The 230,686-nt window shown below is 62.1% G+C and carries 191 protein-coding genes, 34 pseudogenes and 1 other annotated feature (2 of these 226 only partly in view); of the genes and pseudogenes, 98 read left to right on the top strand and 127 right to left on the bottom strand.

Annotated features, from left to right (window positions below):
* The 7 genes and pseudogenes from OKW41_RS21015 to OKW41_RS20985 form a co-directional block, all read left to right on the top strand.
* Positions 1-1,118: the 3' portion of a nucleotidyltransferase domain-containing protein gene (locus OKW41_RS21015; RefSeq protein WP_429573826.1), read on the top strand. Its footprint begins 544 nt before the window's first position; the window shows 1,118 of its 1,662 coding nt (coding positions 545-1,662); its start codon lies off the left edge, out of view; its stop codon occupies positions 1,116-1,118.
* Positions 1,119-1,133: 15 nt separating this feature from the next.
* The gene (locus OKW41_RS21010) at positions 1,134-3,878 is read left to right on the top strand and encodes a phosphoenolpyruvate synthase (protein ID WP_429573825.1); all 2,745 of its coding nucleotides are present in this window, start codon (positions 1,134-1,136) and stop codon (positions 3,876-3,878) included.
* A 51-nt stretch (positions 3,879-3,929) separates the two neighbouring features.
* Positions 3,930-4,919: a fatty acid desaturase gene (locus OKW41_RS21005; protein WP_429573824.1), complete on the top strand. Its 990-nt coding sequence runs from the start codon at positions 3,930-3,932 to the stop codon at positions 4,917-4,919.
* Positions 4,920-4,950: 31 nt separating this feature from the next.
* Complete coding sequence (locus OKW41_RS21000) at positions 4,951-6,621, top strand: fatty acyl-AMP ligase (protein WP_429573823.1); 1,671 nt, start codon at positions 4,951-4,953, stop codon at positions 6,619-6,621.
* A gap of 2 nt (positions 6,622-6,623) precedes the next feature.
* Positions 6,624-7,727 (top strand): efflux RND transporter periplasmic adaptor subunit, encoded by a 1,104-nt coding sequence (locus OKW41_RS20995; protein ID WP_429574352.1) that lies wholly within the window; start codon positions 6,624-6,626, stop codon positions 7,725-7,727.
* The gene (locus OKW41_RS20990; RefSeq protein ID WP_429573822.1) at positions 7,724-10,966 is read left to right on the top strand and encodes an efflux RND transporter permease subunit; all 3,243 of its coding nucleotides are present in this window, start codon (positions 7,724-7,726) and stop codon (positions 10,964-10,966) included. Before OKW41_RS20995 ends, OKW41_RS20990 begins: the two co-directional genes overlap by 4 nt.
* Positions 10,957-12,529 (top strand): annotated as a pseudogene (locus tag OKW41_RS20985) (efflux transporter outer membrane subunit). Before OKW41_RS20990 ends, OKW41_RS20985 begins: the two are co-directional and overlap by 10 nt.
* A gap of 34 nt (positions 12,530-12,563) precedes the next feature.
* Here the strand turns inward: OKW41_RS20985 and OKW41_RS20980 are convergent.
* Positions 12,564-13,352 (bottom strand): class I SAM-dependent methyltransferase, encoded by a 789-nt coding sequence (locus OKW41_RS20980; protein ID WP_429573821.1) that lies wholly within the window; start codon positions 13,350-13,352, stop codon positions 12,564-12,566.
* 290 nt (positions 13,353-13,642) lie between these two features.
* Here OKW41_RS20980 and OKW41_RS20975 point away from each other — a divergent pair, with 290 nt between their 5' ends.
* Positions 13,643-13,948, top strand: a complete 306-nt coding sequence (locus OKW41_RS20975) for a hypothetical protein (RefSeq protein ID WP_429573820.1) — start codon at positions 13,643-13,645, stop codon at positions 13,946-13,948.
* A 20-nt stretch (positions 13,949-13,968) separates the two neighbouring features.
* On the opposite strand, the gene OKW41_RS20970 is transcribed toward OKW41_RS20975, so the two are convergent.
* Positions 13,969-17,262: an adenylate/guanylate cyclase domain-containing protein gene (locus tag OKW41_RS20970; protein ID WP_429573819.1), complete on the bottom strand. Its 3,294-nt coding sequence runs from the start codon at positions 17,260-17,262 to the stop codon at positions 13,969-13,971.
* Positions 17,263-17,508: 246 nt separating this feature from the next.
* On the opposite strand from OKW41_RS20970, the gene OKW41_RS20965 reads away from it, so the two are divergent.
* The gene (locus tag OKW41_RS20965) at positions 17,509-19,737 is read left to right on the top strand and encodes a SulP family inorganic anion transporter (RefSeq protein WP_429448050.1); all 2,229 of its coding nucleotides are present in this window, start codon (positions 17,509-17,511) and stop codon (positions 19,735-19,737) included.
* 34 nt (positions 19,738-19,771) lie between these two features.
* Here the strand turns inward: OKW41_RS20965 and OKW41_RS20960 are convergent, their stop codons facing one another.
* From OKW41_RS20960 to OKW41_RS20925, 8 genes and pseudogenes are all read right to left on the bottom strand, one after another.
* Positions 19,772-20,893, bottom strand: a complete 1,122-nt coding sequence (locus OKW41_RS20960) for an asparaginase (protein ID WP_429573818.1) — start codon at positions 20,891-20,893, stop codon at positions 19,772-19,774.
* Positions 20,894-20,966: 73 nt separating this feature from the next.
* The gene (gene aspA, locus OKW41_RS20955; RefSeq protein ID WP_429573817.1) at positions 20,967-22,385 is read right to left on the bottom strand and encodes an aspartate ammonia-lyase; all 1,419 of its coding nucleotides are present in this window, start codon (positions 22,383-22,385) and stop codon (positions 20,967-20,969) included.
* Positions 22,386-22,481: 96 nt separating this feature from the next.
* Positions 22,482-23,948 carry an aspartate/glutamate racemase family protein gene (locus OKW41_RS20950; RefSeq protein WP_429573816.1) on the bottom strand — a complete coding sequence of 489 codons (1,467 nt, stop codon included), beginning with the start codon at positions 23,946-23,948 and terminating at the stop codon, positions 22,482-22,484.
* The gene (locus OKW41_RS20945; RefSeq protein ID WP_018422036.1) at positions 23,945-25,240 is read right to left on the bottom strand and encodes a dicarboxylate/amino acid:cation symporter; all 1,296 of its coding nucleotides are present in this window, start codon (positions 25,238-25,240) and stop codon (positions 23,945-23,947) included. The genes OKW41_RS20950 and OKW41_RS20945 overlap by 4 nt, the downstream gene beginning before the upstream one ends.
* A gap of 122 nt (positions 25,241-25,362) precedes the next feature.
* On the bottom strand, positions 25,363-26,277 hold the full coding sequence (locus OKW41_RS20940; RefSeq protein WP_184033338.1) for a LysR substrate-binding domain-containing protein: 915 nt from the start codon (positions 26,275-26,277) through the stop codon (positions 25,363-25,365).
* A gap of 94 nt (positions 26,278-26,371) precedes the next feature.
* Positions 26,372-26,479, bottom strand: a pseudogene (locus tag OKW41_RS20935) (aldehyde dehydrogenase family protein); the annotation flags it as partial.
* 131 nt (positions 26,480-26,610) lie between these two features.
* Complete coding sequence (locus OKW41_RS20930) at positions 26,611-28,014, bottom strand: DNA-binding protein (RefSeq protein ID WP_429573815.1); 1,404 nt, start codon at positions 28,012-28,014, stop codon at positions 26,611-26,613.
* A 188-nt stretch (positions 28,015-28,202) separates the two neighbouring features.
* Positions 28,203-28,373 (bottom strand): annotated as a pseudogene (locus OKW41_RS20925) (lipoyl synthase); the annotation flags it as partial.
* Between OKW41_RS20925 and OKW41_RS20920 the strand changes: the two are divergent.
* From OKW41_RS20920 to OKW41_RS20905, 4 genes and pseudogenes are all read left to right on the top strand, one after another.
* A pseudogene (locus OKW41_RS20920) lies at positions 28,369-28,935 on the top strand (efflux RND transporter permease subunit); the annotation flags it as partial. The pseudogenes OKW41_RS20925 and OKW41_RS20920 sit on opposite strands and share 5 nt — an antisense overlap.
* Positions 28,932-29,745: pseudogene (locus OKW41_RS20915) on the top strand (TolC family protein); the annotation flags it as partial. The pseudogenes OKW41_RS20920 and OKW41_RS20915, both read left to right, overlap by 4 nt.
* Positions 29,726-30,330: pseudogene (locus OKW41_RS20910) on the top strand (site-specific integrase); the annotation flags it as partial. The pseudogenes OKW41_RS20915 and OKW41_RS20910, both read left to right, overlap by 20 nt.
* A 565-nt stretch (positions 30,331-30,895) precedes the next feature.
* Positions 30,896-31,168 carry a hypothetical protein gene (locus OKW41_RS20905; protein ID WP_429448062.1) on the top strand — a complete coding sequence of 91 codons (273 nt, stop codon included), beginning with the start codon at positions 30,896-30,898 and terminating at the stop codon, positions 31,166-31,168.
* Between the two features lie 328 nt (positions 31,169-31,496).
* Here the strand turns inward: OKW41_RS20905 and OKW41_RS20900 are convergent, their stop codons facing one another.
* On the bottom strand, positions 31,497-31,655 hold the full coding sequence (locus OKW41_RS20900) for a hypothetical protein (protein WP_429573814.1): 159 nt from the start codon (positions 31,653-31,655) through the stop codon (positions 31,497-31,499).
* A 608-nt stretch (positions 31,656-32,263) separates the two neighbouring features.
* Positions 32,264-32,410, bottom strand: coding sequence for a hypothetical protein (locus OKW41_RS20895; RefSeq protein ID WP_429448066.1), 147 nt, complete (start codon positions 32,408-32,410; stop codon positions 32,264-32,266).
* Positions 32,411-32,524: 114 nt separating this feature from the next.
* Between OKW41_RS20895 and OKW41_RS20890 the strand changes: the two are divergent.
* Positions 32,525-33,909: pseudogene (locus OKW41_RS20890) on the top strand (ISKra4 family transposase); the annotation flags it as partial.
* A 268-nt stretch (positions 33,910-34,177) separates the two neighbouring features.
* Here OKW41_RS20890 and OKW41_RS20885 read toward each other — a convergent pair.
* Both OKW41_RS20885 and OKW41_RS20880 read right to left on the bottom strand, forming a co-directional pair.
* Positions 34,178-35,035: an IS5 family transposase gene (locus OKW41_RS20885; RefSeq protein ID WP_429573813.1), complete on the bottom strand. Its 858-nt coding sequence runs from the start codon at positions 35,033-35,035 to the stop codon at positions 34,178-34,180.
* A gap of 37 nt (positions 35,036-35,072) precedes the next feature.
* Positions 35,073-35,984, bottom strand: coding sequence for a site-specific integrase (locus OKW41_RS20880; protein WP_429448070.1), 912 nt, complete (start codon positions 35,982-35,984; stop codon positions 35,073-35,075).
* Between the two features lie 565 nt (positions 35,985-36,549).
* Here OKW41_RS20880 and OKW41_RS20875 point away from each other — a divergent pair.
* Positions 36,550-37,356, top strand: coding sequence for a reverse transcriptase domain-containing protein (locus OKW41_RS20875; RefSeq protein ID WP_429573812.1), 807 nt, complete (start codon positions 36,550-36,552; stop codon positions 37,354-37,356).
* On the opposite strand, the gene istB (OKW41_RS20870) is transcribed toward OKW41_RS20875, so the two are convergent.
* Both istB (OKW41_RS20870) and istA (OKW41_RS20865) read right to left on the bottom strand, forming a co-directional pair.
* Complete coding sequence (istB, locus tag OKW41_RS20870; protein ID WP_429571338.1) at positions 37,272-38,030, bottom strand: IS21-like element helper ATPase IstB; 759 nt, start codon at positions 38,028-38,030, stop codon at positions 37,272-37,274. The genes OKW41_RS20875 and istB (OKW41_RS20870) overlap by 85 nt on opposite strands.
* A gap of 14 nt (positions 38,031-38,044) precedes the next feature.
* Positions 38,045-39,586, bottom strand: a complete 1,542-nt coding sequence (gene istA, locus OKW41_RS20865) for an IS21 family transposase (protein WP_429571339.1) — start codon at positions 39,584-39,586, stop codon at positions 38,045-38,047.
* Positions 39,587-39,756: 170 nt separating this feature from the next.
* Here istA (OKW41_RS20865) and OKW41_RS20860 point away from each other — a divergent pair, with 170 nt between their 5' ends.
* From OKW41_RS20860 to OKW41_RS20850, 3 genes are all read left to right on the top strand, one after another.
* A complete protein-coding gene (locus tag OKW41_RS20860; RefSeq protein ID WP_429573811.1) occupies positions 39,757-40,539 on the top strand; it encodes a reverse transcriptase domain-containing protein in 783 nt (260 codons plus the stop codon).
* Between the two features lie 818 nt (positions 40,540-41,357).
* Positions 41,358-42,233 carry a cyanophycinase gene (locus tag OKW41_RS20855; protein WP_187614140.1) on the top strand — a complete coding sequence of 292 codons (876 nt, stop codon included), beginning with the start codon at positions 41,358-41,360 and terminating at the stop codon, positions 42,231-42,233.
* A gap of 248 nt (positions 42,234-42,481) precedes the next feature.
* Positions 42,482-43,306 carry a cyanophycinase gene (locus OKW41_RS20850; RefSeq protein WP_429448074.1) on the top strand — a complete coding sequence of 275 codons (825 nt, stop codon included), beginning with the start codon at positions 42,482-42,484 and terminating at the stop codon, positions 43,304-43,306.
* A 26-nt stretch (positions 43,307-43,332) separates the two neighbouring features.
* Here OKW41_RS20850 and OKW41_RS20845 read toward each other — a convergent pair whose 3' ends face one another.
* From OKW41_RS20845 to cphA, 3 genes are all read right to left on the bottom strand, one after another.
* Positions 43,333-45,027 (bottom strand): transglutaminase domain-containing protein, encoded by a 1,695-nt coding sequence (locus OKW41_RS20845; RefSeq protein WP_429573810.1) that lies wholly within the window; start codon positions 45,025-45,027, stop codon positions 43,333-43,335.
* A 152-nt stretch (positions 45,028-45,179) separates the two neighbouring features.
* A complete protein-coding gene (locus OKW41_RS20840; protein ID WP_429573809.1) occupies positions 45,180-45,536 on the bottom strand; it encodes a hypothetical protein in 357 nt (118 codons plus the stop codon).
* A gap of 124 nt (positions 45,537-45,660) precedes the next feature.
* Complete coding sequence (gene cphA / locus OKW41_RS20835) at positions 45,661-48,459, bottom strand: cyanophycin synthetase (protein WP_429573808.1); 2,799 nt, start codon at positions 48,457-48,459, stop codon at positions 45,661-45,663.
* A 1,020-nt stretch (positions 48,460-49,479) separates the two neighbouring features.
* On the opposite strand from cphA, the gene OKW41_RS20830 reads away from it, so the two are divergent.
* Positions 49,480-50,640 carry an IS30 family transposase gene (locus tag OKW41_RS20830; RefSeq protein WP_429573807.1) on the top strand — a complete coding sequence of 387 codons (1,161 nt, stop codon included), beginning with the start codon at positions 49,480-49,482 and terminating at the stop codon, positions 50,638-50,640.
* A 152-nt stretch (positions 50,641-50,792) separates the two neighbouring features.
* On the opposite strand, the gene OKW41_RS20825 is transcribed toward OKW41_RS20830, so the two are convergent.
* The 6 genes from OKW41_RS20825 to OKW41_RS20800 all read right to left on the bottom strand — a co-directional run bounded on the left by OKW41_RS20825 (position 50,793) and on the right by OKW41_RS20800 (position 57,564).
* A complete protein-coding gene (locus OKW41_RS20825; protein ID WP_429573806.1) occupies positions 50,793-51,329 on the bottom strand; it encodes a hypothetical protein in 537 nt (178 codons plus the stop codon).
* Between the two features lie 624 nt (positions 51,330-51,953).
* Positions 51,954-52,379, bottom strand: coding sequence for a MarR family winged helix-turn-helix transcriptional regulator (locus OKW41_RS20820; RefSeq protein WP_429448086.1), 426 nt, complete (start codon positions 52,377-52,379; stop codon positions 51,954-51,956).
* Positions 52,380-52,402: 23 nt separating this feature from the next.
* Entirely contained in the window at positions 52,403-52,990 is a 588-nt protein-coding gene (locus OKW41_RS20815) for a VOC family protein (RefSeq protein ID WP_429448088.1), read from the bottom strand.
* A gap of 258 nt (positions 52,991-53,248) precedes the next feature.
* Positions 53,249-54,586, bottom strand: a complete 1,338-nt coding sequence (ltrA, locus tag OKW41_RS20810) for a group II intron reverse transcriptase/maturase (protein WP_429573805.1) — start codon at positions 54,584-54,586, stop codon at positions 53,249-53,251.
* Between the two features lie 221 nt (positions 54,587-54,807).
* Complete coding sequence (locus tag OKW41_RS20805; protein ID WP_429443705.1) at positions 54,808-56,187, bottom strand: IS4 family transposase; 1,380 nt, start codon at positions 56,185-56,187, stop codon at positions 54,808-54,810.
* A gap of 139 nt (positions 56,188-56,326) precedes the next feature.
* Positions 56,327-57,564, bottom strand: a protein-coding gene (locus OKW41_RS20800) for an IS3 family transposase (RefSeq protein WP_246530497.1) whose coding sequence is annotated in 2 segments (ribosomal slippage) — positions 56,327-57,261 and positions 57,261-57,564 — 1,239 coding nt in all. Because the reading frame shifts where the segments join, the coding sequence is not laid out codon by codon here.
* Positions 57,158-57,274, bottom strand: a sequence feature (AL1L pseudoknot). Its footprint overlaps the gene before it by 117 nt.
* Positions 57,565-58,177: 613 nt before the next feature.
* On the opposite strand from OKW41_RS20800, the pseudogene OKW41_RS20795 reads away from it, so the two are divergent.
* A pseudogene (locus OKW41_RS20795) lies at positions 58,178-58,774 on the top strand (IS91 family transposase); the annotation flags it as partial.
* 492 nt (positions 58,775-59,266) lie between these two features.
* Here OKW41_RS20795 and OKW41_RS20790 read toward each other — a convergent pair.
* The 7 genes and pseudogenes from OKW41_RS20790 to OKW41_RS20760 form a co-directional block, all read right to left on the bottom strand.
* Complete coding sequence (locus OKW41_RS20790) at positions 59,267-60,379, bottom strand: NAD(P)H-dependent flavin oxidoreductase (protein WP_429448090.1); 1,113 nt, start codon at positions 60,377-60,379, stop codon at positions 59,267-59,269.
* Positions 60,380-60,617: 238 nt separating this feature from the next.
* Complete coding sequence (locus tag OKW41_RS20785) at positions 60,618-61,307, bottom strand: hypothetical protein (RefSeq protein WP_429573804.1); 690 nt, start codon at positions 61,305-61,307, stop codon at positions 60,618-60,620.
* Positions 61,276-62,017, bottom strand: a pseudogene (locus OKW41_RS20780) (ATP-binding protein); the annotation flags it as partial. The gene OKW41_RS20785 and the pseudogene OKW41_RS20780, both read right to left, overlap by 32 nt.
* Before the next feature lie 130 nt (positions 62,018-62,147).
* Positions 62,148-63,101: pseudogene (locus OKW41_RS20775) on the bottom strand (substrate-binding domain-containing protein); the annotation flags it as partial.
* A 49-nt stretch (positions 63,102-63,150) separates the two neighbouring features.
* Positions 63,151-63,873 carry an IS6 family transposase gene (locus tag OKW41_RS20770; RefSeq protein WP_429573803.1) on the bottom strand — a complete coding sequence of 241 codons (723 nt, stop codon included), beginning with the start codon at positions 63,871-63,873 and terminating at the stop codon, positions 63,151-63,153.
* Positions 63,874-64,093: 220 nt separating this feature from the next.
* Positions 64,094-64,753 (bottom strand): TetR/AcrR family transcriptional regulator, encoded by a 660-nt coding sequence (locus OKW41_RS20765; protein WP_429448096.1) that lies wholly within the window; start codon positions 64,751-64,753, stop codon positions 64,094-64,096.
* 674 nt (positions 64,754-65,427) lie between these two features.
* Positions 65,428-66,393, bottom strand: coding sequence for an IS3 family transposase (locus OKW41_RS20760; RefSeq protein WP_429573802.1), 966 nt, complete (start codon positions 66,391-66,393; stop codon positions 65,428-65,430).
* Positions 66,394-66,584: 191 nt separating this feature from the next.
* Here OKW41_RS20760 and OKW41_RS20755 point away from each other — a divergent pair.
* A pseudogene (locus OKW41_RS20755) lies at positions 66,585-67,176 on the top strand (IS110 family transposase); the annotation flags it as partial.
* A 13-nt stretch (positions 67,177-67,189) separates the two neighbouring features.
* Here the strand turns inward: OKW41_RS20755 and OKW41_RS20750 are convergent.
* Positions 67,190-68,146: an IS30 family transposase gene (locus tag OKW41_RS20750; protein ID WP_429574351.1), complete on the bottom strand. Its 957-nt coding sequence runs from the start codon at positions 68,144-68,146 to the stop codon at positions 67,190-67,192.
* Positions 68,147-68,283: 137 nt separating this feature from the next.
* On the opposite strand from OKW41_RS20750, the gene OKW41_RS20745 reads away from it, so the two are divergent.
* Entirely contained in the window at positions 68,284-69,792 is a 1,509-nt protein-coding gene (locus OKW41_RS20745; RefSeq protein ID WP_429573801.1) for an integrase catalytic domain-containing protein, read from the top strand.
* 1,037 nt (positions 69,793-70,829) lie between these two features.
* On the opposite strand, the gene OKW41_RS20740 is transcribed toward OKW41_RS20745, so the two are convergent.
* Positions 70,830-71,408, bottom strand: coding sequence for a phasin family protein (locus OKW41_RS20740; RefSeq protein WP_429573800.1), 579 nt, complete (start codon positions 71,406-71,408; stop codon positions 70,830-70,832).
* A 177-nt stretch (positions 71,409-71,585) separates the two neighbouring features.
* Here OKW41_RS20740 and OKW41_RS20735 point away from each other — a divergent pair, with 177 nt between their 5' ends.
* Complete coding sequence (locus tag OKW41_RS20735) at positions 71,586-71,867, top strand: hypothetical protein (protein ID WP_429573799.1); 282 nt, start codon at positions 71,586-71,588, stop codon at positions 71,865-71,867.
* 198 nt (positions 71,868-72,065) lie between these two features.
* On the opposite strand, the gene hfq is transcribed toward OKW41_RS20735, so the two are convergent.
* Positions 72,066-72,314, bottom strand: a complete 249-nt coding sequence (gene hfq, locus OKW41_RS20730; protein ID WP_429573798.1) for an RNA chaperone Hfq — start codon at positions 72,312-72,314, stop codon at positions 72,066-72,068.
* Positions 72,315-72,639: 325 nt separating this feature from the next.
* Here hfq and OKW41_RS20725 point away from each other — a divergent pair, with 325 nt between their 5' ends.
* Complete coding sequence (locus OKW41_RS20725) at positions 72,640-72,843, top strand: cold-shock protein (protein ID WP_429294749.1); 204 nt, start codon at positions 72,640-72,642, stop codon at positions 72,841-72,843.
* Between the two features lie 1,110 nt (positions 72,844-73,953).
* Here OKW41_RS20725 and OKW41_RS20720 read toward each other — a convergent pair.
* Both OKW41_RS20720 and phoU read right to left on the bottom strand, forming a co-directional pair.
* The gene (locus OKW41_RS20720; RefSeq protein WP_429448110.1) at positions 73,954-74,181 is read right to left on the bottom strand and encodes a hypothetical protein; all 228 of its coding nucleotides are present in this window, start codon (positions 74,179-74,181) and stop codon (positions 73,954-73,956) included.
* Between the two features lie 326 nt (positions 74,182-74,507).
* Positions 74,508-75,005: pseudogene (gene phoU, locus OKW41_RS20715) on the bottom strand (phosphate signaling complex protein PhoU); the annotation flags it as partial.
* A gap of 204 nt (positions 75,006-75,209) precedes the next feature.
* On the opposite strand from phoU, the gene istA (OKW41_RS20710) reads away from it, so the two are divergent.
* On the top strand, positions 75,210-76,751 hold the full coding sequence (gene istA / locus OKW41_RS20710) for an IS21 family transposase (RefSeq protein WP_429571339.1): 1,542 nt from the start codon (positions 75,210-75,212) through the stop codon (positions 76,749-76,751).
* 14 nt (positions 76,752-76,765) lie between these two features.
* On the top strand, positions 76,766-77,524 hold the full coding sequence (gene istB / locus OKW41_RS20705; RefSeq protein ID WP_429571338.1) for an IS21-like element helper ATPase IstB: 759 nt from the start codon (positions 76,766-76,768) through the stop codon (positions 77,522-77,524).
* Positions 77,525-77,530: 6 nt separating this feature from the next.
* Here istB (OKW41_RS20705) and OKW41_RS20700 read toward each other — a convergent pair whose 3' ends face one another.
* On the bottom strand, positions 77,531-77,866 hold the full coding sequence (locus tag OKW41_RS20700; protein ID WP_429573797.1) for a hypothetical protein: 336 nt from the start codon (positions 77,864-77,866) through the stop codon (positions 77,531-77,533).
* Positions 77,867-78,246: 380 nt separating this feature from the next.
* Positions 78,247-78,663, bottom strand: coding sequence for a GGDEF domain-containing protein (locus tag OKW41_RS20695; protein ID WP_429573796.1), 417 nt, complete (start codon positions 78,661-78,663; stop codon positions 78,247-78,249).
* 524 nt (positions 78,664-79,187) lie between these two features.
* Here OKW41_RS20695 and OKW41_RS20690 point away from each other — a divergent pair.
* A complete protein-coding gene (locus tag OKW41_RS20690; protein WP_429573795.1) occupies positions 79,188-79,601 on the top strand; it encodes a response regulator in 414 nt (137 codons plus the stop codon).
* Between the two features lie 539 nt (positions 79,602-80,140).
* On the opposite strand, the gene OKW41_RS20685 is transcribed toward OKW41_RS20690, so the two are convergent.
* The 8 genes from OKW41_RS20685 to OKW41_RS20650 all read right to left on the bottom strand — a co-directional run bounded on the left by OKW41_RS20685 (position 80,141) and on the right by OKW41_RS20650 (position 84,669).
* The gene (locus OKW41_RS20685) at positions 80,141-80,476 is read right to left on the bottom strand and encodes a hypothetical protein (protein ID WP_429448116.1); all 336 of its coding nucleotides are present in this window, start codon (positions 80,474-80,476) and stop codon (positions 80,141-80,143) included.
* Between the two features lie 86 nt (positions 80,477-80,562).
* Positions 80,563-80,766 (bottom strand): cold-shock protein, encoded by a 204-nt coding sequence (locus OKW41_RS20680; protein ID WP_429573794.1) that lies wholly within the window; start codon positions 80,764-80,766, stop codon positions 80,563-80,565.
* 249 nt (positions 80,767-81,015) lie between these two features.
* Entirely contained in the window at positions 81,016-81,756 is a 741-nt protein-coding gene (locus OKW41_RS20675; RefSeq protein ID WP_429448118.1) for a 3-ketoacyl-ACP reductase, read from the bottom strand.
* Between the two features lie 62 nt (positions 81,757-81,818).
* The gene (locus tag OKW41_RS20670; protein ID WP_429448120.1) at positions 81,819-82,202 is read right to left on the bottom strand and encodes a hypothetical protein; all 384 of its coding nucleotides are present in this window, start codon (positions 82,200-82,202) and stop codon (positions 81,819-81,821) included.
* A 165-nt stretch (positions 82,203-82,367) separates the two neighbouring features.
* Positions 82,368-82,640, bottom strand: a complete 273-nt coding sequence (locus OKW41_RS20665) for an XRE family transcriptional regulator (RefSeq protein ID WP_429448122.1) — start codon at positions 82,638-82,640, stop codon at positions 82,368-82,370.
* A 320-nt stretch (positions 82,641-82,960) separates the two neighbouring features.
* Entirely contained in the window at positions 82,961-83,338 is a 378-nt protein-coding gene (locus OKW41_RS20660; protein WP_429448123.1) for a response regulator, read from the bottom strand.
* Between the two features lie 566 nt (positions 83,339-83,904).
* Complete coding sequence (locus OKW41_RS20655; protein ID WP_429448125.1) at positions 83,905-84,333, bottom strand: VOC family protein; 429 nt, start codon at positions 84,331-84,333, stop codon at positions 83,905-83,907.
* Between the two features lie 159 nt (positions 84,334-84,492).
* Positions 84,493-84,669 carry a DUF2442 domain-containing protein gene (locus OKW41_RS20650; RefSeq protein WP_429448127.1) on the bottom strand — a complete coding sequence of 59 codons (177 nt, stop codon included), beginning with the start codon at positions 84,667-84,669 and terminating at the stop codon, positions 84,493-84,495.
* A gap of 124 nt (positions 84,670-84,793) precedes the next feature.
* On the opposite strand from OKW41_RS20650, the pseudogene OKW41_RS20645 reads away from it, so the two are divergent.
* Positions 84,794-84,921, top strand: a pseudogene (locus OKW41_RS20645) (cold-shock protein); the annotation flags it as partial.
* Between the two features lie 266 nt (positions 84,922-85,187).
* Here OKW41_RS20645 and phaP read toward each other — a convergent pair.
* Positions 85,188-85,769 (bottom strand): TIGR01841 family phasin, encoded by a 582-nt coding sequence (gene phaP / locus OKW41_RS20640; protein WP_429448128.1) that lies wholly within the window; start codon positions 85,767-85,769, stop codon positions 85,188-85,190.
* A 281-nt stretch (positions 85,770-86,050) separates the two neighbouring features.
* Between phaP and OKW41_RS20635 the strand changes: the two genes are divergently transcribed.
* From OKW41_RS20635 to OKW41_RS20620, 4 genes are read left to right on the top strand one after another with little or no spacing between them, the layout of a single operon-like run.
* Positions 86,051-86,311, top strand: a complete 261-nt coding sequence (locus OKW41_RS20635; protein ID WP_429574390.1) for a hypothetical protein — start codon at positions 86,051-86,053, stop codon at positions 86,309-86,311.
* The gene (locus tag OKW41_RS20630; RefSeq protein ID WP_429573793.1) at positions 86,226-86,801 is read left to right on the top strand and encodes a class I SAM-dependent methyltransferase; all 576 of its coding nucleotides are present in this window, start codon (positions 86,226-86,228) and stop codon (positions 86,799-86,801) included. The genes OKW41_RS20635 and OKW41_RS20630 overlap by 86 nt, the downstream gene beginning before the upstream one ends.
* Positions 86,802-86,836: 35 nt before the next feature.
* Complete coding sequence (locus OKW41_RS20625; protein ID WP_429571245.1) at positions 86,837-87,919, top strand: IS630 family transposase; 1,083 nt, start codon at positions 86,837-86,839, stop codon at positions 87,917-87,919.
* A 13-nt stretch (positions 87,920-87,932) separates the two neighbouring features.
* Positions 87,933-88,232, top strand: coding sequence for a hypothetical protein (locus tag OKW41_RS20620; protein ID WP_429571246.1), 300 nt, complete (start codon positions 87,933-87,935; stop codon positions 88,230-88,232).
* A 140-nt stretch (positions 88,233-88,372) separates the two neighbouring features.
* Here the strand turns inward: OKW41_RS20620 and OKW41_RS20615 are convergent.
* Positions 88,373-88,675, bottom strand: a pseudogene (locus OKW41_RS20615) (SOS response-associated peptidase family protein); the annotation flags it as partial.
* 430 nt (positions 88,676-89,105) lie between these two features.
* On the opposite strand from OKW41_RS20615, the gene OKW41_RS20610 reads away from it, so the two are divergent.
* The 4 genes from OKW41_RS20610 to OKW41_RS20595 all read left to right on the top strand — a co-directional run bounded on the left by OKW41_RS20610 (position 89,106) and on the right by OKW41_RS20595 (position 91,183).
* A complete protein-coding gene (locus OKW41_RS20610) occupies positions 89,106-89,306 on the top strand; it encodes a hypothetical protein (RefSeq protein ID WP_429448131.1) in 201 nt (66 codons plus the stop codon).
* Positions 89,307-89,496: 190 nt separating this feature from the next.
* Positions 89,497-89,691: an aldo/keto reductase gene (locus tag OKW41_RS20605; RefSeq protein WP_429452577.1), complete on the top strand. Its 195-nt coding sequence runs from the start codon at positions 89,497-89,499 to the stop codon at positions 89,689-89,691.
* A gap of 1 nt (position 89,692) precedes the next feature.
* Positions 89,693-90,184 (top strand): aldo/keto reductase, encoded by a 492-nt coding sequence (locus OKW41_RS20600; protein ID WP_429573792.1) that lies wholly within the window; start codon positions 89,693-89,695, stop codon positions 90,182-90,184.
* Between the two features lie 654 nt (positions 90,185-90,838).
* Positions 90,839-91,183 (top strand): hypothetical protein, encoded by a 345-nt coding sequence (locus tag OKW41_RS20595; RefSeq protein WP_429573791.1) that lies wholly within the window; start codon positions 90,839-90,841, stop codon positions 91,181-91,183.
* A 108-nt stretch (positions 91,184-91,291) separates the two neighbouring features.
* Here OKW41_RS20595 and OKW41_RS20590 read toward each other — a convergent pair whose 3' ends face one another.
* Positions 91,292-91,474, bottom strand: coding sequence for a hypothetical protein (locus OKW41_RS20590; RefSeq protein WP_429452581.1), 183 nt, complete (start codon positions 91,472-91,474; stop codon positions 91,292-91,294).
* A 237-nt stretch (positions 91,475-91,711) separates the two neighbouring features.
* On the opposite strand from OKW41_RS20590, the gene OKW41_RS20585 reads away from it, so the two are divergent.
* Entirely contained in the window at positions 91,712-92,140 is a 429-nt protein-coding gene (locus tag OKW41_RS20585) for a hypothetical protein (RefSeq protein ID WP_429452582.1), read from the top strand.
* A gap of 308 nt (positions 92,141-92,448) precedes the next feature.
* Here the strand turns inward: OKW41_RS20585 and OKW41_RS20580 are convergent, their stop codons facing one another.
* Positions 92,449-92,700 carry a DUF2934 domain-containing protein gene (locus OKW41_RS20580; RefSeq protein ID WP_429448804.1) on the bottom strand — a complete coding sequence of 84 codons (252 nt, stop codon included), beginning with the start codon at positions 92,698-92,700 and terminating at the stop codon, positions 92,449-92,451.
* A gap of 246 nt (positions 92,701-92,946) precedes the next feature.
* Between OKW41_RS20580 and OKW41_RS20575 the strand changes: the two genes are divergently transcribed.
* Positions 92,947-93,561 carry an NIPSNAP family protein gene (locus OKW41_RS20575; protein ID WP_429448138.1) on the top strand — a complete coding sequence of 205 codons (615 nt, stop codon included), beginning with the start codon at positions 92,947-92,949 and terminating at the stop codon, positions 93,559-93,561.
* Between the two features lie 579 nt (positions 93,562-94,140).
* Here the strand turns inward: OKW41_RS20575 and OKW41_RS20570 are convergent.
* Positions 94,141-94,443 (bottom strand): annotated as a pseudogene (locus OKW41_RS20570) (transposase); the annotation flags it as partial.
* Between the two features lie 201 nt (positions 94,444-94,644).
* On the bottom strand, positions 94,645-95,532 hold the full coding sequence (locus tag OKW41_RS20565) for a LysR family transcriptional regulator (protein WP_429573790.1): 888 nt from the start codon (positions 95,530-95,532) through the stop codon (positions 94,645-94,647).
* 122 nt (positions 95,533-95,654) lie between these two features.
* Between OKW41_RS20565 and OKW41_RS20560 the strand changes: the two genes are divergently transcribed.
* Entirely contained in the window at positions 95,655-96,632 is a 978-nt protein-coding gene (locus OKW41_RS20560) for a zinc-binding dehydrogenase (protein ID WP_429573789.1), read from the top strand.
* A gap of 449 nt (positions 96,633-97,081) precedes the next feature.
* Here OKW41_RS20560 and OKW41_RS20555 read toward each other — a convergent pair whose 3' ends face one another.
* Positions 97,082-97,960 (bottom strand): LysR family transcriptional regulator, encoded by an 879-nt coding sequence (locus tag OKW41_RS20555; RefSeq protein ID WP_429448146.1) that lies wholly within the window; start codon positions 97,958-97,960, stop codon positions 97,082-97,084.
* A gap of 142 nt (positions 97,961-98,102) precedes the next feature.
* Between OKW41_RS20555 and OKW41_RS20550 the strand changes: the two genes are divergently transcribed.
* On the top strand, positions 98,103-98,951 hold the full coding sequence (locus OKW41_RS20550) for an oxidoreductase (protein WP_429448148.1): 849 nt from the start codon (positions 98,103-98,105) through the stop codon (positions 98,949-98,951).
* 472 nt (positions 98,952-99,423) lie between these two features.
* On the opposite strand, the gene OKW41_RS20545 is transcribed toward OKW41_RS20550, so the two are convergent.
* The 4 genes and pseudogenes from OKW41_RS20545 to OKW41_RS20530 form a co-directional block, all read right to left on the bottom strand.
* Positions 99,424-100,545, bottom strand: coding sequence for a glycosyltransferase (locus OKW41_RS20545; protein WP_429573788.1), 1,122 nt, complete (start codon positions 100,543-100,545; stop codon positions 99,424-99,426).
* A gap of 423 nt (positions 100,546-100,968) precedes the next feature.
* A pseudogene (locus OKW41_RS20540) lies at positions 100,969-101,103 on the bottom strand (O-antigen ligase family protein); the annotation flags it as partial.
* A gap of 727 nt (positions 101,104-101,830) precedes the next feature.
* A complete protein-coding gene (locus OKW41_RS20535; protein ID WP_429573787.1) occupies positions 101,831-103,210 on the bottom strand; it encodes a sensor histidine kinase in 1,380 nt (459 codons plus the stop codon).
* The gene (locus tag OKW41_RS20530) at positions 103,197-103,880 is read right to left on the bottom strand and encodes a response regulator transcription factor (RefSeq protein ID WP_429448154.1); all 684 of its coding nucleotides are present in this window, start codon (positions 103,878-103,880) and stop codon (positions 103,197-103,199) included. Before OKW41_RS20530 ends, OKW41_RS20535 begins: the two co-directional genes overlap by 14 nt.
* A gap of 166 nt (positions 103,881-104,046) precedes the next feature.
* On the opposite strand from OKW41_RS20530, the gene OKW41_RS20525 reads away from it, so the two are divergent.
* The 4 genes from OKW41_RS20525 to OKW41_RS20510 all read left to right on the top strand — a co-directional run bounded on the left by OKW41_RS20525 (position 104,047) and on the right by OKW41_RS20510 (position 110,772).
* The gene (locus OKW41_RS20525; RefSeq protein WP_429448155.1) at positions 104,047-104,724 is read left to right on the top strand and encodes a response regulator transcription factor; all 678 of its coding nucleotides are present in this window, start codon (positions 104,047-104,049) and stop codon (positions 104,722-104,724) included.
* Positions 104,725-104,837: 113 nt separating this feature from the next.
* The gene (locus OKW41_RS20520) at positions 104,838-106,448 is read left to right on the top strand and encodes an efflux transporter outer membrane subunit (RefSeq protein ID WP_429573786.1); all 1,611 of its coding nucleotides are present in this window, start codon (positions 104,838-104,840) and stop codon (positions 106,446-106,448) included.
* A gap of 83 nt (positions 106,449-106,531) precedes the next feature.
* Positions 106,532-107,656, top strand: coding sequence for an efflux RND transporter periplasmic adaptor subunit (locus tag OKW41_RS20515; RefSeq protein ID WP_429448806.1), 1,125 nt, complete (start codon positions 106,532-106,534; stop codon positions 107,654-107,656).
* Positions 107,653-110,772 (top strand): efflux RND transporter permease subunit, encoded by a 3,120-nt coding sequence (locus OKW41_RS20510; RefSeq protein WP_429573785.1) that lies wholly within the window; start codon positions 107,653-107,655, stop codon positions 110,770-110,772. The genes OKW41_RS20515 and OKW41_RS20510 overlap by 4 nt, the downstream gene beginning before the upstream one ends.
* A gap of 409 nt (positions 110,773-111,181) precedes the next feature.
* Here OKW41_RS20510 and OKW41_RS20505 read toward each other — a convergent pair whose 3' ends face one another.
* Positions 111,182-111,469, bottom strand: coding sequence for a GNAT family N-acetyltransferase (locus OKW41_RS20505; RefSeq protein WP_429448161.1), 288 nt, complete (start codon positions 111,467-111,469; stop codon positions 111,182-111,184).
* Positions 111,470-111,497: 28 nt separating this feature from the next.
* Here OKW41_RS20505 and OKW41_RS20500 point away from each other — a divergent pair, with 28 nt between their 5' ends.
* On the top strand, positions 111,498-112,304 hold the full coding sequence (locus OKW41_RS20500; protein ID WP_429573784.1) for an IS5 family transposase: 807 nt from the start codon (positions 111,498-111,500) through the stop codon (positions 112,302-112,304).
* A 55-nt stretch (positions 112,305-112,359) separates the two neighbouring features.
* On the opposite strand, the gene OKW41_RS20495 is transcribed toward OKW41_RS20500, so the two are convergent.
* Positions 112,360-112,752, bottom strand: coding sequence for a nuclear transport factor 2 family protein (locus tag OKW41_RS20495; protein WP_429573783.1), 393 nt, complete (start codon positions 112,750-112,752; stop codon positions 112,360-112,362).
* Between the two features lie 259 nt (positions 112,753-113,011).
* Positions 113,012-113,650: an NAD(P)H-dependent oxidoreductase gene (locus tag OKW41_RS20490; RefSeq protein WP_429573782.1), complete on the bottom strand. Its 639-nt coding sequence runs from the start codon at positions 113,648-113,650 to the stop codon at positions 113,012-113,014.
* A 107-nt stretch (positions 113,651-113,757) separates the two neighbouring features.
* On the opposite strand from OKW41_RS20490, the gene OKW41_RS20485 reads away from it, so the two are divergent.
* A complete protein-coding gene (locus OKW41_RS20485; protein ID WP_429573781.1) occupies positions 113,758-114,816 on the top strand; it encodes a LysR family transcriptional regulator in 1,059 nt (352 codons plus the stop codon).
* 40 nt (positions 114,817-114,856) lie between these two features.
* Here the strand turns inward: OKW41_RS20485 and OKW41_RS20480 are convergent, their stop codons facing one another.
* A complete protein-coding gene (locus OKW41_RS20480) occupies positions 114,857-115,576 on the bottom strand; it encodes a helix-turn-helix transcriptional regulator (protein ID WP_429573780.1) in 720 nt (239 codons plus the stop codon).
* On the opposite strand from OKW41_RS20480, the gene OKW41_RS20475 reads away from it, so the two are divergent.
* Positions 115,552-116,130 carry a hypothetical protein gene (locus OKW41_RS20475; RefSeq protein WP_429573779.1) on the top strand — a complete coding sequence of 193 codons (579 nt, stop codon included), beginning with the start codon at positions 115,552-115,554 and terminating at the stop codon, positions 116,128-116,130. The genes OKW41_RS20480 and OKW41_RS20475 overlap by 25 nt on opposite strands.
* Before the next feature lie 263 nt (positions 116,131-116,393).
* Here OKW41_RS20475 and OKW41_RS20470 read toward each other — a convergent pair whose 3' ends face one another.
* Both OKW41_RS20470 and OKW41_RS20465 read right to left on the bottom strand, forming a co-directional pair.
* Positions 116,394-116,615: a hypothetical protein gene (locus tag OKW41_RS20470; protein ID WP_429448170.1), complete on the bottom strand. Its 222-nt coding sequence runs from the start codon at positions 116,613-116,615 to the stop codon at positions 116,394-116,396.
* A 596-nt stretch (positions 116,616-117,211) separates the two neighbouring features.
* On the bottom strand, positions 117,212-118,165 hold the full coding sequence (locus tag OKW41_RS20465; protein ID WP_429573778.1) for an aldo/keto reductase: 954 nt from the start codon (positions 118,163-118,165) through the stop codon (positions 117,212-117,214).
* 170 nt (positions 118,166-118,335) lie between these two features.
* On the opposite strand from OKW41_RS20465, the gene OKW41_RS20460 reads away from it, so the two are divergent.
* A complete protein-coding gene (locus OKW41_RS20460) occupies positions 118,336-119,235 on the top strand; it encodes an AraC family transcriptional regulator (protein WP_429448173.1) in 900 nt (299 codons plus the stop codon).
* On the opposite strand, the gene OKW41_RS20455 is transcribed toward OKW41_RS20460, so the two are convergent.
* The gene (locus OKW41_RS20455) at positions 119,124-120,374 is read right to left on the bottom strand and encodes an alpha/beta fold hydrolase (protein WP_429574350.1); all 1,251 of its coding nucleotides are present in this window, start codon (positions 120,372-120,374) and stop codon (positions 119,124-119,126) included. The genes OKW41_RS20460 and OKW41_RS20455 overlap by 112 nt on opposite strands.
* A 255-nt stretch (positions 120,375-120,629) precedes the next feature.
* Here OKW41_RS20455 and OKW41_RS20450 point away from each other — a divergent pair, with 255 nt between their 5' ends.
* Together OKW41_RS20450 and OKW41_RS20445 are read left to right on the top strand one after the other, a co-directional pair.
* Entirely contained in the window at positions 120,630-121,211 is a 582-nt protein-coding gene (locus OKW41_RS20450; protein ID WP_429573777.1) for a TetR/AcrR family transcriptional regulator, read from the top strand.
* A 129-nt stretch (positions 121,212-121,340) separates the two neighbouring features.
* Positions 121,341-121,847: pseudogene (locus OKW41_RS20445) on the top strand (transposase); the annotation flags it as partial.
* Between the two features lie 133 nt (positions 121,848-121,980).
* On the opposite strand, the gene OKW41_RS20440 reads toward OKW41_RS20445, so the two are convergent.
* The 3 genes and pseudogenes from OKW41_RS20440 to OKW41_RS20430 all read right to left on the bottom strand — a co-directional run.
* On the bottom strand, positions 121,981-122,364 hold the full coding sequence (locus OKW41_RS20440; protein ID WP_429448177.1) for an MFS transporter: 384 nt from the start codon (positions 122,362-122,364) through the stop codon (positions 121,981-121,983).
* Positions 122,249-123,226, bottom strand: a complete 978-nt coding sequence (locus OKW41_RS20435) for an MFS transporter (protein ID WP_429448179.1) — start codon at positions 123,224-123,226, stop codon at positions 122,249-122,251. Before OKW41_RS20435 ends, OKW41_RS20440 begins: the two co-directional genes overlap by 116 nt.
* A gap of 34 nt (positions 123,227-123,260) precedes the next feature.
* Positions 123,261-123,467, bottom strand: a pseudogene (locus OKW41_RS20430) (transposase domain-containing protein); the annotation flags it as partial.
* Between the two features lie 17 nt (positions 123,468-123,484).
* Here OKW41_RS20430 and OKW41_RS20425 point away from each other — a divergent pair.
* Positions 123,485-123,703 (top strand): annotated as a pseudogene (locus OKW41_RS20425) (transposase domain-containing protein); the annotation flags it as partial.
* A gap of 7 nt (positions 123,704-123,710) precedes the next feature.
* On the opposite strand, the gene OKW41_RS20420 reads toward OKW41_RS20425, so the two are convergent.
* The 4 genes from OKW41_RS20420 to OKW41_RS20405 all read right to left on the bottom strand — a co-directional run bounded on the left by OKW41_RS20420 (position 123,711) and on the right by OKW41_RS20405 (position 126,830).
* On the bottom strand, positions 123,711-124,466 hold the full coding sequence (locus OKW41_RS20420; protein ID WP_429573776.1) for a response regulator transcription factor: 756 nt from the start codon (positions 124,464-124,466) through the stop codon (positions 123,711-123,713).
* Positions 124,447-124,881, bottom strand: a complete 435-nt coding sequence (locus OKW41_RS20415; RefSeq protein WP_429573775.1) for a MipA/OmpV family protein — start codon at positions 124,879-124,881, stop codon at positions 124,447-124,449. The genes OKW41_RS20420 and OKW41_RS20415 overlap by 20 nt, the downstream gene beginning before the upstream one ends.
* Positions 124,882-125,390: 509 nt before the next feature.
* Positions 125,391-126,173 carry an alpha/beta hydrolase gene (locus OKW41_RS20410; RefSeq protein ID WP_429573774.1) on the bottom strand — a complete coding sequence of 261 codons (783 nt, stop codon included), beginning with the start codon at positions 126,171-126,173 and terminating at the stop codon, positions 125,391-125,393.
* A gap of 159 nt (positions 126,174-126,332) precedes the next feature.
* Positions 126,333-126,830 (bottom strand): hypothetical protein, encoded by a 498-nt coding sequence (locus OKW41_RS20405; protein ID WP_429448187.1) that lies wholly within the window; start codon positions 126,828-126,830, stop codon positions 126,333-126,335.
* 141 nt (positions 126,831-126,971) lie between these two features.
* Here OKW41_RS20405 and OKW41_RS20400 point away from each other — a divergent pair, with 141 nt between their 5' ends.
* Positions 126,972-127,868 (top strand): AraC family transcriptional regulator, encoded by an 897-nt coding sequence (locus OKW41_RS20400; protein ID WP_429448189.1) that lies wholly within the window; start codon positions 126,972-126,974, stop codon positions 127,866-127,868.
* 84 nt (positions 127,869-127,952) lie between these two features.
* Here the strand turns inward: OKW41_RS20400 and OKW41_RS20395 are convergent.
* Positions 127,953-128,692: pseudogene (locus tag OKW41_RS20395) on the bottom strand (IS6 family transposase).
* A gap of 265 nt (positions 128,693-128,957) precedes the next feature.
* On the opposite strand from OKW41_RS20395, the gene OKW41_RS20390 reads away from it, so the two are divergent.
* The 3 genes from OKW41_RS20390 to OKW41_RS20380 are packed head-to-tail and all read left to right on the top strand — an operon-like array spanning position 128,958 to position 130,223.
* On the top strand, positions 128,958-129,356 hold the full coding sequence (locus OKW41_RS20390; protein WP_429573773.1) for a hypothetical protein: 399 nt from the start codon (positions 128,958-128,960) through the stop codon (positions 129,354-129,356).
* A gap of 16 nt (positions 129,357-129,372) precedes the next feature.
* Positions 129,373-129,753, top strand: coding sequence for an HrpB1 family type III secretion system apparatus protein (locus tag OKW41_RS20385; protein WP_429573772.1), 381 nt, complete (start codon positions 129,373-129,375; stop codon positions 129,751-129,753).
* Entirely contained in the window at positions 129,750-130,223 is a 474-nt protein-coding gene (locus tag OKW41_RS20380; protein ID WP_429573771.1) for a GNAT family N-acetyltransferase, read from the top strand. Before OKW41_RS20385 ends, OKW41_RS20380 begins: the two co-directional genes overlap by 4 nt.
* A gap of 231 nt (positions 130,224-130,454) precedes the next feature.
* On the opposite strand, the gene OKW41_RS20375 is transcribed toward OKW41_RS20380, so the two are convergent.
* The gene (locus OKW41_RS20375; RefSeq protein ID WP_429573770.1) at positions 130,455-130,958 is read right to left on the bottom strand and encodes a hypothetical protein; all 504 of its coding nucleotides are present in this window, start codon (positions 130,956-130,958) and stop codon (positions 130,455-130,457) included.
* Here OKW41_RS20375 and OKW41_RS20370 point away from each other — a divergent pair.
* Complete coding sequence (locus OKW41_RS20370) at positions 130,933-132,864, top strand: hypothetical protein (protein ID WP_429573769.1); 1,932 nt, start codon at positions 130,933-130,935, stop codon at positions 132,862-132,864. The two genes, OKW41_RS20375 and OKW41_RS20370, sit on opposite strands and share 26 nt — an antisense overlap.
* 117 nt (positions 132,865-132,981) lie before the next feature.
* Positions 132,982-133,530 (top strand): hypothetical protein, encoded by a 549-nt coding sequence (locus OKW41_RS20365; protein ID WP_429573768.1) that lies wholly within the window; start codon positions 132,982-132,984, stop codon positions 133,528-133,530.
* Between the two features lie 124 nt (positions 133,531-133,654).
* Here the strand turns inward: OKW41_RS20365 and OKW41_RS20360 are convergent, their stop codons facing one another.
* The 7 genes and pseudogenes from OKW41_RS20360 to OKW41_RS20330 all read right to left on the bottom strand — a co-directional run bounded on the left by OKW41_RS20360 (position 133,655) and on the right by OKW41_RS20330 (position 138,199).
* A complete protein-coding gene (locus OKW41_RS20360) occupies positions 133,655-134,602 on the bottom strand; it encodes a hypothetical protein (protein WP_429573767.1) in 948 nt (315 codons plus the stop codon).
* A gap of 449 nt (positions 134,603-135,051) precedes the next feature.
* Complete coding sequence (locus tag OKW41_RS20355; RefSeq protein WP_429573766.1) at positions 135,052-135,543, bottom strand: HrpB1 family type III secretion system apparatus protein; 492 nt, start codon at positions 135,541-135,543, stop codon at positions 135,052-135,054.
* A gap of 211 nt (positions 135,544-135,754) precedes the next feature.
* Entirely contained in the window at positions 135,755-136,198 is a 444-nt protein-coding gene (locus OKW41_RS20350) for an HrpB1 family type III secretion system apparatus protein (protein WP_429573765.1), read from the bottom strand.
* Between the two features lie 51 nt (positions 136,199-136,249).
* Complete coding sequence (gene sctT, locus OKW41_RS20345) at positions 136,250-137,080, bottom strand: type III secretion system export apparatus subunit SctT (RefSeq protein WP_429573764.1); 831 nt, start codon at positions 137,078-137,080, stop codon at positions 136,250-136,252.
* Positions 137,081-137,145: 65 nt separating this feature from the next.
* Positions 137,146-137,634 carry a type III secretion system protein gene (locus OKW41_RS20340; protein ID WP_429573763.1) on the bottom strand — a complete coding sequence of 163 codons (489 nt, stop codon included), beginning with the start codon at positions 137,632-137,634 and terminating at the stop codon, positions 137,146-137,148.
* An 11-nt stretch (positions 137,635-137,645) separates the two neighbouring features.
* Positions 137,646-137,996 (bottom strand): annotated as a pseudogene (locus OKW41_RS20335) (EscN/YscN/HrcN family type III secretion system ATPase); the annotation flags it as partial.
* The gene (locus OKW41_RS20330; protein ID WP_429574389.1) at positions 137,960-138,199 is read right to left on the bottom strand and encodes a hypothetical protein; all 240 of its coding nucleotides are present in this window, start codon (positions 138,197-138,199) and stop codon (positions 137,960-137,962) included. The gene OKW41_RS20330 and the pseudogene OKW41_RS20335, both read right to left, overlap by 37 nt.
* 94 nt (positions 138,200-138,293) lie before the next feature.
* Here OKW41_RS20330 and OKW41_RS20325 point away from each other — a divergent pair, with 94 nt between their 5' ends.
* The 9 genes from OKW41_RS20325 (at position 138,294) to OKW41_RS20285 (ending at position 153,508) form a co-directional block, all read left to right on the top strand.
* Positions 138,294-138,743, top strand: coding sequence for a hypothetical protein (locus OKW41_RS20325; RefSeq protein ID WP_429573762.1), 450 nt, complete (start codon positions 138,294-138,296; stop codon positions 138,741-138,743).
* Positions 138,744-138,941: 198 nt separating this feature from the next.
* Positions 138,942-142,607 carry a hydantoinase B/oxoprolinase family protein gene (locus OKW41_RS20320; protein ID WP_429573761.1) on the top strand — a complete coding sequence of 1,222 codons (3,666 nt, stop codon included), beginning with the start codon at positions 138,942-138,944 and terminating at the stop codon, positions 142,605-142,607.
* 124 nt (positions 142,608-142,731) lie between these two features.
* Positions 142,732-143,499 (top strand): DUF969 domain-containing protein, encoded by a 768-nt coding sequence (locus OKW41_RS20315; protein WP_018422102.1) that lies wholly within the window; start codon positions 142,732-142,734, stop codon positions 143,497-143,499.
* Entirely contained in the window at positions 143,496-144,449 is a 954-nt protein-coding gene (locus OKW41_RS20310) for a DUF979 domain-containing protein (RefSeq protein ID WP_429573760.1), read from the top strand. The genes OKW41_RS20315 and OKW41_RS20310 overlap by 4 nt, the downstream gene beginning before the upstream one ends.
* Before the next feature lie 86 nt (positions 144,450-144,535).
* The gene (locus tag OKW41_RS20305; protein ID WP_429573759.1) at positions 144,536-145,468 is read left to right on the top strand and encodes a LysR family transcriptional regulator; all 933 of its coding nucleotides are present in this window, start codon (positions 144,536-144,538) and stop codon (positions 145,466-145,468) included.
* A 244-nt stretch (positions 145,469-145,712) separates the two neighbouring features.
* A complete protein-coding gene (locus OKW41_RS20300) occupies positions 145,713-146,816 on the top strand; it encodes a porin (protein ID WP_429573758.1) in 1,104 nt (367 codons plus the stop codon).
* 368 nt (positions 146,817-147,184) lie between these two features.
* A complete protein-coding gene (locus OKW41_RS20295; RefSeq protein WP_429573757.1) occupies positions 147,185-151,174 on the top strand; it encodes a hypothetical protein in 3,990 nt (1,329 codons plus the stop codon).
* A 153-nt stretch (positions 151,175-151,327) separates the two neighbouring features.
* Complete coding sequence (locus tag OKW41_RS20290) at positions 151,328-152,758, top strand: helix-turn-helix transcriptional regulator (RefSeq protein WP_429573756.1); 1,431 nt, start codon at positions 151,328-151,330, stop codon at positions 152,756-152,758.
* A 309-nt stretch (positions 152,759-153,067) separates the two neighbouring features.
* Positions 153,068-153,508: a lytic transglycosylase domain-containing protein gene (locus tag OKW41_RS20285; protein WP_429574349.1), complete on the top strand. Its 441-nt coding sequence runs from the start codon at positions 153,068-153,070 to the stop codon at positions 153,506-153,508.
* 173 nt (positions 153,509-153,681) lie between these two features.
* Here OKW41_RS20285 and OKW41_RS20280 read toward each other — a convergent pair whose 3' ends face one another.
* Entirely contained in the window at positions 153,682-154,254 is a 573-nt protein-coding gene (locus OKW41_RS20280; protein ID WP_429573755.1) for a hypothetical protein, read from the bottom strand.
* Positions 154,255-154,639: 385 nt separating this feature from the next.
* Between OKW41_RS20280 and OKW41_RS20275 the strand changes: the two genes are divergently transcribed.
* The gene (locus OKW41_RS20275; RefSeq protein ID WP_429573754.1) at positions 154,640-155,503 is read left to right on the top strand and encodes a phage tail tip lysozyme; all 864 of its coding nucleotides are present in this window, start codon (positions 154,640-154,642) and stop codon (positions 155,501-155,503) included.
* Positions 155,504-155,528: 25 nt separating this feature from the next.
* Here OKW41_RS20275 and OKW41_RS20270 read toward each other — a convergent pair whose 3' ends face one another.
* From OKW41_RS20270 to OKW41_RS20245, 6 genes and pseudogenes are all read right to left on the bottom strand, one after another.
* Positions 155,529-155,912, bottom strand: a complete 384-nt coding sequence (locus OKW41_RS20270) for a LysR substrate-binding domain-containing protein (protein WP_429573753.1) — start codon at positions 155,910-155,912, stop codon at positions 155,529-155,531.
* A gap of 12 nt (positions 155,913-155,924) precedes the next feature.
* Positions 155,925-156,092 (bottom strand): annotated as a pseudogene (locus tag OKW41_RS20265) (IS6 family transposase); the annotation flags it as partial.
* Positions 156,093-156,182: 90 nt separating this feature from the next.
* Positions 156,183-156,500: a CcdB family protein gene (locus OKW41_RS20260; protein WP_429573752.1), complete on the bottom strand. Its 318-nt coding sequence runs from the start codon at positions 156,498-156,500 to the stop codon at positions 156,183-156,185.
* The gene (locus OKW41_RS20255) at positions 156,500-156,772 is read right to left on the bottom strand and encodes a type II toxin-antitoxin system CcdA family antitoxin (RefSeq protein ID WP_429573751.1); all 273 of its coding nucleotides are present in this window, start codon (positions 156,770-156,772) and stop codon (positions 156,500-156,502) included. The genes OKW41_RS20260 and OKW41_RS20255 overlap by 1 nt, the downstream gene beginning before the upstream one ends.
* A gap of 198 nt (positions 156,773-156,970) precedes the next feature.
* Positions 156,971-157,126: pseudogene (locus OKW41_RS20250) on the bottom strand (transposase); the annotation flags it as partial.
* A 51-nt stretch (positions 157,127-157,177) separates the two neighbouring features.
* Positions 157,178-157,728: pseudogene (locus tag OKW41_RS20245) on the bottom strand (IS630 family transposase); the annotation flags it as partial.
* Positions 157,729-157,805: 77 nt separating this feature from the next.
* Between OKW41_RS20245 and OKW41_RS20240 the strand changes: the two are divergent.
* Both OKW41_RS20240 and OKW41_RS20235 read left to right on the top strand, forming a co-directional pair.
* Positions 157,806-158,120 carry a GNA1162 family protein gene (locus OKW41_RS20240; protein WP_429574348.1) on the top strand — a complete coding sequence of 105 codons (315 nt, stop codon included), beginning with the start codon at positions 157,806-157,808 and terminating at the stop codon, positions 158,118-158,120.
* Between the two features lie 689 nt (positions 158,121-158,809).
* Complete coding sequence (locus tag OKW41_RS20235; protein ID WP_429573750.1) at positions 158,810-161,260, top strand: glycoside hydrolase family 15 protein; 2,451 nt, start codon at positions 158,810-158,812, stop codon at positions 161,258-161,260.
* Positions 161,261-161,650: 390 nt separating this feature from the next.
* On the opposite strand, the gene OKW41_RS20230 is transcribed toward OKW41_RS20235, so the two are convergent.
* From OKW41_RS20230 to OKW41_RS20220, 3 genes are all read right to left on the bottom strand, one after another.
* Positions 161,651-162,454 (bottom strand): transglutaminase-like domain-containing protein, encoded by an 804-nt coding sequence (locus OKW41_RS20230; RefSeq protein ID WP_184012647.1) that lies wholly within the window; start codon positions 162,452-162,454, stop codon positions 161,651-161,653.
* 310 nt (positions 162,455-162,764) lie between these two features.
* Positions 162,765-163,001, bottom strand: a complete 237-nt coding sequence (locus tag OKW41_RS20225; RefSeq protein ID WP_429448205.1) for a hypothetical protein — start codon at positions 162,999-163,001, stop codon at positions 162,765-162,767.
* Positions 163,002-163,524: 523 nt separating this feature from the next.
* Complete coding sequence (locus OKW41_RS20220) at positions 163,525-164,424, bottom strand: LysR family transcriptional regulator (RefSeq protein ID WP_429573749.1); 900 nt, start codon at positions 164,422-164,424, stop codon at positions 163,525-163,527.
* Positions 164,425-164,525: 101 nt separating this feature from the next.
* Here OKW41_RS20220 and OKW41_RS20215 point away from each other — a divergent pair, with 101 nt between their 5' ends.
* The 3 genes and pseudogenes from OKW41_RS20215 (at position 164,526) to OKW41_RS20205 (ending at position 167,558) form a co-directional block, all read left to right on the top strand.
* On the top strand, positions 164,526-165,389 hold the full coding sequence (locus OKW41_RS20215; protein ID WP_429573748.1) for an SDR family oxidoreductase: 864 nt from the start codon (positions 164,526-164,528) through the stop codon (positions 165,387-165,389).
* Between the two features lie 249 nt (positions 165,390-165,638).
* Positions 165,639-165,827: pseudogene (locus OKW41_RS20210) on the top strand (hypothetical protein); the annotation flags it as partial.
* A 255-nt stretch (positions 165,828-166,082) separates the two neighbouring features.
* Positions 166,083-167,558: an ATP-binding protein gene (locus tag OKW41_RS20205; RefSeq protein ID WP_429573747.1), complete on the top strand. Its 1,476-nt coding sequence runs from the start codon at positions 166,083-166,085 to the stop codon at positions 167,556-167,558.
* A 349-nt stretch (positions 167,559-167,907) separates the two neighbouring features.
* Here the strand turns inward: OKW41_RS20205 and OKW41_RS20200 are convergent, their stop codons facing one another.
* Together OKW41_RS20200 and OKW41_RS20195 are read right to left on the bottom strand one after the other, a co-directional pair.
* Positions 167,908-170,934, bottom strand: a complete 3,027-nt coding sequence (locus OKW41_RS20200; RefSeq protein ID WP_429573746.1) for an ankyrin repeat domain-containing protein — start codon at positions 170,932-170,934, stop codon at positions 167,908-167,910.
* Positions 170,935-171,262: 328 nt separating this feature from the next.
* Complete coding sequence (locus OKW41_RS20195) at positions 171,263-171,685, bottom strand: TonB family protein (RefSeq protein WP_429573745.1); 423 nt, start codon at positions 171,683-171,685, stop codon at positions 171,263-171,265.
* Positions 171,686-172,070: 385 nt separating this feature from the next.
* On the opposite strand from OKW41_RS20195, the gene OKW41_RS20190 reads away from it, so the two are divergent.
* The 5 genes and pseudogenes from OKW41_RS20190 to OKW41_RS20170 all read left to right on the top strand — a co-directional run.
* On the top strand, positions 172,071-172,289 hold the full coding sequence (locus OKW41_RS20190; protein WP_429573744.1) for a hypothetical protein: 219 nt from the start codon (positions 172,071-172,073) through the stop codon (positions 172,287-172,289).
* A 197-nt stretch (positions 172,290-172,486) separates the two neighbouring features.
* Entirely contained in the window at positions 172,487-172,795 is a 309-nt protein-coding gene (locus OKW41_RS20185; protein WP_429448216.1) for a hypothetical protein, read from the top strand.
* 584 nt (positions 172,796-173,379) lie between these two features.
* Positions 173,380-174,177, top strand: a complete 798-nt coding sequence (locus OKW41_RS20180) for an alpha/beta hydrolase (RefSeq protein WP_429573743.1) — start codon at positions 173,380-173,382, stop codon at positions 174,175-174,177.
* Positions 174,178-174,180: 3 nt separating this feature from the next.
* A complete protein-coding gene (locus OKW41_RS20175) occupies positions 174,181-174,522 on the top strand; it encodes a hypothetical protein (RefSeq protein ID WP_429573742.1) in 342 nt (113 codons plus the stop codon).
* Between the two features lie 112 nt (positions 174,523-174,634).
* Positions 174,635-174,904, top strand: a pseudogene (locus OKW41_RS20170) (DDE-type integrase/transposase/recombinase); the annotation flags it as partial.
* 891 nt (positions 174,905-175,795) lie between these two features.
* On the opposite strand, the gene OKW41_RS20165 reads toward OKW41_RS20170, so the two are convergent.
* Positions 175,796-176,416, bottom strand: coding sequence for a phosphatase PAP2 family protein (locus tag OKW41_RS20165; protein WP_429573741.1), 621 nt, complete (start codon positions 176,414-176,416; stop codon positions 175,796-175,798).
* An 863-nt stretch (positions 176,417-177,279) separates the two neighbouring features.
* Between OKW41_RS20165 and OKW41_RS20160 the strand changes: the two are divergent.
* Positions 177,280-177,387 (top strand): annotated as a pseudogene (locus OKW41_RS20160) (IS110 family transposase); the annotation flags it as partial.
* Between the two features lie 17 nt (positions 177,388-177,404).
* Positions 177,405-177,644: pseudogene (locus tag OKW41_RS20155) on the top strand (IS66 family transposase); the annotation flags it as partial.
* A 1-nt stretch (position 177,645) separates the two neighbouring features.
* Here OKW41_RS20155 and OKW41_RS20150 read toward each other — a convergent pair.
* From OKW41_RS20150 to OKW41_RS20115, 8 genes are read right to left on the bottom strand one after another with little or no spacing between them, the layout of a single operon-like run.
* The gene (locus tag OKW41_RS20150) at positions 177,646-177,966 is read right to left on the bottom strand and encodes a non-heme iron oxygenase ferredoxin subunit (RefSeq protein ID WP_429573740.1); all 321 of its coding nucleotides are present in this window, start codon (positions 177,964-177,966) and stop codon (positions 177,646-177,648) included.
* Between the two features lies 1 nt (position 177,967).
* Entirely contained in the window at positions 177,968-178,336 is a 369-nt protein-coding gene (locus OKW41_RS20145) for an SUF system Fe-S cluster assembly protein (RefSeq protein WP_429448223.1), read from the bottom strand.
* An 8-nt stretch (positions 178,337-178,344) separates the two neighbouring features.
* Positions 178,345-178,800 carry a Fe-S cluster assembly sulfur transfer protein SufU gene (gene sufU, locus OKW41_RS20140; RefSeq protein ID WP_429448225.1) on the bottom strand — a complete coding sequence of 152 codons (456 nt, stop codon included), beginning with the start codon at positions 178,798-178,800 and terminating at the stop codon, positions 178,345-178,347.
* Positions 178,797-180,050: a SufS family cysteine desulfurase gene (locus OKW41_RS20135; RefSeq protein WP_429448226.1), complete on the bottom strand. Its 1,254-nt coding sequence runs from the start codon at positions 180,048-180,050 to the stop codon at positions 178,797-178,799. Before OKW41_RS20135 ends, sufU begins: the two co-directional genes overlap by 4 nt.
* The gene (gene sufD / locus OKW41_RS20130) at positions 180,047-181,369 is read right to left on the bottom strand and encodes a Fe-S cluster assembly protein SufD (protein WP_429573739.1); all 1,323 of its coding nucleotides are present in this window, start codon (positions 181,367-181,369) and stop codon (positions 180,047-180,049) included. The genes OKW41_RS20135 and sufD overlap by 4 nt, the downstream gene beginning before the upstream one ends.
* The gene (sufC, locus tag OKW41_RS20125) at positions 181,366-182,157 is read right to left on the bottom strand and encodes a Fe-S cluster assembly ATPase SufC (protein ID WP_429573738.1); all 792 of its coding nucleotides are present in this window, start codon (positions 182,155-182,157) and stop codon (positions 181,366-181,368) included. Before sufC ends, sufD begins: the two co-directional genes overlap by 4 nt.
* A gap of 29 nt (positions 182,158-182,186) precedes the next feature.
* A complete protein-coding gene (sufB, locus tag OKW41_RS20120) occupies positions 182,187-183,635 on the bottom strand; it encodes a Fe-S cluster assembly protein SufB (protein ID WP_429573737.1) in 1,449 nt (482 codons plus the stop codon).
* Positions 183,632-184,135, bottom strand: coding sequence for an SUF system Fe-S cluster assembly regulator (locus OKW41_RS20115; protein ID WP_429573736.1), 504 nt, complete (start codon positions 184,133-184,135; stop codon positions 183,632-183,634). The genes sufB and OKW41_RS20115 overlap by 4 nt, the downstream gene beginning before the upstream one ends.
* A 387-nt stretch (positions 184,136-184,522) precedes the next feature.
* On the opposite strand from OKW41_RS20115, the pseudogene OKW41_RS20110 reads away from it, so the two are divergent.
* The 3 genes and pseudogenes from OKW41_RS20110 to OKW41_RS20100 all read left to right on the top strand — a co-directional run.
* A pseudogene (locus OKW41_RS20110) lies at positions 184,523-185,220 on the top strand (transposase); the annotation flags it as partial.
* 664 nt (positions 185,221-185,884) lie between these two features.
* Positions 185,885-186,307 (top strand): DUF4148 domain-containing protein, encoded by a 423-nt coding sequence (locus OKW41_RS20105; protein WP_429573735.1) that lies wholly within the window; start codon positions 185,885-185,887, stop codon positions 186,305-186,307.
* A 155-nt stretch (positions 186,308-186,462) separates the two neighbouring features.
* Positions 186,463-186,861 (top strand): RcnB family protein, encoded by a 399-nt coding sequence (locus OKW41_RS20100; RefSeq protein WP_429448237.1) that lies wholly within the window; start codon positions 186,463-186,465, stop codon positions 186,859-186,861.
* 208 nt (positions 186,862-187,069) lie between these two features.
* Here the strand turns inward: OKW41_RS20100 and OKW41_RS20095 are convergent.
* The 6 genes and pseudogenes from OKW41_RS20095 to OKW41_RS20070 all read right to left on the bottom strand — a co-directional run.
* Positions 187,070-187,495 (bottom strand): annotated as a pseudogene (locus OKW41_RS20095) (IS6 family transposase); the annotation flags it as partial.
* 95 nt (positions 187,496-187,590) lie between these two features.
* Entirely contained in the window at positions 187,591-187,863 is a 273-nt protein-coding gene (locus tag OKW41_RS20090) for a group II intron maturase-specific domain-containing protein (RefSeq protein ID WP_429448239.1), read from the bottom strand.
* A gap of 144 nt (positions 187,864-188,007) precedes the next feature.
* Entirely contained in the window at positions 188,008-188,235 is a 228-nt protein-coding gene (locus OKW41_RS20085) for a reverse transcriptase domain-containing protein (protein ID WP_429573734.1), read from the bottom strand.
* Positions 188,235-188,519 carry a reverse transcriptase domain-containing protein gene (locus OKW41_RS20080; protein ID WP_429573733.1) on the bottom strand — a complete coding sequence of 95 codons (285 nt, stop codon included), beginning with the start codon at positions 188,517-188,519 and terminating at the stop codon, positions 188,235-188,237. Before OKW41_RS20080 ends, OKW41_RS20085 begins: the two co-directional genes overlap by 1 nt.
* 236 nt (positions 188,520-188,755) lie before the next feature.
* Positions 188,756-188,920 (bottom strand): annotated as a pseudogene (locus tag OKW41_RS20075) (IS6 family transposase); the annotation flags it as partial.
* 235 nt (positions 188,921-189,155) lie between these two features.
* A complete protein-coding gene (locus OKW41_RS20070) occupies positions 189,156-190,088 on the bottom strand; it encodes a LysR family transcriptional regulator (protein WP_429448244.1) in 933 nt (310 codons plus the stop codon).
* 189 nt (positions 190,089-190,277) lie between these two features.
* Here OKW41_RS20070 and OKW41_RS20065 point away from each other — a divergent pair, with 189 nt between their 5' ends.
* The 3 genes from OKW41_RS20065 to OKW41_RS20055 all read left to right on the top strand — a co-directional run bounded on the left by OKW41_RS20065 (position 190,278) and on the right by OKW41_RS20055 (position 196,218).
* The gene (locus OKW41_RS20065) at positions 190,278-191,078 is read left to right on the top strand and encodes a putative hydro-lyase (protein WP_429573732.1); all 801 of its coding nucleotides are present in this window, start codon (positions 190,278-190,280) and stop codon (positions 191,076-191,078) included.
* Between the two features lie 149 nt (positions 191,079-191,227).
* The gene (locus tag OKW41_RS20060) at positions 191,228-192,535 is read left to right on the top strand and encodes an MFS transporter (protein ID WP_429573731.1); all 1,308 of its coding nucleotides are present in this window, start codon (positions 191,228-191,230) and stop codon (positions 192,533-192,535) included.
* A gap of 50 nt (positions 192,536-192,585) precedes the next feature.
* Positions 192,586-196,218: a hydantoinase B/oxoprolinase family protein gene (locus OKW41_RS20055; protein WP_429573730.1), complete on the top strand. Its 3,633-nt coding sequence runs from the start codon at positions 192,586-192,588 to the stop codon at positions 196,216-196,218.
* 83 nt (positions 196,219-196,301) lie between these two features.
* On the opposite strand, the gene OKW41_RS20050 is transcribed toward OKW41_RS20055, so the two are convergent.
* The 6 genes from OKW41_RS20050 to OKW41_RS20025 all read right to left on the bottom strand — a co-directional run bounded on the left by OKW41_RS20050 (position 196,302) and on the right by OKW41_RS20025 (position 202,956).
* Positions 196,302-196,655, bottom strand: a complete 354-nt coding sequence (locus OKW41_RS20050; protein WP_429573729.1) for a DUF1428 domain-containing protein — start codon at positions 196,653-196,655, stop codon at positions 196,302-196,304.
* 274 nt (positions 196,656-196,929) lie between these two features.
* Positions 196,930-197,310 (bottom strand): helix-turn-helix domain-containing protein, encoded by a 381-nt coding sequence (locus OKW41_RS20045; protein WP_090811127.1) that lies wholly within the window; start codon positions 197,308-197,310, stop codon positions 196,930-196,932.
* A gap of 35 nt (positions 197,311-197,345) precedes the next feature.
* Positions 197,346-199,301 carry an ABC transporter ATP-binding protein gene (locus OKW41_RS20040; protein WP_429573728.1) on the bottom strand — a complete coding sequence of 652 codons (1,956 nt, stop codon included), beginning with the start codon at positions 199,299-199,301 and terminating at the stop codon, positions 197,346-197,348.
* On the bottom strand, positions 199,301-200,293 hold the full coding sequence (locus OKW41_RS20035) for an ABC transporter permease (RefSeq protein WP_429448251.1): 993 nt from the start codon (positions 200,291-200,293) through the stop codon (positions 199,301-199,303). The genes OKW41_RS20040 and OKW41_RS20035 overlap by 1 nt, the downstream gene beginning before the upstream one ends.
* Positions 200,290-201,243: an ABC transporter permease gene (locus OKW41_RS20030; RefSeq protein ID WP_429448252.1), complete on the bottom strand. Its 954-nt coding sequence runs from the start codon at positions 201,241-201,243 to the stop codon at positions 200,290-200,292. The genes OKW41_RS20035 and OKW41_RS20030 overlap by 4 nt, the downstream gene beginning before the upstream one ends.
* A 132-nt stretch (positions 201,244-201,375) precedes the next feature.
* Positions 201,376-202,956, bottom strand: a complete 1,581-nt coding sequence (locus OKW41_RS20025; protein ID WP_429573727.1) for an ABC transporter substrate-binding protein — start codon at positions 202,954-202,956, stop codon at positions 201,376-201,378.
* 314 nt (positions 202,957-203,270) lie between these two features.
* Here OKW41_RS20025 and OKW41_RS20020 point away from each other — a divergent pair, with 314 nt between their 5' ends.
* The 3 genes and pseudogenes from OKW41_RS20020 (at position 203,271) to OKW41_RS20010 (ending at position 206,361) form a co-directional block, all read left to right on the top strand.
* On the top strand, positions 203,271-204,161 hold the full coding sequence (locus OKW41_RS20020) for a GNAT family N-acetyltransferase (RefSeq protein ID WP_429573726.1): 891 nt from the start codon (positions 203,271-203,273) through the stop codon (positions 204,159-204,161).
* Positions 204,162-204,367: 206 nt separating this feature from the next.
* Positions 204,368-205,769 (top strand): annotated as a pseudogene (locus OKW41_RS20015) (aspartate aminotransferase family protein).
* 88 nt (positions 205,770-205,857) lie between these two features.
* Complete coding sequence (locus OKW41_RS20010) at positions 205,858-206,361, top strand: Lrp/AsnC family transcriptional regulator (protein ID WP_090811115.1); 504 nt, start codon at positions 205,858-205,860, stop codon at positions 206,359-206,361.
* Between the two features lie 92 nt (positions 206,362-206,453).
* Here OKW41_RS20010 and OKW41_RS20005 read toward each other — a convergent pair whose 3' ends face one another.
* The 11 genes and pseudogenes from OKW41_RS20005 to OKW41_RS19955 form a co-directional block, all read right to left on the bottom strand.
* Positions 206,454-206,855, bottom strand: a complete 402-nt coding sequence (locus OKW41_RS20005; protein WP_429573725.1) for a helix-turn-helix domain-containing protein — start codon at positions 206,853-206,855, stop codon at positions 206,454-206,456.
* A gap of 11 nt (positions 206,856-206,866) precedes the next feature.
* On the bottom strand, positions 206,867-208,039 hold the full coding sequence (locus OKW41_RS20000; protein WP_429573724.1) for an NAD(P)/FAD-dependent oxidoreductase: 1,173 nt from the start codon (positions 208,037-208,039) through the stop codon (positions 206,867-206,869).
* The gene (locus OKW41_RS19995; protein WP_429573723.1) at positions 208,036-209,412 is read right to left on the bottom strand and encodes an FAD-dependent oxidoreductase; all 1,377 of its coding nucleotides are present in this window, start codon (positions 209,410-209,412) and stop codon (positions 208,036-208,038) included. Before OKW41_RS19995 ends, OKW41_RS20000 begins: the two co-directional genes overlap by 4 nt.
* Positions 209,391-209,702, bottom strand: a complete 312-nt coding sequence (locus OKW41_RS19990; protein ID WP_429448265.1) for a (2Fe-2S)-binding protein — start codon at positions 209,700-209,702, stop codon at positions 209,391-209,393. Before OKW41_RS19990 ends, OKW41_RS19995 begins: the two co-directional genes overlap by 22 nt.
* Positions 209,699-210,475 carry an amino acid ABC transporter ATP-binding protein gene (locus OKW41_RS19985; RefSeq protein ID WP_429573722.1) on the bottom strand — a complete coding sequence of 259 codons (777 nt, stop codon included), beginning with the start codon at positions 210,473-210,475 and terminating at the stop codon, positions 209,699-209,701. The genes OKW41_RS19990 and OKW41_RS19985 overlap by 4 nt, the downstream gene beginning before the upstream one ends.
* A gap of 18 nt (positions 210,476-210,493) precedes the next feature.
* A complete protein-coding gene (locus tag OKW41_RS19980) occupies positions 210,494-211,150 on the bottom strand; it encodes an amino acid ABC transporter permease (RefSeq protein ID WP_184071925.1) in 657 nt (218 codons plus the stop codon).
* Positions 211,151-211,264: 114 nt separating this feature from the next.
* Complete coding sequence (locus OKW41_RS19975; protein WP_184044629.1) at positions 211,265-212,068, bottom strand: ABC transporter substrate-binding protein; 804 nt, start codon at positions 212,066-212,068, stop codon at positions 211,265-211,267.
* Between the two features lie 77 nt (positions 212,069-212,145).
* Entirely contained in the window at positions 212,146-213,423 is a 1,278-nt protein-coding gene (locus tag OKW41_RS19970) for an NAD(P)/FAD-dependent oxidoreductase (RefSeq protein ID WP_429573721.1), read from the bottom strand.
* Between the two features lie 81 nt (positions 213,424-213,504).
* Positions 213,505-214,173: a haloacid dehalogenase type II gene (locus OKW41_RS19965; RefSeq protein ID WP_184071932.1), complete on the bottom strand. Its 669-nt coding sequence runs from the start codon at positions 214,171-214,173 to the stop codon at positions 213,505-213,507.
* A gap of 106 nt (positions 214,174-214,279) precedes the next feature.
* Positions 214,280-215,774, bottom strand: a pseudogene (locus OKW41_RS19960) (aldehyde dehydrogenase family protein).
* 463 nt (positions 215,775-216,237) lie between these two features.
* Positions 216,238-216,852, bottom strand: a complete 615-nt coding sequence (locus OKW41_RS19955) for a cupin domain-containing protein (RefSeq protein ID WP_184071936.1) — start codon at positions 216,850-216,852, stop codon at positions 216,238-216,240.
* Between the two features lie 318 nt (positions 216,853-217,170).
* On the opposite strand from OKW41_RS19955, the gene OKW41_RS19950 reads away from it, so the two are divergent.
* The 10 genes and pseudogenes from OKW41_RS19950 (at position 217,171) to OKW41_RS19905 (ending at position 228,401) form a co-directional block, all read left to right on the top strand.
* The gene (locus OKW41_RS19950; protein ID WP_429448277.1) at positions 217,171-218,055 is read left to right on the top strand and encodes a GNAT family N-acetyltransferase; all 885 of its coding nucleotides are present in this window, start codon (positions 217,171-217,173) and stop codon (positions 218,053-218,055) included.
* A 6-nt stretch (positions 218,056-218,061) separates the two neighbouring features.
* Positions 218,062-218,985, top strand: a complete 924-nt coding sequence (locus OKW41_RS19945; RefSeq protein ID WP_429573720.1) for a 2-hydroxyacid dehydrogenase — start codon at positions 218,062-218,064, stop codon at positions 218,983-218,985.
* 94 nt (positions 218,986-219,079) lie between these two features.
* On the top strand, positions 219,080-220,168 hold the full coding sequence (locus OKW41_RS19940) for a tartrate dehydrogenase (RefSeq protein WP_429573719.1): 1,089 nt from the start codon (positions 219,080-219,082) through the stop codon (positions 220,166-220,168).
* An 83-nt stretch (positions 220,169-220,251) separates the two neighbouring features.
* Positions 220,252-221,730, top strand: coding sequence for an NAD-dependent succinate-semialdehyde dehydrogenase (locus tag OKW41_RS19935; RefSeq protein WP_429573718.1), 1,479 nt, complete (start codon positions 220,252-220,254; stop codon positions 221,728-221,730).
* A gap of 2 nt (positions 221,731-221,732) precedes the next feature.
* Positions 221,733-222,725 (top strand): M14 family metallopeptidase, encoded by a 993-nt coding sequence (locus OKW41_RS19930; RefSeq protein ID WP_429573717.1) that lies wholly within the window; start codon positions 221,733-221,735, stop codon positions 222,723-222,725.
* A complete protein-coding gene (locus OKW41_RS19925) occupies positions 222,722-223,066 on the top strand; it encodes a cupin domain-containing protein (protein WP_429573716.1) in 345 nt (114 codons plus the stop codon). The genes OKW41_RS19930 and OKW41_RS19925 overlap by 4 nt, the downstream gene beginning before the upstream one ends.
* Before the next feature lie 52 nt (positions 223,067-223,118).
* The gene (locus OKW41_RS19920) at positions 223,119-224,447 is read left to right on the top strand and encodes an NAD(P)/FAD-dependent oxidoreductase (protein WP_429573715.1); all 1,329 of its coding nucleotides are present in this window, start codon (positions 223,119-223,121) and stop codon (positions 224,445-224,447) included.
* A 73-nt stretch (positions 224,448-224,520) separates the two neighbouring features.
* Positions 224,521-224,826, top strand: a complete 306-nt coding sequence (locus tag OKW41_RS19915) for an ABC transporter permease (protein WP_429573714.1) — start codon at positions 224,521-224,523, stop codon at positions 224,824-224,826.
* 477 nt (positions 224,827-225,303) lie between these two features.
* Positions 225,304-225,573: pseudogene (locus tag OKW41_RS19910) on the top strand (substrate-binding domain-containing protein); the annotation flags it as partial.
* Complete coding sequence (locus tag OKW41_RS19905; protein WP_429573713.1) at positions 225,570-228,401, top strand: ATP-binding protein; 2,832 nt, start codon at positions 225,570-225,572, stop codon at positions 228,399-228,401. The pseudogene OKW41_RS19910 and the gene OKW41_RS19905, both read left to right, overlap by 4 nt.
* A 39-nt stretch (positions 228,402-228,440) precedes the next feature.
* Here OKW41_RS19905 and OKW41_RS19900 read toward each other — a convergent pair whose 3' ends face one another.
* Together OKW41_RS19900 and OKW41_RS19895 are read right to left on the bottom strand one after the other, a co-directional pair.
* Positions 228,441-229,073, bottom strand: coding sequence for a response regulator (locus tag OKW41_RS19900; RefSeq protein ID WP_429448290.1), 633 nt, complete (start codon positions 229,071-229,073; stop codon positions 228,441-228,443).
* A protein-coding gene (locus OKW41_RS19895; protein WP_429573712.1) for a response regulator crosses the window boundary here: on the bottom strand, positions 229,070-230,686 show its 3' portion. 9 nt of this gene lie beyond the right edge of the window; only the last 1,617 of its 1,626 coding nucleotides appear in the window; its start codon lies off the right edge, out of view; it ends in the stop codon at positions 229,070-229,072. The genes OKW41_RS19900 and OKW41_RS19895 overlap by 4 nt, the downstream gene beginning before the upstream one ends.

Raw genomic sequence — 230,686 nt, 5'->3', positions numbered from 1 at the left:
CGGCGAAGAGTCACGTGGCGCGCCTCGGCGAGTGCTACATGAGCCCGAAATGGCTGTCGCTGCAACTCGAACGCGCGACCGTCGACGCCTGCCGCGTCGGCCGTCTGTGGAGCCTGCTGCACGCGCCGCGCGAGCATGGCGCCGAAAGCGGGTTCCTCGCGGCGGGGGTCGCGCTGATCCGCGAGTTCGGCGTCAACGGTGTGAGCCTCATGGCCGACAACGTGCTGATTGGCCCCGGCAAGGACACGACGACCTGGCAGATCGGCGAACGGGTCCACGTGCTGCGAGGTAGCGACGTTTTTGCGCTCGACGACGAAGCGGCCCAGGCCTGGCGAGCGATCACCTTCGACACGCCATGCACGGCCATCGCCAGCCGTGGCGACGCGCCAGCGGCGAGCCGGCAGCGCGCGCTGATCGCGGACTTCAGCCGGCTGGGTCTCGTCAGCCTGCGCTGGAAGGGCAGCGGAGAAATCCACGCACGTCAGCAGGCGACGTCGATGCCGGTGTCGCGCGCGCCGTTGATTTCGATCGACGGCGCGCGCCTCGCGGGCGGCCGCGCGGGCGGTGCCCAGTTGCTGCCGATGCCCGCCGGGCGCTTCGCCGAAGCGGGTCTCGAGATCATCTGGGCCAACATCGGTCTCGAGAACGCGCGCGAGGACGCCCAGGGCGCACTCCAGCGCGGCCAATGGAAGGTGCTCGAGTACGCGCTGCAACGGATGATGCAGACCGCCTGCATGGTCACGCTCGGGGCGCACGGCGTGACCCCCCAGTCGACGATGGAAGAAGCGACGCTCGACGCGATCCGGCTGCTGCCGCTCGATGCGGCGCTGATCGACGGCATCCGCGAACTCGAACAGTGTTCGATCGGATCGGCTCGCGATGCACAGCGTTACGTCGCGCTCGCCGATGAACTCGCGCAGCGTCTGCGCGACCTCGGCGGCGACCCGCAGTTTCCGGCGAGCTTCGATACGGCGTCGGGCTGGCGCGGAACGATCCACGCCGCCTACGACTGGATCAACCTCGGCGCGCATCTGCACGCGCGCTTCCCGCAGACCGCTCACGGCGGGCGCGGTACAGCCGAGGAAGCAAGAGACCTGCTCGCTTCGTCGAGCACCTGAGCAACGGGGACCTCAATGACTTTCGACACCATTACACGCGCACGCGGCGAATTCGAATCGGCCCAAAGCTGCGCCGCCCCGACAGCATCGCCACGCCTGATCCTGAGCGCGGCGAGTCCGGCCGAAACCATCGAGCGGCTCGCCGGCAACAAGGGACGATCGCTCCATCGGCTTGCGAACCTCGGCGTGGCGGTGCCGCACTGGGCGATTCTCGGCACCGACTGCTTCGCGGAGTTCCGCCGCGACGGCGGCCTCGATCAGACCATCGCCGCGCTATTGCGCGACTTCACGCCTGCGAACGCCGCCGCGATCGCGAGCGCGATCCGCGAGGCCGTGCTGACGTGCGACATCAGCGCCGCGTTGCGCACCGACATCGCACGCGCGCACGACATCATTGGAGACGGACCGCTCGCGGTGCGCTCGTCCGGCATCGAAGAAGACAGCGCCAGCTTCTCGTTCGCAGGCCAGTTCGACACGTTCCTCGACGTCCGCGGGCTCGACTCGACGCTCGAACACGTACGCCGGTGCTGGGCTTCCGCGTATTCCGAGCGCTCGCTGCGCTACCGGCATCAGCACGGACTCTGTATCGCCGGCGCCGGTATGGCCGTGATCCTGCAGCGCCTCGTTCAGGCGGACACGAGCGGCGTCGTGTTCACGATCAACCCGGCCAACGGCAACCGCGACGAGCTCGTGCTGAGCGCCGTCTACGGGCTCGGCGAGGGACTCGTGTCGGGCGCGGTCGACGCCGACACGATCACCGTGGACCGCCACACCGGACAGCCCAAGCAGGTGGTGATCGGTGAAAAACACGAGCGTCATGACGGCCGCCACATCCGCGAGGTGCCAGCCGCGCTGCGCGACGCAGCGGCCCTCTCTAACGACGAGATCGAGCGCGTCGTGGCGGCGGCCCGCACGCTCGAAAGCGAGTTCGGCGAGCCGCTCGATATCGAATGGTGTATCGCGGAGCACCAGCTGTGGATTCTGCAGGCGCGCCCCGTGACCACGTCGATCGCACCGGCCCCATCGCGGACCGGCGAATTTCAGCTGTGGGACAACTCCAACATCGTCGAGAACTATCCCGGCGTGACGACGCAACTGACCTTCACCTTCGCGCAGCACGTCTATGCGCAGGTGTTCCGCGAGTTCTGCCGGTTGCTCGCGATTCCGCACAAGCAGCAGCGCGAGATGGATGGCTTCCTCGGCTCGACGCTCGCGTTCCTGAACGGGCGCGTGTACTACAACCTGCTGCACTGGTACAAGCTTTCCGGGCTCGCGCCGTTCCAAAACCTCGGGCGCAAGATGATGGAAGTCCAGATGGGCGTCGACGAGCCGCTCGATCTGGCGAGCTTCGCCGCGCTGATCGCGCCGTACAAGACCGGCTCGCGCGCCGGACTCGCCTGCATCCGGGCCTTGAGCGGCACGAAGTTCGCGTGGCACTTCGCGCGTCTCGAGCGCAACGTCGAGCGCTTCCGCGCGTTTTTCTATCCGGTCTACGACGAGTTCAACGCGCTCGACTATCGCTCGCTTCCCGCCGACGCCGTCTATGCGCACTACTGCCGCTTCGAGCAGGCGCTGCTAGGACGCTGGGGCATGATGATCGTGCTCGAGTCGGCGATCGGGCTCAGTTACGGCGTCGTCCGGCGGCTGATCAAGCGGTGGATGCCCGGTGCGCCCGACTGGCTCGAAGTGGCGGTGATCGGCGGCATGGACGACATCGAGTCGATCGAGCCGGTCCGCAGGCTGACCGCGATTGCGCAAGCCGTGCGGGCGAAGCCTCAGGTCGAAGCGCTGATCCGCAGCACGCCGTCTGCCGTTGCGTATGCGGCGCTGCGCGGATGCGGCGCGCCCGGGATCGTCGCCGACATCGAGCGCTACCTCGCCGACTTCGCGTACCGCAGCAACAACGAACTGAAGCTCGAAGAGCCCGATCTGCGCGAAGACCCGGGCGTGCTGTTCGATATGTTGAAGGCCGCGCTCGCGCATGGTGCCGCGTCGATCGATCGCAGCGCCACCGAAGCGCACATCGACGCGTTGTTGCGTGAGCGGCTCAATCCGCTGCAGCGCTGGATTTTTGCACGCGCGCGCGGCCGCGTGCGCGCCGCGATCCGGGCGCGCGAGACCGTGCGCTTTTGCCGTTCGCGCGCGTTCGGGGTCGCGCGCCGGATGTTCCGCGCAATCGGCGAGGGTCTCGCCGCCGACGGCGTGCTGGCGACGGGTCGCGACATCTTCCATCTGCGCCTCGAGGAAATTCGCGGGTGCTTCGAAGGCACCGTCTCCCACCGCGAACTGCGCCCGCTCATCGAGCAGCGCAAGCGCGACGATGCCAGCTATCGCGACATGGCTGACCTGCCGCCACGCTTCGTCACGCATGGCCCGGTAGCGGCCTGGCTCAGCAACCCGGCGAACCTCGCCGCGTTGCGCGTGGCGCCTGCCCACGCGGCCGGCGCGACGCTGCGCGGCACGCCTTGCTCGCCGGGCTTCGCCGAAGGACGGGCGAAGGTCGTGCGCGAAGCGAACGAGTTCGACGGCGGCATCCTCGTCACCTATCGGACCGACCCCGGCTGGGTGCCCGTATTCGCGTCGGCGACCGGGCTGCTGATCGAGCGTGGCAGTCCGTTGACCCACGCCGCGATCGTCGCCCGCGAAATCGGCATCCCGACCGTCGTCCAGATTCCGGGCCTCACCACGCGCGTGCAGTCGGGCATGCAGCTCAAGGTCGACGGCCATAGCGGCGTGATCGAACTGCCCGAGCCGACCTGACATGAATTGACCGCCCGCTGACCACTGAAACCGCCCCTGAAGGAAACCACCATGTACCGCCTGCTCAACGATCGTCGCGACCTGCCGCATCTGCGGCTCTACCTCCACTGCGCGCTGATATTCATTCCCGCCGCAGCCGTGCTGTATTGGCTCGGCCGCTTTCCCTGGTGGCTGGGCGTTGCATACGTGCTCGTCTGGAACGCGTTCGGCGACCGTTTCACGATGAGCTACCACTGCACGCTGCATCGGCGGCTCTTCAGGAAGCAGTACCGCGCGCTCGAAATCCTGCTCGACTGGATGCTGTGTCCGTTCTTCGGTCAGACGCCGGGCACGTTCTATGTCCATCACATGGGCATGCATCACATCGACGACAACCTGCCACGTGACCTGAGCTCCACGATGCGGTTTCAGCGCGATAGCGTCATCGGCTTTCTGCACTACTACCTGCGCTTCGCCGCGCTGGTGCCGCTCGATCTGTCCGTCTATCTGTGGCGCTCGCGCAATACGAAGCTGATCAGGCAACTGCTCGTGGGTGAGGTCGCGTTCTACGCGGCGGTTGCCGCCGCCGCGTACTGGAACCTGCGGGCGACGCTCGTCGTGTTCGTGTTTCCGTTCGTGTTCGTGCGGCTGATGATGATGATCGGCAACTGGGTCCAGCACGCGTTCATCGACCCCGATCAGCCTGACAACCCGTACACGAGCAGCACCAATACGATCGACTCGCGTTTCAATGCGCGCGTCTTCAACGCCGGTTATCACATCTACCACCACGTCCGCAAAGGCACGCACTTCAGCGAGCTCACGAAAGAATTCGCGGCGAACCTCGAGAAGTACGGTCGCGAGGACGCGGTCGTGTTCGATCGCATCGACATCGCGCAGATCTGGCTGCTGCTCGTCACGCGCCAGCACCGCAAGCTCGCCACGCATTTCGTGCGCTTGCCGGGCGCGCCGGTACGCAGCGACGACGAGGTGATCGCGCTGCTGCGTCGCCGACTGCAGCCGATCCGCGACTGGACGCCCGCTGCTTCGCTCGATCACTGAATCTCGATTAATTGACCGGGGATCCCTCACCATGGACCAGACGCTTGTCGATGCCGTTGCAGCACTGCCGCGCGGCGACGCTCGAGGCCTTCGCTTCGTCTCCACGCACGGCGACGAGCACTACTATCCTTACGAGGCGCTCGAGCGCGAGGCGCGCAACCACGCGAAAAAGCTCGTGGCACTGGGGCTGAACAAGGGCGACCGCGTCGCGCTCGTGATCCTCGACCCGGAAGCGTTCATCCTGAGCTTCCTCGGCGCCTCGTTCGCCGGTCTCGTCCCGGTACCGATATTTCCGCGCGGAAGCCTGAACTTCAGGACCCGCACACGTTACGCCGAAACCGTCAGTCACATCGTGCGCTCGGCAGGCGCCCGGATGCTGCTCACGTCGAACTCGACAAGAGAGACCATCGAGGACGTGCTCGCCGTCGACTCCGGTCTCGAACGTATCGTGACCATTGAAGCGCTGCTCGACGGCGAGCCGCCCGCGTGCGAATTGCCCACGCTGCATCCCGATGACCTGTGCTTCCTGCAATACACGTCGGGCAGCACGTCGCTGCCGAAAGGCGTGATGGTCACGCATCGCAATCTGGTCGCGAATGCGACAGCGTTCCTCGGACCCCGCGGCATCGATCTGCGCGAGCAGGACGTCTATGTCAGCTGGCTGCCGCTGCACCACGACATGGGGCTCATCAGCGTGCTCGGCGCGCTGATCTGCGACTTGCCGAGCGTGCTGCTGGCAACCGAAGCGTTCGTGCGCCGGCCCGGCCTCTGGATGGAGGCGATCACGAAATACCGCGGCACCATCAGCTTCGCGCCGAACTTCGCGTACGCGCTCGCCGCTCGCCGTACCCGCGACCAGGACCTCGAAGGCCTCGATCTGCGGCGGCTGCGCGTCGCCGGCTGCGGTGCCGAGCCGATCAACGCGCAAGCGCTGCGCCAGTTCTGCGCGCGCTTCGAGCCGGCCGGGTTTCGTGCCGAAGCGCTGCTGCCGTGCTACGGGATGGCCGAAGCAACACTCGCGATCACGTTTCACGACCACGGCCAGCCGCTCGTCACCGACGTCGTCTATGCGGCCGCGCTGGGGCTTGGTCGAGCGATACCGGCGGCGCGTGATAACGGCTTACGCACGATCGAACTGGTCGGCTGCGGCCATTGCTTTCCCGGCCACGAGTTGCGGATCGTCGACGAATCCGGGCGCGCGTTGCCCGAACGCTGCGTCGGCGAAATCGTCACGCGCGGGCCCAGCATCACCGTGGGCTATTACGGCCAGGCCGACGCGAGCGCCGACGCGTACCGCGACGGCTGGCTGCAGACCGGCGATCTCGGCTACCTCGCCGGCGACCAGCTCTATATCTGCGGCCGCAGCAAGGACCTGATCGTCATTCACGGCTCGAACCTCTATCCGCAGGACATCGAATGGGCGGTGGCCGAGTTGCCGAGCGTGCAATGCCGCGGTGTCATCGCGTTCAGCGTGATGCGCGACGGCGACGAGACACTGGTCGTCTGTGCCGAGGGCAAGCCGGCGGAGGCCACGGCGCTGCGGCGTGCGATCGTGCAGAAGGTCGCCGAATGCGCGGGCCTGCAGGTCGGTCACGTTGCGATCGTGCAGGCGGGCAGCTTGCCGCGGACCTCGAGCGGCAAGGTGCAGCGCCGCCGGACCAAGGCACAGTTCGAAGCCGGCGAGCTGGAGGAACACTCGTGAGCATGCGCTGGCGCGAGATCATGCTGACGCTGTCGGGCGCGCTCACGCTCGCCGCCTGTCACGCGAAAGAAGCCGAGGTGACGCTGCCGCGCCCGGTCATCGCCGTGGTCGTGCATCGGGACAGCAAGCCCGTGCTCGCGACGCTGCCGGGCGAAGTCAACGCACGCTATGCGACGCCGCTGTCGTTTCGCATCGCGGGCAAGCTGATCGAGCGGAAGGTGCGGCTCGGCGATACGGTCACGGCCGGCCAGGCGATCGCGCGGCTCGATGCCGACGACGCGCAACGCAGCCTCGCGAGCGCGCAGGCCCAATTGATGGCGGCGCAGCATCGGCTCACCTTCGCCGAGCAGCAACTCGATCGCGACCGGGTGCAGGCGCAGGAACAGCTGATCTCGACAGCGCAGCTCGAGCAGACCCAGGATGCGTATGTGGCGGCCACCGCGCAGCGCGATCAGGCGCTACAACAGTTCGCGCTGCTGAAGAATCAGACGCAGTACACGGTCCTCACGGCGGACCATGCCGGCGTCATCACCGCCGAAGACGCCGATACCGGGCAGAACGTCGCGGCGGGACAAGCGGTCTACCATCTCGCCTGGTCCGGCGAGGTCGATATTCTCTGCGACGTGCCCGAGAGTCTGCTGAACGCGCTGGCGATCGGCAGCGCGGCCAGCGTCTCGCTGCCGGCCGCCACGGGCAGACGCTTCACGGCACACCTGCGGGAGCTGTCGCCGGCCGCGGACCCCGGTAGCCGCACCTATCGCGCGAAACTGACGCTCGATGGGCCAGGCCCCGAGGTCCGCCTCGGCATGACGGCCACCGTCACGTTCGCCGCGGCCGGCGAGGCGCAAGCGGACGACCCGATCACGCTGCCCGCGAGCGCGCTCTTTCACGACGGCAACGCGCCGGCCGTCTGGGTCGTTCGGCCGGGCGACCAGGCGCTGGAACTGCGCCGGGTCCAGGTTGGCCGCTACGACGACCGCACGATCTCGGTCGCGCGAGGCCTCAACGACGGCGAGCGCGTCGTGCTGCAAGGGGTGCATACCGTCAGCGCCGGCGAAACCGTGCGCGCGGTAGCGCCGTTGCATCCCGAGGACTTCGCATCATGAGAGCGCCGTTCGGCCAGGGGCCCGACGGAGCGGGTGGACCCGGCGGAACGGGCGGACCGCGGCGGCCGGCAGCGGACGATACCGGCCGCTTCAATCTGTCCGCGTGGGCGATCCGTAACCAGGCGCTCGTCATCTTCGCCGTCGTGCTCGCGACGCTGTTCGGTGTGCTCGCCTATTCCCGGCTCGGACAATCCGAGGACCCGCCGTTCACGTTCCGCGCGATGGTGATCCGGACCTTCTGGCCCGGCGCGACCGCACGCCAGGTCGAGGAACAGGTGACCGACCGGATCGGCCGCAAGCTCCAGGAAACGCCTCATCTCGACTATTTGCGCAGCTACTCGCGTCCCGGCGAATCGCTGATCGTCTTCACGATGAAAGACTCCGCGCCGGTGAACGAAGTGCGCGAGACGTGGTACCAGGTACGCAAGAAAATGGCCGGCATCGTGGATACGCTTCCGCCCGGCGTGCGGGGGCCGTACTTCGACGACGAGTTCGGCGACGTCTACACGAACATCTATACGCTCGCCGGCGACGGGTTCTCGCCGGCGCAATTGCACGACTATGCCGACGAACTGCGCGGCGTGCTGCTGCGCGTGCCCGGGGTCGCGAAAGTCGATTATTTCGGCGACCCCGACGAGCACATCACGATCGAGATTCCCAACGCGCAATTGACGCGGCTCAGTATCACGCCGCAACAGCTCGCCCGGGCGATCAACGCGCAAAACGCGGTCACGCCGAGCGGCACGCTGACTACCGCGTTCGACCGCGTGTACGTGCGTCCGAGCGGCCAGTTCACCGACCTGAAGGCGATGGCCGACACGCTGATCGACATCAATCACCGCCTGGTTCGTCTCGGTGACATTGCCACGATCAGGCGCGGCTACGACGATCCGCCGGTCTCGCAGGTTCGCACCGACGGCCGCGCGGTGCTCGCCATCGGCATCACGATGCAGGCTGGCGGCGATGTGATCCAGCTCGGCAAGCGGCTCGATGCGCAGACAGCGGAATTGCGTGCACGTCTGCCCGCGGGGCTCGAACTCGTCGAGGTGTCGAGCATGCCGCACGCGGTCTCGCATTCGGTCAACGGCTTTCTGCGGGCCGCCGCCGAAGCGATCGTGATCGTGCTGGCCGTGAGCCTCATCTCACTGGGCTGTCGCGCCGGCGTGGTGGTGGCGATCTCGATCCCGGTCGTGCTCGCGGTCACCGCGCTATGCATGAACGCCTTCGACATCGGCCTGCACAAGATCTCGCTCGGCACGCTGGTCCTCGCGCTGGGCCTGCTCGTCGACGATGCGATCATCGCGGTCGAGATGATGGCCGTGAAGCTCGAGCAGGGCTGGGGCCGCGCGAGGGCCGCGGCGTTCGCCTACAGCAGTACCGCATTTCCGATGCTGACGGGAACCCTCGTCACGGTGGCGGGATTCCTGCCGATCGCGCTGGCAAAATCGGCCACCGGCGAATACACGCGCTCGATCTTTCAGGTGTCCGCGATTGCGCTGATCGCTTCGTGGTTCGCGGCGGTCATGCTGATTCCGTTGCTCGGCTATCACCTGCTACCCGAACGCAAGGACATCGCACGCGAGACGCCTCGCCGCGCGCTTCGCAAGCTCCGCCGGCGCGACGACGCGCAGACGCGCCGGACCCCGGTGGCGGCGCCGCGCGCCACCCGCTTTCATGACCGCCTGCGCGACTGCATCGCGTGGTGCGTGAAGCGGCGCCTCGTCGTGCTCGGCGTCACGGCCGCCTTGTTCGTTGCCGCGTTGGCCGGCTTCGCGCTCGTGCCGCAACAGTTCTTCCCGAGCTCCGAGCGGCCCGAACTGCTCGTCGACATGCGGCTGCCCGAAGGCGCGTCGTTCGAAGCGACGCTGCGCGAAGCCGCGCGCCTCGAAAAGACGCTGGCCGGCCGGCCCGAGATCGATCATCTGGTCGACTTCGTCGGCGCGGGCGCCCCCCGCTTCTACCTGCCGCTCGACGTGCAGTTGCCGCAGCCCAACTTCGCGCAGCTCGTGATCACCGCGAAGTCCGTCGACGACCGCACGAAGCTCGAACGCTGGCTCGCGAGCACGCTGCCAAACAGCTTTCCCGCCGTCCGCGCGCGCGTTTCGCCGCTCCAGACGGGCCCCTCTGTCGGCTATCCGGTGCAGTTTCGCGTCAGCGGAAACGACCTCGCCACCGTGCGGGAGATCGCGGAAAAGGTCGCGGCGACGATGAAAGCCGATGCTCGCACAACGGGCGTCCATTTCGACTGGGACGAACCCGGCGAACGCTCGGTGCGCTTCGAGATCGACCAGCAGAAGGCGCGCGAGCTTGGCGTCACCTCGGAAGACGTGGCGAGCTTCCTCGCAATGACGCTGTCGGGCTATACGTTCACGCAGTACCGGGTCCGCGACCGCTTGATCAGTGTCGACCTGCGCGCGCCGCAGCGTGAGCGGGTCGACCCCGACGAGATCGTGAACCTCGCGATGCCGACGCCGAACGGCCCGGTGCCGCTCGGTGCGCTCGCCCACCTGAACAACGAACTCGAATACGCGGTGATCTGGGACCGCGACCGTCAACCGACGATCACGGTCCAGGCCGACGTGCGCGGCAACGCGTTGGATATCGACGTGACCCAGGCGATCGATCGGACGCTCGCGCCGCTACGCGCGTCGCTGCCGATCGGCTACCGGATCGAGACCGGCGGCGCCGGCGAGATCAGCGGCAAGGCGCAGGCGTCGGTGATCGCGCAGCTTCCGCTGATGCTCGTCGTGGTGCTGACGCTGCTGATGATTCAACTGCGCAGCTTCGCGCGCGTGCTGATGGTCTTGCTCACCGCGCCGCTCGGGCTCATCGGCGTGGTCGCCGCACTGCTGCTGTTCGGCAAGCCGTTCGGCTTCGTGGCGATGCTCGGCGTGATTGCGATGTCCGGCATCATCATGCGCAACTCGGTGATTCTGGTCGATCAGATCGAACGCAATATCGCCGCGGGCCAGGGGCGCTTCGATGCGATCGTCGGTGCCACGGTCCGGCGCTTCCGCCCGATCATGCTGACCGCCGCGGCAGCCGTGCTCGCGCTGATCCCACTGCTGCATTCGGCCTTCTTCGGACCGATGGCGACCGCACTGATGGGCGGCATCACGGGCGCCACCGTGCTGACGCTGTTCTTCGTTCCCGCGCTGTACGCGACCGCGTTCAAGGTGCGGCACTTCGAACGCGGTGTGCGAACCGCGACCCCGACATTCGAATATACGTGGAGCTGATCGTGGGCACAGACTGCAACCCCGTCGACGGGCCGGCGCTCGCGAGCGCGCCGCATTTCGCCGGCGCGCCGGGTCGAGCGCGGGCAGGGGCGATCCACGGTTGGCGCGCGGCGTTCGGCGCGGCCGCGACGATCGCGCTTGGCGCATGCTCGTTCGGTCCGGGCGGCGAGCCGCCCGCGATGCCCTCTCCCGCCCATTACGGCGTCGAGCCTCAGCCCGCGCAAACGGTCGCCGCGCTCGGTGTCGCGCAGCACTTCGCCACCGGCGCGCAGCCTGTGCCGCAATGGTGGCGGCTGTTCGAATCGACAGCGTTGAATGACCTCGTCGAAGAAGGTTTGCGCAACAGCCCGACCCTCGCTGCCGCCGACAAGCACCTTGCCGCCGCGCACGAACAACTGCGGGCGCAGATCGGCGCCTCGCTGCTGCCGTCGGTCGATCTGGTCGTGCAGGCCTCGCGCGGACGCGATCTCGGCATCCCGGTCCCCGGCGGCCCGAATACGCTGCTTTACAACGAGTTCATCGGCGTAGTCCAGGCGCAATATACGTTCGACCTGTTCGGCGCGGTGCGTAAAGCCAACGCGGCCCGATCAGCGCGTGTCGAGATCGACGCGTATCAACGCGAAGCCGCGCGCCGCGCACTGGCCACCAACATCGTCACGGCGACGATCGAGGCGGCGATGTTGCGCGCCGAGATCGACGCGACCGGGCGATTGATCGCGCTTGCGGGCGATCAGGCTCACGATACCGAACGGCATTACGAACTCGGATCGCTGACACGCGGCGACGTGTCGACTGCCCGACAAAGCATCGCCGCGCTCGAGGTCAGCGTGGCCGATCTGCGGCAACGGCTGACGGTGACGAGACATGCGCTTGCGGTGCTGCTCGGCCGCACGCCTGATGCGGCGCCGCCCGAGCCCGAGCTGGCGAGCCTGCACTTGCCGCAGGACCTGCCCGTCGTGCTGCCATCGGACCTGTTGCGCGCGCGGCCCGATATCGCGGCCGCCGAGTCGGCGCTGAAAGCCGCGGCAGACGACGTCGGCGTCGCGACGGCGCAGCTGTTTCCGAGCCTGACGCTGAACGCCTCGATGGGACAAGGGGGGTTCAACTGGCCGCTCGCGCTGTCGGGCGCAGGCGCGATCTGGAGCATCGCCGCGACGATGTCGCAAGCGCTTTTTCATGGCGGCGCGCTCGTCGCACAGCGGCGCGCGGCAAATCGACACCTACGAGGCCGCCGTGTTCGAGTACAAGCAGACCGTGCTGGCGGCGTTCGAAAACGTCGCGGACACGCTTGCGTCGCTCGAACACGACGCGCAGGCGCTCGACGCCGCGAGCGGCGCTGCCCGTGAGGCACGCGAGGCGTTCGACGATGCCACGTCACGTCACCGGCTCGGCGCGCTGCCCGCTGCATCCGCCCGCGGCGGCGAGCAGCAGTACGAAGCAGCGAGGCTCGAAGAAGTCCGCCTGATCGGCCGGCGCCTGGCCGATACGGCGACGCTGTTTCAGGCGATGGGCGAGCTGCCGGCGGGCAGCAGCCAGACACCTGACCATCTGGCCGGCAAGTGATCGGGCCGCCGCTGCCGACGGCGCCCGCTTGCGTTCAGCCGGCGCGTCCCCGCGGAACGCCCACAAGGTAAGTCAGACCGATCGGCGAGCCCTGCACCGGCAGTGTGCCGATGTCCCATTCGAAGCTCTGCTGGTCCGGGATACTCGCCACCATCTCATGCAATTCGTCGGGGTTGTAGATGCGCAGCATCGACACGATGCCGTCGAACAGACACAGCAGCGGGATAGCCGGCAGCACATAGGTGAGCGCTAGTCGCGACCAGCGAAACGGTCGGATCAGCGGAGTCAGCGCGAGCATCATCAGCGGCATCACCAGGATGAACACGATACCGAGCAGCCGGTGGTCGGCACCCTCGACGATGACGATCGCGCGACGCTTCATCACCGCGTCGGCGAGGATCGCCCGCGCATCGTCCGGCCGAAAATGGTGGAAAGCGTTGAACATCGTGCGCACGCCGTCGAATCCCGATGGCACGTCCATCGCGTCCACCGGTTCGCTCACATAGGTGACGCGGCCGGTTGCCCCAGCGGATACGCGCTCGTACGCGGCGCGATTGGGATAGAAGTCGGTCAGTTGCACCGTCACGCGTCCGGACTGCGCGAGCAACGGTGCAAGTGTCTGCCACGGGCCGCCGCCGCCCGAACATAGATCGACGATCCGGTCGTTGCCGACCCGCCGCATCGCTTCGCGCAGCTTGCCCGCGATGACGTTGAAGCCCTTGTGGGTATTCGCCAGGAAATGCAGCCAGTCCGTCCCGCCGTCACGGATCGCCCGTGGGCACCACGGCTGGTCTTCGATTTCGAGCAGATGCAGGCGTCGCATGATCACGCGGGCAACCGAGGTAACTGAAAACCGGCGGATTTCATAACGTGCCCTGGCAGTGTGCAACCGGGTAGACAGAGAAGGCCTGCACGCTAAACACCACGCCTGTCAGCCTTGGCGAGCGGCAACTTACTACCGAAGTTAAACGAGCCAACGCGTGCGCTTCTTAACGACGTCAGTCGACTATACGCTGAGCCGCGCCGACGACGTTAGCGGTTCGCATCCTGCATAATGACCACGCATGAGGACTTACCCGCATCATCCGCCGGACGGCGGCCGGGAGACGAGCGATGCAAAACGACAGACCGCCGCCGCGGCGGGTGACATATGAGAAAGGGATCCGGATCGGCGGCCCCGGCTGGTTCGGCCGGTTGCTGACCGTCGCCCTGAGCGCGATCCTGTTCGTGGTGGCCGCGATGCTGTCGATCGTGCTGTTCGCCGTGCTGTTCGCGGTCGGCACGATCGTCGTCGGGTATCTGTGGTGGAAGATGCGCGCGTTGCGCCGGCAGACGGTCGCGGATGGCGACGACGCCCGCACCATCGACATGGAGGTCGTCCACAAGGACCCGCCCGACGACGATTCCGCGCCACGCTGAGGATCGGCTACGCGCGTGCCTCAAGCCGCAAGGGCCGCTTCGACCGCGCTTACGTAATTGCGAAAGCCGGCCTGCTGCAGCGCCTCTCGCAGTCGCAGCAGTTCATGTCGCGTGGCTTCGCTGAGCGGCGCCTGAAGCGCGAGTGCCAGCGCACGGCCACGCGCCGCGAAAAGCTCGGACCACGGCAACGGTTCGCGCTGTGTATAGGCCTCGAGTGCGTCCACGTAGTGCAGCATGCCAGCAGGATCGCCCGCCCCCAACATCGCTTCGACGGCGTCGCGGTAAAACCACAGGTGGTTGTGGCCGACCGCGCCGAGGCGCAACAGCGCCTCGCCTTCAGCCAGTAGCCGCGTACGCTCGCCGTTATCGTCAACCGCACGGCTCAGTGCGCTCAAGGCCTTTGGCCCGGAAAACTGAGTCCCTACCTCGCGTGAGATGGCGAGTGCTTCGCGCAGCGCCACCACTGCTTCACTACGGCATCCTTCGTCCAGTAACAGGCGACCCTGCATCTCCAGATTCTGCGCTTCGAAGCGGCGCGCACCCAATTGCCGGATCACACGCATTTCCTGCACCAGATGCTTGCTGGCCGCCTGCGCATCGCCCAGTTCCTGGCAGGCGAACACCCCCAGCGTCTCCCCCAGCAATTGCGCGCGAGGCTGCCCGATCAACTCGGCGGCGCGGGCGGCGGCGCTTGCGTCCTCGCGAGCCTGACTTGCGTCGTTCAGATAAATGCGGCTGAAGCCCTGCATCGACAGATTGGCAACCTCGATGCGGCCGAACCCGTGTTCGCGGCTCATCGCTACGCATTCGCTGAAATGATGGAACGCGGTCCGCATGCGCCCCTGCGCATACGCCGCATCCGCCAGGCCGCCGAGCGCGCGAGCCTCTGCCTCGGGCAGACCGAGGCGCCGCGCGTAGCCAAGACCGCGCTCATGCTCGGCGCTGCAGGCGTCGATCTTGCCGAGCGGAAAGAGAATGTTGCCGCGCAGATAGTGGAGGCTTGCAAGCTCCGCCAGCCGGTTGTCTCGCTCCGCGATCTTTTGCGCTTGCGCGAGTAAGCCAAGTGCTTCGTCGAGACCCTCGCTGACACGCAGACCTTCCGCGAGCCCGAGCTGACAGTCGCATCGGGCGGCGTCGTCGGTGGCGGCGGCGAGTGCGGTGCGGTACGTCACGATCGATCCTGCGATGTCGCCCAGGTCGCGCTGAAGTTCGCCCTTGCAGCAGCTCAGTGCATGGCGGTCTGCGTCCGACTGCGCGATTTCGATGCCGCGCTCGGCCAGCCGCAGCGCGGCTTCGAAACGATGGGCGGCACGCTGTGCGGCCGCCGCGACCAGGTAGGCGTGCGGCGCGTGCTCGTCTTCGGCGCGGTCGAGATGCTGGGCGTGCAGCGTGACATCGCTTTGTGCGAACCATTCGGCCGCGCGCAGATGAAGTTCACGGCGGCGCGCGCGCAACAAAGTCGAATAGGCGCTCTCCTGGATCAATGCGTGGGCGAACAGGAAGTCGTCGCCTTCCGGCAGCACGAGTGCATTGACGAGCAGGCCGTCGCAGACGTAGCCAGGATCGTCCACCAGTTCTCGCAGCAGTGCGAGGTCGAAACGCTGGCCGATCACGGCGCCCGCCTGGAACGCCAGGCGGTCACGGGGCGCGAGCCGGTCCATCCGCGCGAGCACGAGACTGCGGATCGACGCGGGCACGTTGCTGCCGCTGCCTTCTTCAGCGTAGCGCAGCAGTTGTTCGAGAAACAACGGGTTGCCGCCCGCGCGCTCGATGCAGGCGAGCGCGACGCGCTGGGTCGCATCGATGAAGTTGCCCGCCAGGCTCTGGGCCTCGTCCTTGCGAAGCGGTCCGAGATCGATCGTGGCGAACGGGGTGTCGCGGCAACGTGCGCGCCAGCCTGCATCGATCGGATCGCCTTCCACGCGCGAAGTCGTGACCAGCAGGCCCGTGCCGTTGGCAATGCCTGACGCGAACGCCGACAGGTAGCCGATGACTTCGGCATCGGCCCAATGCAGGTCTTCGACGACGATGAGCGTCGCCGCATGGGCGCAAGCGTCCTCGGTCAGCCTCACGGCGAGCGCCTGCTTGCCGCGCTTGCGCGCGCCGTGGTCCATGGCCTCGTAGATGGTTTGCCATTCGGCGCTCTGCGGGAGGTCGAGGAAGTCGTGCAGAAACACGATCTGCTCGGCCTTGACGATACCTTGGGTCGCGACCTGCGCGGCGGCGGCCTGCCGCGCTTCACTCGATGCACCGGCCGGTAAGCCGAGCAGGCTTCCAATGATGGTTCGCACCGGATCCTGGCCCTTGCCGACGCCGAAATCGAGCACGAGGCTTCGATGGAGCGTGAAGCCCTGTGCCTGCGCATGGCGGCGCATCTCGTCGACGAGCCGCGTCTTGCCGATCCCGGCTTCGCCCCGCACATGAACGACATGCCCTGCGCGCCTTGCCATGCACGCATGAAGGATGCCGTGAAACTGTTCAAGCTCGGCTTCGCGTCCGACGAAGCGGCTGCGGCTCGTCCTGACGGGCTCGCTGCCAAGCACGACGAGCCGCCATGCCCGCACCGGCGTGTCGATGCCCTTGAAGCGCCGCTCGCCGATTGCTTCGCAACTGGCGGCGTCGCCGAGCGTGCGCGCCGCGTCGTCGGATATCCAGGTTTCGCCGGCGGCCGCGGCTGCCACGAGCCGAGCGGCCAGGTTCACCGGATCGCCATGCACGGTGTAGTCCTGCGCGTCGGCGCGGCCCAGCGCGCCCGCGATGACCTCGCCACTCGCAATGCCGATATGCGCCTGCAACGGCCGCCCGGTCTGCGCGGCCAGCCGCGCCAGGCCGTCGTGAATGTCGAGAGCGGCACGGGCGGCGCGCAGCGTGTCCGTCTCGTGCGAGCGGGGCGCGCCGAACAGCGCCATCACCGCGTCGCCGATGTGCTTGTCGATCGTGCCGCCATAGGCGAGCACGATCCCGTCGACCAGCGCCGTGTAGCGTCCGATCAGCGCGCGCAAGTCTTCGGGATCGAGCGAGCGCGACAGCATCGTGTAGCCGCAGAGATCGGCGAACAGAATCGTGACCTGCCTGCGCTCGTCCGCGGGCACGTCGTTGTCGGCGGACGTCTGGGGCGGTAGCGGCGCGGCTGCCGTTAGGGCGCCTGCCGCCGCGGCCAGAATGCGCTTACGGTGGCCGAGCGACTGTACCCCCAGCTCTTTCAGGTCCACGTCGCTCAGCTGCCCGAGCAGCGACATGTCGATGTCGTTTGCCGCGAACGCCTGGGCGTACTGCTCGAGCCCGAGGTCCCGCAGCCATTTCTCGATATCCATGTTCGTCGCCCCGCCTCCGATGCGTGGCCCCGCGGGCAAAAGCTCAGACGAATAGCGCGCCTGCCGCCGGTGTGAACGGCTCCGGAGCTGCATGGTCTTTGCGTGGAGTTCGCGAGGTACGGGGCCGATGAATAATCAGTGTAGGTGTCCGATAAGCACGCTGCATCGCGTTTGACAGCCGTTCGAGCCGAGCAGGATACTGGCTGGCGCGCCTCACGGCGCCCTTGCATTCGACCGGGAATCCACGTGAAGCCGGGCAAGACCGTTTCCGTCTCCGAGATCCCGCTGCGCTCGCGTTTGGCGGGTCTGCCAGGCGACGTGGCGGCGGGCGCCGTTTCGGCGCTCGTCATGCTGTGCTATGCGATGAGCCTCGGCACGATGATCTTTAGCGCCGATCTTGCCCGCTACGCGATGCTGGGCGTGCCCACCGCGCTCGTGAGCTGCGTCGTCACGGCGCTCGTGATCGCCTTGACGAGTTCGATGCGCGTCAACATTGGCGGCCCCGACAGCAACGCCGCAGCCTTTCTCGCGGGCGTGGCGGCGGGGGTGGCCAGCAGCGTGCGCGCGGACGGCGGTTCACCGCAGACGCTGATCCTCACTGTGCTGATCGCCATCGCGCTCTGTTCGCTCATGACGGGCATCGTGCTCTATGCGATCGGCTCGTCGAAGCGCAGCCGCTCCTTGCAGTTCCTGCCCTATCCGGTGCTCGGCGGATTTCTCGCGGGCACGGGCTACCTGCTGCTCGCCGGGGCGTTCCGCGTGCTGACGGGCCAGCCGCTGCAGTGGCACACGCTCGCGTTGCTCGCGCACCTTCACTGGCTCACATGGGTTCCGGCGCTGGTCGTGGGCGTGCTGGCCACGGTGCTGATGCGCACGTGGCAGCACATTGCCGCGCTGCCGCTCACGCTGGCCTTCGGCGTCGTGCTTTTCTACGTTCTGCTGCAGGTTGCCGGAGTTTCGATCGACGACGCGCGCGGCATGGGTCTGCTGCTGCCGCGCGTCAAGCTGCACCTTTCCGGGCTGCCGGAGTTGCACCTGGCCGCGAGGCTCGGACAGGGCGGCATCGACTGGTCGGCGGTCGGCGCGCATCTTCCCGAGAGTCTGGTGGTGACCTCGGTGTCGGCCGTGACGATCCTGATGAATTCAACGGCGATCGGGGCGGCCACCGGGGAGGATGTCGACCTCAATCGCGAGATGCGCGCCGCCGGCCTCGCCAATCTCGCGAGCGGACTGCTGGGCGGGATGGTCGGCTACCAGTCGTTCAATCGCTCGATGCTCAACGCGCGGGTGGGCGCGACGAGCCGGGTGGCGGGCGTGTTCGCCTCGCTCGCGTGTGTGGTCGTGCTCGCCACTTCGCCGGGCATCGTGGCGCTCTTTCCGGTGCCGGTGCTGGTCGGCCTTCAGCTCTTCATGGGGCTGCGCTTGCTCGTGCATTGGCTCGCGGGCGCCTGGACCAAGCTCAACTGGTATGAGTATCTGCTCGTGCCCGTGATTCTCGGCACTATCGCAGCGTACGGCGTGATCGTCGGCGTAGGGGTGGGCGTCGTTGCAGCGTGTGTGATGTTCACGCTGCTCTACGGTCGGGTCGGCTGCATACGCATGGAGTTCGACCTGCGCGCGCGGACCTCGAATGTTGAGCGCAGCATCGAAGACACCCAGGCTCTGCGCGCAATCGGCCCCCAGGTATGCGGAATGTGCCTGCAAGGGTTTCTCTTCTTCGGCACGGCCAATTCGATTCTGCAGCGCCTTCGCGAGCGATTCGGCGCCGGGAATCCGTCGCAGGTCCGCTTCGTCGTGCTCGACTTTGCGGCGACACATGGCATGGATGCATCCGTATCCATCAGCTTCGTCAAACTCAGACAGCTCTGCGCAGCGAGAAGCGTGGACCTCGTGTTGACCGCGCTGCCGCCGCGCTCGCGCGATCTGCTCGTGAAGACCGGCACGCTCAGTCTGAAGATCCATGAATTCGATACGCTCGATGCGGGTCTCGAATGGATCGAAGACAATCTGCTCGCGTCGAACTCGCTCGCGATCGCGCATGGCGGCGATCTGCGGGCGATGCTCGAGCCGCATTTCACGGCCGGCGCGTTGAACGGCTTGATCGCGTGTCTGGAGGTGCACGATCTGCTTTCGGGGCAGGCGCTGTTTCGTCATCGCGAGCCGGGCGACGCGCTGTATTTCGTCGAGCAAGGACGTGTCGCGATCTCGCTGCCGCTCGCCGATGGCCGCTCGGCGCGTCTGCGCTCGTTCGGCCCGGGCACGGTCGTGGGGGAAATGGCGGTGTACACGCAGCAACAGCGCAGCGCGGATGTGATTGCCGAGGCACCGACGCGCGTGTACCGCCTGTCGATCTCCCGGCTGCTCGAACTCGAACAGCAGGATCCGGCGACGGCGCAACAGTTGCATCGGTTTCTCGTGAAGACCATTGCGTTGCGTCTTGCCGTTGCCGATGAGGCACTACGCGCGGCTTTATAAGCGGCAGCGCCCCTGACCGGCGGCGCCCAACCCGTCACCACGTCCCGCTAAACGCCTGCTGTACCTTGACGGGATCGGTCATGCCGTTGGCCACTAGCAATTGCGTCAGCAATCGCGCCTTCTGCGGATTCAGATCGAGCGATGCGACGAAACCGCGCTTGTCGTCGTCCACCTCGACGTTGCGGTTCACGAACCCCGACACGAGGCGCGTCGAGCGAACCACCACGATGCCTTTCGCCGCCGCGCGGTCGAGCGCCGCGAGGGCTTCCTTCGACATGTCACCATCGCCTTCGCCGGCGACGACGATGCCCTTCGCGCCATCGGCGATCGCATGATCGATCTGGCGGCCATCCATGTTGCTATGCGCGTAGACGATATCGACGCGCGGCAATTGCCCCCTCGCGGGCAGGCTCAGCGCAGCGCGCGTCGATTGCACCGCCGGCATCACGAAGCGCACGCTGGCCGGATCGACATAACCGATCGCGCCGGCATTCGGCGACGCGAACGCCTGTACCGCCGTGGTATTGGTCTTGGTGATCCAGCGCGGCGCGTGAATCTGGTCGTTCATCACGACCATCACGCCTCGGCCACTCGACTGCGGGCTCGCCGCCACTTCGACGGCTTCGTACAGATTGCCGGGACCGTCGGCGCTCGTGGAACCGCCCGGTCGCATCGAGCCGACCAGCACCACCGGCTTGTCGGAGCGCAGCACGTTGCTCAGGAAGAACGCCGTTTCCTCGATCGTATCGGTGCCGTGCGTAATCACGATGGCGTCGGCCTCGTTCCGCGCGAAGACCTCGTCGATCCGCCGCGCAAGCTGCAACCAGATCTTGTCGTTCATGTCCTGCGAGCCGACGTTCGAGATCTGCTCCGCGCTGATGCTCGCGAGCTTCTCGATGCCCGGCACGCCGCGCACCAGTTCCTGCCCCTTCACGTTACCCGAGTTGTAGCCGATCGCCGAACGGGGATCGGCGGTTCCCGAGATCGTGCCGCCGGTGGCCAGCACCAGAACACGCGGCGTTGCCGTGACGGCGCCTGCCTGTTGCGATGACGCGTCGGCAGCCTGTACGCAGGTACCCGCGGCAAGTGCCGCGATCAGCAGTGCCGCCGAACCGCACAGCCGCCTTGCATTTCGATCGATCGTGTTGCCGTTCATCTTTCTCTCCTCCATCGTTTAAAAGAGTCGCGTGCATATGTACGCGACCTGTGACCGGAACAACCTTCGTCGCTCACGCCGCCGACGACATCTTTCTTGGTTGCGTCAGCATGGCGGGTTGAAGAATCTCGTCGAGCTGCGCCTGACTCAACAGCCCTCTGTCGATCACGATCTGCGCGACGCTTTTGCCCGACGCAAGCGCTTCCTTCGCGACTTCGGTCGAGTGCGTATAGCCGATGTACGGGTTCAGCGCGGTCACGATGCCGATCGAGCTCTCGACGATCGCGCGCAGCCGCTCGTGATTCGCCGTAATGCCGTCGACGCATTTCGACGCGAGCGTGAGGCACCCTGCGCGTAAATGGGCGACGCTCTTGAACAGGCTGTGCGCGATGATCGGCTCGAACGCGTTGAGCTGGAGCTGCCCCGCTTCGGCGGCGAAGCTCACCGTCACATCGTTGCCGATGACTTCGAACGCGATCTGGTTGACGACCTCCGGAATCACCGGATTCACCTTGCCCGGCATGATGCTCGAACCCGCCTGCACCGGCGGCAGGTTGATTTCGCCGAGGCCCGCGCGAGGACCGCTCGAAAGCAGGCGAAGATCGTTGCAGGTCTTGGAGAGTTTTACGGCGACGCGCTTCAGTACGCCGGAGAGCTGCACGAACGAACCGACATCCTGCGTCGCTTCGATCAGATTCGGCGACGTGGTCAACGCGATACCGGTTATTTCGCTCAAGTGCCTGCATGCAAGCTGCGCGTATTCCGGATGTGTGTTGATGCCGGTGCCGATCGCCGTCGCGCCGAGATTGATCTCGCAGATGAGCTGGGCCGCTTCCTTCAGCCGTTCTTCATCTTCGCCGAGCATCACAGCGAAGGTGCTGAACTCCTGGCCGAGCGTCATCGGTACGGCGTCCTGAAGCTGCGTGCGGCCCATCTTCAGGTCGTTGCCGAATTCCACCGCCTTGCGTTCGAACGATGCGCGCAACACGCCCATCGCGTCGACCAGTTGCATGATGCCCGCGTACGTGGCGATCTTGAGCGCGGTCGGATAGACGTCGTTGGTGCTCTGGCCGAGATTCACGTCCTCGTTCGGATGAAGAACCGCGTATTCGCCGCGCTGTTGCCCGAGATGTTCGAGCGCGAGATTGGCGATGACCTCGTTCGCGTTCATGTTGGTCGACGTGCCCGCGCCGCCCTGAATCACGTCGACGACGAAATGCTCGTGCGCGGTGCCTGAGCGCACTTGCCTGCATGCGTGCACGATGGCCTGCATCTTCACTGCGCTCAATAGGCCGAGATCGTGATTCGCGAGCGCGGCGGCTTCTTTCACGCTCGCCAGCGCGTTGACGAGGTTCGGATACACGGAGATCGGAATACCCGTGATGGGAAAGTTTTGCAGCGCGCGCAGCGTGTGTACGCCGTAGTACGCGGTCGCGGGCACGGCGAGATCGCCGAGAAGGTCGTGTTCGATACGTTCGGTCGGTGCAAGCATGATTACCTCTCAGGTTCTGAAATCGACAGGCGAGCGGGGTCATCCAGCACACCTCGTGTGCAGGCCCGTCGCATTGACTGGGGTGATGCGGTTGGGTTATCGAGGCGGCGCTGTCGCGCAGGCGACACACTGCTTCGCGAGCACGTCGGTCGGATCGACCACGCTCACGCGCGCGCCGTTCGCGCCGATCACATACGGCTCGCGAATCAGCAGCGGCAGTTCCGTGCAGCCGAGAACGATCACTTCGACGCCGTCGGCGATAAGCCCTTCGATCGCCGCGGCGAGGTCTTGCTGGCACTGCCCCGCCGTGAATCCGGCCTTCACGCCTTCCTTGCCGTAGATCGCGTTCATCACGCGCGCCTGCAGCGCGGGTGCCGGGACGACCTGCCGCAAGCCGTGCGATTCGAGCGCCTTTTCGTAGACGCCGCTCGCGAGCGTGCCGGAAGTCGCGAGCACACCGACCGAGCACAGCGCGGGAAACGACTCGCGCAGATAACGCACCGTCACCGTCAGCATATTGACGATTGGCACGCCGAGATAAGGCTGTATCCGCTCGACGAAGGCATGCGCCGTATTGCACGGGATCGCGATCAGATCCGCGCCGCCCGTTTCGAGTTTCTTGCAGGTCGCATAGAGCGAGATGGTCGGGTCGGGTCCATCGCCGATCAGATTCTCCGTGCGATCCGGGATCTGCGGGTTCTGCTCGACGAGCAGCTTGATGTGGTCCTGATCGCGCTGCGCTGGCGTCGCGCGCACGATCTTGTGAATGAAATCGACGGTGGCCGCCGGACCCACGCCGCCCACCACGCCGACCTTGAAGATCGTCTCGGGCGTGTGGTACTGGCCGGACACCACGTACTGCGCATAAGCCAGGTTCGAATCGACGAGCGGCACGCGCAACGCACCGAGTTCGTCTGCGACCAGCGCGATCTCGGTGAGCCCCGGCACGATGACGTTGGCGCCCTGTTCGATCAGGTCCTCGCACGCCGCCCGCAGCAACTCGGCCGGACGGCCACGCAGATTGCCGCTCTTCACGCCATCCTCGCCATAAACGGCCTCGGTGACGAAATCGATGCCGTCGCCGATGCGCGGGTGGATCACTTCGAACTCGGGCGCCGCGAAGTACTTCTCGAACAGGCGCCTGCGCCGCGTATGCGCCGACGCGAGCACGCCCACGCGGCGCACCGCGGGAAATCTTCTGCGCACGTGGCTGCGCACCGCATCGATCATGTCGACGATCTGCAGCGGCGAATTGGCTTTCAGTTCGTCGATGAACGTGTGACTCAGGAAGCACGGCAGCACGACCGTCGTCACGCCGCGCTTCTCGAAGCTGCTGATCAGATCGAAGATGTACAGCTTGCGCTGCGTCAACGTCTCGCTGTCGGCATCGGCGCTGCGAAACGGCTGCTGCTCGAAGATCGCATCGAAGTGCTCGGCGTCGCGCGTGGCCGGCGTCGATTTGATCAGTTTGAAGAACACGTCCGCGCTCGCGAGCGGGCCGAGCCCGCCCACCACGCCGAACCTGCGCGTGCTCGTGGCAGCCGTTGCGTCCATGCCGCTCATTTCGTCTCGCCTTCGAGCTGGCCGAACGAAGCCGTCGCCATCGCCGTGCGGCGTTCCTGCCGCGTCACGCGCTGGCCCTCCCACTTCGCGATGGCTGCCGTCGCGATGCTGTTGCCGATCACGTTGGTCGCCGTGCGCCCCATGTCGAGAATCTGGTCGATCGCGAGCACCAGCACGACGCCCGATGGCGGCAGATGGAACATCGGCGCCACGGCCGCGACGACCACCACCGAGCCGCGCGCGACACCCGCCATGCCTTTGCTGCTCACCATCAGCACGAGCAGCATCACGATCTGCGTGCCGATCGGCATGTCGATGCCGAACGCCTGAGCGATGAAGATCGCGGCGAAGGCCTGATACATCATCGAGCCGTCGAGATTGAACGCATAGCCGAGCGGCAACGTGAAGCCGACCACTTTCTTGTCGACGCCGAATTCCTCCAGCTTTTCGGTCAGGCGTGGATACGCCGCTTCGCTGCTCGCGGTGGAGAACGCCAGCATCGCGGGTTCGCGGATCGCCTTGAGCAAGGCCCAGACCGGCTTGCCGAGAAACGCGTAGCCGGCGAGGATCAGCGCCGCCCACAGCAGCGCGAGTCCCGTATAGAAGCTGGCGACGAGCTTGCCGTACGTCGTCAGCACGTCGAGGCCATGCACCGTGATCGCCGATGCCAGCGCGCCGAACACACCGACGGGCGCGAGACGCATCACATAGTCGGTCAGTTTCAGCATGGCGGGCACGAGCCCTTCGACGCCCGCGATCAGCGGCGCGACGCGCGGGTCGGACTTGATCACGCTGAGCACGATGCCGAACATCACCGAGAAGACGAGGATCTGCAGGATATCGTTGCGCGCCATCGCATCGACGATGCTGGTGGGGAACGCGTGTGTGACGAAGTCCTTGAAGTTCAGGCTCGACGTGTTGAGGCCGGTGGCCACGTCAGCGCTCGTCTGGGACATGTGCAAGCCCGCGCCCGGTTGCAGCAGATTCGCGAGCACGAGGCCGAGCGCGAGCGAGAACAGCGACGCACACAGGAACCACGCGATCGAGCGCAGACCGATGCGGCGCACATCGCTCGTGCCTTCCATGCCGGCGAGACCTGACACGAGCGTGGCGAACACGAGCGGCGCGATGATCATCTTCACGAGCCGCAGGAAGATATCGGTGACGATGGAAAAGTAGCCGGCGATCTCCTTCGCCTGCGCGGCATCGGCCGCCGTGCGATGGCAGACATAACCGACGGCCACGCCGAGCAGCATGCCGGCGAGGATGTAGAGGGTAAGCCGATTCTTCATGTGTCTCCGTCCTGAGATTATTTGTGTCTGGACGGAATTCTAGAGACGGCAGAAAAGACGTGAATGCTAGTGTTGCATACGGCTATGCAAGTTTCGCATAACGCGGGATAACCCTATCGGCGCTATTCGGCTGACCCAGACGAGGCCCGCAGATGCCGCCACAGCGTATCGAGCAGTTCAGTGCGGTTCGTGAGGTCGCGATACACGCGCAACTCCAGCTCCAGTTGCCATTCGGAGCGGCCGGCGGAGACAAGCTGGCCGCTGTCGAGTTCGGCGGCGATCGAGCTCTTCGGCAGCCACGCGACACCCTCGCCTTCCAGCACGAGCTTCTTCACGACCTCGGCCATGTCGGATTCATAGTGAAGATGCAAGGCGGGCGACGCTTTGCTCTGCTCCATCAGCAACGCGAAGCAGCGCCCAAAGTAGCTCGTCTCCGTATAGGCGATGAACGGCATCGGATGTTCGATCACGCCGGGCAGACGGTACACGTGCGCAAGCCGCTGATTGGGCCTGCATACCGGCATGAAAGTATCGACGCCCACGGTCACGCATTCGTACCTGGTCGGATCGAGATGCAACGGCAGCTGCGGATGGTGATAGGCGAACATCAGCTCGCAGTTGCCGTTGACCAGCATCAGTATCGAATCGTGCACGTTCGCCGGAATCACGCGCGCGCGCACTTCGCCGACATGCTTCGACAGCGTGCGCAGCCACGCGGGCAGGAAGTTGAGCGCGATCGTGTGGCCGGCTGCGATCTGCAGGCTCGTGCCGGCGATGCGCTGTTCGGTGCGAATGATGGCGCGCGTGTCGAACAGCTTGTCGAGGATGTCTTCGGCCGCGTCACGAAACAGTTGCCCTGCCGGGGTCAGGGTCGGCGGAAAGCCGCTGCGATCGACGAGATCGGCGCCGACCCATTGTTCGAGCGACTGGATCCGTCTGCTGAAACCCGATTGCGTGACGTTGCGAAACTCCGCCGCCCGGGAAAAGCTCTGATAGCGGGCGAGCGCGATGAAGTCTTCGATCCACTTGATTTCCATCAGCCATCGGTCTCCGGTCCGGCGACGAATGGACTCGCCGCTGCGCCCGCAATTCTACGCCTGGCCGTGCCGCACGCTGACTATGGGACCGGCGTCAAACAGCCATGCACAGGTACTTGATCACCAGGTAGTCATCGATCCCGTAGTGCGGGCCCTCCCTGCCGAGACCCGACTGCTTCACGCCGCCAAACGGCGCGATTTCGCGGCGATGGAAAACCAATCGGCGCTGCCGAGCCGTATCGCCGATGCGAACGGCCCAACATCCCCGCCCTCCCTACGAGCCCATTGCGCGTCGCCATGCTCGCGACGCGCGCCATCCCATCAACGATCCCGTCACGCTGGCGAGGTTTCGGTGTTCAGCTTCGACACGGCACCCGTCTTCTCGTCGTAGCGGTAGCCTTGTTTCTCGAGTTGAGCGCTGATCGTTTCGACGAGCACCTGCTGCTGAATCTCCTTGCGCAGCAATTCATGCTCCGGCTTGAGCTGGGCCAGTTCAGCGGCAAGCCGGCGGCTCAATGTCGCTTCGCCCGCGCCGCGGGCAAGAACGACCACCATTTTTTCATTCGCCTGAGCCAGTTGCTGCTTCAGTGCGTTCGAGTAGTCGGACCATTTCCTGACGGTCTCCCGCGCTTCGGCAATTGCGGCGGCATGCGCGTCCGCGTCGCGCGTCATCTGCGCCTTCAATGCCTCGAGCTGCTGAGAGTCGGCAGTCACCGGCGACGCCGACTCCAGGCCCGCGACGTTCTCGCTCGCCACCGAGCTTTCGGCCAGTTCGGCCGCGCGCTGCTGCTCCGCGTCGGCACGCTCCTGCGCCTGGGACAAGCTGGCCGACAGTCTCGCGATTTCGGAGGCGCCCGCGTCACGCTCATCGCTCAGGCTGGCGATCTGCGTCTGGACATTCTGCAATTCAAGTGCGGCGGCATTCCGTTCGGCCTGCGCGCCCGCGACCTCTTCCCGGCGGGCCGCGTGCGCTTCCTGCTCGGCCTGCAGCTCCGCGCGAATCGCTTCGAGCTCGCTTTGAAGACGAGCGACCGCTTCGGAATGCGCCGCTTCCAGCGCCGCACGCTCCGTTTCGTCGGCCGGCGTTTCGACGACTGACCCAGCCGACTCGTTCGCCACCTCGCCCTCGCCCGCGGCGTCGGTCTCCTCGTGCGAAACCGCTCCTCGCTCCGCGGCCAGTTCCGCGCTCTGCAGTTCCGCTTCGAGGAGCGAAACGCGCTCAGCAAGTTCCTGCGCGCGCTTCTCCGCCGCGTCGGTCCGTTGCACGGCGAGCGCAATGTCCTCTTCGAGCCCGGCTACTGCGTCGACTTTCTCGTCGTAGGCGCTCGTCATCTTATCCAGTTGGACTTGCAGCGTATCGAGTTCCTGGACGGTGGTTTGCAGTTCCGCGAGCGCGTCGTCGCGCTCGTTGCTGGCGTCCTCGACACGCTGGCGCATCGCGGCGAGGCGTCGCGCCACTGCGCGTTCAGCTTCATCCTGCGCTGAGCTCCACAGCCGGTCGAGCGCATCGCGCATGGTGTCGGTCACGGTTTCCGGCAACGCAGGACGTTCGACGACCTGCGGCACCCGTGGGGCGCGCGTTTCACGCCACTTGCGCAATGCCGCTGCCACCGCGACCACCGAGCCTGTATGGACTTCGGACCAGATGGCTACCGGAGACACCTTCTCGCCTTCTTCGGCCATCCGGTTTGCGATTTCAGCGACGAGTTCGTCCGTGATCGTAATGTTGCTTGACATGCCTGCCTCGACAAAGTGCACGTGGTGACGAATACCGTTTCGTCGTTCGGGAGGCGGCCCCGCGCTGGGACTCGCCTCGCATACCTACGAATTGTCGAGTACTTCCCCGGCGGTCAATCGTTCGAAAAGCCGAGGTTACGGGGAGGTATTCATCGGATTGCATCACCAAAGGTCCGGCGCACATGCATTCAGAGCTTTCCGGCGATCCGATCCGCGTGATGCGACGAACGCACGAGCGGCCCCGACACCACTTCCATGAACCCCATCTTCAAACCTCCGTCGCGTAGCATGTCGAACGTCGCGGGCGGCACGTATCGCCGCACCGCCATGTGAAACCGCGACGGCGCGAGATACTGGCCGGGACAGTCCTACCAGGAGAAGCAGGCCGGCTCCCAGGCCACGATGCTCTATGCGATCTCGCTCGTCATCGGGTTCCTGTGTCTCGCGAGCCTCTACGAAAGCTGGTCGATCCCGCTCGCGGTGTTGCTCGTCGTACCGCTCGGCGTGCTCGGTGCGCATGGACGCGGACTCTCCAACGACATCTACTTCAAGGTGGGGCTGCTGACCACCATCGGACTCTCCACGAAGAACGCGATTCTGATCGTCGAGTTCGCCAAGGACCTTCAGGCGCAGGGACACAGCCTCGTCGACGCCGTGCTCGAAGCCGCCGCCCATATGCGCCTGCGCCCCATCCTCATGACCTCGCTCGCGTTCGTGTTCGGCGTGCTGCCGCTCGTTATCAGCACGGGCACCGGCGCCAGCGCGCGCCATGCGATCGGCACGGGCGTGACGGGCGGCATGATCGCCGCCACGGTACTCGCCATCTTCTTCGTACCTGTCTTCTTCGTCGTGGTACGCAGACTGTTCAAGGAACACGGCCATACCATGGATGCGGTCGAAACCAACGAGGGCAACGCATGAAACGCACACTGATCGCCCTTCTGTGCGCCGCCGCGCTCGGCGCCTGTTCGCTGGACCCGGCCTGGCAACGCCCCTCGGCGCCCGTCGATAGCACGTGGTCCACCGCGCCCGCGCCGGCGCAGTCGAAAGCGGCAACGGCGGCCACCGCTGCCCCGCTCGCCGCTGACCTCGGCTGGCGCGACTTCTTCAATGACCCGCGCCTGCAGAAACTGATCGAACTCGCGCTCGTGAACAATCGCGACATGCGCGTGGCCGCACTGAACGTGACCGAGTACGAGGCGCAGTACCGCATCGCGCGCGCCAACATCGGCCCGACCATCAGCGCGTCGGGGTCGGTCACGCGCGAACGCTGGGAAGGCTCCACCAGCGCGTATAGCTCGAGCAGCGCGAGCGTGGGCCTCACGTCGTGGGAAATCGACTTCTTCGGCCGCCTGCGCAGCCTGAAACGCCAGGCGCTCGAGCAATACCTCGCCACGGACGCCGCCCGCACGAGCACGCAGATCAGCCTGATCGCGACGGTCGCCACCGACTATCTGCAACTACTCTCAGACGAAGCCCTGCTGCAGATCACGCAAGACACGGTGGATGCGGACCAGCACACCTACGATCTGACGGTCAGCATGATGAAGATGGGCAGTGCATCGATGCAGGACGTGCGCCAGGCCGAAAACTCGCTTGCCGCCGCGCGTGCGAGCCTCGCCTCCTGCACACGCGCAGTGGCACAGGACCGCAACAACCTCGTCGCGGAAATTGGCGCGCCGCTGCCCGCCGACCTGCCCCAGGGTCCCGCGCTGATGGAGAACGAGGGTCCTATGGCTGGACTGAGCACTCTGCGCAGCGGACGCGTTTCATGCTCGACTGTGCCTACGCGACCTGATTGCGCGTAAGCGAACTCATCTGCGCAACGCTCGGTGATATCCGCACCGAAGAACACGGCGATCACTGGCTGCATCTGGTCGGCAAGGGCGGCCGGCCAGGCAAGGTCGCATTGCCGCCGCTGGCGCGTACGGCGCTCGCTCAGTATCTCGTGCAGCGGCGACTTCCGGTCACGCCGGCGCGCGCTGGGATCCGAAACCGCCGCTCGTCGCTAACCTTGAGCAGGACAGCACCACGGGCATTACCGGAACCCGCTTGTGGAACGTGATGCGGCGCTTCATTGATCAGGCCGCCGATGTCATCGGCGCCGATCATCCGACAGCCGCGGAAAAGCTGCGACGCGCCAGCCCGCGCTGGATGCGCCATACGCACGCCTCCCGTGTACTTGCCCCCGGAGCGGAACCGACGATCGTGCGGGATAACCTGCGCCCCGCCTCCATTGCGACGACCTCGATTTACCTGCAGAGCGACGAGGTCAAACGCGCCCGCCCGATGAGTCAGGTTTTCGCTGCGCCATAGACAAGGCTGCCGCACGCTCCGGCAAGGATTCGTCTCAGTACGACCCCAGTCGGCCATAGCAGCTCGCACGCTGGTCGTCCGTTACCCGAGGTGGAGCGGCCACGCATACGGGCGAGCCGAACATCGTATTCAACGAGCGGCACGGCCCGGTCACTTCAAGGGCGGGGGCAAGCATTCCTGAATTCCATCCGTGGGGCGGCGGGCGGGTGTCCCGCCGCCAGGCTCGACAACGTACGGAGTTCAGTCGTCCTGCTGTTCAGCCATTTCCGCCGCCACATGAAGTCCATTGTCGATGGCGGCCTCTTCTGTCGCGTAAGCGATACCCGGTTCGTGCCGCACTTCTTTGATCGCGTCTGTAGTTTGGTCAATATGGACGATCTCAAATGTGTACCAGCCTTCAGCCAGTCGGTTTCAATGGGGCCGGGGTCCAGCGCGGTGGGAATACGGAGTTCCGGGGCCGCTATCGGACTTTGGTCCCATTGGTCTCATCCGCCTGGCCGTGTAGGGTGAATAATCCGTCGACGTTTGGACGGCGACATATCCGCAATATCCCCGGGAGCTCATCATGAAATTTCTTCTCGTTACCACTTCGGCGATTTTCGTTGCAGTGCTTTCAACCGCGTCCGTTTGGGCTCAAGACAATTCCGCAACCAGTGCGTCGGCGGCTGCAGAGCATCCCGACGAAATCGTGAGGATGCACCAACAGGTGGCCGCAGCCAATCGTGTCTATAACAAGCACGTAGCCGCTGCACAAAAAGTTTTCGATGAGAAAAAGGCAGCAGCCAAAAAAGAGCGTGATGCTGCCATAGCGGCAGCACATCAGGGTGTGGGCCAATAGAACGACGACGTTCCTGGCACCGCAATGGTTCCTTCCGCAGCAACAACCAAACGCTACCATGCTATTTGAGCCCACGGACGACGTTACGCTCCCTGCTAGGCAAGTGCGGTCACCGACATAGATCAGGCCGTGTGGTCCGCCGTTGATCGCGATCGGGCAGCCGTCGGACCCTCAACAGCCGTTCGCCGCAACGTGGCTCCGACGGCAGCATCCAAGATAAAGTGGCCTTAGGCACTTCGATAACCTCATCGGCCCAGCCTGACTTCTGTCGGCGGATGGGCCGATGAACGCGGGCAGCAATTTCCGCTCGAAGGCCACCACCCTCTTGCTACTCGCCTGAATTTTCCAGTCGAGCCGCCCGCTGGACTGGGACACGATGACGCCGAACGAACGGGAAATCTAAGCGGTCGCCGTGATCCGCCTGGAGTTGCGGATCGACGACGAAACGGCCGCCATAAAACGCGAGGCGCTCGGCGATGGCGTCCATGCCCGCAAGCGCGTCACGTGTGTCTGGTATTGCCGGGGAAGGTCGCGGTCGCTACTGGTGATACCACTCCTTCATCACGTCGACCTGCTCCGAATTCTTACCATTCCATCGCCAGGCGACTTTATAATTCGCCCGGAAGTTTTCGTCCGAGAGCCGCTGGGCGTCGTCCTTGAGCCCGAGCGGTTACGAGCACGATGCATTGCTCGGATCCCACGTATCATCCGGGCATATTGCCGGGTTGAAAGATGCGGAGACGCCGATATTCGACTTGGGAAGAGGTACTGCTCCGACCTCAAGGCAGCCTTCTCGAGCCACGCACGGACAGCTGACCTGGTCGCTTCGGTCAGTTCGAACTGAACGGGCCGTTGTGTCTTTCGCTGGACGACTTGGCTTACATTCCGGACGTCGAGGACACAATTTGGCGTGAATTTCGTCGCTAGTCCGGAGGGCGAAAGGCGTCTTCCGGGACGCCAAGTAGCCCGAGCAGCTGACGCTGCAATTCCGTGAGTGGAACGGTCGAAGACCTGCACAGTGTGTGCACCATCGATCAGCCGGTGACGTTCGGCGAGGCTAAACAAGCGCAGGATTTGTTCGGTCGTGGGGCGTGCTCACTGACGCTGCTCGGGATAAAGAGGCAGTTCGTCGATATTCGCGCGCTTCATGGCAAGGCGCAGCTCGCGTTCAATGAGCGCCTGCACGAGCAGTGCGAGGAAGTACAGCGTGAAGAACGCCTCGATACGCGTAGACCGAAGCAATGTTGTCACCGAAAGCGAAGCAAAGTCGTCACCTCGGGTGGGGAGCGTTAAAAACCTTGGGGTTCCGGCTCAGGACGCCTACGATTCTGGCAGTCATAGCCACCGGAGTTGGAAATGAAAGTCACAGTTCGCGTCGAGATCACTATCGATTGGGATGAAACGGACACCTTCGAAATATGTCAGCTAGAACGTCCCTATCACAAACTGGAACCTGAGAACGTCGGCCTGTCACTCGCTGAAGGAAAAGACCTGCTACACAAGCTGCAGATGGGTAGTGGTAGCAGCGCAGGCAGAAGAGGTCTGCATGCTGCGGCGTTTTTGTACGCGCTGTCACCGTTTTCTCGCGCTCAAGGATCTGCGGATTCGCAAGGTGGACACGGTCTTTGGTACCGTGCCCTTTCGCAGCGCCCGGATCATTTGCTGTCCGTGCGAGACGGCTTTCCAGATGGAGTATCCGTATAGTCCGATGAGCGAATTTGTTCCGGAGCGAGCGACCACTGAACTGCTGTCGCTTGAAGCGAGGCTGTCGGCACAGATGCCGTATCGGCAGGTCGTCACCATGTTGCGTGAGTTCTTTCCAGAGCGGGAGACACTGAACCATGTGACGGTGCGAAACAGGGCGTTACGGGCGGGAGCGCGCATAGAGGCTGTTCATCCGGTCACATGTAGCACACCCAACAACGATGCGGAGTGGACGCTGACCATCGACGGAGGATTCGTTCGGGGGCGCCACAAATCAGAATGTTCGAGCTTTGAGATTCTAACGGGGCGACTCACCACCAAAGACCAGACTTCCCGCGTATTTGCTTTCGTCAGGAACAGGTTGCCGGACGTTGCGGAGCGGTTCGCGACCCTCGTGAAAGCAGCATCTGGAAGCGATCAACCGAAACTGTCGGTCATCACCGATGGAGCCAACGGGCTGCAGTCGATCGCTGGTCGATTGCCGTTTGCTTCTACACCCATCCTGGACTGGTTCCACATATCGATGCGCGTGCGGTACCTTGAGCAGATCATCAAGGGCATGCGTGCAACGACCGAAACTGAAAAAGCCACCCGACGTGTGTTGATTTCCCGCGTCGACAAGCTGCGCTGGTGCTTCTGGCACGCCAGGCTGGAGAAGGCGAAAACTCGGATGCAGGGCATTCTGACCATCTGTCGGGTGATCGTGCCGGAAACACCTGGCATTGCAGAGAGTCTGGCGCAGCTTGACTACCGGACTCGAGAGCTTGTCGAATATGTCGAAGCGAATGGCGGGGCGACGATCAACTACGGCGAACGACATCGTCGTGGCAAACCTATCTCGACCGCAACGGCTGAGTCTGCAGTCAATCAGGTGCTGAATCAGCGGATGTGCAAGCGTCAACAAATGCGCTGGTCGCCGATCGGAGCACATCTGCTTGCTCAGGCCCGATGTGCTGTCGTCAACGGTGACCTTGCCGAAAGACTTGCGAGATACGAGCCGCCAAGGGAGCCCTTGTCACACGAAGTTGCCGAGTTCATAAAGCAGTTCAAGCTAGCATCGAAGTTACAACCCCAAGGGTTTTAACGCTCCCTTAATGCTGTCAACTGGTTGCGCGTTTCCGTCCATTGCGAACGGAAGAACTACGATGACCGTTGGTAATCGTGCGAAGCCAGGAACATCGTTGTGAAAAGCGACTGGTATCTCGATATCGGAGTTTGCATTATGATCAGGAATGCGAATGCAACAGGCGTGAGCAATCACGGCGCGTGCCGCAGTCAGTGAAGTGCGAGCCCCGCGCTGGTTCATCAGTAGTGGCGCAGGTTAATCATCGTATAGGCAAGCGTCTTGAACGCGTAGTGAACGTCACTGATGCGTTCAAAACGCAGCAGCAGACGGCGGAACTTGTCCTCCCAGGCGAAGACCCGTTCAATGGTCCTGAAGCGCTCCTCGAAGATGGCCGGATCGTAGCGCTGCTTGCGGCCCCGCTTCGGTATTTTGCGTCCGCGCGGATTCTCGGGGATGTTCGGGGTCATGCCGCGATTGAAAATCGCCTTGCGGTTGGCCCTGCAGTCGTAAATGCCATCCAGGCTGACGATTGAACCGTGCAGGCCCGCGCCAATGGCGCGGGCCATGGCGGTGAGGCTTGGCAGCGCGTCGCGCAACAGCGGTGATTCGTTGCGGTTGCCGGGAGCGCTGATGAATGGTGCAATGACGTTGCAGTTGCGATCGCACAAGGCTACCACCTTGTCGCCCTTCAGATGCTTGTGCCCGCTATACCCGAGATTGTCGCCGCCTTTCTTCGCCGCCGTCGTGGTACCGTCGCCATGGATGACCGAAAGGTCAAGCAGCTGGTCCTGATGAAGCTGCTGCACCGAGCCCGAAAAGATGGCATCGATACAACCATCGGCCTGCCAGCGACGAAACGTGCGGTAGATGCGCGTACAGTGGATTTCAGGGTGACCTTCTGCATTCCTGTCGATCGGCAGCATCTTCCATTGACAACCCATGTACAGCGCCTGCAGGATGTAGTTGAAGATCTTGTGCAAGGCCAGCGTGGGGGGAGGTCCGCGACGGCCCAGGCTCAGATGCGGCCAGACAAATTGCTCGAACTGCTCCAGGCGCAATCTTGTTGGAATCTTTTGCCAGCATGGGCTTCGGGTCATTCGCTGCGTCCAGAAATCTGGACTTTAGCCGATCTGGCTACTCTGACCTGAAATCCAGTCCGGGCGCGGCTTGCAGACAAACTCCATGGCCGTCGAAATCCCGCAACCAGTTGTGTAGGATCGACAAACTATGTCGCGTGATGTAGAGGGCTGCCTTGCGCGACGCCGCACGAGTGGGGGGTGATCGTAAAAGCCCGGTCTCTTTACCCGACATAATCCGGAACGACACATAGTGACGCAGGGCGGGCGGGGAGACGCGTTTGCCGATCTGCGCGGCCTCGGCGGCGGCGTGAACGGCGCGGTTCAGCTGCCGGGTGCTGAGCGGGTCGACGGGTTCCATTCCGGGAAACAGCCACCCGCCATCAAGCATGGTGCCCTGGGCACGCGCGACCCGCCACCACAGCCGCAGGCGTTCGAGCAGCACCGGCGAGAGCATCGCGTAGCGGTCCTTGCGGCCCTTACCCTGCTCGATGCGCAGTGTCATGCGCTGGCTGTCAATGTCGCTGACCTTCAGCGCTACCACCTCGCTCGCGCGTAGCCCCGCGCCGTACGCGACCGACAGCGCGGTCTGGTGCTTCAGGTTTCCGGCTGCTGCGATCAGCCGCCGCACCTCTTCGGGGCTGAGCACGACGGGTAATACGCGGGGCACGCGCACGGGTTGCATCCTGACCATCAGCTCGGGCCGGTCGAGCGTGACTGTGAAGAAGAACTTCAGGCCGGTGATCGCGTGGTTCAGCGACATGGCCGATGTGCCGTGCTCGACCAGATAGAGCTGGTAGCGCCGCAGGTCCTCGACGGTGGCCGTGTCAGGTGAGCGCCCGAGAAACCGGGCGAACTCACGCACGATGTGCAGATAGATGTCCTGCGTCTTGGGGGCAAGCTGGCGCATACGCATGTCGTCGATCATGCGCTGGCGCAATCGGCTGGCGTTTGCTGGTAAGGAGGTCATGATTCGGCTCCTGTTGAAGAACGAGGCGGATTGCCTCATTCGCCAACATAAAGCCGAGTGACCGGCCTCTCCCTGACCTCCAGCGTCAGACCGTAGCCCCTACCGCGCGAGCGGTTTAGTGTACGCCCGTGATGGCGTGCTATCTGCGGGGTGTAAGTCCCCGTCGGAGTTGGCCACAGCTCCGTAGCTGAAGGTAACTGCGTCGTCGTGAGGCGGGGTGGGGAGTAACCGGAAGCGAACTGTCGGTCCGTAGGTTAACGAACCTGTTTCGGCGGGGTATGGCGGCGAGCCTGCACTAAAGTGGCGAAGCCTGGAAACAACACAGCACGCTGTCGTGGCGGACAAAGCGGTGCGGTGGCGTACCACGTGGTTGAGGACGGAACGATGGGACGGTAGTGCGAAGCAAACGGGGAGACCTGTCAGCGAGGTGAACGCTGGCAGGAGTCAGAGTCCCGATAGTACTGCACACGGCAGCGTCAAGCCGTGGAGACCTGCGTCAGAGCAAAAGGCGCAATAGGGAAGCGGGGCAGGAAAGTTGATAGCAAAAGACCGGAAGGAAGCAGAGGTGAAGATCGAAGCATCGCCAGTGTCGGAAACGACTAAACAAGATGCAGACGCGCCGGGAAGCTGCGTGCAGCGGAAATTCGCGTCGGCTTCAATCTGGACGGACGCTATGTTGGCTGCTCTACAAAACGGAGTTAAAGGAGGCAAATGGCACAGTCTGATCGACAAGGTGTTTCGCCTGGAGACGCTCGCGCTGGGATGGGCTCAGGTCGAGAAGAACGCCGGGGCGGCGGGAGTGGACCGCATGAGCGTGAAGCGATTCGCGCAAGCGCGGGACCGATACCTCGCTGAACTGGCGCAAGCATTGCAGGATGGTAGCTATCGCCCGCAGCCAGTGCGGCGCGTCTACATACCGAAAGGTAAAGGACGTCGTCCGCTCGGTATACCCGCTGTAAAGGATCGCGTCGTTCAGGCGGCCCTGAAGCTGGTGATCGAGCCGATCTTTGAGCATGAGTTCGAGCCGAGAAGCTACGGCTTTCGCCCGGGCCTAGGCTGCAAGGATGCGCTGCGCGAAGTGGATCGGCATGTGAAAGCGGGCTACTGCTGGGTGGTCGATGCTGACCTGCAAAGCTATTTTGACTCGATTCCACACTCACCTCTGCATATTCCACGCAAATCGAGCGGCCATTCTGCGGCAAAGCGAGCAAGCATTCCACGCGAAACCGAGCAGGCATTCCACAACAAAGCGAGCGCTGCGGACATGGCGACGCGGGGTGAGTTTTTTTACTCCTTCCCGCCTTCGGCGGTCAAACTATTTCGGCGCTTGCGCATCGATTCGCCTGAGAGCGTGAAGCGATGCGCGTTGTGAACCAGCCGGTCGAGAATTGCATCAGCGAGCGTCGGATCTCCGATGGCAGCATGCCAGCTGTCGACTGGAATCTGGCTGGTGACGATCACCGAGCGCCGGCCGTGCCGGTCGTCGAGCACCTCCAGCAGATCGCGCCGCGCCGCATCTGACAGCGGTGCCATGGCCAGGTCATCCATGACGAGGATGTCGGTCTTGGCCAACTGTGCCAGCAGCTTTGCGTAGCCCCCACTGCCGTGCGCGATGGCCATCTCCTCGTTGAACTTCGGCATGCGCAGATAGCAGGCCGAGAAGCCCTGGCGACACGCCTGGTTGACCAGCGCGCATGCAAGCCAGCTTTTACCGAGCCCGGTTGGTGCGACCAGAATGATGTTCTGGTGCGCCCGTACCCATTCGCCAGTGAGCACCCGGGCGAGCAGCGCACGATCCAGTCCACGGGGCTCGCGGTAGTTGATGTCTTCGGGCACCGCGTCCGGGAAACGCAGCTTCGCGCGGCGTAGCCGCGCCGTGAGCAGGCGCGACTGACGTTCGCTTGCTTCCCGTTCGACGAGCAGCCCCAGGCGCTCCTCGAAGCCGAGCTGGTCGATGCTGCTCTGGGATTGCTGGTCGGCCAGCGCGGCGGCCATGCCGAACAGGCGCAACTCGTGCAGCCGCTCGACAGTTGGATGATGCAGCATGTCATGATCTCCTTTCAGTGGTAGTAAGACGGTCCACGCACGTTGGCATGCGCGAGCGGCAATTCGGTCTGGGCGGCGGCCGTGTCGGCCCTGTTCTCCAGACCGTTCTTCAGCGTCGAGGCGATGAACCGATAGCTCGGCGCTTTAAGATCAATGGCACGCTGGCAGGCGGCTTCCAGTCGCGCATGGCCATAGTCCTTGCCCATGCGCAGCACGCCCAGACAGGCGCGGTAAGCCTGCTGTGGATGCTGGCGACCGCCAAGCAGGTGTTCGATGACTGCGGCGGTGTGCGGGCCGATCTCCATGGCCCAGTTGATCAGCCGCTGCGGATTCCACTCGGTGGTCGCTGCCCGATGATTCGCCGGCATGTGGGCGGCGATCGTGGTGTGATGGCCGCGGCGCTCGCTCTTCGCGTGCGCGGCAATGCGCTGACCGCGCAGGAAGATCTCGACGGTCGTCTTCGTGTGGCGCACCTCCACCTGCTCGCGGGCGTGGCTGTATGAGACGGAGTAAAAGTGTTCGTCGAGCTCGACATGGTAATCAATGCCGACGCGAGCAACCTTCCACTGCGCATACTGGTAGGGTCTGTCTGGCAGCGGACGAAGTGCCGGACGATCAAGTTCCTCGAAGGCGCTGCGGCGGCAACCGGGCAGTTTCTTGAACGGCCTGTTGTTCAGTTCAACGAGGAGTGCCGCGATCGCGCGGTTGGCTTCGTCGAGGCTGAACAGCCGCTGGTTGCGCAGCCGTGCCAGAATCCAGCGCTGCGCCAGGAGCACCGACTGCTCGACCTTCGCTTTATCACGGGGCCGACGTTTGCGGGCTGGGATGATCGCCACGGAATAATGCGCGGCCATCTCTCCATAGGTCCGGTTCAGAACCGGATCGTAGAAGTCGGCTTTGTGCACGCCGGACCTCAGGTTGTCGGGGACCAGGATCTCGGGACAACCGCCAATGAAGTTCAAGGCGCGCACATGCGAGCCAATCCAGTCCTCAAGCTGCTGGGTCCAGGTGACTTCGGCGTAGGTGTAGTTTGATGCGCCGAGCGTCGCGACGAATACCTCTGCTTCACGGATCTCGCCGGTGTGCGGATCGACGATGCCCAACCTGTTACCCGAATAGTCGATGAACAGCTTCTCCCCGGGCGTGTGCGTCTGGCGAAGCGTGACCGGCAACGCTGCCGCCCATCGCTCGTAATACTTGCAGAACCAGCTGTAGCCGTAGCCTTCGGGCTCCTGCGCTTTGTACTCGTTCCATAGCAGGTCAAGCGTCACGCCTTTCCTGCCGAGCTCACGATGTACCATCGGCCAATTGGGCATCGGCCGTGTCCGGCTTGACGACGGCGGCGGCGGGAATAGCAGCGCATCCAACGCTGTCTCCTCCATCGTCATCGCCTTCTCGAAGTCCAGTTGTGCGCGCCGTACGCGATCCAGATAGTCCCAGACCGTCGCGCTCGATGCGCCTATCGTCGTCGCGATCTCACGCTGGCTACGCTGGCACACAAAGCGCAGGCGTAGCACTTCCTTGATTTGACGCATGGATAACCTTTTATTCGACATTCGCTCGCTCGACAAAATCGTCAAGCGTGCCATGGTTATCCCGCGTTGCCGTCCCTCCAGCTTACCGCTCGGTTACGCGTGGAAATCGCGCTCGGGCAGTCGCGGAATCCCTGCTCGATTTGCCGTGGAATCGACGCTCGGCTTGCTGTGGAATCCGTGCTCGGTTCGCCGTGGAATTGGTGTTCGGTTTGGCGTGGAATACGCACTCACCTCTTCTTGCAAGAGTGGCAGGGCGAATCTCGGACGGCCGGGTTCTGGAACTCATCCAGTACTTTCTCAAGCAGGACATCATGGAAGACATGACGCGTTGGACGCCGACTTCCGGCAGTCCTCAAGGGGCGGTTGTCAGCCCCTTGTTGGCAAATCTGTACCTGCACGAGCTTGACGTGGAAATGCGCGAAGCCGGGCTGGTAATGGTGCGCTACGCGGATGACGCCGTGGTGTTATGCCGCACACGTGAGGAAGCGGAAGCTGCGCTCACTCGCATGCGGGCCTGGGTGAATGCGAACGGCTTGACACTGCATCCGGACAAAACCCACGTTGGGGATTGCCGGCTGGAAGGTCAAGGGTTCGAGTTTCTGGGCTACCGGTTCGAAGCCGGCGAGCGTTGGGTGCGCAAGAAGAGTCTCATGGGGCTGCGGGACAAAATCCGCGCCCTGACCAGACGTAACAGGGGCGATTCGATCGAGGGCATCGTTGCGTCGATCAACCCGATCCTGCGCGGCTGGTTCGGCTATTTCCAGAATGCCCACCGATACACCTTCTCGTCGGTCGACGGCTTTGTTCGCCGCCGTCTGCGAGCGATCCTGCGCCGACAGTTACACCGTCCGGGTCAAGGTAAATGCTTGCGCGATCACACCCGATGGCCAAACGCCTTCTTCGCTAATCTTGGGCTGTTCACGATGTCCGAGGCTCATCGATTGGCGCGCCAATCCCGATGTGGAAACAACTGACTGGAGAGCCCGTCGCGGGAAAACTGCACACCGGGTTCGGAGGGAGGGGACGGCGACCGCCGTTTCCTACCCCTATCCGTCGACCCGATCCGGCCACTGGATCCCTCGCCCCTTCAACGGCAGCTTCCAGGATTCAGCTGTCATCCGCGCCTTTGCGTCGGCGGGCAAGTATGCCTTTCCTTTCCGAACGGTTGCGGATCGCCGGCAACGATCGACCGGCGCCGTGACGTCGACGTCCACTTCCGAAAAATACTGAGGGAGCACTCCCGACCCAATAACAGTCACGTTTGCCGAATACAGAAGATTTGCCCCGGGTGGCAGGTGTTTGACCGATCTGCCGGGTACGTCGACTGGTAACAGACGAATTGCGACGCTCCGGCGCCAAGCGCCACCTGCAATACTTGAATCGATGCGTCAGCATCGCACCACATCGGTTCAAATATGCACTGATTGCGTGCATATGCTATTCATGCGCTTCCGCGGCGGGCCGAAGTTCTCGCGAGCTCGTTCGCAATCGCGACCTGCGCCAAGGGTTCGCGCCAACCAATGCGGACAAAAACGTTGGTGCATTTTTTGCTTTAAAATATTGTACGGTGTGGGCAGGTGCAGATCTTGTGTGACACGAGGAAGATGCAAACCTGTCCACTATTGCTGCAGGCTTCAGGTTCGCGGGTTGCTACACAGCGCCCACGAAGGTGCTGCCCGACTGATTCAGCACGGTTGTGGCGCTGCTCGAACCATCGGGCAGACAGCTGCGATTGTCGTGCCTGGGGCGGACCGCCAGGTCGCCGGTCAAGCTTTGAGAAGGAGTGAATGGTATGCGTTCCGGAAGATCGCCGAAGGGTGCCGCGCGAGGCTTTATTATCCCTATTGGCGGCGCGGAAAATCGGGTTCAGAACCCGGTTATTCTGCGCCGTTTCGTGAAACTTTGCGGTGGGTCGCGCGCGCACATTGCGGTCATCCCCACTGCCTCCTCGCTGGATGACACGGGGGATCTCTATGAGTCGGTGTTCCGCGATCTCGGCGCTGACCGAGTCAGTATCCTGCCATTCAAGACACGCCGCGACTGCGAATCGGACAGATACCTGAAGGTGCTCGATCGCGCCGACGGGGTCTTCATGACCGGGGGCGACCAGGTACGCCTCGCCGAGATGCTGAGCGACACGCCGGCGGCGGAGAAGCTTCATAGCCGTAACGCACACGGCATGCACGTAGCCGGGACCTCGGCCGGGGCCTCCGCCATGTCAGCTGCCATGATTGCCGGGGGGAAGAGCGGGGCCACGCCCCGCGCCGGGATGGTCGACCTGGCACCAGGCTTGGGGCTCATCAGCCGTTTTGTTATCGACCAACACTTCGGCCAGCGGGATCGGCTCGGACGCCTGCTCACGGCAGTGGCTTCCATCCCGTTTGGGGTGGGCATTGGGCTGGACGAGGATACGGCTGCGTTCATCGGTCCAGACGAAATGCTGGAGGTGGTAGGCAGCGGCGGCGTCACCATCATCGACGGGTCGAATCTGCGCAACTCTGCAGCTGATTCCGTTCGCCATGACGACCCGGTAGGCTTGACCGGAATACGTCTGCATATCCTGGTTGATGGCAATATGTATCATCTCGGGACGCATAGCCTGGTAGGCGGTACGTTGTCTGCGCGGAGTTACGTCCCCAGTGGATCGAACGCTACTGCTCTGACCTGATCGGCTAGAAGAGGCAAAAGCCGGATCATCCACGAAGCGGGGCAGCGCGTATCTGTGCTGCCCCGCTCCACATTCCGCTTGCCGATATAAAATCGCATATCATGCGTCAACCCCTCGAAGACGCGAAGATAAGACGTCAGCTGATTCGAGCCCGGCAGCAACAAAGCTCCGGCCGGAAAAGTGGGTTACGTGGTGGCTGCACGAGACTTGGGCTACTTCAAGATTTGGCCACTCTATCGGAGTGAAAGTTGGGTCGTGCAAAGGCGCCCATTGGCGGTACACGAGGCTTTATCGTCCCCATCGGGGGCGATGGAAGGCTAATACGAAACGCTGCCATCCTGCGCCGCTTCATCGAGATTTGCGGCGGCTCCCGCGCGCATATCGGCATCATCCTTACGGGCTCCGCGACCAAGGACGCCGGCCGCCGTTATGAAAGGGCGTTCCGTGATCTGGGGGGGGATCGGGTCAGTGCCCTCAAATTTGAGACCCGAGCCGACTGCGAGGCGAAGCGAAACCTGGACATGCTCGATAGTGTCGACGGGCTTTTCCTCACGGGGAGCGACCCGGTCCATCTTTCCGAGACGCTAGGTAGTACTTCGATGGCGCAGAAAATTCGCAACCGGAATGCACAGGGTATGCACGTGGCCGGCACCTCCGCTGGTGCAGCGTTCCTGCCCGGGCAGATGATTGCGGCCGGTGAGAGTGGCACTACGCCGCGTGCTGACATTGTTCAATTAGCGCCGGGCTTGGGCCTGATCGAGCGGTTGATCATCGATCAGCACTTTCGCCACCAGGACCGGCTCGGGCGTCTGCTCATGGCCTTGACTTACAACCCACTTGCCATCGGCATCGGCCTGGATGAAGACACCGCCGCCTTTATCGGTCCGGATCATAGGCTGCAGGTCCTGGGCAGCGGCGGCATCACCATTGTGGACCCCTCCGAACTGCAGCACTCCGCCATACATCCGGATCGCCGCCATGCCCCAGTAAGCGTAGTTGGCCTGCACCTGGACATACTGGTTGAAGGCAGCCTGTATGATTTAACAGCGCATATGGCGAGCATAAGGCGCTAATTTCGCATTCACCCGCCAGGGAGCGACTAGTGTAACGAGGCCTCCCGGAGAATCTTGATCTGAATGTCAGGTACAAAAAAGTCCGAATACATCAGATCGTTACCGACCTTTTCCCAGGAGTCGGGCCTGCATATCTCGCACATCTTTTCCGTCCTGCTGTTTTCTATATAGATCCACGACAGAGCGCCAAAAAACCTTTCGTGCCTTTCCGGCAGATTGTCCGATGAGCTTTCCATAGGTACCCATCCTACCGCGGGGACATAGAACTCTACCCACGCATGATCATAATCCGGCACACAGACCGAGTTGACCCTTGCATATCTCAGTTTGTACTCGGGAACCTTGAAATCCCCGACCGGCCTGCATGCCACCCCGCAAAGCCTCATTAATCCTATCAACAGCTCCATGTACTTTCCGCAAGTCCCTTCGCCGCTTCTCAAGGTCTCAACGGGACTTGTATACGTGTTGTTGTAGCGATACCCCAATCTGCTATAAACATATTCACGCACGGTTTTCGCAATCTTGACTACATTTCCGCGCTCTTTTCTCGGGATCGCCGAAATCAGGTCCGCAGCAATGCGCCTTAACTCTTGCCTATCCATATCGTACCTGAGCTCTCTCTTAAGAAATCGCGTCTTAATTTCGTCTGGATAGCCTGAATCCGGGGCATTCAACTTGAACCTTATCCCATATAGTTCAATTACGGCGCTGTAGCCGAAGTAACGGCGTTCTATATCAAGCTCAACGCCCCTGAAATCGAATTCCGCAATCTCGTTGCCGCTTTCGTCCCTTCTTATAATCCCAGGAACATCTCCAATAATTTTTACTGATTTCACCTTCTGCCTTCGCGTCTCGACCGGAATCGACAACCTGACGCACATCTTGACGCCCTTGATCCTTTCCAGAATATCATGGGCAGGCTTGAGCATTTCAGCATAAGAAAATTCCACTTCGTAACCATCCGAAAGCCCGAAATTTCCAGCCATACCAAGCCCCATTATTTTATAATCAAGTTTCTCTATAAAGCCATCTGAAATGTTCCTGTTGAGTTTTATATTTGGACTGTTGTCGACATCCGCCTTCGCGCCCGCATCATCAAAGACGTCCCAACTTTTCTGATTGTAGTATATATAGATGCCAGATCTTTCTATATCTGATGTTTTAACTGAAGCTATTCCAGACGCCCCTTCATGGGGTGTCGTCAGCGATGCCAAATGAGTCCCGTCAAGACTGTATATATAAATGGCCCGACTAATGTCACTCAATATGAAGAGGCGATCCCCATGCAAGGTAATGTCGTTTATTCTATTGCCCACATCCACTGACCGTATTGGCCGATCCCCATCCAGAATGAACAAGATCCCGCTACTGTCAGCCACGTAATATCTACCGCCTTTCCAATATAGACCGACAACATCTTTTGCGTCATTGATTGTGACGGTGTCCATAACTTCATAGACCATCCCATTTTCTATCCCGAGCGCATAGATTCTATTAAAACGCGAATAATTGATAATGCCATCCGGTCGCATACATACGGCACCTGCCCCCTTGAATTCGTTGAAGCTTTTGAAGTTGACAACTCCTTGAAAGAATCCCGTCCGAACGTCAATTTTGCCAAGAGCCCCAAGCTCCGGATCTACGACGAAGATCGCATCTTCCTCATTGCTATCTATAGAGGTGATGTTCTTTGCAAAGAGCGGTTTTATCGAGGTGATCACAAATCCCCCGGATCATTCTGATCGGTGAGGCATGGGCCGGGCATACGCCCGACCCATTCTCTCCAAGTCTTGTCGGAGGCGGCGCTTGAAACCGCAACAGAGCTCCTTGAGGGTGTGCGCTGCGCCTTCTGCGCTCAAGCGCACCAAGATCGCTAATGCTGTCGGCCTCTCGACGTTTCCCGCTCCCTGCCTCTCAGGTTTTCCCGCTCCCTGTCTCTCAGGTCGTCTCGCTCCCTGTCTCTCAGGTCCTCTCGCTCCCTGTCTCTCAGGTCCTCTCGCTCACTGCCTCTCAAGTCTTCTTGCTCACCACCTCTCAAGGCCTCTTGAATAAAATCGGCAAAGTCCGAGAGATGCCTTAGATTTGAATCCAGGGGATTGCGCGAAGACCCGCTCATTGCTTCATGACGTATCAGGTCCAGGGCGATTTCGACGGCCACCCTCCGCTTCGAGGAGGCATCCAGCGTGGCGTCGTTATCGTTGTAGAGAAGAAATCTCTGTTTCTCATCCATTTTGACTCTCCAAGGTATTGAACTCCATGAAGGATGGACCTCACGCTTCATCCGCCCTGGAGCCCTGTCACCAGGTCCGCTTGCGACCGCCTGGCAGGTCGTCGTAACCACGGCGAACAGTCATTCAGTCTTCAATCTCTCGCGCCAACCGCACGCCGCGCTCGTCACGAATGATCTCCATGCTACTACTGTCCCACCCGAACCCGCCCAGGTCGTCTTGACGGATCTTGACTGGGGTCGGCCTTCTCTCAATGGCGTGCCCTGTTTGCGCGTCTGGCCTGAAACGCACGATCTGCTCCCAGGCACGTGTGTAGTCTTCGCTCAACAAGAGGAGCAAGTCGCCAGGCCCGGCCATTTCGAGCGCCGACTGATTCGCCGTCTGCTCATCGGCTATGACCTCGATCTGCTCTGCCCCGACTCCATTCTTGCGTAGTGACTCTCGCAGCATTTCCGGCACTTCAAGGTGATCCCGCCCACGCGAGTCACTGTCCCTGTGACAAATGTAGTGCTCAAAGTGTCCCGCCGCGATACGGCCGATCTCCAGGATGTCCTCGTCACGGCGGTCGCCGGGAACCGTCAGCGAAACGATCTTCGCACGCTCGGCTCCCAACCGGTCTACCAGACCGCACATGGTTTTCACGGCCGCGGGGTTATGGGCATAGTCCAAAATCACCCTGAAGGGATGCTGATCGTAGATGTTCAGGCGGCCGGGGGTCTGGAGGAAGGTGTTATCAAAGGTGCGCAGGCCACGGCGGATGCTCTCGAGATCGATTCCGAGGCCGTGGGCGAGGGCTGCAGCGAACATCGCGTTCTGCACATTGTGGAATGCGAGCCCCTGCACCGTGGCCGGGATCACGTGAGTCCACAACAAAGGAAAACGGTGACCGCTGTCCCACAGGCAGACCATGTGGCCGTTTATCTCTTCCTCCAGCACGACCGCCACGCCGCCCGCCTGGACGTGCTCATTTACCAAGGGGTGAGCCGCGTTCATGGTCACGTAGCCCAGGCGGTTTGCGTGACTATGATCCGCCATCTTCAGGCACAAGGCGTCGTCAGCGTTGAGGACGGCCATCTCCTTCGCCACCTCGACGACGATGCGCTTGACCTCCGCCATTTGCTCCACCGTTTCGACCCCGCGCAGGCCTAGGTGATCGGCGGTCACATTGAGGCAGCCCGCCACGCTGCATTCCGGATAGCCCAGACCCCGCCGCAGCAGGCCGCCCCGGGCCGTCTCCAGTACGGCGGCATCCACGGCGGGGTCCGCAAGAATCATGCGGGCGGACGTTATTCCGGTCATGTCACCCTTCACAGTCAACCGTCCGTCGACATAGATGCCGTCGGTGGTGCCCAAACCCACCGTGTACCCCGCCAGTTTCAAGATATGAGCGAGCATGCGCGAGGTGGTGGTCTTGCCATTGGTGCCGGTAATGCTGGCAATGGGAATGGTGCTTGGAGCACCGGGTGGAAACAGCATATCGATGATGGGACCGGCAACGTCCCTGGGCGTTCCTTCAGTGGGCGCCAGATGCATCCGTAGACCCGGGCAAGCATTCACCTCGCACATGGCCCCGCCGGTCTCACGATATGGCGCGGCGATATCCGTGGTAATGAAATCAGCTCCCCCGACGTCCAGGCCGATGGCCCTGATGGCCCGGACGGCCATCTCCCGGTTGTCCGGGTGCACGCTATCGGTAACATCGATGGCGGTGCCGCCGGTGGAAAGGTTGGCGGTGGCACACAAGTAGACGATCTCGCCCGCCACAGGCACCGTCGTGCGACCATAACCCTTGTCAGCAAGGAAGCGTTCTGCCACGCCGTCGAGCTCCACGCGGGTGAGCACGTTTTCATGTCCCGCACCCCGGCGTGGATCCTCGTTAATCTCGTCCACCAACTCCTCGATGGTGTGAACACCGTCACCTGACACATGTGCGGGGATGCGTCTGGCAACCGCCAACAATTGATCATTGACGACCAGCATGCGGTAATCAGACCCCGGTATATAGCTTTCGACGAGCACTGCCTCGCTGTACTCCTGAGCCCTCTCAAAAGCGAGCTCCACCCGCTCCGGGGTTGTAACCTGAACCGATACACCCTGCCCGTGATTGGAGTCCAATGGCTTGATCACAACGGGATAGCCGATCTGTTCGGCACTATGGACGGCGTCGCGGGCGCTATAGACCTTGCGCTGCCTCGGCACCGGCAGGCCCGCGTCACGCAGGATCCGGTTGGTCTCCGCCTTGTCCGAAGCCAGGTCTACCGCGATCTGACGGGTCTCGCTGGTGAGCGTCGCCTTGATGCTTTTCTGGAAGCGGCCGCAGCCGAGCCGTATCAGGCTGCCGCGGTTTAGGCGCGTCCATGGAATCGAGCGCTTCATGGCGGCGCTCACCAATGCGGCAGTGCTAGGTCCCACGTCGCAACCCCGCGCATAACGGATGAGTTCATCCAGTTCATGTTCAAAGTCGAAAGCGTCATCGAAGTTCCGCTCCGGCTTCAGCTTCAGGTCTTCAGGAAGCAGGTGCTCGAGCAGGGCCAGGGAAAGGTCTCCGGCTTGCCGACCGACATCCTCGTCCAGGTATTCGTAGACTATGTCGTAATGCCCGCGCGGCCCGGCGGCGCGCGTCTTGCCAAAACTCACATCCGAGCCTGCCACCTTCTGCAGTTCGATCGCTACGTGCTCCATGACATGGCCCAGCCACGTTCCTTCGCCTTCGACCATGCGCCGCACGAACCCACCGGGGGCTTGATAGGAACAGCCATGTTCCCGAAGGCCGGGCAGATAGCCAAGGAGACGATCGATGAAGCCTTGGCCGAGGCGCCCGGTTGGCCACTCTTCAAGCACCCCCAGATCGATGGTGTACCGAATGACCGGGAAATGGGCATGAATATTGGGTCCTTGATAAGCGATGAGTGACTTGACTTCCATTTCATGACCTCCTGCAGTCTCGTTTCAGGTCATTGGTCTCCAAAGCCGCCGAAGTCCCTACAGCCATGGCCTGATCTGATGCGGTTGTGAGGTAGATGGGAGACGAAATTGGGGATCGTGCACGCCAGCACTGTCCGGCAAGCCGCAAGCACCAACGTGACTCGACGGGCCTTCGCTTCGTTTTCATGCAGGGAATGGACTCGGCCAAGATGGCAGAACAGCATCGCCACGAAACGACTCCGCCTTGACAGCGCGTTGCCGAGATGAGCAGCACTAGCCTTCTTTCTCATTGGCCCTGACCTGGTCCGCTCGATGAGCGCGAGGGCCTGACTGGACATGCTGCAGGGTGCCTTCACGTCGTGCTCCTGGCCGGTGGTAATGTGTTAAACGGTCACCCACACCCTAACGCTCCAGCGTCATAACCTTGAACTGGACGAGAGTTATTACAGGTGAGACGAGCGCCACTTTGTAGTCGTCGCAACAGAGACGCACTCATGGGTGTTCCAAGCACGATGACTGCCCGGAACCATCTCCGACCGATCGGCCACTTTAAAAATAGAGGCATTTCCAGATAAAGCAACATCTCTTCCGTAATTTATCTTGCCGAATCCGAACGCCTATCGGCTCTCAGGAGCAAGGGACCTTGGCGAGCAACTGTCCTTGCGTCACGGCGAACGTGGCCCAACCGAGGAACCACAGATTGCCCGCGCACCGTTGCTCCATGGCAGATGATTCGCCTGAACAACGTAAGTCAGATCATCCACCATCGTCCACTTCGGCGTGTCGAGACCGAGAGTCTAGTCCGGGCCGATCGCTCGATCGCTCGAATAGGCTGGCGGTTCCGCAAAGCCGACAAGAGAGTGCGATTAGCGACCACGCAGATTAGCAACCACGCACGAGTGTCCGGAATGGCCGATGAAGCAACGTTCATCCTCGCGAATGGAATGGCCGCTTGCTGGGGCGGATTCAACCGGTCGATGCAACACAATGAACGTCGCATGAGCGGCGGGAGTGTTGCAAATGAAACAGAGGCGCCGGATCTATTACAGCGAAAGCCAGAAGGCATTGATGTGGGAACGCTGGCGCAAAGGCGAGTCGTTGCAGCACATCGCCCAGCTATTTGACCGCAATCACTCGTCAGTACAGGGAATTCTGGCGCAAACTGGAGGAATCCAGCCTGCACCCCGCCAGCGATCCAGGCTGGCGCTCACGCTTGCCGAACGCGAGGAGATTTCGCGAGGCCTCGTCGCGGGTGATTCGACTCAGGCAATCGCCCGGCGGCTGTCGCGGTCACCGTCCACGGTCTGTCGCGAGATCAAGCGCAACAGTGGGCAGGCCGACTATCGGGCCAGCCACGCCGACCAGCTGGCATGGGATCGGTCGCTGCGCCCGAAAGTCTGCAAACTGGTCGAGCACCGGAAGCTGGCTCATATCGTGGCCGACAAGCTCCAGTTGCAGTGGTCGCCCCAGCAGATTGCTGGATGGCTCAAACGCGCCTGGCCAGGCAACGAGGACTACCACGTGTCACACGAGACCATCTACCGCAGTCTTTTCATTCAGGCACGGGGTGCACTGAAGAAAGAACTGCTGGAGCATTTACGGCGCACCCGGGCCATGCGCCGCTCGCGCCATCACACCCAGAAAACGGACGATCACGGCAGGATCCGTGACGAGGTATCAATCCGTGAACGCCCCGCCACTGTGGAAGACCGTGCGGTGCCGGGGCACTGGGAGGGAGATCTCCTGTGTGGCAGCGGCGGCAGCCAGATTGCAACGCTTGTAGAGCGTCAGACACGCTATGTAATGCTGGTGAAGATCGCGAGCAAGGACAGTGAATCGGTTGCCAATGCGCTCATCAAACACGCTGGAAAGCTGCCTCAGGAACGCTATAAATCGCTTACGTGGGATCGGGGAACAGAGATGGCGGACCATAAACGGTTCACCATCGCCACCGACATTGCCGTGTATTTCTGCGATCCCAAACACCCCTGGCAACGCGGCTCGAATGAAAATACCAACGGCCTGTTAAGACAGTACTTTCCGAAAAGCATCGACCTGTCGGTCTACTCACAGGCCAAACTCAACGCCGTGGCACGACGGCTGAACGAGCGACCACGAAAGACCCTGGATTACGAGACACCGGCTGAACGGTTCCATCGAACTATTGCATCGACCGGTTGAATCCGCCGGGTGAATCGGACGTCTGAACGGCCGAACGATCATGTGGGCGAGTGACGCTTCCTGGCCGGCCTCTGCCGCTTGGGCGGTCGCGATATCGGTATGCGTGGTCCAGCGCAATTCCATTCGGCGTTGATCGGGTCGGCCGAGCGCCTTTACTCGCCCTTGCGTGCACCGAAGAGCGGCAGCATCCAGAATGGTTTGAGCCACTGCGCCCAAAGGGGCGCGGCCTCATGCGGAATGCCCCGTTCGGCGTTCGACGGCTCGCGAGCGAGCAGTTGTACAAGTGTTGCTTCCGCTATCCGGCGCCCCTCCGCAAAGCTCATAAAAGCCGGCACCAGTGCGTTGAGTGCAATCGGATCCGTGAGCAGCCCACGCAATGTCTGCTCGTCCATCGCTTCGAGCTGCAGTTCGTACTCGATTTGCAGCGTGCTTTGCAATTCGGCCAAAGTCAGCATGTCCACCTCCCGGTTGATCGACGAAAATGGTTCGAAGCTTCTTCGCGCATACCGCCTGCATAGCTCGCCATTGACGATCGGAAGCTGCCGCCTCCACCATGCTGCCGCCCGAGCGCATGCGTGCTGCGTATCCGTTCCGTTGGTGAATAGTATGGCGCATTTGTGCAGAGCAGCAAATATCATTTTCATGCCGGTCGCACTCCAGTTGAAGAACACTTTCTGATCAACATTCAAGGGCTTACCCGCATACCGGTTCACAATGTTGAATCAAAAATGAGACTGCTGCAGCGCACACAAACGCAATATGTCTTTGTCGACATTGTCCGGACCGCAACGGCTCCCAACTGCGCCTCACCCGGTGCGGTTCACCTCAAATCCGCACAGTCGTACCTATTTACCTAACCTCCCTTGTGACCAGACGTGTGCGCGACAATCTACGGAATGTGAGGCAGGATACGCACTGAGCGGCAGTACCCGACATTTAACGACGAGTATGGGGACGCTGAACGCGCAATCCTTAGCCATGTTCCAGGCCCGTCTACTCTCTGTTGGGTCTGGCTGCGAACTCTTTTCGAAGAACCCGTGGCGGCGAGCACCGATTTAACGTCGGCGGGAATACGTCGGCGGAAGCTTCACGTTGTTTGCTCAGTTTGCTCAGATGGACCAAGCCCACGGACATCGAAGGTAAAACCGGGGAACCGATTTTCTCCGCATGCCGACAAGAGACCCTCCTCCCGCGATCGTCGGCGTTCATGCGCTGCTCGCCGACGCGCGCCTCAACCAGCTGACGCGTACCGACCCATTTCGGTCGGCCGCGAACGGCGGCTTTGCCGAAATCCCCCCACTTATGGTGGCCTGCTACAGCTCTTTCAGCACGTCTTCAAGTACCCTTGCTAGAGCCGCTCTGACGCGGGGCGAGAGCGGCGCGATGCCCGCCGCATAGTCGGCAGAGCGGGCCTCGGCGATCCGCTTGAGCAAGGCACTTCCGTTGGACGTGACGGCCAGCTGCTTTTTCCGGCGGTCGTCGGGTGATTCGACGCGCGACACCAGATCGAGCTGAAATAGACGCTCAACCATCTGACTCACGGCGGGCAGCGACATATGCATCTGTTCGGCAAGCGCCGATGGTGTGCTATCAGGGGTAGACGCCAGCCGACGCAGCAGCAATACCTGCTGCAAGGTCACCGATGCGTCCGTCAGGACCGCGAGCGTCTTTCCCTGCGTGTGCGATACGCGGTTGACGAATTCCTGCACCAGATTGCCCAGCGCCGCGGGGTTCAGCATCGTTTCCAATCGTGACATGGCGGTCAGCGAAGCCGAACGGCATCCCATGCAAGCCGCTCCGGCACCGGAGGCCGTATCGACACCGCCTTGGAAAAGCCGAAACACGTGAGCTCGAGGTGATTGCCGAATGGATCGTTGAAATACAGCGAAGCCTGCCCTGGCGGTCCGAGCTGCAGGGGACCTTCGGTCGGTATTCCATGGGCTTCGATCTTTGCCTTCCACATCAGCAATTGCCGCGGCGGAACGTGAAACGCGATGTGCGGATGGCCAGCGGTCGGCGACGGCTGTCCCGAGTGCTGCAGGAACAAATCCACCCTGGTCTTGCCGCCCAGGAAGACCGAGATATGGTGCGCGCCTTCCCCGCCGCGCAGGGCGGGCGGACGACCGAAGCGCCTTAACGTCTCATCGTCCACTGTCATGAAATAGTGGGCGCCGAGGATGTCGCAATAGAACCGCTGAGCCAGGGGCAAATCGCGCACCGGGATAGTGACGTGGTCAAGTGCACCGACCTGCGGTCGGGTCAGTCCCGCCAGCCGGCGCTTGAGCCAGATTCGGCGCTCTTTGACTGTGAACACAAGACCGATCAGTTGATTTCGCACAGCTGTCCACACGGCGGCCTCCAGTGGTTCAATCGACGAAATAGTTAATGTACATTAATAACCTGATTCCGTTTTGTCAAGGAGGGTTCATCGTGCGGGCGGACAATTGAGCAGGTTCCCAAGCCTGGCATCGATTGAATGTCTGCTTACGGGCGGTCCAACTCAAGCCACGACCGGCAGGAATTGGCCGCAGGATAGGGGTAGGAAACGGCGATCGCCGTCCCCTCCCTCCGAACCCGGTGTGCAGTTTTCCCGCGACGGGCTCTCCAGTCAGTTGTTTCCACATCGGGATTGGCGCACCAATCGATGAGCCTCGGACATCGTGAACAGCCCAAGATTAGCGAAGAAGGCGTTTGGCCATCGGGTGTGATCGCGCAAGCATTTACCTTGACCCGGACGGTGTAACTGTCGGCGCAGGATCGCTCGCAGACGGCGGCGAACAAAGCCGTCGACCGACGAGAAGGTGTATCGGTGGGCATTCTGGAAATAGCCGAACCAGCCGCGCAGGATCGGGTTGATCGACGCAACGATGCCCTCGATCGAATCGCCCCTGTTACGTCTGGTCAGGGCGCGGATTTTGTCCCGCAGCCCCATGAGACTCTTCTTGCGCACCCAACGCTCGCCGGCTTCGAACCGGTAGCCCAGAAACTCGAACCCTTGACCTTCCAGCCGGCAATCCCCAACGTGGGTTTTGTCCGGATGCAGTGTCAAGCCGTTCGCATTCACCCAGGCCCGCATGCGAGTGAGCGCAGCTTCCGCTTCCTCACGTGTGCGGCATAACACCACGGCGTCATCCGCGTAGCGCACCATTACCAGCCCGGCTTCGCGCATTTCCACGTCAAGCTCGTGCAGGTACAGATTTGCCAACAAGGGGCTGACAACCGCCCCTTGAGGACTGCCGGAAGTCGGCGTCCAACGCGTCATGTCTTCCATGATGTCCTGCTTGAGAAAGTACTGGATGAGTTCCAGAACCCGGCCGTCCGAGATTCGCCCTGCCACTCTTGCAAGAAGAGGTGAGTGTGGAATCGAGTCAAAATAGCTTTGCAGGTCAGCATCGACCACCCAGCAGTAGCCCGCTTTCACATGCCGATCCACTTCGCGCAGCGCATCCTTGCAGCCTAGGCCCGGGCGAAAGCCGTAGCTTCTCGGCTCGAACTCATGCTCAAAGATCGGCTCGATCACCAGCTTCAGGGCCGCCTGAACGACGCGATCCTTTACAGCGGGTATACCGAGCGGACGACGTCCTTTACCTTTCGGTATGTAGACGCGCCGCACTGGCTGCGGGCGATAGCTACCATCCTGCAATGCTTGCGCCAGTTCAGCGAGGTATCGGTCCCGCGCTTGCGCGAATCGCTTCACGCTCATGCGGTCCACTCCCGCCGCCCCGGCGTTCTTCTCGACCTGAGCCCATCCCAGCGCGAGCGTCTCCAGGCGAAACACCTTGTCGATCAGACTGTGCCATTTGCCTCCTTTAACTCCGTTTTGTAGAGCAGCCAACATAGCGTCCGTCCAGATTGAAGCCGACGCGAATTTCCGCTGCACGCAGCTTCCCGGCGCGTCTGCATCTTGTTTAGTCGTTTCCGACACTGGCGATGCTTCGATCTTCACCTCTGCTTCCTTCCGGTCTTTTGCTATCAACTTTCCTGCCCCGCTTCCCTATTGCGCCTTTTGCTCTGACGCAGGTCTCCACGGCTTGACGCTGCCGTGTGCAGTACTATCGGGACTCTGACTCCTGCCAGCGTTCACCTCGCTGACAGGTCTCCCCGTTTGCTTCGCACTGAACCGCCCCGGGTTTCCCCTCAGGATTACCCACAAGTAATGTGATGGTGCTATTCGTTTTGCCTGAATATTCGGTACATCATCGTGATTTCGTGCAGGACAAGAAATCCACGCCAGATGACGGTAGGACCAGGTGGACGATCATGCTTTCGAGCGAGATATCCGCCGAGTCTGGCGATCCACAAGATGACCTGCGCGAGTGACGGCGGTTTATCAGGTATTTCGGTACTGCCATGCGTACGACAGTAGAGGGCTCGCCACTCGATTGGCTGCAGCAATACTTCGCATGGCAGGTTGCCATCAAGCCTGGCAAGCAACATGGAGTACAGGATCCTCCAGCTTACGACGGCGAACAATGCGGTGGCGCGGACGAATCGATCGAGATTGCCAAATTGGCGGGCTTCAATGCGACAGCCACTTTTAAGCACACGATGCCACGATTCAATCGTCCATCGGCGCGCATACCATGCAAGACGCTCGAGGGCCTCTGCGTGTGTTTGCGTAGGCACCGAAGTCAGTAGAAGCCATTCCAATGGCTCTGCTCCTTCGTCCAAGTTCGTTTCCTGTGCATGAATTGCAAACACTTCAATTTCGGGAAGCTTCTCGCGACGACGATTTTGCGGCGGACGAAGGCGTACGGGCATGCAGCGCACAACCAGCCGTGCGGTGCGTGCCTGGCGGTTTTCGCGTGCAGGCACCTGCAGTTGCGCCTCTCCAAGCACTGGCGAGGCCAGCACGGTTTCCCACAAATATCGATCGGGGTGAGCAACGCGTCGGTTCCACGACGCGCGCACCAACCAGTCGACACCGGCAGGCCGCTGCGCCAGGAACACGTCATAGACATCGCCTTCACGGTCGCTCACGCCGATGACATGCGTGCACGGACAGTGCGTCTTGAGTACGCCCAGTTGCTCGATGCCTTCGAGCCATTTCGCGCTCTCTTTCTGTTGTACGGTTCGTTGCCCACGCAGATGTTTCTTGCCCAACTCCTCGTGCCTGCGTATCCAGGTCTTCATCCCGATCACCCCGAGTGGCAGCCCCTCTGGCGTGAGCGCAAGCAGACTGTGTATCAGGAAACCACGCACATGTGGATCGGAGCCATATCCCAGACCTTCGGTTGCCCGCAGATGAGACAAATTGAACTCGGTGGTGTCCTGAACAGCAAGGACGACTGGCACCTGTTGCATACGACACAGCGTTTGACCGATGTGCCCACCCAGCACGCCATCGACATCCACGTGCGGGTTGTCGAAAAAACGATATGCCGCCTTCAGCTCCGAACCATTGAACGACTGCGGAAAAGAGCAATGTGGGCCCAACGAAAGCTTGCGTGCCAGCGTCACGAGCCGTCTGGTCAGGCGAGCGTCGCCGAGCTCGGCGGCGCCAAACTCTTCATTTGCCCAATCATCAAGGTCAGATGTGTCCGACAATGCCCGACATCACAGATCACGAACCGGATCAAAGTTAACATCGGTCGTCACCGTTTACAAGCCATCGCCCTTCAATCGCACAGTCGCGAGCGACTTATGGGTAATCCTGAGGGGTTTCCCGGAGGCTGTTTTGCTTGAGTCACGCCGCGATGGCGGACCCAGCGAGTTTTGAATAATAAGCGGCTTCTGCCTCAGCAGGTGGAATGTTGCCGATGGGGCCGAAGAGCCGACGATTGTTGAACCAGTCGACCCATTCGAGCGTCGCAATTTCAACGGCCTGCGGATTGCGCCATGGTCCGAGGCGATGGATCACCTCTGCCTTGTACAAGCCGTTGATCGTTTCCGCCAGTGCGTTATCGTAGGAGTCGCCCACGCTGCCCACTGACGGCTCAATGCCAGCCTCGACCAGCCGATCCGTATAGCGGATCGATACGTATTGCACGCCGCGGTCGCTGTGATGTATCAACCCGTCCTGCTGCGCCGGCTGTCGCTCGTACAAGGCCTGCTCCAGTGCGTCCAGAACGAAGTCCGTGCGCGCCGAGCTCGACACACGCCAGCCGACAATGCGTCGGGCGAACACGTCAATGATGAACGCGACATAGACGAAGCCCTGCCAGCTCGATACATAGGTAAAATCTGACACCCACAGCGCATTGGGCCGTTCGGCCGTGAATTGCCGGTTCACGAGATCCTTCGGGCACGGCGTCGAACCATCGCTCACTGTCGTGCGTACCGTCTTGCCCCGCACCACACCGCGCAGGCCCATCTGCTTCATCAGCCGCTCGACCGTGCAGCGCGCCGCGACAATGCCTTCCCGCTTCAATTGCGTCCAGACCTTGTCTGCGCCATACACCTGGAAATTTTCTTCCCACACGCGCCGGATCTCATCCTTGAGCATCCTGTCGCGCTGGGCCCGCGGCGGCACCAGGCCTGGATTGACGCGGCGGGCCACATGCGTGTAGTACGTCGACGGGGCAATTGGCAGCACCCTGCAGATCGGCTCGACCCCGTAGACGTGCCGGTGATCATCGATGAACGTGATCATCACTTCGGTCGGCGGTCGAGCTCCGCCTGTGCGAAATATGCTGACGCCTTGCGCAGGATTTCATTAACCTGGCGCAGCTCACGGTTCTCCCGCTCCAGTTCCTTGAGCCGATCCTGCTCCTGCGTGCTTGTGCCCGGGCGCAAACCCCGATCCCGCTCTTCCTTGCGCACCCAGCTACGCAGCGTTTCACCCGAGCAGCCAAATTTCGCTGCGATCGACGCGATCACTTTCCATTGCGATTCGCGGTCGCCCTGGTGTTCCAGCACCATTCGCACAGCCCGCTCACGAACTTCCGGCGAGTACCTTGGGGACTTCTTCTTGGTGTTTTCCATAGCTCCATTTTCTCAAGAAGTGGAGCCTCCGGAAATCCCGGGCCGGTTCACACTACCGTCCCATCGTTCCGTCCTCAACCACGTGGTACGCCACCGCACCGCTTTGTCCGCCACGACAGCGTGCTGTGTTGTTTCCAGGCTTCGCCACTTTAGTGCAGGCTCGCCGCCATACCCCGCCGAAACAGGTTCGTTAACCTACGGACCGACAGTTCGCTTCCGGTTACTCCCCACCCCGCCTCACGACGACGCAGTTACCTTCAGCTACGGAGCTGTGGCCAACTCCGACGGGGACTTACACCCCGCAGATAGCACGCCATCACGGGCGTACACTAAACCGCTTACGCGGTAGTGGGGGGGGAGAGCAAGAGTCAGTGCCTGGCGTTCGCCTCGTGCGGTTGCCCGATGCCCGAACCACAGCGAACTGGCGGGGAGGCCACCAGGAGCAGGATGGAGATGCCCGACCGGGTATTCCGTCCACTGCTCCAGGAGGCTCGGCCATGCGAAGCTCGAGAACACCGCGCTCTACGTCCAGGTGGCCACCGACCTGCTGCACGAGGTCACCAGTCCGCTGGACCGTTTGCCCTCCGAGTAGGCCCGCGCGCTGTAGCGCCTCATGCTGGAGGTTGCGGACATCTTCCGCAGCCACGGGCCTGCGTGGCGAGCCACGGCACACCTGAGCCTGGGGCAGCTGAAGGTCATGTCGGCCATCGAACGGTGCCGCACGGCGGCACTGGGCGGACATGTGCTGCGCTGTTCCGGCTGCGCAAGGACAGGGGTGTCCTTCAACTCGTGCCGGGACCGGCATTGCCCGAAGTGCCAGGCCGGCGCCGCCCACCGCTGGCTCGAGGCGCGCCAGGCTGACCTGCTGCCCGTCGAGTACTTCCACGTCGTCTTCACACTGCCCGCCGCGATCAGCGCGATCGCCTGGTACAACAAGCGGGTCATCTACGGCCTGCTGTTGGACATCGCCGCCGACACGCTGCGTACCATCGCCGCGGATCCCAGGCACCTCGGCGCCCAGATCGGCGCCACGCTCGTGCTGCACACCTGGGGTTCGGCGCTCACGCATCATCCACACGTGCACGGCATCGTCCCCGGCGGCGGCCTGTCACCTGACGGTGAGCGCTGGATCGCCTGCCGGCCCGGCTTCTTCCTGCCGGTGCGCGTGCTCTCACGCCTGTTCCGTCTTCATCTGCCGGCACTGCGGCGCACCGATGATCGTCGTCGACATCCTCGAGCGCAGCGCCCCGATCCGCGCACCGCCGATGTGCCGGGGTCAGACATGAGCACAACGTTTCCCCGATATCTGAACCGACCGTCGGCTTTGCGGCAACGCGGCCCACGAGCGGACGTTCGCGCCTGGCGCTTCGAAAGGCGCCTCCCGCGTGCGCATCACCATCGTGATTGCACGACAGCGCCGCTTCGCTACGGCGTCAGCGCCCGTCCGGCATCCCGCGTGGCCGCACCGCATCCGACATCGCTGAACATCCCGACCTATCAATCGCCATAGCGGCGAGTTCCGACCACAGCGGAGCACTCCGCGGTTTCCTCCATCGGGCTTATTCGACGCCTGCCGGCACGCGCGGAGGCATTCACATTCCTGCGGGCGATGGCAGGCATCGAACAAGCCTTAACGATCTTTGCCGGCGACGCGATGCTCGCTATCATTCTTTCGATTCCTCAGCGCAGTTCGAGTTGGGGCTCAAGAATGCGGAAGTGATGCGAGGTTGACCGATAACGATTTGACTGCATCGACTGTTTCGCGCACAAGCGTCGCGACCAGATCCGCAGCCGGCATAGCTCTCGAGAGGCGTACTCCCTGCCCAGCCCATCGTGCCGCGAATTCGCATGTGCCATGTGCTTGCGCTGCAGCGTCGAGCGCTTTGCCTGCGACGAAAGCCAACGGAAAATCGGGTACTGGCGGACAACCGGGATCTTGCCCGAGTTTCGTGAATTGATTCTCGATGGCCCGGGCGGGCCTGCCCGAGATCACGTTCGTGAATGTCGTGCGGCTTTGGGGAGACAGGAGCGCGGCCCGGTCGGCTGAATCCGCAGCAGACTCGAACGTGGTCAGGAAAGCCGTTCCCAATTGGGCCGCCTGCGCGCCGAGAGCGAGCGCGGCTGCGATACCTGCCCCGTCCATGATTCCGCCCGCAGCAATCACCGGAACCGGCGTTTCGCGCACCAGCAATCGGACAAGCGGCATCGTTCCGAGACCTTCATCCGACGACCCTGGATCAAACACGCCGCGGTGTCCGCCTGCCTCAACACCTTGCGCGACGACTGCGTCGATTCCGGCAGCGGCAATGCGTTCAGCTTCGTCCAGGCTGGTCGCCGTCGCCATCAGCACGATACCGGCGTCGTGAAGTGCGGCGATCTTTGCCGGTGCAGGCAAGCCGAAATGGAAGCTGACAACACCTGGACGCTCCTGCAATAACATCGCCAGCATTGCGTCGTCATCGAGGAAGCTTGCGAAGCCACGGCCGAAGGTCGTCGGGGGCCGAGCGCCGTAGCGTGCGAAATGCGGTTTCAGATAGGCAAGCCAACGTGCCTCGCGTTCCAGATCGACGCCTGGAGGAACGTGACAGAACACATTGACGTTGAATGGCCGGTCCGTCAGCGAACGTGTCTCGCGAATGAGCGCACGCGCGCTGTCCACCGTCATTGGGCCGAGACCGATGGAGCCGAGCGCGCCTGCATTGGACACCGCTGCGGCCAGCGCCGGTGTAGCCCAAACGGCCATCGGCGCCTGAATGATCGGTACCGCTATTCCGAGTTTCGCGAGCAGATTCGTTGCCTTCGATACAGCGTTCATCGCCAGCCTCCTCTATTCAACTGTCCGCGCGGAGCCGGCGTGGTGCCGGGTGGAACTACGTCGCTCCGTCACGATTGCAGGATACGCGATGTTCCCGCGGCGTAGAGCGAAGTAAACTCGTCACCCAAAACGAAGTAAAGTCGTCAACACCCGGTTTCACGCATCGCACAGGACCGTTTTGGGGCGTCGATCATTGGAAGCTTCTCGCGCACCCGCCCCTGCCACCCGAGCCCGCGAGCTACAGGTCGTGATCGTCACTATCAAGGCAAAAGCTGCCGGCCATGCGATTGTGGAAATGTCGCGCGATGGCAATGCGATGCTCTTTGCGCATCGCTGGCTTCGTTGCAAAAGCTGGAGGAGATCGGATCGCGTAAAGCGCGCCGCAGCGCGCACAACGATACGGAGAGCCCACAAGACTCGCGTTGAGGATGTAGGGTGTCTCCTGCCCGCAATGCTGGCATTTCGTCTCAAGCTTCTGTCGGCGAGCGGGACAGCGCCTTTCACTAAACATCTGATACGTCACGCTGTGATGACCAAGTGATGTGCATTGCCTGCAATACCGGAAAACCGGGTGATGCCGTCCCCGCTGGCCGGATTCAAGGAGTGAAGCGCGCAACACCTTGCCGGGCAGTAGCAGCATGCGCCTCAGATGCTTCAGATCAACGGCATCACGTATCGGCTCAACGCCTTCATACGGGTCAATGTCCACACCCATTAGCCGGACCAGTGCGTGCCCGGGCAGCCCATTTGCACGCGCGAACTTCCACAGGATCGATACGATCGATTCACCAGGCAACAGCCACCTTGCATCGAATATGAAGCCCAATGCCGGGGTCAGTCGTCGCTCGTCGAGATTGAGGATCGGGAAACGCGGCGCAATAAGCGCGGGCGCCTCCTTATGCGTGGACGAGCACACGGCCGGTTGCATGGCGCGACTGGACATAACCGGAGCGGCGCACGGTGTGTGCCCATAACGATGGGTCCGGACAATACCCCGGAGCATCCCTGAGTTCGCTATCCTTGAGTACGACCTCGACGGCCCGCGTGAACGATTCCATCGGGATCTCGAGGCGGCCAGGCAGCGTCGCCTTGTGATGCGCGGCCTCGAACGGATTCCACAGTACGGCCGCATCGCTGACAAGTCGATAACCAGCATCGAACGCCTGTGGCAGATAAAACCTCGTGAAGCTCCACTGCGTCCCCTCCGGATAGGCGGTCTGGTCGTAACCGTTCAGACACGTGGCGACATCTCCGGCATTGCGGATGACATGGAAAGCAAGTTCCTCGACCATCAGGCGCGCGACGATCTGCGTCTTGCCGGTGATCTGCAGCGCGCTCTTCTGAGTGAGCAACTCCTGCTGACCAACGAGGAACGTAAACAGCTTGATCTGCTGGCGGTCGAGTGCATCGTGTACATCCCTCAGCCACTCGTATTCGTTTTCGTTGTAGCGTTGGGCTTCATCGCAAAAGAGCAGAACCGTCCCGCTGCCAGCGCGCGCACCGGATCCGCAGCGAAAGCCGCATGCGTTTCGCGGGGTTGGTGCCCGCGTTCGGATCATGATCGCCGACAGCTTCGAGCAGGTTTGAAAAGAACGGCCCTTCTGCGTGCCGCGGCTTGTGCTCACACCGGGCGTGATAGATCCTCGAGCGCCTGCTGAAGCCGGCGCAGCATCATCGTCTTGCCGCTGCCGATGACACCGCACACGGCGATCAACCGTCCTTCGAAGATTGCCCCCTTGGACCCAGCGATGCGCTTTGTGATGTTCGGTTAGCGGGGCGGCCCGTCCGTGTCGCCTGGTTCGATGCGGGGTTGCACGAGGCGGTGCGCACACGGTCCGCGGCCGGATATGGCGCCGAGGATCAGTTCCGCGATCGCCTCGCCGGACGCGTGCCCGGTCGGCTGCACGACCGCCATCACCGTGCGAGGGAACGCGACGTCGGCTGGTACGCCGTCGTAGACGATCAGGGAGAGATCCGCGCCGACTGTTTTGCCGCTGTCGCCGATCGCCCGGAATGCGCCCGTTCCAGCGATATTGTTATCGACCAGCACAGCCGACAGCGGTTCGGCGAGCTTGAGCAGGCTCCGGACCGCTTCGTAGCCGCCCGTTCTGTCGAAAGGGCATTCGATCACCAGTTGCGCCTCGGGTTCGATGCCGGCCTCGCGCAGAGCCGTCAAAAACCCCGCGCGCCGTTGCGCCGCGAAGTTGAGCGTCAGTGGCGCGCTCACCATGCCGATCCTTCGATGCCCGAAGCCGATCAGGCGTTGAGTCGCCGCGCGAGCACCCGCCTCGTTGTCGAAGTCGAACCATCCGTATGGCTGCTCGCTGTTTGTACGTCCGTACGCGATGAACGGGAAGTCGCGCTCCTGGAGAAACCGGACGCGCGGATCATCTACCAGCGTGCGCGCCACGATCAGACCATCCACCAGCTTGCCGTCGACGAGGCGCCGGTACGTTTCGAGTTCCGCATTCGGCCGCGCCGAAACAATGAAAAGGTCCAAGCCGCCTGCTCCCAGACCCTCCGTCACGCCAGCGACGACTTCGCCGAACCTGGGGTCGTCGAGCGCATTGGCACCGAATGGATACACCAGTCCCACGGCCTCCGCACGGCCTGTGGCAAGCCTGCGAGCCGTGGGGTCGGCGTGATAGCCGAGTTCCTGGGCGGCCTGCCTGACTCGCGCCCGGGTGGCTTCGCTTACATCGTCGTATCCATTTAGGGCTCTGTCGCAGTAAGGTCAACGGGTCAAGGAGCGGTGATATGCGGAGGATTGCTTATGAAACGAGCGAGTAGAACTGCTGTGCGGGAGACAGCGGAGTCTCGCCCCGACATTTCATCTGCCCTTTCTTGATCATGTGCATTAATTCGACGCCACTTAGAATGACGCGCGCGCAGTGGAAATCCTTGAAGCCCAGCATCGGTCGGGTGATGCGTTTGATGGCCCGATGGTCCTGCTCGACCACGTTATTCAGGTACTTGACTTGACGAATCGTAATGGGCGTCTCTCGCTCGGCGTTCACCGCGTGCAACGCAGCCAGATTAGAGCCGCTTTTATCGATGGTTACCGTCTCGGGTACACCGTTCTGAGCGATCGACTTTTCAAAGAAGCGCCGCGCTGCCACCTTGTCGCGCTTGGCTCTGAACAGGAAATCGATGGTTTGGCCCGCCTTGTCCACCGCCCGGTAGAGGTACTGCCACTGGCCTTTGACTTTGATATATGTTTCGTCCATCCGCCAGCTCTTGCCTACCGGCTGCTTGTGCTTACGGAGCGTCTTCTCGAACAGCGGCACCAACTTGATCACCCAACGATGCACCGTGGAATGATCAACCCCAATACCGCGCTCGGCCATCATTTCTTCGAGATTACGCAAACTCAGTGAGTAGGCGACGTACCACCGCACGCATAGCAACATCACATCGAGCGGATAGTGAAGGCGCTTTAGCACTCGGGTGATGCCCGCAGCAAGCGTCTTTCGCGGTGTTTGGGTCTTCTTCATCGGCCAGCCAAAGCATATTTGTCAGGCTCGAATACTACCTCTCCCGCGTTAACGCGACAAAACCTTCCATCACAACGTTGCGATTGGAACTTGCCGCCGCCTTACTTGCTTGCCTTGAACGGTGCCCGTACTTCGGCCGGAGATCCGCGTAGTTGTTAATACAGTAGTACTAGTTGAATGAAATGATGGCGACACTCGCCAGGCGCTAGCGAACAAGACGCTACTGCGGCGCCTTGCTCAATGCCTTCCAAACGACTTTAGCCGCCGCCAGAAATGCGTTCGGATCGGGTGCGTTGTCCCCGGCGCGCCGAAGGAAAACGAGCAAACCTTGCAATTGCGATACAAGCAGCGCGCCGCGAAGCGCACATTCCCCCGACGTCAGCGCAGGGTTGATTTTCGCAACGAGGCCCGCGAATATGTCCTGGAATTCAGCGGTGATTTCCGCCGAAAGCTTGCGCGCAAAATCCTCACGCTCAGCGAGACTCCAGTGTTCGAGAGCGAATGCGGCGGTTCTGGCATCGGGTGCCATGATGCCGGCGAACGTCTCATCCATGATCGCATCGAGGCGGGCTTCAGGCGATAGCAGCTTGTCTTTCGCAAGGGCGCGAAAAAGCTCGATGTAGCGGTCCGCCATTGCCTTCAGCGTGGCTCTTAGCAGGTCTTCCCGAGTACCGAAGTAATGCTGCAATGTACTCAAGCGAATGCCCGCATCGCTCGCGACCTTGCGTTGGGTGAACCCCGCGTTCCCCAAGGTCGCGAAGACGTGCATCGAAACTTCGATGATCTCCGGCACGCGCGTCACTCTATTGCCTCGATGCTTGAGCTCAGTCGCTGAATCCGTGCCAAGCATCTGTGCCGATGTAATGGTGATGTCCTTCATCCCCGCTCCATTCCTTCAGTATCGATTGCAAGCCCTCGCGGCTATCGCTCTCTGTCACATGACCTATTCATCGTAGGTCAAAAAACCAATTAAGCATAGACAGAATGACCGTTAGGCAAGCCTTAGGCGCAGAGCTGCAATGTAGTAGTTACTTCACGGGCGCTAGATCATCTTATTTACCAGTACTCTCCCTTTCAAAAAATGAGCTTGAATATTGGTCATTTGACCTCTAGTATTTGGTCATGAGACCAATAAAACATCGCAGACAGACGGGCGGCATCAACGGCAAGTTGGTTGAAGGAGCAGTAGTGATGGATACCCATGAGAAATCGTTGCGTTGGCTCATCGAAAAATGGGTTGCGCCAACTCCGTCCGTGCCGGTTCGCCTGACTCGGTACGGTAGTGCGAAGTCGGGCCACGGTCGTTGCGTACGGGTTGAGTCGTTGCGCGACACGGGCTCGCTGACACTCTTCTTTTTCCGTCATGATGACGGATTGTGGTGCGTCTTCCCGCCCTCATCGGCACGGCCTGCGATGCGTGCTTACGCGCTGGCAGCGTGAGCGGGTCCGCAGGCGTAGAACGCAATAAAGTTGTCAACGTTGCGACATTAAAATTTTCAACTCGCAGGACCCCTGAGGTTGACCCGGTTCGACGGATAGATTTGCAGTTGAGTTTTAATTCGGTGTGGCACCTCCCGATAAGGTTGAAATGCGGGTTGTCCACGGTCGGGCGGCGGGTCGCCTGTCACGACCACGACGCTGCCTGGCGGTGGACAACCCGCGCGTCGATAAGCTTTGACCTTGCGCATGCAGGTTTTCGACCTCGAGCGGCGAACAGTAGCCGATGCTGCTGTGCAGGCGGCGTATGTTGTACCAGCTCTCCAGAAACGAGAACAGACGCTGCCGTGCCTGTTCGTGAGTCGCGAAGTGTTCGCGACAGAGCAGTTCGGCTTCGAGTGTGCCGAAGAACGACTCGCACATCGCGTTGTCATAGGCATCGCCGGCCGTGCCCATCGACGGCTGTACGCCTGCTTCGTGGCAGCGCCGTCCAAAGGCAATGGACGTGTATTGACAGCCTTGATGGGAATGTAGAATCACACCGTCATGGCGTCGTTGCTGCAACGCCATGTCCAGCGCGCGTAACATCAGTTCGGTATCCAGATGGCTGGACATCGCCCAGCCGATGATGCGACGGCTGAACACATCCGGCACGACCGCCAGATAGAGGAATCCTTCGCCCGTGGGTACATAGGTCGCATCTGCGACCCACAGCACGTTTGTCGCGTCGGCACTGAAGTGCCGGCGCACCAGATCAGGCGCACGCCGGGCGCCTGCGCGTGGCCGTGTGGTGCGCGGCCAGCGCCGCCCGCTTGCCCCGCACAGACCCGCCATACGCATGAGGCGCGCCACCCGCTTGCGCCCCACGTGTACGCCTTCGCGCGCGAGCTGCGCATGGATACGCGGTGCCCCATACGTGCCGCGCGAGCTCGCATGTAGCGTGCGGATGCGCGAGAGCAGTTGCGCATCGCTGCGTGTGTGCATCGCGGGCTCACGCACCAGCCACGTGTAATAGCCGCTCGTCGAGACGCCGAGCAGCCGCGCCATCATCGCAATGGGCCAGCGGGCCCGGTTCGCTTTCATGAACCCGTACCGCCCTTCGGTGGAATGGATCCCGTCTCCCTCGCGAACCAAACTGCCGCGTGAGAATGAAATGAACGCGTCCCACCCGAAACCGTGAGAGCAGAGAAACGACGTGAATCCTCACGAGCCAACGGCATCGAAGTGCCCAGGTGGAAAATGCACGCATTTCCCCAGCAACCGGAGGATTCACGATGAACAGTATGGCAGTCGGTGTAGACATCGCCAAGAACGTGTTCCAGGTGCGTTACGTCGATCAGGCAACCGGCGAGATCGTGAACAAGCCAATCAGGCGGGCCAAGTTCCTTGAGCATTTCGTGAACCGGGCTCCGTGTCTGATCGGGATGGAAGCGTGTGGCGGAGCCCACCACTGGGCTAGACACCTGATGAAGCTCGGTCACGAGGTCCGGTTGATGCCGGCGGAATTCGTTAGGGCTTTCAACATACGGAACAAGAACGATGCAGCGGACGCCCGAGCGATTTGGCTGGCAGTGCAGCAGCCGGGCAAGCCAGTGGCAGTGAAAACGGAAATGCAGCAGGCGATGATGGCGCTGCACCGCATGCGCGAGCAGCTAGTGAAGTTCCGCACGATGCAGAGCAACGGACTGCGCGGAATACGGCGAGGTGATGAGCAAGAGCCGAGCGAAGCTGGACAAGGAGATATCGGCCGTATTCGAGCGGATCGCAGAGCGTCTACCCGCGGCGCTGATCGATACGTTGCGCGAGCAATGGAACGGGTTGGTGAGGCTCGACGAGCAGATTGCCCAGGCGGTTTCAAGAGTGAAGCGCAACAGCGGGTTTAATGTTTAGAGCCTTGAGGTTGACTTGCTGAAGCAAGGGTCGCGGCGAAGACCTCGAACGGCGAATGGAAGGCATGAGTTGCACGAGGTCGGCTGTTCAGACTGTCGGCGATAGCGTCAAGTTCGTCCTGACTGTAGACCGGAAGGTCCGTGCCTTTGGGCAGATACTGGCGCAGCAGCCCGTTGGTGTTTTCGCAAGTGCCGCGTTGCCAGGGACTGTGCGGGTCGCAGAAGTACACCTTCACGCCGGTTGCGGCGGTGAGTTCTTGATGCCGCGACATTTCTTTGCCCTGGTCGTAGGTGAAGCTCTGCCGTAATGGCGCGACAATCGAATTGAGTTTGGCGGAGAAGCCGGCCAGCGCTGAAGCGGCGGTGGCATCTTCCATCCTGGCAAGCAGCACCAGACGGCTGGTCCGTTCGACCAGCACGCCTACCGAGGACTGGTTGCCGGCACCCTTGATGAAGTCGCCTTCCCAGTGCCCAGGCAGCAGTCGGTCTTCGATTTCGGGCGGCCGCACATGAATACTGACCATGTCGGGAATCTGTCCGCGCCGGTCTGTGCCCCGTGTACGCGGCATGCGCGTGCTGTGGCCATGGCGCAAGCACGCAATGAGCTGACGGCGCAGTTCGCCGCGCGGCTGGGCGTAGATAGCCGTGTAGATGGTTTCGTGCGAAACCTGCTGGGTCGGGTCGGTCGGATACATACGCTTCAGTGTGCCCGATATCTGCTGAGGTGACCATTTCCACTCGAGCAGAGTGAGAACGATGCGCCAGCAGACGCTTTGCAGGCAAAGCTTTGGGGGGCGGCGACCCGCGCTGCGGCGTGCGGCACTGAGCGCTTCAGCCGACACGGACGCGTAGCCAGCAGGCAAGCTGTTTCGCGCCAGTTCACGGCTAACGGTGGCTGGCGAGCGACCGAGTATCCGGGCCATGGCCCGGATACTCGAACCCTGCAGATGCTAGAGAACGACAATTACCTTGGCGGCGCATTGACTCATCGGAATTGCAACTCGCGCTGACCTGTTGCCTCACGTAGTTTGCTACCCGTCGGATTGTCCGGCGGGAGCGGCACGAGGTGACGAGGCAAATCAGCATGACGACACGCAAGGAGTTGGTGGCAGCATTGCAATTGCGGTATGGCAGCGCGACGTTCGGTGACCGGATCAGGATTCTCGATGAGTTCGTGGCTCTGACCGGGTATCACCGCAAGCACGCCATTCGGCTGCTACGGGAAGAACCCGGCGCGGCAAAGGGGACACGCGAGCGCAACCGGCTATACGACGAAGCGGTACGCCAGGCGCTGACGGTGCTCTGGGAAGCAGCCGACAGGGTTTGCGGCAAGCGACTGAAGGCGTTGATCCCGAAGCTGGTTGATGCCATGGAGCGGCATGGTCATCTCGACCTGGATCCGGTCGTCAAGGCCAAACTCCTTCAGGTCAGCGCGGCGACCATCGATCGCATGCTGGCCAATGCGCGTGCGCACATTGATGGGCAGCGCAAACGGCGCACGGGGGTGGGCTCGGCCATCCGGCGCAGCATTCCAGTGCGTACCTTCGCCGACTGGCGCGATCCACCACCGGACTTCTTCGAGATCGACATGGTCGAACACTGCGGCGGTTCGAAGATAGACGGTGAGTTCGTCCACACCCTCACGCTGACTGATATCGCCAGCGGCTGGACAGAATGTGTGGCCATGCGGGTACGTAACCAGATGCTGGTGATTGAAGGATTTGAGAAAGCGGCTGCCGATCTGCCATTCGCGATGCTTGGAGTGGACTCGGATAATGACAGTGCGTTCATGAATCAGAGCGTCCTCGACTACTGCAAGGGTCGCGGTCTTGTGCAGACGCGCTCGAGGGCCTACAAGAAGAACGATCAGGCCTGGGTGGAGCAGAAGAACGGCGCCGTCGTGCGGCGGCTGGTGGGTTATGGCCGGCTGAGCGGTGTCGATGCCAGGAACGCGCTGGCGCAGCTGTACGCATCATCGCGGCTATACATTAACTTCTTCCAGCCTTCGTTCAAGCTGAAGTCCAAGACGCGTGACGGCGCGCGCGTACGCAAGGTCTATCTAGCACCAGCGACGCCGTGCGATCGGCTTCTGGCACACGACAGCGTCGAACCCGCTATCAAGGAAAAGCTGAAGGCACAGTTCAAAGGCCTTGATCCTGTGCGGCTGCTGCAGGAGATGCGAACGGCACAGCAAACATTGAGCGAGTTCGCGGCCCACGGCGTGCGTGCTGAAGCCGCGCCGGCGGGCGACTCAGACGTCGCCGTCTTCCTCGCAGGCCTTTCTTCCGCATGGAAGGAAGGTGAGGCACGTCCAACGCACCGAAAACAACCCAAGGCAAAGCACTGGTGGAGAAGTCGGGTGGATCCGTTCGCCGACGCGTGGCCGCTAATCGAAGGATGGCTGATTGCAGAGCCCTCGGTGCCGGCCAACGTATTGATGGATCGGTTGGCCGCGATGTTTCCAGAAGCGTACGCAAGTCAGGCACAACTAAGAACGCTACAGCGTCGGGTCAAGGCGTGGCGAGCAGAGCGCGTAAAAGAACTTATTCTGGGCGGCCTGCGAAAGTCCGCTGATGCGCCAGCCGAAGTGTAAGTTGCGCAAAAGTTGAAAGTCGCCGGGGGCCGCGCGCTCCGCGCCCGGCAAACCACGAAAGAAGAAAAAAAAGAAAGCGAAAACGACAACAATCCGCCGAGTAACATTCCTTCGTGAGGCAACACGGGCGGCCATCGTAATTGACAATCTACACAGATGCAGACTTGCAATGATCAGGCGCTCTTCAGGCTGAAGTTGTTGATACTGAGTTCTTTCGTGCATCGCAACACCTTATACGAAACAGGTGTTGCACTTCAAATTTGAGGCCGCCCGTTTCGATAACGACCTACTGGGCAGAGGCTGCAGGACGTCAGTTCGTCTGGAGCGACTGGCAACCAGCCTGGGCGACACATCTCGAGCAGAGACAGAATTGCGGAATACTCCTTGCTCAACCGGAGACCCCCATAGCCACCAGCCCGGAGGAACAGAAGCCCGCAGGAGGTTCTTTACACCCAGCGTGCCACTCTCATTGCGAGTCGAAGGTTCAAGCTCGCTGCGCGCAAGAAGCTCGGTGTCGGTGTCCTTGCGGAGGCGCACTGGTTCCTTCCCCCGCGGGCCACCCCATCGCGCCGAGCAGTCGAAGAGATGTTCATTCGACGCGGCGCGATAGTGCCGGAGCCCATTGTTGACACCTCGTCTGTGGCCGTTTTAAAAGAGCCCTGCTTGATAGCGATTCATAGGGAGTGACTCGCGTACATACAACACTTGCCGGGAACGAGTAAGGTCGCAGCGTCGCCGCTACGCCTCCCCCTGAGAACCGTAGGTGCAAGTTTCCATGCATACGACTCAAGCGTTCCAAAGCCACACGCCTAGGCGACAGGCATCCGTCAACTGACGCCTGCGCATTGCCTTGCCAAGGGGCGCTCACGATGCGCGTGCGTCCACTCGCATACCGTTCGACTGAAGCCGCCAACGGGCTCGGGACCCTCACGCCCAAACGCGGTGCCTGCGCCGCTCGTCACGACTGTTCCGATGTAATAGCGAGGTCGAAGGCACGAGAGTCAAACCGTTTCCAGCATTTACATGTCAACCAATACCTATTTTTTTGTGGCAGCTTTGGCTTGTTCAACGGCCTGTCTGGTCGCCTTGTTTGAGGCGGAAGCTGCTGCCTCACCGTTGTTTTCGGCAATTCCGCGTGCTTCTTCGGCGGCCCTCTTGCTGGTTTCAATCGTTGCGCTCGTCGCCTCACTGACCGCCGTAACAGCTGATTGCAACGCACTCACAGCGGCTTCGCTTCCCGCCGGTGCATTGTTTGAGACCTTGTCAATAAGCGCTTGGGTATTCCGCTGTTGCCGCCTGAACTGGGCCTCAGCACTCCTGGCCAGTTCGGCCTGGGCGTTGAACATGATGTTGTACAAATGCCGCCAGTACGACTGTGCTTCTTCCATGACGGCTTGCGCCCGCTTTGCCTGCAATGCGAACAGCTGCTGCGGGTCTTTGGTTGACAACGCCGTGCTGATGATTGCCTGATTTTCGGAGAGCGTCGATTTAGCCGCCCGCAGGTTCAGCTCAGTCAGCTTTTCGATGCAGCCGAATGCGTGGGCCCACGCATCGGATAGGGTTTCGAAGCCGGCTCTCTGCGAAGCAACCGCCAGTTCGCCGGAAAGACTGCTCATTGCAACCTCCATCTGGGTAACGTGGCGAGTGGTCCGTGGAGCCACTTGAAGGAACCTGAACGACACGCCACAGGGCAGGAATCAGAGGTGCAGCAAGGGTTGGTCCCGGCAACGCGTGCAACGTCAGCTTGTGCTTTGCATTGCATACAGCGGCGCGCCATACAAGGCGCCTCAGTCATGCACGACGATGCATGGCGAGACAGCTTCCCTGACTATCTGCGCAACAGTCGCGGCGCGAGCACCGTCGCGCCGTTCTCTGTGCGTGCGCGTTCGGGAATGGCCGTATCAATGCCCGTCTCATGGGAAGAGCTGAAAAGCGTCGAGCTCGGCGCCCCCTGGACGATGAGAAAGGCGGTCGGCCGGCAGCGCACGCTGAACGCCGACCCATGGGAAGGCTACTGGCGTACCAGGCAAGGTATCACTGCTGCGATGCGCCGTGCCGTGGGCGTGAAGCGTTAGGTGAGGCGGTTACGCCCGCCAGAGCTGGCAGCGGAAGAAGACGAAGCAACCTCGAAGCTTCTTCGCTCGCGATGGATAGGCTATCTGATGGCGTCGTCGGCGAAAGACGGGTCGACGATTAGGCCGGTGGCATTTCCGCACGCAACGCGGCGCTGCGCCGTCGTTACCCATAGGACTTTGTTCACTGCATGTGCATCGCTATCTCCCGGCGCCCGGTCGCACGGGCGACCGTGACGTTCGTTCCTGCACGCCGGGCATCACCGTAGAGATGGCGTGCTTGAATACAATCTGGCGACCAGTCTGGGGCACAAGGACGACGACTAACCGGTCGAACGTTTCAACCAGGCCGGTTAGCCTGATTCCGTTGACCATGTATATGCTCGAAAGCGTCTTTCCGCTCGCGAGTGCCTGCAGGAAGTCGTCCTGAACAGAGGCGTGATTCGACATACTCTTTCCCGGCGTAGGTGAGGCGGATTCGCTATCGTAGCGTGCTCTAACGGCAGGATGGGTTAGCCGTCGAACAGATTTCGCCGAGTTCCCTTCGGGGCCGGCAACAGGCAAGTCAGGGGCCTCCTCGCGGCCACCTTCGCTCCTTCGGTTCTCCGTCAGCATGAACATGTTGCGGAGGCAACGAAAAGTGATTGAAGTCTCCATGTGCCGATGCCCCTGGTTGTCGGCCTTCAATCCGCTGTGGTAAAACCGGAATGGCTCGAGTCAGCCGTCCAGCTGACTGGCGTCCAACACAACACGTCTCTTTGGAAGATTCAGCAAAATGGCAACCGGTACAGTCAAGTGGTTCAACGACGCGAAGGGCTTCGGATTCATTACGCCAGATGATGGCGGAGAAGACCTGTTCGCACATTTCTCTGAAGTCCAGGGAAGCGGCTTCAAATCGCTGCAAGAGAGCCAGAAGGTGAGCTTCGAAGTGAAACAAGGCCCGAAGGGCAAGCAGGCATCGAACATTCAGCCGCTGTAGGCGTGGGTCGTCGAATGGTTTGAACCGGATGGCCCGCTCATGCGGGCCATCTGCTTTTCACCAGCATTGCCGCTTCCGGCATCGATAACAGATACCGCAAGATGTCACCGCCATGACGCCCTGGCGCCTTTGCAACAGTGGTTTACGAGTAGCATGCGCGAAGTCGTGACGACAAGGGCTCAAAGCGCTGGCGGCCAATATCCAGACGATATACCCGATTGCTTCTTTGGCCCGGGCCTATACGATTATTGCCACGTCAGCGCCCCCAATGCGTTGCGTGTGTGTTTCGGCCGCAGCGATGTCTGCGGCTTTTTTTGCGCATCGCGGTACATGGCACACTAGGCTTTTTCCGAAGTTGTAGCCCGCCGTTGCCGGATGGGCGGCTTCATTTTCGTCAACCCGAACCGCTGGCTGGCCCATTGCCGCCGTCATTGGCGGCTGTCTTCCGGGAAAGTACCTATTTAGCGCAAAGCGTGGCCTGTACTGACGACAGGCGTTTAGAACCAGGCCGAGAAGTTCGGAAAGGCGCGCACAATCCGTACTCTTCGGAACGATAGCTACAGCACGTCAAAGGGGTCGTTCCGGTACGTCGAGCGACCTGGCCACGCGACTGGAAGAAAAAGCACAAAATCGTTGCTGCCAATAACACTGGCCGCGCAAACGCCTCCTGACCTTGACCTTGCTTTCGGGTGCGGGGTTGTATCCGTTGGAGGTCGACACTAGCTGGATAATTTCGGCGTTCGCATCGCCCCGCGAGACGAGGGGGTGCATTGCATTCGAATTCGCCTCAGCAGCGTCCCTGACTAACCTGGCGATATCGATTCGCTATCCGCTCTGCTGACAAGCAAACGGCGCTTCAGCGTCATGCGGGGCGTCGCGCACATACAGCGCGCATCCACGGCTCGGACCTACACCTTCCGAGCACGACTTAACCGCGACGGCTCGGGCTCGCGCCCCTGCAAGGAACCACGACGTCAAAGTTGAACCACGGCGAGAAGCGCTGGCCCGTCGCCGATGACACGACTCTGATGCCCCTTGCCCGTCGTGTCCTCAAGCAGGATCGCGCCTCCTGCCGCAACGCGACGTCGCTCGCCGTCGCTTGCCTCGAACTCAATCTCCCCGCTGAGAAAAAATACCAACAGACACATGGGGGTCGCCGACCCATCCGCCGGGCAGGCGCACAAATCCGTAGCGGGTCGCTGCAGCGAAATCCGACACGTCAAAGGATTCTGCCGGCGGCGCGAAGTTGCGGGTAACCAGTTCGATGCTAACCGACGCAAAATGGCTTGCGCCGACCGAGTCTGAATACAGTTGCGAAAATGACAGTACATACGCCACGGAGCTTCTCCTTTTTCGCGGCCTATGTTCCAGTCGGCGTTCGACGTAACCCGTCAGATTGGAATCTCAGAGGTTTGAGTTACTCAGCGCTTTGCAAGACGTCGGCCGCACAACGACTCGGGTTGAGTGTCCCGCCCGCCGGCACAGGCGTCAAGGCAAGGTGACACAGCGGCGAGGGCATAGTGGAAGCTGGTCGCTTGAGCCGAAAAACGAAGCAAGGCGTCTACAGGTACGAATGAACCCCCAGGCTCTCTTTGACGAGAATGACGAAAGCTCCCTCAGGAAGCATCGAAACGCCTGGAAGTGTCGCTCTGCCCTCGCGAGCGCTACACACCTGATGCATTGGACACAAGCTGTTTTCGATGTGCATGACGAACATCCGCACCCTTGACAGCGTAGACGACAAATTCGGCGATGTTCTTCCCGTGGTCGCCGATACGCTCGATGGCCTTTGCTATAAACAGGTAGTCCAGTCCAATCGAAATCGTCCGAGGGTCATCCGTCATATACGTTACGAGCTTGCGCACAAACGCCCGGAACTCGTTGTCGATGGCCTCATCGTCCCGAACAATCTGTGCAGCGACAACCGCATCCATCCGCGCATATGCATCCAGCGCCCTGCGCAGGATGTTAAGGGCCATTTCGCCGGAGACCCTGATTTCAGCGATGTTGAGCGCTCTGGCAACGCCATCCCTGTGGATTCGGCGCATACGCTTTACCAGCTTTCGCGCCTCGTCGCCCGCGCGCTCGAGGTTTGTAATGCACTTCGAAGTGGCCATCAGGAATCGCAGGTCACGAGCGGCGGGCTGTCGACGCGCAATGATGCGTATTCCACGCCAAACCGAACACCAATTCCACGGCGAACCGAGCACGGATTCCACAGCAAGCCGAGCGTCGATTCCACGGCAAATCGAGCAGGGATTCCGCGACTGCCCGAGCGCGATTTCCACGCGTAACCGAGCGGTAAGCTGGAGGGACGGCAACGCGGGATAACCATGGCACGCTTGACGATTTTGTCGAGCGAGCGAATGTCGAATAAAAGGTTATCCATGCGTCAAATCAAGGAAGTGCTACGCCTGCGCTTTGTGTGCCAGCGTAGCCAGCGTGAGATCGCGACGACGATAGGCGCATCGAGCGCGACGGTCTGGGACTATCTGGATCGCGTACGGCGCGCACAACTGGACTTCGAGAAGGCGATGACGATGGAGGAGACAGCGTTGGATGCGCTGCTATTCCCGCCGCCGCCGTCGTCAAGCCGGACACGGCCGATGCCCAATTGGCCGATGGTACATCGTGAGCTCGGCAGGAAAGGCGTGACGCTTGACCTGCTATGGAACGAGTACAAAGCGCAGGAGCCCGAAGGCTACGGCTACAGCTGGTTCTGCAAGTATTACGAGCGATGGGCGGCAGCGTTGCCGGTCACGCTTCGCCAGACGCACACGCCCGGGGAGAAGCTGTTCATCGACTATTCGGGTAACAGGTTGGGCATCGTCGATCCGCACACCGGCGAGATCCGTGAAGCAGAGGTATTCGTCGCGACGCTCGGCGCATCAAACTACACCTACGCCGAAGTCACCTGGACCCAGCAGCTTGAGGACTGGATTGGCTCGCATGTGCGCGCCTTGAACTTCATTGGCGGTTGTCCCGAGATCCTGGTCCCCGACAACCTGAGGTCCGGCGTGCACAAAGCCGACTTCTACGATCCGGTTCTGAACCGGACCTATGGAGAGATGGCCGCGCATTATTCCGTGGCGATCATCCCAGCCCGCAAACGTCGGCCCCGTGATAAAGCGAAGGTCGAGCAGTCGGTGCTCCTGGCGCAGCGCTGGATTCTGGCACGGCTGCGCAACCAGCGGCTGTTCAGCCTCGACGAAGCCAACCGCGCGATCGCGGCACTCCTCGTTGAACTGAACAACAGGCCGTTCAAGAAACTGCCCGGTTGCCGCCGCAGCGCCTTCGAGGAACTTGATCGTCCGGCACTTCGTCCGCTGCCAGACAGACCCTACCAGTATGCGCAGTGGAAGGTTGCTCGCGTCGGCATTGATTACCATGTCGAGCTCGACGAACACTTTTACTCCGTCTCATACAGCCACGCCCGCGAGCAGGTGGAGGTGCGCCACACGAAGACGACCGTCGAGATCTTCCTGCGCGGTCAGCGCATTGCCGCGCACGCGAAGAGCGAGCGCCGCGGCCATCACACCACGATCGCCGCCCACATGCCGGCGAATCATCGGGCAGCGACCACCGAGTGGAATCCGCAGCGGCTGATCAACTGGGCCATGGAGATCGGCCCGCACACCGCCGCAGTCATCGAACACCTGCTTGGCGGTCGCCAGCATCCACAGCAGGCTTACCGCGCCTGTCTGGGCGTGCTGCGCATGGGCAAGGACTATGGCCATGCGCGACTGGAAGCCGCCTGCCAGCGTGCCATTGATCTTAAAGCGCCGAGCTATCGGTTCATCGCCTCGACGCTGAAGAACGGTCTGGAGAACAGGGCCGACACGGCCGCCGCCCAGACCGAATTGCCGCTCGCGCATGCCAACGTGCGTGGACCGTCTTACTACCACTGAAAGGAGATCATGACATGCTGCATCATCCAACTGTCGAGCGGCTGCACGAGTTGCGCCTGTTCGGCATGGCCGCCGCGCTGGCCGACCAGCAATCCCAGAGCAGCATCGACCAGCTCGGCTTCGAGGAGCGCCTGGGGCTGCTCGTCGAACGGGAAGCAAGCGAACGTCAGTCGCGCCTGCTCACGGCGCGGCTACGCCGCGCGAAGCTGCGTTTCCCGGACGCGGTGCCCGAAGACATCAACTACCGCGAGCCCCGTGGACTGGATCGTGCGCTGCTCGCCCGGGTGCTCACTGGCGAATGGGTACGGGCGCACCAGAACATCATTCTGGTCGCACCAACCGGGCTCGGTAAAAGCTGGCTTGCATGCGCGCTGGTCAACCAGGCGTGTCGCCAGGGCTTCTCGGCCTGCTATCTGCGCATGCCGAAGTTCAACGAGGAGATGGCCATCGCGCACGGCAGTGGGGGCTACGCAAAGCTGCTGGCACAGTTGGCCAAGACCGACATCCTCGTCATGGATGACCTGGCCATGGCACCGCTGTCAGATGCGGCGCGGCGCGATCTGCTGGAGGTGCTCGACGACCGGCACGGCCGGCGCTCGGTGATCGTCACCAGCCAGATTCCAGTCGACAGCTGGCATGCTGCCATCGGAGATCCGACGCTCGCTGATGCAATTCTCGACCGGCTGGTTCACAACGCGCATCGCTTCACGCTCTCAGGCGAATCGATGCGCAAGCGCCGAAATAGTTTGACCGCCGAAGGCGGGAAGGAGTAAAAAAACTCACCCCGCGTCGCCATGTCCGCAGCGCTCGCTTTGTTGTGGAATGCCTGCTCGGTTTCGCGTGGAATGCTTGCTCGCTTTGCCGCAGAATGGCCGCTCGATTTGCGTGGAATATGCAGCAATGATTTGGCAGACTTCTTCGTCGATTGCGATTTCCATCGCATTGAGGCGACGTTCACCCTCGAGGACGTCGTCCACGAGCGCCGAATCGAATTCGTTCAGAACCGCCAGCGCGTGTGCCGTCTGTGCTTCCACGAGTCCGCCCCTTTCGAGCAGCTTCGATGAAAGGAGGTCAAGGTCCGCCTCGAACCTGCTGGAAAGGTGCTTTTCCGACATGTTCGTTTCTCCAAAAAAACGCCAGGGACGTAATTGTCGTTGCCTGCCGCGTCCCGTTTCATGGAGGGCCATTCGGTCATTCGGGCCCCGGAGCGCCCCTGCAATCAAAGTCCCACATCATCACGACCTGGAAAACCGTATATACCGTATTATCGTACGCTTCGCGTTCGATGTTCACAACAACAAATGTTGCGGGTCGCCGGAAGTACCGAAACCGGTTGCATACGCAAATATCAACGGGCACTCCATTCTGCTCGCGCTCTGATGTACGTAGCCACGCCGGCATTCGCGGAGCGGACCAGACTTCGGTTTTCCAGTGGTCGCGCCCCGTATTTGCATACGGACACTTGCACGGAATTACGCCAGCTGTCACCGAGTGCTCAGGTACCGGTACCGTTGCGATGGTTATCGCCGTTGCACCTGGTTCCGGCCCGCCCGTTTCGCTGCGTATAGTGCGCGGTCCGCTCGCGACAGTGCACCGCGCGCATCGTCGGAAGGCAGGACCTCGCACACCCGGCAGAAGACGCGTAGCGAATTCTCCGTCCCGGGCTTGTCCAGACTGTACGTCCAGACACCTCACGCCGCACCCGCTCGATGGCGGCAGACGCTTCGTCCAGCGATGCGCCTGGCAGAACGATGAGAAACTCGTCGCCGCCGATGCGGCTAACAATATCCGACCGCCGTACAGCACCAAGGGCGGTCTGCGCAAAGTCCCGCGCCTTCGGCCCACAAGCCAATGAGCGTAACAGCACAACATGAGCCGCAACTAAGGAGGGCAGGTCTTCTATAGGTTTCATATGTCGTTGTCTCCTGACGAAGCACGGTGGAACCATGTTGTCCCGTTCGACGCGCGTGGCCCAGCGCCGTCACCGAAAATGCCATCCGGCCGTTCTTTCGTCTACGGGATAGCCAACAGAAGAGTCATGAAAAGTGTGTGCGCGACTTGGCCTGCCCGATGCATCGAACGCAATCTCGGACGAAGATGTCGCCGCGTGACGGAATCATCTTTCACGTCCACCGTTGCTCCGGCCCGTTCGGACTGCGTCCGGCGACGGTAATCCGCCTGCGCGCCGGCACCGTACATTCACGTTAAGAGCGCCGTTTCGAGAATCGGGCCTGATAGATGCTGGTCAGCCATCGACACGGATGTGTTCTGCGCGGCCGGGACAGTCATTCGTCGCATCTTGCAGCAGTCAGCGAACGCCTTGTCCACGCTGAATTCATGACGCGTCCTAGACCTGCTTCCAGTTACTGATTACCGGTGCTATGGACCGGCTCAATCCGTGACGTCGTTTGCGATTTGGTCGGACTGGGAATTGATGTGGGCACAACCAGTCAGCTGGTCGCGGTTATCGACGACGAATCCATATTGCGCGCCACCAAACGGCTTCTGCGTTCCCAAGGCATAGAGGCTGACACGTTCATCGACGGAGGCACGTTCCTGGAACGCCTGGCCGCGAACCCTTCGTACCATCGCGAGTGCGTGATACTCGACATGGAATCGCCCGGCCTCAACGGCCCGTCAGGTCCAGCACCGCTCGCAGGAACGGGCACGCCCATAATTTTCATCACTGCAAGCGACGACATCGCTGCGCGGCAGACGGTGTTGACCGCAGGCGCAATCGCCCGCTTCCCAAAGCCCTGTGACAGGGATGCGCTGGTCAGAACTGTGCAGGGTGCGCTGGGTGGGACAACGCACCGGGGCGCGTCGCCCGAGGCGCCCACCGGGCAATGAGAAAGGCGGCGCCCTGAAGCAAGTGCGTGCTGTCGAATGGCAGGTCAACTGCTGCACCGCGCATGCTTCCCCGCTGATTGGGAAACAGGTTGCAAGACAAGTCGCAGCCCAGCGGCGCCCAAGGAAACAACGCCAAAAGCTTCATACCAGCAAGACCGAATCTGCGGAGCGCTCAGGTGAGGGTAACGAGATATTGCACGTTCACTCTTCGGATATCCGTCCTGGTACCTGCGAATGCGCTCCGTCGAGCAGACCATGAATCGCCTTTATCACACGGCCTATGGGGGCGGGCTTTAGTAACAGTACGTCCCATCGCGGCTCCTCCGGTTCACGCGGTAGCGCCGCCGCCAGCATGACCACTGAAATGTCGGGTGGGGCGGTATCGCCCTTTAGCCGTCGACACAATTCGACGCCGTTAATATGCGACATCATCCAGTCCGTAACAATGAGACCGGGCTCTCGATGGCAGCTACGGCGCGCGCCGCCTGTCCATCCCCGGCCGTGAGCACAAGGTATCCCTCCTGCTCCGTCAGCGCGATTCACCCCTCGCAGAGGTCGCGGCACGGCCCGTCATATCGAACGTCGAGCGACGACCCGTCCTTGAAAACGAGTCGCTTCACGACTCCGGAATCCTGGACTCTCTGAACGGCGCCCCGCTCCACGAAGACGCCAGGGCGTTCGTCGGGTAAAACCAGCTGCATCAACGGTCCGTATGTTTGCATGGCGTTGAAAAAGCTCGGTTCCGCAGAGGGCTCCGTCACCCCCAGCCAGTAAACCAGGGCTGCGCCAGGATTTCGGACGTCGCGTGCGAGAAAGCGCAACGTCTTGCGGGTAACCTGGCAGGACGAGGGTTCGATATGCGGCATCTCGTGCATGCGGGTCTCCAGCTGGTTGTCCGTACGTTTTGCGAAACGGGCCGCATAACGGCCCATTCATCGCGACGAGGCGAGCGTCGGGCTTGTTACAGCGGCTTGATGTTGGCAGCCTGCTTGCCCTTTGGCCCCTGCTTCACGTCGAAGCTGACCTTCTGATTCTCCTGCAATGATTTGAAGCCGCTGCCCTGAACCTCAGAGAAGTGGGCGAACAGGTCTTCTCCTCCGTCGCCCGGCGTGATAAAGCCGAAGCCCTTGGCGTCGTTAAACCACTTTACTGTTCCGGTTGCCATATTCACTCCACAAAAGTTTAATGTCGCATTCGCGTTTGCTGGATTTCACAGCGCGGCGAATCAGAAGGAAGAGTCTCACCACGCTGACACTGTTTCTGCGCGTCACATCGGTCGTTGATGTGTCGCGACTGGTCCTCTATTGAGCCCTCAATGTGGGCGCCGCGAAGCCGCTTGCATCTCGTCGTACCTTGGCGAAAACGCAGGCCGGGACTGCTAGCGGCCTGCGCGGACCACGCGTCCAAAGAGGTCTCAACCCATGTGAAGCCCACCGTTGAGCGAAAAATCAGCACCGGTCGCAAAGCCGGATTCATTGCTGGCGAGCCACGAGACGATTGAAGCAATTTCCGACGCCTCTCCGAGACGGCGTACCGGAATGCCCTGAATAATTGCGTCCAGTACTTCAGGACGCACGGCACGAACCATATCCGTGCCGATGTATCCGGGGGAAACCGTATTCACCGTGATGCCCTTCGTCGCTACTTCCTGGGCAAGCGACATCGTAAAGCCGTGAATGCCCGCCTTCGCAGTCGCATAGTTGGTCTGGCCAAACTGCCCTTTCTGCCCGTTCACCGACGAGATGTTGATGATTCGCCCCCACTCCCTGCTAACCATCCCCTCGATGACCTGCTTGGTGACATTGAAGAGGCTGGTCAGGTTCGTATCAATGACATCGTTCCAGTTCTCTCTGGACATCTTGCGAAACGTCCCGTCCCGCGTAATGCCGGCGTTATTCACCAGCACGTCAATCTCGCCGACGTCCTTCTTCACCCTGGAAATCGCGGCCTCCGTAGACTCCCAGTCACCGACATTCCCTTCGGATGCGGTGAACGAAAAGCCCAGCGCCTCCTGCTCCTTCAACCATCTTTCTCGCCGGGGCGAGTTGGGTCCGCAACCGGCGACGACCGTGAATCCGTCCTTGAACAACCGCTGACAGATTTCTGTACCAATTCCACCCATGCCGCCGGTAACATAAGCGATTCGCTTTGACATGTTCTTCCCTCGGTTGTTGCGGTTAAGAATTGAAACTTGTAGTTCGCCAACATACATCTGGCTTACGCTGCTTGGCGCGCGTTGGCCGCCCGCAAGGCCGTGCCTTTCAGCTTCCGGGCGGCAGGTTTGCGAGCAGACACAGGTACTGTCGGCGCGCTGGGTACCTCCTCTGGCAAACGGCCACGCTCAATAAAGTGCTGGAGCACCTTGCCCGCCAGCGGCTTCCCGCGCTGCTCCAGTCTTCTCAGAAGGGCGTGCGCAAATGATTTCAGGTCGTCGCGTCCGTGCGAGGCCTCGAACTCCAGAATGGTTTCCGAGACCGCCGCGAGCATGCTTTCCTCGTACAGCGTGTTCGTGATATGCGAGGCGCCTCCCGACAACTCCATCTCGTACTTATTGAGACGCGGTGCCTGGTCGAACGCTGCATCTTGTTTAACTGCCTTCACATCGATTCCCTCCGGGTTTGCCCAAGAGACGCCTGCTGTGCCGCATCCGAAATGCGTACAACTGCATCATTGCGAGTGCGATGCCGACCGGGCTGCGAACTTCAGAACGTACGGGAATCCACGGAGCACAAACTCCCCTGGCCCGCGATTCCCGCGAACTGCGAATCAGGCGACCGGAGGATGCCCAGTGCAAAGCCAGTGAACGTCGAGATGGAGGATGGTGGCGAGACGCGTACAAGCGTTCAGCGGCGGCACGGTGATTCCGCCTCGCCAATATTGCACGTCATATTCGCTCACACCCAGCCACTTCGCTGCACGTGCCGAACTGATGCCGGCGCGCTTCAATGCCCTGTTGAGGCGTGCGGCCAAGGCGCGCGTCAGGCGGTCATTCCAGGCACTGCGCTCGAGATAACCGATACTTTGAGTATGTCGATTCACTTGTCTAACTTCTCTCAGATTTTATTTATTTGCAATTCAACACCGGATTTTCCGGTGCCGGTCGAATCTACTTATTGGTCACAACGGCTTCATGACGCCATGATGCCTTTTCGCCGGCACGCCGGATGCCACTCTGGCGGGCGTTATAGTTGCGAGAACAACTATTCCTCCGCGCGTGCAGCGGCGCCAACCCATAAATAAATGTTCACGTTTGCCGTTGCACATATACGACAAAAAGGTCGTCCAAACCATCCGGACGAGCACAACCCGGGCTTGCGTTTAGCTCGGCCCTGGAGTGACCGCAGACAGCCAAGCAATGCCTAGGCGGCCAGGAGCGCGCTCGCCTCACCACAGCTTTGAGCATCTTCAATGACTTGCAAAAGTGCCTCGAGGGAGAACGGCTTGTGCAGACAGACATCGAAAAGCCGCGCGAGTCCGCCGTCCTCACTATCTCCTGTCATGGAGACCATGAAGGGCCGGTCAGCGAAAGGCGTATTGACAATCGACAGTGCGACTGCACTTCCTTTGATTCCGGGCAGGTTCTCGTCAAGCAGGACCAGTTCGAAAGCGCGGTAGCACAGCAGCGAGAGCGCGCTTTCTCCGTCTTCTACCACCGTGGCGCGGTGACCATAGCAGTCAAGCAGGAAAGCCAGACTGTCCGCGACCACTTCATTATCTTCGACGACCAGCACGTCCATTCAATGTCTCCTTAAATGCCAAAAACCTCGGGTTAACATTGATTCGTATTATTATATTATCCTAATTGTTTGGATGGCTTACGTATGTTAAATGGTTATGCCCAATTCCACCAGACGTTTAGCTTAAAATAGCAGCACGAACGTCCGTGAGTTTGGCGACCGCCCTGCCAGAATTAATAATGTATGTACGTTGGCGCACGTCCGTAACCAGCACTATTTAGCCGCCCGGTAAAGCTGATGACACGCCTTTCACATCATGGAAACTTCATGCGACGAACCATCGGTTTCCGCCGACAACTGCTATCTTTCGGGTTTCCTCCCACGGCGGACGGTGGAACGCGTTATTTCACTAAAGGTCCCGGTTCAGTATTTCTGGGCGCCCGACGACGCCGACGACGCGCGGCTACCGAAGGCGTTCGCTGACGGAAGCAGGCGAGTCACCGCCGTCGCCGGACGGAAGATGCTGAACTGCGCAACACGAGCCCCGTCGTGCTGGACGCAAGTGGGTTCGGTGACCGGCGCTTTGCCTACCCGTTCTGGCTGCTTCATTTGTGCCCGATCGGGCGCTACTTTTCTTCTCGCATCCCCGGCGTGAAAGTGATACCGACCAGTAGTCCTTCGGGTGATATGAAACGACTCACCCTCTGCCCCCAAGGCTCTTTCCTGCTCCTGACGAGCATTCGATGTCCTCGCGATTCAAGCTCCGCCGTTGCCTTTTCGACACGATCAACATCAAACTCGAGCCAGGCCTGTGGAGCAAGAATGTCGTCGGGCCAGGAGTCCTTGCCAAAACACGACTGCGCCGCCTGAGAAAGTGGCCACAGGGCGAAACTTTTTGCTCCCTTCAGAACCTCCGTATGAAGGTAGCCGCCACTCTCCTCCTTGAAGGGGATGCCGAGGTTCTCACCGTAGAGCTGGCGGCTTGCGCCCACATCACGAACGATTTGAACAAAGCCCGCGGCGAACAGAATTTTGATGTTTTCGATTCGTTCCATGGCATCTCCCCAACTAATAATTGAACGGCGCCTTACGCGATGTATGGCGACACCGCTCCGGTGCCAGGCAGGAGCCGCGAAGTATCTGAAAAGCGCTAGCGACGTGCCGTATCAGACAGAAAGGCAAGCAGCGCAGACACCTTCACATTCTCATCGATGTCAGGCCAGAACAATTGCAAGCGGTCCATCGAGATGGCAAATTTGTTCCCGCTCAGCTGGCGTCGCTGTCTCCCGAACTGGAGACCAGTTCAATGGGAATCGGACAGCCCGTCCGTCGGACAGGTCCAGAAGCAAATGCGTGCCGTCGAAACGCACGTCAACTGCCGCACCGCGCATGCTTACCTCCCAAATGGGAAACAGGTTACAAGACAGGTCGCAGTCCGGCGGCGTTGAGGAAAGAACGCCCGACGACGCGAGTCAGCACTACCTGAATTGCCAACCGCCTGAGTGACGGGAATTTGGCGAGGACCTGTTTGTGCACTTCCCGAGGTTCAGGCAAAAGGCTTCAAATCGCTGCACGAAAACCAGAAGGTAAGCTCTGACCTGAAGCAAGGCCCGAAGGTAGCGGCAAAAATCTATCCCAGCTGACACCTCAGCGCAACTCGCTGACATGCAAAGAATGGTCCGCCCGAGCGGACCATTCTTTCTTAAGCTATTTGCCGTGACACGGTCTCCTCTGGTGTGTTGGTCCCGGCGCGAGCCTGGTAACAGACGCGGGCGGACCTGACGTGCGCCCGAACGACCGACCAGCGCACACGAGAGCCGGGCGTGTCCGGTTGCGGCCAGGTCGAAGTGTGTGGCCAGGCGCGTTAGCTCGCCGCGCCGTGCGACCACGGGTTCGACGTTCCTTCAAATCATTGCTTCGCCGCCTTCGCCGCTTTTGCTGCTTTCTCGACTGCCTGGTCAGCCGCTTCGGTCATCTCCGATGCGGCTTGTGTTGCGGTGTCCAGGTTACTTTGCGCGACTTCGACTGCCTGCTTCGTGGCCTTTTGCACGCTTTCCTGAGTGGTGTTGGCCAGCGTGATGGCTTGTTTCAGAAATGCGATTGCGGCTTCGGAGCCGACCGGGGCGTTTTGCGCGAGATTCTCGACGAACGATTGAACCTGGTGGCTGACCTCCTGGTACCGCGCATTGACGACCTCTGCCAGCTGCGTTTGCGTGGTCGACGCAATCTCCGCAACCTGACGTTCGTACGTCAGGACCTTCTCCGCCGAGTGCAGCGCCAGCGCGTCCTGCAGGCCGGCAACTTCCTTTCGGTCCTTTTTCGCCAGCCCGTCTTGCTCGCGTTGGTGCCAGTCGGCAAGCGTCATTTTCGCCGTATCGAGATTCAGTCTGACGAGCTTTTCCTCGCCCTCCAGCATTCTGCTGGCCAGGCCGAAAAAGAAGTCAAGATTAGCTTGCTGGGCTGTAGCAGCCTGTCTCTGAAAATCACTCATGTTCGCCTCCAGAAGATGTATGCCCAACGCCCAGCATGTTCGGCAACGGTGACCAACTGATGAAGCGCGCCGTCTGCAAGCTCACGGGTCGGCTGCATTTTCGACACCAGTTCCGCAGGCGTATTGGGCCTCGGCCGCGAGCCCGTACAACGTCCTCTGCGCTGGGCTGCGTAAGAGTTCTCTTCGGACGTCGACAGATGCAGGAACTGCAAACGACGAAAATTCAATTACAGGACGGTAGCGGTCGGAGCGCCAATTGAATCTGCCTATCCGGGGCACCCTTGAAGAAGGGTGTTTTTTCTCTCGCCGCCACCTGCTGGATGCGTCTGCGCCCTTATTGCGATGGCGCTTTCGCCGAAACCATCATCGCGATGGTGACGAGGTCGTGGAACAGCACGCCGCTCCTTTCCACGCAAGCAGATATTTCGCCAGTGGAACTTCCGAGACCATCTGCATATGCTATACAGCGTTTCCAAGAACTTTTGCGTGTGTCACACCGTGAGCCTATCTTTCCTGAAGCACTGGTTGAGCAGTCCGGCTAGCGTGGGCGCTGTTGCGCGCTCTTCGCGATATCTTGCAGACGCGATGGCCGAAGACGTGAGGTCCTTCGACGCAATAGTGGAAGTTGGAGCAGGAACGGGCGCCATTACCGAAGTCCTGGTGCGGAAGCACCCCCAGGCTAGACTTGTTTTATTCGAACTCGCCGAAGGTTTGGCAGCGAAACTTGCCCAGCGCTACCCGCGGGCGGAAGTTATCGCGGGACCGTTCCACGAAAACGCGAAGGTGCTGCAAGGGCTTCCCGAGCGGACCATCTTTGTATCAGCGCTCCCGTTCCGGTCGTTGCCGGCAAGTGTTATTGCCTTGACCGTTGACACGCTTGCCCAATCGTTGCGAGTCGCTCCTGTTCGCAAGCTGGTCCAGTTTACATACCAGCCAAGCGCACCTTTTACTCCACCCGCCGGTTTCTTCCGGCGTCGCTGCAGGACCATTTGGCGCAACGCGCCGCCAACTAGTACAACATCCCTGAAATAGATTGAATAATCAACTGCCCCGGTTATCATGTCTGAATGAGCCGAGGCCGCCATGCAACGCCAGTGAAGCTGGCGAATAAAGAACGACAGGAACTGCTATCGCTGATTGAGCGGAAGACGGCTACGCAGCGAGATGTGATGCGGGCGCGTATCGGGTTGTGGGCCCACGAGGGTCACTCCAATACGGTGATTGCGCGGGAACTGGGTGTCTCGGTGCAAACGGTCTGCCTGTGGCGCAAGCGCATTGCGCGGCAAGGTGTCCAGGGTATTCGCGAGGGCGAGCGCAGTGGCCGTCCGCCACGCATCACGCACGAAGCGCGACTGCAGTTGATTGCGCTGGCGTGTGAAGCGCAGGAGCCTGAGGGACGGGTCACGCCGACACTCGACGAGATTGCGGCGCGTGCCGTGGAGCGCGGCGTCGTCGGGCAGATCAGCCGCAGTCACGTGCAGCGCATTCTGCAGGCCGGCGACGTACGCCCGCACCGGGTCCGGCAATGGCTGCACAGTCCAGACCCGGCCTTTCGCGAGAAGGTCAACGTGATTTGCAAGCTGTACCGCAAGGCGCCGCGAAACGCGGTCGTGCTCAGCATCGACGAGAAGACCGGCATTCAGGCCATTGAGCGCAAGCACCCGGGACGGGCACCCGCGCCAGGACGGCTGCGTCGCCGTGAATTCGAATATATCCGTCACGGCACCCAGGCGTTGATTGCTGCGCTCGATGTGCATACCGGAAAGGTGTTGGCAGAGTGCCGCGAGCGGCGCACCCAGGACGATCTGGTAGCCTTCATGGAACGCGTGGCGGCCGCGTACCCAGACAAACAGGTGCACGTGGTTTGGGACAATCTGAACACGCATCGCGCGCAGGCCGTCTGGCAGGCGTTCAATGCGCGGCATGGCAAGCGGTTTCACTTCCACTTCACGCCGTTGCACGCAAGCTGGGTCAATCAGATCGAACTCTGGTTTGCCCGTTATACGCGCCGGGTGCTGCGCCATGCCAGCCACACCAGCACCGCGCACCTGCGCGAGCGCACCGGGCAGTTCGTCGGCGAGCACAATCAGGCCGCACGCCCCTTCAAATGGAGTTTCCGGGGCTATCCGCTGCAAAGCGGTGCATCGTAATCGAGGAACGCAGATGCCAGCTGTACCTGCCAAACACCACGCTGCTGAACTGCAGCGTCGACTGCGCAGCCTGCTCGGTCATGAGCAGATCGTCACGCAAGCCTACGGGCGCCACTTGCTGATCAAACGTCTGGACGATGACGAGCCAACCGTCGTGGCGCGCCTCACCGAGCTCGGCCGCAATCGATATGGCGCCGCCTTTCGTAGCCATAGTGGGCGTTGGGAACCGCTGCCGGGCACGGGTTCGCTCGACGAAATGGCCGATGTGGTCGTCACGCTCCTACAGCCTTATTTGCAGCCTGATAATTATTAAACGTATTTAAAGGATGTTGTACTAGTGTGTAGCAGCTCATCCAGGTCTGATTCAAGCCGCCTGTTCGGGCCCAGCCCTCGCTTACCGTCTATGGACGCGAGGGAACCGAATGGAGTGTCGCCAGGGCGACGTTCCGAGCGTTCCGGGTTGTCACGGCCCGCGTTGTAAGTGCTCGGGCACTTCACGTCGTACGACGCATGCTTGCCAGCAACGCGGCACTGGTAGCGCATGGGCTTGATGACCCGTCGGGTCATCCTCCTCCACGACAAGGACTCGCGCATAGTGTCCCGGAAAGATACGCGAGTCGAGTGCATTCGGCTCGGTCGGTCGGATGTCATGAAGCTTGCCAAGGTCCACTCGATTTTGTCGGTCGCGATGCGTTTGCTCTCAGTAGCGCCTCTTGTGGCCCTGCTTTGCACGGACCGCTCGGCATCGGCCAGGCGGATGCATGCTTGTTCAGGTCTGCTCGGTGCATGGCTCGCAAGCGAGATTAGGCCAAACATCATAAATTGGGCGGTGGTCGCGTCATTCGTGGTGACGTCCGTATGAATTCTCATCACGAACAAGCTCGACGACGCTGATGCGGTCCCCACGACGCATCCAATTGGCGTCCTTGGGACCACGGTGCTGGCGTTCTTCGTTGTGGAAATAGGAGACAAGACACGAATCGTTACTCGGCGAACCGTATCCTACCGGCGATTTCACGAAATATACGCTGGTATAAGTTCTCAATGCCAATGCACTATCAGCACGATACGTTGGAAGAATGGATTTGCCAACCCGCCACGCCTACCATTATTTCATGTCGGACGCATTCCCGCTGCGCGCTCGCGACGAAGGGTTAGCGCATCTGCTCAGTCGCAGGAGAACGACATGTTCAATTCGACTATGTACCGGCACCCGGGGGCACAGGAGATTGCCATGTTCATCTATTCGATACGTTATCGCGATGTCTGCGGCCGCTGGTCGGTTGCCTTCGTACAGGCCGCCTCACAGTCCGACGCTGAGGCGATTGCAACCCGCCGTTACGGCGCTTTCCATTCCGCCAGCCGAGCCGGCTCGCAGCAAGCATGACTAAGGCAGCGCAGATGCTGGACTTGAATCAGCTTGGGGGAGCATCAATGGAAGCTTTGAAGACACAGGGAATTGAACTTCCACGCGTCGGATTTGGCACATTCCGCATGCCGGGTGGTGGCTGCCAGCCGGTAGTCGAGAGTGCGCTCGAGCTTGGATATCGACACATCGACACATCGACACTGCCGAGATGTATCAGAACAAGGAAGCCGTAGGCGCCGCGATTGCCGCCTCGGGTCTCGCACGCAAGCAACTACATCTGACGACCAAGGTATGGCACGAGAACCTCGAGTCGGAGTCGCTCCATCGAGCACTGGACGTCAGCCTCGGCAAGCTTGGTGTCGACTACGTTGACCTGTACATGGGTGCATTGGCCGTCGCGTGACATGGACCTCGGCACCGTCATGGAAACAATGCAAGGCTTTCTGCAGAACGGCACAGTTCGCTCAATCGGTGTGTGCAATTTCAACGTGACGATGCTGCGAGAAGCCATCGAGGAAATCGGCGCACCCATCGCCTGCCACCAGATTGAATACCACGCGTTTCTAGACCAGCCGAAAATGCTGGGCTACTTGCGCGAGAAAAGCATTCCACTCGTCGCCCATGCCCCACTTGCACAAGGCAGGGCCGCGAGCGACCCTGTACTACAAGGAATCGGGCTCAAGCATGGCGTGACCGCTGCCCAGGTTGCACTCGCGTGGCTTCTGGAACAGGACGGGGTGGCCGATATTCCTAAGGCTCAACGCCGCGAAAGTCAGAAATCCAATCTCGACGCGCTGGCGGTGAAACTCGACGATGATGACCGGCAAACTATTGCGGTGTTGCCGAAGAACCACCGTTTCGTCACTCCGCCGTTCGCGCCGCAGTGGGATACATAAGTGTTGTCTTCCTGTCGCAGAGTCCGTCCGCTTGTCATTGCCGCAGCGCTAGCGCGCAATCGACGTTGATTCATCGACATTTATCACATCGCAACCCCCCTATCTCGGAGCAGTCCATGTATTTGCTAGCCGCCTTCGTAGTCAACCTCGCCCAAGGCACGGCCCTTCATCGCTCCAAGTCGAGCGCACCGAGGGCATCCATTTTTCCGAGAATGGAGTGGGTAACCTGTGCTCCGTAATCGCACGACCGCATTGCCAATATATGAGTGCAGCGGCCGCAATCGCATACCCGGTTATTGCTTCAGTTCGTCCAGGTTATCGTAAAGTTCACCTCCTCGCACCCGACCTCAATGCGCTCGCGTTTGCCGCTCAAACCCGCTCAGATTGTCAACCTCGCACTTAAACCGTACGTTGCCCTGGATTGGATTGAACGGTGTGGACTATGTGGGGAGTCGGCAAGTGTGCGCATCAAATCGAGTAATGAGGCGACGAAATGATGTTCAAACACCTGGCATTTTCACTAGGGCTTAGCGCCATTCGCACTTACCCTTTCGGGGGCAGCTATGGCCCGCGTCGATGTCGGACCAGATATCGGGGTTCCCGCGCCTGTGTATGGGTCACCGCCGCCCTCCTTGTGATTCTCGAAGCTGGGGGATGTCGATGAAAGCCGGAGAATATGCATCTAGCACGCTTACCTGCATTTGCATCCTGGGAGGCGCGTGGAACGGGCTGGGGATTCATGGATTCGAGGGCGTATACGACGACTACGGCGGACTTCGAGCGTTTGACGACTTCGTCGATGCCTTCAGATGGGTCGTGGACACGTATCCGTATATTTGCTACGACTCTCTCCGCGATATGGTGGTGACTGTCACGGACGATTCTGGTTACGGCAGTGATGACCCCGATTGCGCATTGCTGACGATGCGGATGCCGGACCCCGAGACGCTTCGCGCCTGCTACGACGAGCACAGGGTCCGAATGGAGCGCGCGGGCTGATTAGCGCCGCTTTACAGTGTCGCGGCGGTCAATTCTTGTGTCGGACTTCGGAATTGGTACGTTCGGAAGTCGAAGGCGAAGTCGCTTGACGTCCCTGGGCAAGTCCGGTTAGCAACGAAGCAGGCGACGCAACTCCTCGATTTCGGCCCAGCCGAGGCTCCTGTCATAGTTGACCACTACTTTGCTGATAATTGCGAAGGCGAGCTCTCCGCCTGACAACGTGCCCTGATGTCGCCGATGCCAGCTTCGCCCGCATGCCGAAATGCGGCTGACCAGTTCGATGAGCTGCAAGGCGTCGATGCTGCAGCCTTGGTTTGATGCAGGTAGGCCAATCCGATGTCGGCAGCGGGTCAAAATCATTTTGGTGTCGACAGCAAATCTGCTTGTTCCCTCCCCCGGAGGTTACCGCGTCGTTTTTGCCGAAGTGCACCGCTCGGCCGCTTAGCCTCCGGCCAGCGGGCGTCCTGTATTATCGTGAACACCGACGTTGCCCCGAAACAGGTTGTCAGCACAGGAGGGGAGGAGCCAATGGACGTATCTTTTCTCATCGACCCACTGCGCAAGACTGTGACAAGTGTCCCGGATGGCTACGCGCGAGCCGCTGAACTGATAGGCACTGATACGGCGAGCGGCTCGCCGCTATGGTCGGAGGCGACTGACCCGGATGCCTCTGTCGAGGTGATTACTGCGGACGACAGCCTGATAAACGAGCCCCTTTCGCGTGGCTTTTTCGTGGTCACCTTGACCAGGGACGGTGTACCTTATGAACGCCTATTTGCGGGCAAGGCAATTCTGAACGCCTATGGCAACCCGCCGTCGGACATCAAGGACCAGGTGAAGACGCTGAAAGCTGCACGAGAGCGCGTCAGGTTTCTCGGCTCGGAAGATGCCCTCCTTTGGTTCGAGCAGCACGCAGGTGGTGCCCCCTTCAACCTCGACGGGTCCACGGAAAACTGATTCTCAACGCCGAGCATTTTGAGTCTGTCGGAGACGGCCCTCGCTATACCTGTAGGTCACCAGGACCCTCAGTGAGGAACTCTATGTCGGCTATTCCTCAGCGAGCGCCGAAATTCCGCGTCACACGAAGCTTGGGTATAGGCGCCTGGCTGGACTGTCGTCGCGGTCGCACGCAGCGGCAACGAAGGAATACCGCGCAAGCACCGCGCCGCCGTGCAGTTCGCCAGCAAGAGGAATGTAGTGGCCTGGGTTATGGCTCGGCCACGCACTCAACGGCGTGGCTACTCCTCAGCGCTAGCCGGTTTTCGTCACCCTGGCAGCCGGCCCTTCGGGCCGTCTCCGTTGCCGTCGGCTTCCGATTCTTCCTCATCTATCTGAAACCGCGCTTGTTCCCAATACTCGTCGGCGCGTCCCTCCGGGCTGTCATCTTTTTCCCAGAGTTCGTATCGCGGGAAGAGAGGATTCGTGTACGGGCGTACGTAGTTGGTCGTGAGGAACCTACCCTCATCGTCAGACGTCCGGGCTTTCTGTCGCGGGAGTCCGCGCCCGGCAGTCACCATAGCTGGCTGGCGATCGTCCACTGGGGCTCCGCGGCCGATGCCGACGCTTCGATGGAAGGGCTCTCGTCGGAAGCCATCGCGGCGCAATTCATGTCTCTGATTGAGCCGGGCTCGCTGCGAATGAAACGCTACGGTCGGCACTAGGCACGGTCTGAAAATGTGCTTCCCTCCGGGCAACAATAGCGCTCGCTTTTCAATCCAGGGAAACGACCGGAACGTCTTTCACAACCGGCGAAGGAGATTTATATGCTATACGAACTGACTACGCTTTCGTGCGCTCTTCTGGAGCAGGAAGCCGTATCCGACGGCGCACGCCGCTGGGTGTCCGACACCAACGCGGGTGGTATCGTCCTTGGTTCATGGCGAACGGAGATTGGCGAGCTCGCGAGAATCATCGTCTTGCGCAAGTTCGAGACTATGCATGAACTCCAGCGTGAACGTGAACGGGCTTATATGGACGAGCAGCCGTTTCATATAGAGAACTCGCACATCCGGATAGACATGGAAAGCTATGCGCTGTTTCCTTTTTTGCCAGCAGTCGAACCAGCGGCATTTGGCAGGTTTTACGAGTTTCGCCGCTACTGGTTGAAACCCGGTGGAATCGCGCCAACCATCGCCGCCTGGGAGCAGGCCATCGGCCCGGCCGAAGCTTACACTTCTCATCTGGTCGCGAATATGTACGCACTCGACGGCCCTCCTCGCATCACCCACATCTGGGGATTCTCAAGCCTCGAGGAGCGTATGGCGCTACGGGCACATCACTATGCCGAGGGGCTCTGGCCGCCTGAAGGCGGTCCCCAGCAGATCGCAAAGGCGACCTCGACGATTTGCCTGCCTGAAGCGTGGTCGCCGATGTGCTGATGTTAACGACAGCGATGTTCAGATCCTGTATCGCACCGGGGCATACCAGGACTCCGGTATCGCGACCGCAGGTCCCGATCTGAGTTGCCAAAAGGGTGCTGGCTCGTTGTGCTTCTGAAGACAGAACAGGACGAAAAACTCGTCTTCTCAGACCTCGGCCGGACATGTTTCGCGGAATGGCATAATGTGCCCGCACCCGTTCAAAAGGACCCGCTCGACATGCCGACTCGCAACGTAGTGGTCACGGACCACGAGGATTCACCGGTCGAACGTGAGGATGCCGAGGGTGGCGCAAGGATCGAAGCGCTACGCGATGCTGCGCAAGCGGGCATGGCGGACGTGAAGGCGAGAAGAATCCAGAGCTTTGACTCCGCAGAGGAACTGTACCAACACTTCGGCACTGTCGCGGCAGGCGCGATCGAATCCGCTCATGACCGGGAAAGCGGACATTGAGTCACAAAGGCAACGGCATGTTCGGTCCGCCCAACGCATAAGACCATGCGCCCTTCGCGTCCAATCCTTCAGTATTTCGGCGGCTCCCTCGGGCCGGTGAAGGTGCGCGACAAAGCTATGCGCGGCATGTGCGCGCACGATGGCCGAATCGATCAGCACATGCTTGATCTCGGGTTCGTCGGCTGCGGCGTGAATCACGGGTTCCCACACGCCCTTGCGACGCCGCAGGGAGAATCGCATGTTCACCGTATGCCATCGGCCGAAGGCCTTCGGCAAATCGCGGCATGGGTAGCCGGCCCGGCCGATCCAGAGGGCAGCTTCGACAAACCAACGATTGTCGCTCGCCGTTCGCCCTGGGTCGCCCTCCTTGCCCGGCAAGACGGATTCGATTCGTGCCCATAGTTCATCGCTCAATAACGTTCGAATCATCGTGGCCTCCTCGCGCAAAAGACAAAGATATAAACACATTTCATCGAGTGTAAGCAGCCCCTAGTCGAGGCATGGAGCCTCGCCCCGGTTATGTCTTCGATCCATCCGGGTCCTGTGTCACTTCGCGGAGGATACAGAGTCAGGGGGGCAGCAGAAACAGCATCGACATAGTTACTCGATCTGCGCGAACGTCTCTCTGATTCACGCCTCTCTATCAATCCTGAAGTCCGCGGCCGCCTCCCTGATGTGTTGCCAAAGTAGATCCGCGATCGGCCCGTGAGGTAGATCTCGCCGGCGCGCTGCCGTGATTTCGATCCGTCCGCCTTGCAGATGCCGTCCGCCGATCGACAGAAGGCGCCCGTCACGCAATTCCTGTTCGATCAGATAATCGTGGAGATGGCCCCAGGCTGCGCCCTGCACAATGATCTCCTTCTTCATCAACTGATCGCCCACGGTCCAAGTTTGCGCGCCCTCGATGATGTAGTAGTTCGGCCGATCGATGTGACGCGCCGTGTCTCGTATCACGCATTGGACGTAGCCACGCATCTGCTCAGGCGTGATCTCATCCGAGATGGGAATGTGAAGAAATCCCGGCGCTACAACAGGGACGAGTTTCACCACGCACAAGTCGATGTACTCGAGCCGGGGATCGGCTTTGTCGATATGGTGAATGATCAGATCGGCTTCGCCGTCGAAGAGGCGCTCCCACGGCCCTGCAATAGCCTCGACGTGCAGATGCAGCCGCGTAGCCGGATGGTCATCGAAGAAGCCGCGCAGCAGTCGGAGCACCTCGCGCACAGGTGAAAGATCGCCAATCACGACACGTAGCTCGCTCTCCTCGCCCATGGCCAGTTGCGCAGCGTGGTTCTTCAGTCCACGCAGCTCAAGCAGAAACACGCGGACATGTTCGTGGAACGAACGCCCAGCCTCAGTCAGCGCGACGCGATAGCCGCTGCGATCGAGCAGCGTCAGACCTAGCTGTCCCTCCAGGTTCTTCACAGCGGCGAAAACCGTCGGTTGCGTGCGCCGAAGTTTTTCGGCCGCGGGCTGAAAACCGCCTTCCGAAACGACTGCGTCGAAGCACTGCAACTGATACAGCGTTAAACCTTCAATCATCGGTCGGCCCTATCGAGTTCATCGAAACTTCATTATTTATTGCAATTTCTCCAATCCCTAATATTAGAAGGCACCCACTTACCTGGAGATATTTCATGCGTGCCATCGTCATCAAGCGGTACGGCGGTCCAGATGTGCTGAGCATCGAGGAGCGGCCCGATCCTTCGCCCCGGGCCGGTCATGTTCTGATCGAGGTCAAGGCCTTCGGCGTGAATCGCGCCGAGACCCATATGCGCGAGGGTACATGGCCCGAAGCGACCGAGATCAGCGGAATCGAGTGCGTTGGAATCGCGAAGGCTGATCCGGACGGGCGCCTGATTCCGGGACAAAAGGTCGTCGCCTTTATGGGCGGCATGGGACGCAAGATTAACGGCAGCTATGCCGAGCTGACCAACGTGCCCACCAGCAACGTTGTGCCGGTTGAGACGAATCTGGCCTGGGAGCATCTCGCGGCGATTCCGGAATCCTATGCGACGGCCTGGGCTGCCCTGTTCGGCAACCTCAACCTCGAGTCCGGCCAGACAGTTGTCATTCGTGGGGCCACCTCTGCGCTGGGACGGGCGGCGGTGGAGATCGCCGCGCACGCAGGCGCCTGCGTCATTGCCTCGACGCGCAACCCCGATCGCGCGGAGTCTCTCGAGGCGCTAGGCGCCAGGCAGGTGTTGTCGGAAGAATCCGACCTTCCACGGCGCGTGCGCGATCTGCATCCCGATGGCATAGACGCCGTGTTGGAGCTGGTCGGCAACAGCACCGTCGTCGGCTCGCTCACGATGGTTCGTCGGCACGGCCGCCTCTGTCTGGCGGGCTTTCTCGGCGGCACCAAGCCAATGACCGACTTCACGCCGATGGCGGAGCTCCCGAGCGGGGTGCACTTCAGCTTCTTTGGCAGCTTCATGTTCGGCACACCCGCATTTCCGACATCCGAAGTACCGATGCAGCTCATCGTTGATCGCGTGGAACGCGGCATCTACAAGGCAAAGGCCGCACGAGTCCTTCGTTTCGAGGAGATACGCGACGCTCATCGCCTGATGGAAGCCAACATTGCAAACGGCAAGATCGTCGTGCGCCTGTAGGTGGCGGTCGTCGGGACCTGACGTCGCGGCCTGCGTCTCACCGGCCGCGCGTGGACTTGGCGCAAGGAATTGACCAGGTCCTGGGTGATATGCTCCCGACGGGACCAGGGAACAGCGCGAGGAGCCTTCCCGGATTCCGCTCTATTCAATTTGGATCAACCGGCTTTCACCACGGGCGCTTCGGACGGTTTTGCAGATATAAGCGTCACTTGGGCGACGCGTTGCAAGTGTTGACGAACGGCAAAAAATGGCCGCTCCCTACCTGTTGGTAACGGCTGGACGTGTCCAGCGGCAAGGCCCACGAATGAGCATTCGTAAAACGCGGAAAAGAGAAAGATTCGAGGTCCTACCAGAACAGCCCGTTTTTCGTATGACGCATGTGAACTCTCTCAGATTCTGGCTCGCTTGTGGGAAAAGCTGGAATCTTTCAGCCGGCGTGCGTCGGCTTTTTACTTCCCCCGCAGGTGCATCAACAACGCGGCTAGCACCGGCGAAACCTGTTTGCGCGACGGATAGTAGAGGAAGAATCCGGCAAATGGCGGGCACCAGTCGTCCAGCACTCGAACCAGACGCCCTGTTTCAACCAGCGGTGCGGCCTCGTGCTCCAGCACATACGCCACGCCAAGACCATCGACGGCGGCCTGCATCATCAGGTCCGGCTCATTGAAGGTCAGCGGTCCCGACAGCGCCACTTTCAGTTTTCTTCCACCGTTTTCAAACTCCCACGAATAAACGGTGTCCGCGCTTTCCATCCGGTAGTTGATGCACCGGTGATGCCGAAGCTCTTCCGGCGTCGCCGGCGTTCCATGTTGCGCCAGGTACGCCGGCGACGCGACCACAGCCATCCTGAGCATCGGTCCGACCGGCAACGCCACCATGTCCTGTTCGAGCTTCTCGCCCAGCCGGATGCCGGCGTCGTAGCGACCGGAAACGAGATCCGTGAACGCATAGTCAATGATGACTTCGACAGTCGCGTCCGGATAAGTCGCGCAGAAATCGCCGAGTACCGGACGGATGACCGCCTCATACCCCTGCTTTGTGGCGGTGATTCGAAGCGTGCCCGAAATGCGGTCGCGAGTCCGGCTAAGGTCGCCCAGGACACTGTCGATCGCGTCCAATGCAGGTTCCAGCGTCAACAGCAGCGTTTGTCCCTCGGCGGTGGGCGCTACGCTACGGCTTGTTCGTCGAAGCAACGGATAGCCGAGGCGATTCTCCAGACGCTTGATCGTGTAGCTCAGCATCGAATTGGACACGTTCAGTTGCGCTGCTGCGCGCGAAAAGCTCCGTGTCCGCGCAACTGCCGCGAAAGCCGAGAGGTCATCCAGCACCCCTCGCGTCATTGTTCTATCTGATTGCATGACGCTTACAAATTATCCGGGATGATCGAATGAATACTCGCATTTATCCTTTCTCATGGTCAAGGCATCGGGCGAGACCGATGTCGATATTTCGAAGTGAAACGGAGGAAGGATGATTGACGACAATGCGGTATGGATGATCACGGGAAGCTCGTCGGGTCTCGGTCGCGCGTTGGCCGAGACGGTGCTGCAACACGGCTATCGTGCGGTTGTGACCGCTCGCAACCCGGATGCTGTGTATGGCCTCGCAAAACGCTATGGCAATCGGGCCATCGCGGTGGGTCTCGACGTCACTGATTCCCGGCAAATCAACGCGGCAGTCAAGGCTGCGCATGACGGCTTCGGTCAGGTTGACGTACTTGTGAACAACGCCGGCTATGGCTATATCGGGGCAATCGAAGAAGGCGAAGATGCCGCGATCCGCGCGCAGTTCGATACCAATGTGCACGGCGTTATCGCCATGATCCAGGCCGTGCTACCGGCTATGCGGCAACGCGCGAAGGGGCACGTCGTCAACGTGAGTTCGATTGGAGGACTGACCACTTTTCCGAACGTCGGCTACTACCACGCGAGCAAATACGCGGTGGAAGGTCTATCCGAAACGCTCGCAAAGGAAGTGGCGCCATTCGGCATTGGCGTGACGGTCGTCGAACCTGGCGCATTCAGGACGGATTTTCGCGGCCGCTCGATGCAGCAATCCAGGATTCGTCTCCCTGAGTTCACTGCGACTCTCGGCAAACAACGCGATGCCCTGCTCGCCTCGCACGGAAAGCAGCAGAACGATCCGGCGAAAGCCGCACTTGCGATCATCGACGCGCTGAAGGCGACGCAACCGCCGTTGCATCTTCTGCTGGGGGCAGATGCGCTTGAGCTCGCGCGCAAACAGCTTGCTGCAATGGCCCAGGATTTTGACGCGTGGGAGACGCTGACACGAAGTACTACTTTTGACGAACCGGCGTAGATGCGGGCCAGCGAACGGGTCAGGCTGTAGATGCCAGTCTGCTCGTTCGAGTGGGAATCAACGTCCGCTTTCGAGGGCGGACATTCGCTGGTCAGAAGCGGATGTCTTTTGTTGGCCGATCCTGGCCCGACGCCGCACCATCTGATTACTCCGCCGCTGAAAAGTCCACGTCCGTCAGCACTCGACCCACCCCGGACCTACGGCGGGTCGTCATTCGAACGGCAACTTCCCGAAGTTGAACTGCCATTGACGTGAAGATCGACCACCTGACTCTGAACTTGTAGCGAACACAATTTCCGCGAAAAATCATCAGCCGACCGTTCTTACCACTTGGGTTCAAACTTGCTCGCAAGGATTGCACGCCGCAACCGTCTTCGGGCAAGCAGACGTTGACCCGCACGCATCGCAAACGGAACTGCGAGAACGATGCCAACAATTGCCAAATATTTCATTCCTAGCTCCAAATTACATTTCAGGGCGGCGAGCCCGAGTCCGCCGCCGCAAGCCCACACCGTGCCTTTGCTAACGCACGCTTTCGTGCGCGCACTCGCCGCAACGCCAGCCACCATCCAAGGCGCATCCGCTTTTGCAGCCGGATCGGCGCGAATCCTACGGCCGGGGGCGCTGTCGCTCCGCGTGGCGCGTCTACCTTGAGTTTGTCGACAAATCGCTTGAGAGCGGCCAGTTCACTCTCTTGGGAAAAATGCGCGCGCAGTCTAGCCATCCCTGGCTCAAGCTCAACAAGATCGTCAGCGCTACCAGACAACAAACGAACGCGCCCCTCGACCCTTCTGACGAAAGCCCCAAGATCGCCAACGGCGATTTCTTCAAAGTTTGGTGATGCCCAGTATTCCCGGCCGCCGCCGCCGTGATACCCAATCACGTAGTTTCCACACAGCGCAGCCTCAACTGGCGGCAAACCTAGTCCTTCCAAGCCAGAAAACGACATGAATATCCGCGATTCCTTAAGCAGTGCTGCGACTTCTCCCTCATTCATACCGTCGATCCCACGGATTTCCCAACTCGGAGGCAGTCGCTTCTTCAATGCAAAGACCACGGCGGCCGCATGCGCACCGTTCTTGCGCGGCATATACGTGATGAGGTTGCGTTTCTTGCCCTCGGCGTTAAACACGCTGCCATCTACCGAGCAAAACACCCGACCGATCCGGCCTGTCAGGTGCGGATAGTGAAGCGAAATCAGTGAGGAGGTATCCTCTGAGATAGACAGGATTGCGGATGCATTCTGATATGCGTGATCTACGTCGCCATCGGTACAACCGCCGTCGCGGTCACGCAGATAGTATCCGTTCTGGACAAAAATCGAGTACTTCAGTCTGCTCGGAGCCAGGATGCGCGCAAGCTGTGCCGCTTTAATTTCTGGCAACACCAGATGATCTGTCGGACGCAACTCCCTGTCGGAAATCAGGTGGGCGGCATGTTCGGCCCACGGGTACTCATAACCACGCCTTTCATGCATGATCGCGGAAGCGATCACGCCACTGTTATTCAGGCGGCTGGAATGGTCGTAGATGACTTTAACCCCGCCAGCGTGCTCGTTTGCTCGCGGCGACGTGCAAAAATACACTAAACGCACTTTTACTTTTCCTTCGTTTATTTTGATCCGCTTGCGTGCTTGAAGGCGATGACTCAGATCCGATTAGCTAAGTACCTTAGGCACAAAAATCGCTTGCAACCTTGCGAGGTCGACTGAGACCTCACAATCCCGTGCGGTGGAAGCCCTAGCTCCTCCACGCAACACATATAAGCCTCTCAGCCGCTACGCCCGGGTTCCAGTCCGCAAGGTCCTAGCGACCAAATTGGCGATAATACGGCTCCGCAGGACGTCTGCCGACCGGAACCGTGTGAGCAATTTGAGAAAGATCATTGCGACCTCGATCGACTAGCAAACTCGCCGGTAATGCGTTGGTGCGTGGCCGAATCCGAAGATCGGAACGTCGCAGCGCTCTCTGCGTTGATGTCGTCGGTCTGACCGACGCGAATGAGAGCCGGTTGTGACCACAGCAGCGCCGAGCGCCAGCGCTAGAAGCGCGAAGAAACAGTAGCCGGTACCGCCTCGCACGATGAGATTTAGAGCGGGTGCCAAGAACAGGAGGGCTGTGCTGAACCAGATTAGGCTAGGCGCAAAAATCATAGGGCAATAGTGCGTAAGACTACATTCCAGTGAGCCGATGCGAAGTTGCGAAGTCGATCGTATTCCGTGCATTTTCTGAATGATGTTTCATACTTGAAGGGCCAACGGCGGGGGCTAGATACGCTTTCCAGGTCGACAACGCAACCGGAAATGCCTGCCTTTTTGAGGAACCGTGAGCGCTTCAGCCTTGTGTTAAGCCCGACCGCTCGATCGAGGGGCGCAGCGTTGCGCCGTTGTCAGCAACTTCGTTCATGATCGTTGCTGTTGGTGTGCAAGTGCACCGAGAATAACACGCGGAAAAGGTACAGATAATGGCAACTTCGCCCAAATGCTTGAATAGTCTTCGTCCAATCCGGCGAGTGCATCTCGACGCGCGCGTGAACACGTGGACGTCACTGGCAGCCATTTTTTTCGATTAGGCAACATTCTCCTCGCGATTTCGAATGGCCGTTTGCTGCTGCCGAACAGCCGTCTGAATGTCCGAATTATGGTGCAGGTGAATGACGCCTCATGGCCGACCAGCGCCCGACGACCGAACGCCAAAAACACCCCGGTCTCGGGGCTCGCGCAACAGACACGAGCCGACCCAAGACCGTCCTTCGGTAAGCTTCCCTGAACGTCCGAAGTTCGTGTTCGAGAAGTCATTCGACTGTGGACCGACTCGTCGTTCAGCAAAAACAATCGGCCGTTACCTCAGTGGCCACACTGTCCGAGCTGGACAAGAAGCTCAATCCAATGCTCGGATGATCGCTGGACGGGCATTCCTGAGTAGCGTTACGCTGCAACCCGTCGGCACATCGTTGAAGCGGATCGATATGTCATGCATGCCTGCCACAGCATGCGTCAGGCTCAGTCCAAGGCCATTGCCGGGAGTGTGTCGACTCGCCTCGCCGCGATAGAAGCGGCGCAGCACTGCCTGTCGCTCGTCGGGTGCGATCCCCGGGCCGTCGTCAGCGATTGTGATCCCGAAGCCAGCAGCGTCGCGGAAGAGGTCCACCGACACGTGACCTTCCTCCGGCGCGAACTTGATCGCGTTCTCGACGACGTTGGCGATCGCTTCGAACAGCAGATTGCGGTCGCCTTGTAGCTCGATCGAGCCGGACGCCGTGCGTCGATAATCGAGCGTCACGCGCTTTTCTTCCGCTGTCGGCTCATAGAACTCGATCACATCGTCGACGACTGCGGCCAGGTCGACCGTCACGAAGTTACCGTGCCGCGCGTTGCTCTCGATTTCGGAAATGCGCAGCAGCGCATTGAAGGTGCGCAAAATCCCACCCAGTTCGACTATCGCGTTCTCGGTGGCGGCACGGTACTCCTCTTCGGAAGCGGCACGTCGTTGCGCGCGCTCAAGCCCGGCCATGAGCCGCGTCAGCGGCGTACGCAAGTCGTGGGCGATTGCGTCGCACACGCCCTTGACCTCCTGCATCAGGCGCTCGATCTCGTCGAGCATGCCGTTGACGACGCGCACCAACCTGTCAATGTCGTCCTGCTTCGCATGGACTGGCAAGCGGCGGCTGAGATTGCCCGCCACGATTTCCTCGATCGATTGTGTCACCGCATCCAGCCGCCGCACCGCCCCGACCCCAACTATCGCCGCGCCAATCAGTCCGGTGAAGAGCATCAGCACACCCACCGACACCAACGCATGCAACAGTTCTTCATCGAAGTGATCGAGTTCGCGCGTGTTCTGGCACAGCAATGCGGTGCGGCCATCCGGAATCCGCGCGGCGATGCAGCGTGCGGGCACATTTTGCTCAGGCAGTTCAAGGCGCGTCGAAAACGGCCGGTCGAAGTACGGCAGTTCCGGCCGGCCGCCGGGAAGACCGCCGGCGATGTGTTTGCCCTGCGTGTCAAACAACGCAAACGGACGCTGATGGCGCGGATCGAACTGGCTCTGATGATTAAAGCGCGCCACCAGCTCGTCGGTTCCTTCCCGTACCAGCGCCGCATGCTCGCGCCGCAGCCATTCGTCGACGCGCTCGATCTCGAAGCCCGTGATCTCGAAATAGAGGTAAGCAAACAGCAACAGCGAGACGACACCGAACATCGCGAGAAACAGCGTCGCGAGACGGAAACTGGTGGTGCGGTGCAGGTCAGTCAGGCGCACGGAGGGTATATCCCGAGCCACGTACGGTATGGATCATCGGCATCGAACCTGTGGGGTCCAGCTTCTTTCTCAGGCGGCTGATATGAACGTCGATCACGTTGGTGCGCTCGTGGAGCCGGTAATCCCACACGGCTTCGAAAAGCATCGTGCGGCTGATCGTCTGACCCGCATGCTGCATCAGGTATTCGAGCAGCCTGTATTCGCGCGGTAGCAGTGCAATCGGGCGTCCGGCACAGGTGACTTCGCGCGTGAGCAGATTCATCCGCATCGGTCCCACCTGGTATTCCTGGACGCTGGCCGGTACGTGGCGGCGGCGCATCAGCGCGTCGAGGCGTGCGGTCAGTTCGATGAATTCAAATGGTTTGGTCAGGTAATCGTCACCGCCGGCGCGCAGGCCGCGCACGCGCTCGTCGACACCCGAAAGCGCACTCAGGATCAGAACGGGCGTAACAATGCCTGCGCTGCGCAACGCGGCCAGCATGCCAAGTCCCTCAAGACCGCCGGCCAGCATCCGGTCGAGCACGATGGCGTCGTACTGGGTGGCGACGGCCAGCATCAGCCCGTCACGGCCGGTCTCGGCCGAGTCAACGCGGCACCCGTGATCGGTAAGTGCGTCGACGATCTCTTCGCGTGTCTGGCGGTCGTCCTCGACGACCAAAACGTTCGGCATACAGATTCCGGAGTAAGAGCGCATTGAGTCGCCATGGTGCCGCCCGGGCAGACGGCTTTGCGCTACGCTATGCGTTCACAGTATGCCGTGGCGCGGAAAACACCTGTTTCGCCCCAACATTAAAAAAATTTAACCCAGTTCAAATGACAGCTTACGGTTGGCCTGCATGCGAATCCTGATCGTGGAAGACGATGCGCGCGGCAGTCACTTCATCGCACGTGGCCTGATGGAAAGCGGCCATATCGTCGACACGGCCGCCGACGGAGCAACCGGACTCGCGCTTGCCCGCGAGGGCATCTACGACGTGATCGTCACGGACCGCCGCCTGCCGGCGCTCGACGGCATCGAACTCGTTACGCAACTGCGGGCGCACGGTCAAGCGACGCCGGTCCTGATGCTGTCCGCCGTCGCCGGGCTGACCGACCGGGTGGACGGCATTCGCGCGGGCTGTGACGATTATCTGGCAAAACCCTACGCATTTGCCGAACTGCTTGCCCGCGTCGAAGCACTGGCGCGCCGGACCGACCGGGCGCGTCTGCAGGACGTCTTGCAGGTGGCCGACCTCGCGCTCGACCGGCGGGGGCGCCGCGCGAGCCGCGCGGGACGCGACCTGCATCTGCAGCATCGCGAATTCCTGCTGCTGGAGTGCCTGATGCGTCACGCCGGGCAGATCGTCACGCGCAGCATGCTGCTCGAATCCGCGTGGAACTACCAGTTCGACCCGCGCGGCAACATCATCGACATGCACATGCACCGGCTGCGCGGCAAGGTCGATCGCGGCTTCGACAAGCCGCTGATTCGCACCGTGGTCGGTGCCGGCTACGTGCTCCGCGCGAACGGTTGAGCGCGCGGCGGCCTCGCGCAATTCCCCATTAAATTTTTTTAATAATCGAGCGAACGACCCGACAGGACGGGCTCGCTATCCTCGCGTCGTCCATGTTGCGAGGAATGCCCTTTATGCCCCGGTTGTACGGCTCGCCACCATTCGGTCGCCTTGCGCCGCTCACGTTGCGCGTGCCTGTCAGGTCGCGGCTGTCGCTGATCGCGTGTGTGCTGACGCTTGGGCTGTTGCCTGGCTGCTCGCTCGTGCCCGCCTATCAGCGTCCGGCCGCGCCCATGCCGATCGCCTGGAGCAGTGCCGCGCAGGCGCCGCTGGCCGATACGGTGCCGGTCAAAAGTGGTTGGTGGCGCGTGTACCGGGACCCGGCGCTCGATGCGCTCGTCGAGCGTAGCCTGCATAACAATTTCTCGCTGGCCTCAGCGGTCTCCAGTGTCGCCGAGGCGCGCGCCAATGCAGAAAAGGCCGGCGCGCCGCTGTATCCGTCGCTGACGCTGAACGGCACCTTCGAGCGCAGCCATCTGAGCGGTGCGGGAGGCAGTTCGGGCATCTCCACCCACGGACAGACTCTGTTCGCGGAAGCGGCTTACGAGGTGGACTTCTGGGGGCTCAACGCCGCCAATGCCAATTCGGCGCAGATGCTCGCGCGCGCCAGCAGTTTCGACCGCGATACGGTGGCACTGACGCTGACTGCGTCGGTGGTCGATACGTGGTTCCAGATTCAGAGCCTGCGTCAACGCGTGGCGCTCGCGCAGACCATCTCGGACGATGCCGCCAGGATCCTGACGCTAATGCAGGCTCAGCAGGCGGCCGGCGTCGTGACGGAATTGCAGGTCCAACAGCAGCGCAACGTACTGGCGACGTTCCAGGCTGCGATTCCGACGCTGCAACTGCAACTCGATCAGAACGTGCACCTGCTCGCTACGCTGGCTGGCGCGGCGCCCGAGGGATTTGTCGTCCCCGAGGCGAAGCTCGCCGGCATTCCTGTGCCGCAACCGCGGCCGAACCTGCCGTCGAGCCTGCTCGATACCCGGCCCGATATCCGTTCGATGGAAGCGCAGTTGCAGGCGGCGAACTTTAGCGTGGGCGCGGCGCGCGCGGCCTTTTTCCCAAGCATTGTGCTAACGGCCGACGGCGGCCTGGGTAGCCGTTCACTGTCGCAGTTTCTTTCAAGTCCGTTTTCGAGCCTGGCGGCGTCGCTGGCGGCGCCGATCTTCGACGGCGGCGCGTTGCGCGGGCAGTTGCATGCGAACGAGGCAGCCGAGGACAAAAGCGTCGCCGGCTACCGACAGACCGTCGTGACCGCGCTGCAGGACGTCGAGGATTCGCTGTCGGCCGCCGCGCAGCAGCGCCAGGCGGAATCGGCCGACCAGGCGGCGGCCGATGCTGCCGCTAAGGCCGCCACGCTCGCTGACGCGCAATACAAACTCGGCACGATCGATTTCCTGACAGTGCTCGACACGCAACGCACGCTCTATCAATCCGAGGACACGCTCGTGCAGGCGCGGCTCGCGCGCTTGCAGGCGTCGGTCAGTCTGTTCCGCGCGTTCGGCGGCGGTTACGGCGTGACCGCGCAGAACGGTGACGGCGACGCGAGCGGCGAACCCTCGGCCATCGGTTCAAGCGGCTCGATCGGCTTAACCCGCCCTGTCTACCACACCGATACCACCGCCGTCGCCGAAGACAGCTCCGCGCAGCGCCCCTCTTCAACAAATCCCGTCGCGCCATGAATCACGCCGCAGATCTGCCTCCTCAGCAACCGCCCCGGCCGCAGCGCCGTTTCCCTCTGCCTGTCATCGCGGCCCTCGTGGCTATGCTCGCCCTGCTAGTCTGGTGGCAATGGCCCAAACACCCCGCTAGCGCACCGGTGCCAGCCGTTCCGGTGAACGCCGGCCACGCCGTTACCGTAGACTTCCCTATCCGCGTCGCCTCGGTGGGCACCGTGCAGGCCCTCAATACCGTGGACGTCAAAGTGCGCGTCGACGGTCAGTTGCAGCGCGTCGCTTTCACGGAAGGTCAGGACGTGAAGGCTGGGCAAATGCTCGCGCAACTCGATCAAGGGCCGCTCACCGCGCAATTGCACCAGGCTGAAGCGGCACAACGCAAGGACCAGGCGAGCCTCGAGAACGCGCAGCTCGACCTGGACCGCTATTCGAAACTCGTGGGCATTGGCGCGGCGACCTCGCAGAGCGTCGACACGGCGCGGGCGCAAGTCAAGGCGCTGGCCGCGACCGTCGCCGCGGACGCGGCGCTGATGGAAAGCGACCGCCTGCAACTGAGCTTTACGACGCTGAGCGCGCCGTTCACGGGCCGCGTGGGCGCGCGTGAGGCCGACGTCGGCGCGATAGTCCATCCTGCGGACACCACCGGCATTGTGACCCTCACGCAGATGGAGCCGATCGACGTGCTGTTCTCGGTGCCGCAGGACGTGCTGCCGAACCTGCTGGCGAATCAGGCGAAGGCGCCACTGCCGGTGAGCGTTACGACGCGTACCGGCAGCGACGAGCTCGCTCAAGGCTCGCTCGTCTTTGTCGACAGCCAGGTTGATCCGGCCACGGGCCAGATCAAGCTGAAGGCGTCGTTCACGAACACGGACCGCAAGCTGTGGCCGGGCGAACTCGTCACCGCGCGCGTGCTCGTGCAGACCGACCGTCAGCGCATCGCCGTGCCGAGTCGCGCCATCGTCAATACGCAGGCCGGCACGCAAGTGTATGCCATAGGCCCGGACGGCAAGGTGCAGATGAAAGCCGTTGAGACCGGCGTAAGCGTCGACGGCATGACAGAGATCAGGCATGGCGTCCAGACGGGCGAGTTGATCGTGTTCGATGGACAGAGCCGTCTGAATCCGGGCGTGAAGGTGGCGGCGAAGATCGTCAGCGCGAACGCGGAAGCCGCCTCCGCGTCTGCGTCCACTGCGAATACGGACTCGCCGTCATGAGCCTGCTCGAAGTGTTCATCCAGCGACGGATAGCGACCAGCTTCCTGGCGATTGCCGTCCTGCTGGTCGGCATGGTGGCGTATTTTCTGCTGCCGGTCGCACCTCTGCCGCAAGTGGATTTCCCGACCATCCAGGTCATCGCGAATCTGCCTGGTGCCAGTGCCGATACGATGGCGACGTCGGTGGCGACGCCGCTTGAACGGCAGTTGTCGAACATCTCCGGCATTACGCAGATGACCTCGTCGAGCTCTCTTGGCACGACAAGCATTGCGATCCAGTTCGACCTGTCGCGCGACATCAACGGGGCGGCCCAGGACGTGCAGACGGCGATCAACGCTGCAGGCGGCATGTTGCCAAAGAACCTGCCGAATCCGCCGACATACCAGAAGGTCAATCCGGCTGACTTTACGCTGCTGTCGCTCGCCTTGACGTCGCCATCGCTCACGCTGACACAGCTCGACAGCTACGCCGAAGATTTTCTCGCGCAGCAGATTTCGCAGATGCCGGGCGTGGGCCTCGTCGATTTTCACGGCCAGCAGCGTCCAGCGGTGCGCATCCGCGTCGATCCCGACAAGCTCGCCGCGCGCGGCCTGACGCTGGAAGACGTGCGCTCGATCGTCGGTGTGCAGACCGTCAACGCACCGAAGGGCAGCCTGAACGGTCCGGACCGTTCGGTCGTGTTCAACGCAACCGACCAGATCACCACTGCAGCCGGTTATCGCGACCTTGTCGTCGCGTACAAGAACGGCGCGCCGATTCGTTTGCAGGACCTGGGCACCGTGATCGACGCTGCCGAAGACACCCAGCAGGCTGCCTGGCTGCAGCATGAACGCGCGATCGTTCTCGACGTCCATAAGCAGCCGGGCTACAACGTCGTCGACACGATCCACAACATCACGACTCATTTGCCGGAGATGGAGGCGTCGTTACCCGCGGCGGCGCACGTGCATGTAGTGGGCGACCGCACGCAGACCATTAACGCGTCGGTACGCGACGTGCAGTTCACGCTGATGCTGACTATCGGGCTCGTCGTGATGGTGATTTTCTCGTTCCTGCGCAACGTCTGGGCCACCGTGATTCCGAGCCTGACGATTCCGCTGTCCCTCGTGGCGACCTTCGGCGTGATGTATCTGCTCGGCTATAGCCTCGACAACCTGTCTCTGATGGGATTGACGATTGCGGTCGGCTTCGTCGTCGACGACGCGATCGTTGTAATCGAAAATGTGATGCGTCACATCGAGGAGGGCGTGCCGCGCATGCGAGCCGCGTTGCTAGGTGCGCGCGAAGTGCGTTTCACGATCGTCTCGATGACGATATCGCTGATCGCCGTGTTCATTCCGATCCTGATGATGGGCGGGATCGTCGGCCGCCTGTTCCGCGAGTTCGCGGTGACGGTGAGCGCGGCCATTGTGATGTCGGCGCTGGTCTCGCTGACCGTTACGCCGATGCTATGCGGCTGGCTGATCCGCTCGCCGGCGGCAAACCGCGGTGGCCTCAGCAAGCTGGAGCGATGGCTCGAGGCGGTCTTCGTTGCGGTCGAGCGGCGCTATGAACACGGGCTAGATTGGGTCCTGCGCCACCAGAAGACCATGCTTGTCGTCACGATTGCGACGGTGATTGCGACCGGCGCGCTGTTCGTGCTGATCCCTAAAGGCTTCTTTCCGCAAGAGGACTCGGGTCTGATTCAGGGTATCGCACAGGCCGCGCCGGATATCTCGCCTCAATCGATGGCGGCAAAAATGCAGCAACTGGCTCATATCGTCGAAGCAGACCCGGCGGTCGACAACGTCTACTACTGGATCGGGCCTAATCCGACCGTCAGCCAGGGCCGCATGATGATCAACCTGAAGCCGTTCAATCAGCGCACGGCGAGCGCGGGGCAGGTGGTCAACCGTCTGCGACCGAAGCTCGCGGCGGTGATGGGCATCACACTGTCGATGCAGGTGCGTCAGGACATTCAGGTGGGTGGACGGCTCAGCGCCGCGCAGTACCAGTACACGCTGCAGGACCCGAATGTGCAGGAGTTGGACCACTGGGCGCAACTTCTCACGGACCGATTTGCGAAGCTGCCGCAATTGACCGACGTGACGTCGGACCAGCAAGCCTCGGCGACGAGCGCAACACTGGTAATCGATCGTAGTACGGCCTCGCGTTTCGGCATCACAGCGCAGGCGATCGACGATACGCTCTACGACGCATTCGGCCAGCGTCAGATTGCAACACTCTTCACACAGTTGAACCAGTATCACGTGGTTGAAGAGGTCGATCCGAAGTTTCAAATGACGCAAGACGCGCTCGCGCATCTCTACGTGCGCTCGCCGTTGACGAATGAACTCGTGCCATTGAACGTGCTGGTGACAGTTCAGAACAACGTGTCGCCAATTTCGGTGAACCACCAGGGCCTGTTCCCGGCCGTGACGATCTCGTTCAATCTCGCCGCGGGTCAATCGCTCGGCAGCGCGGTGACGGCGATTCGCGCGGCCGAAGCGGCGGCCGGCAAGCCGGACTCGTTGACGGGCACGTTTCAGGGCACCGCGCAGGCGTTCCAGGCCTCGCTGAAAAGCGAGCCTTACCTGATTCTGGCGGCGCTGGTGGTCGTGTATCTCGTGCTGGGCATTCTCTATGAAAGCCCGATTCATCCGTTGACGATCATCTCGACGCTGCCGTCAGCCGGGGTGGGTGCACTGTGCGCGCTGATGTTGTTCCGCCAGGATCTGTCGATCATGGGCATGATCGGGATCATTCTGCTGATCGGCATCGTCAAGAAGAACGCGATCATGATGATCGACTTTGCGCTGGTCGCGGAGCGCGAGCAGGGTCTTTCGCCCACCGCTGCGATCCGCCAGGCCTGCGTGCTGCGTTTTCGTCCCATCATGATGACGACACTCGCCGCGCTGTTCGGTGCGCTTCCGCTGGCGCTCGGTCATGGCGCCGGGGCAGAGTTACGCGTGCCGCTCGGGATTGCGATTGTCGGCGGTCTGGTGCTGTCGCAGATGCTGACGCTATTCACGACACCGGTGGTGCACTTGTGGTTTGCCCGTCTTGCTCATCGACTGAAACGGGACCATCGCGAAGGCAATACGGCTTTCATACATGCGAGTGAGACAGAATCTTGACCCCGCGGATGACGGCGCGAAACCCGGGTCGCGCCTTTAACCCCACCGCGAGCCTTGGCTAAAGGTAAAGCATTCCTCGCGTCCTCCAGAAAATTGCGTGACCGGTTTTTTCCACCCAATCGGCGAATTCTGGTTCGTCGATAGTGTTTTAATCAGCAGCGGGCTCTTTAGCAATCAGGATCGCCCACATAAATTGATCGTTCAGACTGTCGAACCGCAGGTTATGCCGTTGACAACGACCGACCTGCTCTAGCCCTTGAAGAGACGTTCGAAGGCAATCTTCGTTAGTCTCTTCATGGCCGTTCAGTGTCTCATGCAAAAAGCATGGACGGCTGCATCTTCCGCGGTGCGATCGAAAGCGCGCGACCGGTTTCGGCCATTCGACCCGGCGGCAAGCGGACTCTGGAAGCTAGTGGGCCAATTTTTCGTACAGTGACCAGACATAGCCGTCGGGTTTCAGTCCTACGCGGGTAAATCCAAGCGACTCGTAGTAGGCGCATAGCTTCGCATTTTGTGCGTCGCAGTCGAGTCGAACAAAACACCGGTTCAAGCCGCTCACTTTATTAGCGCACCAATCAAGCATGAAGCTGCCGAGTCCACGTCCGTTAAAGCCTTTCCGCACACAAAGCCCATGCACATAACCGGCGATCGGTTCTTGAGGTCCCCAGTGCTTTTCATCGTCTAGGGTGTTAGGCACTTTTTGTCGGACCTGGTATCCTGGCAGGATGAAAAAACGCAGGCCATACCCAACGGATGTGTCGGACGAAGAATGGTACTTCGCCGCTCCGTACCTGACCTTGATGAACAAGGACGCACCGCAACGCCGTTACGAACTGCGCGAGATGTTCAACGCGCTACGCTGGATCGTACGCGCGGGTGCACCATGGCGTTTGTTGCCAAATGACTTTCCGCCCTGGGAACTGGTCTACCAGCAGACGCAACGCTGGATTCAGGCCGGCTGTTTCGAGGCTATGGTCAATGACCTGCGTTCGATCATCCGGATCGCGCAGAAGCGTCGTGGCCAACCCAGCGCGGTCATCCTCGACGGACGGACGCTGCAGTCGACCTGCGAAAGTGGACCTCGCGCCGGTTACGACGGTTACAAGCGCAAACGCGGCAGCAAGGTCCACATGGCGGTTGATACTTTGGGGCAACTGCTTGCTGTGCATGTTACGCCGGCCAACGAACAGGAACGCGCGCAGGTCGGAGAACTGGCCCGTCAGGTTCAGCAGGCCACCGGCCAGACGGTCAAGGTGGCGTTCGCGGACCAGGGATATACCGGTGAAGAGCCTGCGCAGGCTGCACTCGACGAAGGAATAGAGCTTCAGGTAATCAAGCTGTCGGAGGCGAAAAAGGGCTTCGTGCTGTTGCCGCGCCGTTGGGTGGTCGAGCGCAGCTTCGGCTGGCTCAACCGCTTCCGCCGACTGGCCAGAGACTATGAGCGATTGCCTGAAACCTTGGCCGGTTTGCACTTCGTCGTATTCTCCGTGCTTATGCCTGTTCACTTTGCAGCCCTTAACAAAAGTGCCTAACACCCTCTAAGCGATCAGGAAAACGCAGTCCTGAGCCAATGATGTTTGAATACCTTTAGCCGACAGATAGCTGCAATGGGTTCATGTAGTCACGGAAATGCGTCACTCGGCCCTCGCGCAGAGTGATAAACCAAACGTAGCTGAGTTCCCACGGCGCATTGTCCGAAACCCGCCGATGATGCCCGGTAGCCTCGACGATGAGTTCATTGCCCACCTGCCGCGCACGGACGTCGCTGAACGAGCCGAGCCGGATTGATGCCAGCAAATGGGCCATATAGGACGCAATCGCGTGGCGTCCCTCCAGCTTTGTGACCCACCCCGCTGGAGCGAACGGAAACTCGTGGACTGGGTCCGCTGCGTACATCTTCATCCAGCCATCGACATCCCCGGCTTGAAGTGCCTTGAGCGCGCTTACAAGCCATTCGGGCAAATCCGATGTTGGTGCCATATTCTTCTCCCATAAAATTGATTGATGATCCTGAACATTTCATAAACCTCTGCATCCACCAGCCTGCGACAAGCTGTCGCAGCCGGGACTCTGGAAGCGGACATACCATCGAGCCCGAACTGCTGCGACGGTGACAATTCGCCCAATGTTCCGCGGATGCTCGATTGTCGTGATGCGCGTTAAGACCCGGCGCACATCCGCGGTCATAGGGTCCGTGGCGTGCTTTCATCGCAATGTAGGAAAACGTTTCGCTCACTAATCACGTTATTTCGGTTACGAAGTCGGCACGACTGCGGCGCACTTTTTTGAGACTCACGAGCCAATCTCCGTCCGCGGCGCGATAACCCAGGGCCAGCAGGACAACGCTACGCAGTTGCTTCGATTTCAGATCAAGGATTTCGTCCACCGCCGCCGGGTCGAACCCCTCCATTGGGGTGGCGTCCACTTCTTCAAAAGCCGCAGCAACGAGGGCAACGCCCAAACCGATGTAAGCCTGCCGCGCAGCGGCCTGATGGTTGGCTTCGGTTCCCCGATCGGCGACGATGCCCAGCAGTTGGCGGCGATAATTTTCCCAACCTTCGTTCCTGAAGCCCCGAACGTCGTTGGTCAGATCGAACATCATGTTGACGCGATCGGCAGTGATGTCGTCCCACCCCGCAAATACCAGCAGATGCGAACAGTCAGTGATTTGCGCCTGATTCCAGGCCACGGCGCGAATCCTTTCGCGAGTTTCCGCATTGCTCACGACAAGCAGCTCGAAGGGTTGAAGTCCGCTTGAAGTGGGTGCCAGCCGTACTGCTTCAACGATACGTTCAAGTGTTTCATCAGGCACTCTTCTCGTTGCATCGAATTTTTTGGTGGCATAGCGCCATGTCAGTCTTTCATTTACAGTCGTCATTCTGTCTTTCTTCATGTTTGGGGTGGAAAACAGAGGCAGCACGCAGGAGCGCTTTCGTGCGCCATGTCAGCGATTCAAGCCTTCGCAGAGAATGAATCTGCTGAATCATGGCCAGTTTGAAGCGGGAGAAAAACCAGTGCCAGCGCAGAACAATGCTGCAGCACATGCAGCAACCGGACGTTGCTGACAAGTCATTCCCCGGTTATTCTGAACCCATGAATCTGGATCAGGGACGAGCCGATGAACTCGCCGCATTGCTCGCTGTCGCCCGGGAAGGTTCGTTCGTTGCGGCGGCCGCTGCGCTCCAACGCCATTCGACGATCATTTCCAAACGCATCAGCACGCTGGAGCAACGCCTTGGCGTGCGCCTGCTCGAAAGGACGACGCGAAGGGTTCGCCTGACAGAAGCTGGCGCCCGGCTTGCCGAACGCGTGCAGATGGCGACGGACGCGATTTTCGAGGCCGAACAGGAAGCGGCGGCAGGCGGCACCGAGTTGCGGGGCCGCCTGCGCCTGGCATTTCCGGCAGCGATGGGACGGCAGTGGCTTGCGCCGGCGCTGCCGGATTTCGCGCGCCAATATCCCGGTCTGCATCTCGAGGTTGACTACGCCGAACGCTACGTCGATCTTGTCGGGGAAGGTTTCGATGCTGCCTTGCGTCTTGGCACCTTGCGCGACAGCCGGCTGGTTGCCCGCAGGCTCGGTGATCACCGGATCGTCCTGGGCGCTTCGCCGGAGTACCTGAAGCGCCACGGTGTTCCCGCCTCTCCGAGTGCATTGGCGAGCCACAATCTGCTGCGATATACGGGGCCGGTGTCGACTCCGGAATGGCGAATGCGCAAGGGCAATCTGCGCGATACGATCGTGCCAGCGGGCACCTATCATTCGAACGACATCGGCGCCCTGCTTGAAGCGGCGCGCCAGGGAATCGGGATTGTGGGTTTTGGCGATTGGTCGATGGCCCGTGACTTTGCAGCGGGCACGCTCATCCAGGTCTTGCCACAATGGCGGTTTGAGATGGACGAAGGAATCTATCTGGTCCGCCCTTCCAGTCAGTTCACGCCCGCGCGGACCGAGGCCTTCATCCGGTGGATCACCGGACTATTTGCCGGCGGCCTTCCTTGGGACGCGGCAGTGGAAGCACCTACTAACTCCCAGTACCCGTGACGGGGGCACTAAGGAGACGTATCAACGTCATTTGCCCCTCCTACGATTTCTCCACGTAGATCGACAGTTTGAGCCTCGGATCATCGTTCGCCTTAAACGTCGAATAGCGGAAATCAAGCGGTCCGCGGCCCACGTGCATGAGATGTTTCTCGCCCGACACTGGAGCCGAAACCCCATGCTCGCGCCACCACGCCATGAACTCAGGACAACCCGCGCGAAGACGTTCCACAATCTCCACGAAGCTGGGGTCGGGCGCCCAGAGATCGTAGTTCACGCGGAAGAGCGAGACCATTCGCCGGGCCTCCGCGGCCCGGCTCCCTCCGAACAGCTTGCGGGCCGCCGGATCCAGCAGCATATAGACGAGGATATTCCGGTCTTCATCGGGCAATGTCGCGAAGTCGGTGAAGAGCTGCACCGCCGCGTTATTCCAGGCGAGGATGTCCCAGCGTTCGCCGGTCAGGTACGCGGGTTCTGCCAACCCCTCTACGACAATGCGAAGAACTTCCGGCACCGTCTCGCGAAGGAAGCGCCCGTCCCTTCCGCCTTGCGCCAAAGCCCGGAGATGCGCTTCCTCAACGGCGCTCAGCATCAGCGCCTTCACGAGTGACGCGAGCGTTTCGGCCGAAGAGGAAATCACGCGACCTTGCTCGAGCTTGACGTACCACTCGGTGCTGATACCGCTGCGCCGCGCAACTTCTTCGCGACGCAGGCCGGCTGCGCGCCGGCGCCCTTCAGATGGGAGACCGACATCTGCTGGCATTGGATTTAAAGGCCGGGGAGACACTGCTCGTGAGCGGCGCGACCGGCAATTTTGGCAGCGCCACTGTGTTGACAGCACTGGCGATGGGCGCGCGCCAGGTCGTCACGCCGGGACGCAACGAAGCGGTCCTCGTGGATTTGAAGCAACGCTTTGGACCCCGTATCATACCCGTCCGTCTGTCGGGCGATGGGACGCAGGACATCGCGGCGATAGATTCGGCAACCGAGGGACCTATCGATGCAGTGCTCGACTTTCTGCCACCTTCGGCCGACGCTTCGGTCGCGCGGACAGCGATCATGGCGGTACGGCCTTATGGGCGCGCCATACTCATGGGTGGAGTCGGTATGCTGGGTGGCGATGACCTTTCCCTTATCAAGGGGCAATGGGTGTACGAGCCGCGAGCGGTACATACTATGGTAGGTATGGTGCGCAGTGGTCAACTCGATCTGAACCAGTTCGCGGTGACGGAATTCGCTCTCGAGGAGGTCAACCATGCCGTCTCGCACGCTGCCGCGAACAACGGTCCGTTCAAGCTGACTGTGGTCCGGCCTTGAATGCGAAGGCGACGCTACACGATTGAACCCGATAGAGTCATCGGCGTTCGCGGCCGTTCGGCGCCCCGGTCCCCGTTACTCCTGAACGAAACAATTGCATCCGTGCAGCTCGAAAAAATTCGCAGCCCGCCTCGGCTTCGTGATATTTGGACAATCGCGTGCTGCGCGTTCCGGATGCAGCTCGTCTGCTGCTTTCAAGCAGCAGAAAAGATGGGACAAATACATTGCCTCCGTCCTCCATGTCATCAGCAACTTGAAAGTCGTCAAGATATGACGGCGCGAACGTCATCTTCTTCTGGGCGTTTTTGTTCCGGACGGTTTTTGTTCCGGGTGCCGTTTCTTGCGGCTTTTCGTTTCATAAAGGACTGGTTGTTCTTCGCTTGTCGCTTCTTCCTCGGCAGTTGCTTTCTGTTCGTGCCGAGCCTGACGGCGAGACCCAGACACAGGCGTGCGCGCATGATCTGCCCCACGGAAGGCCGGGTCATGAAGCGCCTTGGACAGCGAAAGTGCCGGAATTGCGGGGCCTGGTTTCGTCCAGATCCCCGCAGGTACCGCAGCGGACCCTTGTGTCGTCACGCGAGCAAGGGCGCCAGCCAGCGCCAATAGCAGGCCAAACCCGAGAACCACGACTATTGCCGCAGCATGGAGTACGTCGCGCGGGTGGCGCGTTGGCGCGCCAAGCATCCCAGCTACTGGCGTCGAACGAAACAGAAGTCCGAGAACACTGCCGATGAGTTACAAGAGGACTGCTCCGCGCAAACCTGCCTTCGGAGTATCCGCCTTCAGAAAGCCGTTCCTCAGTATCTCAAACACAGCAGCCGCTGCCGTTTCCAATTCTTCAGGCTTGCAGTCTACTGAGCTATCGAAGCGCGCGTAACGAACAGCGATCCTTTGGCGCCTCGCAGCGCAAGGTCGAGGGAAGGCGTCGGCCCCGATGCGGTACCGAAGCTGACCAGATTTCATCGGCTTTGCTCCGACGGCCGACATATTCACAGGCGATCATCCCCGCAGAACAAAATAACCGCCTGCGGTATGGCTCGGAACGGCGGTCCGAGGACTTGGGCACAGCGAAGCTTCAGACTCACAACTCTTGTTCCCACCAGCCTTGGGTGTTCACGTTAGCCGCGTCGGCGAGAGCTTCCAGCTCTGCAATGTCGTCGCTGGCAAGCGTCATGCTGGTGGCCCGGACCAGACCATCGATGTAGTTGGGCCTGGTGACGCCAATGATCGGCGTCGTTCCCTTGGCGATAGCCCAAGCCGTCGCGACGTCGGGAGCTGCTGCACCCTGCTTCTGGCCGATCGAGGCGAGCTTGTCCGTCAGCGCCTTCAGCTGAGGCAGCATGCCATTGTAAGTCTCCGCCCGGTTGCTGCCTTTCGGCAGCGGGTTCTCCGGACTGTACTTGCCGGTCAAGGCGCCCTGTTCGAGCACCATATAGGCGAAGAATGGGATGCCGTGGCTGCGGCAGTAGTGGACGATGCCGGCATCCTCAGAGCTGCGGTAGAGAAGGCTGTAGTGGTTCCGGACGGCTTCGACCCGGAACCCGGCTTCGCCGAGGATCTGGTCGGCGAGTTCGATTTCGCTCAGGTTGTGATTTGAGACGCCGACATGTTTGACCTTCCCGCTCTTCAGCAATGGGATCAGGTGCGGCGTCCACCGCGCCACATCGGCGGGATTGTGAATCCAATAGAGGTCGATGTAGTCGGTACCGAGGCGGGTCAGGCTCTGCTCCAGCATGTCCGCCACCGGATCGTCACTGGTTCCCGCGGCCTGCGGGGTGAACTTCGTGGAGAGCTGGTAGTCGCTGCGGGCGTAGCGCTTCAGTACTTCCCCGAGTACGGTTTCGGAACGGCCCATGCCGTACACCACGGCGGTGTCCCATAGGATGAACCCGGCCGCATGGGCCTTGTCGGCGACCTCTTCCAGGCCAGCCTGAGTCAGCTGGCTGCCGAAGTAGCCGTTGCCAGTCTCGCCGCTGTCGCCCCAGGCCCAGGTGCCCAGTGCGACCGTGGGGGTCTTCAGATTATCGATTGTCATGTTTGCTCCATGCTTGTTCTGCGGCCGGGTTTGCTGTGACCTGGGCGCCGCCTACACTGTGATGCGCGGCGACGTCGAACCGTGAGCCTGATGCGCCGGAATTACTGCCCAATCCTCCAGAAGCACGGTTCGCATTGCCGCCCTCCCGCGCGCGTGCGATAGTCAGATTCATGGAAACATTGACCGAAATCGCTTCCGTGATTGCCCGACACGTCTCGAAGGATGGCTTCCAGGCCACCCCAATCGAACGCGTGACGCTTGTTCGATCCTCCACGGTGACGATGCCGATGCCGAATGTTTACCGGCCGCAACTGTGCCTCGTCGCGCAGGGGCACAAGGAGGTCACACTGGGCGACCGCGTGTTCAGATATGCACCGGGGCGCTATGGAGTCGTGACCTACGACCTGCCGGTGACAGGCCATGTGGTCGAGGCGACGCCTGACAAACCCTATCTCTGCCTGTACCTCGATTTCGATCCGGTCATGCTGGGGGAGTTGGCGTTGCGCGTGCCGCCACCGTCGGGAGCGCCATCCCCGCCCGTAGGCAAGACAGTGTCCGACGCCGGCACCGCGCTGCTCGACGCGGCGTTACGCCTGCTGCGCCTGCTCGACGATCCGGCAGCGCTGCCCGTGCTCGGGCCGCTTGCCGAGCAGGAAATTCTCTACCGCCTGCTCGCCAGCCCGGACGGCGCCAGGATGCGCCACATCACCTTCAGCCAGGGTCGGGTGGCCCAGGTCGGCCGCGCCATCGCCTGGATCTGGAAGAATTTTCGGGAACGGTTCAGCATCGAGCGGCTTGCCGCGGAAGTAGGCATGAGTCCGTCGAGCCTGCATGAGCATTTTCGCGCTGTGACGGCGATGACGCCGCTGCAATTCCAGAAGCAACTCAGGCTGCAGGACGCGCGCAGCCTGATGCTGGTCCAGGACATCGACGTCACGACTGCCGCGCTCCGCGTGGGTTACGAGAGTGCGTCGCAGTTCAGTCGCGAATATCGCCGCCACTTTGGAGAACCGCCGGCGCGCGACATAGCCCGCTTGCGCGCTTCGGCGGGCTTGGCAGTGGTCGCTTGAGTTCTTGACCTAACCGCTATGTGGTCCGGTCCGGCCACTTCCTTGATGAAGGCAAGCAGGAGCTCGCTGAGCCGAACCGGCTGCTCCTGTTGGATCCAGTGACCGGCGCCGTCGATCAGCTCAATGTCCCCCATTCTCGTCGCCACCCTCGTCCTCATTACATCGAGCGCGCCAGGCGCCGAATAGGTGCCCCAATCGCTCTTCCCGCCAATGAAGAGCGACGGGACATCGATCGTCTTGCCCGGAAACAGGCGCAACTCAGCGTTCAGATCAGGATCGGAAAAGACGCGATAAGCCTGCAGGGCGCCTTGAAACCCAGTGCGGCCATACTCCTGCGTGTAGACCCCGAGTTCCGGCTCGGTGAGCCATTTGCACGTCAGGATCTCGGCGGCGGAAGGTTGGAATGGAGCGACTGTCTGGGGCATCGTCTTGCCGAGATCCATGACGTAATAGGTGGGCATTTGTGCAAGTTCTGCGGCGGTTAGCGCCTTCAACGGATGCGGCTTATTTCCCGGCCAGTCAGCGCTCTTGACGTAGAAAAATGCACGAAGAAATGCGTGTAAGCCTTGAGGGGGACGCCACATGTCATGGTTCGCCTCCCGTGTGCTCAGGTATTGCTGGTAATACTCTCTCGGCGGGTCGAGCGCTGCCAGCGCGGCCGCTAACTTCTGATTTTCAGTGTTCGGTTGAACCGACGATGCGCCACTCTGCGCGGTGTTGAACGGAAGCGCCGGCGGCCCAGGGAACGGTGCGCTCATCAGCACCACCGAGGGAAAGACGTCAGGCCGCGCTAGCGCACAATACGCCGCCACGGGCGAGCCGAGATCGTGCCCGACGAGCATTGCCGTACGCCGATACCCCAACGCCAAAACCAACCCAAGGGCGTCACGCGTCATATTCAAAAGGCTGAAGGGCGCTAGCTGGGCGTCATAGTCGTTCACCCAACCGGTGGTGCGGCCGAAGCCCCGCTGGTCGGGCGCCACGACATGGTAGCCGGCGTCAGCCAGAATTGGCATCAGGTGTCGCCAGCCGTAAGCCAGGTCGGGAAAGCCGTGCAGAAGCAGTGCCAGCGGCCGGCCGGGGCTCTCGTAACCTGCCTCGAGAACATGGACATCGAGGCCGTTGACCCCATGGATCATGCGCGAGCGGACCCCCTTGGGAAGCGTTCCTTCGGCATATGTTGGCGTGGCCAAATCACTTTCTCCTGTAGGGTTTGCGCGGGCCGGTCGAAGTAAAGCAGCTACCAGGCCGGCCGCGCCCATCGCTAAGACGGCTCGTCGGGATGCCGATGGCTTCATTTTGTCGAGGGGCACTATTGAAGTCCAAAATATGGTGACCACCATAGTATGGCGACCGCCATAGCGGCGTCAAGCGAAACGTGGTAGTTTTTCGGCATGACACGTAAGACTGACGCGCGCGCTCGCGCTATTGAAACGGCCGAACGACTGTTTCGCATCCAGGGATACACTGCGACCGGATTGACCCAGATTCTCGAGGAAAGCGGCGCGCCTAAAGGATCGTTCTACTTTCACTTTCCACGCGGCAAGGCACAACTTGCAGAAGAAGCAATCGACAATTACGTTGCGAAACGAATTGCTGTATTACGGGGCATCTCGGCGACTACGACGGGTGATGCTCTGAATTTTGTTCATCAGATATTCGGCACATTTGCGGCTGAGATGGTCGCCTCTGATTTCCAGTATGGGTGTCTGATGCAAAATCTGGCGAATGAGTTGCCCGCGCTCGACGCTGAGCTGACCAAACGGGTAGCGCGCGGTTTTGTTGAGTCGACCGCGATTATTGCGGAGCATTTCACGGGGTGCGGTTTCGCTTCCGCGCGCGCGTCCTCTACCGCAGCCGCATTGGTGGCCGCCCTCGAAGGCGCGCGGACGATCGCCCGCCTGGAACGCTCGCCGGCTGTATTTGAGGCACTGGCAAAGGTTAGTGCCCAAAGGTGGGCTGCCCCCGAGGGATGATCCGGTCCGATGTTCTCGGTCGGACGAGAATGGCAGCGATCACCCTATGACGAGCGTCGGTCTTTCACGTGTGGTCGGCTGAAAAAAGTGGACGCCAACATTCCGTAGAATTGAGGAATGGAGGCGTTGATGAACCGAATCCCCAAAGCCGTATCCACGAAAGGAATTTCGTGAAGAAGCAGTCAAGCTGGCAGTGACTGACGGCGTGGGCGTGTCTGAAGCTGCATGTCGACTGTATATTTCGATGAAGACGTTGGCGAACTGGGTTCGCGCGGCAAAGGACGGCAAGCCGGAGAACGTCGGGCGAACCCAGAAACCACTGACAGAGATCGAGCCGGAGCGGGGGGCGGTTCAAGCGACGGTTGGCAGAAGCGAAGATGGAGCGCGATCTGTTAAAAAGTCTTCGGCGTACTTCGCTAAGGACTCGCGGCGAAGTACGGCGTTATCGAACAGATGCGACAGTATTACCCCATGCCGCCGATGTGCCGGTTCCCGGGCGTGTCCATCAGCGGCTACTATGCCTGCCGCACACGGCCGCTGTCGCTACACGCTGAGCAAGAGCTTCAACTCGAAGCACAGGTGCGCGCAGCTCACGGGCTGACCCGACAAACCTTCGGCGCGGAACGGCTACAAAAATCACATCATAAAACTGTTAATCAGTCAGCGAGCAGCCGTTCGTCTCCTTCATACGCCAGACCGTCACGAGTGTGATGAATGATCCGACCGACACATAAATCAGGAAGTAGTTGTCATGATGGACGGATTGCAGCTACGCCATCAGGAAAGGTGTCGTGCCGCCAAGAACCGCAATGACGATGTTGATCGGCAGGCCAATACCCACGGTGCGGATCTCCGTCTTGAACATTTCCGAAAGGACTGCGGGGACGACGGACGAAAAAAACGCATAGAGCACCAGACCGAAAATCTCGATGCCTGCAATTGACCAGAAGGTCGAATGCACAGACAGCACCACTGGGTATAAGAACAGCGTATAGCAGCCCGCACACACGAACATCTGCGGGCGACGGCCAAACTGGTCAGAAAACATGCCGAAGAACGGGTGCACCGCGGTGTAGATCGCGAGCGAAAACGAACTTGCCGCGTAGGCCGTGGACGGTGCAGCACCTGCGCGCTGGATCGCATAGACCGGCACGTAGACGGCGAACAGATAGAAACGCAAACGTGTCGCAGATGGAGACGCCGATCAGCGTAAAGACTGACCTACGGTGCGTCGTGAATAGTGCGCGGACCGAACCCATCTCCCGTTTGCCCTCAGCGCGCGCCTTTTCGAAGATCGCGGTTTCCGCGACGCGACGGCGCAGCCACCAAGCATAGATGCCGCTAAGCGTAGCGATGACAAACGGGACACGCCAACCGTATGCAATCATCTGACCGTACGTCAGGAATTCGTTAAGTAGCCACACAATGCCGGATGCGCACATCAGGCCGATGCCGGTGCCGAAAAACAGGAAGCTGCCATGCAGGCCGCGCTTGTTCGAGGGTGCCGTTTCGCCAAGGAAGGTAATGGCCGCGCCGAACTCACCGCCCGTGGACAGCCCTTGCATCAGGCGTGCAATTGTCGCAATAACCGGCGCGGCAAAGCCGATTCTGTCATAGGTAGGCACGACGACGAGCAACAGAGAGCCGAGCGCCATTAGTTGCACGGACAGAGACAGCGCCGCTCGTCGTCCATGACGATCTGCAAGCACACCGAGAAGCCCGCCTCCCAACGGGCGCATTATGAAACCGAGTGCGTAGACGCCAAAGGCTGCAAGCAGCTTTGCACCTTTGCTGTCGCCAGTCACGGCGAGTAGAGCAATCTTGAAGTGCGAACTGTCCGGGGTGAATACATTGCCCCCTAGCGTCGCCTGCCTATCTCGCGTGCCATTCGTGTGCCAGGCAACCACTTCGTTTTCATTGATCCTTGTCCGGCCTCGGTCGCAGCCAGTGTGGCACTGATCTGCCGGGATGCGCCCGGGATCGATCGTGTGGAGATTCATCGCCAGATCGACCATGAGGTCGTGGATTTCCTACGCGCAAATCTATAACTCATCCAAGCTGAGCTGGCATGCCCCCAGGGAAGCAGCGCAGCGTAGTGGTCGACAGTCTTGCCAGAGGCAATCGCTGGAACAGCAAGGTGAGGTAACGGTACGGATCGATTCGACAGGCTTTGCAGGTTTCGACGAGAGAGTAAAAATTGGCGCTCGCAGTCGCGCCGCCGACAGTGTCCGCGAACAGCCAGCCGCCCCTGTTTAGAGAAGCATTTGCATCAAAGGTCCTCCTGGATGTTCAGCGATACAGTCGCTGGCGCGAAAACCCGTGCAATGGTCTACAGTCTGATGCTCACGTGCCGCGCCTGCAACGTCGAGCCGTGTGCCTATCTCCTGCACGTACTCACCGAACTGCCGCAGCGCTCCCCGGATGCCGATATCACCGATCTGCTGCCATTCAACTTCGCGAAGCTCTCGCCTGCAGCACCTCACCCAGTCTGATCCATAACTATTGCATTCGTGCGGATTCGTCGATCGCTGCGGTGTGCTGAATTGCGCGCTTACAAATGACCAACCTTTTGGCACCTTGTTGTGGCAAATTGCAAGACAAAGCGGCCGACGCCAGCAGCACAAAGCCCACTCCTCGGATGCTCGCGAGCTGATGCTTCGTGCCTACTGAGGCCAGCTTCTTGCGTAAGCGACGCATTGCAACCGCCAACGCGCTCTCTGTAACGACTTCGCCCGGCCCCGACGCCGCGCGCCTGAGCATTGCATAGCGAACGGTCCGGCCGCCCGCCTTCATCACGCACAGCATGATTTGCAACACGGCCCGCGCGAGTTGCACTGAGCGGTGTGCGCAACGCATTGCGTGCTGCCGAGAATCGATAGTGATGTCTCCGGCCTCGGTGACAGGCGCTGAGAGCGATACCGCTCGACGAACAGCTTGCGCACACGTGCCAAAGCTCGTGCATGGCGAATGGTTTTGACAAAACGTGGTCGACGCCGCTTCCCAGGCAATCCGACCAGCGGTGCGCAAGGTCCGCAGAACAGTAAGACCTTCGCCGTTCGGCAGTCCGCGCTCGACGATCAGCGCTGCGTATTTGCTGGCGTCAATTCCAGAACCGGCTTCAGAAGCGCTACGGAACACGTCAGACTCGATTCCCGCATCTGCAAGAGCCCGATGTATGGTCTTTGCACGCACCACCTTGTCTTCGACGATCGCTACCCGGAACATGACGGCGCGCTCATTCGAACTGGTAAGCATAACCGAGCGCTAGTGCAGGCAGGTACCGCCGCCCCACGATGGGACTTTCAGTGATACCGTCTGTGAAATGCTTTGCAGCGACATCCAGCGTGACTTTCTGCTTACGCGTGAGGCTGTAGTTGATTCGCGTACCGATCGACACGGCGTACGCGGACGAAGCCGTATACTCGAGGCGTCCTGCACGAGCTTCCGATGCCCGCACGCCATAGTAGTAGTTGATGTAGTCGTTGCTGAACCATTCCACGCTGCCGTACGGTTCCACTGAGAACTTGCCAAAGCCAAACAATCGGCTGTAGTCGATCTTAGCCCGTTCGCCGCGATTACCACCCAGCAGATAGTCAGCCGACAATGTGCCAAATCCAGTCTTCCAGGCGAGTGCCGTACCATACCAGAAGGCGGGGTTGCGGTTCTGCATTCCGCTCAGGATGGGAGCATCATCGTTTCTGTAGCCATCGGCGAGCGCGTAGTAACCACGCAGTGCGACGTTAATGTTGCTCCAGTTGCCGATTTCAGGTCGATCGTTGTGCCGTACGCGTGAACCTATTTATCATCAAAATAAATGAGCGGTATCGGTGTGTATTTGGTGTCGCCGCTGACATACGGCGAACCCGCAATGCCAACGCCTGCACCTAGGCCCCAATGTGTCACGTTGGTTGCGCTGCTAAGGACCGTAAGGCCGGAATCATCGGCGCCAGATTCGGCTTCTACGCTGTCTGCCCACACATCAGTCGAGAATACAAGAACGGATGCGGCTACTATCAGAAAAGAATGTCGTAGATAAAACGTTTGCTTCACAGGCGATCCAAAAATGATAAGCGTGGTGTGTACAAAGGCCAGCACGATGTACCGAGCCGGGCCCGGGGCCACGGAGGCGTTATCTCTTCACGAATCTATCTCGTAGCGCAACGCGAGACGATTACAAGCCTACTTCTGCGCATTGGTCGCTTCGAGAATCAGATCTGCGACCTCGGTCGGATGCGATATCAGCACAATATGGCTCGCCTTGACCTCGATCGTGTGTGCGTGCATGCGATTTGCCATGAAGCGCTCCAGATCCGAGTTGATGGTGCGATCTTCCGTCGACACCACGTACCACGTTGGCTTGTCGCGCCATGCGGCGACCGTTGTCTTTGCCATTGTGATGGCCCTGCCCATCGGCTGTTGAACGGCGTAATACGTTTCGGCTTCTGACTTCGGCAGGTCGCCCGCGAAGTCGTTAATGAAGGTCTGCTCGGAGAGTTTGCCGTAGCCGTCATCCGACCACTGCAATCCCGCCGATGCCGGCGCCGGCGGGAATTTCTTTGTCAGCGCCGAATAATCCTCGCCCGCATCGGGCGCACGCGCAGCAACGTATACGAGCCCGGCCACTTTGGGATCGTCGCCTGCCTGGCTGATCACCATACCGCCATACGAGTGCGCGACGAGCAGCGTCGGGCCATCCTGTTGTGCCAGCACGCGCTTCACGGCGGCAACGTCAGCCTGAAGCGACGTAGTGGGATTCTGTACCGCGGTGACGCGCAAGCCTTTCGTCTGCAATAGCGGAATCACCTTTTGCCAACTGGATCCGTCGGCAAAGAGACCGTGCACCAACACGACATTTTTGATGGGAGCAGAAGGAGCTACGCTCTGGTCTTTCGCCAACGATAGCGCGGTGCCGAAAAGTGCGCCGCAAGCAATTCCTGCAAAGACAAACGCATTCAACTTCATCAGACTTCTCCAGAAAGCGTATGGGATCAGATTGGCAACTTCGTTAATGGGTTCGGGAATCGATCAATCAATCTCTGGCAGTCATCCGTGCGGTCGGTTCGCTGCAGACGGTACTACCACGGCAGATAATGAAGACGGAAAGACGGTCTCCAGGCAAACCTATGCTTGTGTCGAACGACGTGCGAGGGATTTTCCGTGCAGGCAGTAGGCTTGAGCTATCAGGCCCAGGATGAGCCCAGCCACAAGCACGCCATGCGCACCGATAAGTAGAGGCGACTTAAGATTGGTCACCAATGGATGTCCGTTAGGCACGCGCTTTAAAGTTTCGGTAACCGTAGGAAACATCAACACAAAGGCGGTCAGTGTCAGACAGAAGGTTTCGGCATAGACACCGATTCGACCGGGCAACGGTATGCGCCCGACGCCATAACCGGCGAATAGCAACACAAGTGCAGCGACACCGATTACGTAACTGATGCTTTGATGTGCGACGAGAAACACGGTCAGAGAACCGATCAGCATGGCAAAGAAGTACACCGCTCCCGGAATCGAGCGGGGCACGATTCGACCATGACGGACGAACATATACACGGCCACGGGGATCGCAGGTAGACTGCCAAGCGTGTGAACCCAGCCCAGCGACGAAATTCCAAACATAGTCAAATCCTTCTTGCATGAAAGGCAGATAAGATGGCCAGGCTAGGCTAGGCCAATCCGTGGGCCGGATTAGCCATACAATCCACGTACAGTTCTCTTGTTGACCGAGGCTTACTTTAGGCTCACGAAGCTCAAATTGACATGACCGAACTTGGGAAAAATTTGTCCATTCTTCCGGAATTGGCACTTGCTGGCCTAGCTAATGGCGATCTCCTGTCGCAGGTGCTCGCGCGCATGCGTATGACCGGTGACTGTGCCTATTCATATAAATTGCCGCCGCTCGCCCAGCTGGAAATGTCAGCGCGGAGCCCGTACGCGTGCGCAGTCACCGAAGGCATCGTAAAAATTGCAGGTGATCATGTAACCTCTTCCGAAATTCAATCGGGCGAGTTGGTATTGTTACCGCGTGGGCCTTGCGACTTACGAATCGCGGCTTGCAATGAACCGGCGACCGTAGTCGTCTGCAGTTTCTGGTTTGATCCTGGCAGTCTGCAGGATTTACTTTTCGGGCTGCCTTCCCTGATCCACCTTCGACACACGGAGACAGAGGGATGGCTCGACAACCTCATGAAGTTTCTTCTGCATGAAGCCGGCAATGACCAACCAGGCTCCGCGCTGATGGTCTCGCGAATGATCGATCTCTTTGTTGTTCGCGCGTTGCGGGCTTGGGTTCATCACGGTCACGCATCCAGCTGGCTGGGCGGATTGGCAGATCAGCGCATCGCTCGGGCTTTAAAGGCAATCCATGAGCAGCCCCCGCGAGGGCTGACTATTGATGGGCTCGCCGCTGTCGCTGGAATGTCCCGTTCGAGTTTTTGCGAACGCTTCACGGCGCTTGTGGGCAAATCCCCGCTGCGTTACCGCAACGAATTTCGTCTCACCGTCGCCCGGGACATGTTGGCCAAAGGCAATGCGCGTGTGGGAGAGGTTGGCATGTCTGTTGGCTACGAGTCCGAGGCCGCTTTCAGTCGCGCGTACAAGACGTTTTTCGGCCACACACCTCGAGACGCGAGACCGACGACCGCAGTGCCTCAATAATTTCCAAGACACCTTGGCGAGAACTGGGCAGGGCGCTGTCACGTTACTGTCCCCTGACGAGATATCGGCAAGGACAGTCGTGTCTCAGAACACGGTGGACGGAGCTTGGGCAATCCCAGTGAAGAGACGCCAGGTTTCAAATCGCGCGGCGATCTGTTTGCGATAGAGCGAGGCGCGCAGCAGATGACGCTTGAGCGCGAAGTGCTGGCGGATCGGACCGAAGCACGACAGGAATGACTGCGTGCGTTCTGGCAAGCGAAAACCTCGCATCCGGCGCTCGCGTTCACGCGTGGGTTGATGGATCTGTTTTCAGCGCGGTTGTTCACGCGTGCGCAGGCCTTGACGAATACGTGCTTCACATTCGCCAGCTCAGGGATCTCTGTTTTCGCGGCCGGGTAGCTGCGCAACTGGTCGGTGACGATTTTCTTCGGCGCCGCAGGACAGGCCGCCAACACCCGTTTGAAGAAGCGTTTGGCAGCGGCCTTGTCGCGGCGCTTCTGAAGCAGGATGTCGAGTTCAATGCCGTGCTCATCGACTGCACGCCACAGCAGCCAGGGCTCGCCGCGCAGCGTCACGAACATTTCGTCGAGGTGCCATGTGCTGCCCGGCTTGCGCCGGGCAGTCCTGACCTGATGCGCAAAACCGGCACCGAACTTGTTCGTCCACCGTCGGATCGATTCATGGCTGACAACCACGCCGCGCTCGAACAGTAACTCCTCGATATCGCGCAGGCTAAGTTGAAAGCGGAAATACCACCGAACGGCGTGGCTGATGATTGACGCCGGGAACCGGTGACCGTGGTAGCGCGATTTCGTCTTTTTCATCACTTCATCTTAGCCGACCAGCCCGCGAACGTGACAACGCCGGCGCGCGCCATTATCTTTGACAGTCTGTGACAGTTGCCAGCGCGGTCGGGGCCGGCTTCATTGCCGCTCCACCGCCGCTTCGCACCGCGCGCCGCGTCTTCGCTTGGGCAGCGGCGCCGCATCGCCGTTTGCCTACCATTGCCCGCAGGCGTCCGGCATGGAGCCGGCGTGCCGTGCGATCCGGCCGGCACGCAATCGAACTGATCGGCAAACGGTGAATCTCATGGGTCTCCTCGACAAAGCAGTGCACGGCGTTTTCAAGGACATCGGCGAGGCCGTCGAAGGCGTCGCCAAGGGCGTGGGCAAGATCGTCGAAGGCGGCGCGGAACTCGCCGCCGGCGCGTTGACGCTGAACCCGAAGGAAATGGCGGCGGGCGGCAAGAACCTCGTGACCGGCGGCATCAAGACGGCGTCGTGCGCGGTCGAGCTGACGCCGGAAGGACTCGAATCGAGCGCGGCCAACAATCTGCTCGATGGCGCGCTCGAAGAGTGCGGCATCAAGAGTGGGAAGGACGAGGAGGAAGGCGATGACGACGGCATCAGCCTCGAAGACCTCGCCGGCACGAAGGAGTTCTGCGAGAAACTGCCCGCGGGGATGAAGCCGGGCTTCCTGAAGGTCTGACGCGACGGCCCACGCGATGCAGACGCCCACCCTTTCCGGCGCAGCGCCGCTTGCCGAGGCGCTCGTCGACGCGCTCCGCGCGAACCGCCTCGACGACGCGCAGACGTTGCTCGACACGCTCAACACCGACTATCCGCACACGCGCGAGCTGCTGATTTTCCCGGTGCTGATCGCGATCCAGCGCGGCCACGCGCGCGACGCGTGGCAACTCGTCAACGGACTGCCCGACGACGAGTGCCCGCATCTAAAGGCGCTTTGCCTGCGACGGTTGAACGATCCGGGTTGGCACCGCTATGCCGAAGCCGGACGCGACCACCCCAGTCCGCACGTGCGCCGCGCGATGCGCAATCTGCTCGGCTGCTCTGAAGCCGACGACATTCACGCGCTGCTGCGATGAAGCATCTGCGGCTCGCCCCGCGCGTCGACCTCGACGTCTACTACGACGCCGACGCGAGCCGCTATACACGGCCCGGCGACGCGCACGCACTGAGCATCGTGACGCGCGAATACTTCATCGCGCGCTATCGCGACTGTCCGTCGATCGGTTTCGAATACGACGGCGATCCGATCGGCGGCATCGTGTTCGACGGCGAAGCCGCGCATATCGCTGTGCTGCCGGCGTGGCACCGGCGCTGGGCGCTGCTCTTGCGCCCGGCGCTCGAATGGCTGTTCGCGCTCAAGGCTGAGATGCTGGTCGAGGTTGCGGCGGACAACGCGGTGTGCCTCGAATTCATGCGTCGCAACGGCTGGCCCGTGGTCGGCACGCGAGACGGACGCATCGTTCATCGGCTGTCGAAGCAGCCGCGCCGGCGTCGTCGGCATCCGATCGCCGCTGCCGATTCGCGCGCGGCGTCGTCGCGCGGCTAAGCTCACGCGGTCCGCTTAACGCTGCGCTTTTGACGCGTCGTTCGTCATGCCGCGTCCGTCGCGTCCACGCGGGGTCTTTTCTTTTTCCCGCCCTTTCCCTCTCTCGCTGCAGCGCGATGCAACGCGCGCGTGTCTCGTTCGATGACCGATACGCGATTGCCCGCCGATATTGTCTGTTGAACATCGTAACGTCATACGAACCGACGATAGTCGATGGCATCGATCGATCATTCAGCGCACCGACATGTCCTCGAACTCTTCCATCGCGTCGACGTCTGCGCGCCCGTCACCGGAACCGCTCGATACCGCGCCGCGCGAGTCGAGCGTCGCGCCGGCTCCGCAGCCACGCACGCCGCCGACCGCGCCGTCCGGCCGGGGCATCTTCGACAATCTGAACGCGTCGCCGAAGCCCGCGCGACGCGGGTCCGCCTCGCAGGCCGATGGCCCTGCGCCGCGCTCGCCCGTCAGCCGGTTGTCGATGCCGGACCTGGCGGCGACGCGCTCGGGGTCGGCGCCGCCGCTTGCGCAGGTGTCGCCGAGCGTTGCGGCTGAGCCTTCGTCCAATGACCTCAGCGGCACCGGCAGACCAGCGGCGGGCAGCACACCCAAGTCGCCGCAAGATTCGACGCCGGCCGAACCGGCTTCGCCCTTGTCGTCGCCGCACTCGCAATCGGTCGCATCGTTGCCACGCTCGCAATCCGCCGCCTCATTGCCAGGCTCGTCGCAGCAGCGCATCGACGACGCCGTCGACGAATCGGCCGCGCCGGCCGCCGACATCGAAGCGGCGTCGACCCACTCCGCCAGCACCGCATCGACGCCGCCCGCAGACGATTCCGTTGCGCCCGCACCGAGCCACGGTCCCGTCACGCAGCAGCGGCTGCATAAACGCAATGCGCAGCAGCTGAGCGAGTTGCTGCGCGAAGACGCCGACGCGCACGACGAAGCGATTCGCGACGGCATCGGCCGTGCGCCGTCGCCCGACAAGCTGGCCGACCTGACGGTGGACGAGCAGCGCGCCGCGCAGGCCAAATACGATCTGCGCAACTCGGAGAACCGCTACGTGACGCGCGGCCGCGACGGCATCGCCCGCTACGACACGCAAAAACTCCGGCAGATCGCAGCAGACACAGGGCATCCGCGCGGACAGCGCGCGCACTGGATATTGACCGCGCTCCGTCTGACTGCCGAGCCACCGCAGCCGAACGCACCGACGCTGCCGCGCCGCGCCGCGAAAGCAATCGCATCCGCTGCCGGCGATGCGATCGACGACATCGGCGCATTCGTGCCGGCGCGCGGCGACAGCGGCGCCTTCATCAAGCGTCTCGCCGACAAGTTCGGCGTGCACCGCAAGGGCATGACGCCGGCCCGGCTCGCAAGCAAAAGGCCGCTGAAGGATGCGATGAACGGCATCAGCACCGGCGTGCACGATCACTTCAACTACGACACGGCGCCACTCACCGATCTCGTCAATCTGCCCGCGCACGGCAGCACGGCCATCGCGGCGCACACGGTCCAGCAGCGCTATGCGAACAAGCTCGGGCAAATGCTGGCCGTTGACGTGCAGCAGTTCCGCGATGCCGCCGCCGAAGCGGCGCGGCGCAAGACGACGCCCAATCCGACGCCCGACCCGGCCACGCCCGAGGCCCGGCACGATCCGAGCCTACCGGAAAACCAGTTGCTCACGGAGCGCGGCGGCAAATGGGAATACGACCGCGCGAAGCTCGGCCGCATTGCGCGCGACGACGCGCATCCGTTCACGCAACACGCGCGCGACGTGCTGACGGTGATGAGCATCGCCGAGAACCAGGGCAAGCGCCGCAACGGCGCGCTGTACCAGGCGACGACGTCGGCGATCGGTCTCGTCGGCAGCGGGCTGTTGATCGGCGGCTCGCACGGCGCGCTGCTGCCGATGGTGGTGAGCGGCCACGCGACAAACGCGTTGCGCGAAGCGCTCGACCTGAAAAAGCCCTTCGTCGAGGGACGCCAGAACCTGCGCGATGAAAAGGCCGCCGAAGTGGACCGGCGCGTGAAGCGCGACTCGGGCCGCTTCGAGCGGGACCTGCAGCAGATCGAGCGCGACACGGGCCACCAGTATTCGGCCGCGGAAGTGGCCGGCGCCTACCGCCACCTGTACGACAACGCCGAGCGTGCGGTGGCTTCGCAGCGCAGCTTTGGGACGCGGTTCGCGGCCGGCCGGCACATCGATACCGGCAAGGGCAAGGCTTACAGGGAAGCCGAAATGAACCTCGTGGCCGGGCACATTCGCAGCATCGTCGGCGGGGGGCTCGGGCAGGCCGATGGCGACATGCTGCGCGCACTGGCCGCCGTGCCCGACGAACTCGGGCTCACACGCGCGCGGCGCGAAAAGCGCGCGATCGAAGCGGTAGCGACGGACCCGCGCATCGTCGCGTCGCATACGCTGTTGACCGACACCGGGTACGCGGACGGCGACGCCGCGTTGCTGCTCGCGAAAATGGCCAAGGCCGAACTCGCGACGCGCGATGCCCGCGACGGCGTGCCGGCCGCGCCCAATCACCGCGACGCGGTCGCTGCGATGATCGGCCAGCCCGGGCTGAAGAAGTCGGATCCGAACCAGGCGGCCGAGGCCGGCATCAAGCAGCAGCTCGGCAAACGGTCGTGAATGCCTGGCCGCGCAGTGCGGCGAGTTCGGCTCGAACTTCGGGCGGACTTTCTGCTGGACCTCGCGGCACCGCGTGCGACAGCACACGCCGCTTCGCGCGCCCGCACCGCGCTTCCGATGCGCGCGCCACGCGCGCGGCATCCGCGTCATCTGATTCTCGAAGGCCGCCGCACTTGGGCCGTCAGTTGCCATCGCATCGCGGCCGAATTCGATACCGGCGACATCCTCGCTGAGGACTCGTTCGAGCTAGACGCCGACGTGTGGCACGAAACGCTGCAGCTTCAGTTGCAGATGTCGGCACGCCGGCTCGCGAGCCGCGTGGCCGCCGACTTCGCCGCGCTGTGGGCGGACAGCCGGCCGCAAAGCGGCGGCAGCTACTGGCCACGTCTGACCGACGCGCAGCGCACGCTCGACTACACGCGCCCGGTCGCCGAGCTGATGCGGACGGTGCGCGCGTGCGGCCTGATCGAATGCATCGCGCCGCTCAACGGCAAGCGGGTGTTCGTGCGCCGCGCCACCGCGTGGCAGGAAGCGCATGAGTTTGCGCCCGGCACTGTCGTGCACGAGTACCGCCGCTGGGTGGTGATCGCGGCCGCCGACGGCTTTGTCGCGCAGATCGAATGGAGCCCGCTCGACGAGGCGATGCGGCACCGCGTCGGACCGTAGGCGCTCGCCCCCCGCCTCCCAGAAAAATGGCCGTACGACGATGTTCGCCGTACGGCCGCTTGCTTTGGTAAAGCGTCGGCGCGCTGCCTTTAAGCAATGCGTCCCGCGCTTCGCTATCGGTTGCTCAAACGAGCCCCTGCGCGGCGTTCTGGAAGTTGCCGATGCCCGACTTTCCATCGGCGCCGGCCACGTCGTTGGTCTCGATCTTGTTGAACACGCTCGGGTTCGCCAGCATGTACTGGGCCGCCTGTTGCACCTGCGTCGAAGGCTTCTGGCCGTTGCCTCCGACCGCCTGGCCTTGCGACAGCTTGTACAGGTCGTTCACGTCGAGCGAGCCGTTGCCGTTCGTGCCCATGTAGCCGGCGAGCGCGCCCGATGCGGTCTGCTCGTTCATCGCAGGCTGGGTGCTCGCGCCGGTACTCGTCAGCGTAGTGGGAGGCGTCGTCGATGTGGACGGCGTCGTCGCAGTCGGCAGGGACGGCGTCGTGCCGCTCGACCCGGTGGTCGACGTGCTGCCGGGCGCGGAAATCGGGAAATCGCCCTGAGCGGCGTTCTGGAAGTTGGCGATGCCCGACTTGCCGTCGGCGCCCGCCACGTCGTGCGTCTCGATCTGATTGAACACGCCCGGGTTGGACATCATGTACTGCGCGGCCTGCTGGACTGCCGGCGACGGCGTCTGTCCGTTGCCGCCGGCCGCCTGGCCCTGCGCGAGCTTGTACAGATCGTTCATGTTGAGCGAGTCGTTGCCGTTCGTGCCCATGTAGCCGGCCAGCGCACCCGACGCGCTCTGCGGGTTCATCGTCGTTGCACCGCCCGTGCCGCCCGCACCGCCCGCACCGCTCGTACCACCCGTACCGCCGGTGGTGCCGGTCGTCGGCGTGCCGCCGCTGGACGTGCCGCCGCCCTGGCCGCCCTGCTGCAACTGCGCCAGCGCGTGGCTCAGCATCGCGATGATCTCTTCCATGACTTCGGTCGCGCCGGAATTGCTGCCGTTGGCGGTCATCCCGCCATTGGGCAGAAAGTCGGTGGCCTGGAGGCCGTAGTTGCCGTTGATCGTGCTCATACCGGACATGATGTTCGTTCCTGTGCAGTGAAGTGACGTGGGATGTGTCGAGAAACAACCGTCGGGCACTCGCCCGACCTCGTCGATGAGACGTTGACGGGTTCAGTGTAGGAGCCGCCCGAAGCCCATCCGGGCGCCGACGCGAACATTGCTGCGGAAACGCGAAAGCAGCACCAACGCGAAAACAGCGCAGAACAACGGGACGTTTGACGGCGATCGCGCGGCATCGCGCGATGTGCGCGGCGGCGCATCGGGCTTGCGCTGCACGCCGCCGTTATGTGAGGCGTATCGGAGGGAATGGCGTGGGCGAGCCGGCGTTAATTCGCCGGCGCCGACACATCAGGCAGGACGAGAAATGCTGCCGGATCGCCGCGCGTTTCGGACGACCGCGCGATGCGCGAAGCGGCCGCAGCCGCTCACGGATTCGTATCGTGCGCCGGCAGCAAGCAACGCGAGCGTCAGGCTCGCATCCAGCTCATCGGTGCGGCGAAGCCGCCGCCGTCGTGCGTGCCGGGCGCACTGCTGGCGGCCGGCGCGCGCGGTTCGACCCGCGGCGCGTTGCGCCCTTCGAGGCGCGCCGCCTGTTCGAGCAGGCGATTGCCGATGCCTGCCGCGTCGGGATTCTCCTGCTGCTCGGCCGCGCTGCGCGCGTAGCCGTGCCACAGCGGATCTTCGAGTCCGAACAGGCAGACGGCCATCAACGCCGCATGCAGGCCCGAGCGCCTCGCCTCCGGCACGTCGTCTTCGAGCACGCGCCGCGCGTCGATCCACGCGCGCCGACGCACATAGCGCCATGCCATCACGGTGCCGACGCCGCTCCACCGCGGCCGGAGCACGCGAATCGCTTCGAGCAGATCGTCGAAGTCGGATTCGTCGTCGAGTTGCGACGCGGTCCACAGCACCTTGGTCAAGCCGCCCGCAACGTCATCCCTGCATTCCGTATCACTCACGATATCCTCGCCTGCCTAAGTCCCGCCCATGGAAGCCATGCCCGCGCGGCAGCGCGCCGCTGCCGTTCCCGCATCCGCGACCGGCGGTCGGGGCATTTCGTTCATCGCAGCCAGTCTCGCGCATCCGGCGTTGCGCGGCCGCGTCGATGCGAACGAAACGAACGCGACGCGAACCGGCGCTGTCTGCTGCACGAGACGCCCATTTCCACGCTCATGCCGCGCCGTGCACCAGCCGCAGCCGCCGCTGCGGCGCGCCGACCCGCTCGCGCGCGATCCTCGGCGCGTCCAGCAGCGCCTGCGCGGTGCGCAACGCCGTCGGGTCGTCGCCCGCGCGCACGGCCGCGTGCGCGTACGCACGCCAGGCCGGCTCGCCGCGCGCGTACAGGCAGACCGCCATCAGCGCGCTGCCGAGCGACGGGAAGTCGACCTCCCGTTCGGTGCGGCTCAGCTCGGCGAGCGCTTCGTCCCACGCGCGCGCGCGCACGTGCCACCACGCGATCGCCACGCGCGGCGCGACCGCATCGGACCGCAGCACGCCGATCGCGCCGAGCAGATCGTGCAGGTCCGTCAACGCGTCCAGATGGGCGCCCGCCCACAGCACATCGATCATCCCCGCCACGACGTCATGGTCGTCGTAGTCCAACAGCTCACTCATCCAGATTTCTCCGTGCAACAGCCGTCGATCGAAATGGCCACGGCCGACAGGTCAACGCGCATGCGTCGGCGTATCGCCATGTGCGCCTGCGAGCGCGCGTGCGTCGTCGGCAATGCCGCTCAGCGACAGCTGATCGCGCACCTGGTCGATGAAAACGCCCGCCATCAACGCCAGCATCAGGATCGTCAGCGCGCCCTTCACGGGCTGCCCCATCGAATGCAGATCGAGCTTCTGGGACACCTTGCCGGTGAAGCCGAAGCCGATGTCGATCAGGAGCAGCATCAGCATCATCGGCGCGGCGAGCTTCGCGACGATCTCCATCAGCGAATCGGTCTTCTGCAAAACGAAACTCTCGAGGACGTGGCTGGCGATCGGCGTCAGGTCGGCGAGCGGCCACCACGCATACGATTGATAGAGCGCGCCGAGCAGAAACGTCATGCCGCCCAGCAGCCAGAACGCGGCAATCGCAAACTGGCTGAGCAGCGTCGACGTGAGCGACGTCTGCTGGCCCTGGCTCGGGTTGGTCATCTGCACGTTGTTGAAGCCGGTCAGGTCGTCGACATACGTGCCGACGCTCTCGGCGGCCCAGAACACCGTCGACGCCGCGAAGCCGAGCGCGATGCCGATCAACGCCTCTTTCAAACCGATCCCGACGAGGATCAGCGCGCTCTTGTTCTCCAGTGCGCTGCCCTGCCCCCATGCGACGAAACTGCTCCACAGCAGCGCGAGGCCGGTGCGCACGCGGCCGCTCAGCACGTTGTCCGAGGTCGGCGGAAACACCACCATCAGCACCATCAGGCGTTCACTGCACAGCGCGAGCAGCGTCAAGTACCCGACCAGATGGTGGCCGGACAGCAGGGTTTCGAAAGTAATCTCGCTCATCGCTCTATCGCTGACGGTTCGGTAAACGTTTTGGGTTGCTAATGGGTCTTGTGCTCGGGCGCCGCTCAGAACGGCCGCGGCTGAGGCCGGCGATTCTCGGCGGCTTCCTCGTCGGCGGCGTCTTCCAGCGCGAGCGCGAGCGAGCGCACCAGCGCGTCGCGGCGTTTCGCGTAGATGTCGACCCGCGCGCGGTTGCGCAGAATCTCGCCGCGCGCGGCCTGCACCGCCGCTTCGCCGTCGGCAAGCGCGCCGCGCGCGCGTTCGGCCTCGGCGGCCAGCGCGGCGTGCCGTTCCGCCGCCACCGCGCGGTACTCGCGCAGCATCAGCAACTGATCGGCGCGGAACGTGCTGCCGCCCATCATCGCGTCGATGTCGCCGTCCTGACGCCGGAGTTCGCCGGCTTCGCGGCCCGCGGCTTCGCTTCGCGCCGATAGCTCGGTTTCGAGCGCGAGAACCTGGTCGCGGCGCGCGGCCAGCGCGGCGTTGAGCTTGCGCTCGTGCGCGCGGCGGCGCGACAGCACGCGTTCGAGGGCGATCAAACGGCGGTCTTTCATCGGGCGCCCGGCTAGCCTTGCGCGATCTGGCCGAGCAGGCCGACCGTCTCGTCGAAGTCGACCAGAAGGTCGGTCGGCTGACCGAGAAATCCGCGAATCACATCGATCTTGCGGATCGCCTCGTCGGCAAGCGGATCGCTGCCGGCCTGGTATTCGCCCACCTGCAGCAGCAATTCGACTTCGTGGTGGTGCGCCATCAGGCGCCGGATATGGCCGGCGAGCGCGACGTGCTCGCGGCTCACGACCTGCGTCATCACGCGCGACAGGCTGGCGGTCACGTCGATGGCCGGATAGCGGTTTTGCGCGGCCATCTCGCGCGACAGGATCATGTGGCCGTCGAGCAGCCCGCGCCGGCGTTCGGCACGTTGACGCTGTAGCTCGCCGGCACGATCTGTTCGAGCGCGTGCAGCAACGGCACGCGCTGGCCGCTCACGCGCACGGTTTCGCCCGCACGCTGCGCGCCCTCGACGATCACCTGCTCCTCCGACGCCATAGCCACCGCAAAGGTCACTGCCATGCAACCCAGCCACATCGTCATTCCGATACCGACTGCCAGCTTTCGCATGCTCTGTTCAATTCGTTGATTGTTGCGGCCGCCACCGCCACTACCGCGCAGCGTCCGTCCGGCACGTCGCGACATTCAGGCTCGCGAGCCCGGAATGACCGGACTGCGTGCTCATGGCGCAAGCGGGTTGACGGCATTCACCGCGCATATCTTTAGGCTGTTTTTCTCCGATTTCATTTGCGATCCTGCCCTTTCTTCTATCCGCCTTCTCTCCCGCCTATTTCCATGTTCATTCCGGGTTCATTCCGGGTTCTTTCCGGGTTCTTTCCCGCTTCTTTCTCTCTTCTTTCCCGCTGCTTTCCGTTTCGCGCGCAACATGACCGGGATGCATGACCGGAAAGCCTTGCTCCATGCTGGTTTCGACGCCCCCGCACCGCTCGCGCCAATGATCCGACGAAAGCTGGCCGGCGTATTCGAACACAATGATTTATCAACCGCTAGCGTTTCTTATTCGAAAAGCCCACAAAATTTTCTTTCGACTTTCATCGGAAACCCACTATTGGGGACGATAAATACGGGGCAAATCCCGATCGATAACCCATGAATGGACATTAAGAATTGGGATTCGCACGGCAGAAACAATGACCTGCCGGCGATATACGATTTTTTTATACCCCGGATTTATTTTTCTGCCTGGACTCGCGTGGCCCGACGCTTCCACAATTGCGCCATGCTGCATATGGACCGGCCGCCGTCGAGACGCGTCCGCCAGTGCAGCCTGATTCAACGGAGCTCGAAACAGATGAACAACACGCAGCACACCGATCAAGACCAGAACGTGGGGAAGACACCGGGCAACGAGCGCGCCGACGATGGCCGCTGGCAGTTCTGGGTCGACCGCGGCGGCACTTTCACCGACATCGTCGCGCGTCGGCCCGACGGAGCGCTCGTCACGCACAAGCTGCTGTCGGAGAACCCGGACCGCTATCAAGACGCCGTCGTGCAGGGCATGCGCGACCTGCTCGGCCTCGCCGCCGCCGACCCGCTGCCGCAGGAGCGCATCGAAGTCGTGAAGATGGGCACCACGGTCGCCACGAACGCGCTGCTCGAACGCAAGGGCGCACGCACGCTGCTCGCGATCACGCGCGGCTTCGCCGATCAGCTGCGCATCGGCTATCAGGAGCGTCCGGATATCTTCGCGCGCCACATCCAGTTGTCCGCGCAAATGTACGAGCGCGTGCTGGAGATCGACGAGCGTGTCGGCGCGCGCGGCGAACTGCTCCAGCCGCTCGACGAGGTTGCCGCGCGCGCCGGCCTGCAGGCCGCACGCGCGGCCGGCATCACGTCGGTCGCGATCGTGCTGATGCACGGCTATCGCTTCCCCGAGCACGAATTGCGCGTCGCGGCGCTCGCGCGCGAATGCGGCTTCACGCAGATCTCGGTGAGCCACCGCGTGAGTCCGCTGATGAAGCTCGTCGGCCGCGGCGACACCACCGTGGTGGACGCCTATCTGTCGCCGGTGCTGCAGGACTACGTCGAGCGCGTGTCGGGTCAGACGGGCTCCGTGCGCCTGATGTTCATGCAGTCGAGCGGCGGTCTCGCGGAAGCCGGTCATTTCCACGGCAAGGACGCGATCCTGTCGGGACCGGCCGGCGGCATCGTCGGCGCGGTGAAGACCTGCGAGGCGGTCGGCGAACACAAGGTGATCGGCTTCGACATGGGCGGCACGTCGACCGACGTCGCCCATTACGACGGCGCGTACGAGCGCGTCTTCGAGACCCAGGTCGCGGGCGTGCGCGTGCGCGCGCCGATGATGGACATTCACACGGTGGCCGCGGGCGGCGGCTCGATCTGCAGCTTCGAGAACGGACGCTTCAAGGTCGGCCCGGAATCGGCCGGCGCGTATCCGGGCCCGGTGAGCTATCGCAACGGCGGCCCGCTCACGGTGACGGACTGCAACGTGATGCTCGGCCGCGTGCAGGCCGAACACTTCCCGCATGTGTTCGGACCGGAAGGCAATCTGCCGCTCGACACCGAAACGGTGCGGCACCGCTTCACCGAAGTGGCCGCGCAGGTCGAGCGCGAAACCGGCCAGCGGATGAGCCCCGAAGCGGTGGCCGAAGGCTTTCTGACGGTCGCCGTCGACAGCATGGCGCAGGCGATCAAGACGATTTCGGTCGAGCGCGGTCACGACGTGTCCGACTACGCGCTGTGCGCGTTCGGCGGCGCAGGCGGCCAGCACGCGTGCGCGGTCGCCGACGCGCTCGGCATGCGCCGCATCGTGCTGCATCCGTTCGCGGGCGTGCTGTCCGCGTTCGGCATGGGCCTCGCCGATCTGCGCGTACTACGCGAAAAAGCCGTCGAAGCGACGCTCGACGCAGCCGCCGCTTCGTCGCTCGAACCCGCGTACGAAGCGCTCGAAACCGACGCGATCGCGCAGGTCACCGCGCAGCGCGTGGCGCGCGCGCAGGTCGACGCGATGCGCGCGGTGCGGCTCAAGTATCAGAACACCGACTCGACGCTCGAAGTGCCGTTCGGCGACGCCGCCGCGATGACCCGCGCGTTCGAAGCGCTGCATCGCAAGCGCTACGGCTTTGTGATGTCCGGCAAGCCGCTCGTGATCGAATCGATCGTCGTCGAGGCGGTCGGCCAGACCGGCACGCAGCCGCGCATCGGCGCGCCGTTGGCGCAGAGCGGCGAGACCGCGGCGAGCGACGTGCCGATGTTCGTCGACGGCGCGTTGCGCGCGGTGCCGCTGCGTATGCGCAAGACGCTCGCCGCGGGCACGCGCATCGAAGGCCCGGCGCTGATTGCCGAGGACATTTCCACCATCGTGCTGCAGCCGGGCTGGAGCGCGCGCGTGCTCGACGATGGCACGCTGCTGCTCGAACGGCAGGAAGCTGAGCGCGGAGCCGCGGCGCTGACGATCACCACCGCTCGCCATCCGGTGCAGCTGGAGGTGTTCAACAACATCTTCATGTCGATCGCGCAGCAGATGGGCGTGACGCTCGAAAAGACGTCCTACTCGGTCAACATGAAAGAGCGGCTCGACTTCTCGTGCGCGATCTTCGACCGCGCGGGCGGGCTGATCGCGAACGCACCGCACATCCCCGTGCATCTGGGGTCGATGAGCGACAGCGTGCAGAGCGTGATCCGCGAGCACGGCGCGAGCATGCGCCGCGGCGACGTATTCATGCTGAACGTGCCGTACAACGGCGGCACTCACCTGCCCGACATCACCGTGGTGATGCCGGTGTACGGCGACGACGGCGCGCTGCTGTTCTACGTCGCCGCGCGCGGCCATCACGGCGACGTCGGCGGCATCACGCCGGGTTCGATGCCGCCGAACAGCACGACCATCGAAGAAGAAGGCGTGCTGCTCGACAACGTGCGCATCGTCGCAGAGGGGCGCTTCCTCGAGGACGAGGTGCGCAAGCTGTTCGGCAGCGGCCCGTGGCCGAGCCGCAACGTCGACCAGAACATCGCCGACCTGACCGCGCAGATCGCCGCCTGCAAATGCGGCGCGAACGAACTGCTGCGCGCGGTGGACCATTACGGCGCCGACGTGGTGCTCGCGTACATGAACCACGTGCAGGACAACGCCGAGGAAGCCGTGCGCGACGCGATCGACGCGCTCGCCGACGGCGAGTTCGCGTACGCGATGGACGACGGCGCCGTGATCCGCGTGAAGGTGTCGATCGATCACGACAAGCGCAGCGCGCGCGTCGATTTCGCCGGCACGAGCGAGCAGCGCAACAGCAACTTCAACGCGCCGCGCTCGGTGTGCAAGGCCGCCGTGCTGTACGTGTTCCGCACGCTGCTCGCCGGCAGCATTCCGATGAACGAAGGCGTGCTGCGCCCGATCGACATCGTGATTCCGCACGGCTCGATGCTGAACCCCGCGTATCCGGCTGCCGTGGTGGCCGGCAATGTCGAGGTTTCGCAGTCGATCACCGACGCGCTGTATGGCGCGCTCGGCGTGATGGCCGGCTCGCAAGGAACGATGAACAACTTCACGTTCGGCGACGAGACCCAGCAGTATTACGAAACGATCGCGGGCGGCTCCGGCGCGGGACCCAGCCATCCGGGCACGTCGGCGGTGCAAACGCACATGACCAACTCGCGCATGACCGATCCGGAAGTGATCGAGTGGCGCTTCCCGGTGATCGTCGAGCAGCACGGGATCCGCACCGGCAGCGGCGGCGCCGGGCTGCAGCCAGGCGGCGACGGCGCGGTGCGGCGCATCCGCTTCACGCGCGCGATGACCGCGAACATTCTCGCGAACCGTCGCCGCGTCGCGCCGTTCGGACTCGCGGGCGGCGAGGACGGCCGGCCGGGACGCAACTGGATCGAGCGCGCGAACGGCGCGGTGGACCGCTTCGGCGCCACCCACACCGCGCAGGTCAATCCGGGCGACGTGTTCGTGATCGAAACGCCGGGCGGCGGCGGCTATGGGCACGCAGCCTGACTGAACGGGCGGCGGCGCGAGAGCGTATCGGGGAGCGCGCCGCCCTTCCATGCCGTGCCGCCGCAGGCGGCGCGGCGATTCCAACCACCAGCCTAACCAACCCAGACCGACAGGAGACCTGACCATGCACCCGGCAGCAGTCAATCTTTATCCTCTGCTAGGCGTCCTCGTGATCATCGCGGGGTTCTTGCTGCGCTTCAATCCGATGCTGATCGTCACCGCGGCGGCCATCGTCACGGGCTTCGCCGCGCACTTTCCGCTCGAGCGGATTCTCGAAGCGATCGGCAGCGGTTTCGTGAAGACCCGCGTGATTCCGCTCATCATCCTGCTGCCGCTCGCGGTGATCGGGCTGCTCGAGCGGCACGGCCTGCGCGAGCGCGCGCAGATCTGGATCGGCGGCATCCGCGCCGCGACGCCGGGACGTCTGTTGATCGCGTATCTGTTCGTGCGCGAGACCACGGCCGGGCTCGGGCTGACGGGCCTCGGCGGCCATCCGCAGATGGTGCGTCCGCTGATCGCGCCGATGGCCGAGGGCGCCGCGCGAACGCGCTTCGGCAAGCTCGGCGACACCGAGCGCTACCGCATCCGCGCGTTCTCCGCCGCGACCGACAACGTGGGCCTGTTCTTCGGCGAGGACATCTTCGTCGCATTCGGCGCGATCGTGCTGATGGTGACGTTCCTGAAGGAAGCGGGCATCGCGGTCGAACCGATGCACGTCGCGGTATGGGGCATGCCGACCGCACTCGCCGCGTTCATCGTGCAAAGCGTGCGCCTTCATCGCCTCGACGGCTGGCTCGCGCGCCGCTGCGGCGGCAACGCCGTTCAACATGAGCAAAACGACCAAGCGAGCGCCGAGCTCGCCGCCGCGCCGACTCAAGGAGATCACGCATGATTTCTCTCACCTGGTTTTTCTGGCTGCTCGGCGTGCTGCTGTTCGTGATCGGCGGCGTCATCGTCAGCGACCGCGACCACCCGAAGCGCTGGCTCGCGGGCGGCTTCTGGATGCTGTACGGCGTTGTGTTCCTCGCGGGCGACGTGCTGCCGACCGCGGTGACGGGCGTAATCGTCATCGTAATGGCGCTCGTCGCGGGCTTCGGCGGCGTGACCGGCGCGAAGCCGCGCGTGCGCGCCGAGGCCGAGTTGCGCGAACGGGCAAAGCAGCTCGGCAACCGGCTCTTCGTGCCCGCGCTGACGATTCCGGCGGTCACCGTCGTCGGCACGCTGCTGTCCGCGCATCTGGTATTCGGCAGCCACGCGCTCCTCGATCCGAAGAACGTCACGCTCGTGTCGTTCGGGATCGGCTGCATCGTCGCGCTGGCGCTCGCGTGCCGGCTCACGCGCGATACCGTCGGCCAGTCGATCCGCGAAACGCGGCGCCTCATCGACGCGCTGTCGTGGGCGGTCGTGCTGCCGCAACTGCTGGGCATGCTGGGGCTCGTGTTCGCCGACGCGGGCGTCGGCAAGGCGGTCGCGCACCTGAGCACCACCTACATCGATCTGGACCACCGCTTCGTAGCGGTCGCGGTGTACTGCATCGGGATGGCGCTCTTCACCGTTATCATGGGCAACGGCTTCGCCGCGTTCCCGGTGATGACGGGCGGAATCGGCGTGCCGGTGCTGGTCGGCGTGTTCCATGGCAACCCTGCCACCATGGCGGCAATCGGCATGTTCTCCGGTTATTGCGGTACCCTGCTCACGCCGATGGCGGCCAACTACAACATCGTACCGGCCGCCCTGCTCGAGCTGCCCGACAAATACGGCGTGATTCGCGCGCAGGTGCCTACCGCGCTCATCCTGCTGGCCGTCAACGTCGTGCTGCTCAACACACTGATGTTCGCCTGAGCGCTCGCCGGACGGGTCGGCGCGCGCGGGCCGACATGCAGCAGGGGCGCCGGCGGCCCCTGCTTGCCTCAGGAGAAACAGACGACGTGAACCTGAAGTTTCTGGAAACATTTATCTGGGTGGCGAAGCTGCACAGCTTCAGCCTCGCGGCCGACAAGCTCCATTCGACTCAGGCTGCGATTTCGAGCCGTATTCTCGCGCTCGAGCAGCAACTCGGCGTCAAGCTGTTCGCACGCGGCCCGACGGGCGCGCGGCTCACGCGCGCCGGCGAACGCGTGCTGATGTACGCGGTGCAGGTCAGCGAATCGATGACGCGGCTGCGCGCGTCGGTGCACGACGAAAAGCTCGCGTTCGGCACGATCCGCATCGGCGCGATGGACAGCGCGATCCACTCGTGGTTCGTCGATTTCGTCGCCGACGTGATGGAGCAGTACCCGAACCTCGACATCGAGGTTGTCACCGAGACCGCGCTCACGCTCAACGAGCAGTTGCGCCGCGGAATGCTCGACCTAATCATCCAGACCGACATGCTGCGCGACGAGACGATCCGCAGCGTCGAACTGCTCGAGTTACCGTTCGGCTGGATTGCGGCGGCCGATTCGCGCCTCGCAACCGAGCCCCCTGCCGCCTCGCCCACGGCCGCGCTGCGCCGGCTCGCCGAGGAGCGTCTTATCACCTACTCGCGCCATTCGCGCCCGCACCAGGATTTGATGCGGCTGATGCAGTCGTACGGGATCGGCGAGTCGCGCGTGAGCTGTGTGAATTCGGTGGCCGCGATGGCCAAGCTGATCCAGGCGGGCTTCGGCGTGGCCGCGATGCCGCCGGCGATGGTGCCCGACCTGCTGAAACAAGGCGTGCTGTGCGAATTGGAAGGCATCGAATTGCCGCCGCCGATGCCGTTCGTCGTTGCGTGGCGCGACGGCACCGACTGGACCGACCGCCTCGTCGAAGTCGCGATCGGCACGGTGCGCCGCTATGCAGAGCGTCTAGGCGAACACGCGGCACGCGTGTTCGTGTAATGCGCACAGCGTCGCCGCGAGCGCATCGCGGCGGCGGTTTGCAGTGCATTTTGCGGCACCGTTGCATGCGCAGCGATGTCCTATTCGCACCGCGATGTCTCATGCGAATTCCTTATCCGGACGATTTAATTTTCTTGCTCTACCTCGCGCGCGGCTGAACCGACGATTCCGGTTGCCGGAAAACGGTGGCGCCGGACGGCGGGGTACTTCGGCGGCGTCGGGAAGAACAAGGATAAGGATGATTATGAACATCAAAAGCTTTGCATGTGGGGCGGCGCTCACGCTGACCTGCGGTGGTGCGTGGGCGCAGTCGAGCGTCACGCTGTATGGGCTCATCGACGAGTCGATCCGCTTTCAGAGCAACCCGGGCGGCAACAGTCTCGGTCTGAACGAAGGCGCGATCAACGGCACCCGCTGGGGCCTGAAAGGCTCCGAAGATATGGGCGGCGGACTGAAAGCAATCTTTCAGCTCGAATCGGGCTTCAATGTCGGCACCGGCAAGTTTGATCAGCAAGGCCAGTTGTTCGGCCGCTTCGCGTGGGTGGGGCTGCAGAGCGACACGTGGGGCGCACTGAAGCTCGGCCGCCAATACGGCGGCATCTACAGCTTCTACGCGTTCAACTTCGACCCGCTCGGCGGCGGCAACATCAACGCAACCGACTGGTCGCTGTTCCTGACCGGCATCCGCTTCGACAACACGGCCCAATACGAAAACCGCTTCGGGCCGGTGTCGTTGCAGGCGCAACGCTCGTTCGGCGGACAGCCCGGCAGCAACTCGGCGGGCAGCACGACCAGCGCGTCGCTGATCTACTACTTCACGGGCGGCAAGGCGGGCATTGCCGGCGCGCAGTCGAAGGACGGCGCCGGACACAAGCTGCTGGTCGGCTCGGCGGGCGGCACCTACGCGTGGGGTCCGGTCGGCCTCTACCTGTACACGATCGACGCGCGTCGCGACGCCGGCTTCTCGGTCGCCGCATCGGGCACCACCGGCCCGCTCGCCAACACCAACATCATCAGCAACGTGACGACCGCCGCGGGCCCGCAGACGTCAGCGCGCAACGACCTGTTCGTGCGCGTCGGCACGAGCTGGCAGCCGACCACGCAATGGCGTTTCATTGCGTCGTATGCATACGACCATGCGAACAACGTGTCGCCCGGCAAGACCGGCTCGATCCAGACCGTGTACGGCATTGCCGACTACATCCTCACGAAGCGCACCGACGTGTATCTGGAAGTCGACCGCAGCCACCTATCTGGCGCGTCGGTCAACGATCCGAACGGGCCGCTCGCGCTCGGCGGCGAGGCGAACCAGTTCGGCGCCAGCCTGAGCCTGCGCACGCTGTTCTGATGCGCGCGGCGCGCACCGTTCCGTCAAACGGCGCGCGCCGCATCGCATCGCTTTCTCTCGCGGCAATCCTCCGTTTCAAGGGCGCCTCTCGCCTCTCACCTCTCGCGTAGCGCCGCCGCACGCTTCGCAATCCCGCTGACGACTTCGTCTGTGCGCGCCGGCGACATCACCGCTTCAGCCATTGTGTGAACTATGGCGAACCTGCGGCTCTCACCCGTCCGCAGCAGGCGCCCGAACCGGATCGCAGGCCGCGGCAGCCGCCGCGCGCACGCGTCGTGACACCCAACGAGTCGATGCGAATCCCCGACGCTCGCGCAACGTGCGAGCGGCAGCGGACGAGCAGACCCCCTGCCCCAAGGAGCAACGTGATGATGCCTTCATCAAGCAGACTGGACCCGAGCCGCGCGCCGCAATCGTCCCTTTCCCCGGCTGATACGTCGGCACCCGATCCTCAGGCGTCGACGCCGGCACCACAGCCGCAGCGCAACCGGGCTTCGCATCTCGGAGTCACGTCTCGCGCGACCGGCAGCAACCGCACCGAAGAAGGCGAAGGCAGCCATGCCGCCGGTATCGACCCCGTGCGCACGTCGCGGATCGCGCTGCGCTCCACGATGCGCGACAACCGCGATTTGCCCGGCGCGCTCAAGAGCGCCGACAGCAAGGACCCCGAAAAGGCGAGTGACGACGACGTCAGCCGCTACCTCGACGAAGCGGCTCCGTATCTGCGCAATCTGTCGCAAAAGCCGCAGGCGCCGATGACGCCGCACGCGAAGCAGGCGCTCGCGAATCTCGCGGCGGCGGTGGTCAGCAACATGTTCGGCTTCGGCATTCCGACCATGGTGTCGTCCGCCACGCCGGAGAGCTGGCAGGGTCTCGCGTACGGTGCGACGCTCGCGGCTACGTCGGTGATCAATCCCGAACTGACTTCGGCGGTCACGCGCTGGCTCGGCGGCGCGAATCCATCGCTGCTGATCGGCAGTTCCGGCTCGGCCATCTCCGGCCCGTATCACAAGATCGGCGGCGATGCGCTGATGCTCGCGGGCAACCTGCTCACCTATGGCGGCATCAACGCGCTGGAGAGCCTGCCCCTGACGTCGCCGTGGGACCCGTTGCTCAAGTCCGCCACGTCGGGTGCGGCGATGGCGCTGGTGATGCAGGGGCTCCTCTACTTCTTCGCGAAGCGGACACTGAGCGAGCAGGGCGTGTCCGAAGCGCACAAGCTGCCCGAGATCGACCATAACCGCACGCTGAAAAGCGGCGTCTATCTGCGCGAAGTGCCGAAGTGGAGCGATCGCACGACCCTTGAGCTGAAGCAGCAGGAGATGGTCGCCGGCGCGTTCAGCTCGCTCTTCGGCGCGGCCACCGCCGGCACGATCAAGCACTTCGCCCCCGCCCCCAATCAGTCGCTGCAGAGCTTCGTCACGATCTTCGGCGGCATCGGCGCGTATTTCGGTGCCGCCCTGCTCGGCCGGCTCGCGTACACGAAGTTTGTCGATCATTCCGGCAAGTTCGCGAACCGGCACGCGATCGCCGCGAGCGACGTGGCTGTACAGCACATAGCGAAGTCGGCGATGAGCGAATTCGAAGGGCTGCTCGACGACATCGGCGAACGGATCGCGTCGGGCAGTTGGGGCGAAGAGAGCAAGGATACCTTCGAGACGGCCTTCGACGCGTTCCTCGGCCGCGCCTTCCGTACCGGCGAGGGCGAGGCCGGACCCGCGCACCTCGATCGCGCCCGCGATCTGGCCACGCAGCTCGATGCACTCGCAACGGAGCTGGGCAACGGCGGCCGCGTCACCACGGTGCCCGATGCCACGGTGGCGAAGATGAACCGCATGATCCAGGCCGCGTCGAAATCGATCCGGGTCGCGACGACAGCCGCCGAGGCGGGCGAGCCGATCAACTTCGCGATGCAGGACGTGCGCAACCGGCTGCGCGATGTGCAGGCGCTGATCCTGCAATCGCAATACCAGGTCGGCGGACCGGACGGCGCACTGGCCGACGAACGCGTGATGCGCGCCGGCGTTCAGCTTGCGCCGGTGTTCGCCGCGCTGCGCCAGTTCGACCGCATGTCGGCGGCCAACGGCTTCGTCGACAAGCTGGTCCAGCACAGCATCGGCAAGGCGAGCGCGCAGCAGGTCGGCGCGTCGTTCGACCCGACCGGACGCCGCAACCTGCTCGTCAAGGACGTGATGATCCGCCTCGCCGGCCGCATGCAGGCCGCGCCGGACGATACCGACAAGCTGCGCACGGAGCTGGATCGCGTGATCGACGAATCGCTGAAGCCCGGCACGCCGCCGGACCGCAGCGGCGCGAAGCTGCTGATTCTCGCGAACGTGCTGTCCGGACAGAGCCGCCCTGGCGAAGAGCCGGAAGCCGACGAGCAGCAACTGGCACACCGCCTCGTGCTCGGCTTCGCGAACGTCGCCGATCCGGCCGTGCTGAAAGACAAGATGAACTATTTCGTCAACGCGTTCCGCGAAGGCCGCGTGACGATCAACGCGCTGCAAAAAGAGCTGGACCGTGCGGGCGAAATCGAAGACGACCCGACTCTCACGATGCCGGGCGCGATGCCGCTCGCGACGCTCGCGCACGATGACGACGACCTCGAAGCGGGCCGCTCGACGCGCGCGTATCGCGAAGCGGTGGCCGGTTTCAGGAAGGCAGTCGGTCCCGCGTTCCTCGCGGCGCTGGCCGAGGAAAGCACGCTGCGAGCGGACGCGGTGCCGAGTGCGGACGGCGCCAACCCCGGCGAGGCGCAGGTGAAGGAAATGGTCCTGGCGATGTGGCGTGATGCGGAGAACATGCCCGAAGTCCATCGCGGCCTGATGGCGGGCGCGATGAGCCTGAAGATCCGCATTCCCCACCTCCCGAAGTATCTGACGCATGACGCGCACTTCCATCCGACCAGCTATTCGGGGCGCGTCAACTCGCTCAGTCATCTCGTCGAATTCATGAAAGCGAGCGGCGTCGAGCGCACCAACCTCGCCGGCATTCCGTCGCAGCAGCGCAATCCGCGGCCGGATCGCAAGTACTACGCGAACTCGGAAGAAGACATCTACTACCGCGACCACGACAAGCCGCTGATGGATCAGTACCGCGAACTGTCGCCCGAGCAGAAGGACCGCTTCGACCTCAGCATGACCGGCTTCGACGTGACCGACGGCAACACCATCGGCGACGAAATGGACAGCCGCATGCGCACCGACCCCGGCGCGTACAAGGCCGTCGGCGAGGTTACGTGGAAGAAGGAGATCGTCAGCGGCAAGAATCCGCGCGAACCGGATCTCGACAGCCCGGCCACCGCGCAGCTGCTGGAAGGCGCCGCGCAGCGCGGGCTGCCGGTGATCCTGCACTGCGACCGCGGCACGCCGGAAGACAAGAACCGCTACGCGCAGCAGGTGATGAACAACATCCGCAACGCGGTGAAGTCACTCAACTGGCAGCAGAACGACATCCTGCGCCAGAAGGGCATTCTCGACGCGCCGAAAATCAAGCCGCGCTTCATCTGGGCGCACGGCGCGGGCATCTCGCGCTTCACCGCGGAATCGACCGATCACACGCGCAGCCTCGATTCGCTGCTGTCCGAAGAGGATCTGAAGGACGTGCTGTCGCTCGATCTGTCGTGGGACTTCATCGGCCACGACATCATCGAGAACGTGCACGATTCGCTCAAGCGCCGCAATCTCGCGCCGGAGTTGTGCGACGGCCTGCAGAACCTGCTGCGGACCTACAAGGCGTTCGCCGAGGAAGGCGGCCGCGCCGACAAGTGCGACGACATGGGCGACCTGAATCTCGCGTCGGTGCACCGGGTGGCGGCGGAAAACATCCGCCAGACCTATCTGCTCGCGCAGCAGGACTTCCAGCATCGGCTTGGCAAAGCGCTCGACGACAAGGCGACGCGCGATGCGTTCTACGAGTTGATGGACAACCACGGCAACGACAACAACAACTGGCTCTATCTGTTCAACAAGCATCAGGACCGTCTGCTGTTCGGTACCGACGCGCTCGCCATCGGCATCAAGGCGCACGGCGACGCGGCGTATGCGATGAACGTGCGCGTGCTGAACCCGCTCTACATGCTCTGCGACGAACTCGGCAAGCGCGCGCAGACCGACGGGCATCCGGATAGCTACTCGGGCATCAGCGAGAAGATCACGCTGCGCAACTACGAGCAGGTTTTCGACGACAAGGACGTGAAAGCCCGCCGCGACAGCTACGAGCGTTATCTGCGCACCGAGAAAAAGGCCGATCACTCGACGAACCGCGTGCCGGATCCGCTGTTCATGACCGTCAGCGAAGTGCGGCCTTCGCAGCTGCGTCGACGGTTGCCGACCGAGGCCGACCTGGACGCGTAACGGCAGCTCGCGGCGCGCCGGCATCGGCGCGCCGCCCCAGAAGGTAACAAACCATCACAAAACGGCGTCAGGCGCGGCGGCGAATGAAAAGATTCACTCACCGCTTCACAAGTTCGTATCGCCTAACGCCCCCTTCTGGGTCAGGAGCTTGCCATGTTCTCGACGATTTACTTCGCTGCGTCTTCGGTTCTCTCGTCTGCCGGCCTTCCCGCCGAGCTTGTCACCCGCGTGCTGGACGGCCGCCTGCAGGAAGCCGCTCAACGCGCCGCCCACCTCGTCGAAGGCGACGACGTCGCCCCCGACCACGCCGCGCTGCAGATTCACGGCGACCTCGAACTGGTGCTCGGCCGCGACGAGGAAGCGGAGGAGATCTACCGCCGCGCGCAGAAAGCGATTCGTCACTCGCGCGACGCGATCCGGATCGTCTCGTGCCGCAATACCGGCTGGCAGGCGATCTTCCGCAGCCAGTTCAACGTCGCGCTGACCTGCTTCAAGCGCGTCGCCGAAGACAAGGCCATCACGCCGAACGGGCGTCTCGATGCGCTCGTCGGCACCGCGCTCGTGCTGTTCCACCTCGGCTGCGTGCAGGCCGCGTGGGACCGCGTCGCCGAACTGACGACGCTCGCGCGAGCAAGCGGCGACCCGCGCTGGATCTATCTCGTCGACGCGCTGCGCCGCGACCTGCTCGCGCAGCACCAACTGCAAGGCGCCGAATTGTTGGCGGACCACATCTACTGGCGTTCGGTGACGGTCGACGCGCTGCCGCGCGACGAACGCTCGCAGCCGGCGCTGCCCGCACACGCGGTGCTGCCGCTGCTGGCGTCTCGCCTCGACTATCTGCGCGAACTGCTCGCCTTCGCGGGCGGCAACGGCAACGCGGCGCAGGCGCTGCGCGAGTACGCGAACGACTTCCGGAAGATCGGCCTGCGTGCGTATCACCGCGGCCTGTGCCTCGAAATCGCGCTCGCCGGCATCGCCGGGCGGGCGACGCTCGTCGCCGAGCAGATGCTCGAAGCGTCGAGCGCCGCCGCCGGTCACGGCAGCCAGCATGCGCGCTGGTATCTCGACTACCTGTACTGCCGCGCGAAGATCATGCAGCAGCAAATGCGCGTGCAGGAGTTCGCGCAACTCTATGGACGCTACGCGCTGGCGTCGATCCAGCACGTGCGCGCCGACAACGTGTCGATGCCGATCGTCGTCTCCGATCTCGTGCAGCCGGCTGCTTCGCAGCAGCGCAGTGACGACGTCAGCGCGCGTTTGCCCGCCCGCTACCGTCGCGCGTACCGATATCTGATGGACAACCTCGACCAGAAGGATCTGTCGGTGCGCGAGGTGGCTTCGCACGTCGGCGTGACCGAGCGCGCGATGCAGGCGGCCTTCAAGAACCACCTCGGGCTGTCGCCGAGCGAGCTGATCCGCCGCCAGCGCATGGAGCGCATCCGCGACGACCTGCTCGACGACGACGCGCCGGTCGCACACGTGCTCGACGTCGCGAAGAAATGGGGCGTGCAGCACCGTTCGACGCTGATCAACGGCTATCGCCGCGTGTTTCATGAGGCACCGTCGGCCACGCTGGGCCGCTGAGCGGCGACTGGCTGTGCGCGAGCTGCGTTGCGCGAAGTTCGAGTTGCGTCGTCTTCAGTAGGACGCAGGTTCACACGTTCCGCTGTTGCGCCGGCCTCGACTGGCGCTTTTCCGGCCGTCCGCGGCGTCTTCGCCAGCCGGACGGCGCTTTGTTTGCGCGCGCGTGCCCGCCGGCCGCGCGCTGCGGAGCCGATCGCGATGTTTTCCCTGCCCCGCCAGCGCACACTGCGTTGTCCGCACACTCCGCTGTTGCGCGTCGCGCGTGCGCGGCCGGCACGTTTCGTTGCGTCGCCGACTTCCCGTCAAGCGATGCTGGCGCTTGCGCTCGCCGTCGCCTGCCTGGCGCCAACCGACGCGCACGCCGACACCGACTGCTTTCTTGCGGCGGCGGCCTATCAGCATGTGAGCCCGGTGGTGCTCAGGGCGATCGCGTGGCAGGAATCGCACGGCAATGCCAACGCGGTTCGTCGCAACCGAAACGGCTCGATCGACTACGGCATGATGCAGATAAACTCGGTTCATCTGCCGGCGCTGTTGCGCTACGGCGTGTCCGCCGCGGATCTGATGAACCCTTGCTCGAGCGTCTATGTGGCCGCGTGGCATCTGCATCGGATGATGATCAAGTATGGCAACACGTGGCAGGCGGTCGGCGCGTACCGCTCCGAAACGCCGGACGAACGCGATCGCTACGCACGCGCCATCGAAGCGCTGGTAGATAGGATGATGGCTCCCCTCGTCACCCCGCGCTAGTCGCGCAAGCGGTATCGCAGCGACGACTGGTCGCCTTGCGGCGTGCGTTGGCGCGTGTCGCTGCGTACAGCTTCGTCTCGCCGCGCAAACAAAGCGGGCGGCATGTCGATCGACATGCCGCCCGATATCGTTGACGCGACTGCGCGTGGGCCGTTACCCGTCCCCGCCGACGCTTACTTGTCGAACATTTGCTTGATGGTGTCCCAGGCCTTGACGTTCATGTTGGCCATGATGTCATTGAACTTCACCTGCGTCTGGATACGCGATGCTGCATTCGTCAGCTGCATGTTCTGATCGGCGGAGCTCTGCAGTTGCGATAGGTCCATCGCGTCCTCCGCGTTGTTCAGCAACTCGTTGGTGCCCTGCGTCGCCGCGTGCTGCGCGATGTTACCCATCTGGCCGAGCGTGCTCGTCGGCCCCAGATGATTGAGCGCCGCGTTCGCGACGGTCGAAACCGCCATGCCGACCGGCGACGTCTTGCCGAATAGGGACATCGCCGCTTCAGCCGGCTTCGCAAACGGATTGTTGCTGCGCAGGCCCGGCAACTGCGCGCCAAAGCGCAAGCCCTTCGATTCGCCTCCGGTCGCCGCTTTCGCCATGTTCTTCAATTCGCCGAACATGCCGTTGCGAAACGGATTGGTATCTTTGGCGACCTTGGGTGCGTCGGCGGGTTTGGCGGTTTCCTGGGTTTGCTCAAATGGATTGACGCCGCCGACGCCTAATCCTTTGCCTAATTCGACAGTCATCGTTACCTCCTGAATGAATGGTCCGGGAGCCCGCTTGCCGCGAAGCATCTGCCACAGCCAGCAACACGCGGCGCGGTACCGGTCCGCCTTGCGTCACCGGATCGATACGCTGTCACGTTACGCGCCCGGCGTGGCCGACGTGCGTCGTGACGCGACGAGACGGCCTGTTTTGCGAACCGGCACGAAGCGCGCACGCAAAAACGGATGCGCATGCAAGGGCCGCATGCGCCGCGCGCGCCTTGCTTCGTCATTCGGAGAACAACTTCGCGTTCACGTCATGCGGCCCGCACGCCCGCACTACAGTGGCGACGAAAGATCATCGCCGGCGCGCCCCCGAAACGACAGACGGGTCGACGCCGCGACCAACGGCCCCACGGAGAACACGATGTCCGGAACCATGATCCAGAACGGCTTTGCGAGCAGCAACCTCGGCTACATGAACGGCGTCGACGGAACCGACAACGGTAGCGGCAATTCGCAGATTCAGGCTATGGAAGAGATCCTGCAGGAACTCATTCAGGAGTTGCAGCAGATCCTCGCGTCGCAGAGCGGTTCGGACTTCGATTCGGATGGCGGCGTCGGCGGTCCGGGCAGCGTCGGTAGCGGTTCGGGCAGTTCGCCAAGCCCGGTCAGTTATGCGGCTACCCCAGCGGCCACTCCGCCGGGCACCCCGCCGGCCAGCAGCCCGGCACCGGGCAGTTCGGGCACGAGCGGTCCCGCGCCGACGACTTCGACGGACGAAAGCACGGCCCCGGGCGGACTGAGCACCGCGCCGCAGACGCAACCGCTCACCCAGCAGCAGGGCCAGCAGGTGGCCGCGCAATACGTCGCCAATCTGCAGCAGGACTTCGGCCTGACCAAGCCGCAGGCCGAAGGCATCGTCGCGAATCTGTGGCACGAAAGCGGCGGCATGAACTCCGGCATCAACCAGGGCGGACAGATCGGCGAGCCGAGTTCGAACATGGCCGACGACAACGCGAACGGCTACGGGATCGCGCAATGGGGCGGCTCGCGCAAACAAGGGCTGATCGACTACGCGCAGCAGCACGGCCTCGACCCGTCGAGCCAGGCCGCCAACTATGGCTATCTGAAACAGGAACTCGAAACCACGCAGTCGGGCGCGATCGCGGCGGTCAAGGGCACCACCACGGCCGGGCAGGCGACCGAGGCGTTCTGCAACGCGTTCGAAAAGCCGAGCGATCCGGAAATGGCGTCGCGTCTGTCGGATTTGTCGCTCGTGCAGGGTTGATGGATCGGGAGAGCGCCAGCGGCGTTCACCCCCGCGCGCGCAGCACTTCTTCAGAACACCCGATCATCCCGCGTATCAGCCGGCTGCGCTGCGAGGCGCGCGACCACAGCATCCCGAAGCGGCGCGGCTCCGTGCTCTTCGGCAGTTCGAGCCGCGCGAGCCGCAATCCTTTCGTGAGCGGCGTGCCGATATCGGTCACGAGCGACACGCCGAGGCCGCGATCCACCATCAGCGCAATCGCCATCAGCGAATTCAGTTCGAACAGTTCACGCGGCGCAATCTTCGCGCGCCGCAAATACTGGTCTGCCAGCTTGCCGCCGCCGAGCGCGCGGTCGTAGCGGATGAACGGCGCGTTCCTCCTCGTGACGGTTGTGGTGCAAATTCGGCAGGCAGGCGAGAAATCGCCCATTTTTCAGGGACCTCAACGAGCTGAAAGAACCGCCATCCAGATCGAGGGCGAAGTGATATCTTTGAGGTGCACGCCGGTGAGATCAAACTGGCCTTTGCGAATGCGATGCATCAGTTCGATGCCGGAGAGGGTAACGACCGCGTTCCGGAACCGCTTGAACCCGAGCATCACGTTCAGTCGTCAAAATTTCAAGCGTAACAGACCGACGCACCGGAATTGCACCACAACCGCGGGAATGTCCTGCCCCGGCGTGTCTACCGTCCAGAATAATCAGTAAGCGCCCAGGAGGCGATCCAGCGCGGCCGTGATCCGGTCACGGTGTTCGACAAGCGAACCGGTCTTCGGCCCCAGTTCGCTTAAGGGCACGGCCGCGACAAACGCCGGATGCAGGATGCACCGGATGCCGCCGATATCGAATGTTGGCGTGAAGTCCGCCGGGAGCTTCCCGGGCGGAAAAGCATCAGCCTGAATCAGCGGTACGACGACGCGGGTCGACAGACCTTCTAGAAAGTCGCTTTGCACGTCGACAAGATACGGTGTACTGGCGCGGCCTCTACCGCTGTTGGCATAGACGTCGAATCGCGCCATCAGAACATCCGGTATTGCGCCAAGGGAAGTCCGTTCTCTTCGACCCACTGGTTCGTGTGCCTGATGAACTCGGCGTGTTCCTCAGCCCAGCGACGGCCTTCTTCGGCCTGAATCGCCTCGCGCAAGGCCTGCTCGCAGGTGCGGGAAAAGTTGATGCCGAGATTTCTCGCCCGTTCATATACGTCCACGGGCAGCGTGACATTCGTCGCCTTGCGCGCCCCGCCTGTTAATGCATGTGCCATGGGTGAATTCTCCGTGCGAACAATGCGCATGTTTATCCACATAATAACCCACATCCGGCAGTTGGTGCCGTCGCGTCGAGAAGGCTGCGGTCATATGCGCAGGCAAGCCCTCTCTTTCGTGCGCAACGCCTGTCGGCACAAGGTGCAGGCTTGATCCTATAGGTATGTGAAGCGCCGCCATGCGAACCACCCGGCAAATGAGCATCACGCTTCCGAACGAAATCGCCACTACGGGCGGACCTGTCCTAGCGAACGCATGCGCACGAGGTTGTATGCGGCCATGTTCAACACGAACATCTGGTCGACCTTCTTCAACCCGCGCACCATTACCTGCCGCATGCGCCCTACGGTCTTCGCCTATCCAAATCCCTGTTCGATGATCCGGTCGCGAGTATCGACGCCTTTGCCAGCAGCACCAGGAGCAGCGCACGACGCTTGAGGGGAGAATCGGCGGTGGCAAGTTCGGGCGCTCGCTGATGCGGACTCGTCCACGAAGACAATCAGCCGCCCTTCTCGTCGGGCTTTTTTTTAAAGGCCGGCCAGGTGCGGCGCTTCCAGTTGCGCACGGCATCCTCGTTGCGCTCGATGGCCCGCTTCTCGGGCTTTTGCGGGCTAAAGCCCAGTGAGCCCAGGATGCGCCAAACCTGCGTCTGGCCAAAGCGAACGCCGTGCGTGCGTTCGATGACCGCGCCCACACGCTTGAGAGTCCACAGTTCAGTGCCAAATCCATGCTCGACGGGGCTTTGCAGCAGGGCGGCGCGAACAGCCGCCAACTGTTGCTCATCGAGTTGGGCCGGGCGCCCTCGCTCGCGCACCTCTCGCAGCGCATCGATGCCGCCTTCATCGAGCAGCCGCTTCCATGTGTACACCGTCTGCCGAGCCACACCCACCGCCAACGCCACCTCGGCGCAGCCCTTGCCCGCCAGCAGCAGCCGACCCGCCTTCATTCGCTTCTTTGCTGCTTCGCTCATTCGCCTTTGCGCCATGCCAACTTGTCTCCAGGACCGTCCTGAAAATATAACGCTTGAGACGCTCAAACTTGTCATGATTTACGGAAAAATCAATAGTTCACGCCAACGATCCGACCGTTTTGGGCAAGATGTTCGGTGCGGACTCGATCATGTACGTCACCATCAACCGGTGGGATGCGAAGTATGCGGTTCTAGCGACATCGGTGACAGTCGAACTCAGCTATGCGCTGAAGAGTGGCACCACCGCAGAAACTCTGTGGACCCACAGACAAACCATGGACTACTCGCCGCAAGCCGCGAACGCAGGTAAAAAACGTTCCTTTGGCTCAGCAGGCAAACGCGATCTCGGTCAACAAAGCCGGACAGGGCTTGCCGGCCGGCCCTTACGACGGTCAGTACAAGTCTGACGGCGCAAGCTTCTGAGTCGGTCGCTGCAGTTCGAGATCGAATGTTCCCGCGAAAGAAAACGCGGGAACAATTGCCAGGGGGCGAGAACGGCTACCCTCTCCCGACGCAGATGCGATACATCCGCGAAGTTGTTGCGGGACGACCTAACCCATGACGCCGTTGACCTAAGTCGCGCAAACCACGGTGCCGGTAGGCCGAGAAAGCAAGGTGCGTGTCCGGCGGTTGAATGGCCGCTTAGCGGGCGCATGCCACTGCTATGTGTCCGGTTACCGGTCGGGGCGAATGACGCCTCTTGGGCCGAACCCGGAAGTACGCGACTTCGCCAGTCCCCTCCTTATTCCACCCTTCTGTCGTCCGCCGTAGAGGCTTATTAGGCGAAGTTTACAGCTTCGCGTCCGCCTCGTGGCCGATGCCCCGACTCCCCGAGGCCGCTGAGCGACGCGGCGGATCCGTAGCCAGCGTAATCACGATCACACGCCGCACCTAGAATCGACTTCTACATGCTTGTGATGGAGGGCGCGCCCGGCACGCATCCCTCCGAACTGTCGCTGATTGAGCGGCCTCACGTGTCCCTCTCCATGCACGTCAAAAGCGCTATCCTCGATAGCTACAATGCGTAGCATGCCCGCTCTTCTGCTCATCACGTGGATTTCTGATCGATCTAAGCAAAGATATGGAGTGAGATGCGATGGCAAATCTGCTTGAATCGAATCCGGCTCCGGGCGCACCTGGCAATCCGCTGAACTGGAGCCGCGCGGACAAAGACGCCGTCGGAACGGCGTACTCGCTGTCGAGCCAGGTCTGGTACACGACAGCAGGCGGCATCCTCACGGAAATCTACTTCCCGGATGTCGACACCCCTCAGGTACGAGACTTCCAGCTGATCATTACCGACGGGTCGACCTTCTATCACGACGCGCAGAAGGACTTCGACCATCGATGCGAATGGCCGGAGCCGCCCGCCTTATCCTGCCGGCTCACGTCCCAGGCGAAAGGGCAACCCTACACCGTCGTGCAGGACGTGATCGCCGAGAAGGGTTCGGCCTGCGTGCTGGTTCGCACGACACTGCAGGGGGACCAGGATTTCCTTAACAAACTGCACGTCTATGCCTTGTTGACGCCTCACATGGCGGGATACGGCGCCGGCAACACCGCGCATCGCGTCAGCACCGCAAATGGCGATCGCCTGGTCGCGACGCGTGACCATTGCTGGCTCGCGCTTGGCGCCGACTGCGGCTTCGGCACGACGAGTTGCGGCTTCGTGGGAGTGAACGATGGCTGGACCGACATCATCGCAAACAAGCGCTTGCCGGTCTGGAACTACGACGCAGCAAAGGACGGATACGTCGCCGTGACGGCAGAGATCAACCGCGCAGGGCAGAATCAATTCGTTCTGGCACTGGCGTTTTGCGTCGACGAACCGACGCCGATTACGCAGAGCACGCCCAACAAGGCGCTGACCGCCGTATCCGAGGCGCTGGCCTACCCCTTCGACGGACCCGCCGACCCATACAGCCACAAGCAAGCGTTCATCCAGGGCTGGAACGACGCTGTTCGCGACCCGTTCCAGCCCAAGGCGAACATTACGGGCGATGGCAATGCGCTTTTCAACATGAGCCGCAACGTGTTGCTCGCGCATGAGGACAAGACGGCCGACGGCGCGTTGGTGGCTTCATTGAGCATCCCGTGGGGACAGACGATGCGGGACCTCGCTGCCGGCTACCACATGGTCTGGCCGCGTGACATGTGCCAAAGCGCACTCGCGCTGCTGGCCGCGGGCGCGCAGGATGCGCCCCTACGCGGGCTGATGTTTCTCGCTGCGTCGCAATTGGCGGATGGTAGCTTTCCGCAAAAGTTTTTCATTGACGGCGAGCCTTGGCGGGACAATGCCTCGCAGCTCGACGAATATTCCTTTCCAATCATTCTGGCTTATCACTTGAGCGAAGCCGGTCTGCTGCGTCAGTTCGATCCCACCGGCATGGTGCTGGCCGCAGCAGGCGCATTGATCAAGAACGGCCCCATGACTCAGCAGGAACGATGGGAAGAACTCGAAGGATACTCCCCTTCGACACTGGCATCGAACATCGCGGCGCTAGTCTGTGCGGCTACTAAATGGGCGGACGCCAGCACCGCCCAGTTCCTGCTCGAATACGCGGATTTTCTGGAATCGCATCTAGAGACATGGTGCGTCGCTGCGGAAGGCTCACCGGTTCCGGGCGTGACGCAACACTACATTCGAATCTTGCCGACGCACGTCAATGGCGTCTTCAGTTTTCCAGAAGATCCAGATACCGCCCAAGTAACCGTCTGGAAGAAAGACTACAACGCAAACACCATCGTGGACGCGGGTTTTCTCGAACTGGTGCGCTATGGAATTCGCGCCGCGAACGATCCGATCATCGTCAACTCGGTCAAGGTAGTTGATGCAGTAATCAGAAAAATTCTGCCGCAGGGGCCTGCCTTTTACCGATACAACCACGACGGTTATGGTCAAGGCAATCTCGGCGAGGACTGGTACGACGGCGCTACCTTCGGCGTTGGTCGCCCCTGGCCGCTGCTCACTGGCGAACGCGGTCATTACGAATTGGCCGCTGGTGGCGACTCCACATCCTACATCCGCGCTCTCGAGGCGTTCGCCGGAACGCGCGGTCTGCTTCCCGAGCAAGTGTGGGATCTGCCCGATCTGGCAAACCCGCCCTTCGTCACTGGCGGGCCGACTGGCTCTGCCATGCCGCTCGCGTGGGCCCACGCCGAATACATCAAGCTCGTTCGCTCCGCTTCGGACGGTCAGGTCTTTAACCACCTGAAAGTCGTCGCCGATCGTTATCAGTCTCAGCCCGGCCAGGCGCCGCGCGCTCGCAGCAATATCGAAATCTGGAACTTCAACCGCCCGCTGCCGTCGATTCCGGCCGCCACGACAATTCGGATCCCTTTGGCTGCGCCTTTCCGCCTGCGCTGGACGATCGACGACTGGGCCACCTCGGAGGACAGCGAAGCCACCGCAACGGCGGTCGGCATCTACTACGTCGATCTGGTCACGCAAGCAGCCCAGGCCGGTTCATCGCTTGCATTCACCTTCTTCTGGACCTCGAGTCAGACGTGGCAAGGGCAGAATTTTTCCGTCGCCCTCCAATCCTAAGCGATGCGTCGCCAACGGCAGACAATTGCTTCTGTGATGGAGAAACACACGACTTCATCTGGCATGCGATGGGCGCCGCGTCGCTCAAGGTCATGTTTTTCAGGTTCAAAGCTTTCCGCTTGCTCGCTTCACACGCTTTTGTCAGCGATACATCGCCTCGTACCGACGATAGTGGAACACCCCGTGGGGTACGCCGAATGGTCACCCCTCGCAATTCGACCGTCTGAATGCCGCTGTCGTTGGGTGGATTGGCGTGCGGTCCGGGAAAACCTTCGTACGCGGTGACGCTCAGGCGCGCAATCAATTAGGCCAGCGCGGTCCAAATGCTTACGTTACCGGGAGGGGATTCAAAAATTCCCCGTCGGCTCAGCAATGGCCAATTGTGCGCGGTTATTCCTGATCGCAATGCACCTTGAAGTGCGTTAGCACGGCGGCCCCAAACGCATTGCTTATCGCAACATCGGCGGCGTCGCGACCGTATGCCATCAAAACGCGCCCGATGCGCGGTGCGTTGTTACGCGGATCGAAGGTTTGCCAGCTACCCCCTACGTAGGCCTCAAACCACGCCGCGAAATCCATCGGCGCTGCGACGGGGGGCAAACCGACATCGCTGATATAACCGGTGCAGTAACGAGCCGGAATATTCATGGCGCGGCATAGCGTGATGCCCAGATGGGCGAAGTCCCGGCAGACGCCCCTTCGTTCGCGGTAAACGTCCACTGCGGTTTTGGTCGGCCGCGCGTGCCGGTAATCAAATGCGATATGCCGGTGCACGAAGTCGCAGATTGCGAGAACAGTCTCGCGGCCCGGCGCGCACTGTCCAAAAACCTTCCACGCGACGTCGACCATTAAATCGGTTTCACAATAGCGGCTACCCAATAGGAAAACGAGCGTATCGTCGGGCAACTGCTCGACTGGATGGCCCCGACCGTCTTTCGGACGCGTTTCCATCGCATTTGGCACATTCAGAAGCGCGGTCGTGCTCAAGCCAACACGCCCGGCGGGCGCGATTATCCGCGTGCACAGGTTGCCGAACAAGTCGCGGTACTGCCTCGTCGCCACCGGCGGATCGGTAACGAGCAGATCTGCCTCGACAATATCCTTTGCATGCGAAAAGTGCGTGTTCAGCATCAGCATCATCGGCGTCGGTTGTGAGCACTCGTACGACAGTTCGTATCCGACGCGAAGCTTCATATACTTATCCTGTTCGTCTGATCCCGGAGGTTGGGGCCGGCAACTCAAAGGCGTGCGGCCCGGGACAGCCACAACAGATGATCCCACGACGCCGGGCGTCACGCTCGCATTCAAAAACAATCGCCGCTACCTGGCCTGAGCGGCCCTGTGGTCTGTTGAAATGAAATGAACGCCGTCTCCCGGTGGGAGATTGGGCCCGACGCCAATGCTCTCATCGGCGACGACCGTCGTGCGTGCGACGTCGAACGCAGCTAGTGACCGTACTCGGCGGGACGAGTGAGTGTGTCGAGGCGGCGAAACAGGAATGGAATCAGCTAGTCGGGCCAAGCAGCAGGTCGATTGCGGCTTGTCCGGCGACTTCCCCAACCAGGTAGGCCCATCGTTCAGTAAAAGGGCCGTTGCGCAGCGCGATCCGGCCCCCCCGCGCGCCGAGCACTTCGAGGTTGGTACCGCCTTTGATCTGGACAGTCACGTTGAACGTGTCCTCCGCAGCCGGAGTCAACTCGACGTGAATCTCGAAGCCACGATAGGTGATCATTCGTTGCATGAAAGCCTCCATGTCGTTATCGGAGACTAACACGCGAACGTTGCATGGCTCATACGGCTACAGGCGCTGATCCCGTATGAGGTACCGGCGTCGTAATTCTGCTTGCAGAGGCGTTCGAGACGGCAATTGCCTATTGGTTGAACTGCGCCCCGAGTACTGATGGTCCTGACAGACGTGCCGAGCGTCGGGAAGGGACCGGGTGCCGCGAGATGCGTTCTTTCCGGTTGCACCAGATGCTTCAAGATTCCCCGACCCTTCGACCGTGAGCCGCTGGTACCTGAATTCGCAATTCCCGACTTTCGCTTGAACTCTTGAGCGGCTGTTATGCGCTGCCGAGCCGCCGCCCGAACGACCGATGAGTTCGCCCCGTGAAGGGCGGCTTGATGGCCGACTTGTGCCCCATGGCCCGGTGCTGGGAAGCCCGTGCCTTGCCGCGCGCTTCCCGATGACACGAGATGGTCATACGCGGTGGCGCGCAGCCGTTAGCACTCAACGTAAGAGCGACCTGTGGTCCGCACCGGTCTCACGGTTCCGATCCTATAAATCCAGCCAATTCCTCGGGTCTTCCCAAGGGGAATGCTTCCTTAATGTGATCGAGAAAGGCGGAAACGCGAGGGCTTAGCAAGCGCCGCGAAGGATAAAGCGCCCATAGTGTGACGTCAGGGCCATCCAGGTCACCCCAATGCGTAAGCCTGCCGGCTGCGATGTCATGGCTCACAAGCGACAGCGGCAGGCTAGCGGCACCCACGCCGAGACGGACCGTATCGCGGACCATGATCAACGACGACAGGTAAGCAACCGCCTTGATCGATATGCGCGATTTTCCCTTCAGGCCTGTGACATCCCACGAAGCAATCCGATCATGCCCTCCGCGAAGGACAGCCGGAACACTCGACTCGTCCTCCGGTCGCGCCAAGCCCGGGTTAGCCACGACGACCAGCCGGTCGCGCAGGAATACCCGGCCGATCAGGCTCTCGTCAGGATCGGGGTTGACCCGAATCACCAGGTCGTACCCTTCCTCGACCATATCGACGGGGCGATCTTCCGTCGTCACTTCCAGTCGAATCTCGGGATATTTCAGCGCGAACGTGGCGACCAGCTTACCCATTGCGATCTGAGAAAAGAGCGCCGGCGCGCTGATGCGCAGTCGACCGCGCGGTTGTTCGCTACCGGATGTGATGGCAGCGGCGCTCTCGTTAAGCGCGGCGAGGAGCGCACCGGTCCGCTCGTAAAGGGCACGTCCTTCCTGCGTGAGTTTCAATCCGCGCGGTCCGCGTTCAAACAGCCTGAGACGAAGGCTGTTTTCGAGTTCGCTGACCCTGCGCGAGAGCGTGGCCTTCGGACGCTCCGTCGCACGAGCGGCCTCGCCGAAGCTCCCGTGACGGGCGACCAGGTTGAAATCAGCGAGAGCAAGCAGATCCATGCGTTCCACCAGTGAGATACCCTGTCTCCTTATAGCATCTTCCGGACCGGACATGGATCACTTACCTTGGAGGCATCCCAACCAACCCAAGGAGTAACACCATGACTATCCTCGTTACCGGCGCGACCGGCCGTGTCGGCCGCCAGGTCGTCAATCAGCTTGCCACCCGCGGAGCCGACGTGCGCGTGCTCGTGCGCGATCCTTCGAAGGCCGACTTTCCTGCCGGCGTGGCTGTCGTACAGGGCGACATGCTCGATATCGACTCCCTGCGCAGAGCGTTCGCCGGCGCCCGCACACTGTTCCTGCTTAACGCCGTGGCAGGCGACGAATTCACCCAGGCGCTCATCACGCTCAACGTTGCTCGCGAGTCCGGCGTCGAGCGCGTGGTCTACCTGTCGGTCATGCACGCCGAGCGCTTCGTGAATGTGCCGCATTTTGCAGTGAAGTCCGGCGCCGAGCGAATGATCGAACAGATGGGCTTCAGCGCCACTATCCTGCGTCCGGCGTACTTCATGGATAACGAGCTGATGATCAAGGACGTTGTCGTCAATCATGGGGTCTACCCGATGCCCATTGGCGGCAAGGGAGTCGCGATGGTCGACACCCGCGACATTGCGGAGGTCGCGGCGATCGAACTGCTGCGTCGGGATCAGGCGCCGGGCAAACTGCCTGTCGAAGTCATCAACCTCGTTGGACCTGACACATTGACGGGTTCGGAACTGGCCTCCATCTGGTCAGAGCTTCTTGGCCGTGCGGTTGCCTACGGCGGGGACGATCCCGCCCAATTCGAGCAGAATCTGGCGAACTTCCTGCCAAAGTGGATGGCGTATGAAATGCGCCTGATGGCCGAGCGCTACGTCAGCGACGGCATGGTGCCGGAGGCCGGCGATGTCGAGCGACTCGTCAGCATTCTGGGCCGCCCGCTGCACTCGTACCGCGATTTCGCCGCCAGGCTCGCTGGCTGAGCTTCGAACCCCCGTCCTTGGCTGAGCAATATTAGACGAGGATTGGAACGGCATCGGAACGGGGTGTCCTGGAGGCGGACGTCAGTGTCGCACGGGTGCGAATGTGCTACTGCGCCCGATATTCGGGCGAGTTAAGTACGAGCCCTGATCGCGTCGGGTTCCTTCGGCACCTCGTCGCCTGGCCGGAAATCGGCGGCTTTCATGTTCTCGTGCAGATGGGCAACGGACGACGTGCCCGAAATCTGCACGATGTGCGGGGATCGATGTAGCAGCTACGTGAGCGCGACGTACATCGGCGTCGCATTCGATCGTCTATTCTTGGCCCGTCACTGGGTCGAACCGGAGACCGGTGAGGTCTTCAACAGGTCGATCAAGCGCGCAGCGTTCCTCGAACACTTCGCGAATCGCGCGCCTTGTTTGATTGGGATGGAGATGTGCAGCAGACAGGCATGATGTTCGAGCGAAGTCAGGGGAACGGTCCGCTCGCCGGCAGACAGCCCTGATGATAGATCAGGATTGACAGGACGGTCCTCCCCAATGAAAGTAGGGCTAGGGTGAACGCCGAGGTGTTGCCAAGCGCCAGCACGCCCAGACTTTGCGAGTACCGCGTCCGACGAGCACATGGTTTGCCGTGTCCCTTGACCGAGAGGGCGAGTCAGCGCTTCGACTTGCCGTTCAAAGGGGAAAAGCCGAATGAAGGATCTCCTTGCGAACGGTGGCTGGCGGGGGATGCACGCAACCAGAACGACCAAAGGGATCGTTCAATCGCGCTCCGTTGCCGCGATCCTGTTCGCCGGCGCTATCAGCATAGCGATCGCGACCTGGGTATGCTTTCGCTTGGGAGCCGGCGTCGCGGTCGTTGGGTTCGTCTACCTGATCGAGGTCTTGCTGGTGTCACTGATGGGCAGCCTCGTTTCATCGGTAGCTATCTCGGTGATCGCTGTTGGTTGCCTCAACTTTTTCTTTACACAGCCACTATTTACCTTCCGGGTAGATGCCCAGCAGGACATCGTAGTGTTGACTGCCTTTTTTGTGACATCGTTCGTCGTCACCTTTCTCGTGCATAGGACTCGCCAACTGGCAGCGGTCCATCGTGAGCAGGCACAGCTTCTCGACCTTACCCACGACAGCGTGGTAGCTCGCGATATGGACGATGTAATTACCTACTGGAACAGCGGCGCGGAAGCGCTTTATGGGTGGAAGAAACACGAGGCGCTCGGCCACGTTGCCGACCGTCTGCTTCGCACGCGTTTTCCTGCAGCACCCGAGGACATCAAAAAAACTTTGATTGAAACGGGCCGTTGGGAAGGCGAGATCGTCAATACCCGGCGCGACGGGTCGGAAGCCGCAGTGGCCAGCCGTTGGGCCCTGGTGCGAGACGAACAGGGGCGACCGATCGCGATCCTCGAAACGGGCACCGACATCACCGAGCGCAAGCGGGTCGAAGAGGCGCTGCAACAGGTGTCTCGTTTGACGTCGATCGGCGAATTGGGCGCGTCGGTGGCCCACGAAATCGCCCAGCCTCTCGCAGCGGTCGCCACCCATGGTGCCGCGTGCCTGCGATGGATTGACCGGGACGTACCCGACCTTGAAAAAGTGCGAGCCTCCGTGCAACGCATGCTTACTGATGTACAACGCGCGACCGAGATCGTCAGACACGTCCGCATGCTCGCAAAGCGGATTGCCCCTGAGATGACGCGACTCGAAATCAACGAGCTGATCAGTGACGTCATGGTACTGCTCCAGCGCGAGGTCTTGAAGCACAATGTAGCACTGCGCGCGACCCTTGCTTCGAAACTGCCGGCGGTGCTTGGCGATCGGATCCAACTGGCACAAGTCATCACGAATCTGATTACAAACGGTATCCAGGCAATGAGCACGATCGAAGACCGGCCGCGCGAACTGACGATCAAGTCGTGGCGCAGCGACGACGGCTATGTGATCGTCTCGGTGCAAGATTCCGGGACAGGAATTGACCTGCAGCACGCCGATCGGCTATTCGAACCGTTCTTCACTACGAAGCCCGAAGGTATGGGTGTGGGGCTTTCTATTTGCCGTTCGATTATCGATGCCCATGGTGGGCGGGTGTGGGCAGAGAACAATGCCGGATACGGCGCGACTTTTCGGTTCACTATTCCCGTGATCGGCGATAGCGGATCGGGGGAATAACCGGTTGCGGCCCCAGAATTGCAGGTTCCGCCTGCACTGGCAGCCCGCTGCCGGTCCCACCAGTATCGATGAAAGCGGGACGGACTATCTATAACGGGTCGGCAAGACTCATCCATCCATGACTTAGCTGACATTCATCGGCACCCGGTTGCGAAGGTCAGCAAAGCGACCTGCTGCCGCCGCACGCTGCCCGATCGGCAACCGACCGCTATGGCCGGATCATGGGTCCAACAAAATGTTGGACGAAACGTCCCTTAACTGAGCGAAGCGGATCTTCGAATGTCCGCCCGGATCGCTGAGCGAACGACAGTTGATGGGCCGAAAGCCCCCCAAAAGAAATATCGGCAAGTCAACCCTTCTTTCGTCTTTCGATTTCTTGTTTCACACGTTCGATTTCAAGCCGTTTAGCTTCCTTTGTTCCCCATCGTGGCGCTGTGTTCTGGGTGGCTTCGGCGGCTGCACGAATGCGTGCTTTGGCAGCAAGTTGATTGGCTCTGCGTTCGTCCAGCTCCCTCATTTTGGCCGCTTGCCGTTCGGCGAAGCGTTCAGCCGCGATGGGTGTGGTTCGTTCAGGTAGTCCAGCAAGGACCACAAGCTTGTCGATATTGTCCCAGGTGCTGATCCAGCCGTCGTTGTAGGCAAACTCGCTAATCAACGGGAGATTGAGTGCCGTGTAGATCGGGACCCAGTTTTCTTCTTCGCCCTGGCGGCGACGCACAGCGAGTTTGGGATTGAACTGGTACCGCCCGGTGGATACGCGCAGGAACAGGGATCTATTGTAGGCATAGTCTCTGTCGATTTCGTTCCTCGCCAGCACGCCAGAAAGATGCTGGCGCTTGTTGCGCTCTGGCCGCGCGATGTTAGCGGGTAAGTGTTGCCAGGCATCGAGGATGGTTTGGGTCTGGAACGCGCTGTCTGAATTGCCTCGTATCTTGCTGAATCGTGCTTTGAACAATACCCACAGGGTCTGGAACAGAAAGTATTCAGACAGATGCCGGTCGATGCGGACCAAACGATCGCCCGCTCTGACATCAATGCAGGGCGGAGCCAGGCATTCATAGATTGCCGCCAGCGGGCCAGCAGCGAACTTTGCATCGCCAAATGCCTGACGCAAAGCCCAGTGCAGGGCATTGTGACCATAGTGATCGACGGCATCGCGGTCGGCACCGCGCTCCAGCAGGGCTTCCACCAGCGCCACATTTCCTGCAGCAGCGGCGGCCATCAGCGGCGTCTGGTTCATTGGCAGACGATGATCGACGCCATGCTGGTCACACTGCCTGAGGATGTCCTTGAAGCGGTTGGCGAAGAAAGGGACGTAGCTCTTGCGGGCGAACACCGCGCGCTGCTGATCAAAGGTTCGTGCCTGCTCGAATTTCGCCTCGACTGCCAGCCACTCGGCGAGCTGCGGTTCATCGAAGCAGGTGGCATAGTCAAAGAGTTGCTGCTTGCCCTTGTTGCCCGGAGACTGCTCGCGGAAGACCTTGATCAGCAGTTCCCTGACCTTGGCCTCATCGAACACCGGCCACGGCACCGGGACCTGCTTCAAGATGGTGCGGCGGATGGCCTCCGCCTGCTCCTGCTTGCCCTGCAGTTCAAGTTTGCGTGCTTCCTTCTGCCAGTCTTCGAGCGTGGATTGCCTGGCCTCGATCCTGGTCTGGCCGACGATCAGATCCAGCAACCCGAACAGATCATGCCCTGTGTCCGACTCGATCATGTAGATGTTCTTGATGGCGCGCGTCAGCGCTACATACAGGGCATTGACGAAGAATTTATAGACTTCGAGCGACTTGTCACTCTTGTCTTTAGCGCGTTTGTAATCCAGTGTCTCGACCGCCAGATCGGTCCTGGCGATGCCCTCGACAATGTCGTTGAACTCGCCCCGGTGATCCGAGATGAAACGGTAGAGCACGATGTTCTCGTATTCGAGACCCTTGGCTTCGTGGATCGAGAACAACAGTGGCGTGGCAAAGTGCTTGCGGGCGTCGGCCTTGTCCTCATCGCGCATTACCAGGACGGCGAACTGGGCGGATTGGCGAATCTTCTGGTCCAGTTCGCGCTTGGTGGCGTCCTTGTCGGGTATCAGCGTAACTTGGCCGGTCTCGCCGCCGACGGCCTGGACCAGGAAGTTGCTCTCCCGGTCGATGGAGCCGAAGCGCCGCTGCTTGATCTTGAGCAACTGATTGGCGACGCGAGTGGCCTCCAGGCCGTTGCGAAAGTTGGCCATTAGCACGCGTAATTCCTGCCGCTCGGCCAGTTTCGGGTCCTTCCAGAACAGGCTCTTGACTTGACTCCAGGAAAAAAAATTGGGATGGACAATCTGGTTGGAATCCCCGCAGAGCATGAAATGGCCAGGCCTCTTCATGGTTTTCAGCACGAGCGCGAGTTGCACGGTGGTGATGTCCTGCACCTCGTCAATAACCACGAAGTCGTAGCGCGGCGCAGCCAGCGCTTGCCAGTCCTGGGCGACCAGATTCAGGTCGTAGAGCTTTGCCTCGGCCAGCCAGGCGCGATACTTCTCAAACAGATTGTAGAGTTGGTCGCGCCGTTCTACGGGAAAGATCGATTGACGCACCCCCAGTGCTTGATACTCGTCGCGCGACAGGACACCGCCCGACCCGGCGGCAATCACGCCGCGAATCTCCTCGAAAGCCTGGTGGGCATCGAGATCCTTGAAGTTCTGCCGTATACGCGAGTACCAGCCCGCAAAGTCGCGCCAGCTAGCCTCGCGTCCTGCCGGAACGCGGATCGACTCGACAAACTCCCGGTAGGACAGAAATACGGCATCCTGACCGCCATGCTCGAAACCGTTGGCGTAATAAAGGTCGCGGGCGCTCTGCGCCAGGAAGGCGGAGTGAGTGACGTAGAGGACCTCACCTTCGGCATGCTTGAGCTTTTCAAGCGTCAGTGCGGTCTTGCCGCTGCCAGCGCTGCCGACGACAACCAAGGGAGGTGGCTGTCGGTAAATGGTCTCCTGCGTGTCATCAAACGAGATCGGTTTGTCGAGCAGGTGAATGCCGGTACGCTCGGGATGAAGGTAGCGTAGAGCTTGCGCCTCCCTGATGGCGTCATCAGCGCTGATGTCTGGAATTTTGCTCTCGTCAATCGCCGCGCCGCGCAGGAAACGTGACTTATCGTAGGCGTGATTGGCGATCACTTCCAGCATCAGTGCGCAGACTTCATCCCCGTGGCGCACCAGCGAGAACAACAGCCGGTCGGCGTCATCCAGCTTCGCCCGGTAGAACTTGCCGTGACTCAGATTGGCGAGCTTCTTGACTTGGGCAGCACGGAAGTCGTGGCGGGCGATGGCCGCAGACACCTTGTCGTAGCTGGCCTTGACGCGTGAGGTGTCGAGACCTGTGTATTCGAGAATCTTCATGAGGCGATGAGGACAAGTGCAAGAGCAAGAGCAAGAGCAAGAATTCTCTCATGGCCGTCTGCTCTCATGGCCGTCTGGCCTGCCAGCCTCTATAGCAAGTTTTCCGGTCATTCCTGAGCGGCAGTTATCCGACCTGGACCGGACGCCCTATGACAGAGTATTTCCTCATGCTGAATGACTGGTTCGGGCCGTCTACTGCCCGATACGCTTGACGGACCACCTCAGGGCGTGAAACAGCCCCTCACTGAACCGCTTAGCAGACGTTCCAAATTTGCGTCTGCATCAGAAAGACGCCGTGGACGGCTACCCGTGCGACACGATCCTCGGTTCAGTTCGCATGGACGGGCCTGTACACCCAATCGCGAATACGGTGAAAGGTGCGAACAACAAGATTCAATCTCAACGGCATACCTTGGGGAGGTTTGGGCAATCCCACTGTTTTTATCGCTTCCATGCAATCATTATCGTACCTTGAATCACCACTTGAGGTCTTCACGGTAATTGATAACACGTTACCTTCGGCGTCGATCTCCACGGGAAAAACAGCGTCAGTGGCTTTGTCGCCGTCAGTCACCAAGGCATTCGTGACGGGCAATATCCGCTTCCGAACCGCGAGCGCGTACTCCGACATGGCCGCTGCGGAAGGTTGCGAGGCGCCATGCTGCGGTACCGATCCATCAGGTTCAATTGGGCGGCAAGGACCGCTTAGCAGCATCGCGGTAATCGCAAGCAGGACTGATTCTTTTCTCACGACTATCTGTTCTCTTTCCAGTCAATACCTGATGGTGGCGTCTCGCCAGATGGAACGTTGCATCGGGCCCGCTTTGTGGTGTTTCGGAAGACATATTACCCCGAGCACTGGCCCTATATTCGTTGAGACAGCACGATTGGCAATCGATGCGCACCCGTATTCGGATGGAGCGTTCCCATGCGAATTCTCGTTGCCGTCCTGCTCTCGCTGGTCAGCGAGCCTTGCTGTTACTGCCTACGATGTACATATCATTCTTAAAGCGTTTTGGGCCGAAGAGTCGCAGCCCCAATTCATCTTGGCAGAGTGACAGAGCGACCTTGGCGGTGACAACGAGGTCCACCTCGTCCAACGCGACGACGATTAGGGCAATCGTTTGGAGACAGCCATGCATTTCGACTACCAACAATTCCACATCGACGCGTCACCTCTTGATGAAGGCGGCCGCTATTACGCTCGCGCAAAGATCTACCGGCGCGCCTCGGCGAGTGGCGATGCCGTCGAGGTAAAGTATTCGGGCGACCTCGGCGATTTTCCCTCCGACGCGGATGCTATTGAGGCGGCGCAGCGTTGGGCGATTCAGTGGTGCGACGAGAACTCCGCTTAGGCTTCACTATCCAGGTCCAGGCTGTCCCGGGAGTATTCGCCGCACCCACCAGACATCCAGTTCGGGGGCACGCGTCAGGCGAGAGCGATACGTGCAGCGAGGGCTGACAACGGCCCTCACGACCGATCCTGCTGATCCCCGGCAAAAGAAGCGGCGCATAATGCACACATCCCTTTGTCAGGACGATGGAGGTAGATGTGACAACTTTTGCTATCGACGCCGTTCGCATCAACCCGACGAACGACAGGTTTACCCATGTGCGCTGGGCTCCCGTCGATCCGTCGACGCGTGAATGGCTGTCCCCCCCTGCGATTGTGGAGGTGGTCGAAGTCGTCGCCGCGATCCGTCGGGGAGATGTTGTTTGGTCCCTTTTTACGCTTGGTGGCACACGGTATCTCGGGCCAAAAATTGTGTCTGTCTCTCACACCGACGGACACGCCGGCATCGACACGGATCTCCCTGGCGATCATGTCGAAAAATGCATTGACGATTTGCCGCACCTTTGACGGCATACCTTTGAGGCCGTCGGCGATCATCGTGCGCATCGTTTCTCGGCAAGCGAAAATTCCCGGGGACTGTGAAAGGTCTGGATCGGGTCGGTAAGACTCGTTGATGGACAGAGAGAGCTGACATTCGCCGACGCCAGTTTGTAAAAGTCAGCAAAGCGACCTGCTGCCGCCGCACGCTGCCCGATCGGCAACCGACCGCTATGGCCGACGTGTACGCGACGGTTATCAGGCAGGTCTTCTGGAGAACCAGCCATCCGGATGACGGCTTTGAGGATAAGGGGTCCGGATTCGCCCGATGAGAGGTGCGCCAAAAAGCGGGCGCACGAGCCGGGACGTAGCATTGTCTCGCACGGCTAGCGTCGATCGCACTCGATTTCAGTCTGTTCTGGGCTGCTTCGTACGGACCAACCCCGCGCCTGGTCGCGTCGCTCGGAAAATATCGAGGGTACAAGGCAGAGAGATACTCTCCGTACCATAACTTAGACGCCCACATCCTGACGACACGCCTGAATATGAGCGGTGGCGACTGCGCGCTAAACTGGGTGTGCTAGCGACAAGATCGGTGGGTCGAGCTCAAGACGATGAATTTCACCCGGATGATGGTCCGCTTCGCCTTCGTGTGCATGATCGTGCTAGCCGGAGTGGCCATCTTGCAGGATCGTTTTCTCTACTTCCCTCAGAAAGCCACCATCGAGGAGGCCGCCTCCGGCGGACTGCGCGCCTGGCCAACACCTGAGGCATTCCGGGGCCTCGCGGCGGAGCCGGCCGGGTCCGCGCGCGCCACGGTCATCGTCTTTCATGGCAACGCGGGGCATGCCGGCCACCGCTGGTTCTATGCCGCGGCGCTCACCCGACTCGGGCTGCGCGTGATTCTCGCCGAATATCCAGGCTACGGGCCGCGCACCGGTGCATTAGGCGAAGCGAGTCTGGTCGACGATGCTCAACAAACCATCGCGCTCGCCCATCGCCTCTATGGAGCGCCGCTGCTGCTCATCGGCGAATCGCTTGGGGCCGGCGTGGTGGCGGCGGCCGGCTCGCGTGAACGCGACAAGATCGCAGGCATGATGCTCATCACGCCATGGGATCGGCTCGAGCATGTCGCCGCTTATCACTTTCCGTGGCTGCCCGTGAGGTGGCTGCTGCGCGACCGATACGACAGCGTGACCCATCTGGCGTCGTTCGGCCGGCCGGTTCTCGTCGTGGTTGCGGAACGCGACAGCATCGTCCCTACGCGCTACGGCGAGGCGCTTTACAACTCGCTGTCCGCACCGAGAAAACTCATGATGGTGAAGGCGGCTGACCATAACGACTGGATTGGCCACGTCGACGAAACCTGGTGGCGGGAGGCGACCGACTTCCTTCTCACGCCTTTGCGTTGAAATATGAAGACGCCACCGGTCTCGTTTAGCTCGGAGCGCATCTATGTTCTCGATGCGAAGAACAGGCCTGTCGAGGTGTTCGACCACGGCGCGTGGTCGCGCTGGATGACGGAAAACGAGCTGGTCTTCCGCCGCACACTGCTGGACGACTACGGTGTAACGGTCACGACCCGCTTCCGTGGTGTGTCCAAACCGAAAACCGGAGAGGCTTTGCTGTTCGTGACGCGCGTCGCCGGAATGCAGGCGCAAGACAACAGGAGCTACGGAGCAAGTACGCTCGATGAGGCGCTGGAGCAGCATGAGCGCATCGTGCAGAAAATCCTCCGGATAATGACAGGGCGGTGACCATCACAGCACGACGATTCTGCAGAACCGTAACCCCAGGGAGTCGTCCATACATGGTGCAAACGGCGCAAGCGAATCGGATAGAGTGTCCTGCTGAACGAATAGAGAGCCGTCGTGGTGTGTCGATGAAACGTAGCTGAAGATCCGCGGCAGGTGGGTGTAGCTCTGCCGGGCGGTGAATCGGGCCGGCCAGACAGTTGACTTCGTGCTACGTGCAAAGCGCGACGTGAAGGCGGTCAAAGCCTTTTTCAGGAAAGCTCTCAAACATCAGGGCAAGCCGCCGAAGACCATCCCACTGGATGGCTATGCCGCCTCACAACGCGCGGTGCGTGAGATGAAGGTTCGATCCTCGAAAAATCTCAATAACCTGATTGAACAGGACCTACCTGTCTAGCCGTGAGGAAACCGATGAGCGGCGAATTATCTGTGGGCTTTACGAACCCTCATTGTCCGATGACGTCGAAACGCTCCTCGGCGAAATGAACTTGGGGAAACTTCAAGAAGGTCTTGTACATAACCGCTGCAGGAAAAGCAGTCGATCACACGACCCGGGCTTCGATCGCGCTTATTCGGCCGCAATGGACATTTCCCGACAAACATTTGCATTGAAGGCGCGCCTGGCCGAACGGGCGCGCCATTATCGATCGGTTGGCTGATTCAACATCGGTCCTCGTCGCGCTGAGCGCTTAGCCTTGTTTAACGTCGCCGTTTACATAAGATCAAATCCACTGTGACGAGGGGCATACCATGGCAATCACGCAAGCAGGCGTCGGCGCGAATGCCGGATGAACGGTTATCGCCGCCATCCGCCTGCCTGGGTTCCGCCCGCGCATCCCGGGTTCATCCCCGACAACCCACTGCCACCTGTCACCCCGTCCGGGCTTCCGAGGCGGCGACCAGAGCAGTGCGGACATCCAGGCCGGCGTCTTAAGGACAGTAGGTCGGCCATAGCTGACATTCAGGAGTGAGCCTTGGTCGGTCAGCTTCAGGACACTCTCCGGCCGTTCGCTCCTCAGCGGTCGTGAGCGACTCGTCTCGCCGTCGCCAACGCGTACTTCCGACCCCTTTCGGTCCTTCGACGCAACGTGGTTAAATCGTCAGATCTGGAGGGCGGATTCAAACGGCCATTCCATCGCGATGACGGTTCGCGATGCTGGATACGGGTGGTTGCGAGCAACTCTCCGCGTCGAACTTACGGAGCGTTGTTCAAACGAGGTCAGGACGTCGCCGTGCCGCCACCTGCACACCGGTCACGTCCGTTTCGCAACCAGACCTAGAACCGCTTCGCGAAGCCTACCGTTAAACCGTGCGGGAGAATCTGCACGAACAGGGGTGTCTGCCATCTCGTGCTCAAGTATCCTACCGCCGTACCCAGCGCCCAACCGGCGAGAACGTCGGTCTGCCAATGCGCCTGGCTTTTCACGCGCGCGATCGAATCATAGAGCGGCAACACCTCGAGTGCCCAAACCCACGGATCACGCCGGCCATAGTTGACGATGAACGGCGTTACGAAACTCGCCTGAAGGGTGACTTCACCACTGGGAAAACTCTTTCCGCCGCTGAACCATTGGTTCGGTCCCTGGCCAGCGCTGGGCCGCTGGCGACCGAACGCATACTTCATGCCTTGAGCAGCAACCGCCGATATCGCCGTAGCGTCGGCCGTTTGCCAGAATGTATGGCCCAGTTCGTTGTCGTTCCCAAGCCACAGAGCCCCACCCGCCGTCGTGGCTATCACGGCGTATTCAAGTGCGAGTTGAACATTGCGGTTCCATATGCCGCTCTGATCTAGCGCGACTTCGTGATCGATCCCGCCGGCATACGCGCCCGAAAAAGTGAGCGCCGTGATTGCGGCGGCTCCACACCGTCTCCCTGTCACCCTGATTCCAGAAGTCATCGATCTCATTTTCGCCCTCGCGCAACAGTGTGGCGAAAGGTTCGCGTAACCAACTTTCTGCAGTTACTTTAAGACGCAACGTGACCGACGATCGCGGCCCGCACCATGATCGCCATGGATCATGGTGGCGACGATTGAAGGCAACTTCAGTCCGCCCCGGATCTATTCAAACCTTCCGATGCGTCAATCGGCGCCTCGATGCGGAACCGCCCGCAGGAGGAACTGCCGTCAGCGTACCAACGCGACGGGATGCGCAGCATGGAGGTCGAATACGGTGAAACACATGTTGCACAAGATCGTACTAGACCGATCTGAAGGAAACGTTAAGACCCGAAACGTTTCCAATGCTCAGGGAGCTAAGCCATGTCACGTCAGCATCGAGTTGATCTCGTGCCGGGCATATTCTCGCGATGGAACCAGAGGCGGCTTGAAAGGTCCTGTTAGCGCGGCACTTAACAACATGTCGAACCAATGTCGTCGGGTCCGGATCTCTGGTTTAGCCAGGCCTGTGGCTGCCTAGGAAATCCCCAAATCCATGAACAGGACGGCCTGTCAGCATGAGTGCTTACGCCGCTAGACCGGCCTCAAGAGAAATGGCTGGTGTTGAAATGGAAGAGACATTCGAGTGGGCCGGTCGCCCAATGGCCCAATGACGGGAGATGGCCGGTCACTGCTACATGCAATTGACATACGCAGCCCCAACTTCGCAAGGCTGCGGCCGGCAGCACGCGTTAAGAATGGAATGAACGTCCCCCACCCGCCAGTGGGATGACACAGGTAGCGAATCCGCGCAGGCCGACGGTCCCAGAGATACCCAACCGGGAAAAGATGACACCTTCCCGCGGCAAACCGGAGGATCCGAGATGAGCTATACAACGGTCGGAGTAGATATCGCGAAGAATGTGATGCAGATGCACTGGCTCGAATCAGAAACCGGTGAAGTCATCAATAGGTCGATCAAACGCTGCGCCGCTATACGGTGGCCGCCACCAAACTGCACGCGGATGACACGCCGATCCAAGTACTCTCGCCGGGCAACAGGAAGACCCGCACCGGTCGACTGTGGGTCTACGTGCGCGACGATCATCGCTCCGGCTCGAGGCAACCGGCTGCGGTCTGGTTCGCCTACTCGCCGAATCGGCAAGGCATCCATCCTCTGACCCATCTGGCCGACTTCAAAGGGATCCTGCAAGCGGACGCTTACGCGGGCTTCGACGAACTGTTCCGCCTCAATCCCACCGCTCGTCACGCACCTGAACGACGCCCGCCTCGATCCGCACCGGAAACGCCACCACATCCTCATATGCCGGCGGCGCCAGCACCTTTCCGGTCCTGATGCAAAATCGTGCACCGTGGCGCGGACAGACGACCACGTCGCCTTCCACCACACCGCCAGTCAGGATGCCGCTGTCGTGCGGGCAGACATCCTCGATTGCGTAACAGGTGCCGTCGACATTGAACACAGCAACCTGCGCGCCATCGACCTCGACGCTGCGAACAGACCCGGCCGGAAAATCGCCGATCGCGGCCACATCGACCCAGTCGGACATGTCAAAGCATCCCCAATTGCAGGCGCGCCGCATCCGACATCCGGTCTCTCGACCACGGCGGATCCCACACCAGTTCAACGTGCACGTCGTTCACTCCGCTCACCGAGAACACCGCATCCTCCACCGTCGCCGGGAAGGTCTGCGCGACCGGGCAGCCGGGCGCGGTCAGCGTCATGCGAATCCCAACGCGGCCTTCGGCTTCGTCCACGTCAAGACCGTAAACAAGCCCCAGATCGTAGATGTTGACCGGAATCTCCGGGTCGAACACGGTGCGCAGTGCATCGATCACGCGTTCTTCAAGACCTTCTGTTGTCGTGCCACTGCCGGGTTGTGCGGCCTCGGTGCGCTTCAGCCAGTCGAATGTGCTCATCGTCTGCCTCACTCTGTCGAAACGGGGCGATGCTCGTCGTGCAGCGCGGCGTGGAGCGTATGCCAGGCCAGCGTCGCGCACTTCACACGCTCGGGAAATTCACGTACACCGGACAGCACCGCCAGCTTGCCCATCTCCGGCGCGGCTGTCGCCTGCCCTGCAGCGGGTGTTGTCACCATGTCGTGAAAGCGCCCGAACAGCGCTTCGGCCTCTGCTTCCGTTTTGCCTTTCAGCGCCTCGGTCATCAGCGACGCTGATGCTGTCGCAATTGCGCAGCCCGCGCCTTCGAAACTCGCTTCTTTGACGATGCCGTCCTCGATTCGCAGATAAAGCGTAATCCGGTCGCCGCACAGCGGGTTATAGCCCTCAGCCGTGTGATTGGCGCCGGACAGTCCATGACAGTTACGCGGCCGCCGGTAGTGGTCGAAGATGACTTCCTGATACAGGTCGCGCAGATCGCTCATTTTCCGAATATCTCCCTGACCTTTCCGAGACCTTCGATCAGCGCGTCGATATCCTGGTGCGTGTTGTAGAGGGCGAGCGACGCGCGCACGGTCGCCGGTACGCCGAAGCGCTGCATCACCGGCATCGCGCAATGATGGCCCGCACGCACCGCAATGCCGTGATGATCGAGAATCGTGCCGACATCATGGGCATGCACGCCGTCGAGCACGAACGACAGAATGCCTGCCTTGTCGCGTGCGCTACCGATAAAACGCAAGCCCGGTATCACCCGCAGGGCGGCCGTCGCATAGGCGAGCAGTTCGTTCTCGTGCGCGGCGATTACTTCCATGCCGATGCTGTCGACATAGTCGAGCGCCGCGCCCAGCGCAATCGCGCCGGCAATGTTCGGCGTACCCGCCTCGAACTTCCACGGAATCGCGTTGTATTCCGTTTTCTCGAATGTTACCGATCGGATCATGTCGCCGCCGCCCTGCCATGGCGGCATCGCTTCAAGCAGTGCGGCCTTGGCGTATAGCACGCCAATGCCAGTCGGTCCGTACACCTTATGCCCGGACAACGCGTAGAAATCGCAATCTATCGCGCGGACGTCGACCGGCAGATGCGTGATTGCCTGTGCACCATCCAGCAACACCGGCACGCCCCGCGCGTGTGCCGCTGCAACGATGCGCTCCACCGGATTGATGCTGCCGAGCGCGTTGGCCAGATGAGTCATCGCGACCAGCCGCGTACGTTCACTCAACAAACGCTCATACGCGTCGGCATCGAGCGCGCCCGTATCGTCGATCGGCACGACTTTCAGCGCCGCGCCCGTCTGCTCGCAGACGAGCTGCCACGGCACAATGTTCGAATGGTGCTCCATCGCGCTAATCAGGATTTCGTCGCCGGGCTTGATTTGCGGGCGAGCATAGCTCTGGGCGACGAGATTGATCGCTTCGGTCGTGCCACGCACGAACACGATCTCCTCCGGACGCTGCGCATTGATGAAGCGTGCAATCTTCGCGCGTGCGGCCTCGAATGAATCGGTCGCGCGCTGCGACAGCAGATGCACGCCGCGGTGCACATTGGCGTTGCTATGCCGGTAGTAAGCGTTTTCTACGTAGATGACCGAGGCGGGCTTTTGCGTTGTGGCGCCATTGTCGAGATAGACCAATGGCCGGCCATGCACGCGCTCGCCCAGAATCGGAAAATCGGCTCTCCAGTGCTCGACATTGCGCGGATCGGGCGTCTGCATCTGTTCGATCGGCTTCATAGCAGCTCCCTGATGCGCTCGCCTTCCGGGGTGCGCGCGAACAGCAGGTTTTCGAGCCGGCCACGCAGCGAATCGATGCGCACACGTTCGACAATGTCGCGCGCAAATGCGTATGTCAGTAGCGCCCGCGCCATGCGCTCTTCGACGCCTCGTGCACGTAAATAGAACAGCTGGTTGTCGTCCAGTTGACCGACCGTCGCGCCGTGTGTGCATTTCACGTCGTCGGCGTAGATCTCGAGTTGCGGCTTCGTGTCGATCTCCGCATCGCGTGACAGCAGCAGGTTGTGATTCGCCTGATGCGTGTCCGTTTGCTGCGCATCGCGATGCACGATGACGCGTCCGTTGAACACGCCGCGCGCAGCGCCGTCGAGCACGCCGCGATAGTATTCGCGACTCGTGCCGTGCGGCTCAGTATGATCGATGCGCGTGTGGTGATCGACGTGCTGCCGGCCCCCGACGAAATAGAGACCGTTCAACGTCGCTTGCGCGTTCGCGGCGTTCAGGCTTGTGCCGATACCAGTGCGCGACAACGCGGCGCCGAACGCGAACGCATGTGAGGTAAAACAGCTGCCCCGTTGCTGCGCAGCGGCGACCGACGCGATATGAAAAGCCTTCGGGCCCTCTTGCTGCAACCGGTAGTGCTGCACGTCCGCCTGCTCGTCTGCGACGATGCGGGTAACCGCATTGGTCCAGTACGCGTCGCCGCTCAGCCCTACAAAATGCTCGACGATCGTGCAGCCCGAGCGTGCTCCTGCAAGCACGACATTGAACGGCTGCACCGCAAGACCCGCTTCGTCGGTCAGGAACAGGATCTGCAGCGGTTGATCGATGACCTCGCCAGGCGGCAGCACGATGGCAAACCCATCCGTCATAAACGCCGTATTTAGCGCGGCAAAGCCATCTGAATACGCCTGCGAGGTGAATGCCGATTCCAGTTGTTGTGGCATTTCTCTCAACGCCCGTGTGAGCGAGCCCACAAATACCCCGTGTGGCAAACCATTCAGTTTCGACGGCCGCGGCACATGCCGACCGTTGACAAAGACCAGTCGATTCGCGGCAGGGTCCAGCTTGAGTTCATCGATGACGTGCCGCACGTCGCTATCGTCCGTGCGTTGTGCCTTGAAATGCCAGGGACGCTTGCCAATCGCCGACACGTTCGTGTATTTCCAGTCCTCGTGCCGCGTGGTCGGCAAACCCAGCGCGTCGAACTGGTCGAACGCGCTTCGGCGCGCGGCACGCAGCCATGGAAACTCAACGCCGGGCAACGTCTTCGCGAGTTGCCCAAACTGATGGAAATAGTCGAGAGATTCGTTTTTCATGGATGTCCCGCACTTTCCTGGCTCGCTCTCTTTTCTGGTTGCACCGCTTCATCGTCGATCCAACCATAGCCTTTACGCTCCAGCTCCAGCGCCAGTTCACGGGACCCCGACTTCACGATCCGGCCATTCGCCAGCACATGCACGCGATCCGGCACGACGTAGTCCAATAGCCGCTGATAGTGCGTCACGAGCACGATCGCCCGTTCTGGACTGCGCATGCTGTTGACGCCCTGCGCGACAATCTGCAATGCGTCGATGTCGAGTCCGGAATCCGTTTCGTCGAGAATGGCGAGCCGGGGCTCCAGCACGACCATCTGCAGAATCTCGTTGCGTTTCTTCTCTCCGCCCGAAAAACCTTCGTTCACGGCGCGATACAGCAGACTCTCGTCCATCTGCATCAGCGTCATCCTCTCCTTGACCCGCTGAAGAAACTCCATCGCATCGAGCTCCGGTTCGCCACGATACCGCCGCTGCGCGTTCAGCGCCGCCTTCAGCAGATAAACGTTGCTCACACCCGGTATCTCGACGGGATACTGGAACGCGAGAAACAGTCCTTGGTGTGCGCGCTCCTCGGGTGCGAGCGCCAGCAGGTCGCGGCCGAGATACGAGACCTCGCCGCCCGTGACAGCAAAGTCCTCGCGCCCGGCCAGCACCTGGGCAAGCGTGCTCTTGCCCGAGCCGTTCGGACCCATGATCGCGTGCACCTCGCCGGCCCTTACACCCAGATCGATGCCACGCAGAATTTTCTTGCCGTCGACTTCGACCTGCAGATTGCTGATTTCAAGCATGGTCCGAATCCCTCGCGAATCGCTGTGGGTTATCCCACGGCGCCTTCCAGGCTGACGCCGAGCAGCTTTTGTGCCTCGACTGCAAACTCCATCGGCAGCTCCTTGAAGACCTCCTTGCAGAAGCCGTTCACGATCATCGATACCGCATCTTCCGGCGACAACCCACGCTGCCGGCAATAGAACAACTGGTCTTCGCCGATGCGTGATGTCGATGCTTCGTGTTCGACCTTCGCGGTCGGGTTCTTGACCTCGATGTAGGGGAATGTGTGAGCGCTGCAACGGTTTCCGAGCAAAAGCGAATCGCACTGCGTGTAGTTGCGCGCGCCTTCCGCCGCACGGCCGACCTTCACGAGGCCGCGATACGCGTTCTTTCCGCGGCCCGCCGAAATGCCTTTCGACAGAATCGTGCTGCGCGTATTGCGGCCGACGTGAACCATCTTCGTCCCGGTATCGGCCTGTTGATAGTGGTTGGTCAGTGCCACCGAATAGAATTCACCGACCGAGTTATCGCCCTGCAGGATCACGCTCGGATACTTCCACGTAATCGCCGAGCCGGTTTCCACCTGAGTCCATGAAATCTTCGAATTCGCCTCGCGGCAGTCGCCACGTTTGGTCACGAAGTTGTAGATGCCGCCCTTGCCCGACGCATCGCCCGGATACCAGTTCTGCACCGTCGAATAGCGGATCTGTGCACCTTCCAGCGCGACCAGTTCGACCACAGCGGCATGCAGCTGGTTTTCGTCACGCATCGGCGCGGTGCAGCCTTCCAGATAGCTCACGTACGCGCCTTTGTCCGCGACGATCAGCGTGCGCTCGAACTGCCCGGTATTCTGGGCGTTGATACGAAAGTAGGTCGACAGTTCCATCGGGCAGCGCACGCCCGGCGGGATGTAGCAGAACGACCCATCGCTGAACACGGCGGAATTGAGCGCAGCAAAGAAATTGTCGGTGTGCGGCACGACCGAGCCGAGATACTTTCGCACCAGTTCGGGATGATGCTGTACGGCATCCGAGAACGAACAGAACACAATGCCGAGTTCCGCCAGCTTTTCGCGGAACGTAGTCGCTACCGACACGCTGTCGAATACCGCATCCACCGCTACGCCCGCCAGCAGTTCGCGCTCCCTCAACGGCACACCCAGCTTTTCGTAGGTACGCAGCAGTTCCGGATCGACTTCATCGAGACTCTTCGGACGGTTCTTCTGCGTCATCGGCGCGGAATAATAGATAATGTTCTGATAATCGATCGCCGGGTGTTCGACCGTCGCCCAATGCGGCTCGGTCATCGTGAGCCAGTGGCGATAGGCCGCGAGTCGCCATTCGAGCATGAACGCCGGCTCGTCTTTCTTCACCGATATGAGCCGGACCACATCCTCGCTCAGCCCGCGCGGAAGCGCATCGGCCTGCAGATCAGTCACGAAACCGTGCTGGTATTCGCGTTTGATCAGTTCTTCGAAACCGGTTGCGGATGCGCTCATGCGTGGCCTCCGTCAGTCGACATGCGCGCAGGCATCGCGCCCGCGCGATGGGTGGAGATACTACGCGCGCGGATCGCGCTGATATCGACAGCGCGCAAGGTGGGGCCCGCCATGTCCGCCAGCGTGACCTGCTGCAACGCTTCGTAAATCAGGCGATTGACCTTCTGCCAGTTGGCGCGCACTGCGCACGCCGCCTCCTGGATACACAGGCCTGGCGTAGTGCTGCATTCGGTCATCCCGATCGGGCCGTCGACGACGGCGATCACCTCCGCCAGCGTGATCCGCGCGGGCGGCCGCGGCAGCAGGTAGCCGCCGTTTGTGCCGCGCAGCGACTCCACGACACCACCGCGCGTCAGGACTTTCAGCACCTTTGACACCGTAGGCCTCGCGACGCCGGTCGTCGCAGCAATGCTACTTGCGCTGTGGACGGCATCGGGATCGCGCGCCATCGCGGTCATGATCACCGTGCCGTAATCGGCAAGTTTGCTCATGCGCAACATCGGAACATCTCCCGTTTTAATCAGGACCCATTTGGTCCAGATTACATCGAAACGAAAACCGCACGTTTGGAGTGAGCGACACTGTCCTGTGTGGGGATTCCTTGGCCACGTCGCGAATCGCTTTCCGTTTGGGGAGAAGTATTTCGCGAACGGCCCAACGCCGATTTCATTCTAGACCTGTATATATAACCTTGTCAGTGTATTGGTCTTCGTGACGGACCGCTCTGGCGAGCCACGCTCCATCGACCGCGAATACCCACTCGCCCGACGAGACATCAGTTGTTTGATATCCATGGAGCGGCCTCCTGAATCGCCGGACACAGTTTCCCACTTAAAATAGCGGGTAGGCATACGACTGTGTTTTTGACTAACAACAAACAAGAAGGGATGGAAGTGTTGACGGGACCGGAACGCCGGCGCCGGTGGTCGGCGGAAGAGAAGCTGGCGATGGTGAGAGAGAGTTTCGAGCCGGGCAAGTCGGTCTCGATGGTTGCACGCCAGCACGGCGTGAATCCGAACCAGCTGTTTCACTGGCGCAAGCTGTATCAGGATGGCAGCCTGTCGGCTGTCAGTGCCGGCGAGGAAGTCGTACCAGCGTTGGAGCTGAGCGATGCGCTGAAGCAAATCAGGGAACACCAGCGACTGCTCGGCAAAAAGACAATGGAGAACGAGATTCTCCGTGAGGCGGTGGAGGTGGCGAAGTCGCGAAAATGGATTGCGCGCCCACCCTCTTTGCCGGGGGACGAGCAGTGAAGCAGGTCTGCGACGTTCTCGGTGTAGCGCGCTCAAACGTGGCGGCAAGGCTTGCACGTCCAGCCGACTGGCAGGAGGGACGCAGCGCCAGGAAGACGGAAGATGCCGGGCTGGTCGAAGAAATACGGCTGACCGTCACTGACCTGCCGAGCTATGGTTATCGCCTAGTCTGGGGTATGTTGCGTCGGCAGCGGGAGAATCAGAGCGCGGCCCCCGTCAATGCCAAACGGGTGTACCGGGTAATGCGCGTTCACGGCCTCCTGCTACAGCGCAAAGCGCTCCCTCCACGCCCGCAGCGCCGGCATGATGGCAAGGTCGCGGTGGCGAAGAGCATTACAACGAGCAGCACCCTCATAGCGCGCTGAAGTACCGCTCGCCACGCGAGTTCAGGCGCAGGACCGATTCATCAACTCAGGTGTGAGGCGGTGTCCGGAGGTACAGGGGCAAACCAATCCAGAATATCGAAAACTGATTTAAAAGCCGGAATCCGCGTGAAGGATGCGCGATGTGCATCGCCTATCTCGGCAGAGGCCCGCCGCATAGTACTTTGGGCTGTTGTGGCATCCGGACCCATTGGGGCTACTGCCCGATCTTTCTGGCGATTGTGGTTGTGTGGAGTGTTGAGCAGGATGCGCGGACTGAATGTCGAACGCGCCCATTGCCCTCGGCCTACGTGTTCAGCGCATACATGAAAGCCCGGAATCCACGGTCACCGTTGCCAGTTGTCGCTGTCGGATGAATAAACCCCGTCAAGTTTCGGACGTTTACCGCTAACGATGACAGCCCCTTTCGTCCGTGCCTGCGTGAGATTGCCCTTCAAGGCGTACAGGCAATCAACAATTTTGCGCCGATAAATTCTGATTATTTCATTTTCAGAAAAAGTATTTTACAAAGTAGGCGTTTACCCTAATTTACTATCTCATTACACTTGTCTTACGGATTGAAAGCGCGCGCAAACTTATAGCGCCCAACCGACAAACCAAGGAGGTAGTAACCATGAAACCCTTCGTTAAACTCGCCGCCTTTGTGGCTGCCATCGCCTTCGCTGCGCCGATTACGGTTTTTGCCGCCGCAAACGTGGCAGCAAACCATCCACTGACCCGCGCGGAAGTCCGTGAGCAACTGGTCGAGATCGAAGCGGCGGGCTATAACCCGGCCCGTGCAAACCCGCGCGAATATCCGGCGGACATCCAGGCTGCTGAAGCCAAGGTTGCTGCCCACCACGGGGGCCCGTCCGGAGTAAACGGCAGTCACCCGGTGACCGTCGTGGCAGTCAGTGAAGAAGTGATTGAGATCGATAGCGTTGGCAACACGTCCGGAGTGGGTGGCGTCCTAAGCGGCTCGTCCGCAGCGGGTGGCCATGCCTACAAGAGCGAAGCAGCTCGCACCGGCCCGGGCTCGGTCTACTTCGGTCACTAACCGGCTGACAGGCGACTGACCCACCGTCCGCCTGTCTTTCCATAGAAGTGCGCAGAAACACTGCGCGACCCACATCTACACCAACTGGCTCGGGAAACATAGTCGCCGTCAAACGCGACTGTTTCATTTCAATCACTTCTTCTGTCGAAGCAGCCATGAAATCAAAATTACTCGCACACTTCATGATCGCCGCCCTCCTTGGTGCGTCGATCCCCGCTTTCGCCCAGCCTCACGACAATCAGCACCACAATGACTGGTCGGCGCACGGCCCGCAACAACACGACATGCGTCCGCCGCCCGGTCACAATCATGGTCCCATGCCGCACGAGGCCTATAGCGGCCGGCCGGGCGGCCCGATGCCGCATGCCGACTGGCGCCACGGCGATCGGCTTCCGCCTGAATACCGCGATCACAACTACGTCGTCGACGACTGGCGCGGCCACGGACTGCAACCGCCGCCGCGAGGCTATCACTGGGTTGGGGTGAACGGAGATTACGTGCTCGCCGCTATCGCAACTGGCATCATTGCCGACGTCCTGTTCTCCGGCCACTAACACCGGCGGCAACAATATCAACGGGTTCGATTCATCCACGCAGGCGGCGGCCGCGCACTATTTCGACGAGCAGCCGCGATTCACGCCGTTCAATTGGGTTCGCTCTGCTACGCGCCACGCTGCATGATTACCCCAATATGCGCTACGGGGCGGGTTCTGTCGCGATAACGATTACAGCTTGAACAAAGCGTGATATCAGTAGGACTATTTACGCTGCCAACGAATTGAATTGCTCGGCTGCAGTTTTGATGTCGCGCTCGTCCTGCATCTGCCCTTTGCGAATCATGTGCATCAGCTCGATGAAGGACAGAATAATGCGCGCGCACCGGAAACCCTTGAAACCCATCAACGGCGTGACAATGCGCTTGACGGCTCGATGGTCCTGCTCGATGACGTTGTTCAGGTACTTGTTCTGCCGGATCTTGATTGGCGTTGGCCGGTCTGCGTTGAGCGCTTCGAGCGCGGCCAGATTGGCACCACTCTTGTCCACGGTGACAGTCTCGGGTTCACCATTCCGGGCAATTGCCTTCTCGAAATACCGGCGCGCAGCGGCCTTGTCACGATGGGCGCACAACAGGAAATCGACCGTGTTGCCCTCCCCGTCGACGGCCCGGTACAAGTATTTCCAGTGGCCTTAGATCTTGATATAAGGGTGAGTAGACCCAGGGGAATTGCGCCCCGAGTCTCTCGCAGAACCGTGCGTAAACCCCTCGATTTACACGGCTCCCGTTATCCAACCTGTCCCCCCGGATACTGCCAGTGCGCGAACTCTCGCGGGTACGCCTTCTTCATCTTGCGCAACCACTCTTCACTGCACCGTTTGTGCCGTCGCAGTGTTTTGTACTTGCGCCGAACCCAGCGCACAAGCTTTCGGTCGAGATACCGACTCAACTCATGCATGGCTGTCCGATAGAAAGCCCCGTAGTAGTTCCACCAGCCACATATCGTGGGATTACATTGCTGGGCGAGTTCGAACAGTGATTTCGAAGTTTGGCGCTGCAACCGCCACCCCCCGCGCCACCTGTCTCATCCGTTTCAGGGCGTCAGAACTGACGCCAGGTACAAAGCTGGTCGAGACCTGCCCGTGCCTGGTCAACACCCTTCGCGCACGAAACTGAAAGCCCAGAAATGTGAAGGTCACATTCGCTAGGTTTGGGTGCGACTTCTGTCCTTGCAATACACGATCTTTGACTTTTCAGGATGCATCGTCAGCCCACACTCCGTCAGCCGCGAGGCTATGGCGTGCATGACCTCTTGTGCCTGCTCCTGGCTGCGGCAATGGACTACCGCATCATCGGCATAGCGTGCAAAGGGACATTTCGGGAAGTGACGCTGCATCCAGGCGTCAAACGCATAGTGCATGAACAGATTCATCAGGATCGGACTGACCACTCCCCCTTGCGGGGTACCGCGATCCCGCCCCGCTGCAAGCGGGTACCCTGTGCAGTTTCGAATGGTGCAGTCAGCCACCGCTCGATGTACATCAGGATCCAATCCTCTTTGATGTGCTTGCGTACCGCCTTTAGCAAGAGGCCATGATCGATTTGATCGAAAGCCGCCTTGATATCAAACTCCACCAGCCAGTCGTACTTCCAGCACCGTTGTCGGGTGATGGCGACCGCCTGTTTGGCCGATTTCCCAGGCCGGTCGGTATCCATACGAATCTGCATGGAATACAGGGTCGAGAATCGGTTCAATGAGGAGCTTGACGGCGGTCTGCCCCACACGGTCACTCACGGTGGGCACGCCCAACTTACGCATACCGCCCGATGCCTTTGGAATCTCCACTTGCTTGACCGCCGGCGGGAAGTACGACCCCGACGACATTCGGTTCCATAGCTTGTACAGATTCTTCGACAGGTCCTGTTCGAACATCGCGATGGTTTCATCACGTGAAGCGCTGGACCCAGCGCATGATCGTCGTGTGCGCCATCGACAGACCGCCCTCGTCCATCATTTCAGCGAGATCTCGAAAGCTGAGCTTGTAACACAGGTACCAGCGCACGCAAAGGACACTAACTTCGCGATCGAAGTCGCGCCCGTTGAACAATCCGTCAATGTCTTTCAGCTAACGCATTGGCTCGCGCTCATCAAAAACTCGAGCGTAACAGACCAGCGCATCCCAATTGCACCACTACCTCTCAATGCAGAGAGCGACTTGGGCGACTGGCCTGAAGGGCTCAGACTGCTCCATTTATTGGACCAGGATCGACGAAGTCATCAACGATCTGGAGCGCGGGGTCGAATGACTCCTTGGGTCGCTTGCCGCCTCCAGAGTCCGCAAGAGCCGGGCTCTATAGCCGCTCGATCAAGCGTCGGTCTCCCTGCTCGCAGTATTCATGACACGCCGCACGTGCCGCGTTCGCTGCGCCGTGCACGAAAAGCGGCGCATCCGCGCGTCGGGACATCGACACCACGATGGACGGCGGCGAGGGCTGCAGCGGCAGTTCGACCACCTCGCCTCGCGCGATCAGATCATCGACGAACAGACGCGGAATTGCCGCCACGCCGAAGCCATCGCGCACGAGTTGCACGATCACCGAAATCGATGGTGAACCCGTGATGCGCGTATCCGCGAGCGGCACGCCGTTGGCGAGTGCGAGCTTGCTGACGATGTCCTCCAGCGCGCGATGAGGCGCCGTCCCGCGCCCGAATGTGAGGATCGGATGACGCAGCACGCGTTTCGCGAGTCCGCTGCGCGAAGGCGGTAGCAGCCCCGCGCGCGCAATCCAGTGCACCGGATAGTTCGCGAGCGCATCGCAGACGATCGATTCCTCGTCGCTGCCTTCCACCCGAACGATGAGATCGAGTTCGCCCGCCATCAGACGCCGCTGCAGCACCACGCTCACGTCCACCGCAAGCTCCACTTCGAGCTGCGGATAGTCCTTCGAGAGCCGCCGCATATAGTCGGCAAGCCAGCTATGCACGACCGTCTCGATCACGCCGAGTCGCAACCTGCCGCGCATCGCGCCTTCGTGTGACGCGGCGGCCTGCAACTGGCGCGTCGCCTCGACCACGGCCTTCGCGTAGCCGAGCAGATATTCGCCGTTCGGCGTGAGCCGAAATTCGCGGCTCTCGCGATCGACGAGCACGGTATGCAATTCGTCTTCCAGTGCCTTCAGGCGCTGCGAGATCGCCGCCGGCGTGGCGTGAAGCGCGGTCGCCGTAGTGCGGAAACTGCGCAGCTTGGCAAGCGTGACGAAGGTTTCGAGGAAGCGCGTATTCATCAGTCAAAGGTGGGCAGTGCAACGGGAGCAAACCGCTTCAAAAATCTCAACGTGACTCGGGAAAACCCGCGATTCCGTTAAGAAATTCTATTCACCGGGCGCAAAGAAAACTAGCTGGCGTCAAATTTTCTTCTTTTCTATGCTTCGCCTGACGGTAGGCAAGACGCATCGCCCACCACAGACAATCCGATGCAACCGCCAGAGCACGCTAAAACCATGACTCCATCCGAATTCCGCCAGGCCGTCCGTCACCGCGACTTCCGTAGCCCGACGGCCGGCCATTGCGGCGACTACGCGCAAGCCAATCTCGCGATCCTGCCCGCTGCGCACGCGCACGATTTCCTGCGCTTTTGCCATGCGAATCCAAAGCCATGTCCGCTGCTCGGCGTGGGCGAGCCTGGCGAGTTCCGCGTGCCGATGCTCGGGCGCGACATCGACATCCGCACCGACGTGCCCGCGTACAACGTCTATCGCGACGGCAACCTGAGCGAGCGCGTCGAATCGATCGAAGCGCTCTGGCAGGACGATTTCGTCGTATTTGCAATTGGCTGTTCGTTCTCGTTCGAGCACATGCTCGCGAAGGAAGGCATCGGCCTGCGCCACGTCGAAGAAGGCCGCAACGTGCCGATGTACCGCACCCGCATCCCCAACCAGCGGGCGGGCGTGTTCGGCGGCGAACTCGTCGTGTCGATGCGGCCGCTGCGCGGCGCCGACGCGATCCGTGCCGTGCAGATCACGAGCCGCTTTCCGGGCGTGCATGGCGCGCCCGTGCATATTGGCGATCCAGCGGAACTCGGCATCGTCGATCTCGCGCGCCCCGAGTTCGGCGACCCGGTGACGATCCGCGCGGGCGAACTGCCTGTCTACTGGGCTTGCGGCGTGACGCCGCAAACGGCACTGATGGCCGCGAAGCTGCCGCTCGCGGTTGCGCACGCGCCGGGCCACATGCTGATGACGGATATCACTAACGCGTCGCTGGCTATTTTCTAACCGTCCCGGCGGCGCGCCGCGCCGTCGTGCAACAAGCGATTCACAGCACCTTGAAGCCATCGGGCCGCGCGGCCCGGAGGGAATGACGCATCCCTACGTTCGTGCGTGGCTTCGATCGTTTCCCATGCGTCTATCCATAGGAGCAGCAGATGGACAGCAAGACACTCACGGCGAGTGTCGACGATGCCGCCGACATGAAGTCAAGAACGGGAAGCCCGCAGCTTTCCTGGTATGCCGAAGCCGGTCCGCACGCGCGTCGCGCGTTCTGGAGTTGCAAGGTCGGCTACATGCTCGACGGCATGGACACGCAGATGCTTTCCTTCGTCATCCCGACGCTCGTCGCTACCTGGGGCATCTCGCTCGCGGACGCCGGCTTTATCGGCACGTTGACGCTGCTGTCCTCTGCGCTCGGCGGCTGGATTGCCGGCATTCTTTCCGATCGCATCGGCCGTGTGCGCACGTTGCAGCTCACCGTCTTGTGGTTCGCCGTGTTCACCGGCCTATGCGGCCTCGCGCAGAACTACGGCCAGTTGCTCGCGGCTCGCGCGTTGATGGGCTTCGGCTTCGGCGGCGAGTGGACGGCGGGCGCGGTGCTGATCGGCGAGGTGATCCGCGCGCGCGACCGCGGCAAGGCGGTCGGTCTCGTGCAGTCGGGCTGGGCGCTCGGCTGGGGCATGGCGGCCCTGCTCTACGCGGTGCTGTTCTCCGTGGTGGCGCCTGAAATCGCGTGGCGCGCATTGTTCCTGATCGGACTCGTGCCTGCCCTGCTTGTGCTCGCGATCCGCCGCTATGTGAAGGAACCTGAAGTATTCGAACAGGCCAGGGTTCAGCAGTACGACACTCAAGACATGCCGCGCTTCACTGAGATCTTCTCTCCCAAGCTGCTTTCGACGACACTGCGCGCCGCACTGCTTACGACGGGCGCACAGGGCGGCTACTACGCGATCACGACATGGCTGCCGACTTTCCTCAAGACCGAACGTCATCTCACGGTGATGGGCACAGGCGGCTATCTGGCGACGATCATCGCGGGCTCGTACGCGGGCTATCTGTGCAGCGCATGGCTCACGGACCGCATCGGCCGCAAGCCGAACTTCATTTTGTTCGCGCTGGGCTCGATGGCGATTGCCTTCGCGTATACCTCGTTGCCGCTCACGAATGCATCGATGCTGTGGCTCGGCCTTCCGCTCGGCTTTTTCGCGTCGGGCATTTTTTCCGGCATGGGCGCGTTTCTCACCGAACTGTTTCCGACCCGTGTGCGCGGCTCGGGCCAGGGGTTTTGCTACAACGTCGGCCGCGCGATCGGGGCGCTGTTTCCGGTGCTGATCGGCGTGCTGTCGAGCCGCTTCGGCCTGGGCACGAGCATCGGGATTTTCGCCGTGGCCGCGTATGGCGTACTGATCATCGCCGCGCTTACGCTGCCCGAGACGCGCGGTCGCGAACTCGAATCGGCCTGATTTTCACCTTGCGCACACCACTACCACTTTCGCATCACGACCACGACACCATGAAGCACGATCACGCCTCCGATGTTTGCACGCCGTCCCGCTGGCAGTTCTGGATCGACCGCGGCGGCACGTTCACCGATATCGTCGCGCGCCGCCCGGATGGCACGCTCACCACGCACAAGCTGCTTTCCGAACACCCGGAGCAGTATCGCGATGCGGCTGTCGCCGGGATTCGCCATTTGCTTGGCCTGCGAGCCGGAGAACCCATTACGTCGAGCGACGTCGAGATGGTCAAAATGGGCACGACGGTCGCGACCAACGCGCTGCTCGAACGCAAGGGCGAGCCGGTAGCGCTCGTCACCACGCGAGGCTTCCGCGATGTGTTGCGGATCGCGTATCAGAACCGCCCCCGCCTGTTCGATCTCGACATCGCGTTGCCGGAAGCGCTCTATGAGAGCGTGGTGGAAATCGACGAACGCGTGAGCGCGCAAGGCGAAGTGGTCGCGACGCTCGATCACGCGGCAGCGGGGCGCGCACTGCGCGAGGTCTACCACAAGGGCATCCGCGCGCTCGCAATCGTGCTGATCCACGGTTATCGCCACACGTCGCATGAAAGCGAGCTTGCGGATCTGGCGCGCCGAATCGGCTTCACGCAGATCTCGGTTTCCCACGAAGTCTCGCCGCTGATGAAGATGGTCTCGCGCGGCGATACGACCGTGGTGGATGCCTATCTGTCGCCCATCCTGCGCCGATATGTGGATCAGGTCGCCAGCGAAATGCCGGGCGTGAACCTGCAGTTCATGCAAAGCAGCGGCGGACTGACACGCGCCGATGTATTTCAGGGCAAAGATGCGATTCTCTCCGGCCCGGCGGGCGGTATCGTCGGCATGGTGCGCGCGGCACAGGCAGCGGGCTTCGAGCGCGTGATCGGCTTCGACATGGGCGGCACGTCGACGGACGTCTCGCACTTCAACGGCGAGTTCGAGCGCGTATTCGAAACGCAGGTGGCAGGCGTGCGGATGCGCGCGCCGATGATGAGCATCCATACCGTGGCGGCAGGTGGCGGCTCGGTGCTCGGCTTCGACGGCGCCCGGTTGCGTGTCGGCCCCGACTCGGCGGGCGCCAATCCGGGTCCGGCGGCGTACCGGCGCGGCGGCCCGCTCGCGGTCACCGACTGCAACGTGATGCTCGGCAAGATTCAGCCCGACTATTTCCCGCGCGTCTTCGGTCCGAACGCGAACGAGTCGCTCGATCGCAAGGTCGTCGCTGAACGCTTTCGGGCACTCGCCGATGAAATCTTCGCGGCTACGGGTCAGCGTCGCACACCCGAAGAGCTCGCTGAAGGTTACCTGGAGATCGCCATTGGCAGCATGGCTAACGGGATCAAGAAAATTTCAGTGCAACGCGGCCACGACGTCTCGCAGTATGTGCTGACGACTTTCGGCGGCGCGGGCGGCCAGCATGCGTGCGGTGTGGCCGACGCGCTCGGCATGACGCGGGTGTTCGCGCATCCACTTGCCGGTGTGCTCTCCGCTTACGGCATGGGCCTCGCGGATCAGACGGCGATGCGCGAGCGAGCGCTCGAAATCTCGCTCGACGACTCATCGCTTGCGACGCTGGAAGCCGCGCTCGATGCGCTCGCGGCCGATGCAACCGGCGCACTGCTCGAACAGGGCGTGGACGCCGCGCGTATCACGACTGAGCGACGTGTCCATCTGCGCTATCAGGGCACCGATTCATCGCTCGCAGTGCCAGCGGGCAGCGTCGATGCGATGCGCGCCGCTTTCGAAGCTGCGTATCGTCAACGCTATGCGTTCCTGATGGCAGATACGCCGCTCATCGCGGAACTCGCTTGCGTCGAAGCGATCGGCCATTCCGACGCGCCAGTCGATGCCGGCAGCCTGCCGCAGCGCGCGGCAGGCGACGCGCCCCATGCGCAGTCGGTTGTGCGCATGTATTCGAGCGGTAGCTGGCACGACGCATCGCTCTACCAGCGCGAAACGCTGTGCGCAGGCGACACGCTCGACGGCCCGGCGATCATCGCCGAAAAGAACGGCACGACCGTGGTCGAGCCGGGGTGGCAGGCGGTGCTGACCGTTCAAGGCAACGTGGTGATGACCCGCGTGCAACCGCTGCCCACGCGCCGCTCGATCGGCACCGAGGCCGACCCTGTGCGCCTCGAGATATTCAACAATCTGTTCATGTCGATTGCCGAGCAGATGGGACTGCGTCTGCAAAACACGGCGTATTCGGTGAACATCAAGGAGCGCCTCGACTTCTCGTGCGCGATCTTCGATGCTGCGGGCAATCTGATCGCGAACGCGCCGCACATGCCCGTGCATCTGGGATCGATGGGCGAGAGCATCAAGACCGTCATCGAGCGAAATCGCGGCGCGATGCGCGACGGCGATGTGTTCATGCTCAACGACCCGTATCACGGCGGCACACATTTGCCCGACGTGACCGTCATCACGCCCGTGTTCGCAGACGGTTCGGCCGAGCCGCTCTTCTACGTCGGCTCGCGCGGTCACCATGCGGATATCGGCGGAATCACACCCGGTTCGATGCCAGCCGCCTCGTCGCATATCGAAGAAGAAGGCGTATTGGTCGATAACTGGCAGCTTGTTTCAGCGGGCGTGCTGCGCGACGCCGAAACACGCGCGCTGCTCGCATCGGGCCGCTATCCGGCACGCAACGTCGCACAGAACATGGCCGATCTGCGCGCGCAGATCGCAGCGAACCAGAAGGGCGTGGACGAGCTGCGCCGCATGGTCGCGCAATTCGGCCGCGACGTGGTGCTCGCCTTCATGCAGCACGTGCAGGACAATGCCGAAGAAGCGGTGCGCCGCGTGATCGGCGCCCTCAAGGACGGCGCGTACCGTTACGAACTCGATAACGGCGCGGTGATCGACGTCGCCATTCGCGTCGATGCTGCGACGCGCAGTGCGACCGTGGACTTCAGCGGAACGTCCGTGCAACTGCCGAACAACTTCAACGCGCCGAAGGCGGTCTGCATGGCAGCCGTGCTGTACGTGTTCCGCACGCTCGTCGGCGACGACATCCCGCTCAACGCGGGTTGCCTGAAGCCCCTCTCGGTGATCGTCCCGGACCGCTCGATGCTCAATCCGGTTTATCCGGCAGCGGTGGTCTCGGGCAACGTGGAGACATCGTCCGCGATTACGAATGCGCTCTATGGTGCGCTGGGCATCGTCGCGTCCAGTCAGGGCACGATGAACAACTTCACGTTCGGCGACGCGCGCTACCAGTACTACGAGACGATCGCAGGCGGCAGCGGCGCGGGCGATGGCTTCTGCGGCGTCGACGCGGTACAGACGCACATGACCAACTCGCGCCTGACCGATCCCGAAGTGCTCGAATGGCGCTATCCCGTGCGGCTCGAGTCGCACCTGATCCGCGCGGAGTCGGGCGGCGCGGGACGCTGGCGCGGCGGTAATGGCGCGATCCGGCGCATCCGCTTTCTCGCGCCGATGACCGCGTCGATTCTCTCGAACAACCGCATTCACGCGCCTTTCGGCGCGGCAGGTGGACGCGCGGGAAGGCGCGGCAGCAATCACGTCGAGCGCGCGGACGGCGAGATCGTCGCATTGGGCCATATCGCGAGCGTCGAGATGGCCGCGGGCGACGTGTTCGTGGTGGAAACGCCGGGTGGCGGGGGTTTCGGGGAAGCGTAATGCTTCATGGACTGCGGATGTTCAATGCCAGACAGCGGCGTCGGCTCGCGTCTCACTCGAACCGGCGCCATATTTTTACGCCATCACGCGTCGACAATCACTTCGAAACCGCCATAGATTAGCCGCTGACCGTCAAAAGGCATCGGATCTTTTTCCGGTTGCAGCCGTGGGTCGGCCATCACCGCTTTCATCCCTTCGTCTCGCGACTGACGCGACGGCCAGACAACCCAGGAGAACACCACCGTCTCATCATCCTTGCGCTTGATCGCCATTGGGAACGACGTCACCTTGCCCTCTGGCACGTCATCTCCCCAGCACTCGACCACCTTCAACGCACCGTACTCCTTGAAGACGGCCGCCGCTCTTTCGGCGAACTGCCTGTAAATTTCGCGGTTGGCCGTAGGTACGGGGACAACAAATCCATCGATGTAATTCATTTGCAATCTCCTTGTTTACACACGCACAGTAGGTGCCGGTTGGCAGTGCATCGCAACACGGCCGCCCATACGCACGACGAGCGGGGAGTCAAAAAATCGACAATAGTCATGTCCCTTTGCTCTGATAGCCTGCGGCTCTTCGAGGCATGGCGTCGGCCTGCTTACTTAAGCGGTTGCCCGATGCCGAGCAGGTTGCCCACGCTATCCCGGAACCAGGCAGCTCTGTCGCCTACCCCACTGCAACGCGTCCAGCTCATCTCCATCGGCCCTCGCTTCACCTGAATGCGCTGCCCGATTCTGGCGAAGCAACGAAATGCCCCGGCGTCACGCCGACCGCGCGCCGAAAGTGTCGGCCAAGGTGGCTTTGATCGAAAAATCCGACTTCGGCAGCGACCTCACAGGGCGGGACGCCGTCACGCAATAGCCGTTTAGCGTGCTGAATTCGCACCAGACACACATAGCGATGAGGCGAAATACCCACCTCTTTGCGAAACAGGGTGGCGAAGCGCGAAACACTCAACCCGGCGGTGCCGGCAAGCGTCGCGAGGCTGACGGGCTGCGCGAACGAACTCTCGATAAAAGCCACGGCCCGCCTGATCGCGCGTGACATCGCCACGGTCCTATCGCCTGCGCAGTCGTAGAAGACTCCGGTCATGTTCTATCCCCTCGCGCTACGTTTTCGTAGCGGCATCAGACCCGCACCGTGCCAGACTGCGCGAGCACGCTCGCCGCAGCAGCACCGTCGGGCGGCCCGCTCTGGTATCGCTCCAGTTCCGCTTCGCTGCGATGGCACAGCACCTGCGCGCCGCTCGCGAGCGTGCGCACGCTCGGCGACGTGCGATTGCAGACACCGTCGATGCGCATCGGGCATCGCGCGAGAAATGTGCAAAGCTCCGGCTCATGAGTCGACTCACCAATCGGCGGCAACGTCTGATGACAACGCTCGCCCGCTTCTTCGAGCCAGCCGGCGCGAAGCTCCGGCGCCGACGACACGAGCAGATGCGAATACGGGTGATATGGCGGCGCCGACAACGCGTCGCGGTTGCCCGTCTCGACGCGGTGCCCAGCGTACAGCACGACGATGTCGTCGCTGATCGCACGCACCTTGGCGATGTCGTGCGTGATGAACAGATATGACACGCCGAGCTTCTTTTGCAGATCGCGCAACAGCTCGAGAATGGCAGCGCCGACCACCGTATCGAGCGCGGACGTGACTTCGTCGCACAGGATCAACTTGGGTTCGGCGGCCAGGGCCCGCGCGAGATTCACGCGCTGTTTCTGCCCGCCCGACAGCTCTCCGGTGCGCCGCTGCGCCAGCTCGGCAGGCAGGCGCACCAGGCCGAGCAGTTCGGCGACGCGGCGCCGCGCGGCCTCGCCCTTCATGCCGTGATAGAACTTCAGCGGACGCGCCAGCGTGCGCTCGACGGTGTGCGTCGGATTAAGCGCGGTGTCGGCGTTCTGGAACACGATCTGGATACAGCGAAACTGTTCGCGGCTGCGGCGGCTGAGATTGGCGGCGAGCGGCTCACCGTCGAGCAGCAGATTGCCGCGCGCCATCGGCACGAGCCCGGCGATCACCTTCGCGAGCGTCGTCTTGCCCGAACCGGATTCGCCGATCACGCCTACCGTCTGACCACGATCGATCACGAGGTCCACGTCGCGCAGAATGACCTTGTGCGGCAAGCCCTTCGCGTCGGTGCGGCCGTAGCCGGCCGTCAGACCGCGCAGTTCGAGCAGCGGCGTGTTCGGCTGGGCTGCGTCGGGAGCCGCCGAGGTGGAGGCAGCCGGGGCGACGGGCGTCACGGCAGCAATCAGGCTTTGCGTATACGGGTGCGCCGGCGCATGCAGAATCTGTTCAGTGCGGCCCGTTTCGCGGATTTCACCGTTGCTTAGCACGACGATGCGATCCGCCATCTGCGCGACCACCGCCAGATCGTGCGATACGTAGACGGCCGTCATTCCGCATTGGCGGATCACGCTGCGAAACGCTTGCAGCACGTCGATCTGCGTGGTGACGTCGAGCGCCGTGGTCGGTTCATCGAGGATCACGAGTTCGGGGTCGGTGATCAGCGCCATCGCCGCCATCAGCCGCTGCAACTGGCCGCCCGACACCTGGTGCGGGTAGCGCCGGCCGATCGTCTCCGGCTCCGGCAGCGCGAGCGCGCGGAACAGTTCGACCGCTTTGGCCTGCGCGGCGCGCTTGCTGAGCGTGCCGTGAATCAGCGCGCTTTCGATCACCTGGTCCATGATCGGGCGCGCCGGGTTGAACGCAGCGGCCGCGCTTTGCGCGATGTAGGCAACCTTGCGGCCACGCAATCCCGCGAGCGCTTTCGGCGAGAGCCCGAGCACGTCGGTGTCGCCCACCCGGATCGCGCCGCCCGCGATGCGGCAGCCGCTGCGTGCATGGCCCATCAGCGACAGTGCGATCGTGGTCTTGCCCGAGCCCGATTCGCCGATCAATGCGAGCACCTCGCCGCGCGCAATTTCGAAGTCGATGTCATGCACGATCGTCGTATCCGGCTCGCCGGGCCGGCTTCCCACCACGCGCAGCCCCCGTACCTCGACCAGATTCGACGGGGGTAGTGGCGCGGTCCTCGAGACGGCGTCAAAGGCCGCGTGAGCACGTCTGAAAAAGGGTGCCTTCATCAGTGACCTCCGTCGGCATCAGGCATGCCCTTGCGGCGGCCATGATGAGGCAGTCCGTCGATCAGCAGGTTCACGCCGACCGTGAGGATCGCGATTGCGATCGCGGGCAGGATCACGACCGGCACGCCTTCACCGAGGCCGGCGATGTTCTCGCGTACCAGCGAACCGAGATCGGCATACGGCGGCTGCACGCCGAGACCGAGAAAGCTCAGGCTGCTCAATAGCAGCACGACGAAAGTGAAGCGCAGTCCGGTGTCGGCGAGTATCGGATGAATCATGTTCGGCAGCATCTCGAAGCAGGCGATGTAGAGCGCGCTTTCGCCGCGCGCCCGCGCGACCTGCACGTATTCGAGCGTGCCGATATTGACCGCCAGCGAGCGGGCGATCCGGTACGAGCCCGGCATGTAGCTGATCGCCGCGGTCACGATCAGCAACGGCAATGACGAGCCGAACGCGGCGACGATCATCAGCGCGAACATCTTCGACGGAATCGACGTCACCGCATCGAGCAGCCGGCTCATGGTTTCGTCGATACGGCGGCCGGCCACGGCCGCCAGCAGTCCCAGCATGGTCCCCGTGAGCGCCGCGAGCAGCGCCGCCGCCAGCGCGAGCACGACCGTCAGGCGCATCCCGTAGATGATGCGGGTCAACATGTCGCGACCCAGGTAGTCGGAGCCGAGCGGCAGCTTCGCGCTGAAGCCCGCGAATACGTCAGGCGTGAGGATCGCGCCGACCGAATGCGGCGCGATCCACGGTGCGAACGCCGCGACGAACAACGCGCAACTGACCATCGCCAGGCCGATCCAGCCGCCGGTCGACAGGTTCATGCGTTGCGCGAGGCTGCGACGGCGCACCGGTCGAGGCGCCGGGCCTCCGCCGCCTCCCCAGGACCGCGCGGGATCGGCGCCCTGCGGCATCATGCTGCTGCGTTGCACCGGTTCGAGCGCACCGAGCCGGTGAGGCGCATCGGAAGAAGGTCGAAGAATCGTCATGTCCGCAGCCTCGGGTTCGAGATGATGGCGCACAGGTCGGCTAGCAGCACGAGCAGCAGATAGCCGAGGCAGAACAGCAGCGTGCAGGCCTGTACGAGCGGGAAGTCGCGGTTGCTCACCGCGTCGACCATCAGGCTGGCGAGGCCCGGGTAGTTGAAGATGGTCTCGACGACGATCACGCCGCCAAGCAGATAAGACAGGCTCAGCGCGATTGCATTGGCGATCGGGCCGATCGCATTCGGCAGTGCGTGGCGCAGTACGACGCGGGCGGGGCTCGCGCCCTTGAGCATCGCCATTTCCACATACGAAGAACCGAGTTGCTCAATCACCGCGGCGCGTGTCATGCGGGCCATCTGCGCGATCACGACCGCGCACAGCGTGACGACCGGCATCGCATACGCGCGCAGAAAGTCGTGCAGGCTCTCGATCTCACCGCTATACGACAGCGCTGACAGCCAGTGCAGCTTGACGGCCAGCACCAGCACCGCCAGCGTCGCGATCAGGAACTCGGGCGTGGCGACCAGCGACAGCGTACCGAGGCTCACGATCCGATCGATCAGCGAGTCGCGGTTGACCGCCGCAAGAATGCCCGCCGACACCGCGATCGGCACCGACACCCCGGTGGTGATCGCCGCGAGGGTCAGCGACTTCGGCAGGCGCCCTTCGATCATCTCGGACACCGGCAGATTGCTCGACAGCGACACGCCAAAGTTCGCGTGCAGCAGACCGACGAGCCAATGGAAGTACCGCAGGTATGCCGGCTGGTCGAGGCCGAACTGCAGCCGCAGCGCCGCGACCGTATCCGCCGTCGCCGACTGGCCGAGTGCGGCCTGCGCGGCATCGCCCGGCAACAGGTTGGTGATCACGAAGATGATGATGGAGACAATCAGCAGCGTGAGCGCAGTGACGGCGACGCGCCGGCCGATCAACTGGGCGATATTCCCGTTCATGGGCATGAGCTCCTCGGTTAGGCTGCGCGACACGGCGAGTCACACATGAGCCGTGCCGCTCGGGTGCGCTGCGGCTGCCTGCCGCGAGCGGCGCGGCGGGGGCCACCCGCCGCGTCCGGGCGCTTCAGCGGGTCACGCGTTCCACCACACGTACTCGGCGAAGTTGAAGCCCATCATCGCGCCGGTAGGCACGGGCTGGAGCCCTTGCAAGTGCTTGTCGTTCGCATCGAGCAGGCTCAGGAAGGTCGGGATGCCAATGCCGCCCTGCTCCGATACCAGTACCTGCATGTCGCCGTACATCTGCTTGCGTTTCGCATCGTCGGTTTCCGAGCGGGCTGCGGCCAGCAACTGGTCGAACTTCGGGTTGTTCCAGCCCGACTCGTTCCACGGGGCGTCCGACTTAAAGAACTGCGTGAACAGCACATCGGCGCTCGAGCGCGGATTGATGTTGCCGAACCCGAGCGGATGCTTCATCCAGTGCGTCGACCAGTAACCATCCGCCGGCACGCGGTTGATGTCCAGGTTCACGCCGATCTTCGCGGCGGACTGCTGCAGCAGCACACCCATCTCGATCGAGCCGTTCGCATCGGTGGTCGCATAGATCGGCGGCAGCGTCGTACCGATTGCTCCGGCTTTCTGGAAGTGGAACTTCGCCTTGTCCGGGTCGTGGGGACGCTGCGGCAGCGACGCATCGAAGTAGCGGTGTCCGGGCGGAATCGGTTGATCGTTGCCGATCACCGCATAACCGCGAAACACCGCCGAGCGGATCTGGTCACGGTCGAACAGATACTTCATGCCCTGCACGAAATCGGGGTTGCCCGTCAGCGGGTTGTCGCGGCGCATGATCAGATCGGTATAGAGGCCCGACTTGGTCTCGCGCACCTCATAGCCCGGAGTCGCGGCAATGCGCTGCGTCGCGCGCGGATCGACGGAATTGATCAGGTGAACATCGCCGGACAGCAGCGCATTCACCCGTGCCGCGTTATCGCCGATACCGATCAGCTCGATCTGGTCGAGGTAAGGGCCGCCGCCGGTCTTCCAGAAACTGTCGTTACGGATGCCGACGGTCGAAACGCCGGGCTTGAAAGTCTTCAGCTTGTACGGGCCGGTGCCGACGGCCGTCGTGAAGTCCGTCGTGCCGTCCTTGATGATCACGAATTGCGGCGTGGCAAGAATCACGGGCAGGTCCGCGTTGGCGGACGCGAGCGTCAGCGTGACTTCGTTGGGACCGGTCTGCTTCGCCTCCACGAACTGATCGGCCAGCGTCTTCACCTTCGACGCCGTTGCCGGATTCTTGTGACGCATCAGCGAGTAGACGACATCGGCGGGCACGAGTGGCTTGCCGTCGTGGAACGTGACGCCTTTGCGCAGTTTGAGCACCCACACTTTCGCGTCGCTGGTGTCGATCGATTCGGCGAGATTCATTCTCGGCGTCAGCGACGAATCGAGCTGCGTCAGGCTGCTATAGAACATGAAGAAGCGGATGTAATCGGAGCCTGCCGAACCCTTGGCCGGGTCGAGCGTATCCGCGGTCGAGGATGCGTCGTAGGCCACCCGGATCTTGCCGCCTTTCTTCGGCGTGGGTGCCGCGAATGCCGGGCGAGCCCCCGCCAGCAGACCTCCCGCGCCGGTGGCAAGGATGCCGCCGGTGGCCAGCAAACGCATCATGTCTCGGCGGCTGAAGCCGCCCGTTTTGATTGGGTCGTCGTACATGCAACTGCTCCTCACTCGTGATTGAACGCGGGGTATCCAGCATTGGTGTTCGACGGCGCTCCGCGTGCTGGTCGCGGCGCGGTGGCATTGCATGAATCGATTTAAGCACTGCAAAAAATGGCGTTGATCGCGTATCGGCGGATTCGACCATTCGAAAACATGGTTTTGAGTGGTCAAAACAGCATGATTTGCCGCTCCTGGCGTTGACCCTGATGTTCTGGACAGGACGCCCCCCACGATGAGAAGTTCGTACTAGTCAATCACCGGGCAACGTGCAACAGTCGCGGCACGGCCGACTATTCACGGAGCGCCCCGTGTCCGATCCAACGCCTCACGCACGTTTCACCTACAGACGCCTGACAGCCGACGACATCCCTGCCGCTCAACGCCTGTCCGCCGCGATTGGCTGGCCGCATCGCCGTGAAGACTGGCGGTTCTCGGCGCGCACCGGGATCGGCTTCGTCGCCGAGACGGCGGGCGCGCTGGTCGGCACCGTGGTCTGCTGGAAGTTCGGCGCGGATCAGGCGACGCTGGGCATGCTGATCGTCGCGCCGGAGCATCGCGGCGTGGGTATCGGCCGCACGTTGCTCGCGCACGCGCTCGACGAGCTTGGCAAGCGTGACATCACGCTCTATGCGACCGAGGCTGGCCAGCCGTTGTGCGACGCGCTCGGCTTCGAGCGCTGCGGCGCCCTCGACCAGATGCAGGGTGCGGCGTTCCGGCCGCCGCTCGTTGCGCTGCCCGCCAACGAGCGGCTGCGCCCGCTCGGGGCGAGCGACGCGCAGCAACTCGTCGCGCTCGAATCACGCGCTAGCGGCCTCGATCGCAGCCACGTACTGCCGCCGCTGCTCGATCTGGCCGACGGTATCGCGCTCGATCGCGACGGCGAACTACTCGGCTTCTCGCTGTTCCGCCGCTTCGGACGCGGCTTCGTGATCGGCCCCGTCGTCGCCAGCGCGTCTCCCGACGCCGTGCGGGCCAAGGCGCTGATCAGCCATTGGCTCGCGCTGAACGAAGGCGCGCTGGTGCGCATCGACGTGCCGCACGGACACGGCCTGCGCGAGTGGCTAACCGGCCTCGGTCTCGCACGCTCGGAGACGGTCGTGAAGATGCGCCGGCTTGCATCCGCGCCAGCCGATGGCGAGTCGAGCCGCGCCGACCCGGGGCTGCATCAGTATGCGGTGATCGCGCAGTCGCTCACCTGAGCCAGGTGAAACACGGCCGCTCATGCACGGCAGCATTGGGGTTCGCCCTGCTATTAAGCACGCCCAGCAGAAAATGCTGTCTGCGGGGTGAAAAACGCTGCGTCGACGCTCTTTAGGCTTTTTTTTGGCTGAACGGCACGCATACGGCTGTCGCTACTATCGAGGGGTGACTCTTACCTGATCGCCACGTGCGGGGAACCACCATCATGTCAAACTCATCGCTGATCGACGCCGACCGCAAGCACCTGATTCACCCGGTCATCAACTATCGCGCGCACGAAGCGCGCGGCACCACCGTACTCGAATCCGGCCAGGGCGCGTATCTGCGCGATATCGACGGCAACGAACTGCTCGACGCATTTGCGGGCCTGTGGTGCGTGAACGTGGGTTACGGCCAGCAGAGCATCGTCGAAGCGGCGACGCGCCAGATGACGAAGCTGCCCTACGCGACCACCTACTTCCACTTCTCGTCGGAACCCGCGATCGAACTCGCCGAAAAACTGGTGTCGCTTGGCGCCCGCTTCGCTGCAGCACGTCTATTTCACGCTCGGCGGCTCCGATGCGATCGACTCCGCGATACGCTTCATCACGCATTACTTCAATGCAACGGGACGCCCGGCGAAAAAGCAGATGATCGCGCTCGAACGTGGCTATCACGGATCGTCGTCGGTCGGCGCGGGGCTCACTGCGCTGCCCGCGTTCCACCGCAACTTCGACCTGCCGCTGCCGCACCAGCACCATCTGCCGTCGCCGTATGCCTACCGTCAGCCGCAAGGCAGTGACGCGCAAGCGCTGATCGCCGCATCCGTCGCCGCGCTCGAAGCGAAAGTCGCGTCACTCGGGGCGGAGAACGTCGCCGCGTTCTTCTGCGAGCCGATCCAGGGTTCGGGCGGCGTGATCGTGCCGCCGGTCGGCTGGTTAAAGGCGATGCGCGACGCGTGCCGCCGCCTCGACATCCTGTTCGTCGCCGACGAGGTCATCACGGGCTTCGGTCGTACCGGCCCGCTCTTCGCGTGCGAGGCCGAACAGGTCGAACCGGATCTGATGACGGTGGCGAAGGGGCTGACCTCCGGTTATGCGCCGATGGGCGCGGTGCTGATGTCCGACGAAATCTACCAGGGCATTGCAGGCGATGCGCGCGATACCGCGGTCGTCGGTCACGGTCAGACCTACTCCGCGCATCCGGTAAGCGCCGCCATCGGGCTCGAAGTACTGCGTCTCTATCAGGAGGGCGGTCTGCTCGCGAACGGCATCGCGCAGGCACCGCGCTTTGCCGCCGGGCTCGACGCGCTGCTCGATCATCCGCTGGTGGGCGACTCGCGTCATCGCGGGCTGCTCGGCGCGCTGGAACTGGTCGCGGACAAGAACTCGCGGGCACGCTTCGATCCGTCGCTGAAGCTGCCGGACCGGATCACGGCCGCAGCCTACCGCAACCGCCTCGTGTTCCGCGCATTCGGCGACAGCATTCTCGGTTTCGCGCCCGCGCTGTGCTTCGGCGAGGCCGAGTTCGAACAACTGTTCGGCCGTCTGCGGCGCACGCTCGACGACGTGCTCGACCAGGCGGAGGTGCGTGCCGCATTGCGCGGCGCGAGCCGCGCGGCCGCCTGAGCGCGTGATAACATCGGCCTGCGCGTTGCTTGACCAAGGCGAAGCGCAACGAAGCGAAAAGCAGAACCTTCGACGGGCAGACCGATACATGACGACAAGCGGCGACACGAAGCTGGACCGGATCGACCTGCGTATTCTTTCGCAACTCCAGAAGAAAGGCCGTATCACGAACGTCGAGCTTGCGGACGCCGTGGGGCTCTCGCCGAGCCCCTGTCTGATTCGCGTAAAAAGGCTTGAAAAGGCCGGCTATATCGTCGGCTACGGCGCACATATCCAACTGCAGAAACTCGGTGACGTGCAGATCGTGTTCACCGAGGTCACGCTCGCCGATCATCGTCGTGAAGACTTCGCCAAGTTCGAGGCGGCGATCCGTCCTGTGGACGAGATCATTGAATGCCATCTGGCGAGCGGCGGCTACGATTACCTGCTGAAGTTCGTCACGCGCAGCGTCAATCATTATCAGAGCGTGATCGAAGGGCTGCTGGAGCGCGACATCGGCATCGAGAAGTATTTCAGCTACGTCATCATCAAGACGCCATTCGTGAAATCCGAATACCCGCTGGAAACGCTCTTCTCGCAGCAGCATCAATGAAGCGGTGATGGTTTCGGCTGCGCGCGCCGGCCCGATCGGGTCGAATGCGTTCGAGGCCACCGGCGCGACGCCGGTGGCCTGTCGACTTGCAGTCAACCATTCGCGCTCAGCCATTCCCCCGGCGTTCTGCCAAGCACACGTTTGAAGTGCCGGCATAGATGGCTTTGATCGAAGAAGCCCACCTCGGTCGCGACGATCGACGGCGGCAAGCCTCGTCGCAACAGGCGCTGCGCATGACGTACGCGCACTAGCCGCACATATTGCTGCGGCGACACGCCAATCTCCGCGCTGAAGCGCACCGCAAACCTCGAAATGCTCAACTCCGCGACGGCCGCCAGTTCGGACAGGCTGATTGGCTCGGCGAAACAGGCATCGATGAAGTCGAGCGCACGCTGCACGGCGCGACTCACGCGATTCGGCGCGCGCGTCGGATGACGGCTCGCACCCGCAAGCTCAGGCGCGGATGATGATGAGGTTGGACTCAGGCTCAGCATCGACGCTCCGCTCACGCAACGCGCGACGTGGGCGGCACTGTCGGTGCCGTTTCCCGACTGGCCGCGAAGCGGCGGATGTCGAACGGCTCGAGCGGCGTGCTGGTGGCGCCGGTGTCGATCAGTTCGGCCATCGTGTCGCCCACGCCCGGGCCAAGCTGAAAACCGTGGCCGCAAAAACCGAACGCATAGAACAGGCCGCTGGTCGTCCCGCTTGCGCCCATGATCGGCTTGTCATCGGGCATATAGCCTTCCACGCCGCTCCACACCCGGATGATGCTCAGCTTGCGCAGCATCGGCGCGACCCGCTGCAGCTGTCTGAACTGCAGCAACGTGCTTGTCGGGAGGACCTTCGCGCGGCGTTCGTCGAGATACGCTGGCGCACGCGCGCAGCCGCCGATCACGATATTGCCGCGCGCGACCTGGCGGAAATACACCACCTCTTCGATCTGCGGCGACGACACGCCGACCACCGGCTGGATCGCATACGGCACGGGTTCGGTAACGGCCATCTGTGGACCGTTGACGGCGATCGGCACCGCTTCGCCAAATTGCTCCGACAGCAGGTTGCCCCACGCACCCGCCGTGATCAGCAGCACGGGCGCATGGAACGTGCGGCCGTCGGCGCTCGTCGCGCGAAACTCGGTGCCCTCTTTTTCCACCGTCACGACATCGCAGTTTTCGACGATCTGCGCACCGAGCCGAGCCGCGGCGCGGGCGAACGCGGGCGCCGCGAGGCGCGGATTCGCGTGCCCGTCCATCTGCGAATAGGAGCCCGCCAGCACCTCCGCACCGAGAAACGGAAACCGCGCGCGCAGCGCGTCGCCGCGCAACAGGTCGAGCTTGAGACCGTAGTGCGCGGCCTCCTTCGCGTAGGTTTCGAACTGGTCGGCCTGCTCTTCGCGATAACAGACGCGGACATGGCCCGACATCAGAAACTCGGCGTCGTGCTGAATCAATTCCGGCAGACGCCCCCAGATTTCGCGCGAACGGTTCGCCAGCGGCAACTGCGGCAGAAAGCGCCCTTGACGGCGCACGTTACCGAAGTTGGTGCCGCTCGCCTGCTGCCCGACGAGCTGGCGCTCGAGCAGGATCACCGAGCGGCCCCGCTGCCTCAGAAAAAATGCGGCGGACGCACCCATGAACCCTCCGCCCACGATCAGAACATCGGCTTGTGCACGGTTCACTCGGTATCCTCCACGGTTGCGATGGCCAGCGGCTTTACCGGCGCCTGTCCACGAAGTCTGCCAACCTGCTCGAGCGGCACGTTCGCCGCCGCCGCGATCACCTCCGCACCCGCATGGCCGCAGTAACGTCCCTGACAGCGCCCCATACCGACACGGCTAAAGGCCTTGGCACGGTTCGCTTCCTGCGCGCCTTCATCGCGCACCACGCGGCGCAGTTCGCCCGCGGTGATGCCTTCGCACCGGCAAACGATCGTATCGTCGGACAGACCCGCCGCCTGCGCGGCAGGCCACGCAAACGCCTCTGCCAGACCCAGCCGGAAGCGATCCATTTTGCGCTGTTCGCGCGTCAACGCGTCGAGCGTGGTCGCCGCAACGGGCCGCCCGAGATCGCTCAGCGCAGCGTGGGCCGCGAGCCGTCCGGCGACCTCGGCGCCGTCCGCGCCGAGCACGCGCGCGCCATCGCCCGCGATATAGACGCCCTTTTCGCTACTGCGACCGAGTTCGTCGATTTGCGGCACCCATTGCCGCGTGATCGCGTCGAAACGGAACGCACAGCGCGCGAGATCGGCAAGCTGGGTTTCCGGCCGCAGGTGATAGCCGAGACCGACCGCGTCGCATTCGACCTGCGCGACGTTGCCGCGCGCATCGCGAAAGCGTACGCCAAGCACGCCGTCGTCCGGAGTGCCGAGAATTTCGAGCGGCTCGATGCCGTTTTCCATCCGCACGCCTGAGCGCTTCAACGCGGTCACGAGCGCGCGGCCCTTGCTCAATACGTCGACGCGCGCCAGCAATTTGGGCAGCGCGCGCAAGCGCGCACCGGTCTTCGACGTGTCGAGTACTGCCGCTACCCTGGCGCCCGCCTGCACGTACTGGTTCGCGACCAGATATAGCAATGGGCCGGTACCCATGAAAACGACCTGACGGCCAATCGCGCAGGCCTGCGACTTCAGCGCGATCTGCGCGGCACCGAGGCTGTAGGTACCGGCGAACTGCCAGCCTTTGACCGGCATCAACCGGTCGGTCGCGCCGGGGCACAGGATCAGCGCGTCGTAGCCCAACGCGCTCGCGTGCCCTTCATGCACGATATGCAGCTTGCCTTGCGCGACGTTCCACGCCAGCGTCTGCGGACGGTAATCGATCTGCGGGCGCAGTCGCTCGAAAGTTCGATGGAGGTTCTCCGCGCGCGCGGCTTCCGTGCCGTACAGCTTCGAATACGGCCGCGTGAAGCCATCAGGCTGACGCCGGTAGATCTGGCCGCCATCGCGCCTGCCTTCGTCGACGACGATCGGGCGGATGCCGGCCGCCAGCAGCGTTTCCGCGCAGCGCACCCCTGCAGGCCCTGCGCCGACGATTACGATGCGAGGTTCGGCCATTGCGCCTCCGGTTGCGTCGTGACGACGCGCATGCCTGCTTCGACCACCGTGGTGCAGGCGCGCAGCCGCTCGCCGTCCGCGGTCCATACCCAGCAGTCCTGACACGCGCCCATCAGGCAAAAGCCCGCGCGTTGTTCCGCGCCGAACTCGGACTGCCGCACATGCCGCACCGAGCACAGCATCGCAGTGAGCAGCGTGTCGCCGGCCAGCGCTTCGACCGGCTCGCCGTTGATCGTCAGTTCGACTTTGGCGCGAACCGTCTCGCCTACGCGTACGAATCTGCCGTTCATGCCGCGGCTCCTGCCATACCGCCGGGCGCGACGTGAGCGTCGCTGCGATTGGTCAGCACGTGGCGCAGGAACTCGCGGGTGCGCGCCTCGCGCGGCGAGCCCAGCACCTGCTGCGCCGTGCCCTCCTCGATGATGAGTCCCGCGTGCAGAAAACACACCCGGTCTGCCACTTCACGCGCAAAGCCCATTTCGTGGGTGACCACCAGCATCGTCATGCCTTCCCGTGCGAGGGTGCGCATCACGCCGAGCACTTCGCCGACCAGTTCTGGATCGAGCGCCGAGGTCGGCTCGTCGAACAGGATCGCCTTCGGCTTCATCGCGAGCGAGCGCGCAATCGCCACCCGTTGCTGCTGCCCGCCCGAAAGCTGATGAGGATAGGCGTGCAGCTTGTGGCCGAGCCCCACCTTGTCGAGCAGTTCAGACGCTTCGCGTTGCGCGTCCGCGCGCGCGAGGCGCTTGACGTGCACCGGCCCTTCCATCACGTTCTCGAGCGCCGTACGGTGCGGGAACAGGTTGAAGCGCTGAAACACCATGCCGACCTGGGTGCGCAACTGGTTGATGTTGCGCGCGCGCTGTTCGACGCGCTCGCCGAGCAGACGAATTTCGCCTTCGTCGTATGACTCCAGCGCGTTAATGCAGCGCAGCAGGGTTGACTTTCCCGAGCCCGACGCACCGATCAGGCAGACCACTTCGCCCTGGCGGACGTTGAGCGAAATGCCCTTGAGAACGGGTACGGTGCCAAAACTCTTGTGCACATTCGTGATTTCGATCATCGCATCCTCACTTCGCACTTATCTCGCCCTGTGCCGACCGAAACGTCGTTCAAGCGTGCGGGTCATGCTCATCAGCGGCAAGCTCATCGCGAGATAGCCGAGCGCGACGAGGGTATATACCGTCAGATTCTGAAACGTCGACGACGCGATCAGTTGGCCTTCGCGCGTCATTTCGGCGACCGTGATGGTCGACGCGAGCGATGAATCCTTCAGCATCATCACGAGCGTGTTGCTGTACGGCGGCAGCGCGACCTTGATCGCCTGCGGCAGGATCACCCGTATCATCGTCTTTACGCGGCCCATGCCGATCGACTGCGCGGCTTCGTACTGACCCGGATCGACTGCCTCGATACCCGCCCGGAAAATTTCTGCGACGTAAGTCGAGTAACCGAAACCAAGCCCAATGATGCTGGCTTGCAGCGCCGACACCTGGATGTGGATTTCCGGCAGCACGAAGTAGATGTAGAACAGCAGCACGATCATCGGCAGGCCGCGCACGACGTTGATCATCGTGCTCACACCGCGTACGACGAGGGGATAGCGCGACATCTTCAGCAATGCCCAGGTCAGGCCGAGCACGGTGCTCAACACCAGACAACCCAGCGTGATGACGATGCTCATCACCGCGCCTTCCAGCAAAATCGGTACAAAGTCGGCTATATCTTGCCAGTGCATGTCGTGCCTTCCATTGCTCTTTGCATTCGTTCAGTCCGCCGCGCCGCTGCGCGACGGACCTGGCAGGACGAGTCCCGCGTCGCCGCGGGCACGGCTCTTTTCACGCGAAGCCAATCAGCTCACGAGGTGCCACTTTTTGAGGATCGCGTCGAGCGTGCCATCGGCCTTCATCTTCGTCAGCGCGTCGTTGATCTTCGCCATCAGCGCGCTATTGCCCTTCTTCACCGCGATCGCGATGTCGAACTTTTCCATCGGCACATACGCGTCGTCGACCCGCGTCCCCGCCATCGCGCCCGCTGCTTCCTGGGCCTTCAGGATCGGATAGTCGTTGAAGCCCGCGACGATGCGGCCAAGCGCGACATCGCGCGTCATGTCGGCCGGGCTGTCATACATCTTCACTTCGGTGAAGATGCCGAGTTTCTTCAACTGATCGCCGTAGTCGGTACCGGTCGGCGCCCCGACCGTCATGCCCTTCAGGTCCTGCACCGAGTGATAGACCGCCTTGTTCGTGTCCTTCACGATGATGCCTTCGCCAAACGCCGTCACCGGCTGCGAGAAATCGACCACTTCGGCACGCTTCGGCGTCGGCGTCATGCCGGCAACGATGATGTCGATCTTGCCCGATACCACCGACTGGATCAGCGCCGAGAACGGCACCGCGTCGTACGACACGTTAAAGTTTTCGCGCTTGCCGATCTCCTTGACGACATCCGGCATCATGCCTTCGATCTGCTGTGTCTTCACGTTCATGAACGTGGTCGGCGCGCTCGACGGCGGCGAGCCCGCGGTGAGCGTCGCCGTTTCGGCAGCGTGGGCGGCGCCGAACATCATCGTCATCGCGAGGCCCGCGCCGGCGGCAAAGCGCTGCACAGTGTTGAAGCGGACGGCGGCTGCAGGCTGGAACATGAAACGCAACATGGGGATTTCCTCTGGGAATAATGATTTTCAATCTACGCGCTGCCCGACCATCTAACGGTAGCGATCAGTCGATCCATTCAATGCAGTACATCCTGCAACCTGTAATACGCGCCGACGAGCGGCAGAAACCACGCGCGTCCAAAGTGTCCTGGAATCGCGGGCCATTCGAGCGTTCGCCACGGATTGCGCGAGGCGGCGCCGAACATCACGTCGGCCATCAGACGACCCATGTGCACGGACATCTGCACACCGTGGCCGCTGTAGCCCATTGAATAGAACAGTCCTTCATGCTGGCCTGCGCGTGGCAGCCGGTCGGCCGTCATGTCGACGAGGCCGCCCCAGCAATAATCGATGCGCACGTCGGCCAGTTGCGGGAAATAGCGCGCGAGCCCATCACGCAGAATCCGCCCGCTTTTCTCGTCCGAACGCGGATTCGACATCGCGAAGCGCGCGCGGCCGCCGAACAGCAGACGCTCGTCCGGCGTCGCACGAAAATAGTTGCCGATGTTCAGCGTCGTCACATACGAGCGGCGCGTCGGCAACACCGCATCGAGGCGCGCCTTGCCAAGCGGCTCGGTCGCGACGATGAAGCTGCCGACGGGCGCGATGCGGCGCCGGAACCATTGCAGCGGACCGACCTGCGACGTGCCGGTGGCAATCAGCACGCGCTCGGCACGTACCGTCCCGAGCGGACACTGCACGTCGAACGCGTTGCCGCCGCGCGGCTCGAGGTTCGTCACCGGCGTGTTCTCGTAGATCTGCGCCCCACGCCGTGCCGCAGCCGTGCCGAGACCCACGCCGAATTTGCCCATGTGCATCTGCATGCCGTTGCGTTGCACGAGGCCGCCGAAAAAACTGTCCGACCCGATCTCGTTGCGAATCTGCTCGGGCGGCACGAGTTCGACATCGGGATCGACTTCGCGCCGCAACACCTCGTACGACTTCGCGAGCGACGCGAAATGCTGCGGTTTCGCGGCGAGTTTGATCTTCCCGGAGTGGCGCAGATCGCAGTCGATCTGCTCCTCCCCGATGATCGTTTTCACTGTTTCGACGGCGCCGGCATACGCACGGTAGAACTCCGACGCGCGTTCGCTGCCGATGCGCGCGGACAACGCGGCGTAGTCCTGCGCGACGCCCGTATTGCAATGGCCGCCGTTACGGCCCGATGCCTGCGCCGCGAGTCGGTCCGCCTCGAACACGATCACCGACATGCCACGTTTGGCCAGCTCCAACGCAGCCGACAGCCCGGTGAAGCCGCCGCCGACCACCGCAACGTCCACCCGCTGCGGTAGCGGACCCTGGACGCCGCTGGTAAAGCGTGGCGCAGTGTCGAGCCAGTAGGAGTCGAGCTTCATCGTGATGCGTTCCTGTCGGTTGGTTGCGCTGCTTTCAGCGGCGCGCGGGAAGCGATGTCGTGAGAAGGCCGGACGTGCGAATCAGAGGCCGAGCAGCGATGCCAGTTGCGGAATGCCCGACACTTCGTTGACGCCGTAATACGGGTTCAGCGGCTCGTGACTGCGGTTGACGAACGCCTTGTGTTTGATGCCCATGTCGTACGCGGTCATCAGGTCATAGCGGAAGCTCGACGACACATGCAGCACGTCTTCCGGATTGCAGTCCAGTTGCGAGAACATGTACTCGAAGGCTTTCTGCAGCGGCTTGTACGCTTGTGCCTGCTGGGCGGTGTAGACCTTGTGGAACGGCGCGCCGAGCTTGTCGACGTTGCTGTGGATCTGGTCGTCCGACGCATTCGACAGGATCACGAGCTTGTACTTCGAGGCCAGTCGCGACAGCCCTTCCGGCACGTCCGCGTGCGGGCCCCAGCTCGGCACGGCCTCGTAGATCTTCAGTGCGGTCGCTTCGTCGAACGGCACGCCTGTGCGTTCGCAGGTGCGGCGCACCGAGTTCACGACCACGTCGCGATAGGGCTTCCATGCGCCCAGCACTTCGTCGAGGCGGTAGCCACGAAAGAACTCGACAAACTCATCCATCTTCGCCTTGTCCAGCTTGTCGCCGTAAAGCTCGCGCGCGGTCTGGCCCATCTGGAAGTTGGTCAGCGTGCCATAGCAGTCGAAAGTGATGTACTTCGGCTCGAAATCGATCATGGTCAACATCCTGTCGTCGTGGCGAACCTGGTTGCAGGCTCGGGGTTCAGTTTCGGGTTGAATCAGTGCGGTTGATGCTTGCGTATATCAGGTGTAAAGCCGTGCTTCACAGCGTTTCGAAATCGATCAGCACACTCTTGTGCCGCATGCTCGCCACCATCGCTTCGCGGCCGAGATCCTTGCCGATACCGGACTGGCCGAAGCCGCCCGTCGGAATGATCATGTCGCCGCTGCGGCCGTAACGGTTGATCCAGATGGTGCCCGCGGCGATGCGGCGCATCGCCCGCAGCGCCTGACCGATGTCGCTGCTATGGACCCCCGCCGCGAGACCGTAGATCGGATGCGCGGCGAGCGCGATGCCCTCTTCCTCGTCGGCGAATGTCTGTACCGTCAGCACCGGGCCGAATAGTTCCTCGCGCACGGCGGGCGTCTCTGAAGTCACATTGGCGAGCAGCGTCGGGCGGTGGAAATAGCCTTCGTCGGTGCCTTCGAAAAAGCCCGCCGCCGAAGATCACTTCCGCGCCGCTCTCGCGGCTCTGCCCGATCAGCGCTTCGATGCGTCGCGCCTGGGCGGCATTGATGATCGGCGAATAAGCGGTGCGGCTGTCCCACAGCGGGCCGGGCTTGATCGGCTGCAGTTGCCGTTGAATGGCGGCGATCAGCGGCTCGGCAATGCGCTCGTGCACGATCAACCGCGTGCCGGCCACGCAGGCCTGGCCGCCGTTGGCCGTAAAGCCGCGGGCGACACAGCGCGCCGTATGCTCGAGGTCCCGCACATGCTCGAACACCAGTTGCGGGCTCTTGCCGCCGAGTTCCAGCGTGACGGGCTTGGTGCCGTGCATCGCGGCGTCGCTCATGATCGCGGCGCCCGTGCGGGTCGATCCGGTGAAGCTCATCTTCGAGATGCCTGCGTGACGCGTCAGCGCGGCGCCCGCCGTCGCTCCACGGCCATTCACCACGTTGAAGATGCCCGGAGGAATGCCGGCTTCGATGGCGAGTTCCGCGAGACGCAGCGTCGAGAACGGCGTCATTTCCGACGGTTTCATCACGACCGCGTTGCCCGCCGCGAGCGCGGGACCGCACTTCCATGAACACATCGACAGCGGAAAATTCCACGGTGTAATCGCACCGATCACACCGTACGGCTCCGATGCAACAAAACCGAGGCTGTCGCGGCGCGTGGCCGCGATATCGCCACCGAGCTTGTCGGCCAGCTCCGCGAAGAAGCGGATCGCCTCCGCGGTGAACGGCACATCTGATGTATAGCTTTCCGTCACCGGACGCGTCGAGCTGACCGTTTCGAGTTGGGCGAGGCTCACCGCATCGCGATCGATCAGATCGGCCCAGCGGCCCAGCACCTTCGCGCGCTCGCGCGGAGAGCGGGTGCCCCAGCCGCTCGTCTTCCATGCCGCTAGCGCATTGCTGACTGCGTGATCGACGGTGGCGTCCGACGCGTCCGGTACATGGCCAAGCAGCGCGCCGTCCGACGGCCGGTGAACGGCGATCTGCGCTTCGCCCGCCGAATAGTACGCACCGCCAATGAAATGCCCCTGCGGCAACGGCACGGCTGAAGGATCGAAATCGAGTGACGGAGTGGACATGTCCGGCCTGATCAGTAGGTTCAAGTGTGTGGTGCCGCGTGCGCTTACGCACTGATGACTGCGGCACCACTCGGCACTGCTGTTCGCCATCGCGACCGCCGAATGAACGAACATCGGATGAAGTTCATTTTAATGAACGCCAAATGAAATACTAGTGGTCAAAAATAAACTGTGTGAAAAGTTCGTTGTGCGCTGCGATACATTGCCTGCCTCGGAGAGCACACCGCCGCACTGGTGGGCACGGGCCGCAAGCCCACACGGCTGGGGCGCGCACGAGCGAGGCGACGCGACACGCCTGTTCCGTCGTGCAACGCAAAACCGAAAAGTGAATGAGAGAAAGAAAGGCGTTGACGTCAGCCGCCGTCCGTGCGAACCGGACGCGACGCGTCAGAGCGAGCGAGGAAAAGAGAGGGAAGACAGCGCCGCTTGCCACACGACATGCGGCTCCGGTACAACAAACAGATCAAAGATGAATGACGGGCGGCTGCGTGTTCATGATCCACAGCAAACGAGCAGCCTTCCTGCTTTCGTTACGCACGCTATGCGGCACCGTGCTCTTGAACTGGAAGCTGTCTCCCGCGCGCAGTTCGGAGCGCCGGTCGCCGACATTCAGCACGACCGTGCCTTCCAGCACCAAGCCCGCCTTCTCGCCGATGCCCACCAGCACCTCTTCGGAACCGGAGCCGGCCGGCAGCATGATGATCATCATCTGCAAATCGTGATCGCCATGCGGCGACAGCAATTCTTTCTGCATGCCGTTCTTGCCGACTTCGAACAGCGGCCGCTCGGCCGCCTTGCGCACGAAATCGCCGGTGATCGGGTCCGAGACCGCGTCGTCTTCTTCGAGGAGCGCGGTCAGCGGAACCTCCAACGCCAGGCGCAGGCGCTCGAGAATACGCACCGACGGATTGGCCTTGTTGCGCTCGACCTGACTGACGGTGCCGACCGACACGCCCGCGCGCATCGCCAGTTCGTTGATCGACAGACCCTGCGCGACGCGCAGCGCGCGCAGACGAGCGCCGACGTCGCCGTGACCCGGGTCGGCCGTGCGCTTCTTGCTGAGCTCGGTTCGCTGCATGTGTCTCCCGTTGATGACGCTGCGGCCGGCTGCCTATGTGCCGCCCGGTGCGGTTGTTGTGCTGGGCGCGCACGGTCGCATCCGATGAGGCGCCAGCCGCTTCGTTACAATGAACGCCCGTTCAATTTTCAGCATTATATTGAATATAGCACCCGCGGGGTGAACGCCAAAAATACCTGTGCAATTGCGTTGCGCGTCGCTGCCGCCGTGAAGCAGACCCGACCACACACCGGCCCGAATAACAAAAAGATCGTCCTATGAAGCAGGCACCGGGAATGCCACAGTCTAGGCTGATCATGCCGCCAGCAGGAGTTTGCAGTGTCCGAATCAACCGTGAAGAAATCACTGACCTATCGCCGCTTCACTTCCGATGACATCGCCGCCGCGCACGGCCTCTCGGTTGCGGTGCGCTGGCCGCACCGCGCCGATGACTGGCGCTTCATGTACGACGCCGGCACCGGCTTCGTCGCTGAAGACAATGGCGCCGTGATCGGCACCGCGCTCTGCTGGAAATTCGGCGCGGACCGCGGCACGCTCGGCCTCGTGATCGTCTCGCCGGACGAACAGGGCCGTGGCATTGGCCGCAAGCTGATGGAACTGGTGCTCGAAGAACTGGGCAACCGCATGACCTTCCTGCACGCAACGGTCGCGGGCAAGCCGCTTTACGAAAAGCTCGGCTTCGTCAGCTGCGGCGGACTCACCCAGCATCAGGGCACGCTCGGCAGCGTGGCCGCTGTCGCGCCGCCGCCCGGCGAACAGTTGCGTGCCGCGAGGCCGGACGACACGCCGAAGCTGATCGAACTCGCGTCGCGCGCGAGCGGCTTCGACCGCAGCGCGACGATACCGGCGCTGCTCGAATTCGCGCAAGCCATGGTTCTCGAACGTGACGGCGAAGTGGTCGGTTTCTCGCTGTTCCGTCCGTTCGGACGCGGCTACTCGGTTGGACCGGTGGTCGCGCAGCATGGGGCCGACGATCTGCGTGCCCGCGCACTGATTTCGTACTGGCTCGCGCAGCACGCCGGCGACTTCGTGCGGATCGACGTGCCGGACGACGCCGGCATCAACGATTGGTTGACCCATGTCGGCATGCCGCGCGTCGACTCGGTCGAAAAGATGGTGCGCAACGCGCCCGCTGACTTGCGCGAGGTGGCCCCCGACTCGAGCTGGCGCGCGTTCGGCATCATCAATCAGGCGATGGCGTAACCGCCAATGACCGTCCTCTACAAAGCCGATCCGGTGCGTGGAGCGCTATGGGCCGAGCGCTTCGCGCAGCTGGCGCCCGACGTGCCGTTCCGGGTGTGGCCGGACATCGGCGATCCCACGGCCGTGCGCTATCTGGTCGCGTGGCAACCGGGAGACCTCGCGGTCACGCTGCCGAATCTCGAAGTGGTGTTTTCGGTCGGCGCGGGAGTCGATCAACTGGATCTGTCGCAGATTCCGGCGCATCTGCCGGTGGTGCGGATGCTCGAGCCGGGCATCGTCGAAGGCATGGTCGAATATGTCACCGAGGCGGTTCTGGCGATTCACCGCGATCTGTTCGATTACGGGTTGCAGCAGCGGGCGCGCGTATGGCAGCCGATGCCGTTGCGCGCCGCCGCGTCGCGTCGAATCGGCGTGCTCGGCCTCGGCATGCTTGGCCGCGCGGTGCTGGAGCGTTTGCGGCTGTTCGGCTTCGCCTGCGCGGGCTGGAGCCGCTCGAAGCATGAGCTCGAAGGGATCGACTGCTATGCGGGCGAGGCCGGGCTCGATGAGTTGCTTGCCCGTGCCGACATCCTGATCTGTTTGCTGCCGCTCACGGACGCCACGCGCGGCCTGCTCTGCGGGCGGGTATTCGACATGCTGCCGCGAGGCGCGTCGCTGGTTCACGTCGGCCGCGGACCGCAACTCGTCAGCGCCGATCTGCTCGACGCGCTGCAACGCGGGCAGATTCACAGCGCGGTGCTCGATGTCACCGACCCGGAACCGTTGCCCGCCGACCATCCGCTGTGGGCGCAACCGCGCGTGCGCATCACGCCGCATATCGCGAGCGCGACGCGGCCCGAACCGGCCGTCGATGCGGTACTGGAAAACCTGCGCCGCTATCGCAGCGGCGAGCGGATGAACGGCTTGATCGACCGGACGCGCGGCTACTGATACCCATGCGCGGCCCGGCCCCCGAACGCAACCCCATTTCGCCATCCGCGCGGCGTCAGCAGACGGCGCGCGATCACGGCAAGGAGAGAGATGTATGACCCGCAAATACCGCATTGCCGTGATTCCCGGCGACGGCATCGGCACCGAAGTGATGCCCGAAGGCCTGCGCGTGCTGGACGCCGCATGCAAACGCTTCGACATCGGCATCGACTATCACCATATCGAATGGGCGTCGTGCGACTACTACGCGCAACACGGCCAGATGATGCCCGACAACTGGAAGGCGCAGTTGCAGGACTGCGATGCCATTCTGTTCGGCGCGGTCGGTTGGCCCGAGAAGGTGCCCGACCATATTTCGCTGTGGGGCTCCCTCCTGAAGTTCCGCCGCGAATTCGACCAATACGTGAACCTGCGCCCCGCGCGGCTGTTCGAAGGCGTGCCCTGCCCGCTCGCTAACCGCAAGCCGGGCGATATCGACTTCATGATCGTGCGCGAAAACACCGAAGGCGAGTATTCGTCGGTGGGCGGCACGATGTTCGAGGGCACCGAGCGCGAAGTCGTGATGCAGCAGTCGATCTTCACGCGCCACGGCACCGAGCGCGTGATGAAGTTCGCGTTCGACCTTGCACGGCGGCGAGCGAAAAAACTCACGGTTGCAACGAAGAGCAACGGTATCGCGATCAGCATGCCGTGGTGGGACGCCCGCGCCGATGAAATGGCCGCCCGCTACCCGGATGTGAAGATGGACCGTCAGCACATCGACATCCTGTGCGCGCGCTTCGTGCTGAACCCGGATCGCTTCGACGTGGTGGTCGCATCGAACCTGTTCGGCGACATCCTTTCCGATCTCGGGCCGGCGTGCACGGGGACGATCGGCATCGCGCCGTCGGGCAACCTGAATCCCGATCGGCGCTTTCCGTCGCTGTTCGAGCCGGTGCATGGCTCGGCGCCCGACATCGCCGGCAAGGGCATTGCCAATCCGGTCGCGATGATCTGGTCGGCCGCGATGATGCTCGACTTTCTCGGCAACGGCGCGGGTGTCGAGCGCGATGCGCACGACACCATCGTCGCCTCGATCACGCGGGTGCTGAAGGAAGGCCCGCGCACGGGCGACCTGGGCGGCAGCGCATCGACCATGGAGGTCGGCGCGGCGATCGCGGCTCAGGTCGCCAATCCGTCCTGATCACTCACAGAGCACGCAGCACTGACTGCCCGGCGCGCGTCGGGCGCTCTGCCATCGCATGCCAACCGGCACAGAGACCTCATATGAGCACGAATCTCGAACAACAGGCCCGCGCGCTGATCCGCACGGAGAACTTCATCAACGGCGAGTGGGTCGCCGCCGCGAGCGGTCGGCGTTTCGCGGTCACTGATCCGGCGACCGGCAAGCTGATCGCGGAAGTTGCCGACAGCGGCCCCAGCGACGCGCGAGCGGCCACAGACGCCGCCGCTAAAGCGCTGCCCGCGTGGCGCGCGAGGCTGGCCAGCGAACGCGCGGCGGTACTGCACCGCTGGCACGCGTTGATCGTCGCGAATCGCGACGCCCTCGGTGCGTTGATCTCGCTCGAACAAGGCAAGCCGCTCGCCGAAGGACGCGCCGAGGTGAACTATGGCGCGTCGTACGCCGCGTGGTTCGCCGACGAAGCCACCCGCATCTACGGCGACCTGATTCCGCAGCAGCAGCGCGGCAAACGGATGAGCGCGGTCAAGGAACCGATCGGGGTCGTCGCGGCCATCACGCCCTGGAATTTTCCGCTTGCGATGATCGCGCGCAAGATCGCACCCGCGCTCGCGGCGGGCTGCACGGTGGTCGCGAAACCCGCGGAAGACACGCCGCTCACCGCGATTGCACTGGTGATGCTGGCGCACGAGGCGGGCGTGCCGAACGGCGTGCTCAACCTGATCTCGGCTTCGCGTGCGGCGGCGGCCGAGACGGTCGGCGACTGGCTCGCCGACAGCCGTGTCCGCAAGATCACGTTCACCGGATCGACGCCCGTCGGCAAGCATCTCGCGCGCGAATCGGCTGGCACGCTGAAGAAGCTCTCGCTGGAACTCGGCGGCAATGCGCCGTTCATCGTATTCGACGACGCCGACCTCGATGCCGCGGTCAATGGCCTGCTGGCCGCGAAATTCCGCAATGGCGGGCAGACCTGCGTGTGTCCGAACCGCGTCTTCGTGCAGCGCGGCGTATACGAACGTTTCTCCGCGCTGCTGTGCGCGAAAGTGGCCGAACTGCGGGTCGGACCCGCCAGCGACCCCGCCTCGCAGATCGGGCCCATGATCAATGAGCGCGCTGTGGACAAGATCGCTCGTCATGTCGAGGACGCGCTCGAGAACGGCGCGCTCGTGCTGACGGGCGGACGACGGCTCACCGAGCTGGGACCGCACTACTACGCGCCCACGGTGCTGGGTAACGCCACGTCGTCGATGGTGTTGTGCGGCGAGGAAACCTTCGGCCCGGTCGTGCCGCTGTTCCCATTCGACAGCGAGCAGGAAGCGGTGCAGGCCGCCAACGACACGCCGTTCGGGCTCGCCTCGTACTTCTATAGCGAGAACATGCGCCGTATCGAGCGTGTCTCGCGCGCGCTGGAAGCTGGCATCGTCGGTATCAACGAAGGCGCGCTCGCTTCGGAAGCGGCGCCGTTCGGCGGTGTGAAGGAATCCGGCTACGGTCGCGAAGGATCGAAGTATGGTCTCGATGACTATCTGTCGATCAAGTATCTGTGTCAGGGAGGTCTGGAGTAAACATGGAAGCCTATCCGATCGAAGTCGAATTTCCGGACCTCTCGGCGCACGCCGACGGCAATTCCGGCATTGCATACGTGCACTCGTTCGACTCCGGCCAGGCCGGGCCGCACGTGATGATCAATGCGCTCACGCATGGCAACGAAGTGTGCGGCGCGATCACCGTCGACGCGTTGTTGCGCAGCGGCCTGCGCCCGCGCCGCGGCAAGCTCACGCTATCGTTCGCGAACGTCGCCGCGTATGCGCGGTTCGATCCCGCGACACCAGACAAAGCGCGTTTCGTCGATCAGGACTTCAACCGCGTCTGGACCGCCGCGAAGCTCGACGATCTGGCGACCCGCTCGTCGGAACTCGATCGTGCGCGCGCGATGCGGCCGGTGATCGACACAGTGGATCTGCTGCTCGACCTGCATTCGATGCATGAAAAAAGCGCGCCGCTGATCGTCGCGGGGCCGCTGCGCAAGGGAGCCGAACTGGCCGAGCGGCTCGGCACGCCCGCCACCGTGATTCAGGACGAAGGCCATCCCGAAGGCCGCCGGATGCGCGACTACGAGGGGTTCGGCGACGACATGAGTCCGAAGAATGCCCTGTTGATCGAATGCGGCCAGCACTGGGAAGCCAGCGCGGTGACGGTTGCGCGCGACTGCACCGCACGCTTTCTGTTGCTGTCGGGCATCGTCGACGCAGCCGACCTGCCGCCCGGCTGGATCGCGCCATTGCCCGACGAAATGCGCATCGTGCGCGTGACCGAACCGGTCGTCGCCAGGAGCATGGATTTCCGTTTCGCGGGTCCTTATACAGGCCTCGAGACGTTCGACAAGGCCGGCACCGTGATCGCATGGTCCGACGGTCGGCCAGTCTCGACTCCGTACGATGACTGCATGCTGGTGATGCCCTCGCTGCGCCAGTTGCGCGCCGGCGTCACCGTGGTCCGGCTAGGCCGGATCGACCGACGTATCGACCTCCGCTCACGACAACAGGAAACAGCGCAATGAAAGTTCAGCAGATCAGGCAAGCCGCGGAAGTCTCCGCACTGGAGGATTGGGGAACCGCGGGCCTGCCCGGTACCGAACCGTCGCGCGTATCGGGACGCCAGTACGTCATTCCCGGTCACGAAGCAATCGATACCGGCGTGTTCGAGTGCTCGCCCGGCATCTATAGACGCTCCGTCAAGCAGGCGGAGGTGATGCATTTCATCAAGGGCAGCGGCACCTTCACGCCCGACGGAGAAGACACGGTCCGCTTCGCCGCCGGCGATACGCTATTTTTCCAGGCCAACACGGAAGGACTCTGGAACATCGATGAAACGCTGCGGAAGATCTATGTGATCTTCTGACAGCGTACGCACCCGGTATCCGGCTGCTCATGTCAATCATGGTTGCTCAAACATGCTAAGAATCGACGAAGTCCCGAACAGCGAGGGGTTCCCCGATCGCTGCGACGTAGCCGTGATCGGCGGCGGCATTATCGGCGTCAGCACCGCTTACGAGTTGGCACGGCGCGGCGTATCGGTCGTGCTGCTCGAAAAAGGCATCATTGGCGCGGAGCAGTCGGGGCGCAACTGGGGTTGGGTGCGTCAGCAGAACCGCGACCTTTACGAGTTGCCGCTCGCGATGCAGAGCCTGAAGCGTTGGGGCGAGTTGAGCGACGAACTTGGCGAGGACATCGGTTTTCGGCGCAGCGGCATTCTGTACGGAAGCGAGCAGTCTGCCGATGTCGCCCAGTGGGAGACATGGCTCGGCAAGGCGCGCGCGCTCGGCTTCGACAGTCAGCTGCTGTCGGCTCGAGAACTGGCCGCGCGCGTTCCGCATAGTCGGGCAAAGTGGGCGGGCGGCGTGTGGTCGCAGTCCGATGGACGCGCGGAGCCGTCGCGAGCAGCGCCCGCCATCGCAAGAGGCGCGCAACGACTCGGCGCGCGCGTGCATCAGACCTGTGCGGTTCGCGGACTCGATAGCAGCGCGGGTCGAATCTCCGGCGTATGGACCGAGCGCGGCCGGATTGGCGCGAGCAGCGTCGTGCTGGCCGGCGGCGCGTGGAGCGCCCTGTTCTGCCGGCACCATGGGATCGATCTGCCGGCGGTCAATGTGATCGGCACCGCATTGCGCACGGCGGAAGCGCCGGCCGTGATAGACGGGTGCTTCTCCGGCCCGAACTTCGCGATGCGGCGGCGGCTGGACGGCGGCTACACGATCGCGGTGCCGGGCTATGGACGCATGGAGATCGCGCCACAGAACCTGCGGTACGCGGTCAAGTTTCGCCAGATGTTCCGCAGCAAACTCAACAAGAAGCTCAAATTCCGGATCGCGCAACCTTTCTTCGGCGGCCCCGAAGGAAGTGCGGACTGGCGCAACGACGACATCTCTCCGTTCGAGGTGACGCGGGTTCTCAATCCCGTGCCCGATGCCGAGTGGCCGACCCGTGCACTGCAAAACGTTGCGACGGTCTTTCCCGAACTGTCGGGATTGCGTATCGCTCATGCGTGGGCAGGCGCGATCGACACGATGCCCGATCTGGTGCCGGTGATGTCATGCGTGGAGAGCAAGCCGGGCCTTGTGATCGCTTCGGGGTTCAGCGGTCATGGATTCGGGCTGGGCCCGGGAGCCGGCATGCTGGTTAGCCGCATCGTGACGGACGACGCGACAGGGATCGAGACACAGCCATATCGATTGACGCGCTTTAGCGATGGCACCCGGCTGGCGAAACCCGAGATGATGTAACACCTGACGTCGCCCCGCGAAAGCGGGCCTTCAGTGCTGTACAGCCGCGCTCAGCGTACCCCGGCGAAATTTCATGTTCCCAGCCCGATCGCGGGAAGATGCAGTTTCGACCGTTTCACCGCCATCCCTCAACCCCGGATACGGCGAACCGGCTTCCGTGCCAGGCGCGAGCGTCTGGCGACGCTTCCCGCACGTCACACTTCCCTTGATATCGCCGGGCATCTTCGCTGGCGGGCTGTTCTCCGCGCTGATCTCGCTCGACAATCCCGGTGTCTCGTACTTCTTCGGCAATGCCAACACGACGACACTGCCAGTCGTCATGCTGTCGTACCTGCTTGCAGTCGAGAAAATCTATGGCTTGCGATCGATGAACGGTTGATCGCGCAATCGTGGCGAACACTGGCCACCGGACCGTTGCAGTTGTGTGCTGACCACGCTTGATCCAGTCTGCCCCAGCGCATGACCGATGACACGCGGGAATCGGGTTGTAATATCCTGCTAAAGAGGTCATCCGCGAGCGGCTTTGGGCAACCCCAATCGACCTCGACGGAGCCCATGGGGGAACAGCATGAGGGGCTTCCTTCTGGCATTGGCTTGCGCGTGTGTGCTGTCGGCCGCCGCGGCGCAGGATTTATTGCCTGGCGCTGCGCCCGGAGCCCCGGTCGCCGCGACGGACTTCCTGGCCCTGGCCAATCGAGTGGTCGACGCCGCTTCGCGACCCGCTGCACCCTGGAAGGGGCCACGCAACGGGCCACCTGCGCAATCTGGAAAACACATCGCGGTCGTCGCCGAGGATTTGCGCAACGGCGGCATCCTCGGTGTGGTCGATGGTGTGTGCTGGAGGCGGCCAAGGTGATCGGCTGGCGACGGCAGCGAGTCCGCCTTCCTGCGCATCCGCACCGGCACGTTCCAGACCGGCACCGTGGCCGAACCCCTGAATCTGCACGGCTGGCAACTGGTCGACGAAATGAACCGACTTTTCGCGGGCGCTGGCGTCACGGGTTACGTGACTCCGGTGCATCTCGTGACGGCGGACAACGTCGCCGCGGACGGCGGCGATCGTCTACTCTACGACCCTGACAACGGCTATCGCGACATTTATCGTCAGATCTGGCAACGACCGTGAAACTGCCTTTCCCACAATCGCTTACCGCTCAATTTGCGCTCGTTGTTTCGTGCCTGGCCGCGCTGGTGGTCGTCGTCGGAGCCACGACGATTTACTCGTTGACCGGTTCGGCCCACTCGATCCGTCAGCTGGCCGAAGAACGGCTCACGCGCCTCGCGGATGCGCAGGATCTCGTACAGCACACGCTGACGATCGAACGCCTCGCATTGCAGTTGTCTCGCGACGATACGATCGATACCGTGCGCGAGACCCATCGGCATGTGCTCGAACAGCTGGCATCCTTCGACCGCCTGGTTGACCGCCTGGCCTCCGCGGCCGCAAGCGACGACCCAGGGGTCGACCCGCTGACGCTTTACCGGTCGAGCCAACGCTTTCGCAACATCGTCAACATCGAGGCGCAGGTGCGCGAGACCGCGCTCGGCCCCCGGGGTGCACCGGCGGATGGGCAGCGGCCGGGCGTGTCGCTGACCAGCCTCGACAGGGATCTGCACGGCGCGGCCGAGGCTCTGGCCGTCGCGGCGCAACGGCAGTCCGATTATTTGACGCGCGACTACCGCGAAGCAGTCCAGGATCTGGCCGGTCGCGCAGATCGCACACGCAAATGGGTGGCGGGTGGAGTCGCGGTGAGCCTGCTGCTCACCTGGCTAATCGCCCGCGAATTCCTCGGGCGCCATGTCGTGGCGCGCCTGCGCCGCGTCAGTCACTTTCTGCGGCACGGCGATGCCGGGAGCACGCAAGCCGGAGTCCCCGTGCACGGCGGCGACGAGATTGCCGATATGGCGCGCGCAGTCGAGCAGTTCCTTGAAGACCGGCGCCAGCGCCGCCAGGCCGAGGATGCGTTGAAGGAGCTCAACGCCGGACTCGAGGCGCGCGTCGCACAGCGCACGGCCGAACTCAGTACGGCGCTTGCGGGTCAGGCGGCCGAGATCGCCGAACGTCAGCACGCCGAAGATGCCGTCCGGGAAAGCGAGAACTTTCTTAACAGCATCGTCGAAAACATCCCGGACACGATCTTCGTCAAGGAGGCCGCGACCTTGCGCTTCGTGCGCTGCAACAAGGCGGCGGAGCAACTTCTCGGCTACCGGCGCGAGGAGCTCCTCGGCCGGTCCGTCCACGATCTGTTTCCCGCGGAGGAGGCTGAATTCTTCGCGCTCAAGGATCGGGCCGTGCTGGAGTCGCATCACATGATCGACATACCGGAAGAGCCGCTTCATACGCGACATGGCGTGCGCCTGGTGCACACGATGAAGATCCCGATCGCCGATGTGCGCGGCGTGCCGCAGTTCCTGCTCGGCATCTCACGCGACATCACGGAGCACAAGCATGCCGAAGCGGAATTGCGGCGCTATCGCGAGCACCTCGAAGACATGATCCGCGAACGGACAGCGGAACTCGCCGTGGCCAAGGAACATGCAGATACGGCCAACCAGGCAAAAAGTGACTTTCTCGCGCACATGAGCCACGAACTGCGTACGCCGCTGAACGCGATTCTTGGTTACGCGCAGATCCTCACACGCGACACGACTCTCGATCAACGCCAGATCGACGGACTCGCAGTCATCCAGCGCAGCGGCGAACACCTGCTGATGCTCATCGACGACATCCTGGATATAGCCAAGATCGAAGCTGGACGGATGGAACTCAATCTTTCCGATGTTCCGCTCGAACAGTTCGTCTACTTTGTCGCCGAGACGATGCGGGTCAAGGCAACGGAAAAGGGCCTGGCCTTCGATTGCGAGATGCCGCCCGATCTGCCCGCGGCTGTCCGGGTGGACGAAATACGGCTGCGTCAGGCGCTGCTCAACCTGCTTTCCAATGCGATCAGATTTACCGAGCAGGGGAGCGTGCATCTGAGCGTCGCTTTTATGCCGCCCGCGCGACTATGTTTCAAAGTGCAGGACACCGGCATTGGGATAGATGAAGGGCGCCTGGAGGAAATCTTCAGGCCTTTCGAGCAAGTGAGCGACGGCCGGCACCGCTTTGGCGGCACGGGGCTCGGGCTCGCCATCAGCCGGCAACTCGTACGCCTGATGGGCGGCGAGATCCATATCGAGAGTCGCCGCGATATTGGCAGCGTCTTCTCGATCGAGCTGGATGTCCAGGTGGTGGCGCCCCCGGCGGCTGTCGCCGCGTCCGGACGGGTCGTGAGCGGCTACAAGGGGCCGCGCAAGGCTATCCTGGTCGCGGATGACGTGGCGGAGAACCGTGCCGTGATGGTCGATATGCTGGGGCCGCTCGGATTCGACATGGCGGAGGCTGGCAACGGATCCGAAGCTCTGGAGAAAACCCGCTCCCTGCATCCTGCGCTTGTCCTGATGGATGTGGTCATGCCCGGGATGGACGGGCTCGAAGCCACGCGTCGCCTGCGCCAGATGCCCGAGTTCCGGGATCTGCCCATCGTCGCAGTCTCCGCAAGCGCCTCGGGGACCGATGCGGCGCAAAGTCTCGCGGCCGGCGCAAACGCTTTTCTTGCCAAACCGATCGATTTCGGCCGGCTATTGTCCCAGGTCGCGTCGCTCCTGAATGTCGAGTGGATCGACGAAGCGACCAAGGCGCAAGTCACTGGCGCGGACCACACGGCTGTACCCGCTGCCGCTCCTTTTACCGCGCCCTTGATGGCACCGCCGCAGGGCGAGATCGAAGCGCTGCACTACCTGGCCCGACTCGGCGACATGCGTGCCATCGTGCAACACGCCCGACACTTGAGCGAGCTCGACGAGCGCTATCGACCCTTCGCAGACCATCTTTGCCGGTTGGCGAAGGCTTACCGGTCCAAGGCGATCCTCAGCTTCGTCGAGCAATATCTGGAAAGGAGGCTGCTGCAGTGATTCGCGCCTCAGAACGCGAACCGCATCATCCTTCGTTTTCTACTCGACGATCATTCCGTGCCGGATCGCGTACCGGATCACCTCGGCGTTGTTGGAAAGCCCGAGTTTCTGCATCAACCGCATCTTGTGTGTGCTGATCGTTTTCGCGCTGAGGGCACATGCCTGGGCAATTTCATTGATGCTCCTGCCTGCCGCGAGCATCTGCAGGACCTGGAATTCGCGGTCCGACAGTACTTCATGCGGCGGCACGTCGCCGCGCTGTGTATCGAACACCATCGCATCGACGAGCTTCGGATCGATGAAACGGCCGCCGTCCGCGAGCTTGCGGATTGCCGCGAGCAGCACCTCCGGGTCACTGTCCTTGGTCAGATATCCCGTTGCTCCCGCGCGCAGCGCGCGAGACGCGACCTGAGCCTCGTCGTGAATGCTCAGCACCAGCACCGGCAACGAAGGATGTTCCGCCCGTATCCTGCGGATCAGAGCGACGCCGCTGATGCCGGGCATCGTCATGTCGAGCAATAGAAGATCGAGCGCGCACGAGCGCAGCTTGTCGATCACTTCCGCTCCTTGCGCCGCTTCCGCCGCAACGACGATATCGCTCGTGGTCGCGATGATCTGTCTGAGTCCGCCACGGACTATCGCATGATCGTCCGCAATGAGTATCCTGATCATGTTCGAGCTCCGCCATCGAGCGGAATATGAATCGAAACCATGGTGCCCGCGCCCGGCGAGCTGTCGATCGAAAGCGATCCGCCGATCAGCCGCGCGCGCTCGTTCATGCCGAGCAGGCCATATGAATAGTCGCGACTCACCACTTGCTGATCGAAGCCGCGTCCGTCGTCACGCACATGCAGCAAGAGCTGTGCAGCCGTCGAAACAAGCGTCACCTCGACACGTGTGGCGGCGGCATGACGCGCGACGTTCGTCAGCGAAGCCTGTGCAATGCGGAACAGGGCCGTCGCATGGGCGTCGGACAGCGCGGGTTCGCCGCCTTCGATGCGCAATTCACACGCAATCGCATTGCGGCGGTTGAACTCGTCGACAAGCCATTCGAGCGCAGACACGATGCCGAAGTTAAGCGCCGCGGGCCGCAGGTGGCTCGCGACATTGCGCACCATCGAGATCGTGCCTTCGACCAGTTGGCGCATATCGTCGGCTTTTTTTGTCGCTTCCGCGTCGTGCGCGATGCGCATTTTGAGCAGAGACACGTCCATCTTGAGCGCGGTCAGCAATTGCCCCAGCTCGTCGTGAATTTCCATCGCAATGCGCTTTCTCTCCTCCTCGCGAATCGCCTCCATGTACGCGGACAGTTCGCGCTGCTGCTCGCGCGATTCGACGAGTTCCTGCTCCATCTGCTTGCGCCCCGTAATGTCATTCAGGCCCACATAGATCGCGGGAGAATCGTCGTAAGTCGCGACGCGCGCCGTCGCCATCGCCCAGAACCGGGTACCGTCCTGGCGCCGGAACTGTACCTCCGTGTTGCGCAAGCCGCCCTTGGTCCGCAGATGTTCGATCAGACGCTCGCGCTCGCCCCGCTCGGCGTAGAAATCCGCGATATTGGCGGACAAGCCTTCGTCCATGCCGAAGAGTTCGCGCAACGGCTGGTTCGTGTACAGGATGTGCCCATCCGGCATCGAGGTGATGCACAGCGGCACCGGACTCGTTTCGACAATCGCGCGAAAGCGAGCCTCGCTTGCCTGCAGGCGCGCGTCCGCGCGCCGCCGCTCGTCGATCTGCGCCCGCAAGTTGGCGTTGGCGCGCGCCAGCTCTTCGGTGCGCAATGCGACACGTCGCTCCAGATCGTCGCGCGCTTGCGATAGCGCGGCCTCCGTTTCCTTGCGCACGGCGACTTCCGCCAGCAGTTGCCGGTTCTGCGCGAGAACCTGCTTGTGCATCACCCGAAGCTCGAGGTGCACGCCAACGCGCGCGACCATCTCATCGACGCGCAATGGCTTGGTCACATAATCGACGCCGCCCACCAGAAAGCCTTCGACGCGGTCCTCGTTGTCCATCAGCGAGGTCATGAATATGACGGGGATATCGCGCGTGCGCTCATCGCGCTTGAGGCGCCGACAGGTCTCGAAGCCGTCGATGCCCGGCATCTTCACGTCGAGCAGGATCACATCGGGCTGCGAGAAGGCTGCGCGCTCCAACGCCTCGATACCGTCGAGCGCCACCAGCACGCGAACGCCGCGCGCCTCGAGACTGTCGACAACCACGCCAAGATTCCCCGGCGTATCGTCGACGATCAGAATCGTGCCCGTATACGCGACCGGAGCGGCGAG

Origin of the sequence: Paraburkholderia sp. UCT70 (assembly GCF_050434085.1) — a bacterium.
Taxonomy (GTDB): domain Bacteria; phylum Pseudomonadota; class Gammaproteobacteria; order Burkholderiales; family Burkholderiaceae; genus Paraburkholderia; species Paraburkholderia tuberum.
Note: the sequence above shows the minus strand (reverse complement) of the source record. Positions and strands in the feature narration are given on the sequence as shown.

What these genes read in the sequence shown, in the direction of transcription:
- OKW41_RS21010 (WP_429573825.1), top strand. Translation starts at nt 1,134, where the DNA reads ATGACTTTCGACACCATTACACGCGCACGCGGCGAATTCGAATCGGCC.
- OKW41_RS21005 (WP_429573824.1), top strand. Translation starts at nt 3,930, where the DNA reads ATGTACCGCCTGCTCAACGATCGTCGCGACCTGCCGCATCTGCGGCTC.
- OKW41_RS21000 (WP_429573823.1), top strand. Translation starts at nt 4,951, where the DNA reads ATGGACCAGACGCTTGTCGATGCCGTTGCAGCACTGCCGCGCGGCGAC.
- OKW41_RS20995 (WP_429574352.1), top strand. Translation starts at nt 6,624, where the DNA reads ATGCGCTGGCGCGAGATCATGCTGACGCTGTCGGGCGCGCTCACGCTC.
- OKW41_RS20990 (WP_429573822.1), top strand. Translation starts at nt 7,724, where the DNA reads ATGAGAGCGCCGTTCGGCCAGGGGCCCGACGGAGCGGGTGGACCCGGC.
- OKW41_RS20980 (WP_429573821.1), bottom strand. Translation starts at nt 13,352, where the DNA reads ATGCGACGCCTGCATCTGCTCGAAATCGAAGACCAGCCGTGGTGCCCA.
- OKW41_RS20975 (WP_429573820.1), top strand. Translation starts at nt 13,643, where the DNA reads ATGCAAAACGACAGACCGCCGCCGCGGCGGGTGACATATGAGAAAGGG.
- OKW41_RS20970 (WP_429573819.1), bottom strand. Translation starts at nt 17,262, where the DNA reads ATGGATATCGAGAAATGGCTGCGGGACCTCGGGCTCGAGCAGTACGCC.
- OKW41_RS20960 (WP_429573818.1), bottom strand. Translation starts at nt 20,893, where the DNA reads ATGAACGGCAACACGATCGATCGAAATGCAAGGCGGCTGTGCGGTTCG.
- aspA (WP_429573817.1), bottom strand. Translation starts at nt 22,385, where the DNA reads ATGCTTGCACCGACCGAACGTATCGAACACGACCTTCTCGGCGATCTC.
- OKW41_RS20950 (WP_429573816.1), bottom strand. Translation starts at nt 23,948, where the DNA reads ATGAGCGGCATGGACGCAACGGCTGCCACGAGCACGCGCAGGTTCGGC.
- OKW41_RS20945 (WP_018422036.1), bottom strand. Translation starts at nt 25,240, where the DNA reads ATGAAGAATCGGCTTACCCTCTACATCCTCGCCGGCATGCTGCTCGGC.
- OKW41_RS20940 (WP_184033338.1), bottom strand. Translation starts at nt 26,277, where the DNA reads ATGGAAATCAAGTGGATCGAAGACTTCATCGCGCTCGCCCGCTATCAG.
- OKW41_RS20930 (WP_429573815.1), bottom strand. Translation starts at nt 28,014, where the DNA reads ATGTCAAGCAACATTACGATCACGGACGAACTCGTCGCTGAAATCGCA.
- OKW41_RS20905 (WP_429448062.1), top strand. Translation starts at nt 30,896, where the DNA reads ATGAAATTTCTTCTCGTTACCACTTCGGCGATTTTCGTTGCAGTGCTT.
- OKW41_RS20900 (WP_429573814.1), bottom strand. Translation starts at nt 31,655, where the DNA reads ATGGACGCCATCGCCGAGCGCCTCGCGTTTTATGGCGGCCGTTTCGTC.
- OKW41_RS20885 (WP_429573813.1), bottom strand. Translation starts at nt 35,035, where the DNA reads ATGACCCGAAGCCCATGCTGGCAAAAGATTCCAACAAGATTGCGCCTG.
- OKW41_RS20880 (WP_429448070.1), bottom strand. Translation starts at nt 35,984, where the DNA reads ATGACCTCCTTACCAGCAAACGCCAGCCGATTGCGCCAGCGCATGATC.
- istB (WP_429571338.1), bottom strand. Translation starts at nt 38,030, where the DNA reads ATGCTGCATCATCCAACTGTCGAGCGGCTGCACGAGTTGCGCCTGTTC.
- istA (WP_429571339.1), bottom strand. Translation starts at nt 39,586, where the DNA reads ATGTCGAATAAAAGGTTATCCATGCGTCAAATCAAGGAAGTGCTACGC.
- OKW41_RS20855 (WP_187614140.1), top strand. Translation starts at nt 41,358, where the DNA reads ATGCGTTCCGGAAGATCGCCGAAGGGTGCCGCGCGAGGCTTTATTATC.
- OKW41_RS20840 (WP_429573809.1), bottom strand. Translation starts at nt 45,536, where the DNA reads ATGGATGAGAAACAGAGATTTCTTCTCTACAACGATAACGACGCCACG.
- cphA (WP_429573808.1), bottom strand. Translation starts at nt 48,459, where the DNA reads ATGGAAGTCAAGTCACTCATCGCTTATCAAGGACCCAATATTCATGCC.
- OKW41_RS20830 (WP_429573807.1), top strand. Translation starts at nt 49,480, where the DNA reads ATGAAACAGAGGCGCCGGATCTATTACAGCGAAAGCCAGAAGGCATTG.
- OKW41_RS20820 (WP_429448086.1), bottom strand. Translation starts at nt 52,379, where the DNA reads ATGCTGAACCCCGCGGCGCTGGGCAATCTGGTGCAGGAATTCGTCAAC.
- OKW41_RS20790 (WP_429448090.1), bottom strand. Translation starts at nt 60,379, where the DNA reads ATGAACGCTGTATCGAAGGCAACGAATCTGCTCGCGAAACTCGGAATA.
- OKW41_RS20785 (WP_429573804.1), bottom strand. Translation starts at nt 61,307, where the DNA reads ATGCAACCGGCCGTGTGCTCGTCCACGCATAAGGAGGCGCCCGCGCTT.
- OKW41_RS20770 (WP_429573803.1), bottom strand. Translation starts at nt 63,873, where the DNA reads ATGAAGAAGACCCAAACACCGCGAAAGACGCTTGCTGCGGGCATCACC.
- OKW41_RS20765 (WP_429448096.1), bottom strand. Translation starts at nt 64,753, where the DNA reads ATGAAGGACATCACCATTACATCGGCACAGATGCTTGGCACGGATTCA.
- OKW41_RS20760 (WP_429573802.1), bottom strand. Translation starts at nt 66,393, where the DNA reads ATGAAAGCGAACCGGGCCCGCTGGCCCATTGCGATGATGGCGCGGCTG.
- OKW41_RS20745 (WP_429573801.1), top strand. Translation starts at nt 68,284, where the DNA reads ATGACGACACGCAAGGAGTTGGTGGCAGCATTGCAATTGCGGTATGGC.
- OKW41_RS20740 (WP_429573800.1), bottom strand. Translation starts at nt 71,408, where the DNA reads ATGAGCAGTCTTTCCGGCGAACTGGCGGTTGCTTCGCAGAGAGCCGGC.
- OKW41_RS20735 (WP_429573799.1), top strand. Translation starts at nt 71,586, where the DNA reads ATGCACGACGATGCATGGCGAGACAGCTTCCCTGACTATCTGCGCAAC.
- hfq (WP_429573798.1), bottom strand. Translation starts at nt 72,314, where the DNA reads ATGTCGAATCACGCCTCTGTTCAGGACGACTTCCTGCAGGCACTCGCG.
- OKW41_RS20725 (WP_429294749.1), top strand. Translation starts at nt 72,640, where the DNA reads ATGGCAACCGGTACAGTCAAGTGGTTCAACGACGCGAAGGGCTTCGGA.
- istA (WP_429571339.1), top strand. Translation starts at nt 75,210, where the DNA reads ATGTCGAATAAAAGGTTATCCATGCGTCAAATCAAGGAAGTGCTACGC.
- istB (WP_429571338.1), top strand. Translation starts at nt 76,766, where the DNA reads ATGCTGCATCATCCAACTGTCGAGCGGCTGCACGAGTTGCGCCTGTTC.
- OKW41_RS20700 (WP_429573797.1), bottom strand. Translation starts at nt 77,866, where the DNA reads ATGTCGGAAAAGCACCTTTCCAGCAGGTTCGAGGCGGACCTTGACCTC.
- OKW41_RS20695 (WP_429573796.1), bottom strand. Translation starts at nt 78,663, where the DNA reads ATGAAACCTATAGAAGACCTGCCCTCCTTAGTTGCGGCTCATGTTGTG.
- OKW41_RS20685 (WP_429448116.1), bottom strand. Translation starts at nt 80,476, where the DNA reads ATGCACGAGATGCCGCATATCGAACCCTCGTCCTGCCAGGTTACCCGC.
- OKW41_RS20680 (WP_429573794.1), bottom strand. Translation starts at nt 80,766, where the DNA reads ATGGCAACCGGAACAGTAAAGTGGTTTAACGACGCCAAGGGCTTCGGC.
- OKW41_RS20675 (WP_429448118.1), bottom strand. Translation starts at nt 81,756, where the DNA reads ATGTCAAAGCGAATCGCTTATGTTACCGGCGGCATGGGTGGAATTGGT.
- OKW41_RS20660 (WP_429448123.1), bottom strand. Translation starts at nt 83,338, where the DNA reads ATGGACGTGCTGGTCGTCGAAGATAATGAAGTGGTCGCGGACAGTCTG.
- OKW41_RS20655 (WP_429448125.1), bottom strand. Translation starts at nt 84,333, where the DNA reads ATGGAACGAATCGAAAACATCAAAATTCTGTTCGCCGCGGGCTTTGTT.
- OKW41_RS20650 (WP_429448127.1), bottom strand. Translation starts at nt 84,669, where the DNA reads ATGCGCGGTGCGGCAGTTGACGTGCGTTTCGACGGCACGCATTTGCTT.
- phaP (WP_429448128.1), bottom strand. Translation starts at nt 85,769, where the DNA reads ATGAGTGATTTTCAGAGACAGGCTGCTACAGCCCAGCAAGCTAATCTT.
- OKW41_RS20630 (WP_429573793.1), top strand. Translation starts at nt 86,226, where the DNA reads ATGCTATACAGCGTTTCCAAGAACTTTTGCGTGTGTCACACCGTGAGC.
- OKW41_RS20625 (WP_429571245.1), top strand. Translation starts at nt 86,837, where the DNA reads ATGAGCCGAGGCCGCCATGCAACGCCAGTGAAGCTGGCGAATAAAGAA.
- OKW41_RS20620 (WP_429571246.1), top strand. Translation starts at nt 87,933, where the DNA reads ATGCCAGCTGTACCTGCCAAACACCACGCTGCTGAACTGCAGCGTCGA.
- OKW41_RS20610 (WP_429448131.1), top strand. Translation starts at nt 89,106, where the DNA reads ATGTTCAATTCGACTATGTACCGGCACCCGGGGGCACAGGAGATTGCC.
- OKW41_RS20605 (WP_429452577.1), top strand. Translation starts at nt 89,497, where the DNA reads ATGTATCAGAACAAGGAAGCCGTAGGCGCCGCGATTGCCGCCTCGGGT.
- OKW41_RS20600 (WP_429573792.1), top strand. Translation starts at nt 89,693, where the DNA reads ATGGACCTCGGCACCGTCATGGAAACAATGCAAGGCTTTCTGCAGAAC.
- OKW41_RS20595 (WP_429573791.1), top strand. Translation starts at nt 90,839, where the DNA reads ATGTCGATGAAAGCCGGAGAATATGCATCTAGCACGCTTACCTGCATT.
- OKW41_RS20585 (WP_429452582.1), top strand. Translation starts at nt 91,712, where the DNA reads ATGGACGTATCTTTTCTCATCGACCCACTGCGCAAGACTGTGACAAGT.
- OKW41_RS20580 (WP_429448804.1), bottom strand. Translation starts at nt 92,700, where the DNA reads ATGGTGACTGCCGGGCGCGGACTCCCGCGACAGAAAGCCCGGACGTCT.
- OKW41_RS20575 (WP_429448138.1), top strand. Translation starts at nt 92,947, where the DNA reads ATGCTATACGAACTGACTACGCTTTCGTGCGCTCTTCTGGAGCAGGAA.
- OKW41_RS20560 (WP_429573789.1), top strand. Translation starts at nt 95,655, where the DNA reads ATGCGTGCCATCGTCATCAAGCGGTACGGCGGTCCAGATGTGCTGAGC.
- OKW41_RS20550 (WP_429448148.1), top strand. Translation starts at nt 98,103, where the DNA reads ATGATTGACGACAATGCGGTATGGATGATCACGGGAAGCTCGTCGGGT.
- OKW41_RS20530 (WP_429448154.1), bottom strand. Translation starts at nt 103,880, where the DNA reads ATGCCGAACGTTTTGGTCGTCGAGGACGACCGCCAGACACGCGAAGAG.
- OKW41_RS20525 (WP_429448155.1), top strand. Translation starts at nt 104,047, where the DNA reads ATGCGAATCCTGATCGTGGAAGACGATGCGCGCGGCAGTCACTTCATC.
- OKW41_RS20520 (WP_429573786.1), top strand. Translation starts at nt 104,838, where the DNA reads ATGCCCCGGTTGTACGGCTCGCCACCATTCGGTCGCCTTGCGCCGCTC.
- OKW41_RS20515 (WP_429448806.1), top strand. Translation starts at nt 106,532, where the DNA reads ATGCTCGCCCTGCTAGTCTGGTGGCAATGGCCCAAACACCCCGCTAGC.
- OKW41_RS20510 (WP_429573785.1), top strand. Translation starts at nt 107,653, where the DNA reads ATGAGCCTGCTCGAAGTGTTCATCCAGCGACGGATAGCGACCAGCTTC.
- OKW41_RS20500 (WP_429573784.1), top strand. Translation starts at nt 111,498, where the DNA reads ATGAAAAAACGCAGGCCATACCCAACGGATGTGTCGGACGAAGAATGG.
- OKW41_RS20495 (WP_429573783.1), bottom strand. Translation starts at nt 112,752, where the DNA reads ATGGCACCAACATCGGATTTGCCCGAATGGCTTGTAAGCGCGCTCAAG.
- OKW41_RS20490 (WP_429573782.1), bottom strand. Translation starts at nt 113,650, where the DNA reads ATGACGACTGTAAATGAAAGACTGACATGGCGCTATGCCACCAAAAAA.
- OKW41_RS20485 (WP_429573781.1), top strand. Translation starts at nt 113,758, where the DNA reads ATGGCCAGTTTGAAGCGGGAGAAAAACCAGTGCCAGCGCAGAACAATG.
- OKW41_RS20475 (WP_429573779.1), top strand. Translation starts at nt 115,552, where the DNA reads ATGGGAGACCGACATCTGCTGGCATTGGATTTAAAGGCCGGGGAGACA.
- OKW41_RS20480 (WP_429573780.1), bottom strand. Translation starts at nt 115,576, where the DNA reads ATGCCAGCAGATGTCGGTCTCCCATCTGAAGGGCGCCGGCGCGCAGCC.
- OKW41_RS20470 (WP_429448170.1), bottom strand. Translation starts at nt 116,615, where the DNA reads ATGACCCGGCCTTCCGTGGGGCAGATCATGCGCGCACGCCTGTGTCTG.
- OKW41_RS20465 (WP_429573778.1), bottom strand. Translation starts at nt 118,165, where the DNA reads ATGACAATCGATAATCTGAAGACCCCCACGGTCGCACTGGGCACCTGG.
- OKW41_RS20460 (WP_429448173.1), top strand. Translation starts at nt 118,336, where the DNA reads ATGGAAACATTGACCGAAATCGCTTCCGTGATTGCCCGACACGTCTCG.
- OKW41_RS20455 (WP_429574350.1), bottom strand. Translation starts at nt 120,374, where the DNA reads ATGATCCATGGGGTCAACGGCCTCGATGTCCATGTTCTCGAGGCAGGT.
- OKW41_RS20450 (WP_429573777.1), top strand. Translation starts at nt 120,630, where the DNA reads ATGACACGTAAGACTGACGCGCGCGCTCGCGCTATTGAAACGGCCGAA.
- OKW41_RS20435 (WP_429448179.1), bottom strand. Translation starts at nt 123,226, where the DNA reads ATGGTCGATCTGGCGATGAATCTCCACACGATCGATCCCGGGCGCATC.
- OKW41_RS20420 (WP_429573776.1), bottom strand. Translation starts at nt 124,466, where the DNA reads ATGCTTACCAGTTCGAATGAGCGCGCCGTCATGTTCCGGGTAGCGATC.
- OKW41_RS20415 (WP_429573775.1), bottom strand. Translation starts at nt 124,881, where the DNA reads ATGCAGAACCGCAACCCCGCCTTCTGGTATGGTACGGCACTCGCCTGG.
- OKW41_RS20410 (WP_429573774.1), bottom strand. Translation starts at nt 126,173, where the DNA reads ATGAAGTTGAATGCGTTTGTCTTTGCAGGAATTGCTTGCGGCGCACTT.
- OKW41_RS20405 (WP_429448187.1), bottom strand. Translation starts at nt 126,830, where the DNA reads ATGTTTGGAATTTCGTCGCTGGGCTGGGTTCACACGCTTGGCAGTCTA.
- OKW41_RS20400 (WP_429448189.1), top strand. Translation starts at nt 126,972, where the DNA reads ATGACCGAACTTGGGAAAAATTTGTCCATTCTTCCGGAATTGGCACTT.
- OKW41_RS20390 (WP_429573773.1), top strand. Translation starts at nt 128,958, where the DNA reads ATGGGTCTCCTCGACAAAGCAGTGCACGGCGTTTTCAAGGACATCGGC.
- OKW41_RS20385 (WP_429573772.1), top strand. Translation starts at nt 129,373, where the DNA reads ATGCAGACGCCCACCCTTTCCGGCGCAGCGCCGCTTGCCGAGGCGCTC.
- OKW41_RS20380 (WP_429573771.1), top strand. Translation starts at nt 129,750, where the DNA reads ATGAAGCATCTGCGGCTCGCCCCGCGCGTCGACCTCGACGTCTACTAC.
- OKW41_RS20375 (WP_429573770.1), bottom strand. Translation starts at nt 130,958, where the DNA reads ATGCGCTGCTGCGACGAGCCTGGCAATGAGGCGGCGGATTGCGAGCGT.
- OKW41_RS20365 (WP_429573768.1), top strand. Translation starts at nt 132,982, where the DNA reads ATGCGCGCGCCACGCGCGCGGCATCCGCGTCATCTGATTCTCGAAGGC.
- OKW41_RS20360 (WP_429573767.1), bottom strand. Translation starts at nt 134,602, where the DNA reads ATGTCCGGTATGAGCACGATCAACGGCAACTACGGCCTCCAGGCCACC.
- OKW41_RS20350 (WP_429573765.1), bottom strand. Translation starts at nt 136,198, where the DNA reads ATGAGTGAGCTGTTGGACTACGACGACCATGACGTCGTGGCGGGGATG.
- sctT (WP_429573764.1), bottom strand. Translation starts at nt 137,080, where the DNA reads ATGAGCGAGATTACTTTCGAAACCCTGCTGTCCGGCCACCATCTGGTC.
- OKW41_RS20340 (WP_429573763.1), bottom strand. Translation starts at nt 137,634, where the DNA reads ATGAAAGACCGCCGTTTGATCGCCCTCGAACGCGTGCTGTCGCGCCGC.
- OKW41_RS20330 (WP_429574389.1), bottom strand. Translation starts at nt 138,199, where the DNA reads ATGCGAAAGCTGGCAGTCGGTATCGGAATGACGATGTGGCTGGGTTGC.
- OKW41_RS20325 (WP_429573762.1), top strand. Translation starts at nt 138,294, where the DNA reads ATGACCGGACTGCGTGCTCATGGCGCAAGCGGGTTGACGGCATTCACC.
- OKW41_RS20320 (WP_429573761.1), top strand. Translation starts at nt 138,942, where the DNA reads ATGAACAACACGCAGCACACCGATCAAGACCAGAACGTGGGGAAGACA.
- OKW41_RS20315 (WP_018422102.1), top strand. Translation starts at nt 142,732, where the DNA reads ATGCACCCGGCAGCAGTCAATCTTTATCCTCTGCTAGGCGTCCTCGTG.
- OKW41_RS20310 (WP_429573760.1), top strand. Translation starts at nt 143,496, where the DNA reads ATGATTTCTCTCACCTGGTTTTTCTGGCTGCTCGGCGTGCTGCTGTTC.
- OKW41_RS20300 (WP_429573758.1), top strand. Translation starts at nt 145,713, where the DNA reads ATGAACATCAAAAGCTTTGCATGTGGGGCGGCGCTCACGCTGACCTGC.
- OKW41_RS20295 (WP_429573757.1), top strand. Translation starts at nt 147,185, where the DNA reads ATGATGCCTTCATCAAGCAGACTGGACCCGAGCCGCGCGCCGCAATCG.
- OKW41_RS20290 (WP_429573756.1), top strand. Translation starts at nt 151,328, where the DNA reads ATGTTCTCGACGATTTACTTCGCTGCGTCTTCGGTTCTCTCGTCTGCC.
- OKW41_RS20285 (WP_429574349.1), top strand. Translation starts at nt 153,068, where the DNA reads ATGCTGGCGCTTGCGCTCGCCGTCGCCTGCCTGGCGCCAACCGACGCG.
- OKW41_RS20280 (WP_429573755.1), bottom strand. Translation starts at nt 154,254, where the DNA reads ATGACTGTCGAATTAGGCAAAGGATTAGGCGTCGGCGGCGTCAATCCA.
- OKW41_RS20275 (WP_429573754.1), top strand. Translation starts at nt 154,640, where the DNA reads ATGTCCGGAACCATGATCCAGAACGGCTTTGCGAGCAGCAACCTCGGC.
- OKW41_RS20270 (WP_429573753.1), bottom strand. Translation starts at nt 155,912, where the DNA reads ATGGGCGATTTCTCGCCTGCCTGCCGAATTTGCACCACAACCGTCACG.
- OKW41_RS20260 (WP_429573752.1), bottom strand. Translation starts at nt 156,500, where the DNA reads ATGGCGCGATTCGACGTCTATGCCAACAGCGGTAGAGGCCGCGCCAGT.
- OKW41_RS20255 (WP_429573751.1), bottom strand. Translation starts at nt 156,772, where the DNA reads ATGCGCATTGTTCGCACGGAGAATTCACCCATGGCACATGCATTAACA.
- OKW41_RS20235 (WP_429573750.1), top strand. Translation starts at nt 158,810, where the DNA reads ATGGCAAATCTGCTTGAATCGAATCCGGCTCCGGGCGCACCTGGCAAT.
- OKW41_RS20230 (WP_184012647.1), bottom strand. Translation starts at nt 162,454, where the DNA reads ATGAAGCTTCGCGTCGGATACGAACTGTCGTACGAGTGCTCACAACCG.
- OKW41_RS20225 (WP_429448205.1), bottom strand. Translation starts at nt 163,001, where the DNA reads ATGCAACGAATGATCACCTATCGTGGCTTCGAGATTCACGTCGAGTTG.
- OKW41_RS20220 (WP_429573749.1), bottom strand. Translation starts at nt 164,424, where the DNA reads ATGGATCTGCTTGCTCTCGCTGATTTCAACCTGGTCGCCCGTCACGGG.
- OKW41_RS20215 (WP_429573748.1), top strand. Translation starts at nt 164,526, where the DNA reads ATGACTATCCTCGTTACCGGCGCGACCGGCCGTGTCGGCCGCCAGGTC.
- OKW41_RS20205 (WP_429573747.1), top strand. Translation starts at nt 166,083, where the DNA reads ATGAAGGATCTCCTTGCGAACGGTGGCTGGCGGGGGATGCACGCAACC.
- OKW41_RS20200 (WP_429573746.1), bottom strand. Translation starts at nt 170,934, where the DNA reads ATGAAGATTCTCGAATACACAGGTCTCGACACCTCACGCGTCAAGGCC.
- OKW41_RS20190 (WP_429573744.1), top strand. Translation starts at nt 172,071, where the DNA reads ATGCATTTCGACTACCAACAATTCCACATCGACGCGTCACCTCTTGAT.
- OKW41_RS20180 (WP_429573743.1), top strand. Translation starts at nt 173,380, where the DNA reads ATGAATTTCACCCGGATGATGGTCCGCTTCGCCTTCGTGTGCATGATC.
- OKW41_RS20175 (WP_429573742.1), top strand. Translation starts at nt 174,181, where the DNA reads ATGAAGACGCCACCGGTCTCGTTTAGCTCGGAGCGCATCTATGTTCTC.
- OKW41_RS20165 (WP_429573741.1), bottom strand. Translation starts at nt 176,416, where the DNA reads ATGACTTCTGGAATCAGGGTGACAGGGAGACGGTGTGGAGCCGCCGCA.
- OKW41_RS20150 (WP_429573740.1), bottom strand. Translation starts at nt 177,966, where the DNA reads ATGTCCGACTGGGTCGATGTGGCCGCGATCGGCGATTTTCCGGCCGGG.
- OKW41_RS20145 (WP_429448223.1), bottom strand. Translation starts at nt 178,336, where the DNA reads ATGAGCACATTCGACTGGCTGAAGCGCACCGAGGCCGCACAACCCGGC.
- sufU (WP_429448225.1), bottom strand. Translation starts at nt 178,800, where the DNA reads ATGAGCGATCTGCGCGACCTGTATCAGGAAGTCATCTTCGACCACTAC.
- OKW41_RS20135 (WP_429448226.1), bottom strand. Translation starts at nt 180,050, where the DNA reads ATGAAGCCGATCGAACAGATGCAGACGCCCGATCCGCGCAATGTCGAG.
- sufD (WP_429573739.1), bottom strand. Translation starts at nt 181,369, where the DNA reads ATGAAAAACGAATCTCTCGACTATTTCCATCAGTTTGGGCAACTCGCG.
- sufC (WP_429573738.1), bottom strand. Translation starts at nt 182,157, where the DNA reads ATGCTTGAAATCAGCAATCTGCAGGTCGAAGTCGACGGCAAGAAAATT.
- sufB (WP_429573737.1), bottom strand. Translation starts at nt 183,635, where the DNA reads ATGAGCGCATCCGCAACCGGTTTCGAAGAACTGATCAAACGCGAATAC.
- OKW41_RS20115 (WP_429573736.1), bottom strand. Translation starts at nt 184,135, where the DNA reads ATGTTGCGCATGAGCAAACTTGCCGATTACGGCACGGTGATCATGACC.
- OKW41_RS20105 (WP_429573735.1), top strand. Translation starts at nt 185,885, where the DNA reads ATGAAACCCTTCGTTAAACTCGCCGCCTTTGTGGCTGCCATCGCCTTC.
- OKW41_RS20100 (WP_429448237.1), top strand. Translation starts at nt 186,463, where the DNA reads ATGAAATCAAAATTACTCGCACACTTCATGATCGCCGCCCTCCTTGGT.
- OKW41_RS20085 (WP_429573734.1), bottom strand. Translation starts at nt 188,235, where the DNA reads ATGAATCTGTTCATGCACTATGCGTTTGACGCCTGGATGCAGCGTCAC.
- OKW41_RS20080 (WP_429573733.1), bottom strand. Translation starts at nt 188,519, where the DNA reads ATGGATACCGACCGGCCTGGGAAATCGGCCAAACAGGCGGTCGCCATC.
- OKW41_RS20070 (WP_429448244.1), bottom strand. Translation starts at nt 190,088, where the DNA reads ATGAATACGCGCTTCCTCGAAACCTTCGTCACGCTTGCCAAGCTGCGC.
- OKW41_RS20065 (WP_429573732.1), top strand. Translation starts at nt 190,278, where the DNA reads ATGCAACCGCCAGAGCACGCTAAAACCATGACTCCATCCGAATTCCGC.
- OKW41_RS20060 (WP_429573731.1), top strand. Translation starts at nt 191,228, where the DNA reads ATGGACAGCAAGACACTCACGGCGAGTGTCGACGATGCCGCCGACATG.
- OKW41_RS20055 (WP_429573730.1), top strand. Translation starts at nt 192,586, where the DNA reads ATGAAGCACGATCACGCCTCCGATGTTTGCACGCCGTCCCGCTGGCAG.
- OKW41_RS20050 (WP_429573729.1), bottom strand. Translation starts at nt 196,655, where the DNA reads ATGAATTACATCGATGGATTTGTTGTCCCCGTACCTACGGCCAACCGC.
- OKW41_RS20045 (WP_090811127.1), bottom strand. Translation starts at nt 197,310, where the DNA reads ATGACCGGAGTCTTCTACGACTGCGCAGGCGATAGGACCGTGGCGATG.
- OKW41_RS20040 (WP_429573728.1), bottom strand. Translation starts at nt 199,301, where the DNA reads ATGAAGGCACCCTTTTTCAGACGTGCTCACGCGGCCTTTGACGCCGTC.
- OKW41_RS20035 (WP_429448251.1), bottom strand. Translation starts at nt 200,293, where the DNA reads ATGACGATTCTTCGACCTTCTTCCGATGCGCCTCACCGGCTCGGTGCG.
- OKW41_RS20030 (WP_429448252.1), bottom strand. Translation starts at nt 201,243, where the DNA reads ATGAACGGGAATATCGCCCAGTTGATCGGCCGGCGCGTCGCCGTCACT.
- OKW41_RS20025 (WP_429573727.1), bottom strand. Translation starts at nt 202,956, where the DNA reads ATGTACGACGACCCAATCAAAACGGGCGGCTTCAGCCGCCGAGACATG.
- OKW41_RS20010 (WP_090811115.1), top strand. Translation starts at nt 205,858, where the DNA reads ATGACGACAAGCGGCGACACGAAGCTGGACCGGATCGACCTGCGTATT.
- OKW41_RS20005 (WP_429573725.1), bottom strand. Translation starts at nt 206,855, where the DNA reads ATGCTGAGCCTGAGTCCAACCTCATCATCATCCGCGCCTGAGCTTGCG.
- OKW41_RS19995 (WP_429573723.1), bottom strand. Translation starts at nt 209,412, where the DNA reads ATGGCCGAACCTCGCATCGTAATCGTCGGCGCAGGGCCTGCAGGGGTG.
- OKW41_RS19990 (WP_429448265.1), bottom strand. Translation starts at nt 209,702, where the DNA reads ATGAACGGCAGATTCGTACGCGTAGGCGAGACGGTTCGCGCCAAAGTC.
- OKW41_RS19985 (WP_429573722.1), bottom strand. Translation starts at nt 210,475, where the DNA reads ATGATCGAAATCACGAATGTGCACAAGAGTTTTGGCACCGTACCCGTT.
- OKW41_RS19980 (WP_184071925.1), bottom strand. Translation starts at nt 211,150, where the DNA reads ATGCACTGGCAAGATATAGCCGACTTTGTACCGATTTTGCTGGAAGGC.
- OKW41_RS19975 (WP_184044629.1), bottom strand. Translation starts at nt 212,068, where the DNA reads ATGTTGCGTTTCATGTTCCAGCCTGCAGCCGCCGTCCGCTTCAACACT.
- OKW41_RS19970 (WP_429573721.1), bottom strand. Translation starts at nt 213,423, where the DNA reads ATGAAGCTCGACTCCTACTGGCTCGACACTGCGCCACGCTTTACCAGC.
- OKW41_RS19965 (WP_184071932.1), bottom strand. Translation starts at nt 214,173, where the DNA reads ATGATCGATTTCGAGCCGAAGTACATCACTTTCGACTGCTATGGCACG.
- OKW41_RS19955 (WP_184071936.1), bottom strand. Translation starts at nt 216,852, where the DNA reads ATGCAGCGAACCGAGCTCAGCAAGAAGCGCACGGCCGACCCGGGTCAC.
- OKW41_RS19945 (WP_429573720.1), top strand. Translation starts at nt 218,062, where the DNA reads ATGACCGTCCTCTACAAAGCCGATCCGGTGCGTGGAGCGCTATGGGCC.
- OKW41_RS19940 (WP_429573719.1), top strand. Translation starts at nt 219,080, where the DNA reads ATGACCCGCAAATACCGCATTGCCGTGATTCCCGGCGACGGCATCGGC.
- OKW41_RS19935 (WP_429573718.1), top strand. Translation starts at nt 220,252, where the DNA reads ATGAGCACGAATCTCGAACAACAGGCCCGCGCGCTGATCCGCACGGAG.
- OKW41_RS19930 (WP_429573717.1), top strand. Translation starts at nt 221,733, where the DNA reads ATGGAAGCCTATCCGATCGAAGTCGAATTTCCGGACCTCTCGGCGCAC.
- OKW41_RS19925 (WP_429573716.1), top strand. Translation starts at nt 222,722, where the DNA reads ATGAAAGTTCAGCAGATCAGGCAAGCCGCGGAAGTCTCCGCACTGGAG.
- OKW41_RS19920 (WP_429573715.1), top strand. Translation starts at nt 223,119, where the DNA reads ATGCTAAGAATCGACGAAGTCCCGAACAGCGAGGGGTTCCCCGATCGC.
- OKW41_RS19915 (WP_429573714.1), top strand. Translation starts at nt 224,521, where the DNA reads ATGTTCCCAGCCCGATCGCGGGAAGATGCAGTTTCGACCGTTTCACCG.
- OKW41_RS19900 (WP_429448290.1), bottom strand. Translation starts at nt 229,073, where the DNA reads ATGATCAGGATACTCATTGCGGACGATCATGCGATAGTCCGTGGCGGA.